At 46.6% G+C, this 230,686-nt stretch carries 215 protein-coding genes, 2 pseudogenes, 3 CRISPR repeat arrays and 1 other annotated feature (2 of these 221 cut by a window edge); of the genes and pseudogenes, 21 read left to right on the forward strand and 196 right to left on the reverse strand.

Annotated features, from left to right (window positions below):
• The 5 genes from BAZ21_RS00485 to BAZ21_RS00510 form a co-directional block, all read right to left on the reverse strand.
• Nucleotides 1-554: the 5' end (the start) of a heparinase II/III family protein gene (locus BAZ21_RS00485; RefSeq protein WP_068497037.1), read on the reverse strand. Its footprint begins 1,345 nt before the window's first position; only the first 554 of its 1,899 coding nucleotides appear in the window; its start codon is at nt 552-554; its stop codon lies beyond the left edge, outside the window.
• 166 nt (nt 555-720) lie between these two features.
• On the reverse strand, nt 721-1,695 hold the full coding sequence (locus BAZ21_RS00490; protein WP_068496146.1) for a cation diffusion facilitator family transporter: 975 nt from the start codon (nt 1,693-1,695) through the stop codon (nt 721-723).
• Nucleotides 1,696-2,115: 420 nt separating this feature from the next.
• On the reverse strand, nt 2,116-2,817 hold the full coding sequence (locus tag BAZ21_RS00500) for a response regulator transcription factor (RefSeq protein ID WP_084011479.1): 702 nt from the start codon (nt 2,815-2,817) through the stop codon (nt 2,116-2,118).
• Between the two features lie 76 nt (nt 2,818-2,893).
• Entirely contained in the window at nt 2,894-3,190 is a 297-nt protein-coding gene (locus tag BAZ21_RS00505) for a hypothetical protein (RefSeq protein ID WP_068496148.1), read from the reverse strand.
• Between the two features lie 48 nt (nt 3,191-3,238).
• The gene (locus tag BAZ21_RS00510) at nt 3,239-3,439 is read right to left on the reverse strand and encodes a DUF2933 domain-containing protein (RefSeq protein WP_068496149.1); all 201 of its coding nucleotides are present in this window, start codon (nt 3,437-3,439) and stop codon (nt 3,239-3,241) included.
• A 156-nt stretch (nt 3,440-3,595) separates the two neighbouring features.
• On the opposite strand from BAZ21_RS00510, the gene BAZ21_RS00515 reads away from it, so the two are divergent.
• Nucleotides 3,596-5,173 carry a multicopper oxidase family protein gene (locus BAZ21_RS00515; RefSeq protein WP_068496150.1) on the forward strand — a complete coding sequence of 526 codons (1,578 nt, stop codon included), beginning with the start codon at nt 3,596-3,598 and terminating at the stop codon, nt 5,171-5,173.
• A gap of 99 nt (nt 5,174-5,272) precedes the next feature.
• Here BAZ21_RS00515 and BAZ21_RS00520 read toward each other — a convergent pair whose 3' ends face one another.
• Nucleotides 5,273-6,646 carry a HAMP domain-containing sensor histidine kinase gene (locus tag BAZ21_RS00520; protein WP_068496151.1) on the reverse strand — a complete coding sequence of 458 codons (1,374 nt, stop codon included), beginning with the start codon at nt 6,644-6,646 and terminating at the stop codon, nt 5,273-5,275.
• Nucleotides 6,647-6,791: 145 nt separating this feature from the next.
• Here BAZ21_RS00520 and BAZ21_RS00525 point away from each other — a divergent pair, with 145 nt between their 5' ends.
• Nucleotides 6,792-7,256, forward strand: coding sequence for a hypothetical protein (locus BAZ21_RS00525; protein WP_068496152.1), 465 nt, complete (start codon nt 6,792-6,794; stop codon nt 7,254-7,256).
• A gap of 83 nt (nt 7,257-7,339) precedes the next feature.
• On the opposite strand, the gene BAZ21_RS00530 is transcribed toward BAZ21_RS00525, so the two are convergent.
• From BAZ21_RS00530 to BAZ21_RS00630, 21 genes are all read right to left on the reverse strand, one after another.
• Nucleotides 7,340-8,716 carry a 4Fe-4S binding protein gene (locus BAZ21_RS00530; protein WP_068496153.1) on the reverse strand — a complete coding sequence of 459 codons (1,377 nt, stop codon included), beginning with the start codon at nt 8,714-8,716 and terminating at the stop codon, nt 7,340-7,342.
• Nucleotides 8,713-9,138 (reverse strand): hypothetical protein, encoded by a 426-nt coding sequence (locus tag BAZ21_RS00535; RefSeq protein ID WP_068496154.1) that lies wholly within the window; start codon nt 9,136-9,138, stop codon nt 8,713-8,715. The genes BAZ21_RS00530 and BAZ21_RS00535 overlap by 4 nt, the downstream gene beginning before the upstream one ends.
• A 232-nt stretch (nt 9,139-9,370) precedes the next feature.
• Nucleotides 9,371-10,339 carry an ABC transporter ATP-binding protein gene (locus tag BAZ21_RS00540; RefSeq protein WP_068496155.1) on the reverse strand — a complete coding sequence of 323 codons (969 nt, stop codon included), beginning with the start codon at nt 10,337-10,339 and terminating at the stop codon, nt 9,371-9,373.
• A complete protein-coding gene (locus BAZ21_RS00545; protein ID WP_068496156.1) occupies nt 10,332-11,315 on the reverse strand; it encodes an ABC transporter ATP-binding protein in 984 nt (327 codons plus the stop codon). Before BAZ21_RS00545 ends, BAZ21_RS00540 begins: the two co-directional genes overlap by 8 nt.
• 13 nt (nt 11,316-11,328) lie before the next feature.
• Nucleotides 11,329-12,255: an oligopeptide ABC transporter permease gene (opp4C, locus tag BAZ21_RS00550; RefSeq protein WP_068496157.1), complete on the reverse strand. Its 927-nt coding sequence runs from the start codon at nt 12,253-12,255 to the stop codon at nt 11,329-11,331.
• Nucleotides 12,256-12,269: 14 nt separating this feature from the next.
• Nucleotides 12,270-13,223, reverse strand: coding sequence for an ABC transporter permease (locus BAZ21_RS00555; RefSeq protein ID WP_068496158.1), 954 nt, complete (start codon nt 13,221-13,223; stop codon nt 12,270-12,272).
• A gap of 106 nt (nt 13,224-13,329) precedes the next feature.
• Nucleotides 13,330-15,054 (reverse strand): ABC transporter substrate-binding protein, encoded by a 1,725-nt coding sequence (locus tag BAZ21_RS00560; RefSeq protein WP_068496159.1) that lies wholly within the window; start codon nt 15,052-15,054, stop codon nt 13,330-13,332.
• A gap of 199 nt (nt 15,055-15,253) precedes the next feature.
• Complete coding sequence (locus BAZ21_RS00565) at nt 15,254-16,189, reverse strand: ArsR family transcriptional regulator (RefSeq protein WP_068496160.1); 936 nt, start codon at nt 16,187-16,189, stop codon at nt 15,254-15,256.
• A 231-nt stretch (nt 16,190-16,420) separates the two neighbouring features.
• Nucleotides 16,421-17,824 (reverse strand): discoidin domain-containing protein, encoded by a 1,404-nt coding sequence (locus BAZ21_RS00570; protein ID WP_068496161.1) that lies wholly within the window; start codon nt 17,822-17,824, stop codon nt 16,421-16,423.
• 33 nt (nt 17,825-17,857) lie between these two features.
• Nucleotides 17,858-19,279, reverse strand: a complete 1,422-nt coding sequence (locus BAZ21_RS00575; protein WP_068496162.1) for a discoidin domain-containing protein — start codon at nt 19,277-19,279, stop codon at nt 17,858-17,860.
• 368 nt (nt 19,280-19,647) lie between these two features.
• A complete protein-coding gene (locus BAZ21_RS00580) occupies nt 19,648-20,583 on the reverse strand; it encodes a dockerin (RefSeq protein WP_068496163.1) in 936 nt (311 codons plus the stop codon).
• Between the two features lie 199 nt (nt 20,584-20,782).
• Nucleotides 20,783-21,940: an amidohydrolase gene (locus BAZ21_RS00585; protein WP_068496164.1), complete on the reverse strand. Its 1,158-nt coding sequence runs from the start codon at nt 21,938-21,940 to the stop codon at nt 20,783-20,785.
• A gap of 56 nt (nt 21,941-21,996) precedes the next feature.
• Nucleotides 21,997-23,013: an LLM class flavin-dependent oxidoreductase gene (locus BAZ21_RS00590; protein WP_068496165.1), complete on the reverse strand. Its 1,017-nt coding sequence runs from the start codon at nt 23,011-23,013 to the stop codon at nt 21,997-21,999.
• Between the two features lie 15 nt (nt 23,014-23,028).
• Entirely contained in the window at nt 23,029-23,781 is a 753-nt protein-coding gene (locus tag BAZ21_RS00595; protein WP_068496166.1) for an amino acid ABC transporter ATP-binding protein, read from the reverse strand.
• Complete coding sequence (locus tag BAZ21_RS00600) at nt 23,778-24,488, reverse strand: amino acid ABC transporter permease (protein ID WP_068496167.1); 711 nt, start codon at nt 24,486-24,488, stop codon at nt 23,778-23,780. Before BAZ21_RS00600 ends, BAZ21_RS00595 begins: the two co-directional genes overlap by 4 nt.
• Entirely contained in the window at nt 24,485-25,264 is a 780-nt protein-coding gene (locus tag BAZ21_RS00605; protein ID WP_068496168.1) for an amino acid ABC transporter permease, read from the reverse strand. Before BAZ21_RS00605 ends, BAZ21_RS00600 begins: the two co-directional genes overlap by 4 nt.
• 75 nt (nt 25,265-25,339) lie before the next feature.
• The gene (locus tag BAZ21_RS00610) at nt 25,340-26,188 is read right to left on the reverse strand and encodes a transporter substrate-binding domain-containing protein (RefSeq protein WP_068496169.1); all 849 of its coding nucleotides are present in this window, start codon (nt 26,186-26,188) and stop codon (nt 25,340-25,342) included.
• 160 nt (nt 26,189-26,348) lie between these two features.
• Nucleotides 26,349-27,239 (reverse strand): LysR family transcriptional regulator, encoded by an 891-nt coding sequence (locus BAZ21_RS00615; RefSeq protein ID WP_068496170.1) that lies wholly within the window; start codon nt 27,237-27,239, stop codon nt 26,349-26,351.
• 109 nt (nt 27,240-27,348) lie between these two features.
• Nucleotides 27,349-27,876 carry an NADPH-dependent FMN reductase gene (ssuE, locus tag BAZ21_RS00620; protein ID WP_068496171.1) on the reverse strand — a complete coding sequence of 176 codons (528 nt, stop codon included), beginning with the start codon at nt 27,874-27,876 and terminating at the stop codon, nt 27,349-27,351.
• Between the two features lie 17 nt (nt 27,877-27,893).
• Nucleotides 27,894-29,234 (reverse strand): LLM class flavin-dependent oxidoreductase, encoded by a 1,341-nt coding sequence (locus tag BAZ21_RS00625; protein WP_068496172.1) that lies wholly within the window; start codon nt 29,232-29,234, stop codon nt 27,894-27,896.
• Between the two features lie 41 nt (nt 29,235-29,275).
• Nucleotides 29,276-29,545: a glutaredoxin family protein gene (locus BAZ21_RS00630; RefSeq protein ID WP_068496173.1), complete on the reverse strand. Its 270-nt coding sequence runs from the start codon at nt 29,543-29,545 to the stop codon at nt 29,276-29,278.
• A 253-nt stretch (nt 29,546-29,798) separates the two neighbouring features.
• Between BAZ21_RS00630 and BAZ21_RS00635 the strand changes: the two genes are divergently transcribed.
• Complete coding sequence (locus BAZ21_RS00635) at nt 29,799-30,668, forward strand: DUF421 domain-containing protein (protein WP_068496174.1); 870 nt, start codon at nt 29,799-29,801, stop codon at nt 30,666-30,668.
• A 174-nt stretch (nt 30,669-30,842) separates the two neighbouring features.
• Here the strand turns inward: BAZ21_RS00635 and BAZ21_RS00640 are convergent, their stop codons facing one another.
• The gene (locus tag BAZ21_RS00640) at nt 30,843-31,172 is read right to left on the reverse strand and encodes an antibiotic biosynthesis monooxygenase family protein (RefSeq protein ID WP_068496175.1); all 330 of its coding nucleotides are present in this window, start codon (nt 31,170-31,172) and stop codon (nt 30,843-30,845) included.
• 156 nt (nt 31,173-31,328) lie between these two features.
• On the opposite strand from BAZ21_RS00640, the gene BAZ21_RS00645 reads away from it, so the two are divergent.
• Complete coding sequence (locus BAZ21_RS00645; RefSeq protein WP_068496176.1) at nt 31,329-32,195, forward strand: LysR family transcriptional regulator; 867 nt, start codon at nt 31,329-31,331, stop codon at nt 32,193-32,195.
• Nucleotides 32,196-32,243: 48 nt separating this feature from the next.
• On the opposite strand, the gene BAZ21_RS00650 is transcribed toward BAZ21_RS00645, so the two are convergent.
• The gene (locus BAZ21_RS00650) at nt 32,244-33,437 is read right to left on the reverse strand and encodes a GTP-binding protein (protein WP_068496177.1); all 1,194 of its coding nucleotides are present in this window, start codon (nt 33,435-33,437) and stop codon (nt 32,244-32,246) included.
• A 190-nt stretch (nt 33,438-33,627) separates the two neighbouring features.
• Here BAZ21_RS00650 and BAZ21_RS00655 point away from each other — a divergent pair, with 190 nt between their 5' ends.
• On the forward strand, nt 33,628-34,608 hold the full coding sequence (locus tag BAZ21_RS00655) for a DMT family transporter (RefSeq protein ID WP_068496178.1): 981 nt from the start codon (nt 33,628-33,630) through the stop codon (nt 34,606-34,608).
• Between the two features lie 182 nt (nt 34,609-34,790).
• Here BAZ21_RS00655 and BAZ21_RS00660 read toward each other — a convergent pair whose 3' ends face one another.
• Both BAZ21_RS00660 and BAZ21_RS00665 read right to left on the reverse strand, forming a co-directional pair.
• Nucleotides 34,791-36,740 carry an oxidoreductase gene (locus tag BAZ21_RS00660; protein WP_068496179.1) on the reverse strand — a complete coding sequence of 650 codons (1,950 nt, stop codon included), beginning with the start codon at nt 36,738-36,740 and terminating at the stop codon, nt 34,791-34,793.
• A 40-nt stretch (nt 36,741-36,780) separates the two neighbouring features.
• Nucleotides 36,781-38,052, reverse strand: a complete 1,272-nt coding sequence (locus tag BAZ21_RS00665; RefSeq protein ID WP_068496180.1) for an L-lactate MFS transporter — start codon at nt 38,050-38,052, stop codon at nt 36,781-36,783.
• Nucleotides 38,053-38,280: 228 nt separating this feature from the next.
• On the opposite strand from BAZ21_RS00665, the gene BAZ21_RS00670 reads away from it, so the two are divergent.
• Complete coding sequence (locus BAZ21_RS00670; RefSeq protein WP_068496181.1) at nt 38,281-38,823, forward strand: PadR family transcriptional regulator; 543 nt, start codon at nt 38,281-38,283, stop codon at nt 38,821-38,823.
• Nucleotides 38,824-38,957: 134 nt separating this feature from the next.
• On the opposite strand, the gene BAZ21_RS00675 is transcribed toward BAZ21_RS00670, so the two are convergent.
• From BAZ21_RS00675 to BAZ21_RS00710, 7 genes are all read right to left on the reverse strand, one after another.
• On the reverse strand, nt 38,958-39,932 hold the full coding sequence (locus tag BAZ21_RS00675; protein WP_068496182.1) for an aldo/keto reductase: 975 nt from the start codon (nt 39,930-39,932) through the stop codon (nt 38,958-38,960).
• 402 nt (nt 39,933-40,334) lie between these two features.
• On the reverse strand, nt 40,335-43,010 hold the full coding sequence (locus tag BAZ21_RS00685; protein ID WP_068496184.1) for a YhgE/Pip domain-containing protein: 2,676 nt from the start codon (nt 43,008-43,010) through the stop codon (nt 40,335-40,337).
• A gap of 178 nt (nt 43,011-43,188) precedes the next feature.
• On the reverse strand, nt 43,189-43,740 hold the full coding sequence (locus BAZ21_RS00690; protein ID WP_007430191.1) for a DUF2062 domain-containing protein: 552 nt from the start codon (nt 43,738-43,740) through the stop codon (nt 43,189-43,191).
• A gap of 144 nt (nt 43,741-43,884) precedes the next feature.
• Nucleotides 43,885-46,338, reverse strand: coding sequence for a glycogen/starch/alpha-glucan phosphorylase (locus BAZ21_RS00695; RefSeq protein WP_068496185.1), 2,454 nt, complete (start codon nt 46,336-46,338; stop codon nt 43,885-43,887).
• A 46-nt stretch (nt 46,339-46,384) separates the two neighbouring features.
• The gene (gene glgD, locus BAZ21_RS00700; RefSeq protein ID WP_068496186.1) at nt 46,385-47,488 is read right to left on the reverse strand and encodes a glucose-1-phosphate adenylyltransferase subunit GlgD; all 1,104 of its coding nucleotides are present in this window, start codon (nt 47,486-47,488) and stop codon (nt 46,385-46,387) included.
• 23 nt (nt 47,489-47,511) lie between these two features.
• Nucleotides 47,512-48,657: a glucose-1-phosphate adenylyltransferase gene (locus BAZ21_RS00705; protein ID WP_068496187.1), complete on the reverse strand. Its 1,146-nt coding sequence runs from the start codon at nt 48,655-48,657 to the stop codon at nt 47,512-47,514.
• A 378-nt stretch (nt 48,658-49,035) separates the two neighbouring features.
• A complete protein-coding gene (locus BAZ21_RS00710; protein ID WP_068496188.1) occupies nt 49,036-49,848 on the reverse strand; it encodes a DUF3891 family protein in 813 nt (270 codons plus the stop codon).
• Nucleotides 49,849-50,083: 235 nt separating this feature from the next.
• Here BAZ21_RS00710 and BAZ21_RS00715 point away from each other — a divergent pair, with 235 nt between their 5' ends.
• Nucleotides 50,084-50,974, forward strand: a complete 891-nt coding sequence (locus BAZ21_RS00715) for a hypothetical protein (RefSeq protein ID WP_068496189.1) — start codon at nt 50,084-50,086, stop codon at nt 50,972-50,974.
• 151 nt (nt 50,975-51,125) lie between these two features.
• Here the strand turns inward: BAZ21_RS00715 and BAZ21_RS00720 are convergent, their stop codons facing one another.
• The 4 genes from BAZ21_RS00720 to BAZ21_RS00735 all read right to left on the reverse strand — a co-directional run bounded on the left by BAZ21_RS00720 (nt 51,126) and on the right by BAZ21_RS00735 (nt 55,686).
• Entirely contained in the window at nt 51,126-51,983 is an 858-nt protein-coding gene (locus tag BAZ21_RS00720) for a DNA-binding protein (protein ID WP_068496190.1), read from the reverse strand.
• A gap of 115 nt (nt 51,984-52,098) precedes the next feature.
• Entirely contained in the window at nt 52,099-52,554 is a 456-nt protein-coding gene (locus BAZ21_RS00725; protein WP_068496191.1) for an acetyltransferase, read from the reverse strand.
• Between the two features lie 121 nt (nt 52,555-52,675).
• Nucleotides 52,676-54,175 carry a UxaA family hydrolase gene (locus tag BAZ21_RS00730; RefSeq protein WP_068496192.1) on the reverse strand — a complete coding sequence of 500 codons (1,500 nt, stop codon included), beginning with the start codon at nt 54,173-54,175 and terminating at the stop codon, nt 52,676-52,678.
• A 17-nt stretch (nt 54,176-54,192) separates the two neighbouring features.
• The gene (locus BAZ21_RS00735) at nt 54,193-55,686 is read right to left on the reverse strand and encodes a tagaturonate reductase (protein WP_068496193.1); all 1,494 of its coding nucleotides are present in this window, start codon (nt 55,684-55,686) and stop codon (nt 54,193-54,195) included.
• A 334-nt stretch (nt 55,687-56,020) separates the two neighbouring features.
• Between BAZ21_RS00735 and poxB the strand changes: the two genes are divergently transcribed.
• The gene (gene poxB / locus BAZ21_RS00740) at nt 56,021-57,745 is read left to right on the forward strand and encodes a ubiquinone-dependent pyruvate dehydrogenase (protein WP_068496194.1); all 1,725 of its coding nucleotides are present in this window, start codon (nt 56,021-56,023) and stop codon (nt 57,743-57,745) included.
• Nucleotides 57,746-57,845: 100 nt separating this feature from the next.
• Here poxB and BAZ21_RS00745 read toward each other — a convergent pair whose 3' ends face one another.
• The 3 genes from BAZ21_RS00745 to uxaC all read right to left on the reverse strand — a co-directional run bounded on the left by BAZ21_RS00745 (nt 57,846) and on the right by uxaC (nt 61,915).
• Nucleotides 57,846-58,850 carry a LacI family DNA-binding transcriptional regulator gene (locus BAZ21_RS00745; RefSeq protein WP_068496195.1) on the reverse strand — a complete coding sequence of 335 codons (1,005 nt, stop codon included), beginning with the start codon at nt 58,848-58,850 and terminating at the stop codon, nt 57,846-57,848.
• A gap of 86 nt (nt 58,851-58,936) precedes the next feature.
• Nucleotides 58,937-60,337 (reverse strand): glycoside-pentoside-hexuronide (GPH):cation symporter, encoded by a 1,401-nt coding sequence (locus BAZ21_RS00750; RefSeq protein WP_068496196.1) that lies wholly within the window; start codon nt 60,335-60,337, stop codon nt 58,937-58,939.
• A gap of 153 nt (nt 60,338-60,490) precedes the next feature.
• On the reverse strand, nt 60,491-61,915 hold the full coding sequence (gene uxaC / locus BAZ21_RS00755; protein WP_068496197.1) for a glucuronate isomerase: 1,425 nt from the start codon (nt 61,913-61,915) through the stop codon (nt 60,491-60,493).
• A 541-nt stretch (nt 61,916-62,456) separates the two neighbouring features.
• Between uxaC and alsS the strand changes: the two genes are divergently transcribed.
• Nucleotides 62,457-64,154 carry an acetolactate synthase AlsS gene (alsS, locus tag BAZ21_RS00760; protein WP_176718082.1) on the forward strand — a complete coding sequence of 566 codons (1,698 nt, stop codon included), beginning with the start codon at nt 62,457-62,459 and terminating at the stop codon, nt 64,152-64,154.
• A gap of 161 nt (nt 64,155-64,315) precedes the next feature.
• Entirely contained in the window at nt 64,316-65,062 is a 747-nt protein-coding gene (gene budA, locus BAZ21_RS00765) for an acetolactate decarboxylase (RefSeq protein ID WP_068496199.1), read from the forward strand.
• 157 nt (nt 65,063-65,219) lie between these two features.
• Here budA and BAZ21_RS00770 read toward each other — a convergent pair whose 3' ends face one another.
• From BAZ21_RS00770 to murI, 3 genes are all read right to left on the reverse strand, one after another.
• On the reverse strand, nt 65,220-65,705 hold the full coding sequence (locus BAZ21_RS00770; protein ID WP_068496200.1) for a tetratricopeptide repeat protein: 486 nt from the start codon (nt 65,703-65,705) through the stop codon (nt 65,220-65,222).
• 150 nt (nt 65,706-65,855) lie between these two features.
• Nucleotides 65,856-66,836, reverse strand: coding sequence for a S8 family peptidase (locus tag BAZ21_RS00775; protein WP_068496201.1), 981 nt, complete (start codon nt 66,834-66,836; stop codon nt 65,856-65,858).
• A gap of 187 nt (nt 66,837-67,023) precedes the next feature.
• Nucleotides 67,024-67,827: a glutamate racemase gene (gene murI, locus BAZ21_RS00780; protein WP_068496202.1), complete on the reverse strand. Its 804-nt coding sequence runs from the start codon at nt 67,825-67,827 to the stop codon at nt 67,024-67,026.
• A gap of 286 nt (nt 67,828-68,113) precedes the next feature.
• Between murI and BAZ21_RS00785 the strand changes: the two genes are divergently transcribed.
• Nucleotides 68,114-68,740: an FMN-dependent NADH-azoreductase gene (locus BAZ21_RS00785; protein ID WP_068496203.1), complete on the forward strand. Its 627-nt coding sequence runs from the start codon at nt 68,114-68,116 to the stop codon at nt 68,738-68,740.
• Between the two features lie 78 nt (nt 68,741-68,818).
• On the opposite strand, the gene BAZ21_RS00790 is transcribed toward BAZ21_RS00785, so the two are convergent.
• From BAZ21_RS00790 to zwf, 10 genes are all read right to left on the reverse strand, one after another.
• Nucleotides 68,819-69,397 carry an NAD(P)H-dependent oxidoreductase gene (locus tag BAZ21_RS00790; protein WP_068496204.1) on the reverse strand — a complete coding sequence of 193 codons (579 nt, stop codon included), beginning with the start codon at nt 69,395-69,397 and terminating at the stop codon, nt 68,819-68,821.
• A gap of 151 nt (nt 69,398-69,548) precedes the next feature.
• Nucleotides 69,549-69,860 carry an ArsR/SmtB family transcription factor gene (locus BAZ21_RS00795; protein ID WP_068496205.1) on the reverse strand — a complete coding sequence of 104 codons (312 nt, stop codon included), beginning with the start codon at nt 69,858-69,860 and terminating at the stop codon, nt 69,549-69,551.
• Between the two features lie 60 nt (nt 69,861-69,920).
• Entirely contained in the window at nt 69,921-70,430 is a 510-nt protein-coding gene (locus tag BAZ21_RS00800; RefSeq protein ID WP_068496206.1) for a hypothetical protein, read from the reverse strand.
• Between the two features lie 173 nt (nt 70,431-70,603).
• Nucleotides 70,604-70,759, reverse strand: coding sequence for a hypothetical protein (locus tag BAZ21_RS28770; RefSeq protein WP_176718083.1), 156 nt, complete (start codon nt 70,757-70,759; stop codon nt 70,604-70,606).
• Between the two features lie 670 nt (nt 70,760-71,429).
• Nucleotides 71,430-72,515: a lactonase family protein gene (locus BAZ21_RS00805; protein WP_068496207.1), complete on the reverse strand. Its 1,086-nt coding sequence runs from the start codon at nt 72,513-72,515 to the stop codon at nt 71,430-71,432.
• 67 nt (nt 72,516-72,582) lie between these two features.
• Entirely contained in the window at nt 72,583-73,029 is a 447-nt protein-coding gene (locus BAZ21_RS00810) for an OsmC family protein (protein WP_068496208.1), read from the reverse strand.
• A 54-nt stretch (nt 73,030-73,083) separates the two neighbouring features.
• Nucleotides 73,084-74,292 carry an MFS transporter gene (locus tag BAZ21_RS00815; protein WP_068496209.1) on the reverse strand — a complete coding sequence of 403 codons (1,209 nt, stop codon included), beginning with the start codon at nt 74,290-74,292 and terminating at the stop codon, nt 73,084-73,086.
• 351 nt (nt 74,293-74,643) lie between these two features.
• Nucleotides 74,644-75,318, reverse strand: coding sequence for an SOS response-associated peptidase (locus BAZ21_RS00820; RefSeq protein ID WP_068496210.1), 675 nt, complete (start codon nt 75,316-75,318; stop codon nt 74,644-74,646).
• 147 nt (nt 75,319-75,465) lie between these two features.
• Nucleotides 75,466-76,359: a phosphogluconate dehydrogenase (NAD(+)-dependent, decarboxylating) gene (gene gnd, locus BAZ21_RS00825; RefSeq protein ID WP_068496211.1), complete on the reverse strand. Its 894-nt coding sequence runs from the start codon at nt 76,357-76,359 to the stop codon at nt 75,466-75,468.
• Between the two features lie 48 nt (nt 76,360-76,407).
• Nucleotides 76,408-77,910 (reverse strand): glucose-6-phosphate dehydrogenase, encoded by a 1,503-nt coding sequence (zwf, locus tag BAZ21_RS00830; protein WP_068496212.1) that lies wholly within the window; start codon nt 77,908-77,910, stop codon nt 76,408-76,410.
• Nucleotides 77,911-78,201: 291 nt separating this feature from the next.
• Here zwf and BAZ21_RS00835 point away from each other — a divergent pair, with 291 nt between their 5' ends.
• Together BAZ21_RS00835 and BAZ21_RS00840 are read left to right on the forward strand one after the other, a co-directional pair.
• Nucleotides 78,202-78,522 (forward strand): winged helix-turn-helix transcriptional regulator, encoded by a 321-nt coding sequence (locus tag BAZ21_RS00835; RefSeq protein WP_007430161.1) that lies wholly within the window; start codon nt 78,202-78,204, stop codon nt 78,520-78,522.
• A gap of 141 nt (nt 78,523-78,663) precedes the next feature.
• Nucleotides 78,664-78,993, forward strand: coding sequence for a hypothetical protein (locus BAZ21_RS00840; RefSeq protein ID WP_068496213.1), 330 nt, complete (start codon nt 78,664-78,666; stop codon nt 78,991-78,993).
• A gap of 10 nt (nt 78,994-79,003) precedes the next feature.
• Here the strand turns inward: BAZ21_RS00840 and BAZ21_RS28365 are convergent.
• From BAZ21_RS28365 to hrpB, 10 genes and pseudogenes are all read right to left on the reverse strand, one after another.
• Nucleotides 79,004-79,129 (reverse strand): annotated as a pseudogene (locus BAZ21_RS28365) (pyridine nucleotide-disulfide oxidoreductase); the annotation flags it as partial.
• 89 nt (nt 79,130-79,218) lie between these two features.
• Nucleotides 79,219-79,821, reverse strand: a complete 603-nt coding sequence (locus tag BAZ21_RS00845) for a nitroreductase family protein (RefSeq protein WP_068496214.1) — start codon at nt 79,819-79,821, stop codon at nt 79,219-79,221.
• A 107-nt stretch (nt 79,822-79,928) separates the two neighbouring features.
• Nucleotides 79,929-80,213 (reverse strand): hypothetical protein, encoded by a 285-nt coding sequence (locus BAZ21_RS00850; protein ID WP_084011480.1) that lies wholly within the window; start codon nt 80,211-80,213, stop codon nt 79,929-79,931.
• A gap of 145 nt (nt 80,214-80,358) precedes the next feature.
• The gene (locus BAZ21_RS00855; protein WP_068496216.1) at nt 80,359-80,685 is read right to left on the reverse strand and encodes a (2Fe-2S) ferredoxin domain-containing protein; all 327 of its coding nucleotides are present in this window, start codon (nt 80,683-80,685) and stop codon (nt 80,359-80,361) included.
• 32 nt (nt 80,686-80,717) lie between these two features.
• Nucleotides 80,718-81,218, reverse strand: coding sequence for a metallophosphoesterase family protein (locus BAZ21_RS00860; RefSeq protein WP_068496218.1), 501 nt, complete (start codon nt 81,216-81,218; stop codon nt 80,718-80,720).
• A 24-nt stretch (nt 81,219-81,242) separates the two neighbouring features.
• On the reverse strand, nt 81,243-81,677 hold the full coding sequence (locus BAZ21_RS00865) for an Rrf2 family transcriptional regulator (RefSeq protein WP_068496220.1): 435 nt from the start codon (nt 81,675-81,677) through the stop codon (nt 81,243-81,245).
• Between the two features lie 100 nt (nt 81,678-81,777).
• A complete protein-coding gene (locus BAZ21_RS00870; protein WP_010346248.1) occupies nt 81,778-82,155 on the reverse strand; it encodes a DivIVA domain-containing protein in 378 nt (125 codons plus the stop codon).
• A gap of 157 nt (nt 82,156-82,312) precedes the next feature.
• Nucleotides 82,313-82,672, reverse strand: a complete 360-nt coding sequence (locus BAZ21_RS00875) for a helix-turn-helix transcriptional regulator (RefSeq protein WP_068496222.1) — start codon at nt 82,670-82,672, stop codon at nt 82,313-82,315.
• A 455-nt stretch (nt 82,673-83,127) separates the two neighbouring features.
• On the reverse strand, nt 83,128-84,300 hold the full coding sequence (locus BAZ21_RS00880) for an acyltransferase (protein WP_068496224.1): 1,173 nt from the start codon (nt 84,298-84,300) through the stop codon (nt 83,128-83,130).
• A gap of 81 nt (nt 84,301-84,381) precedes the next feature.
• Nucleotides 84,382-86,910: an ATP-dependent helicase HrpB gene (gene hrpB / locus BAZ21_RS00885; protein WP_141694929.1), complete on the reverse strand. Its 2,529-nt coding sequence runs from the start codon at nt 86,908-86,910 to the stop codon at nt 84,382-84,384.
• Between the two features lie 312 nt (nt 86,911-87,222).
• Here hrpB and gluQRS point away from each other — a divergent pair, with 312 nt between their 5' ends.
• Nucleotides 87,223-88,218: a tRNA glutamyl-Q(34) synthetase GluQRS gene (gene gluQRS, locus BAZ21_RS00890; RefSeq protein ID WP_068496226.1), complete on the forward strand. Its 996-nt coding sequence runs from the start codon at nt 87,223-87,225 to the stop codon at nt 88,216-88,218.
• 66 nt (nt 88,219-88,284) lie between these two features.
• On the opposite strand, the gene BAZ21_RS00895 is transcribed toward gluQRS, so the two are convergent.
• The 22 genes and pseudogenes from BAZ21_RS00895 to BAZ21_RS00990 all read right to left on the reverse strand — a co-directional run bounded on the left by BAZ21_RS00895 (nt 88,285) and on the right by BAZ21_RS00990 (nt 114,217).
• The gene (locus BAZ21_RS00895) at nt 88,285-88,659 is read right to left on the reverse strand and encodes a DnaJ family domain-containing protein (RefSeq protein WP_068496227.1); all 375 of its coding nucleotides are present in this window, start codon (nt 88,657-88,659) and stop codon (nt 88,285-88,287) included.
• A gap of 124 nt (nt 88,660-88,783) precedes the next feature.
• Nucleotides 88,784-88,978: a Rha family transcriptional regulator gene (locus BAZ21_RS00900; RefSeq protein WP_068497045.1), complete on the reverse strand. Its 195-nt coding sequence runs from the start codon at nt 88,976-88,978 to the stop codon at nt 88,784-88,786.
• A gap of 84 nt (nt 88,979-89,062) precedes the next feature.
• Nucleotides 89,063-89,230 carry an aspartyl-phosphate phosphatase Spo0E family protein gene (locus BAZ21_RS27555; RefSeq protein WP_084011481.1) on the reverse strand — a complete coding sequence of 56 codons (168 nt, stop codon included), beginning with the start codon at nt 89,228-89,230 and terminating at the stop codon, nt 89,063-89,065.
• A 176-nt stretch (nt 89,231-89,406) separates the two neighbouring features.
• Complete coding sequence (locus BAZ21_RS28775; protein WP_176718075.1) at nt 89,407-89,550, reverse strand: hypothetical protein; 144 nt, start codon at nt 89,548-89,550, stop codon at nt 89,407-89,409.
• An 85-nt stretch (nt 89,551-89,635) separates the two neighbouring features.
• Nucleotides 89,636-91,027 (reverse strand): annotated as a pseudogene (locus tag BAZ21_RS00905) (helix-turn-helix domain-containing protein).
• Between the two features lie 264 nt (nt 91,028-91,291).
• Nucleotides 91,292-91,858: direct repeats of the CRISPR family, unit length 32 nt; unit sequence ATTTCAATCCACGCACTCGTATAGAGTGCGAC.
• 182 nt (nt 91,859-92,040) lie between these two features.
• Nucleotides 92,041-92,331 carry a CRISPR-associated endonuclease Cas2 gene (gene cas2, locus BAZ21_RS00910; protein ID WP_068497046.1) on the reverse strand — a complete coding sequence of 97 codons (291 nt, stop codon included), beginning with the start codon at nt 92,329-92,331 and terminating at the stop codon, nt 92,041-92,043.
• 8 nt (nt 92,332-92,339) lie between these two features.
• A complete protein-coding gene (gene cas1c / locus BAZ21_RS00915) occupies nt 92,340-93,371 on the reverse strand; it encodes a type I-C CRISPR-associated endonuclease Cas1c (RefSeq protein ID WP_068496229.1) in 1,032 nt (343 codons plus the stop codon).
• Complete coding sequence (cas4, locus tag BAZ21_RS00920; protein ID WP_068496232.1) at nt 93,368-94,027, reverse strand: CRISPR-associated protein Cas4; 660 nt, start codon at nt 94,025-94,027, stop codon at nt 93,368-93,370. The genes cas1c and cas4 overlap by 4 nt, the downstream gene beginning before the upstream one ends.
• Nucleotides 94,014-94,889 carry a type I-C CRISPR-associated protein Cas7/Csd2 gene (gene cas7c, locus BAZ21_RS00925; RefSeq protein WP_068496234.1) on the reverse strand — a complete coding sequence of 292 codons (876 nt, stop codon included), beginning with the start codon at nt 94,887-94,889 and terminating at the stop codon, nt 94,014-94,016. Before cas7c ends, cas4 begins: the two co-directional genes overlap by 14 nt.
• Nucleotides 94,890-94,932: 43 nt before the next feature.
• Nucleotides 94,933-96,894 carry a type I-C CRISPR-associated protein Cas8c/Csd1 gene (cas8c, locus tag BAZ21_RS00930; RefSeq protein ID WP_068496236.1) on the reverse strand — a complete coding sequence of 654 codons (1,962 nt, stop codon included), beginning with the start codon at nt 96,892-96,894 and terminating at the stop codon, nt 94,933-94,935.
• Nucleotides 96,891-97,610, reverse strand: a complete 720-nt coding sequence (cas5c, locus tag BAZ21_RS00935) for a type I-C CRISPR-associated protein Cas5c (RefSeq protein ID WP_068496238.1) — start codon at nt 97,608-97,610, stop codon at nt 96,891-96,893. The genes cas8c and cas5c overlap by 4 nt, the downstream gene beginning before the upstream one ends.
• A gap of 113 nt (nt 97,611-97,723) precedes the next feature.
• Nucleotides 97,724-100,213, reverse strand: coding sequence for a CRISPR-associated helicase/endonuclease Cas3 (locus BAZ21_RS00940; RefSeq protein ID WP_068496239.1), 2,490 nt, complete (start codon nt 100,211-100,213; stop codon nt 97,724-97,726).
• A gap of 276 nt (nt 100,214-100,489) precedes the next feature.
• Nucleotides 100,490-100,801 (reverse strand): hypothetical protein, encoded by a 312-nt coding sequence (locus BAZ21_RS00945; protein WP_068496241.1) that lies wholly within the window; start codon nt 100,799-100,801, stop codon nt 100,490-100,492.
• 592 nt (nt 100,802-101,393) lie between these two features.
• Nucleotides 101,394-101,958: direct repeats of the CRISPR family, unit length 32 nt; unit sequence ATTTCAATCCACGCACTCATATAGAGTGCGAC.
• A 244-nt stretch (nt 101,959-102,202) separates the two neighbouring features.
• The gene (locus tag BAZ21_RS00950; protein ID WP_068496243.1) at nt 102,203-103,012 is read right to left on the reverse strand and encodes an SDR family oxidoreductase; all 810 of its coding nucleotides are present in this window, start codon (nt 103,010-103,012) and stop codon (nt 102,203-102,205) included.
• A gap of 303 nt (nt 103,013-103,315) precedes the next feature.
• Nucleotides 103,316-103,681: a CRISPR direct-repeat array (repeat unit 32 nt; unit sequence ATTTCAATCCACGCACTCATATAGAGTGCGAC).
• 215 nt (nt 103,682-103,896) lie between these two features.
• Nucleotides 103,897-104,733, reverse strand: coding sequence for a hypothetical protein (locus BAZ21_RS00955; RefSeq protein WP_068496245.1), 837 nt, complete (start codon nt 104,731-104,733; stop codon nt 103,897-103,899).
• Nucleotides 104,734-104,745: 12 nt separating this feature from the next.
• Nucleotides 104,746-105,498, reverse strand: a complete 753-nt coding sequence (locus BAZ21_RS00960; RefSeq protein WP_007430135.1) for a vWA domain-containing protein — start codon at nt 105,496-105,498, stop codon at nt 104,746-104,748.
• Nucleotides 105,499-105,569: 71 nt separating this feature from the next.
• Nucleotides 105,570-107,615: a hypothetical protein gene (locus tag BAZ21_RS00965; protein ID WP_068496247.1), complete on the reverse strand. Its 2,046-nt coding sequence runs from the start codon at nt 107,613-107,615 to the stop codon at nt 105,570-105,572.
• 295 nt (nt 107,616-107,910) lie between these two features.
• On the reverse strand, nt 107,911-108,186 hold the full coding sequence (locus BAZ21_RS00970; RefSeq protein ID WP_007430133.1) for a WXG100 family type VII secretion target: 276 nt from the start codon (nt 108,184-108,186) through the stop codon (nt 107,911-107,913).
• 246 nt (nt 108,187-108,432) lie between these two features.
• Nucleotides 108,433-108,969: a WXG100 family type VII secretion target gene (locus tag BAZ21_RS00975; RefSeq protein ID WP_068497049.1), complete on the reverse strand. Its 537-nt coding sequence runs from the start codon at nt 108,967-108,969 to the stop codon at nt 108,433-108,435.
• A gap of 5 nt (nt 108,970-108,974) precedes the next feature.
• Nucleotides 108,975-109,817 (reverse strand): hypothetical protein, encoded by an 843-nt coding sequence (locus BAZ21_RS00980; RefSeq protein WP_068496249.1) that lies wholly within the window; start codon nt 109,815-109,817, stop codon nt 108,975-108,977.
• 16 nt (nt 109,818-109,833) lie between these two features.
• Entirely contained in the window at nt 109,834-113,829 is a 3,996-nt protein-coding gene (essC, locus tag BAZ21_RS00985; protein ID WP_068496251.1) for a type VII secretion protein EssC, read from the reverse strand.
• A gap of 67 nt (nt 113,830-113,896) precedes the next feature.
• Nucleotides 113,897-114,217 carry a hypothetical protein gene (locus BAZ21_RS00990; RefSeq protein WP_068496253.1) on the reverse strand — a complete coding sequence of 107 codons (321 nt, stop codon included), beginning with the start codon at nt 114,215-114,217 and terminating at the stop codon, nt 113,897-113,899.
• A gap of 393 nt (nt 114,218-114,610) precedes the next feature.
• Between BAZ21_RS00990 and BAZ21_RS00995 the strand changes: the two genes are divergently transcribed.
• Nucleotides 114,611-114,850 carry a hypothetical protein gene (locus tag BAZ21_RS00995; protein ID WP_025716873.1) on the forward strand — a complete coding sequence of 80 codons (240 nt, stop codon included), beginning with the start codon at nt 114,611-114,613 and terminating at the stop codon, nt 114,848-114,850.
• Between the two features lie 153 nt (nt 114,851-115,003).
• Here the strand turns inward: BAZ21_RS00995 and BAZ21_RS01000 are convergent, their stop codons facing one another.
• From BAZ21_RS01000 to BAZ21_RS01010, 3 genes are all read right to left on the reverse strand, one after another.
• Nucleotides 115,004-115,342 carry a L,D-transpeptidase gene (locus tag BAZ21_RS01000; RefSeq protein WP_007430127.1) on the reverse strand — a complete coding sequence of 113 codons (339 nt, stop codon included), beginning with the start codon at nt 115,340-115,342 and terminating at the stop codon, nt 115,004-115,006.
• 82 nt (nt 115,343-115,424) lie between these two features.
• A complete protein-coding gene (gene rsgA / locus BAZ21_RS01005; protein WP_068496255.1) occupies nt 115,425-116,522 on the reverse strand; it encodes a ribosome small subunit-dependent GTPase A in 1,098 nt (365 codons plus the stop codon).
• Between the two features lie 479 nt (nt 116,523-117,001).
• On the reverse strand, nt 117,002-117,598 hold the full coding sequence (locus BAZ21_RS01010) for a DUF2087 domain-containing protein (protein ID WP_068496257.1): 597 nt from the start codon (nt 117,596-117,598) through the stop codon (nt 117,002-117,004).
• Nucleotides 117,599-117,912: 314 nt separating this feature from the next.
• Between BAZ21_RS01010 and BAZ21_RS01015 the strand changes: the two genes are divergently transcribed.
• From BAZ21_RS01015 to BAZ21_RS01025, 3 genes are all read left to right on the forward strand, one after another.
• On the forward strand, nt 117,913-118,893 hold the full coding sequence (locus BAZ21_RS01015; protein ID WP_068496259.1) for a YpdA family putative bacillithiol disulfide reductase: 981 nt from the start codon (nt 117,913-117,915) through the stop codon (nt 118,891-118,893).
• A 13-nt stretch (nt 118,894-118,906) separates the two neighbouring features.
• Entirely contained in the window at nt 118,907-119,350 is a 444-nt protein-coding gene (locus tag BAZ21_RS01020; protein WP_068496261.1) for a DUF441 domain-containing protein, read from the forward strand.
• Between the two features lie 111 nt (nt 119,351-119,461).
• A complete protein-coding gene (locus BAZ21_RS01025) occupies nt 119,462-119,974 on the forward strand; it encodes an ADP-heptose synthase (RefSeq protein WP_068496262.1) in 513 nt (170 codons plus the stop codon).
• A 131-nt stretch (nt 119,975-120,105) separates the two neighbouring features.
• Here BAZ21_RS01025 and BAZ21_RS01030 read toward each other — a convergent pair whose 3' ends face one another.
• A complete protein-coding gene (locus tag BAZ21_RS01030) occupies nt 120,106-120,408 on the reverse strand; it encodes a HesB/YadR/YfhF family protein (protein ID WP_007430120.1) in 303 nt (100 codons plus the stop codon).
• Between the two features lie 583 nt (nt 120,409-120,991).
• Between BAZ21_RS01030 and BAZ21_RS01035 the strand changes: the two genes are divergently transcribed.
• Both BAZ21_RS01035 and BAZ21_RS01040 read left to right on the forward strand, forming a co-directional pair.
• The gene (locus BAZ21_RS01035; protein ID WP_068496263.1) at nt 120,992-122,749 is read left to right on the forward strand and encodes an ABC transporter ATP-binding protein; all 1,758 of its coding nucleotides are present in this window, start codon (nt 120,992-120,994) and stop codon (nt 122,747-122,749) included.
• Nucleotides 122,749-124,935: an ABC transporter ATP-binding protein gene (locus BAZ21_RS01040; protein ID WP_068496264.1), complete on the forward strand. Its 2,187-nt coding sequence runs from the start codon at nt 122,749-122,751 to the stop codon at nt 124,933-124,935. Before BAZ21_RS01035 ends, BAZ21_RS01040 begins: the two co-directional genes overlap by 1 nt.
• A gap of 161 nt (nt 124,936-125,096) precedes the next feature.
• Here BAZ21_RS01040 and BAZ21_RS01045 read toward each other — a convergent pair whose 3' ends face one another.
• The 3 genes from BAZ21_RS01045 to BAZ21_RS01060 all read right to left on the reverse strand — a co-directional run bounded on the left by BAZ21_RS01045 (nt 125,097) and on the right by BAZ21_RS01060 (nt 128,777).
• Complete coding sequence (locus BAZ21_RS01045; RefSeq protein WP_068496265.1) at nt 125,097-126,065, reverse strand: S-layer homology domain-containing protein; 969 nt, start codon at nt 126,063-126,065, stop codon at nt 125,097-125,099.
• A 208-nt stretch (nt 126,066-126,273) separates the two neighbouring features.
• A complete protein-coding gene (argS, locus tag BAZ21_RS01050) occupies nt 126,274-128,001 on the reverse strand; it encodes an arginine--tRNA ligase (protein WP_068496267.1) in 1,728 nt (575 codons plus the stop codon).
• An 84-nt stretch (nt 128,002-128,085) separates the two neighbouring features.
• Nucleotides 128,086-128,374, reverse strand: a binding site (T-box leader).
• Between the two features lie 73 nt (nt 128,375-128,447).
• Entirely contained in the window at nt 128,448-128,777 is a 330-nt protein-coding gene (locus tag BAZ21_RS01060) for a four-helix bundle copper-binding protein (protein ID WP_010346302.1), read from the reverse strand.
• A gap of 261 nt (nt 128,778-129,038) precedes the next feature.
• On the opposite strand from BAZ21_RS01060, the gene BAZ21_RS01065 reads away from it, so the two are divergent.
• Complete coding sequence (locus BAZ21_RS01065) at nt 129,039-129,554, forward strand: MogA/MoaB family molybdenum cofactor biosynthesis protein (protein ID WP_068496271.1); 516 nt, start codon at nt 129,039-129,041, stop codon at nt 129,552-129,554.
• Nucleotides 129,555-129,625: 71 nt separating this feature from the next.
• On the opposite strand, the gene BAZ21_RS01070 is transcribed toward BAZ21_RS01065, so the two are convergent.
• The 99 genes from BAZ21_RS01070 to dprA form a co-directional block, all read right to left on the reverse strand.
• Complete coding sequence (locus BAZ21_RS01070) at nt 129,626-131,089, reverse strand: nicotinate phosphoribosyltransferase (RefSeq protein ID WP_068496273.1); 1,464 nt, start codon at nt 131,087-131,089, stop codon at nt 129,626-129,628.
• A 124-nt stretch (nt 131,090-131,213) separates the two neighbouring features.
• A complete protein-coding gene (locus BAZ21_RS01075; protein ID WP_068496275.1) occupies nt 131,214-131,780 on the reverse strand; it encodes a cysteine hydrolase family protein in 567 nt (188 codons plus the stop codon).
• A gap of 70 nt (nt 131,781-131,850) precedes the next feature.
• Nucleotides 131,851-132,639, reverse strand: coding sequence for an NUDIX domain-containing protein (locus tag BAZ21_RS01080; protein WP_141694935.1), 789 nt, complete (start codon nt 132,637-132,639; stop codon nt 131,851-131,853).
• A gap of 65 nt (nt 132,640-132,704) precedes the next feature.
• Nucleotides 132,705-133,127 carry a PaaI family thioesterase gene (locus tag BAZ21_RS01085; protein WP_068496279.1) on the reverse strand — a complete coding sequence of 141 codons (423 nt, stop codon included), beginning with the start codon at nt 133,125-133,127 and terminating at the stop codon, nt 132,705-132,707.
• 148 nt (nt 133,128-133,275) lie between these two features.
• Nucleotides 133,276-133,728, reverse strand: coding sequence for a RicAFT regulatory complex protein RicA family protein (locus BAZ21_RS01090; protein ID WP_068496281.1), 453 nt, complete (start codon nt 133,726-133,728; stop codon nt 133,276-133,278).
• 83 nt (nt 133,729-133,811) lie between these two features.
• Complete coding sequence (miaB, locus tag BAZ21_RS01095) at nt 133,812-135,365, reverse strand: tRNA (N6-isopentenyl adenosine(37)-C2)-methylthiotransferase MiaB (protein ID WP_068496283.1); 1,554 nt, start codon at nt 135,363-135,365, stop codon at nt 133,812-133,814.
• 293 nt (nt 135,366-135,658) lie between these two features.
• Nucleotides 135,659-136,231 carry a phosphate propanoyltransferase gene (gene pduL, locus BAZ21_RS01100; protein WP_007430106.1) on the reverse strand — a complete coding sequence of 191 codons (573 nt, stop codon included), beginning with the start codon at nt 136,229-136,231 and terminating at the stop codon, nt 135,659-135,661.
• A 117-nt stretch (nt 136,232-136,348) separates the two neighbouring features.
• Nucleotides 136,349-137,365 (reverse strand): dipeptidase, encoded by a 1,017-nt coding sequence (locus BAZ21_RS01105; RefSeq protein WP_068496285.1) that lies wholly within the window; start codon nt 137,363-137,365, stop codon nt 136,349-136,351.
• Between the two features lie 119 nt (nt 137,366-137,484).
• The gene (locus tag BAZ21_RS01110) at nt 137,485-137,745 is read right to left on the reverse strand and encodes a stage V sporulation protein S (RefSeq protein ID WP_007430104.1); all 261 of its coding nucleotides are present in this window, start codon (nt 137,743-137,745) and stop codon (nt 137,485-137,487) included.
• A gap of 129 nt (nt 137,746-137,874) precedes the next feature.
• Nucleotides 137,875-138,669 carry a TIGR00282 family metallophosphoesterase gene (locus BAZ21_RS01115; RefSeq protein WP_068496286.1) on the reverse strand — a complete coding sequence of 265 codons (795 nt, stop codon included), beginning with the start codon at nt 138,667-138,669 and terminating at the stop codon, nt 137,875-137,877.
• A 76-nt stretch (nt 138,670-138,745) separates the two neighbouring features.
• Nucleotides 138,746-140,290, reverse strand: coding sequence for a ribonuclease Y (gene rny, locus BAZ21_RS01120; RefSeq protein ID WP_007430102.1), 1,545 nt, complete (start codon nt 140,288-140,290; stop codon nt 138,746-138,748).
• A 374-nt stretch (nt 140,291-140,664) separates the two neighbouring features.
• Nucleotides 140,665-141,414: a regulatory protein RecX gene (locus BAZ21_RS01125; protein WP_068496288.1), complete on the reverse strand. Its 750-nt coding sequence runs from the start codon at nt 141,412-141,414 to the stop codon at nt 140,665-140,667.
• Between the two features lie 213 nt (nt 141,415-141,627).
• Nucleotides 141,628-142,689: a recombinase RecA gene (gene recA, locus BAZ21_RS01130; RefSeq protein ID WP_068496290.1), complete on the reverse strand. Its 1,062-nt coding sequence runs from the start codon at nt 142,687-142,689 to the stop codon at nt 141,628-141,630.
• A 236-nt stretch (nt 142,690-142,925) separates the two neighbouring features.
• On the reverse strand, nt 142,926-144,197 hold the full coding sequence (locus tag BAZ21_RS01135; RefSeq protein WP_068496292.1) for a competence/damage-inducible protein A: 1,272 nt from the start codon (nt 144,195-144,197) through the stop codon (nt 142,926-142,928).
• Between the two features lie 96 nt (nt 144,198-144,293).
• Nucleotides 144,294-144,881, reverse strand: a complete 588-nt coding sequence (pgsA, locus tag BAZ21_RS01140) for a CDP-diacylglycerol--glycerol-3-phosphate 3-phosphatidyltransferase (RefSeq protein WP_068496294.1) — start codon at nt 144,879-144,881, stop codon at nt 144,294-144,296.
• Nucleotides 144,882-145,090: 209 nt separating this feature from the next.
• Complete coding sequence (locus BAZ21_RS01145; RefSeq protein ID WP_007430096.1) at nt 145,091-145,582, reverse strand: YajQ family cyclic di-GMP-binding protein; 492 nt, start codon at nt 145,580-145,582, stop codon at nt 145,091-145,093.
• A gap of 146 nt (nt 145,583-145,728) precedes the next feature.
• Nucleotides 145,729-145,893: a DUF4175 domain-containing protein gene (locus BAZ21_RS28370; RefSeq protein WP_141694930.1), complete on the reverse strand. Its 165-nt coding sequence runs from the start codon at nt 145,891-145,893 to the stop codon at nt 145,729-145,731.
• Nucleotides 145,894-145,976: 83 nt separating this feature from the next.
• Nucleotides 145,977-147,074 carry a RodZ domain-containing protein gene (locus BAZ21_RS01150; RefSeq protein ID WP_068496296.1) on the reverse strand — a complete coding sequence of 366 codons (1,098 nt, stop codon included), beginning with the start codon at nt 147,072-147,074 and terminating at the stop codon, nt 145,977-145,979.
• 30 nt (nt 147,075-147,104) lie between these two features.
• Complete coding sequence (locus tag BAZ21_RS01155) at nt 147,105-147,851, reverse strand: DUF3388 domain-containing protein (RefSeq protein ID WP_176718087.1); 747 nt, start codon at nt 147,849-147,851, stop codon at nt 147,105-147,107.
• 267 nt (nt 147,852-148,118) lie between these two features.
• The gene (locus BAZ21_RS01160; RefSeq protein ID WP_007430092.1) at nt 148,119-148,373 is read right to left on the reverse strand and encodes a DUF3243 domain-containing protein; all 255 of its coding nucleotides are present in this window, start codon (nt 148,371-148,373) and stop codon (nt 148,119-148,121) included.
• Nucleotides 148,374-148,476: 103 nt separating this feature from the next.
• A complete protein-coding gene (gene ymfI / locus BAZ21_RS01165; protein WP_068496298.1) occupies nt 148,477-149,244 on the reverse strand; it encodes an elongation factor P 5-aminopentanone reductase in 768 nt (255 codons plus the stop codon).
• A gap of 20 nt (nt 149,245-149,264) precedes the next feature.
• Nucleotides 149,265-150,545 carry an EF-P 5-aminopentanol modification-associated protein YfmH gene (gene yfmH, locus BAZ21_RS01170; RefSeq protein WP_068496300.1) on the reverse strand — a complete coding sequence of 427 codons (1,281 nt, stop codon included), beginning with the start codon at nt 150,543-150,545 and terminating at the stop codon, nt 149,265-149,267.
• A 3-nt stretch (nt 150,546-150,548) separates the two neighbouring features.
• The gene (yfmF, locus tag BAZ21_RS01175; RefSeq protein ID WP_068496302.1) at nt 150,549-151,829 is read right to left on the reverse strand and encodes an EF-P 5-aminopentanol modification-associated protein YfmF; all 1,281 of its coding nucleotides are present in this window, start codon (nt 151,827-151,829) and stop codon (nt 150,549-150,551) included.
• A gap of 159 nt (nt 151,830-151,988) precedes the next feature.
• Nucleotides 151,989-152,831, reverse strand: coding sequence for a spore cortex-lytic enzyme (sleB, locus tag BAZ21_RS01180; protein WP_068496304.1), 843 nt, complete (start codon nt 152,829-152,831; stop codon nt 151,989-151,991).
• A gap of 227 nt (nt 152,832-153,058) precedes the next feature.
• Nucleotides 153,059-155,725 (reverse strand): FtsK/SpoIIIE family DNA translocase, encoded by a 2,667-nt coding sequence (locus BAZ21_RS01185; protein ID WP_068496306.1) that lies wholly within the window; start codon nt 155,723-155,725, stop codon nt 153,059-153,061.
• A 103-nt stretch (nt 155,726-155,828) separates the two neighbouring features.
• On the reverse strand, nt 155,829-156,041 hold the full coding sequence (locus tag BAZ21_RS01190; protein WP_068496308.1) for a YlzJ-like family protein: 213 nt from the start codon (nt 156,039-156,041) through the stop codon (nt 155,829-155,831).
• Complete coding sequence (locus BAZ21_RS01195) at nt 156,038-156,886, reverse strand: ClpP family protease (protein ID WP_068496310.1); 849 nt, start codon at nt 156,884-156,886, stop codon at nt 156,038-156,040. Before BAZ21_RS01195 ends, BAZ21_RS01190 begins: the two co-directional genes overlap by 4 nt.
• 228 nt (nt 156,887-157,114) lie before the next feature.
• Nucleotides 157,115-158,794, reverse strand: coding sequence for a ribonuclease J (locus tag BAZ21_RS01200; RefSeq protein WP_068496312.1), 1,680 nt, complete (start codon nt 158,792-158,794; stop codon nt 157,115-157,117).
• A 288-nt stretch (nt 158,795-159,082) separates the two neighbouring features.
• Nucleotides 159,083-159,964, reverse strand: coding sequence for a 4-hydroxy-tetrahydrodipicolinate synthase (dapA, locus tag BAZ21_RS01205; RefSeq protein WP_068496314.1), 882 nt, complete (start codon nt 159,962-159,964; stop codon nt 159,083-159,085).
• Between the two features lie 40 nt (nt 159,965-160,004).
• On the reverse strand, nt 160,005-161,222 hold the full coding sequence (dapG, locus tag BAZ21_RS01210) for an aspartate kinase (protein ID WP_068496315.1): 1,218 nt from the start codon (nt 161,220-161,222) through the stop codon (nt 160,005-160,007).
• Nucleotides 161,223-161,258: 36 nt separating this feature from the next.
• On the reverse strand, nt 161,259-162,296 hold the full coding sequence (locus BAZ21_RS01215) for an aspartate-semialdehyde dehydrogenase (protein ID WP_068496317.1): 1,038 nt from the start codon (nt 162,294-162,296) through the stop codon (nt 161,259-161,261).
• A 135-nt stretch (nt 162,297-162,431) separates the two neighbouring features.
• Complete coding sequence (locus BAZ21_RS01220) at nt 162,432-163,025, reverse strand: dipicolinate synthase subunit B (RefSeq protein ID WP_068496319.1); 594 nt, start codon at nt 163,023-163,025, stop codon at nt 162,432-162,434.
• A complete protein-coding gene (gene dpsA, locus BAZ21_RS01225; RefSeq protein WP_068496320.1) occupies nt 163,022-163,921 on the reverse strand; it encodes a dipicolinate synthase subunit DpsA in 900 nt (299 codons plus the stop codon). Before dpsA ends, BAZ21_RS01220 begins: the two co-directional genes overlap by 4 nt.
• Nucleotides 163,922-164,181: 260 nt before the next feature.
• Nucleotides 164,182-164,628, reverse strand: coding sequence for a dUTP diphosphatase (gene dut, locus BAZ21_RS01230; RefSeq protein ID WP_068496322.1), 447 nt, complete (start codon nt 164,626-164,628; stop codon nt 164,182-164,184).
• Nucleotides 164,606-165,871 (reverse strand): M16 family metallopeptidase, encoded by a 1,266-nt coding sequence (locus BAZ21_RS01235; RefSeq protein WP_068496324.1) that lies wholly within the window; start codon nt 165,869-165,871, stop codon nt 164,606-164,608. Before BAZ21_RS01235 ends, dut begins: the two co-directional genes overlap by 23 nt.
• Before the next feature lie 66 nt (nt 165,872-165,937).
• Complete coding sequence (locus BAZ21_RS01240; RefSeq protein ID WP_176718084.1) at nt 165,938-166,942, reverse strand: polysaccharide deacetylase family protein; 1,005 nt, start codon at nt 166,940-166,942, stop codon at nt 165,938-165,940.
• A gap of 228 nt (nt 166,943-167,170) precedes the next feature.
• The gene (gene pnp, locus BAZ21_RS01245) at nt 167,171-169,273 is read right to left on the reverse strand and encodes a polyribonucleotide nucleotidyltransferase (RefSeq protein WP_068496326.1); all 2,103 of its coding nucleotides are present in this window, start codon (nt 169,271-169,273) and stop codon (nt 167,171-167,173) included.
• Between the two features lie 231 nt (nt 169,274-169,504).
• Nucleotides 169,505-169,774 carry a 30S ribosomal protein S15 gene (gene rpsO / locus BAZ21_RS01250; protein WP_007430074.1) on the reverse strand — a complete coding sequence of 90 codons (270 nt, stop codon included), beginning with the start codon at nt 169,772-169,774 and terminating at the stop codon, nt 169,505-169,507.
• A gap of 132 nt (nt 169,775-169,906) precedes the next feature.
• Nucleotides 169,907-170,845: a bifunctional riboflavin kinase/FAD synthetase gene (locus BAZ21_RS01255; RefSeq protein WP_068496328.1), complete on the reverse strand. Its 939-nt coding sequence runs from the start codon at nt 170,843-170,845 to the stop codon at nt 169,907-169,909.
• Between the two features lie 169 nt (nt 170,846-171,014).
• Nucleotides 171,015-171,953 carry a tRNA pseudouridine(55) synthase TruB gene (gene truB / locus BAZ21_RS01260; RefSeq protein ID WP_068496330.1) on the reverse strand — a complete coding sequence of 313 codons (939 nt, stop codon included), beginning with the start codon at nt 171,951-171,953 and terminating at the stop codon, nt 171,015-171,017.
• Nucleotides 171,950-172,927 (reverse strand): DHH family phosphoesterase, encoded by a 978-nt coding sequence (locus tag BAZ21_RS01265; protein ID WP_068496332.1) that lies wholly within the window; start codon nt 172,925-172,927, stop codon nt 171,950-171,952. Before BAZ21_RS01265 ends, truB begins: the two co-directional genes overlap by 4 nt.
• A 51-nt stretch (nt 172,928-172,978) precedes the next feature.
• Entirely contained in the window at nt 172,979-173,329 is a 351-nt protein-coding gene (gene rbfA, locus BAZ21_RS01270) for a 30S ribosome-binding factor RbfA (protein ID WP_068496334.1), read from the reverse strand.
• A gap of 20 nt (nt 173,330-173,349) precedes the next feature.
• Nucleotides 173,350-175,923 (reverse strand): translation initiation factor IF-2, encoded by a 2,574-nt coding sequence (gene infB, locus BAZ21_RS01275; protein WP_068496336.1) that lies wholly within the window; start codon nt 175,921-175,923, stop codon nt 173,350-173,352.
• Nucleotides 175,916-176,239: a L7Ae/L30e/S12e/Gadd45 family ribosomal protein gene (locus BAZ21_RS01280; protein WP_007430068.1), complete on the reverse strand. Its 324-nt coding sequence runs from the start codon at nt 176,237-176,239 to the stop codon at nt 175,916-175,918. Before BAZ21_RS01280 ends, infB begins: the two co-directional genes overlap by 8 nt.
• Nucleotides 176,232-176,540, reverse strand: coding sequence for an RNase P modulator RnpM (gene rnpM, locus BAZ21_RS01285; RefSeq protein WP_007430067.1), 309 nt, complete (start codon nt 176,538-176,540; stop codon nt 176,232-176,234). The genes BAZ21_RS01280 and rnpM overlap by 8 nt, the downstream gene beginning before the upstream one ends.
• 23 nt (nt 176,541-176,563) lie before the next feature.
• Nucleotides 176,564-177,661 (reverse strand): transcription termination factor NusA, encoded by a 1,098-nt coding sequence (gene nusA, locus BAZ21_RS01290; protein WP_007430066.1) that lies wholly within the window; start codon nt 177,659-177,661, stop codon nt 176,564-176,566.
• 100 nt (nt 177,662-177,761) lie between these two features.
• Nucleotides 177,762-178,223, reverse strand: coding sequence for a ribosome maturation factor RimP (gene rimP / locus BAZ21_RS01295; protein WP_068496338.1), 462 nt, complete (start codon nt 178,221-178,223; stop codon nt 177,762-177,764).
• A gap of 311 nt (nt 178,224-178,534) precedes the next feature.
• A complete protein-coding gene (locus BAZ21_RS01300) occupies nt 178,535-182,851 on the reverse strand; it encodes a PolC-type DNA polymerase III (RefSeq protein WP_068496340.1) in 4,317 nt (1,438 codons plus the stop codon).
• Between the two features lie 253 nt (nt 182,852-183,104).
• Nucleotides 183,105-184,553 carry a proline--tRNA ligase gene (proS, locus tag BAZ21_RS01305; protein WP_068496342.1) on the reverse strand — a complete coding sequence of 483 codons (1,449 nt, stop codon included), beginning with the start codon at nt 184,551-184,553 and terminating at the stop codon, nt 183,105-183,107.
• A 51-nt stretch (nt 184,554-184,604) separates the two neighbouring features.
• Nucleotides 184,605-185,876, reverse strand: coding sequence for an RIP metalloprotease RseP (gene rseP / locus BAZ21_RS01310; RefSeq protein ID WP_068496345.1), 1,272 nt, complete (start codon nt 185,874-185,876; stop codon nt 184,605-184,607).
• 109 nt (nt 185,877-185,985) lie between these two features.
• On the reverse strand, nt 185,986-187,125 hold the full coding sequence (locus tag BAZ21_RS01315; RefSeq protein WP_068496347.1) for a 1-deoxy-D-xylulose-5-phosphate reductoisomerase: 1,140 nt from the start codon (nt 187,123-187,125) through the stop codon (nt 185,986-185,988).
• A 152-nt stretch (nt 187,126-187,277) separates the two neighbouring features.
• Complete coding sequence (locus tag BAZ21_RS01320) at nt 187,278-188,069, reverse strand: phosphatidate cytidylyltransferase (protein ID WP_068496349.1); 792 nt, start codon at nt 188,067-188,069, stop codon at nt 187,278-187,280.
• Between the two features lie 17 nt (nt 188,070-188,086).
• Nucleotides 188,087-188,854 carry an isoprenyl transferase gene (locus BAZ21_RS01325; protein ID WP_010346349.1) on the reverse strand — a complete coding sequence of 256 codons (768 nt, stop codon included), beginning with the start codon at nt 188,852-188,854 and terminating at the stop codon, nt 188,087-188,089.
• Between the two features lie 84 nt (nt 188,855-188,938).
• The gene (gene frr, locus BAZ21_RS01330; RefSeq protein ID WP_068496351.1) at nt 188,939-189,493 is read right to left on the reverse strand and encodes a ribosome recycling factor; all 555 of its coding nucleotides are present in this window, start codon (nt 189,491-189,493) and stop codon (nt 188,939-188,941) included.
• Nucleotides 189,493-190,221 (reverse strand): UMP kinase, encoded by a 729-nt coding sequence (gene pyrH, locus BAZ21_RS01335; RefSeq protein WP_068496353.1) that lies wholly within the window; start codon nt 190,219-190,221, stop codon nt 189,493-189,495. Before pyrH ends, frr begins: the two co-directional genes overlap by 1 nt.
• Nucleotides 190,222-190,341: 120 nt before the next feature.
• A complete protein-coding gene (gene tsf, locus BAZ21_RS01340) occupies nt 190,342-190,992 on the reverse strand; it encodes a translation elongation factor Ts (protein ID WP_068496354.1) in 651 nt (216 codons plus the stop codon).
• Between the two features lie 132 nt (nt 190,993-191,124).
• The gene (gene rpsB / locus BAZ21_RS01345; protein ID WP_007430055.1) at nt 191,125-191,823 is read right to left on the reverse strand and encodes a 30S ribosomal protein S2; all 699 of its coding nucleotides are present in this window, start codon (nt 191,821-191,823) and stop codon (nt 191,125-191,127) included.
• 254 nt (nt 191,824-192,077) lie between these two features.
• On the reverse strand, nt 192,078-192,725 hold the full coding sequence (locus BAZ21_RS01350; RefSeq protein ID WP_068496356.1) for an endolytic transglycosylase MltG: 648 nt from the start codon (nt 192,723-192,725) through the stop codon (nt 192,078-192,080).
• The gene (locus BAZ21_RS01355; protein ID WP_068496358.1) at nt 192,722-193,354 is read right to left on the reverse strand and encodes a DUF6115 domain-containing protein; all 633 of its coding nucleotides are present in this window, start codon (nt 193,352-193,354) and stop codon (nt 192,722-192,724) included. The genes BAZ21_RS01350 and BAZ21_RS01355 overlap by 4 nt, the downstream gene beginning before the upstream one ends.
• A 43-nt stretch (nt 193,355-193,397) precedes the next feature.
• Nucleotides 193,398-193,718 (reverse strand): hypothetical protein, encoded by a 321-nt coding sequence (locus BAZ21_RS01360; protein ID WP_068497053.1) that lies wholly within the window; start codon nt 193,716-193,718, stop codon nt 193,398-193,400.
• A gap of 79 nt (nt 193,719-193,797) precedes the next feature.
• Nucleotides 193,798-195,207, reverse strand: a complete 1,410-nt coding sequence (locus tag BAZ21_RS01365) for a DUF342 domain-containing protein (RefSeq protein WP_068496361.1) — start codon at nt 195,205-195,207, stop codon at nt 193,798-193,800.
• Nucleotides 195,208-195,251: 44 nt separating this feature from the next.
• Nucleotides 195,252-196,040, reverse strand: a complete 789-nt coding sequence (locus BAZ21_RS01370; protein ID WP_007430050.1) for a FliA/WhiG family RNA polymerase sigma factor — start codon at nt 196,038-196,040, stop codon at nt 195,252-195,254.
• Between the two features lie 14 nt (nt 196,041-196,054).
• Nucleotides 196,055-196,468, reverse strand: coding sequence for a hypothetical protein (locus tag BAZ21_RS01375; protein ID WP_068496363.1), 414 nt, complete (start codon nt 196,466-196,468; stop codon nt 196,055-196,057).
• A gap of 2 nt (nt 196,469-196,470) precedes the next feature.
• On the reverse strand, nt 196,471-196,968 hold the full coding sequence (locus BAZ21_RS01380) for a chemotaxis protein CheD (RefSeq protein ID WP_007430048.1): 498 nt from the start codon (nt 196,966-196,968) through the stop codon (nt 196,471-196,473).
• Nucleotides 196,961-197,587: a chemotaxis protein CheC gene (locus BAZ21_RS01385; protein ID WP_068496366.1), complete on the reverse strand. Its 627-nt coding sequence runs from the start codon at nt 197,585-197,587 to the stop codon at nt 196,961-196,963. The genes BAZ21_RS01380 and BAZ21_RS01385 overlap by 8 nt, the downstream gene beginning before the upstream one ends.
• A gap of 3 nt (nt 197,588-197,590) precedes the next feature.
• Nucleotides 197,591-198,052: a chemotaxis protein CheW gene (locus BAZ21_RS01390; RefSeq protein WP_068496368.1), complete on the reverse strand. Its 462-nt coding sequence runs from the start codon at nt 198,050-198,052 to the stop codon at nt 197,591-197,593.
• A gap of 62 nt (nt 198,053-198,114) precedes the next feature.
• The gene (locus BAZ21_RS01395; protein WP_068496369.1) at nt 198,115-200,208 is read right to left on the reverse strand and encodes a chemotaxis protein CheA; all 2,094 of its coding nucleotides are present in this window, start codon (nt 200,206-200,208) and stop codon (nt 198,115-198,117) included.
• A 33-nt stretch (nt 200,209-200,241) separates the two neighbouring features.
• Nucleotides 200,242-201,783, reverse strand: coding sequence for a chemotaxis-specific protein-glutamate methyltransferase CheB (gene cheB / locus BAZ21_RS01400; RefSeq protein ID WP_068496370.1), 1,542 nt, complete (start codon nt 201,781-201,783; stop codon nt 200,242-200,244).
• A 30-nt stretch (nt 201,784-201,813) separates the two neighbouring features.
• Complete coding sequence (locus BAZ21_RS01405) at nt 201,814-202,701, reverse strand: MinD/ParA family protein (RefSeq protein ID WP_068496371.1); 888 nt, start codon at nt 202,699-202,701, stop codon at nt 201,814-201,816.
• Nucleotides 202,698-204,128, reverse strand: a complete 1,431-nt coding sequence (flhF, locus tag BAZ21_RS01410; RefSeq protein WP_068496372.1) for a flagellar biosynthesis protein FlhF — start codon at nt 204,126-204,128, stop codon at nt 202,698-202,700. The genes BAZ21_RS01405 and flhF overlap by 4 nt, the downstream gene beginning before the upstream one ends.
• Nucleotides 204,125-206,158 (reverse strand): flagellar biosynthesis protein FlhA, encoded by a 2,034-nt coding sequence (flhA, locus tag BAZ21_RS01415; RefSeq protein WP_068496374.1) that lies wholly within the window; start codon nt 206,156-206,158, stop codon nt 204,125-204,127. The genes flhF and flhA overlap by 4 nt, the downstream gene beginning before the upstream one ends.
• Nucleotides 206,159-206,181: 23 nt before the next feature.
• Complete coding sequence (gene flhB / locus BAZ21_RS01420) at nt 206,182-207,294, reverse strand: flagellar biosynthesis protein FlhB (protein ID WP_007430040.1); 1,113 nt, start codon at nt 207,292-207,294, stop codon at nt 206,182-206,184.
• Nucleotides 207,294-208,079, reverse strand: coding sequence for a flagellar biosynthetic protein FliR (fliR, locus tag BAZ21_RS01425; protein ID WP_068496377.1), 786 nt, complete (start codon nt 208,077-208,079; stop codon nt 207,294-207,296). Before fliR ends, flhB begins: the two co-directional genes overlap by 1 nt.
• A 10-nt stretch (nt 208,080-208,089) precedes the next feature.
• Nucleotides 208,090-208,359, reverse strand: coding sequence for a flagellar biosynthesis protein FliQ (fliQ, locus tag BAZ21_RS01430; RefSeq protein WP_007430038.1), 270 nt, complete (start codon nt 208,357-208,359; stop codon nt 208,090-208,092).
• A gap of 37 nt (nt 208,360-208,396) precedes the next feature.
• A complete protein-coding gene (gene fliP / locus BAZ21_RS01435) occupies nt 208,397-209,152 on the reverse strand; it encodes a flagellar type III secretion system pore protein FliP (protein ID WP_007430037.1) in 756 nt (251 codons plus the stop codon).
• Nucleotides 209,149-209,682 (reverse strand): flagellar biosynthetic protein FliO, encoded by a 534-nt coding sequence (locus BAZ21_RS01440; RefSeq protein WP_068496378.1) that lies wholly within the window; start codon nt 209,680-209,682, stop codon nt 209,149-209,151. Before BAZ21_RS01440 ends, fliP begins: the two co-directional genes overlap by 4 nt.
• 12 nt (nt 209,683-209,694) lie before the next feature.
• Nucleotides 209,695-210,060, reverse strand: coding sequence for a response regulator (locus tag BAZ21_RS01445; RefSeq protein ID WP_007430035.1), 366 nt, complete (start codon nt 210,058-210,060; stop codon nt 209,695-209,697).
• 29 nt (nt 210,061-210,089) lie between these two features.
• A complete protein-coding gene (gene fliY, locus BAZ21_RS01450) occupies nt 210,090-211,376 on the reverse strand; it encodes a flagellar motor switch phosphatase FliY (RefSeq protein ID WP_068496380.1) in 1,287 nt (428 codons plus the stop codon).
• On the reverse strand, nt 211,366-212,364 hold the full coding sequence (gene fliM, locus BAZ21_RS01455) for a flagellar motor switch protein FliM (protein ID WP_007430033.1): 999 nt from the start codon (nt 212,362-212,364) through the stop codon (nt 211,366-211,368). The genes fliY and fliM overlap by 11 nt, the downstream gene beginning before the upstream one ends.
• 43 nt (nt 212,365-212,407) lie before the next feature.
• A complete protein-coding gene (locus BAZ21_RS01460) occupies nt 212,408-212,881 on the reverse strand; it encodes a flagellar basal body-associated FliL family protein (RefSeq protein ID WP_068496382.1) in 474 nt (157 codons plus the stop codon).
• Nucleotides 212,878-213,102, reverse strand: a complete 225-nt coding sequence (locus BAZ21_RS01465) for a flagellar FlbD family protein (RefSeq protein WP_007430031.1) — start codon at nt 213,100-213,102, stop codon at nt 212,878-212,880. Before BAZ21_RS01465 ends, BAZ21_RS01460 begins: the two co-directional genes overlap by 4 nt.
• Nucleotides 213,103-213,162: 60 nt before the next feature.
• A complete protein-coding gene (gene flgG / locus BAZ21_RS01470; RefSeq protein WP_068496384.1) occupies nt 213,163-213,972 on the reverse strand; it encodes a flagellar basal body rod protein FlgG in 810 nt (269 codons plus the stop codon).
• A gap of 104 nt (nt 213,973-214,076) precedes the next feature.
• Nucleotides 214,077-214,457: a TIGR02530 family flagellar biosynthesis protein gene (locus tag BAZ21_RS01475; RefSeq protein ID WP_068496386.1), complete on the reverse strand. Its 381-nt coding sequence runs from the start codon at nt 214,455-214,457 to the stop codon at nt 214,077-214,079.
• Nucleotides 214,454-214,987 carry a flagellar hook capping FlgD N-terminal domain-containing protein gene (locus BAZ21_RS01480; RefSeq protein ID WP_068496388.1) on the reverse strand — a complete coding sequence of 178 codons (534 nt, stop codon included), beginning with the start codon at nt 214,985-214,987 and terminating at the stop codon, nt 214,454-214,456. The genes BAZ21_RS01475 and BAZ21_RS01480 overlap by 4 nt, the downstream gene beginning before the upstream one ends.
• Before the next feature lie 19 nt (nt 214,988-215,006).
• The gene (locus BAZ21_RS01485; RefSeq protein WP_068496390.1) at nt 215,007-216,464 is read right to left on the reverse strand and encodes a flagellar hook-length control protein FliK; all 1,458 of its coding nucleotides are present in this window, start codon (nt 216,462-216,464) and stop codon (nt 215,007-215,009) included.
• A gap of 26 nt (nt 216,465-216,490) precedes the next feature.
• Nucleotides 216,491-217,486 (reverse strand): MotE family protein, encoded by a 996-nt coding sequence (locus BAZ21_RS01490; protein ID WP_068496391.1) that lies wholly within the window; start codon nt 217,484-217,486, stop codon nt 216,491-216,493.
• Nucleotides 217,487-217,533: 47 nt separating this feature from the next.
• The gene (fliJ, locus tag BAZ21_RS01495) at nt 217,534-217,977 is read right to left on the reverse strand and encodes a flagellar export protein FliJ (protein WP_068496394.1); all 444 of its coding nucleotides are present in this window, start codon (nt 217,975-217,977) and stop codon (nt 217,534-217,536) included.
• 10 nt (nt 217,978-217,987) lie between these two features.
• Complete coding sequence (fliI, locus tag BAZ21_RS01500; protein ID WP_068496396.1) at nt 217,988-219,307, reverse strand: flagellar protein export ATPase FliI; 1,320 nt, start codon at nt 219,305-219,307, stop codon at nt 217,988-217,990.
• Nucleotides 219,294-220,130 (reverse strand): FliH/SctL family protein, encoded by an 837-nt coding sequence (locus tag BAZ21_RS01505; protein WP_068496398.1) that lies wholly within the window; start codon nt 220,128-220,130, stop codon nt 219,294-219,296. The genes fliI and BAZ21_RS01505 overlap by 14 nt, the downstream gene beginning before the upstream one ends.
• Complete coding sequence (gene fliG, locus BAZ21_RS01510; RefSeq protein ID WP_007430022.1) at nt 220,123-221,139, reverse strand: flagellar motor switch protein FliG; 1,017 nt, start codon at nt 221,137-221,139, stop codon at nt 220,123-220,125. The genes BAZ21_RS01505 and fliG overlap by 8 nt, the downstream gene beginning before the upstream one ends.
• An 11-nt stretch (nt 221,140-221,150) precedes the next feature.
• Nucleotides 221,151-222,734, reverse strand: coding sequence for a flagellar basal-body MS-ring/collar protein FliF (fliF, locus tag BAZ21_RS01515; RefSeq protein ID WP_068496400.1), 1,584 nt, complete (start codon nt 222,732-222,734; stop codon nt 221,151-221,153).
• A gap of 35 nt (nt 222,735-222,769) precedes the next feature.
• Entirely contained in the window at nt 222,770-223,084 is a 315-nt protein-coding gene (gene fliE / locus BAZ21_RS01520; RefSeq protein WP_007430020.1) for a flagellar hook-basal body complex protein FliE, read from the reverse strand.
• Between the two features lie 39 nt (nt 223,085-223,123).
• Nucleotides 223,124-223,576, reverse strand: coding sequence for a flagellar basal body rod protein FlgC (gene flgC, locus BAZ21_RS01525; protein ID WP_007430019.1), 453 nt, complete (start codon nt 223,574-223,576; stop codon nt 223,124-223,126).
• A gap of 6 nt (nt 223,577-223,582) precedes the next feature.
• Entirely contained in the window at nt 223,583-223,990 is a 408-nt protein-coding gene (flgB, locus tag BAZ21_RS01530) for a flagellar basal body rod protein FlgB (RefSeq protein ID WP_068496402.1), read from the reverse strand.
• Between the two features lie 408 nt (nt 223,991-224,398).
• Nucleotides 224,399-225,799: an ATP-dependent protease ATPase subunit HslU gene (hslU, locus tag BAZ21_RS01535; RefSeq protein WP_068496404.1), complete on the reverse strand. Its 1,401-nt coding sequence runs from the start codon at nt 225,797-225,799 to the stop codon at nt 224,399-224,401.
• 36 nt (nt 225,800-225,835) lie between these two features.
• On the reverse strand, nt 225,836-226,378 hold the full coding sequence (hslV, locus tag BAZ21_RS01540) for an ATP-dependent protease subunit HslV (protein WP_068496406.1): 543 nt from the start codon (nt 226,376-226,378) through the stop codon (nt 225,836-225,838).
• Between the two features lie 26 nt (nt 226,379-226,404).
• A complete protein-coding gene (gene trmFO / locus BAZ21_RS01545; protein ID WP_068496408.1) occupies nt 226,405-227,745 on the reverse strand; it encodes an FADH(2)-oxidizing methylenetetrahydrofolate--tRNA-(uracil(54)-C(5))-methyltransferase TrmFO in 1,341 nt (446 codons plus the stop codon).
• 27 nt (nt 227,746-227,772) lie between these two features.
• Complete coding sequence (gene topA, locus BAZ21_RS01550; RefSeq protein ID WP_068496410.1) at nt 227,773-229,875, reverse strand: type I DNA topoisomerase; 2,103 nt, start codon at nt 229,873-229,875, stop codon at nt 227,773-227,775.
• A gap of 365 nt (nt 229,876-230,240) precedes the next feature.
• On the reverse strand, nt 230,241-230,686 hold the end of the coding sequence (gene dprA / locus BAZ21_RS01555; protein ID WP_068496412.1) for a DNA-processing protein DprA. 673 nt of this gene lie beyond the right edge of the window; the window shows 446 of its 1,119 coding nt (coding positions 674-1,119); its start codon lies beyond the right edge, outside the window — the gene reads right to left on this strand; the stop codon is at nt 230,241-230,243.

Here is a 230,686-nt window from a genome sequence, read left to right on the forward strand (position 1 = left end):
ACACGGCGCCCGACCTCTTGGCGCACCTGAGCGACCACATGTCCATCCAACTGCTCGCCTAGCAGCAATAAAATTTCAGCCAGCATCTGCGCTGTTTCAGAAGCAAATAAATCCACCTGCTGCCAAGGCGGTGTCACAGTGTCCTCTTCCCTGACATGTGCAGGAAGCGCCCATGTGTACTCGCAACATATTTCCAGCAGACCGCTTTCCACCTCTTTCATCCTCCAGGGCTCCGAATCGGCAACAGCTGCCAGCACCAAAGCAGCCAGTCGTCCACGCCGTTCAAAGTACACATCCTCATACGGCTTGCGCTCTCCCGTATATGCAAATTGTCGGAACAAGGTCAACGGGAGCTCAGGCCATGGTGTTCCCCGACTATCCTTACAGACACGCTCGATGTCCATCCAAAGCCCGGCGTATACCGGTTCAGCGACAGTCGCCCGCAGCCTTTTTGTCCATTCACTCCTTACACTTTGCCTTGCTGTGCCCTGCACCCCATCAGACAGCACCATAACGAGCCGCGAAGCAGGCCAAGCCTCCTTCAAAAGACTCATTCGCTTTTCCTCCCCATAAGAAGCATTCATTTCACCTTCTTTTTTTGTTAACGCTTTCATTGTATCTAACAATGAGCCTAAATTCAAAGGGGTAGCCCCACCATTTGGAAAAAATAAAAGAACCTCCACGCCACGTTTCCGTGGTCATGGAAGTTCTTGCTTTACACTACTTCCAGTTTTTAACCCCATCATCTTCCAGAATACCTAATGCAGCGTCTGAAATATGAGGGTCACGCAGCAAAGCATCCTCGACTCTAAACTTGATATCATCCGCATCTGCCAGCGTCATTCCCGGTGTAAGCTCAATCAGCCCTTCCACGTGATAATAGCGTCCCTCCTGCAAGATACGCATTTGATAAATATCCGTTACATGCGTATCTGCAAGTATAATCGAAGCCACACGTTCTTCGATATCCGGGGGAGCCGATACACCAATCAAGCCCACCATATTATCGTAGCCGACCCGAAAAGCAACACCGACCATCAGACAACCGATAAGAATACTCGAAATCCCGTCCAACAGCTTAAAATCTGTCAGCGATGTGACCACGACAGCCAGCAGGGCAAGCACACCACCCGTTGTTGCTACCAAATCCTCATAAAATACCAGACGGGTTGGTGGCGCAGCACGTCCCACATGACGGAACGCAGAGATAAAAATGCCGAATCCCTTGGCTTCTACTCTGGATTCATGCAGCACTTCTTTCATTGCTTTGCTCCATACAAATCCGTCAACCACCAGTGACAAAACAAGCACCACTACATTAATCCAAAATCCCTGGGCAGATTCAGCCGGGTGCTGCAGCAAATGAATGCCTTCCAGAGCAGTTTCATAGGCCATAATCGTTACGACAATAACGGCAACCATACAAAACAAGTTAATCACCCGACCAAAACCGGTAGGAAAGCGTTTTGTCGGCTGTTTCTCTGCCAGTACGCTACCCGCGAATACAAATATTTGGTTCACTGCATCTGCAATGGAATGCATCATCGTGGCAAACATGGAACCACTGCCTGTCAAGGCAAAAGCAATCCCTTTAACCAGAGCAATCCCAGTATTACCTAACGCCGCCGAGCCCGAGGATTTATTCCCCTTTTTTACTAGACTCCAAAAGGAGTCCTCTCTCTGTTTCTCTTCCATCCCGTAGCTTCCTCCTGAGGTATACATAATCTGATATAGCCACATTATGTAATCATCTGCTATGTATTATTTTTAACCCGTCCATATTTTACCTAACCATCTGAAGAGAATCAATACAAACTATAATATTTATCACATGAAAAACAGCTAAAAAAACATACTCCTCAGAATCTGGAGCATGTTTTTTTCTTTAGTATTATTTCTTTCTTTTATTCAACCATAAGTATAAGAGCCAAAACAAAGATATCAGTATGCCAGCGACCACTGCTAATTTCAGCATGATTCCAAAGTAGGATAACATCGGATTTGGCGCATACGCGGTTGCTGGCATGATCATGCAGGACAAGCCGACGAAGATTATGGAGGCAGCAATTGTCCAATCCGATTTATTCATCATTCACCTCTATACTTTACAACGAGCTAATAAGACGAATCATCCCATTTGTAGCCTATTCCCCAAACCGTTTTTATAGGGTTATACGACAGTCCAACAAGTTGTAATTTTTCTCGGATGTTTTTGATATGAGTATCAATGACACGATTTTCCCCCAAAAAATCGTTCCCCCATAAGCGTTCAACGATAGCGTCCCGTGAGAACGTTCGTTGCGGGTGCTGGGCTAATAATTGTAAAATGTCATACTCCTTTTGTGTTAAGTCGATGTTTTCGTTCAGCACCAGTACCTGCCGCCGTTCCGGATATATGGTTAAATCCGGGAACGTAAGCTTCTGCTCCCTGACCACAGCATGGGCTTGATGACTGGAGCGTCGCAACAATGCATAAATTCGGGCAATAAGTTCTTCCGGGTCCACAGGCTTCACGACATAATCGTCCGCCCCTATGCCAAGTCCGAGTACCTTGTCCTTGATCTCACCTCGAGCGGTTAGCATGAGTATTGGAACAGACGCAATTTCTCGCATTTTCTTGCAAACCTGCCATCCGTCCATGTCCGGCATCATAACATCTAATAAAACAACGTCATGCGTTTGGCTTCTAAAAGCCTTCAAACCTTCACTTCCGTTAGATGATTCGGTTACGTGAAATCCTTCGTTACTTAAATAAATTCGAAGAAGATTTCGCATATTCCATTCGTCATCGATCACAAGCACTCTTAACTGACCCACGCCTATTCCCCTACCTTAGTGAAGTCGTTGTCCCTACATCAGCATAACAAACATGAGAGCAAGTATCCATTTGAGGTTATACACACTGCTTCAACATTTCTTCTCCTTCCTTGCCTTCCATCATTTTTTGCATATTCTTCTGATCCATCATCCCCTTCATGTCCATCGCTTTACTCATGGATGTGTGCATACCTCCATTTTGATTCATCATACTCATCGTAGCGTTTGACGTATGTCCATGTTCATCAGCCTGATCAGACGTAATCGACTGTTCACTACCTTTCCCTTGACTCATGTTCCATTGACTCACCAGAGTAACTCCAATCATTGACAATGTGATTATTGCCGTAAGCAACCAGTATTTCTTTTTCATCTAGTATTCGCTCCATTTCGTCTCATTTTTTCATTTATCTAAAAGTTATCATCCATTAACCTTCTCATGTATCTGATTTAATTGCTTCTGTATTGCCTGGTTTTCCTTAACAAGCACCTCATACTCTGATCTGCTTACCGAATCTTGTAACTCCGTTCTTTTACCATGACCATGATGTCCTTTCATGCCAAACATCATAAAAATCATCATGATAGGGCATGCAAGCACAAGCAACCAACTCCAATCCATGCTGATCCCTCCTCTTTTGGATGTCTTGAGTATAGCCCTTAATTATGTGGTTTTTATGAGGAAATTCTTATAATTAAAATTTGTGATAACTTCATACTTTCCACAAAATTGTGACCTATAATGCGTCTTATTAATAATAGAAGGAGGGAATGTGTCATGAATAAAGCTTTACTTGGAAAGACAATCCTGGGTATATTTGTGCTCAGTAGCATCTTGGCTGGTTGTTCAACAGCTAAAGACGTTAAATCTACAGCAGCTTTATCTAAAGAAACCACGTCTAAAGCAGTATCATTAAAACAAACGGTCAAGCCCACTGAATTAAATGGTGAACAGGCAACCTTAACGGCCGAGGCCAGTAACCTGGAAGTAGAAGAAGGAACGTCCCTCCCGGTTTGGACGTTCAATAACTCAGTGCCAGGCCCCCAAATCCGAATTAAAAAAGGAAAAACCGTAAACATTACCGTGAAAAATCAGTTAACAGTGCCCATCTCCTTGCATATCCATGGATATCCGTTACCTTTTAAAATGGATGGTGTTCCGGGGATCACGCAGAATGCGATTGCTCCAGGCAAGAGTTTTACTTATACCTTCAAAGCGACGGTTCCCGGCACGTACTGGTATCATTCTCATCAGGACAGCGTCAATCAGGTCGATAAAGGACTTTATGGTTCCTTTGTTGTGGAAGATGAACTGGTGAAAGCGGATCGGGATTATACGTTAATGTTGGATGAATGGATGAGTTCAAGCTCGGAAAGTGATCATGAAGGCATGATGAACATGAGCATGCCCGGCATGGATCATTCCTCAACCACAACCGACTCAAGTGGCCAAAGTGAACAAAATACATCTGCTCAGCCGGGACATGATATGAGTATGTATGATCTCTATACGATAAACGGCCAAACTTATAATAGCTCGCAGCCGCTGCAAGTCACCCAAGGAGACACCGTTCGTCTGCGCTTGATTAATGCAGGATATTTGAGTCATTCGCTTCATTTGCATGGACATCGTTACCGTATCATTGCTACCGATGGCAATCCTGTCTCTGATCCCAAGTGGGTTAAGGACAAGCTTCTTTCGATTGCCCCCGGTGAACGGGTAGATATTGAATTTCAGGCTGATAACCCGGGAACGTGGTACTTGGAAGAGCACGGTTCCAGCCCAAGGATTTCGAATATGAAGCAGCGTATTCAATACACCAATGAGCAGGGAACAAAGGATCAACCCGATCCATTAACGAAACTGCCTACAGTAGATCTGACAAACTACGGAAAATCGCAAAAAGGCCGGTTTTCGCTGAATGATGTGTATGATGTAAGTTACACCATGAATCTGGGAACCCGTGAACAGCAGGGAAAACAGGAATATACGATCAATAACAAAGTGTATCCCGACACGGAGCCGCTTTCTGTACAAACTGGAGATAAGGTGAAAGTTCGTTTTGTAAATACATCTGCCAACGATGACCATCCTATGCATTTGCACGGTCACACGTTTCAAGTCCTAAGCAAAAACGGAATTCCGCTTAAAGGTTCCCCCGTATATAAGGACACTCTGAATGTTAAACCCGGAGAAGAATATATCGTAGCGTTTACAGCTAATAACCCCGGTGATTGGATGTTTCACTGTCACGACTTGCATCATGCCTCTGCTGGTATGGTGACGGACCTGAAATATAATGATTTTCAAAATACATTCCAGCCTGATTCGGGCTTGAACAACACTCCTGAATAGTTCCTGATAAAGCAAATTTTTGCCCAGTACAAAAGCCAGATTTCCCGAATAAGGAAGTCTGGCTTTACATTCATACATCTTTTTCTATTTCCCTCCTATTTATGCAAAAGGAAATGACAAACGAAAGACAGTCCCCCGTCCCAATTCACTCTCTACCTCAATCATTCCTCCTTGCAACTGCACCCATTTTTGGACAATGGCAAGGCCAAGCCCCGTACCTCCAAGCTCCCGAGAACGAGATTTTTCCACCCTGTAGAACCGCTCAAAAATATAAGGAAGTTCATCCGGCGGAATTCCTGGCCCTGAATCGGAGATCATAATGACCCCGAATCCATTCCCTTGCTGTAAAGTGAGTTCGATCGCCCCCTCTGTTGTATAACGTATGGCATTATCGAGCAAGTTTAAAAGCACCTGTTCCAAGCGGACAGGATCGACAAGACATCGTGGTATCGTTTCCAGAGCGGATACCAATTGTAATCCCTTTTGCTCCGCTTTTATCCTTACCTTATTTGCCGACTTTTCAACGGCTCGCCTGACATCAACGGATTCCAAATGGAATGCAATTTTCCCTTCCTCCATTTTGGCAAGCTCAAACAAATCGTTAATGATCACCGTCAACCGATGAGCCTCATCGGCTATAATGTGTAAATATTGTTGTTTTTCTTCTTCATGATCCACGAGTCCATTGGCCAAGACATTCGCATATCCCTTTAAATAAGTGACAGGAGTTCGAAGCTCGTGAGAGACATTCGCAAAAAACTCTGAGCGCGTGTCACGATATCGTTTGAGCTCCATTGCCAAATCATTAATCGCGCCGGACAATGAGCCTACTTCGTCATGGGAACGGACGGGAAGACGTACTTCCAACTCTCCTTTTGCTATGCTACGAGTAGCTGCTTCCATTTCTACTAATGGAGCGGACAGCTTTTTGGCAAGGATAAAAATACAGCCGAGCGCCAGCAGCAATGTACCAAAGCCTGCAAAGCCAATAAGATAACGAACTGAACGGATCGATTCTTTCATATGTTCTAATGAACTCACGACATAAATTCCCTTGATCACAGGATTTTCCGAACTGTTAACCGGGATACCATGCAATAAATACAACTGATCACCTGCAGTAAACTCCTTTTCAATTTGCTTCCCCTGAAGCAATCGTGTATTTTCCCACACATTCGGCCAAGCCTGAATCTTTTTCTGTTTTGTAGAAGTGGACATGTCAAGAAATTGACCCTGCCTATTCACTAGATAAATGTTAGCCTCGGAGAACTCGGCCATCGGTTCCACAGCATAGATTCGATCACGAAGCATAGTGGATAAGTGTAAAGCTAGCTCATTTGCTTCCTCATGTGCTTTTTTCGTATAGAAATTGCTGAATAGCTGATTGATGACCATACTAAGCAAGACCAAAATCACAAGAAACAAACTAAATATGGTGAGACTGAGTTTTAAATATACCTTATTCCATTTCATGCTATCCTCCTTTACTTGCTAAAGCCTAAAGCACGTTCTTTAGATCGTATCCTGCATTCACAAAAAGACCACAAAAAACACATGGTTTCTCTATAATTTTTCGTTACTTTAATAACAAGTTCAAAATTATGAGGGAGGTAAAAGTGTGACCCCAAAAAATCAGGCCTTACAAAGCAATGTTAACAGATCGGTGCTGGATACGCATGGCTACACAGAGACCGTTTTTGAATTTCCTAATAACCAAGTAAAGAAGCTGTTTGTCAAACGGCTTGCAAACTACGAAGCAAAGAATGATCCTTACGATTATGTGATCAATCCGAATTTTTATGGAGTTGTCTACCCCTCTATTCTTATCGAAATATTTATGACACCCAAAACAAATATCCTGGTACAAAAATCAGTTAATAACCAGGTTCAATTTGAAAACGGTCAGATTATTCAGGAACAGGCCATGAATAAAACGATTGACCTGATCGTTTGCCCAAATTTGGAAAATGCAAGAAACATGCTGCCAGAGTCTCTTTTCCAATCGGCTGCAGCAACATTATCGGTCCAAAATCCGACAAGTGTCCCGCCAGTCCCAGATGACATGTTTCGTCAAGAGCTGTAACTCCAGGAACAATCATGCTTTGGCATACAAAGCAGCCAGCCGACCCGTGGTACGAGGAAGGCTGGCTGTTGTGTTATCAGGAGCTATACCCGGTGGTCCATCGGCAAAGAGAACAAATATATATTGATTACTGCCAACAAAATCATCAGCGCGTAATAGGGCAGCAGCTTTTTCCAAGAAGTCCTATTCCCTATGCGATAAACAGCATAAGCTGAACCGACAAGACCCAGTAGAATAACAAGATACTGCAAAAGCTGTACAGTACCCACAGAAGCCAATGCCAGGTCTCCAGTTAATGTATAGCCAAACAAATTACTCGTATTGAACCAAATGGCTTTTCCTTCTGTGAACATGTGGAAAAGATTATGAGCCAAGTGACCAGCCAAGTCAAGCGGAATAACGGCGTAACCAAAACGCACGAAATTCTCTTTTACTTTCTCGGATGTTCCTTTGCGGGCAGTTAATTTCGCTGTCCCCCACAGCATGGCGATTGGAATCATCATGGAAACCACAAAAGCAACCGTAAAATTCACCGGGTAGTAGGTAGTTTGCGTAATCTTGCTAATTACTTTTAAAATATCTTGCCAAATTCCTAACATCGTAAGATTTTGTACAAAAACGATTCCCATAATAACTGCTGCCAAAAATGCATGCTCGGCTTTTGGTTTTTTGATTCCCCACAGCTCTGCAGTCGGCGTTCTCGGGGTGATACGGATGGAATTGTTAGGGCATGACTTCACGCAGTTTCCGCAAAGGTTACAATCCGCACTGTCATCCATCGTACGGACAAATTGAAACATTGGACATCCTTCTGTCTTGCCGTTGCCTTTAAAACAGGATTGTGTCTTGCAGGTTTTACAAACGTCAGGTGTTCCCCGAAGCTCCAGCATACCCGAACGGGAATAGTTGCCCGCCAATCCTCCGAGAAAGCAAAGTGTTTTACAAAAGGTCCTTCTTTCGAAAAATACAGAAGTACCGACAACCATCGTCGTCAGAACAAGAAGCAGATATCCGGAACCGCGCGGCGATTCAATGATCCCCCAAATGTGATCGGACCATGTAATCATGATGAAAAAAATATCAATCATCCATATTCCATATTTCTTTAAAAACTTCGGCATCGGCCTTTCACTGCCGACCAGCTTTCGAACAATGTCACTGATTTTACCGAAAGGACAGACTGCGCACCAGAAACGTCCCAATACCAGAAAAATAATCGGAATGGCCGGCCACCACAGCACCCACGTCAATGAAGTTCCAAAATTTCGACTGGGGTTGACCGTACCGGCAACCAGCTCATATACAATAACAGAAAATACGATCATAGCCGCCCACTGGAATATTCCGGGATACCATCGACTCTTAATAAAAGCTTTTACAAACGGAATATCCAAGAGGTTATATTTCTTTTTTTCAGGTGGGATGCTCACCTGCTGCGTCTTATTTGCCGGGTTGATCATGCTTGAGCACGCCCCTTCTTCAGTAACCATTTACGACAGGCTCCATAAAGGATAAATGCCAACATAATGCCTGCAAATGTACTTAATACCGGAATATTGGGAGGTGTCTCTACTACTTCCTTGCCGTGTCCGCCATGTCCACCACTTTCCGCAGATTGATTAGGGTCAGATGAATCTTTACTGGTGCCCATGTCCATATCCATGTTCATGTTTTGGTGTTCCTCCATAGTCATACTGTGGGAATTAGTCCCATCCATCTGCATATCAGAAGTCATTTCTTCTTTTACCGGGTTCTGTAGTTCTTGTACCGTCTCGTGCCCTGCTTGTCCATGCGCATCGTGTTTTGTCGCCTCATCTGCCAAGGCTGTGCTGACAAACGAGAGGAGTCCAATAAGCACAATGATGATTCCGCATCTTTTCATTCATCTCTTCCTTCCTTTCGAGTTCTTTAATCTGAGTTATTGTAAAAAGAAAGTGTGTAGAAATTGTGTGGAAATTGCGATAATTACACGAAAATCCAAAAAAAGATGATATTTCAAGACATATTGGAATTCCTCTGGCAACATCAAAAAGCCGTTGAACCAGCAGAACCGCTTCATTATGGTGAACGGTCTGCCGTTTCGACGGCTTCAAATTTTGCGGCCTCAACCCTTTTCATTCAGCCAGATGGCAAGCCACCCAGTGATCTGGACGAGCCTCTCGATAGAGAGGAACCTCTTGGGAGCAACGGTCAATCGCAAAGGGACAGCGGGTATGGAACTTGCAGCCTGAAGGAGGGTTAACCGGGCTCGGGATATCCCCTTTGAGCAAAATACGTTCCCTTTTCAGCTTTGGCACCGGAATAGGCACAGCGGACAGCAGCGCTTTCGTATACGGATGCAGCGGATTTCCGAATAGCTCATCACGCGAAGCCGTTTCGACCATAGAACCCAGATACATCACTCCAATGCGGGAACACAGATGCTCTACCACACTCAAGTCATGGGAGATAAAAAGATATGTCAGCCCCTGCTCGGCCTGCAATTTGGCAAATAGGTTAATAATCTGCGCCTGTATGGACACATCCAGCGCCGATACCGGCTCATCAGCGATGATCAGATCCGGCTGAAGTGCCAGCGCCCGAGCAATGCCAATCCGTTGACGCTGACCTCCCGAAAATTCGTGTGGAAAACGGTCGATATGATACTCCGATAATCCGCACAGCTTGAGCACATCCAGCACAATGGACCGGACCTCCTCCTTCGTCGCTAGTCCATGATCCAGCAGCGCCTCACCAATCGCAGCGCCGATCCGCACCCGCGGATTCAGCGAGCTGTACGGGTCCTGGAAGATCAGCTGGATTTTGGGACGAAGCTCCTGCATCCCTTTTGCGGACAATCTGTGCAGGTCAATGCCTTTGTATTTCACGGTGCCGTCCGTTTTGTCCGTCAACCTGACAATTGTGCGGCCCACCGTGCTTTTGCCGCTCCCTGATTCACCCACCAGGCCGAAGGTTTCACCTTGACGGATGGTAAAGCTGATATCGTCCACCGCCCGCACATGCCCTGAAGTACGATTCATAAACCCGGATTTGACCGGAAAGTACGTTTTTAAGTGGTCAATTTCCAACAACGGCTCAGCCATGCACAACCGCCTCCTCATATAACCAGCAGGCTGCCTTCTGCTGAGCTGAAATCTCTTTTAATACAGGCTCCTTCACGCGACAAATGTCCATACAATGCCCGCAGCGGTCATGAAAGTAGCAGGAAGCCGTCAGCTCCAGCGGATTAGGCACCTGTCCAGGGATGGAATAAAGCTCCTTTTGGCGCTGATTAAGCACCGGTTTGGATTGAAGCAAGCCTCGTGTATAAGGATGCTTGGGGTGGTTGAATAGCTGCACTACCTCGCCTTCCTCGACGATCTTGCCCGCATACATCACAATGACGTAATCAGCCATTTCCGCGACAACGCCCAAATCATGAGTGATTAGCATGAGCGACATATTGGATTGGGCTTTAAACTCACGCAGCATATCAAGAATTTGCGCTTGTATTGTCACATCCAGCGCCGTGGTTGGCTCATCCGCGATTAGCAGCTTGGGACTGCAGGACACAGCAATAGCGATCATGATGCGCTGCAGCATTCCCCCGCTCAGCTCATGCGGATAACTTTTTAAAATCTGCTCCGGTCGGGATATGCCGACCTGTTCGATCAGCTCCAGTGCCCGCTTGCGTGCTTCCTTGCGGCCCAGCTTCAAATGCTCAATCAGTGGCTCGGACAATTGTTCACCTATCGTCATGACCGGATTTAGTGAAGACATCGGCTCCTGAAAAATCATAGATATTTCATGTCCGCGAATTGTACGCATCTCATTTCTGCCAAGCTCCAGCAAATCAGTACCCTCAAAACGGATGCTTCCACCCTCCACTTTACCACCTGGACTCTGGATCAAGCCCATGATCGACATCGCGGTAATGCTCTTGCCACAGCCCGATTCACCGACAATGCACACCGTTTCCCCCGGCTTTACGCGAAAGCTGATATCATCTACCGCCTTAACGGTTCCTTCTTCTGTATAAAAATGAGTGCTTAAATGCTCAATAGAAAGTAAATTGTTCATGGTGTATGATCACCTACCTCTTATGTTTCGGGTCAAGTACATCCCGCAGTCCGTCACCAAAAATATTAATAGCGATGACTGTCGCAAAAATAGACAAGCCTGGCGGTATCCACAACCACGGACGCTGCTGAAAATCCAGCACATTGTTGGCCGCATCAATCATGTTGCCCCAGGTCGGTGTCGTGGGCAGTACGCCAAGCCCAAAGAAGCTGAGGACAGATTCACTCAGGATGGCTCCGCCGATGTTTAATGTAGCAATAACGATCAGCAACGGCAAAATATTGGGCAGCAAATGCTTGAACAGCTTACGGCGATTGGATAATCCCAGCACTGTCGCAGCCTGCATAAATTCACGCTCCCGCAAGCTAAGCATCTGGCCTCTCACCATCCGCGCAATCCCAGGCCAGTTGACCAAACTCAGCATCAGCATGACAATGTACATCCGCTGATCGGGCGGAACCTTCCAGTCAGACAGCAGTGCGCCCATAATAAAGAGCAGCGGCAAACTGGGAATCGTCAGCAGCAAATCAGCAACGCGCATAATGATCTGATCGGCGATTCCGCGAAAATATGCAGATATGACCCCCAGCGTAGCCCCCAAAACAACTGACAGCACCATAGAAGCCAAGCCCACAGTCAGAGATATTTGCCCTGCCTGCATCACACGGGTCAGCACATCCCTTCCCAGCTTGTCTGTTCCCAGCCAGTGATGGATGTTCGGCCCCTTGTTCATCATCAATATATTGGTTTTGTTATCGGCATAGGGTGAAAATAACGGGCCGATAAAACAGAGCAAAAACATAAATATCACGACGAGCAGCCCAACCATAGCCAGCTTGTTTCGAAACAGCTGTCTGAGCGCTTGCTGCCACATCGAGGATTTAACAGCTGGCCGCAGTCTGCCGCTGCTTTGGCTCAAATTACTGCTAACAGATGACATTCCATAGCCCCTCCTTACACTTTTACACGCGGGTCGGCGATGCGATACAAAATATCGGACAGCAGCGTGCCGATGACACTCAATATGGCAATCAGCATCGTGAAGCCCATGAGCAGCGGATAATCCCGAAGCGAAAAGGATTGCATATACAGTTGGCCGATGCCCGGCCAGTTAAAAATCTTTTCAATAATAAGTGATCCGCCAAACAGCGCCGGCAATTCAAAACCAACGAGCGTAATCGCAGGCAGTAATGCATTTCTCAATGCGTGCGTAAAGAGTACCTTTCTTTCCTTTAAGCCCTTGGCACGTGCTGTGCGGATATAATCCTGCTGGATCACATCGATCATATTGCTGCGGAAGTAGCGGGTCAGTGAGCCCAGCCCCAGCAGCGTCATCACGATCACCGGCAAGGTCATATGCTGGAGAACCTCCTTGACATACTCCATGCCTGTAGCGTTACTGCCTGTATTGAGCATGCCGCCCGGTGGCAGCCACTTTAGATCGACCGCCGCAATTTTGATCAGATACAGCCCGATAAAAAAAGATGGAACGGACATCGCGGCGAAAATCAGTACCATGACCAACGTATCGAACCAGGAATATTGCTTGTATGCAGCAATCACACCCATAATGACCGCAATCAACCAGGTCAGGAAGGTCGATACAATGGCCAACAAGAACGAGTTCCAGATATACTCATTAAACAGAGTCAGCACGGGTTTCTGCTGGGCAAGCGAATAGCCGAAATTGCCATGCAGCGCATTTCCCAGCCAGTTACCATAACGTTCAAGAATAGGCTTGTTCAGGCCGTAGATTTCTCTCAGCTCCGCCTTTCTCTCCGGCGACAGCTTCAGATTGCCACTAATGAAATCTCCCGGTGTCATGGCGTACAGGAAAAAAATCATCATCGAAGCGGCCAGCAAAATAATAATCATGTACGTCAGTCTTTTCGTTAAAAACGAGCTCATGACAGACTCCTTTCAATTCAGGGTCAGGCTGCTCGATCACAATCCCCATTTGGGAAGCCCCTTGATCCGAACCTGGGGTTCTTCACAAGGGGCCCGCATGCCTACCTTATTTAAGAGACCATTCGAACAGATTACCAGCCAAGCCAATGAACGGACTGACCTTTACATGCTCCATCCGACCGTTGTAGGCATATACCGTCTTCTTGTAGTTGGTGAAAATGACAGGCAGTTCATCATTTAACAGCACATATAATTCTTTATATACTTTCTTGCGTTCTTCAATATTCGTCGTAGACAAGCCTTTTTCGTATAACTCTTTGACCTTTGGATTGTCATATCCCTTGATTTCTCCATTGACGAATTGCTCGATTCCATCAGATGGATCTGTCAGCATGCCTGTCGAGAAGGCGGCCAGATCATAATCCTTCCCTTCCACTTTGGCGACCATGGCGTTAAAATCTGCAAAAATTTCCGGCTGCAAATCCACACCAATCGCCTTGTAATTCTCCGCCGCAAGCGCAATAAAGGTGTCTGTCTCCGGACGCTTGGAGGTCAGCAGATGAATGGTCAGCTTTTCGCCGTTTTTCTCACGGATACCGTCACTACCTTCTGCCCAGCCCGCTTCATCCAGCAGCTTTTTTGCTTTTTCCTGGTCGTAGTTGTACGGGTTGATTCCGTCCGTTGTGTAGGACCAGAATATAGGAGAAGCTGGAATGTTGGCGACCGCCCCTGCTCCCTGAGCTGCATCGACATAAATGCTTTTACGATCCAGTCCATAGGTCAACGCTTGACGAACCCTTTTATCCTTCAGCTTTTCATTTTCCAGGTTGACCTGCAAATATCCATAGGTGCTCGGGGTGTAGGGCAAAATGTTCAAAAAGCCAAGCCCTTTCAGCTTGTCGATATTTTCCTGTGTTGCGGTGAAGGAAGCAAAATCGGTATCGCCTGTTTCAATGAACTGCCAAGCATCACCCTCGGCTGTCTTATAAATGAAGTGCTGCGTTTTCGGCTTGCCTTTGAAGAAGTAGTTATTGGCCTCCAGACGAACCTCTTGTCCTGGTACGAACTTTTCCAGCTTATAAGCTCCGTTACCCAGAGGACTGCCATGCAGATTTTTAAAATAATCCAGCTGTCCGAACTTGTAATCCTTGCCGTAGTAAGCCTTGGACAGTACATTGTCACCGAGAATGGACAGAGCCAACGCGTTTGGCTTTTCCAGCGTCGCAGAAATGGTCTGCGGATCAATCACCTTGATCCCGTCGATTTGTTTTGCCTTGCCTTCCGTATAGGCTTTGCCGCCTTTAATGTTCAGCTTTCGGATTTGGCTGTCGCCAGGATAGGCTTTGTCATAGATCAACGTCCAGGTAAAAGCGACATCCTCTGCTGTCAAAGGGGAGCCATCGCTGAATTTGGTACCTGGAACCAAATGGAATGTATACGTCAGATTATCCTTGGAAATATCCCAGCTCTTTGCCAGATTGGGCAGTGGAAGCCCCTTCTCGTCTACCGTAACCAGCGGAGTCCACAACTGCGAGATGACATTGCCGTCATAACCGCTCTGGTTAAAATACGGCGTGAACACGCCTGCCGGGTCGGTCAGACCGACAATAATCGTGTCGTCTCTTTTTTGGGATACTTCCGGCAACTTGGACAGATCAGAGGCCTTTACCAGACTTGTTAAAGGTTGTGCTGTAGCAGCCTGCTGCGTGTTCTCATTATTCTGCGTATTAGCATGGCTAGCGCTATCCGATCCCCCGCTGGAGCAAGCAGCTAATAAAGCAGAGCTTGCCAGAAGTAGACTGCTAAGTAGAATAATTCCCTTTTTCAAAATAATCCCCCCGAGTTAATTTAGTAAATTCCGATAGAACAAGTTGTGATTAATAAGATAAATCTCATTATAGGAATCTATTCCGGTTCTGTAAAGAGAGAACTCTATTTTTTATGTAAAAAAATAGACGTCAACTCATCTGGATTCCAAATGACCTGCGTCTATTTGTTTAAAGTGTTAAAGTCCAAGCTGTGTGTGCAGCCTAATTGCGCTCCATATAGCCAAGGATACTCCCATGCATTTCATCCACGGCCGAAAGCCTCGCGCTGTAACCAAGCAATGTTTCGCCATCAAAATGAGCATGGATGAAACCAGCGGCACGGAGCTTGAATATATGGTCATGTGTGATTCCCTTGGACAGCTTGAGATGACGGACAATCTCGATAAAGGTTCGTGGAGACTGGCTTTGGTACAAATATTTTAAAATCTTGAGCCTGCTCTTCTCCCCCAGGCTTCGAATCATCCGGTATTCCTGTGGAGATAAGAAGTCTTCCTCTTGAACGTAAATCCCCGCCGCATAATGACACAGCAGGAGCGATCCAAACCGATAAATGATATTAATGGGTTGAAAATGGTATTGTGGCACCAGCAACACTCGCGTTAGTCCCTCGGAAGGCTCAAATCGGAAGCCACTGGTTGTACGATCCACCCATTCCATAGAGCTATATACATCCTTCTCCTTATTTCTCTGTTCGGCTTCCTGCTCCAGCCCGCTTAAAATCTTCGTATCCACATGGCAAAAATATTCCTCATACCAGCCGGATAGCAGCCGCAAAGCAAGTCTGCGAAGCTTCTCCATATCGTCAGGCAGCGGGATACCATAGGCTGATGCCTGATCATGCAATTCCTGTGCAGTCTGGCTCTCCAAACGATCTACAACCTCAGCAATATCGCCTTGATCTGCAAGCATGCAGACCAGTCCATAAATGACTTTCCAATCTGCATTGATTTCCATGGACTCCAGCAATCCGGACAAGCCTGGAGACAGCGTTCCTCGCACCTGCTCCGCCCATGCGGATGATAAATCAGTCTTCTTGTAAGCCTTGCGGCAAATAAAGGTGTGCAGGCTACTGAGCAGCTCAAACACCGGTCCATATGCTACATGTACATCATAAGGAGCATCCACGTCGTGACTCATCGCTCTCTGTCCTCTTTTCTTTCATGTCTAACGTTCATTATACATATTATCGTACACACGTTCATTCTCAGTAATCCATGCATACAAATATGAACGATGCAGACCACATAATCAAGATACAAAAAAAGCCTGATATCATCAGACTCCAACTGTACAGCTATGAATTAAAAAAGGTTGTCTTCTGCATATTGCAAGAGACAACCCTTTGAAATAGTAATGTGATGCTTAAAGCTAGTTCGCTGCGACTTTCCACTCTAAAATCCCTGTGGATGCCGAGCCTTGGGATACCATTTCAATTCTTAATTTCGTTGTTTTTACAGGTGTAAAGGCGGTCGTATTATATTGATCCGCCGTAGTGCCCAATCCTTTGGCCTGTTTGACATTGGACCAGCCTCGACCGTTCCAGTACTTGATCTTGTAAGATTTGGGAACATCAATGCCACCCCCGTCTTTGAACCAATATACATCGGATTGGGATACTGTATATTCTTGATCAAAATCATATTGAACCCACTGCGTTCCCGTTTCAGGCCAGTTTCCGTACACGGCGTGACTTCTGTCATTGGAGCTGGTGGGATCAAAGCCATCATTGAGTGCGCTCACATTTTCCCAAGGCGAAGTATAGGAAGTACTGACTTTTGCAGCTCGCGCAATGTTCACGTTTTCGTCAGGTGATGTATCGATGGGACCCTCGTCGCCGTTAGCCACGCTTGGGAAACGGGAAGTATCTTTTTTGAGCTGACTCCAGGTATAACGCAGCATCCAGATATCCCAGTCGGTGATATGATTGGAATTGCCGGCCCACATAATGGTGTTGGTTGGAAAGCCACCTGGTGGACGCTCGTGTTCTTGATAAAAATCGTTTAAGCCAAAACCATGTCCAATCTCATGTTCGGTAATCTGAATCTCATCAGCGTTCACCGTGCTCAGAACGTATTCATCATTCATACGTTGTCCCCAGTCACCGCCGGCTCCCCCACCGAAATTTTCTGTAGCCCAAAGATACATATCAAAACGTTTATCCAATCCACCCGGATACGAATAGTTCGGGTCCGAAAAATGCTCAAATCGGGATATTTCATTAGGCGCAACGGGAAGTGCAGCAGGAATTCCCGGTTGTTCGGAAGCTAACACATCTGTAATGGTATCCGTATAAATGACCTCGTCAGGCTGCTTGTCCAGCAGCAGTGAAGGATCGGCAACAGCCCAGCCTACCACTTTTACTTTAATATTCTTATAGGGCCAGCCATCATATCCCTGGAGATGCTCTGTCCAATGGTTCATCTGGCGATCTAGCATTCTAGCAATATCCTGGCGTTGCTTCAGTGTAACGGGCTTGGAAGATTGCCAACGCACTACATAGTTTAGCGTTCCTTTTCCCGCAAAAATTTGATCAAAAATCAAATTTTTACGGTTAGTCGAGCCTTCGGTCAGCATTCTATTCTTCCAAACCCACTCCACCGATGATTTGAGATAAGCTGGCATATCAGCCAATGTCGAATCACCCGTTGCCGCAACCACGGCACTCTCATTCATATGCGCATCCGCAGATACAAAGCTAGCATTTCCCATCAGTAAGGAGCTGGCAATCACCACAGAAAATGAAGCCGCCATCATTCCTTTTTTCTTCAACATTCGTTTCCCTCCATATCATTTTCAAAATATGATTTATTGATTAGCTGCTCCTTGATTAGCCGCTACTTTCCACTCTAAAATCCCTGTGGATGCCGTTCCTTTGGATACCATTTCAATTCTTAATTTCGTTGTTTTTACAGGCGTAAAAGTGGTCGTATTATATTGATCCGCCGCTGTTCCCAATCCTTTGGCCTGCTTGACATTGGACCAGCCTTGACCGTTCCAGTACTTAATCTTGTAAGACTTGGGAACATCAATGCCGCCCCCGTCTTTGAACCAATATACATCGGTTTGGGATACCGTCTGCTCTTGGTCAAAATCATATTGAACCCATTGTGTTCCCGTTTCAGGCCAGTTTCCGTACACGGCATGACTTCTGTCATTGGAACTGGTGGGATCAAAGCCATCATTGAGTGCGCTCACATTTTCCCAAGGCGAAGTATAGGATGTGCTGGCCTTGGCAGCTCGCGCAATGTTAACGTTTTCGTCAGGTGATGTATCGATGGGCCCCTCATCCCCTCTAGTCGTATTAGGGAAACGGGAAGTATCTTTTTTGAGCTGACTCCAGGTATAACGCAGCATCCAGATATCCCAGTCTGTGATATGGTCGGAATCACCTGCCCACATAATGGTATTGGTTGGGAAGCCACCCGGTGGACGCTCGTGCTCTTCATAAAAATCAGTTAAGCCAAAGCCATGTCCAATCTCATGTTCCGTGATTTCGATCTCATCCGCGTTCAATGTGCTAAAAAGATAATCATCATTCACACGTTGGCCCCAATCCTGACCGGTTCCTCCTACAAAATTTTCAGTTACCCACAAATACATATCAAAGCGTTTATCATATCCACCCGGATACGAATAGTACGGGTCCCAATAGTGCTCATATCTGGACAAGTCTGCAGGCGCAACCGGGAGTACGGCGGGAATTTCCGGCTTTTCGGAAGCTAGCTCATCTCTAGTCGTTTCCGTATAAACGACCTCGTCAGGCTGCTTGTCCAGCAGCAGCGAAGGATCGGCAACAGCCCAGCCTACCACTTTTACTTTAATCTCCTTGTAGGGCCAGCCATCATATCCCTGAAGATGCTCTGTCCAATGGTTCATCTGCCGACCTAGCATTCTAGCAATATCCTGGCGCTGTTGCAGCGTAACCGGCTTAGAAGATTGCCAGCGTATAACATAATTAAGAGTCCCTTTTCCCGCATCAATTTGATCAAAAATCGTGTTGTTACGAGACGTCGATCCTTCGGTCAGCATTCTATTCTTCCAAACCCACTCCACTGATGATTTGAGATAAGCCGGCATATCAGCCAGTGTCGAATCACCCGTTGCTGCAGCCACGACACTCCCGTTTTCAGCAGAAGCTGCGGACAGCATCGTAGCATTTCCCATCAGTAATGAACTGGCGATCACGACTGAAAAAGAAGCCATCATCATTCCTTTTCTGTTCAACATGCATAGACCTCCATATTTATTTGAATGAATACGGTAGATTGCCTGAAACAATTAACTCTATCACCTCTTTTGCGTATTTATGTATTGATCTATAAGATCAACGATAATCTATCAATCCTCCTTGTCGTTTTTTGTAAATAATCACAAACTATATTATCACTGGATAATTGCATCGTCAATATTTTCCTTAATGATTTAAATTAGGTATTTTGATCGTATATTGGAACACTATCATCGCTTCTTGTGCAAAAAACAGGTGTTTTATGAAATAAAAAACCGTTCCTTCACTACAATCAATTCCATCACAGAATTTGATTTTGGAAGAAACGGTCCTATTTATAAGCTTTTTGCGCTATTCTACGTATCTTTTATCGGGAAGGAAAACGAGAAGTATCCTTCTTGACCTGGCTCCAGGTATAGCGCAACATCCAGGTATCCCATTCTGTTATTTTAGGAGAATTTCCTGCCCACATAATTGTAGGTGTCGGGAATCCACCGGGTGGACGCTCGTTCTCTTCATAGAAATCTGGGAGGCCAAATCCATGACCCATTTCATGCTCTGTAATCTGAATTTCATCAGCGTTCAGGGTGCTCAGGATATAATCATCAGACATGCGTTGTCCCCAGTCACCACCGGCCCCACCGCCGAAATTAGCTGTTCCCCACAGATACATATCAAACCGCTTGTTCAATCCGCCGGGATAAGCATAGTTGGGATCATTAAAATGTTCAAATCGGGACAGTGCGTCAGGCGCAACCGGGAGTTTAGCAGGAATGCTTGGATTTGATTTGCTTAAATCATCTATAATGGTATCCGTGTAAACGATTTCATTAGATTGTTTGTTAAGAATTTGTGACGGATTCGCAACAGCCCAGCCTACGATTTTGACAGTAATATTGTTATAAGGCCAGCCATCATACCCTTTCAGCTGCTTGTTCCAATTATTGACCTGGCGGCTCAGCATGGAAGCCATATCTTTGCGCTGCTGAAGAGTGATATTTTTGGGAGATTGCCAGCGGACAACATAATTTAACGTCCCTTTTCCCGCATAAATCTGATCAAAAATCAAATTTTTACGGTTGGTTGAGCCTTCTTTAACGATTCTATTCTTCCAAACCCATTCTACCGATGGCTTAAATTTTGCAGGTATATCGGCAGCGGCCAAGCTAATGCTCGTGGACTCAACATCGGAAGCGCTTTCCAAATCAGGGGCCGCTGAACCTATATTAGCCCCGCCAACCAGTAAAGAAGCTGCCACTACCAATGAAAAAGAAGCCATCATCATTCCTTTTTTCTTCGGCATTTCTTCAACCTCCATAACCTGTAATTTTTTGATAATCATACTTGGGAATAACAAACCTATTATTTTCGTATACTATTTCACCCACTCTCAATTTGAATAAAATAACATTTTTATAGTATCACTGGAATAACAAATCGTCAATTAAAAAAACCCCTCTTTGCAAAGAGGGGACAAATATCGAAGGAGTAGACTCTCCTCCCTACTCTATGGATACCAATGCCGATTCTGCCAGTGATGCCAGCAGCTTCGCCGTTCCCGGCAGCGCGCGTTCGTCCAGGTCAAAAGCCGGATGATGCCATTCCTGGCTGCCCGAAGTGCCGACAAAAACGAACACACCGGGGATACTCTTCTGATAAAGCCCAAAATCTTCACTCGCCGAAGACGGCACGGGGCGAACAACCTCCAGACCGGCAGCGCAGGCTGCCTGCTCCGCAATGACAGCCAGCTGCCCGTCATTCAGCACAGGTGGCGGGCCTTCGATCCAGCGGATGGTCGCTTTCGTGGAAAAAGCATCGGCCACGCCTTTGACAACCTGTTCGAAGCGTTCAGCCACCTGCGCACGCACGTTCTCGTCGAACGTCCGGATCGTGCCGTCCAGATGGGCACGGTCCGGAATGATGTTCCAGGCGTTGCCGCTGTGCAGCTTCGTGACACTGATCACTGCGCTGTCCAGCGGGTTGACGCTTCGGCTCACAATGGATTGCAGGGCCGTAATGATATGTGATGAAACCACAATCGGATCAATCCCTGCATGCGGCACGGCTGCATGCGTACTCAGCCCCTCCACCTCAATGTAAAAGCCATCCGCCGCTGCCATTAGCGGACCTTCCTTGATACCGACCGTGCCTACGGGCAAGTCCGGCTTATTATGCAGGCCGAATATGGCCTGCACGCCTGTCAGTGCACCGCTGTCCAGCACCTGGGCTGCGCCCTTGGCTTTTTCCTCTGCTGGCTGAAACACCAGCCGAACCGTACCTTTCAGCTCTGGCTCCCGCTGTTTTAACAATACAGCAGCCCCGAAGAGGGAAGCCGTATGAAAATCATGCCCGCAAGCATGCATCTTGCCTGGATGTACCGAGGCATAAGCCAATCCCGTCTCCTCCTGAATCGGCAGCGCATCAATGTCCGCTCGAAGCGCCACAAGTGGTCCCTCCTGCTGCCCGCCGATTTCTGCCACCAGTCCGGTGCGCAATGGCACATCCAGAATGGTTATGTTCTGTTCTTCCAGCAGACGGCGGATATAGGCGGTCGTTTCAACTTCCTCATTTGACAGCTCGGGATTTTGATGAAGATGGCGACGAATATCCACCAGCTTCTGCTCCAAAGCCTGCTCCTTGGTCCCGGTTGCTCCACTCATTCCTATCCCTCCTTCGTGAATCCAGAATGGTTACAACTTTTTCAAGCCAATAGCAGCTAGGATTGTACAAGCGATCCGGCAAAAGCTTCATGCAGCAGCTCGAACGAACGCACGCGCTTTTCAATATCACGTATTCCCGTCGTTACGATCAGCTCATCAGCCTGATATTTCGCTTGAATTTCCGTCAACGTCGCATAGATTTCGTCTTTATTGCCTTTGTTAATTTGCGCTTCCGTAACCTCAATCGTATACTCTTCACCCGATTGCTTGCCGAACTCCTCTGCACTTTCCAGCGTTCCCACCGTCGCCGTTTTTCCACTGGCCAGAAGAATCTTGTACAGCTTGTGCTCACCAGCCAAGGCCGCAGCCTCCTCGGAGGTGTCAGCTACAATGACGGACAGTGCAAAAAGAACCTTCGGTTCTCGTCCAAGACGATAATCGAATGACTCCCGATACGTGCGGAAAGCATCCAATGCGGCCTGCTCACTGCTATTGATAAATTGCGAGAAAACATAAGGCAACCCCAAACGTGCAGCAATGCCAGCGCTGTCTGCGCTTGTACCCAAAACGTAAATTTCTGCTGGTGTTTCCGGAATCGGATTCGCCTGTAGTCCGACTAGCGGCCCTTCCTCTGACGGGATATTATGAATATAACGACTCACTTCATCAATTTTTTCTTCCAGAGAAGGCGCACCATGTACGTTACGCTGTAACGCCTGCGTCGACTTTGGTAACCCACCCGGTGCACGGCCAATGCCCAAATCTACACGACCCGGCGCAAGAGATGCCAGCACATTGAAGTTTTCGGCCACTTTATACGGGCTGTAATGCTGAAGCATCACCCCGCCAGAGCCGATTTTAATATGCTCGGTACGTGCCAGCAAATGGGAAATGAGTACCTCCGGTGAAGAGCCCGCAACCTGCTCGGAATCGTGATGCTCAGATACCCAAAAGCGTGAAAATCCCAATTCCTCTACACGCTGTGCCAGTTTAATTGTGTTGCGAAGCGCCTGTGCTGCTGTTTCTCCCTCGCCTATAGGGCTTTGATCCAGTACTCCGATTTTAATACTCATGTCTCCCTCTCCCGTCTATATCGAATAATTATATTCTGGTGTAATCCGTTTCAGGAATTGCTTGGTCCGTTCTTCTTTGGGGTGATTAAAAATATCGTCCGGTGTGCCTTCCTCGATGATATGACCGCCATCCATAAATACGACATGATTGGAAACATCTCGTGCAAAGCCCATTTCATGCGTGACAACAATCATCGTAATACCTTCCTTCGCGATCTTGCGAATCACCGACAGCACCTCGCCCACCAGTTCAGGGTCCAGCGCCGAGGTCGGCTCATCGAACAAAATGACTTCCGGATTCAACGCCAAAGCACGCGCAATACCGACACGCTGCTGCTGCCCACCGGACAGCTGGCTCGGATAATGATTCAGCTTCTCGCCCAGACCGACCTTCTCCAGCACTTCGGTACTGATCTTTTTCGCTTCCTCCGGCTTCACCTTGCGGACCACGACAAGCCCCTCCATGACGTTTTCCAGCGCCGTTTTGTGCTTGAACAAATTGTATTGCTGAAAGACCATGGCCGTCTTTTGCCGTAAAGCCAGAACATCCTTTTTCGCAGGACGCTTGCAGTTCACCGTAAAATCACCGATGCTGACTTCTCCGTCATTCGGCTTTTCCAGATAATTGATGCAGCGCAGCAAGGTCGTTTTCCCAGAACCGCTCGGGCCCAGAATAACGACGACCTCGCCTTTGTTTACGGCCAAATCAATGCCTTTGAGCACCTCATGTTTACCGAACGATTTCGTTATATTTTGCAGACGGATCATGATGCTCTCCCTCCATGAAACACATTGATTTTTTTCTCCACCAAGCCGGATATTCGCTCAATCAGCACCGTCAACCCCCAGAAGAGCAGAGCGGCCGCAATATATACTTCTAAATATTTCCAGTTGGTAGATGCCAGAATTTCAGCCTGTGCCTGGATTTCTGTTACCGATACCGTGAAAGCCAAGGTGGAGCCATGTAGCATCCCAATTACGGAATTCGTCAGGTTCGGCAAGCTCACCACAAACGCCTGCGGGAATACGATTCGTCTCAGCACTTGCCACGTCGTCATGCCGACCGCATAAGCGGCCTCGATCTGCCCCCGATTCACCGATTGAATACCGGAACGGACGACCTCTGACATATACGCACCGCTGGTAATGGAAAACGAAATGAGAGCAAATACCATATAGGGAACGTCTTTGGAATGAAACGACCAGCCGAAATGCTTCGCTCCCGCATCAATCAACAAAGGCAAGCTGAAATAAATAAGCAGCAAATGCATCAGCATCGGTGTACCCCGGATAAAGGTAACGTAACCGTGCGAAATCTGGGACAACACAGGCACCTTATAAATACGGGCCAGCGCCGTAATTATACCGATGACCAGCCCTGCCAGCACGGAAATTACCGTAATGATTAACGTGTTGGGCAACGCGGAGAACAACCCTAAAAAGGCGGTATACATAAATCCAAAATCCAGGCTCATATGCCTTTGCCTCCTTTGCTAAGACGTGGACTCCTCAGGTACCGCACCACAAAACCTTTTCGTTGTTCCGGCTCTTTCCGGACGGTATCCCGGTGTTCATGTCGGAGAAGCACATTTTCCAGCACTTTGAACAATTTTTGTAAAATCAGGCTGATCGCCAAATAGATCAAAGACAGTGCAATATAGGTTTCAACAAAATGCTGGGTGGCCGAGCCTAATGTCTGTGATTTACCTGTCATCTCCATCGCTCCGATGGTAAACGCCAGCGAAGTATCCTTCAGATTACCAATGACCAAATTGGAAAATACCGGAACCACAACAGCCAGCGCTTGCGGCAAAATAATGCGTGTAAAGGTCTGATATCCGGTCATGCCGACCGACTGTGCTGCCTCGATTTGTCCGCGGTCTACAGCTTCCACACCGGACCGGATAATCTCCGAAATAAATGCCCCGCTGTTAAGCGCATAGGTCGCTATGGCAAACCACAGCACATCCCATCTGGAGGAATTGATATCTACCAGCTTCAGCAGCTCCGGCAAGCCGTAATACACCAGAAACAGCTGGATTAAAATAGGAGTTCCGCGAAAAAAGGAAACATACACCTGAGAAACACGTTTGAGAAAAGGAATGTTATACATGCGAGGCAGCGCAACCAACAGACCGATCATCAGCCCCAATACTAGCGAGCTTGCCACAATAAACAACGTGATGTGCAAATAAGACAGCATTTTCGGGATAAAGCTAAAAACATAGTCAATATTGAACTCTCTGCTCATATACCTGCCTCCTTCCTATACATCAGCGGTCAGAATACACGGAGTACCCTGACCGCTGAACATTCAAACCTATCCTTATTTCTTGTTGCTGCCTTCCTTTTTCACATCCTCCAGAGACTTGGTAAAGTCCTCTCCGAGCCACTTAACGCTCAGCTTTGACAGCGTGCCGTCATCCTTTACTTCCTGGATCGCTTTATCCAGGTCGTCCGCCAGACCCTGCTCATTTTTGTTCAGTACATACAATACATCCGATTGAGTCAAAGGATCACCGACGGTTTTCAGAGCTACTTCTCCTTTTTCATCCGTGTTAAAACGGTTTGCAAAATCTGTCGTAATGGTAGCATCGATACGGCCGCTCGTAATTTGTTGTACCGTATCATTGGCTGCACCGCTCGTATACACGATGTTCAAGGCGTCCCCGTGAGTTTTGTTGTACTCCTTTAGCACATAGGCCGCATTACTGGTTGGGCTGGTAAGTACCTTTTTCCCTTTCAGATCATCAATCGAATGGACCGTATTGTTATCCTTTGCTACGGCAACTCTGTTCAGGAAAATACTATACGGATTTTTGTTGAACAGATATTTGGCTTCGCGCTCCGGGTTCTTTTCCATTTGGTGAGATACCATGTCGATTTTACCGGCATCCAGACTCAGCAGCAGATTGCCGAAGTCCATTGTTTTGAATTCAAATTCGTATTGAGGCAGGCGCTTGTCCAGTTCCTTGATCAGTTCCACATCAAAGCCTGTTAGATTTCCGTTTTCGTCAATAAAGCATACATTTTTGAATTGAGTACCTGTGCCTACGATAATTTTCTTCACGTCTCCATTTGAACCTGACGCGCTAGACGCGTTATCTGAGGAGCCGCAGCCTGCTATCACCAGGATCATCGCCACAACAGACAATAATGCAAACCACTTCTTCATATGAATCCCCCTCGTCTCTTTGTATATCAGCAGTTTGCGACATACATGCTAGCTATAACATTTAGTAGTCAATAATTCCTATAAGTTTAATTGGTTTTAAGATGTGACTAATTTAACACCTGGAATCATATACGTCAATCCACCAAGTAATAGAACTTTTCTATAACATAACAGCCTCGCGGAAGCCATCTGTCAACGCATCTGCAAAATCCGATGTCACTGCACAGTCTTCTTTGGTTGCCACAATGCTAATCTGCATAGATACACTAGCCACCTCAGGCACATGAATGCGGAACAATTTCTTATCCTTCACTTCACGACTTACACAGACATCCGGCAAAAAGGCAATGCCCGCTTCTTCCAATACCAGCTTTTTGGCCGTGACCACATTATCTACCTGAAACGCAATATCCGGCGGCTGTTCCAGTGATTCAAAAGCTCGATGAATTCTCATCCAATCTAAAGATCCGCATTCAAAAAACACCAGTGTTTCATGTTGAATATCCTGAATGCTGGCCTTGCCCGTCTTCATAAACGGATGACCCTCGTATACATACAGAGAAATAGGATCTTCATAAAAAGCAAGCGTACGAATGGATGGGTGCATTACTTTACGGACAAAACTAATGTCTACCTCACGGTTCAACAGCTTATGTACCAGTTGATCCGTTGTAGCCGTCACAATTTTGTAGTTAACCTCCGGATAGCGGGCGCGGAGCTGCTTTAAAATTTCAGGAATGATATAGTTCGACACCGATATTGTGCAGCCGATTCGAATTTGCTGAGGAGCTTTCTTGCGCTGTTGGAGCTTTTGCTTTCCTTTTTGCAGCACCTGAAGCATCTGCTCTGCGTAAGGAAGAAACTTTCGTCCATCCTCCGTCAGAACAGTTTGCTTGCTTTGGCGGTCGAACAGCTTGCATTCCAACTCGCGCTCCAGCGTCTGAATCCGTGCTGTGACAGAGGGCTGTGACAAGAACAACGCTTCTGCCGCCTTGTTAAAACTGCCATAATGATTCACGTATACAAAGGCTTCCATATTCTCGATATTCATACGCAAGTCCCCCAGTGAGTTTATATACATTTATCCAATATGTTAACTCGGTTTTTTGTATCATAAAACTCACTGAACGACCTGTCAATGGAAATATTGAAAATATCTATCACTTTAATAGCTCATTCAGCTCTTTCACAGAACGGTCCAACCGTGCAACCAATTCTTCGGACAACCCGTATGCTTCATCCGGCAGCCGTTCAACCCACTGATCCAACGCATACACACCGCCAAGAATATGTCTTCCGCCCAGCGCGTTGAGAACTGGCTTCAAGGCATAGTCTATGACCAGCAGGTGAGCCAGCGTGCCACCGATAAATAAAGGAAGTACAGGTTTGCCTCTCAGTCCCTCCTGTGGAACCAAATCCAAAAATATCTTCAACAGGCCGGAATAGGCAGCTTTGTATACGGGAGAAGCCACGATGATGGCATCTGCTGCTGCAATCAGCGCAAGTGCTTCAGTAACAGCGGGACTGTTAAAGTTGGCCTTCACCAGGTCCTCGGCTGGCAAGTCGGCCACATTCAGCAATGTGACCTCCGATCCGGCCTGCTGCAATTGCTCGGTCGTATAGTTAATCAAGCCGTATAGACGGGATTGTGTTGACGGACTACCTGACAGGATGACAACCTTGGACATATTTCTACCTCCTTCTGTTACGCGTCTACTTTCACTTTGGATCTGGCTGCTGTGTAGCGATTTTCCGGAATGGGTACACCCAGGTTTTCACGGAGTGTGCTAAATTCATAATCCTGACGGTAAATGCCACGCTCCTGCAAAATAGGCACAACCAGATTTACAAAGTCATGCAGACCCGATGGCACATCAGAACCGATAATAAATCCGTCTGCTCCTTTTCTTTCAAACCACTCCTGCACCCGATCCGCCACCTGCTCAGCGGTCCCGATAAAAGCGGTTCTCGGTGTTGCTGAACGCAATGCAACCTCGCGCAGAGTCAGATTTTGCTCTTTGGCAGTCCGCTTGATTTTATCTGTACCGCTGCGGAACGCATTGCTGCCAATATCATCAAGCTCAGGGAATGGCTCATCCAGCGGATATTGTGAGAAATCATGATGATCGAAGTAGCGTCCCAAATATTTTAACGCGGCCTCAATCGTCACCAGATTGGTGATCTCCTCATACTTCCGTTCCGCTTCTTCCGTCGTGCTGCCGATAATCGGCGAAATGCCCGGTAAAATGACGATATCCTCTTCCGATCTGCCATAGCGGACCGCCCGTTCCTTCACATCACGATAAAACTGCTGCGCTTCCTCCAATGTTTCATGGCCCGTAAACACAGCGTCCGCTTCCTTCGCAGCCAGGTTTTTACCATCCTCCGAGGAACCTGCCTGGAAAATAACCGGCTGTCCCTGCTTGGAACGCCCAATATTCAATGGGCCCTGCACAGAGAAGAACTCGCCTTTATGATTCAGTGTATGCAGCTTTTCTGGGTCAAAGAATACGCCGGTTTCCTTATCACGAATGAACGCATCCTCTTCCCATGAATCCCACAGCCCTTTGGTTACCTGTAAATATTCATCGGCAATCTTATAGCGCTGCGGATGCGACGGATGCTCGCCCTTGTTAAAGTTCAGAGCAGAGCCTTCCAGCGGGGAAGTCACCACATTCCAGCCTGCACGACCGCCACTGATATGATCAATGGAAGAAAACTGGCGTGCAACCGTGAACGGTTCGCTATAGGAAGTCGACAGTGTACCGACCAGTCCGATATGCTTCGTCACCCCGGCCAAAGCGGACAAAATCGTAATGGGTTCGAAACGGTTCAGAAAGTGGGGAATGGATTTTTCGTTAATAAACAGGCCATCTGCGATAAATACAAGATCAAACTTGCCTTCCTCTGCCTTTTGCGCCTGTGTTTTATAAAATTCAAAATTAACACTCGCGTCCGCAGGCACTTCGGGGTGACGCCAAGTCGTCATGCTTCCCCCAACACCGTGAATAATGGCGCCAAATTTAATTTGTCTATTCTTAGCCATGACTCTTCCACCTCTCTTGAACATAATGGTTATCCTTCGGCTTATACCGCTTGATTGTAACTTTCCAGCACTTTAGCCAACTCTTCCAGATCCGGGTTAAGTAGAGCTTCATATTTGTTATCCCCACCCACTTCTACGACAGGGACATAACGAATACCGTATTTAGTCTCCAGCACGTCACGCAGCACATCATTTCCGTCCACTTGAATATTTTCATACGGCTGATTTTGGGATTCCAGGTACGATTTGATCTCTCCACAAAAATGACAGCCGGTTTTACTCCACAGAACAACTTTAGGTTTGGACGACATATACATACCTCCGTGAGCTAATGTTTATAATCCCGATGAATTAAATAAGAATTATATTTATAATGTATCCTGCTCCCCCCTTTCCGTCAATCGCTCGGCTAATAGATATCGACAATGCAACGATAGAAAATTTTAATATGCTTTAAACGGTTTATCTAAAATTAAAGTGCTCGCGTTTAAACAGACCCTGCTGCGGACATGCTTGGAATATTAGCGCACTTGCGGCAAAACGAAATGAAATGAGGTGGAGCAAATGCAGGATTGGGCCGAGGTTGTTACACGCACATTAATGGCTGTCGCTGTATTATTTTTAATTGCCAAAATTCTCGGAAAACGTCAGGTATCCCAGCTTTCCGTGTTCGAATATATAACCGGAATCACGATAGGGAATCTGGCCGCTACCATTCCTATGGAGCGAGAACACACTTGGTACTTAGGCTTTATAGCCTTGGCAGTTTGGGTCCTCACAACATTTGTCATTGAAATATTGCAAATTAAAAGCAAGAAAATCAGAGATTTTACCGATGGAAAGACCACTACTCTGGTCAAAGACGGCAAAATTTTAGAGGATAATATGAGAAAGGAACGGCTTACACTAGATGAGCTCATGGAGCAGCTGCGGAGTAAAAATGCATTCAAGGTGTCTGACGTGGAATTTGCGATTATGGAGACCAGCGGTGAGATCAACGTGCTGCTGACCAAAGACAAGCAGCCGGTAACCCTTAAGGATCTCAATATGCTGCAGCTGCCGGAGAAGGAACCAACAGCCATTATTATGGATGGACAAGTCATGGAGCAGCAAATGGCCTACATGGGAATTACGCAACAATGGCTGGATGCAAAGCTGAAAGAAAAAAGTCTGACGGTCAAAGACGTATTTTTCGCGCAGGTGGACCAGCAAGGGGAGCTGTACATTGACCAATACAGCGATAACGTACAGATGTCCAAGGCACAGGACTCTAACCAAGCTGTGCTGACGCTGCTGCAGCAATGTACAACCGAGTTGCAAAAGCTGGCTACGAATTCCAGTGAACAGCAAAGGAAGCAGCTGTATGAGCTGTGCTCACACAACTTGAAGGAAGCTATCCAGGAAATGCAGCCGGTAAATTCATCTAGATCCTGAGCGTATACGTATAGGACATAACAATATAAGTATGGAGAACCAAAAGGGAGCGTACGATCAGCCGTTTACGGCTTTGAAGACGTTCCCTTTAGCCTGTCATGGTTTCATCTATGTCTACAGTAATCATTTTGAATATGATTACTGTAGCGCGCTGAACCTATTTACCGAACCTATTTACACGGTAAAAAAATAATCTCGTTCTATCTTGCTCACTCTTAAACCAAATGTTCTATACCACTCGGATTTCCCTTTCTCCTGTGCTATCTTGTGCAGCTCGTTATGTTTCCAATGTTTTATAGCGTCCAGGGACTCCCAATAGGAAACGGTGATGCCTACTCCATTTTGGTCACGAACACTTTCCATGCCCAGAAAACCGGGTTGTTCAGCAGCCAGTTTCTCCATTTTGTCTCCCATCATTCCGTATCCGCCATCTCCTTCAGTACGTTCAGAAGTAAAGATAGCAGCATAATACGGGGGCTGTGGCGTTTTTGCAATGGAACTCATAGGTGTACCTCCCAGAGATTAAATGGTTATCAGCTTTTTCTTAAGTAAGGATTTTGCAAAATCCTCAAATTCGATTATAACCACAAGACTGAGATAAAAAAAATGAATATATATGATACTATGTATGAATATATTTCATTCATCGTAGGAGGACACATGAATTTGTTTAAATATAAGGTCTTTCTTAGCGTAGTAGAAACGGGAAGCTTCACCAAGGCAGGAGAACTTCTCAATCTTACACAGTCTGCCATTAGCCATGCCATTTCCGGTTTGGAACATGAATTGGGCTTGACTCTTCTGATCAGAGGACGTTCAGGCATTAAATTGACCAGCAACGGAGAACGTCTGCTGAAGCATTTCAGAGAGATCGTACAAATGAATGAAAGACTCTATCAAGAGGTCGCTCTAATCAAAGGACTGGAAACCGGAACCGTAAAGATAGGTACGTTCTCCAGTGTATCCATCCAATGGTTGCCCGGTATTATCCAAAAATTTAATGAGCAGTTCCCACTTATTGAACTGAAACTGCTCGACGGCAACTACCATGACATTGAGAATTGGATAGCCAGCGGGGAAGCTGATTTTGGCTTCGTTAATCTGCCGACTTTAGACGTACTGGAAGTATTGCCCCTAAAAAAAGAAAGAATGCTGTGCATACTGCCATCTAATCATATGCTTCGGGAGCAATCAACCATACGTGTGGATCAACTCCTCGATGACCCCTTCATTATGCCTGCTGCTGGCTGCGATACAGATGTACGGAGAATTTTTTCACAGCACAAGCTTGCTCCGAAAATCAAATATGAATTAGAAGATGATCATGCCATTATGGCTATGGTGCAAAACGGCTTGGGCGTAAGTATTCTTCCGGAAATGATTTTAGTTCAAAACCCATATGAACTTTGTATTCGACCTTTGGATGGGCCATATTCACGTTCCATTGGTATCGCCGCTGCTTCTTTAAAGAACATCGCTCCAGCCGCCAAAAAGTGTATGAACTTTATTGCTGAATGGATTCGCTAACACCTATTCGCTATATCTATACATCCTGTTTAATTCAGAGACGAATCATTATTGCCCGTCTGGCCACGGCAGAGGATTTTCAAAATCAGACCAATCCATGTTCATCTCCGTGTCGTTCAGCAGACATTGATCCAGTTCCTCTTCCAGATCCGATTGCTCCATTCCGATACCGATCATGACAATTTCGTTCATGCGATCCCCCCATTGCTCGTCCCAATTGTCCAGAGCTTCCGGGTCGGCTGCGACGATCTCCTGCCGTTCTTCTTCCGACAACGCCGCAAGCCAGCTTCCCGCCGGTCCAAACTGAATGGATGGGCCTGCCTGGCTAATACTCGCTGCCCAATCCTGGGGGGTAGCAATCCAGACCAAGCCTTTGGCGCGCACGACCTCCTGCGGCCAATAGCTCATAAATTCAGCCAGTCTGGCAGGATGAAACGGTCTTCTGCGGCGATACACAAAGGAGTGAATACCATATTCGTCCGTTTCCGGGGTATGGCTATCCAGTTCCAGCTCTCGAATCCAGCCAGCGGATTGACTGGCCTTGTCAAAATCAAAAAGCCCCGTATTCAAAATGTCCGAAGGAGCGACTTGTCCCTTAGTAGTACGAATGATTTTGGCTTCAGGCTGTAATCTGCGCAGCACACCCTCCAGCTTGTCCAGCTCGGCAGACTGAACCAGATCGCATTTATTCAGAATGAGTACATCACACGTTTCAATCTGGTCAATCAGCAGATCCGAGACATCACGCATGTCGTCTTCTCCAGTAGCCTGCCTACGATCCAGCAGTGTTTCCCCTGATTCAAAATCATGCCAGAAGCGGTTCGCATCGACCACAGTCACCATGCAATCCAGTTTTGCCAAGGAGGATAAATCAATGCCCGTTGCTTCATCGGCGTACGTAAAGGTTTGAGCGATGGGCACAGGCTCACTAATTCCTGTCGATTCAATTAAAATATAATCAAACTCGCCCTGTTCGGCCAGCTTCTTAACCTCCAGCAATAAATCCTCACGCAATGTACAGCATATACAGCCATTAGACAGCTCAACCAGTTTTTCTTCTGTTCTGGACAAGCCTCCTTCTTTTTTTACCAGTTCGGCATCTATATTTACTTCACTCATGTCATTAACGATCACCGCTACTTTCATTCCGTCGCGATTGTTTAACACATGATTCAAAATCGTCGTTTTCCCTGCACCCAAATATCCGCTCAGCACAGTTACCGGTATTGCTTTTTTATTCATTGACAGTATGCTCCCTTTGCTATTTGTTTGTTATGTTCACATTTTTAAATCGTAATAATTACTATTAACGTCGGCATTCAGTAATATACAGCATCTCTTTTGCCGTGTCAACGATGAAGAATGTCTTGAAATAAATGATCAAACATTATTATTATGGGTATAACGATATTTAAAGAATAAGGTGAATGTGTTGCGATCCATTTGGCTAGGTGTGTTGGCTGCTTTCTTTTTTGCTTTTACATTTGTTCTCAATCAGTCTATGGAACTGTCTGGCGGGAGCTGGATTTGGAGTGCTTCATTGCGGTATGTATTTACGGTTCCTATTTTACTCGTCATTGTTATGAGCCAGCATAAGCTCAAGCCTCTTTGGATCGTCATGAAGGAACGGCCGGGAACGTGGCTGTTGTGGAGCTTCATTGGATTTGGCTTATTTTATGCTCCATTATGCTTCGCATCGGCTTATTCGCCGGGTTGGCTGATTGCGGGTACTTGGCAAATTACCATTATTTCCGGTTCTCTGCTTGTCCCGTTATTTACAGAGGTTGTACAAACGGAGAATGGTCCAGTAAAGGTGCGCGGAAAAATCCCCATTCAAGGACTTATGATGTCTCTGATTATTTTAGTTGGGATCCTCCTTATGCAAGTCAAGCAGGCACAATCTATTTCTACACAAGATTTTTTGTTCGGCTTCCTGCCGGTCATCATTGCCTCCTTCGCATATCCACTAGGTAATCGCAAAATGATGGAGGTTTGTGCAGGACGGTTAGATGCCTATCAACGTGTGCTAGGGATGACTTTAGCCAGTTTGCCCTTCTGGTTACTGCTTTCGCTGTACGGGGTGTTCAGTGCGGGAATGCCAAGCATGGATCAGACAATACAGTCTGCTCTGGTAGCTGTGTTTTCAGGAGTGATCGCGACGGTTCTATTTTTTAAAGCAACGGATCAGGTTCGCGGAAATATGCAAAAGCTGGCGACCGTTGAAGCAACACAATCTCTGGAGGTGTTGTTCGCATTAATGGGGGAACTGATCTTTTTATCCATCCCAATTCCGTCGCTTCTATCATGGCTGGGTATGTTCGTCGTTATCCTCGGTATGGTTCTTCACAGCTATGTTGCACATCATAAGAAACCGGATCAACGAATGATATCCAAAAAGATAGACAACGCTTAACACAGGACAAAAAAGCACCTCACTTGTTTGGGATCATGGAAGAAAAAATATCGCACAACTCTTGCGCAATGTTATACCCATTTGCAGAGTTGTGCGATTGGTATTGAACCGCTATGTTCGAGTGTCTCTCTTAAACCTCCTGAAGTGTCCGAGGCCAGGTGGTGATAGTCAGTCGCAGATCATTAGATATCAAGCGCTGCATGATATCCTTGATATATTGCAGTCGTGATCGTAGATGCCTTGACACAATCTCCGATTTGTGAAACATAAGGTGCACAATCAATTAACTCATCTACTACGTTTCTTCTTGCTCGTTGTCCAAGCGCACAAATGACTGAAGTACCTGGAACAAGATGTTCTTCACCATTTTGATCAGCGCAAACAACACCTTCTTGTGTAACACATAGCCCTTTAAATCCTAAATGAACTTGAATGTTATTCTTTTCGATTTCTTTTAGCATAATTGGACGATGTCTAATATTAGCATCTGGAGCCAACTCTGTTCTCATCTCTACCAGATGAACAGTCTTACCTTCCTGGGCAAAGTGAATTGCTGCTTCACAGCCTGCCAGACCGCCTCCCAAAACGACTACGCTGTCGCTGACCCTATCCTTCTCCAGATAGTAGTTATTAACAATGACTACGTTATCACCATTCAATCCTGGAATCGGAGGAACAAGTGGAGCGGAGCCGACTGCTATAATTAACGCATCCACATTTTCTTTCTCTGCATACCCCTTAGTAACAGATGTGTTCAAACGAATCTCAACACCGGCGTCCTTGGCCAGTTTTCCGAGAGTAACACCTAACTCATACATCTCATATTTAAAAGGAATCGCCTGTTCTCCCCTCAATATACCGCCTACCTCGTCAGACTTCTCACAAAGAATCACTTTATGTCCGCGTTTAGCTGCAGTAAGGGCTGCATAAAGTCCGCCTGGGCCTCCGCCGGCTATTAGAACCTTGCGTGGATTAGGGGAAGGATATATTTCTGTTCCATCCATTTCACGACCAATTAATGGGTTAACCGTACAACGTCTTGTGGATGTTTCTGCACGTTCTGCCATACAGGTGAAGCATCTCAGACATTTAATAATGTCCTCGTCGCGGTTGCTCATCACCTTTTTGGGAAGCTCTGGATCAGCCAGCAGTGCGCGAGCCATTTCAACAACATCCGCCTGACCGCTGGCAATGATTTCTTCCATTTGAGCCGGGTCATTTAATCCGCCAACCGTTGCAACCGGAACACTTACATGCTTCTTGATCTCTGCTGCAAGATAAACATTACTTCCATGAGGCAAGAACATCGAAGGGTGTGTGATACCAAATCCTGTCTGATAAGTTCCTGCAGATACATGGAGCAAGTCGACTCTTGATTCGATTAATTTAGCAATTTCTATACCTTCTGTCAGATCATAGCCGCCTTCAAATAACTCTGAACCACTCATTCTAAACTCTATTGGGAAGCTGGAACCCACAGCTTTACGGACACTGTCAAGAACCTCCTCTGCAAAACGCACCCTGTTTTCCAAAGATCCGCCATACTTGTCTGTTCTGTGGTTGAAATAAGGAGAAAAAAACTGATTGATCAACCATCCATGTCCGCCATGAACCATAATCATTTCAAAACCTGCTCTCTTGGCAAGTCCGGCACATCTACCATAAGCTGCTACGATGTCAGCAATTCGTTCTTGTGTAAGTTCCTTTACTTCTCTGCCGTCTGGACGTACTCCGGGACTGGGTCCCCACTGTGCAAGTCCTTGTTTCTTATTTTTGTCAGTCAGATAAGTTCCTGCATACTGTCCAGAATGAGACAATTCCACGCTGGCAATTGCCCCGTGACGACGAATAGCATCTGCAGTATAGGTAAAACTAGCAAGAGAATCTACTGTCTCTAGATCCAGATGGTACATATGGGAAGCTTCCGTTTCGGGATGAACCACAACTTCACTGACCGTAACTGACGCAGCACCGCCTTTTGCTCTTAATTCATAAAAAGCTGTGGATTTGGGTCCAATAGTGCAGTCAGCTGTAATATCTGTACCTCCCATAGGAGCGCCAAACATCCTATTTCTGAAAGTCACATTTCCAATGGTGATTGGTTTACATAGGTTTGGATATTTTCTTTGCATGATTTCTTTCTCCTTATCTGTATTTGTTGCTTTTTGACGTTTAATTGGTAGCTTTCTGATTTATATCTACAGCCATCTTCTGATTTTTTCGGGTAGCCAACTTATATACAAATGTTAGAACAAGTCCGGTTATGCCAAGAACGGCCGCAATGACAAAGGCTCTCTGATAACTATGATCTGAGCTGTAAACATTACTCATAATTGATGGGCCGAAGTATCCTGCTACTGCAAATCCAATAAACATAATTCCATAATTCACACTATTATTTTTCACCCCAAACTGATCGGCAGTAAATCCAGGAAATACCCCCATCAGTGCGCCAAAGCATAAACCAATCACCGAAATGCCAGTATAGAATGTCAACACACTGCCTTCGCCTGAGAAATAAAGCATTGTGAGTCCTATTACCGAAAAGACTGATGAAAAAGCCAGGGTATTGATTCGACCGATTTTGTCTGAAATATAGCCTGCAACGATTCGTCCGCCAGTGTTAAACAACGCCAATACGGAAACAACTGTCGTAGCGGCTGCCGCAGACATGCCAATCATTTTCTGAGCTATAGGAGAAGCTTGCGATGTACACATGAGTCCAGCAAAAGCTCCACACATTAACAACAAGATCATGATATAAAACAGAGGACTTGCAAGCATGCCCTTCCAGTCTTTGTCGTTCTGAATAGAACGTCCAACATTGGCAGCCTTTGGTGTCCATCCTGCAGGGACAAAATCAGATGGACATTTCTCAATGAAGAAAGAAGCAGCACATACAATAATAAGAAATGCTATACCGATTATAATGAATGCTGATGTCACACCAGACTTACTGATTAAACCATTGGCAATAGGAGGTATAATAACCGAGCTTATTCCATAAGCAGCCGTTGTTACACCGCCAACTAATCCTCGTTTGTCAGGGAAAAACTTTATAGAGTTGCTAATTGTGCATCCGTAAACCATTCCTGTTCCAAGGCCAAGCACGATACCATAAGCAAATACCAGGTAGCCTACAGATGTTGCAAATCCTGATAAAATCATACCTCCTCCAAATAGCAGGCCCCCTACAAAGATCACTTTCTTGGGTCCGAACCGATCATTAATCCAGCCACCTGAAATCATCGTGATAGGACCTACTGAATTTGTAATCGTAAATGCTATGGCCAAATTCCCCGGTGTTAAACTAAGTCCTGTGACGCTGCTCAAATATTCTGCCATTGGGGCAGAAAATACACTCCACGCATAGATTGATCCAATACACAAATTGATAAAGCAGCTTGCAATTAGGATAATCCATCTCTTTTTTGTAAGTTCCACTAAGATCCTCTTCTCCCTCGTTGTTGTATTGTGAAATCATTCACATAATCCGGGTTTAATATTAACACGCGCTTTTGAATATATCAACAGAAACATGTATATAATTATATGTTTTATTAAATATGTTTCATAAAATATGTTTTTGTTCATATATCAATCTTATGGTGGACTCGGTAAATATGTTATACTTAACAAATAAACGACGAAAATGTATAGGAAGAGAGCCTTATGAGAACTTTAAAATATGCCATCCTAGGCTTGTTAAATAAAGAACCTATGACTGGTTATGATATAGGTAAAGAATTCAGTAAAGATTTAGGCGAATTTTGGACTGCGAAGCACAGTCAGATCTATCCGGAATTAAAAAAACTGCTTAATGAGGGACTTATCGTCTACGAAATTCAAATTAGCGGAGAAGTTTTAGAAAAAAAGTTGTATTCGATTACGGAGAAAGGCAAAGAAGATTTTTTACAATGGTTAAAAAAAGCAGAGCCTATTGAACCCACTCCCAAAGATGTGTTTAGGCTGAAAATGTATTTTTCTAATAATCTGGATGTAACAACTCGATTGTATCTGTTGGAGCATCAGCTGCTTCAACATCAAGATAGGCTGGAGCATTTACGCAAAAATAAAGAACGCTATGAAACGATTCCTCCTCTGGATAGTGATAATTTTGGCGATTATCTTGTATTAGATGGTGCTATTTTACGCGAAACTGTAACCATACAATGGCTGGGGAATTATATTTCTTACTGCAAAGAACAGCAATAATATAACAATATTTAAAAAAGCAGCAGGCCCAGATATTATTCCTGGTCTGCTGCTTCTTTGCGATTCGCTTCTTTTCACCCGACACTCATTGTCTTTGCTTCCACTGATGCTAATTTGCCTGAAAAGATGCTAAATTACCAAGCGTAAGCTTCTGGCGCAGGTTTGCCCGGGCCAGGGAAAATCTCGTTCAGCTTGGCAAGCACATCGTCAGTCAATTTGACCTCAGGCACCCGTAAAGCATCCTCCAGCTGTTCCAAGGTCCGCGGCCCGATAATTGGAGCGGTTACAGCCGGATGGGACAGTACCCAAGCCAGTGCAATCACGTCCTCCTTCTCGCCCAGCTCGCGGGACAATGCAGCAAATTGCTCCAGTTTCGCACGGTTCTGTTCCACCCTTTCCTTGGCGCGTGCGCTACGGGAGCCTGTACCTGCTAACGCATTACGTCCCAGCAGTCCACCAGCCAACGGACTCCAAGGAATCACACCCAGTCCCAGTGCTTGAGCTGCCGGCAATACTTCTAGCTCGGCAGAACGTTCATTCAGATTGTACAGATGCTGCTCGGAGACAAGACCGAGAAAACGTCGTGCCTTTGCTTCGGCCTGCGCCACCGCGATGTGCCAGCCCGCAAAGTTACTGGAGCCAATATAATCCACTTGTCCCCGATTCACAACGGATTCGAACACACCCCATAGCTCATCCCAGGACACGTTCCGATCAATATGGTGCATTTGATATAACTCGATATGGTCGGTCTGCAAACGTTTCAGAGAAGCATCCAAATGACGGCGAATTTTGTAAGCAGACAAGCCTGATCCTGCGTTCGGTCCGTCATTTTCATTTTTCATGTCCCCGTATACCTTCGTCGCCAGCACGACCTTCTCTCGTCTTCCGCCACCCTGCTGGAACCAGCGTCCGATAATTTCCTCTGTCCATCCTCTGCGGTCATGACCATATACATTGGCTGTATCAAAGAAGTTAATGCCCGCATCCAGTGCGGCATCCATGATTTTAAACGCATCCTTTTCTTCCGTTTCCGGTCCGAAATTCATCGTGCCCAGACATAACCGACTAACCTTCAAGCCTGACTTCCCCAAGTATGAGTACTCCATACTACCTCCCGCCTTTGCTTAAGATTTATAAATTCCGCAAAAATTGCATAAAAAAAGACCATACCCACTTCATTCACCAAAAAAAACCACTTTGAAACACCCTAAAATGCATTTTTAGGTTGGATAGTGTATACAAAAAAGCCCCACGCACTGCCGAAGCAGCAAACGCGAGGCATCCTCCCTCCTACTACCCGCCGAATGTTAAAAGGAAAGTGACTTTACGGTGGTTGCCAGCGGAGCGGAGGATTTGAATCTGGAGAAGCGGAGCGTTCGCCTTTGCTACGGGATTCTTACCTTTTCATGTCCCATCCAATCCATAGAATCCCGTGGCAACAGCGATCGTAAGATCAAATCCTTCGCGGAGCGCGCTTCATCCACCGTAACTCACTCTTTTTTCAACAATTAAGGAATTAATTTCGTTTCCTTCGCGCGCTCGGCCATTTTTTTCGTATACTTGCTGAGCGGCTTTTTAAGCACCAAACCAAACAGGAAGCACACTCCGATAAATACAAACAGCATCATCACATCTCGTGTTACCGTTGAAGGCAACATCCCTCCTACCGTTTCCCGTAGCAGACTAACCGCATAGGTAAATGGGACGAACGGATTTAGCGCCTGAAAAAATGGTGTGCTCGTCGCAACCGGGAATGTTCCGCCTGAACTGGAGAATTGAAGCACCAGCAGGATGACCGCCAGACCCTTGCCAATATTGCCGAACACAGAAACCAACGTATAGGTCATGGCCGTAAACACCAGACTGATCAGCATAGACGACAATACAAATGCTACTTTGGCATCCACATAAGCCCCGAGCAGGAACAAGTCACCGAGGGACACGCTCAGCGCCTGGAATATGCCAATCGTAGAGAACGTCATAAGCCGTCCGAAATACACCTGGTAGCTTTTATATTGGCCTTCCGGGTCCTCCACATCTACCCTGAACATCGAGACCAGCAGCATCGCACCTACCCAGATCGATAATGTCGTGTAAAAAGGGGACATCGCAGAGCCATAGTTCGGGATCGGGTATATTCGCTCCTGCTTCAGCAATACCGGGCTACCGAGAAAATCGCTTTCCTTCTTCACATCCCCCTTGAGCAACGCAATGGCTCGTCCCAGTGCATTTTCGCCTCTCAGCTTACGAATCGTGTCTGCCGCGTGACGTATGGAATCCTCAGCATCCGGAAGATCTGTTCTCACAAAATTAGCGACTTGGTGTACCGCTTTTTCTGCCTCGGGGAACTTGTTTTCAATCAAGTCAGCCATTTTGACAAACTGTTGTTCCGCCCTTGGCAAATCATTGCGTACAAATTCCGCTGCCTGATGGATTTTACCTTTAACTGCAGGCAAATCGTTTTTTACAAAGTCTGCCGCTTTGTTGACAGCAGTTGTGAACTCGCCCATGCGCCCCTGAATCGTCGTAGCCGCTTCATGCAGCTTCTGGCGGTATTGCGGCAAATCCTGCTGGAGACGAGTCAGCTCTTGCTGACCGAATTCTGCCGCAGCCTGTGCATCATTTAATATCTTTTCAATATTCGGCAGCTGCTCTTGAGCGGTATTCAGCACATTGGCGGAATTGCGCGCAACGGTTTTGATTTGATCCAGCGCCTTTTGAATCGCGGGTGCATACTCCGTATCATAATTGCTCAAAATGCTGTCAATTCCGCTGCTAACCTCTCCAGCCAGGCGGTCAGCTTCATCAAGCAAATTTTGTGCAGGCTTCTCGCCACGCTGTATGGCATCTCCAATGCTTGTCACCGTGCTGTTCAAGCGGCCAAGACGATCCTTCAGCCCGCCTACACGGGAAATGAGCGAATCCAGAGGCTGACTCGGCAAATATCCGTTCACTCGGTTTAACAACTGGGAAATATGATCCAGCACCCCAATGGCAGTCGTCAGCCTTCCGCTAACCCGATTCGCCGCAGCCTGTGCTGCTTTAGGATCAAAATCCACCCCACGAATGATGCCTGTAATCTCCGAAACTTCATTCGCAATTTGCTGGACCAGTTGCAGGTCCTCTTTGACCAGCGTTCCAATGGAGTCGAGCGCACCCTCGTTTTTGTCCAGAAAATCAAGTAGGCCGCTTGTAAAATCCTTGCCTGTATCCGCGATTTTCTTCACTTCCGGTAGGGCTTTCTGTGCAGCATAAATGACCTTAAGAGCTGTTTGTGTGTCCTCCAAGGCAGTGGTCAACGCACTTTCCACCTTGCCAAAGTTCTGATCCAGCTCGACAATCCGGTCTCCGGCCTTTTGAATGTCCGGCAGCCTTTTTTGTATATCCAAAATGACTGAAGCTACCTTATCCAGCTCAGGCAGGTTTTTGTCAATTATAAGCACCAGCTCGCCAGCACGGTTAATTTCGGGAATCTTGTCCTTCAGTGCAATGATTTTTTGCCCCTGCGCCTTAATTTTGGGCAAATTCTGCTCCAGCTGAATCGCTTGTTTACCTAACCTGTCGATATCCGGTAGCCGATTGTTCAGCTCCAGCACCCGGTTCTCAATGTTGCGAATGGTAGGCAGCTCCTCTTCCAGCTTCACCCCGGCTTCCTTTAGCTTGGTCAACACAGCTTGACTGGCCGTTTCAATAAAGTTTTGGCTAATCTGGTTCGTCAGAGAGGTGGCCCCGGAGGAGGTGATTTTCGGAGCAACCGCATTGATTTTTTCATTTACCGCGTAATCAATCTCCGGCTTTTGCGGATTTTCCGTAAGCACGCTCGTAATTTTCTTCGAAAAATCCTTTGGGATGAGCAGGCTGGCATAATAATCACCGTCCAGCACGCCTCTTCGCGCCTCTGCTTCATTCACAAACGTCCAGCCCAGCTTCTTGTTATTGTGAAGGTTATGCAGAACCTCGTCGCCGATGTTCATTTTTTTCCCGTTCACCTCAGCACCCTGGTCCTGGCTCGTTACTGCAATTTTAATACCTGATGTATTCGCGTAGGGGTCCCACATCGCTTTCAAATTCACCCATGCATAAACGGAAGGCAAAAGAATGATACCAATGACTAATAAAGTCCCGGTCGATACTTTGAATACATTTTTCCAGTCTGTTAAGTAGATTTGCCATATCTTCCGCAACCTCACCACTCCTTGTATGTACATTAACCTATCGTCCAGTGTTGTATGCACACGTATTGTAAACGATTTGAGTGGATGAAGCCAATCATGTGAACTTAAGACTCGGGTCAGAAATCCCAAACCGAAAGAAGCCCCTCAAGCCTAAATGATAGGCTCAAGGAGCTTCTTATTTACTACGTTATCCGTTTTTCAGCAGTCTGGCCGCTGAAAAGGCTGTACCATGACGCAATTTCCGTTTTTCCAGCCGTTTGTGCAGCGAACGGTTATACAAGACCTGAATGACAAAATACGAGATAATGCCCAGTACCACACCGAAAATCGACATCCCGATCAGAATGTGCAGCCCTCCGTGCAGCAAGTCTCTGAATACAGACCAGTTGCCATGAAACAGCTCCATAAAAGAATGCTCGTGAAGTCGACCGCCTCTGACGTGTACCGGATAATGAGATGGGTAAATCCAAGCCCCAAGCTGCTTGGCGAACGGCATCAGCACAATCGGTAAAAAGGTCAGCTTGCCTACAACGTTACCCACAATGGCCGCAGGCATCGAACCGCCGGACAGCCGAACAATGGGATAAAACACAAGGTAAATCAGAGATGCCGTGGAAATCACAATCATCTCCAGCCCGAAGCCAATGGCAAAGCCCAAGGAGATTTTTTTGACGCCACCAGGTGCACGCAACAGCTTGATAAAATTCAGACGAATCGCCCGCCATATATTTTGGAACATATTATATTTCTTCTTCGATTTATGAGGTTTGAGCCTGTTCGGATTGAGCTTGATCAATAGGAGGACTCCTTTAACAGTATGTTTATACTGTCATTATAACCCTCAGCGGTCGAAAAGCAATGCTATTCCGCCTGTTTCGCTTTTTTAGGACAAGATTCGCTTGTTGACATCGTTTTTGAGAGGTACAATGTCCCAAATTTCCGCTGCGTACTGCTGAATTGTGCAATCACTGGAAAATTGGCCGGAATGAGCCATATTCACAATGGCACGCCGCGTCCACTCGGACGGATTCCGGTACACTTGCTCCACATGAACCTGCGTATCCACATAGGCTGCGAAGTCCTTGAGCACAAAGTATTCATCATTATGATCAATCAGGGATTGATAAATGGCCTCAAATTCTCGTTCATGCCGTGTAAAAGGAGCATCGTTTACCAGCTGATCCAACACTTCGCGCAGTCTTTCGTCACTGTTGGCTGTTTTACGCGCCGAATATTGGCCGTCCTGAACATACACCTCAATCTGATCCACCTTCAAGCCAAAAATGAACATGTTGGCATCGCCCACCATGTCATGCATTTCCACATTGGCTCCATCCAATGTACCCAGGGTGAGTGCGCCGTTCATCATAAATTTCATATTTCCTGTGCCTGAGGCTTCCTTGCCTGCCGTAGAGATCTGCTCACTGACATCCGCTGCAGGAATGATCAGCTCCGCCAGCGAAACTGAATAATTTTCGAGAAAAACCACTTTCAGCTTGTCCCTGACATCCACATCCCGATTGATCGTATCCGCCACATTGTTAATCAGTTTAATTGTCTGCTTGGCAAGAAAATAGCCCGGAGCTGCTTTAGCCCCAAAAATAAAAGTGCGTGGCACCATATCAAGCGAAGGATTATTTTTGAGCTGGTTATACAGATGCATCACATGCAAAATGTTAAGCAGCTGTCGCTTGTAGCCATGTAGCCGTTTGACCTGTACATCAAAAATCGAGGACGTATCCAGCCGGACACCGTATTTAGCCAATATATGATCGGCAAGCCTGATTTTATTATTTCGCTTAATCGTCTGAATCCGCTCCTGGAACGACTCTTCCCCACTGTAACGAAGCAGGTCGATCAGCTCGCGTGGACGGGTTCTCCAATGTGTACCGATCGTTTCATCATACAAGCTTGCCAGCTCAGGGTTCGCGTGCATCAGCCAGCGACGATGGGCAATTCCGTTCGTTTTATTGTTAAAACGACCAGGGTACAGCTCGTGAAACGACTTCATTTCACGTTCCTTCAATATTTGTGTGTGCAACGCCGCTACCCCGTTAACGCTGTAGCTGCCGACGATAGCCAAATGGGCCATGCGGATTTGTTCACCGTGAATAATCGCCAGCTGTCCAATTTTGATGTCCTGACCTGGATAACGTTCGAGCAGCATAGCGCAATAACGCTTGTTAATCTCTTCAATGATTAAACAAATACGAGGAAGCAGCTCCCGCACCATATTGACAGGCCATTGCTCCAAGGCCTCGCTCAATATCGTATGATTGGTATACGAAACCGTCCGGGTCGTAATATCCCATGCTTCGTCCCAGCCCAAGCCCTTTATGTCCATTAGAATACGCATCAGTTCGGGTATCACCAGCGTTGGATGCGTATCGTTAATGTGCAGCGCAATTTTGTCAGGCAACTGGCTGTACGGTAAACGAAGCTTCTCGAACGTACGCAAAATACTTTGCAATCCGGCCGAGCACAGAAAGTACTGCTGCTTCAAGCGAAGCAGCTTGCCCTCATAATTGGAATCATCCGGGTAGAGAAAAGCCGAAATGGACTCCACCGAGCGATTATAGTCGAGAAAGCGGTAGTAGCCACCTTCGCCCCGAATCGGCCCTCGGACGGGGTCTAGCGCTGATTCCGCGCTCCAAATCCGCAGCGTGTTCACCTGTGCGTGTCCATAGCCCACCAGCGGAATATCATATGGAACAGCCCAGACTGTTTCGGCATCCTGAGTCTCGAATACGAGACGGCCATCCTGTTCACGAGCCTCCACCCGTCCCCAAAAGTGGACCTCGACCTTCTTGTCAGGGCGGCGTTCCTCCCATACATTGCCCTTTTGCAGCCAGTAATCCGGCAGCTCCACCTGATTTCCGTCTACAATACGCTGCTCAAACAGACCATACTTATATCGGATGCCGCAGCCATGTCCAGCATAGCCGAGGGATGCCAGCGAATCCATGAAGCAAGCGGCCAGACGACCGAGACCGCCATTTCCCAGCCCGGCGTCTGCCTCCTGTTCTTCGATTTCTCCCAGGTCCCATCCCAATTCTCCCAGTGCTTGCCGAACCATATCCAATACACCCAAATTCAGCAAATTGCTGCCCAGCAGACGGCCTATCAAAAACTCCAGCGAAAAGTAATAGACCTGCTTCTCTTGTCCTTCTTTATAGGCTTGGTTCGTTTCCGCCCATTTCTTGCCGACCTGTTCGCGGATCATACCGCCCAAAACCTTATATACGTCTTCCGCCTGAGCTTCCTGCATCGGTTTGCCCAGCCTTCCGACCAGTTGCTCTCGAAAAGCCTGCTTAAAAGCTTCTTTATTGCTGAACAAAGGTGTAACCTCCTGTATTTCGGTTTTAAAATGCAGAATATATTTTCTAAATGACGATGTTCTTGGCAATGACATAGGGAACCTTAGTGTCTCCAATCAGAGTCCTTTCCGATGAAAGCTCCACATCCTTATCCAAAATTACATTCTGGACAATGGCGCCTTTGCGAATCGTGCATTTTTGCATAATAATCGAGTTGCTTACCCGCGCGCCCTCCTCTATCCGTACCCCGCGAAAAAGAATGCTATTCTCAACCTTGCCCCCAATCGTGCAGCCATTGGCGACAAGCGAATGCTCCACCTCAGCGCTGTGGGTGAAGCGGGTCGGGGCTTCGTACTTGATTTTGGTATGCACCGCCTGATCCTGAAACAGCGCTTGATACTGCTGCTGATCCAGCAACTTCATGCTATTTTTATAGTAACTCTCGATGGAATTAATGACCGCATGATACCCTTCATAAGGATACGCAAAAATGCGTAGTCCGCTTGGATTTTTCTGAATCGCATCCCGGAAGAAATGATTATCCTGATGGGCAATGCAATGCTTCACCTGATCCAGGTACAAGCTTTTGTCCATTACGAACATTTCCAGATAAATATTATGATGATCCTGCTCCTGATGAATGCCGGTCACTCGCCCGTCCTCGGCAATCTCCAGCCGTACGCAAGGCGCATGCTCAGATTCGAGCTGCTCTGTAGCTTTGTAGACAAGGGTAACGTCTGCATTCTTTTCCCGATGATAACGGTATACATCCTCAATATCTACCTTGTTGACATGCTGTGTTCCTGCATGTATAATGACTTGCCCTGCTGAGCGATGAAAAAAGTCCAGGTTGTTGTGCACATGCTGCAAATCCCCGCGTGAACCATCCGTCGGATCATTCCAGTCCGGCGGTAAAATAAACAGCCCACCTCGTCTGCGATCCAAATCCCAGGGCCGTCCTTCACCCAGATGATCCAGCAGCGAACGGTATTTGCGGCGGACAAACAGTGCAATATCATGCACCCCTGCATGCATCATGTTGGATAAGGTAAAATCAATGAGCCGGTATCGACCGGCAAAGGGAACTGCGGCCCCGCACCGGAAATAGGTCAACTCCTTCAACTGATCCAGTTCGTGATCCAGGTTGATAACTCCAATGAGTCGGCTCATAGCGGACACCGTCCTTATCCGGGTTATATTCGTGCATGAAGCTTGCATTCCTGATCGAACAAAATAATCTCATCCGGGCTATCCTCAGATCCGATGACCATGTTGTCATCAATAATCATGTTCTCGTTCACGATAGCCCGATGAATACGAACATTGCGTCCAATTTTAACGTTCGGCATGATGACGGATTCGGTAATAACGCTGCCCCTGCCTACTTCGACCCCATAGAACAGCACGGAATGCCTTACTTCTCCGTCCACCATGCATCCTTCATTGACAATGCTGTTTTTCAAAATCGCTCGTTGGGTGATGTACTGAGCCGGTTGATTGGGACTGCGGGTATAGATACGCCAGAAAGAGTCATTCAAATCCAAAGGCGGGTCCTGCGCCAGTAGATCCATATTAGCCTCCCACAAGCTTTGAATCGTGCCTACATCCTTCCAGTACCCGGCAAACGGATAGGCATACAGCGACCGTCCATGCTGGAGCAGCATCGGAATAATATCCTTGCCAAAATCATGCGAGGATTCAGAATCGCTTGCGCTTTCCAGCAGATAGCGACGCAGTACCTCCCATTTGAACAAATAAATGCCCATCGAGGCCAGTGTACTTTTCGGCTGTTCCGGCTTCTCCTCAAAATCGTATATTTTCAGGTCATCATCGGTGTTCAGAATCCCGAACCGTTTGGCTTCCTGAATCGTGACATTGATGACAGAAATCGTGCAGTCTGCTCCCTTTTCCTTGTGATAGTCGAGCATGCGACTGTAGTCCATTTTATAGATGTGATCGCCTGACAAAATCAGTACATGATCGGGGTCATACTGATCCAAAAAATGCAAATTACGGTAAATCGCATCCGCTGTACCTCTATACCAGTTGTTCCCGTCCTCTTTTTCATGCGGAGGTAACACAAAAACTCCTCCATCCAGGCGATCCAAATCCCAGTCGCTGCCTACGCCGATGTACGAATGGAGCACCAACGGTTCGTACTGGGTCAATACGCCTACCGTATCAATACCAGAATGGGCGCAATTGCTAAGGGGGAAATCAATGATACGGTAGGTTCCTCCAAAAAATACAGCCGGTTTGGCAAGTGTCCGGGTCAGTCCTTTGAGTCTTTTGCCCTGTCCGCCGGCAAGCAGCATGGCCACCACTTCCTTCTTTCTCATCACAAAGACCTCCCTGTCATGTGCGTCTGAAGCAATTGCGGCAGGATATTGGGATCATATCCATTAAACGTGAATAGACACTCGTAATCGTTTCATTGTCGATGGAACGGGTAAGATTTCATGGAAAGGGTAAAACCATAGTTATGCGGAACAAGCGCAGGGAAGCACTAAATTGTAAAATCTCGTTCAGCATTTCACATTAAAGAGGTGCTATTCATGAAAAATAAAAAATGGGTGGTAGCCGCATTGGGAATGGGTGTTACGTATCTGATGAGAATTTGATGAGAAATAAAGGGGCATCCGATAAGAAAAAAAGAGCCTCTCTGAGTGGATTTATTCAGGGAGGCTTTGCTCTGTCCGGGACCATATCGGTAGACGTCAGGCATTCTCCTTGCGTTTTTCTACTTCCATGATATGTTCGACGGTAAAGGTTCGATGCTTCCATTCGGAGGAACGGTAGGCTTGCAGAAGCCCTGAGGCATGAATTTGCTCTTTGTCCACCTGCTTAAAGGTATGAGTAATCCCCACCTTCCCTTTAAAAGGAAAAAAAGAGAGACCCACTGTCTGATCCGATAACCATTCGGCCCGAACCCGCCCTCCTTCATGGCGAACAGCCGGGAAGGTCAAACCATCAGCAAACCATTCATAATCTGCCGCAGGCGTCCCTGGCTCCCGGCTGCACAGAAACAGACTTAATTCGTCGCAGAACAACATTCTGCGCACATCCGTACGCACCTGATGATCGAAGGTGACGCCGCCCGCCAGCTCCTGTTTGAGCCTGTGTCGTCGCTGTTCCTCCGCCTCCAGATAAGCACGCGTAAGCTGCTTGTCCTGAGCATTTTCATGCTCGGTCCGTCCGACCAGCTCCTTGTACATCAAGCTGCACAGCAACGCCGCATACGAATTCACCTGCTCGACTTCATCAATCCCAAGCTGATAAAACACAAAACGAGGACTGAGCGGAAAATCAATAAACGTATAAGGTGCAGATACATGATCATTCCAGAAAGGAGCAGCGTCCAACTTAATCCAACCCCGGTCATGCTCCTTGGCTGCATATACAAAATCCTGCTTATGCCGCCTATTCTTGAAGGCACTCTCTTCCCATTGTGAAGCCAGTTCACCTGAAATGTGGGCATGGTCATGCTGCGTTGTCATTACATAAGCTTGGTCCGTTTCATAAATAACCATATGCTCTCCCCTTCCGTTTGGCGATTCATCTGATATGTGTACAAACTTTCTGATCGAAGGACATGGTTATACTTACATTTATTATATCAGGATAAGGGTAAAAAGGCAGTGAAGTTTTAAAGGCTCACACATACAATATCTTCTAAAGAATTTACGAAAAAGACTATCAGATGGTACGATAAGACTATTGATGTTCCAATCATTACCTATGTACCTAGATCAGGAGGATTACAAGATGGAAGAATTAGTTCGTTCGATTCAAAAACAGGTTCGAATCAAAAGAGTTGCCTGTTGGGCGGGGATCATTATGTTCGGCCTTGGCACGTTAGTTGGCATTGCGACACAAGAATGGTTTATGACGCTCCTTTCGCTTGGGCTGACCGTTCTGGCGGTCTATGGGTTAACCCAGATGAGTGGTATGACGAAGTATGCCTCGGAGTATCAACCGGGGAAAGGGTTCCGCTACTATCGCCGTACGGTTCAACAAAAACTGCGTTATCTTACTTGGGGGCAATGCTTTCTGGCCGTATTTATCGTCCTGCTTTTCTTCTTGCGGAACGGCGGGCTCATCCCTTTTCTCATGGCCGTTTTTGGTATACTAACCATTCAGTTCAGCATTAAGAAACGGATTAAAAATCATCAGGAACCCGATGCTGCTGTGTTGGATGATTTTGTACGCATGGGGATTGTTGCTGCGCATGAACAGATTATTGGAGTGTACAAAGATTTTGTACATTTAACCCATACGTTTCGGGGAAACCAGATTATTATCGTTACAGACAAACGCCTGATTTCTGTATTTGTGGAAGAACACGGGCGTGCGTTAAAAACCGAGATGCTGCTTGCGGGTATACACAAGGTGCGGGCCATCGGCACGGGCTTTCAGGGCCAAGGTTTATTGCTGTCCGTAAGCAACCGCGACCATAACGAGCTCCATATTCATATGGTCGGGAAAAGTATATTCTTTTCTCCAGAGCAGTTCATCGGTTCCTTATTGCGGGCACTGGATGCAGCACTAAAAATTGGGACATACCCTGCAAAAGAAGCATTTCCGGCTTACCAACAAACGCAGATTTCATTGCACCCCTCAGAACAAGGTCTCCTGCATAAGCCCACAACGGCTTAAATAAACGCCCAATAGCAAGTAAGCCCTGATCATGATGAGCTTGCTTGCTATTAGGTATACCTTCCTGTTCTACTTTACTTCTGCCTATTAATGATTGGCTCCATGATAGAATACCGAAATGAGGTCATGACTTGTAACAAACACCAGCAAGCTAAACAGACTGAGCGACAGAGGCCGTGAAATCAATTTTTTCATCCTTTAACACTCCTTTTAAAATAGTTATATATTGGTCTTGCTGTGTTGCTGTAGCTTGGGTTCGGAAAATCTCAAATATAGCGGTACATTTTCTAAACTCATGCTCATGTTCCATACCCAGGGTATCTGACAGCATAAGGGATTGCAGAATATAATCCAATGCAGCTGTAACTTTTTGCTGCTTGATGTAGTAAAGAGCCAGTTGATAGCAGAAGCGAAAATAATAAGATACATTTACGGGCTCTTCTAAATATTTGAAATCATCAATTTGTTCGGCAAATGATTGAAGTATAGCCTCTAAAGGATAGTCATGCCTGTATGCACCTTCTACGATAGAAAGAAGCCCCGGTAACAGCTCCTCCGGATTGTCTCTAAGAAATTGGACGTATTCCTGCAGCACTTCAGCATAGCCGGACAAAATATCAAGGGCATACAGATTGGCTCTGGCAGCAAGGCGATAATATTCGACTTCCGCTTCCCCCTGCTGATCAAGGCCATTAAACCAGCCCAATTCCGCATATTTTTCGATACAATCCCGGGCGGCTTCATAATTACCCTGTTTTTGGAAGGTCATGCCTTTCATAAGATGACTGTAGCCGTAGTAATATACTATCGGCCGTTTGCTATGTATGAGTTGTACAGGCTTCTTGCGCGCTTTATAAAGCTGCAGCTCCTGATACTTTTGGCTGGCATGGTTATACAGAAGATCACATAAAACAATCATGTTGGCTCCGTCTGCAAATGAAAATGACAGCTTAATCATGTTAACAAGTGTGTCCAGATCTGTGATATGGGAGTGAACGAGATCATCCACCCTCCCCACCTCCTTGTCCGACTTTTAGTACTCATCAAACAAAAGCATGATCTACGTTCTATCTAAAATATAACTTAATTACGTATTTATTACGTAATTAAGTTATATCATAAAATCAAACATATGGCAATAATAACTCCATATGAAGCAAAGGAAATGCCCGACCTGATCCATCCAGCTCAGATCGCCCTGTTTGGACAAAGCCAAAATGCTTGTAGAAAGCATGTGCTTTCTCATTTTGCTCATTCACGTCCACTTTGAGGTGTGTACCTTTTATTTTACCCGCATGTTGGATGAGCCGGCTGCCTATACCCTGCCCATGCAACTCAGGATCGACAAATAGCATCTCTATTTGGGGTCCGGCCAGCCCGATAAATCCTGTTGGACCTTTACCTTCATTCCACGCCATCCAAATTTCGACTTCTCTAAGAGCGCCATTGCACACGATATGATGATAAAATTGGATATCCTCTTCCTTTAAAAAGGTGTGTGTCTCGCGTACAGCCCGATACCAAATATCTACGAGCTGATCATGATTCTCTTCCCGATAAGCAACAATTGCATCCCGCACTGTAATTCCCCCTATTCCTAAAATGATTCGGTTTCCCCGTAAGTCTAGCACGCCTATTTGGAGATATACAACGTAAAAAGGGAAGCGGTATAAATTCCGCCTCCCAATGTGTTACAAGCTGCTACAACGTAACCCCGTTTTTAAAAATAGCAAGCTCCCTGAAATTGTTTTTCTCGTTGTTTACCCAAGTTCCGCTGGCTACATCGACAATGTAATCCACAAAGTTGCGGAGCGCATCTTCCATGCTGACATCCTCCACCAATGAACCGGCATTATAGTCGATCCAGTGCGGTTTGGACTTATAGAGCGGCGAATTGGTCGATACCTTCATCGTCGGAACAAAGGAGCCAAAAGGCGTGCCGCGTCCGGTTGTGAAAATAACGAGCTGGCAGCCCGCTGCTGCGAGAGCCGAAGATGCAACCAGATCGTTCCCCGGTGCGCTGAGCAGGTTGAGCCCTTTGGTCTTTAGACGCTCCCCGTACTGAATAACATCCGTAACCGTGGAAGAACCGGATTTTTGCGTACAGCCCAGTGATTTATCCTCCAGTGTCGTAATGCCCCCTGCTTTATTGCCCGGTGACGGATTTTCGTATACCGGCTGCTTGTAATCCAGAAAATATTGCTTAAAATCGTTAATCAGATGTACGATCTTGCCGAATACTTGCTCATCGGCAGCACGCTCCATTAAAATGGTCTCCGCGCCAAACATTTCAGGCACCTCAGTCAGCACCGTCGTTCCACCCTGCGCTGCCATATAATCCGACAGTCGACCAAGCAGTGGATTGGCAGTAATGCCCGACAGACCGTCAGAGCCGCCGCATTTCAAGCCAATGTTCAGCTCGGATAAAGGCACAGGCTCACGCCGATCTTCCTGCACTGCCGCAAAAATTTCATGCAGCAGCCGTACCCCTTCCTCCACCTCGTCCGATACTTCCTGAGACAGCAAAAATTTTACCCGCTCCGGATCATATTCACCGATAGCTTCCTTAAATTCCTTCATTTCGTTGTTCTCGCAGCCCAAGCCAAGCACAAGCACACCGCCCGCGTTCGCGTGCTTTACGGCATCAATTAAAATCGTGCGTGTATGCGCATGATCGTCTCCCAGCTGAGAACAACCATAATTATGCTTGAGCACAAGTGCATTTTCAAAAGGCGTAATATCGCCCACTTCCTGCTTGAAGCGATTCAATATAAGCTCGGCAATCCCGTTCACACAACCGACTGTTGGGACAATCCACAACTCATTGCGAATTCCCACACGACCGTCCTTACGCCGAAAGCCTTGAAATGTCCGGCTCTCCTGTTCATATAAAGGGGCCGCTGGCTTGGGGTTGTAGGTGTACTCCTCCACGCCCGTCAGATTTGTCTTCGTATTATGCGTATGCACATGCTGCCCGGCCTGAATGGGCTGAATGGCATGGCCGATGGGATATCCGTATTTCAGGACGTGCTCACCTTCGGGTATGTTGTGCAGCGCAATTTTATGCCCACGCGCCACATCGTCGACCAGCTCCACGCGTTGATCTTCTTGCGTACCCCATGCCAGCGTCTCTCCCCGCTTGTAATCGCGCAAAGCGACAGCCACGTTATCTTGATGATGGATTTGAATGAATTCCAGCATTCCGGTTTCCTCCTTGCTTATGCTCTGGGCACACTGTTCCCGGTTAGAGATTCCAGCGTCTCCTTTATTCCTCTGCTTGTCATTTCATACACGTGCTGTGCCGTCTGTTCGGCCAGACCCTCGATCTGGTTCAGGTCTTGACCCCACCATGTCTGCTTGCCAAGTACCTGTTCGGTCAATTGCTTCGCCCCGGCAAGTGTTCCGTCATATCTACTCCACAGCTCACCAAATGCGCCCAACACTTCAGCTTCATCTGCCAGGGCGATCGACTCGCCGTTTCGGTCTCCTCGGTAAAATACAAGCAGAGACGCCAGCGAAAATACCATTTTAGCGGGCAATGCCTTATGCTGCTTCACATACTGTAGCAAGGACGGCAAGTTCCGTGTCTTGAACTTGGACACCGAATTCAGAGCGATGCTCATGACATAATGATTCACATATGGATTACGGAAACGTTCAATAACATCGTCGGCGTATACATTCAATTCCGCTTCCGGGGAGTCCAGTGTCGGAATAATTTCGTCTCGAATCAGCGACTGGATAAAAGCGCCCATGACATGATGCTCGACCGCCTGCCCCACCGTATCCAGACCATATAAATAAGCGACAGGTGTAAGCGCCGTATGCGCCCCATTCAAAATGCGCACCTTACGTGTACGATAGGGCGCCATATCGTCAACAATCAGCACATTCAATCCTGCCAAATGAGCTGGCAGTTCTTCCTTCAGCCACTGCGGTCCTTCAATGACCCACAGATGATACTGCTCTCCTACAACGACCAAATCGTCCTTGTAGCCCAATTCTGCTTGAATTTCATGAATTCTGTCTCTGGGATAGCCAGGTACGATCCGGTCTACCAAGCTGTTGCAGAACGTATTTGCTTCCTTCAGCCATGTTGTAAATTCAGCCCCAAGCCCCCATTGATCCGCATATCTCAGCACAATCTCCTTGAGCGCATCTCCATTGCGGTCGATCAGCTCGCACGGAATGATCACCAGTCCCTTGCTCCGATCACCTTTGAAAAATTGAAAGCGCTTGTACAGTAAAGCGGCCAATTTACCTGGAAAGCTCTTTTGCGGACGATCTTCCAGCCGATCCTCTGGCACATAAGCGATCCCTGCTTCCGTCGTGTTCGATACGACAAAGCGCAGCTCAGGCTTTTGGGATAACGCTTCATATTCAACAAAGTCTGAGGTGTACGGATTGAGCCCACGGGTTACACACTCCACTACGGTATGTTCCTTCATGGCTTGCCCGTCCTTAATCCCTTCGAGAATAACCGTATACAGGCCGTCCTGCTCACCCAGCTTCTCCACCATGCCTGCTGGCTGCGGTTGTACAATGACAACACCCGTATTCCATTCAGCCAGTTTATTCATTTTGTCGAATTGCCAGTCTACAAACGCACGCAGGAAGTTTCCTTCCCCAAATTGCAACACCCTCTCAGGATACGGCTCTGTTACAATAAAGCTTTTTCTGTTTAATTGGTCTAATTCATCTACTTTTTTCATCCGGAGTATCCTCCCACTATTACCATTATGATTGCAAGGTTATTTTATCACAATGCACACGTGAACAAAATAGTTTTCTCAATATTTTTAGTTTTTATATATATTAATGACAATAATATGAACACGTTAACATACAAGTTTGTACAACAATCCGCAGTCGATGCCACTCCTTCTGCTGTTTCGCACCTGATCCAAGACGGTTAAGGGCTAACTATCCTCCTTTGCCGCAAGCTTGTTCTTATATATCTCAGGAGAATAAATGCAAGAAAGCACGGGCAGGATAACGTTACTTAATAGACAAAGGCTAGACAAGGACCAGGCAGGAGGAGCTTCTATGAAGACAATCGCAGATACTATTGTACAAGTTTTGGTCAACGCAGGGGTCAAACGGATTTATGGCATCGTTGGAGACTCTTTAAATAATATGGTTGATTCCATTCGCAGTAATGGTCAAATTGAATGGATTCATGTAAGGCACGAAGAGGTGGCTGCCTTTGCAGCCGGGGCAGATGCTGACCTTAGTGGAAGCATTGCTGTATGTGCCGGAAGCAGTGGTCCCGGAAATTTGCATCTGATTAACGGATTATATGATTGCCACCGCAATCGGGTACCTGTACTCGCTATTGCAGCCCATATTCCAAGTGACGAGATCGGAAGTGAATACTTTCAGGCTACACATCCCGAGCATCTTTTCGGAGAATGCAGTCACTTCTGTGAGGTTATTACAACACCAAGGCAGGTTCCTAGAACACTGACCATGGCCATTCAACAGGCCGTTTCACGTTCAGGTGTCTCCGTCATTGTTCTTCCCGGTGATATAGCAGGTTTGGAAGCGGAAAAGGTCCTCGTCCCCGAACACGTCTACCATCCTACTGCACCTGTAGTGCATCCGTCACCTTCCGAAATTTCCCGGCTGGCCGAGTATTTGAATAAAGGCGAGCGTATTACTTTACTATGTGGGGCCGGCTGTGCACAATCTCACGAATTGCTCATGCAACTGTGTGACAAGCTAAAATCACCCATGGTATCCGCACTGCGAGGCAAGGAATATCTGGAATATAGCAATCCTTATTATGCAGGCTTAACCGGGCTGATCGGATATTCCTCCGGGTACCATGCGATGATGGATTGTGACGTTCTGCTCATGCTCGGAACCGATTTTCCTTACAGACAATTTTATCCCGAGGATGCGATTGTGCTGCAGGTAGATATAGAGCCCGCCCATCTCGGCAGACGCACTCCTTTAACCTATGGATTGTGCGGGGATGTAAAAGCAACGCTGGAGATGCTGCTTCCTCATTTAACGTCAGAGCATGAGTCCAAGCATCTGGAAAAAGCCGTCTCCCACTATACCAAGGTCCGCGAGGAGCTGGATGAACTGGCGGTTGGTAAACCAGGCCATATACCGATCCATCCGCAATATCTCACCAAGATCATTAGTGATCTCGCTCAGGAAAACGCCATTTTCACCTGTGATGTCGGTACGCCGACGGTGTGGGCAGCACGTTATTTGCAGATGAACGGCCAGCGGCGGCTTATCGGTTCCTTCAACCATGGGACGATGGCTAACGCACTGCCGCAAGCAATTGGTGCACAGGCCACTGAGCCTGCTCGGCAGGTTATTTCCCTCTCGGGCGATGGCGGACTCACGATGCTGATGGGCGATCTGCTTACCCTTAAACAGTATCAATTGCCTGTTAAAGTCATTGTATTCAATAATGGCGCTCTTGGTTTTGTCGAGTTGGAAATGAAGGCAGCCGGGTTTCTGGAAAGTGGTACCGAGCTGGTTAACCCTGATTTTGGCGCTGTAGCGCAAGCCATGGGACTCAAGGGCATCCGGGTTGAAGATCCATCTATGCTGGAGGATGCCATTCAGCAAGCATTGGATTATAATGGTCCTGTGGTGGTGGATGTGGTCGTGAACCGTCAGGAGCTATCCATGCCGCCTAAAATTAATCTTAAACAAGCAAAAGGTTTTACCTTATGGATGATGAAAGCGGTACTGAACGGTCGCGGTGACGAGATTGTTGAACTGGCAAAAACCAATCTTATACGTTAAATACCGATGAAGCAGCACGATTTCAACAAAAAAAGGGCAGGAACAGCGCATAATGCACTGGACCTACCCTTTTGCAGCCTGCCTGTTTTCAGAATGATACTCAGCCTGGTCTCTTAGCCGTGGATTTCCGCTTCATGAGCGCAGTCTCCATAAATATAAGCTCACCCTCGTTCGACGGCGACTGAATCCGTTCGAGAATGCACTCAGCTCCGCGCGCGCTAATCTGCTCGATCGGTCTTTTGACCGTCGTTAACGGCGGGGTTGTATACATGGAGAAACCAATATCGTCAAAGCCAATAACAGATACGTTCTCCGGTACCTTCAAGCCGTTTTCAAATACTGCATTCATCGCACCGATGGCCATATCATCGTTAGAGCAAAATACCGCAGTCGGCGGCTCCTGCAAGGAGAGCAGCTGCTTCATCGCCTGGCTTCCGCTTTCAGTGTCATAATGCCCCTGGACGATGTATTCGTGTCGGATTGGCTTGCCACTATCAATCAGCGCGTTCATGAACCCTTCGCGGCGCTGCTGGGTAGACTTAAAGCCTTCGACCCCTTCGATGATCGCGATGCGTTCATGCCCGCTTTCAATGAGAAAGGAAACCGCCGCATAGGACCCTTCCTTATCATTGGAAATCACATTCACGATGCCGGCTCCGGACACCTGTCGGTTCAGTACAACAAGCGGAATGCCCTGACCGAGCACATGATAAATAAACGGGTTGTCCGCTTCGCTTTGACTCATCAGAATGATGCCATCAAAACGCTTGCGGTGAATGGCCGAAAAATCAGTATAATCGTCAATTCCTCGCACAAACAAATTGTAGTCCACCCCGATGACATGATTCACTCCACGTATGGTATCCGCAAAAAAACTGGAGCTGGTACCTTGTGAAATACTGGTGAAAAACAGGCCAATCGTATGCGAGCGCTGGAGAACAAGGCTTTTGGCGTTAAAGTTTGGAATATAATTCAGTTGCTCTGCCAATTCCATAATCTTGCGTTTCGTATCTTCTTTAATCAGCGGGCTATTGTTGAGCGCCCGGGAGACGGTTGTATGGGAAACATTCGCCAATTTGGCAATGTCTTTAATGGTAGCTGCCATATACGTATCCTTTCTTTAGTGAGGCTCTAAAAAATTATATACTCACCATACCACAGGAGCCGCCCGGAAAAGAAGACTTTCACAAATTATACGCGGTTTTCCGCATGTCGACGCTGCAAATCTTGAACCATTTCTGCATGTTTGCTGTCAGTCAGCTTATACATTTTACCGATGACCAGCATGGCCAAAGCCAGGGCAATAGCCGGATAGAGACACAGCAGTGCCTTGATCCCGAGCAGTGTCCCAGAGGACTGAACCACGTTCGGAACATATCCGACAAACGCCAGTCCGATACCCGACAGAAAGCCGGACAAAGATTGAGCCAACTTACGCGAAAAGTTGAATAGTGAGTACGTAATCCCTTCCTTCCGCTCCCCGGATGACCATTCGCCGTAGTCAATGATATCGGAGACAAATGCCCAGGTAACTCCGTTAGGAATACTGATACCAATGAACGAAATACTGGCCAGAATTGTGAAAATATATACATTTGAAGGCATAAAAAAGTTCAAGGAATCGGCAATGACACTAACCAGCATCCCGAGTATGGCTGTTTTTCGTTTACCAAAGCGCCGTACCAGCTTGGGCAGGAACAACACACCCAGCAGCGAAGAGCCGATAATAATAAAATTCATATACGCCATTAGCTCTACATGCCCCAAATTATATTCGGCAAAATAGACTAGCAGTGCAGACTTGATATTGTACGCGGATATGGTGAAAATCGTCATTAAAACAAGTACCAGCAAAGGCTTGTTAGTCGTAAAAGTGTGTACAATAACGCCTAAAGATAGCTTTTCCTTTGGTCCGGATTGACTAATAATGCGTTCTTTCGTTCCTCGGTAACATACAATGAAAGCAATCACACCAATGAGTGACATGATTCCCATCACAACCGGATAGCCAACATGATGGTTAGGAAACAGCAAAATAAGCGGCATGACAACGACACTGGTTACAAATAATGCGCCCAGTGAGCCCGCCTGACGGAAAGAAGACAAGGAGGCACGCTGAATGGTATCCTGCGTAATGGCCGCACCCAGTGAGCCATATGGAATATTTACAATAGAATAGCCAATCCCCCAGATCATATAGGACGCATAAGCGTAAATGAGTTTGCCTGTGGGTGAAATATTGGGCGAAATAAATGTAAGAATCGTAAGAATCGCAAGGATAACGCTTCCAAAGATGAGAAAAGGCCTGAATTTTCCACGTGAACCGATATGTTTGCGATAATCAACAAAGGACCCGACAACCGGATCACATATGGCAGCAAAGAGCTTGCTGGCCAAAAAGATGCCGGCTGCTGCTCCCGCTGAAACACCTGCCACATCCGTAAAAAATTTCAGCAGATACAGCTGCCCCAAATCAAACATGAATCCATTACCAAAGTCACCCATACCGTACGAAATCTTTTCTTTCAGGCTAATGTGCTCGCCTGCTTTGTTGTCAGCTTGAACGCTCGCCTGTACGATAGGCACTCCCATACCTACACACTCCTCTTTATTTGTGATTTTATTCACATAAATGTTTGATGTCTACTCGTTTGTCACTCGCTCTTACCAGGCCATTAAATACAGCTCCTGGCAAGAGCATCTTTTTTTATGAAATTGATAAGCTATTGCGTTGACATACAAGTGTCACTTGCTATGAACAACGGTGGGGAAATTAAAATATTGCTCGGCGTTATTGTAGCAAATATTTTGTACCATGGCTCCAAGCAGCTCCATATCCTCAGGCGCCTTGCCCTCCTGAACCCACGTTCCGATCAGATCGCAGAGTATGCGCCGGAAATATTCGTGGCGTGTGTAGGACAGGAAGCTGCGAGAATCCGTTAGCATACCGATAAAACGGGACAGCACCCCTTGGTTGGCCAGCAGCTTCATCTGCTCCTGCATGCCTTCGATATGGTCGTTAAACCACCACGCAGTACCAAACTGAATTTTGCCCACGGTTCCACCGGATTGGAAGCAGCCCGCAAGACTTGCCAGCACTGGATAATCAACCGGATTAAGCGAGTACAAAATGGTTCTTGGTAATCCTCCTGCCAGCTCCTGCGCGTCCAGCAATGCCGCCAGCGAGCGGGCAAAGGAGCCGTCATTTACGGAGTCGTAGCCGGTATCCGGTCCCAGACGGCGGAACATAGCGGTGTTATTGTTGCGCAGTGCGTGAATATGGTACTGCATGGCCCAGCCAAGCTCTGCATACTGCTTGCCGAGGAATACCAGCACGTATGATTTATATTTCGCCTCCTCTAGCGGAGTCACACGGCCTTCCTTCAGCGCCTTGCCGAATATAGCTGCCGCTTCTTCCCGTGTCGCTTCCTCATAGACTACAGTATCCAGCGCGTGATCGGATACCCGTCCTCCAGCAGCATGGAAATGGCGCACCCGACTCGCCAGCGCATTTAAAAATCCTTCAAAGCCGGAAACATTCAGGCCGCTGACCTCACCCAGGCGGGCTACCCAAGGCTGGAAGGTTTCACGATTAATTTCCAAAGCTTTGTCGGGGCGGAAGCTTGGCAGCACAGCCACTGGGAAATCGCTCAGCTTGCTGATTTGTTTATGGTATTCAAGGTGGTCCGTTGGATCATCCGTGGTGCACACAACAGTTACCTTTGAATTCACAATCAGATCACGTGCCCCAAAGCCCTGTCCCTGCAGCTTTTGGTTCACTTTCTTCCAGATCAAAGGTGCGTTCTGTTCATTTAGCAGCTCATAGACACCGAAAAAGCGTTGAAGCTCCAAATGTGTCCAGTGGTACAGCGGGTTACCGATCAGCGTAGGTACGGTTTGTGCCCAAGCCAAAAACTTGTCATAATCTTCGGCATCCCCCGTAATTAAGCGCTCCTCTACCCCATTGGCCCGCATCAGTCTCCACTTGTAATGATCTCCGTACAGCCAAGCTTCCGTAATGTTTTTGAATTCTTTATTTTCATAAATTTCCTGCGGACTTAAATGACAATGATAGTCGATAATCGGCATATCCTTGGCATACTGATGATACAAAATTTCAGCTGTGGGATTGCTTAACAAAAAGTTTTCATCCAAAAATGCTTTAGTCATTACTCTCTCATCCCTTCTATAGTCCTCTTTCCAACAAAATTGTTAACGTTAACAAAAATGATTGTATTCTGCCCATTATTTAGCAATAGCATTCTGCATAACTTAACAGGTCACGTTATCACACAAAATAAACAAGCTCTATTACGATCCTGCTTGTCATATCCCTCTGGATCATTTCACCTTAAATTTAATGTTTACGTTAACAACAATTACATTGTAACCGCTATCCTTTGCAGAGGAAAGTGATTTTTATCATGTGGGATGACAAAAAATAGACAGGAACCCGATACAGGCATGCGAAAACCAGTATTTCGTGTGCTTCATACGAAGTAACTTTTCCTTCGATAGGAATTCCATTTTCACATCTCCGCACTTTGCAATTTCCCCCTTTAAGCAACACTTTGAAAACGAATTCAATGTTTTTTTCCATTTTTCTGAAAATTTCACTCTTGAAAATACCAGTTATTGTATTATAATTGTCATACGCATCCATTGTTTTACATTGAAAGTATTTCAATATATTTCAACACGAAAAGAAGAGGTGATTGCATTGAGTACAAAAGTGCAAGATGTCCAAGCAAAGACCGTTACGAAAGGAGCTGACCTTGTTGTCGATTGTTTGATCAAGCAAGGAGTAACGCACATTTTTGGCATTCCAGGTGCCAAGATTGATTCCGTTTTTGACGTTCTTCAAGATCGTGGTCCAGAATTGATCATATGCCGTCATGAACAAAACGCCGCCTTTATGGCAGCTGCGGTCGGTCGATTAACTGGGAAACCAGGCGTATGTCTTGTTACCTCCGGCCCCGGTGCATCGAATCTGGCGACAGGACTTGTCACCGCTAATGCGGAAAGTGATCCCGTTGTGGCTCTTGCTGGTGCAGTCCCAAGATCCGAACGCTTGAAACGCACGCATCAATCTATGGATAACGCCGGACTATTCGAACCCATCACCAAATACAGCGTCGAAGTAGAACATCCTGATAATGTACCGGAAGCTATTACCAATGCATTTCGGATTGCGACCTCAGCCCAGCCTGGAGCAACTTTTGTCAGTCTGCCCCAGGACGTGTTGACTTCGTCATCCGAAGTAACAGCTATTGAAAAGCTTTCCCTTCCACAGCTGGGAATTGCGCCAGACGGGCTAATCAAGCAAGTCGCAGGCCAAATCAAAAAAGCCAAGCTGCCCGTACTTCTTCTCGGTATGAAAGCCAGCACTCCTAAAGCCACAGCAGCCATCCGCGCACTCATTCAAAATACGGATTTGCCTGTAGTCGAAACATTTCAGGCCGCTGGAGCCATCTCTCGTGAGCTGGAAAGCCACTATTTCGGAAGAGTGGGGCTATTCCACAATCAACCAGGCGACATGCTTCTTGCGGGCGCAGATCTGGTACTGACGATTGGCTATGATCCTATAGAATATGATCCAAAAAACTGGAACATTCCCGCAAATCGAACCCTGATTCACCTGGATGATCATCAAGCGGATATCGACCATGATTATCAGCCAGATTACGAGCTTATCGGTAATATAGACCTGATCGTAAGCAGCCTCGCAGAGGAAATACCTACCTTAAAGCTGCCTAAGGCCTCATGCGCCCAGTTGGACCGACTTCGCCAGGATTTGAATGATCAGGCTGCTATTCCTGCACGCAAACAAAATGATCTGATTCATCCATTACAATTCATTCGTACATTACGCAGCCTGATTGATGATAACGTCACGGTCACCTGTGATGTGGGTTCACACTACATTTGGATGGCCCGATATTTCCGTTCCTATGAACCGCGGCGCCTCCTGTTCAGCAACGGGATGCAGACATTAGGCGTAGCTCTGCCTTGGGGTATTGCTGCCACACTTGTCAATCCTGGTCAAAAGGCCGTTTCTATTTCTGGTGATGGAGGATTTCTTTTCTCATCCATGGAGCTCGAAACCGCCGTACGTCTTAACTCTCCGCTCGTGCATATCGTATGGAGAGATGGAAGCTACGACATGGTCGCTTTTCAGCAAAAAATGAAATACGGCAGAACTTCCGGTGTAGAATTCGGAGATGTAGACGTTGTGAAATATGCCGAAAGCTTTGGGGCAACCGGTTTGCGCGTGCATGGCCCGGAAGAACTGGAAAGTGTGCTGCAGCAGGCACTCCATACCGATGGTCCCGTGGTCGTCGATGTTCCGATTGATTATCAGGATAATATCCAGTTGGGACGTAAACTGCTTCCTAATCAGTTAAATTAACCTTAACCAGGCCTCACTCGTGACAGCTTCGTGACAATGAAGGAGTTTAACGTTTTTTTATGCTTTTTTTGAGTTGTTCATGTTATTTACTGAAAATTTACGTTTATTATTGAAAAAGAAAGAAAATAAATGCATACAATTACAAAAGGAAGTGTATTGCCATGACCGTTGCAGAACTGGAAAACAAGGAAGAAACTGATCATGATATTTACCAAACGTCCACCATGCTTGCTTTATTAGATGGTCTTTATGACGGGGTCGTTACCTTCGAGGAACTGCAAAAGCACGGGGATTTTGGGCTCGGTACATTTGACCAGCTCAATGGTGAGATGATTGCGTTTGATAGTGAATTTTATCACTTGCTTCCAGACGGTACGGCCCATCGTGTACAACCGGAAGAGACTACTCCTTTTTCCACAGTCACCTTTTTTCGTGAAGATTTCATATATACCATTGATCGCCCCATGCATCGCGATGAGCTGGAAGCCCTGCTGCTCAAGCTGTTTCCAAGCCGCAATTTATTCTATGCCTTCCGTTTAGATGGCACTTTCCGTGAAGTAAAAACACGGACCGTGCCTCACCAAGTGAAACCTTATAAGCCTTTTATTGAAGCAACCAAGTCACAACCTACCTTTACTTTTAATGAAGCTTCCGGTGTAATTACAGGATTCTGGACACCTGCCTATGCGCAAGGTATCGGAGTAGCCGGCTTTCATCTTCATTTTATTAACGACGAACGTACCGGAGGCGGCCATGTCTTTGATGTAGTCGTCGAAAAATGCACCATCCGCTTATGTCAAAAATCCAATCTGCATCTGGTGCTGCCCGATACACCGGATTACTTGACCGCCAACCTGTCCAGAGAAAACCTGGATAAAGAAATCGCTGTTACCGAAGGTGCGCAATAATCGCAGGGTATAACTCATCAAGATACGGACCCTATAGCTAGACACTAGACAGCAAAAGATCACAGTCAGGGAATGAGGCTTACCGCTTTCCGACTGTGATCTTTTTTTATGTACGAACGTGTAGCGCAATGCTGCTTTAGCTCTCACTTGGGCACACTTATGCCTCAATCTGGTCCAGCTTATCTGCATAATAATGAATGGCACGGGCGTACTCCTGTGTTGATAAGTCAGAAGTCGTTTCAGCCAACTCCATGAGCAGCCCCTCCATGGCCTTCCCGTGTTCACCCAGATTATATAACACCATAGCATAAAATACCCGAAACGGCCTGTAATCTGAAAATTCGTCCATCCCGGTTTCCAGCCACGCTTTTGCTTTGGTGTACTCTCCCAGCACACGATACGTACTGCCTAATCCCAGAATGGCACCTTTCCTCGATTCTGTAGACAACGTCATAGCTAGACTTTTTTCATAAAAAGAGACTGCTTCCCTCTCCAGGCCTAAAGTATCATGCGTCCAGGCTGTCTGATACCATAGCTCCGCATCATTTGGCTCCTGTTCCAGTGCTTTTAATAGAAGCTCACGCGCTTGCTCTGCCAGTCCTGTGCGTCTTAGCTCGCTGACTTTTGCAATAATACGATCCACGCTAATCCTCCATTTCTTATTCTCATCTTTATCCTTGAGATATATGTTACCTGACATTTAAATACGATGTAAATGGAAATTCCCCAAAAATATGAAGCACAAACAAAGACTCTCCGCTCAGGAGAGCCGCTATAGATCCGTCGTTAAGGCTTATTTTACCTTGAATGAGCCCGCACTCAGTATTCCTGCTACACGCTGGGCATCGAAAATACGCGAAAGCTCCTCCACTGCCGTTAGGTACAATAGCCCGTTGCCTTCCTGCTTAGGAGAATTGCCGAGTGGAATTGTGCGTTTGATGAGCTGTGCGTACAGCTCCGGTTCGGTGAGATGACGCTCAAAGCTCGCATTCGCCAGCTGCTTAATCAATGCCAAAGCACCTGCTACGTGCGGGGTAGCCATCGAAGTTCCGCTAAAGGTCGCATATTTGCCGCCCGGAACGGTGGACAATATATCCTCTCCCGGTGCAACCAAATCCACTTCATTATTGGAGTTGCTGAATTCCGAGGTATGTCTGTCAAAGTTTACTGCACCTACGCTGATCACTTCATTATAGCAGCCGGGGTAACCGAGCTCGTCCGTTCTCTCGTCACCGTCTCCCTCATTGCCAGCTGCACAGATGACCAGGATTTGGCTGTCCACTGCCTTTCGCACCGCTTCGTGCAGCTCTGGCACATCCTCGGGGCCACCAAGCGACATTGAGATGATATCTGCCTTTTGCTCAATCGCATAATAGATGCCCTGAATAATCCAGTCGTATTGGCCGGAGCCCTGCTTGTTCAGCACTTTGATAATGAGCAGATCCGCCTCAGGAGCGACACCCACGACACCATGCTCATTTTCCGCTGCCGCGATGGTTCCTGCCACATGTGTACCGTGACCGTTGTAATCCTTGAAAACTTCCGGATCGCCTCCATCGTCATCCGTGAAATTCCGGCCGCCAATAATGCGCTCCTTCAAATCAGGATGGTCCGAATCACAGCCCGTGTCCAGCACGGCCACCTTCACTCCACGGCCTCGGGTCTGGTTCCATACCGCTGGAGCCTGAATCAGCTCTACACCTCGCGGTATTTCATTCACTTGTTGCTCCTGCCTGATCACTTGGTAAGGAATGATATGCACTTTACGTTCCATCCTATTCCCTCCTTCATGGATACAATCGGAAACCATCCGTCTATGAAACTTTGAAACCCTTTAATAAGTGTATTGTTTGAGGTTACTATATTCTAGCAATTTTTGAAAAGTTTGAACATCCCCATTTTGCTTATTTCTGTAAAAAAACAGACACCCCCATCATTTTCCTGGAGAATGTCTGTTTTATTTAAAAATATATCTTTTCATGCTCCGCATAGATTTCAAGCGCGCGTTCCATCTTATGCACGTAGGCTTCATCCTGACTGGAACATAGAAATGTAACGTGCCCCTCCTGCAATGGACCCGCTTTTACCGGAGATGCCAGTAAATTACGCTCGGACAGCACCTGTTTTAATCGTCTAACCGTCCCCTGGCTCCCATCGATTAGCTGAATATGAGAAGGCAGCAGTTCCTTCAGAATTTCCTTATAAAATGGATAATGCGTACATCCCAAAACGACTGTACCATATATATCCAGGTTAAACGAAGACAATTTACGGTTAAAATATTCGAACAATTCTGTCCGGTCAAAATTTAGCTGCTCACAATATTGCACAAGCTCCGGCAGAGGTAGTGAGTCCACACTTCCATGATCGTCAACTCTGGATACCAGCGCTGCATAACCGGATTGCTTTAAGGTTAGCGGTGTGGCTAATACCAGTACTCTTTTACCATTCGCTCGATTCATCTCTACCGCAGGCTTCACTGCAGGCTCCATGCCAATAATCGGGATAGAATATTCTTTCCTCAGTTCCGCAACCGCAATACTTGTCGCGGTATTGCAGGCAATGACCAATGCCTTAACCTCTTCTTTTAGAATCGTTTGTACTGAAGCCTTGACATATCCGCGCACCTCTTGTGGTGTTTTCGTCCCGTAAGGAACATGAAGCGTATCTGCCATGTATACAAAACTTTCGTTCGGCAGCCGTCTTAACGCCTCAGATAATACCGTAATTCCACCTAGTCCTGAATCAAAAAAACCAATTTTCAAGCTGCTCACCTTTTTCGTTCAACTGTTGTACCGCATCTTGCCGGCAACGTCGTAACTTCATTTTTTACCTATTCATCCATACTCTCAACTGCTCATATTTAAATTTTACCGCAAAACTGATAATTTGCAAAAGAAACACATGATTTTTACAGTGTAAAAAATAAAGCGGCTTTTTAAAATAAATTTAATATAAAAGAGTTGACAGAAATTATCTTTATATTGTAATATTACGAGGTAACTTACTAACTTAACTTACTTATTCAATTTACCTAGGGGGAAATATTTCATGTCTAAAGTATTGTTTGTCAAAGCTAATGATCGTACAGCCGAAGAATCTGCAACGGTTAAATTGTATAATGCCTTCGTGGAAAGCTACAAGTCTTCCCACCCATCTGATGAAATCACTGAGCTGGACCTGTTCTCTGTCGAGCTTCCTTATTTGAACGCCAACATGATTAACGGTACGTTCAAATCCGCTAGAGGCTTGGAATTGAACGCTGAAGAAGCTCGCCTGGCCAACATTGCCAATGGCTACCTGGATCAATTCCTGGCAGCAGACAAAGTGGTATTTGCTTTCCCGCTCTGGAACATGACAATCCCTGCAGTATTGCATACGTACATTGACTACCTGAACCAAGCTGGTAAAACATTCAAATACACTGCTGAAGGTCCTGTGGGCCTCGTAACTGAAACTAAAGTTGTCCTGTTGAATGCAAGAGGCGGCGTGTATTCCGAAGGCCCGGCTGCTGCTGCTGAAATGTCTTTGAACTTCATGAGCAACATCTTATCCTTCTTCGGTGTAAAAGACATCGTGAAGGTTGTACTGGAAGGACATAACCAAGCTCCAGATCAAGCACAAGAAATCGTTGCATCTGCTGTACAACGCGCAACAGAAGCAGCAAAATCATTCTAATACCATATATATGATCAAAAGAGGATATCCGCACCCCGTTGGGGATGGATATCCTCTTTTTTTGTTATTGATATTCCGTTATTTTTGGCCCCTACCGGAGAGGGCCGGACGCCCCTCTACATAGTTGACGTAATCTGCGACATACTTCTCGAGCTGTTCATCGCTCACTTCGCGAATTCCGCTCACTACAAAGTGCGGGCGGTAGATCATTCCGGTGTAGTTAGCAGTCTGCTGGAACGGCCGCAGCAACTCGCTGTAAGAGTAATTATGAAGGCCTCCGGCTTGGAACATACTTTGAGCACCTCCCGAAGAGATGGCGATGAGGAGCTCCTTGCCTTTCAGCTTATCGCCTCCTTTGCCGTGAGCAAAACCGAGCTCGAATACTACATCCAGCCATTTTTTCAGCAAAGAGGGCGAGTTGTACCAGAAAAGTGGAAATTGAAGCACGATACGGTCGTGAGCCGTCAACAGCGCTTGCTCACGTACAACGTCGATCTTTTCGTCCGGGTAAGTCTCGTAAAGTCGATGAACGGTAACATTGCCTCTTCGTTCAAGCTCTACCGTCAATCGTTTGTTAATGCGGGACGCCTTCAAATCCGGATGCGCAACGATAACGAGTGTTGTAGCACTGCTGGACAGGTTGAAATGATTGGACATATGTAACAGCTCCTTTTTTCATCATTGAAACAATTCGAGATATGTCGATTTGTTGAGTAGAATAAAAAAAGATTAATTCATAAATCTCGAATTATCGATTTGTATTTTATATAAAAACTGAATTCAAATGTTTTGAATTCAGTTTTTATTACTAGAGGTCTTGCTGAATGTAGGAAGCAATTTGTTTTATTGCTTCTTCATCTCTTTTGTAATATGTCCATTTTCCTAGTCGAGTCGCTTGTATAAGTCCCGCCCGCTGCAGGAGAGACAAATATTGAGATGTTGTTGATTGGGTCATATTCAGTTTTGCTGTAATCTGACTAACACATACCCCAATCTCAATAAGATCGATCCCTTCCTGGGCCCCAAAATGGGCTTTAGGGTCTTTTAACCACGCTAAGATTTGAAGACGTGCTTCATTAGACAGTGCCTTAAATACTTCAATTGGGTCAGTTGGCTTCATATAACCATTATATCGACGTTTCTCGATATGTCAACTCATTTTCATGCAATACCTTGTATGTTAAGGAATGAATTGCTGCACGATTTTAACGATCTTGCCGTCACGCAGCGTCACATGGTACGGAAATTGGCTGAGGTCCAGTACATCTTTTTTGGCGAAATCTTGTTCAAACTGTTCCAGCGGAATCGACTCGTTCCATTTCACATCTGTGTCTTCAATACGACCGGTATGATCATAGATTTGTACCTCTACCGAAGCATCCGGCGCAACCTGATATACATCATTTTGAACGGAATTGTTTACGATGTAGTAGCCGTCTGGCGCTCCGTCCAACCCTGTATTTCCTTCATGCTCCAAAAACGCCTTGTCCGCCGCCTTACCTTCATACCATTCAATCGGATCTGCCGACAAATAGATTTGTCCGTTACGCATCTCCATTTGGTTTATATATACGGTCTCCTGATTTTCAGCAGGTGTTACGGGCGTGTAGCCTTGTGCTGTTGCTCCCGCCGCCGTCATCAGCATCATCATTAAAGCCAATACTGTCCATTTCGAAGCTAATCTCATCATGTCTGATCTCTCCTTACCGTCTGGGTATGTACACGGTGTCTGTAAGCTTCATTACCCTTGTGCACTTATCATAAACGTTGTACGGTTTAAAAGTGTATCAGATACATAAAAAATAAGTTACGATTTTTTAAGACTTGGTCTTAAAACTTGATTACATGTCCTGCTACTTCTCGTCATCTTATCAAACCGACCTGACGCGCCTGTTCCTCAGTGAGAATAAACTCCTCATTTCCCCACACCTCGTCCTCTTTGGTTACACCAAACATCCCCATAATCTCTATCCAGATTCCTTTGTCGGTGGCTTCCTTTTGCGTAATGATAATTTTCATGCCAATCCCTCCTTTATATACTTTTATCGGTCTCTGTGGCCCGCTACGCGAACAGATGGTTTCTCCGATCGCTGTTGGAACCTGATTTGGCGAACGCTATCGCTTCTCCGAAATCCATCTGCCCGCTTCGTTACTCAGTTTATCCCTGCCATTCTCATTTTTATGATATCGTCTCTAAAAACAACGATCTAAACAAACTGATACCGATGCTCAGGCCAAAATGTATATTTTCATTTAAAACCTCTGACCCTTATATGGAATTCGCAATGCTTGTCCTACATTTACCTATGGAATCATTGTTTCACTTATAACATATGTACCCTTTTCCTACTGAGATTATTCGTATTTTATTTTGTAATTTTGAAGCTTTAGATTACATTCGTGGGTAATGACTTCTTTAGAAACGACTAAGCGTAAAAATAAAAACGGTCGCAGATTAATCTACGAACCGTTTTCTAAAAATCCTCTATGCTTGGTGAATCACCGAAACCATCGCCAAAAGCACCAAAGCAGCGGAGAGGACGGAATTATTCTGAAGAAGCGGAGCGTTCGCCTTTGTCCCCGGATTTCTACCCTTGAACATACAATCAAGAAATCCGGGGGCGGCAGCGATCGGAAGAATGATCCGTCCTCGTAGCGGTCACATCCCGCATACCGTTACTTAGTCATTTTACACGGAAAAGTAAAAAGGCTGTACACATACCGGCTTGGATACGGTTACTTGTTGTCCGGTATAGGTTAAGCGGCCGCTTGCCTTGTCTACTTTGAATGTAACAATGTTGTTCGTGTCACGGTTTGCCACCAGCAAATGATCACCGTTTGGAGTCAAAGCAAAATGGCGCGGATGCTCGCCTTCGGCAGACACATGCTCTACCAAGCTCAGCTTGCCATTTGCTCCGTCTACAGCGTACACCACAATGCTGTCATGACCGCGATTGGAACCGTACAGATAAGCACCATCCTGCGAAATTGCAATTTCAGCGGTTGTGTTTTCGCCAGTAAAGTCAGACGGCAATGTTGGTACACTCTCCAGCTCAGTGAGCTTGCCAGCTTCTGCATCATATGCAAAAGAAGTAATGGAGGAATCCACTTCGTTAATAACAAAAGCAAACTTACCGTTCGGATGGAACGTCAAGTGGCGTGGACCTGCACCTGCATGAGTTTTGGCTTCACCATGAAGCACCAGTTGACCTTTACTAGCGTCAATGGTGTAGATACGGATCAGATCCAGACCGAGATCTTGTACGAACAGGAAGCGACCGTCAGGGCTAAAGAAGCTGGAGTGAGGATGTGGACGATCCTGACGCTCAGGATGCGCTCCTTTTCCTTCATGCTGCTTCACATCCAGCAACTCACCGATACGTCCATCCTCAGTCAGAGACACCAGTCCCACCATACCTCCGTGGTAGCTGACTACGATAAGGAAACGGTCGGATGGATCACGCTGAATGTGGCAGGTTGTTGAGCTGACATTTTCGGCGCGATTCAGCAATGTAAATGTTCCTTTGACCGGGTCAATTTCAAACGCAGCAGCCTCGCCTACCTTCGCTCCGCTAGCCGAAATCGTCTCACCAATGGAATACAGCTTCCGATTTTTAACGTCCACATTCAGGAATGTAGGATTTTTCAATCCGGAGAACTCATCCTGTAGTGTAAGTGCGCCAGTCTCTTCATTAAAAGTGTACGCATACACTCCACTACCTTCCAATTCGGCGTAAGAGCCTGCGAATACGAGCAATTTTTGTTGTGCTGTCATGGTTTTGTCCTCCTTGAATTAGAAAATAATGGCAATTGGAATGATTGCTCCTGGTTCAAATATCGCTTTAAGAGACGCGTTCCACGGCAGGCTCTGTAGACAAAGCCACGTTTCCCGCGATGGCACGCGAGATCATGCAGGATGTTTCCGCCTGCTCTGTCAGACGTAACGCTTGTTCGATCTGCGATTCTAACGCATCAGCGGCCAGCTGAACCCGCGGACGATGCACGATTCGACGATATGTAAAAATATTGTTCGTTACATCGACAATCCCTTCGGATTCCAGCGCCAGGGATGCTACCGGGAGACTGGCACGCTCCATCATAGCTGCCAAAGTAATCAAATAGCAGGTTGCGGCAGCACCGAGCAGCATTTCATCCGGATTCGTACCCACACCGGGGCCACCCATCTCAGCCGGGATCGAAATCGCAGTCCGTAGCTGTCCGGCTTCAATACGGCCATCGCTGTTGCGTCCCCCATTCCAGTCTGCCTTGAGCAGAAAGGTATGCTCCATTTCAGGTCACTCCTCTCTCTTGTATTATGAATCTTTACATAGGTGAATGTAAAGTTAGTCAACCTCCTGATTTTTGGTTTCGGTCCCCAACAACCCTACAGCGGCTGCTCCAATCAGGATAGCGACGAAGAAAATCACAAAGATAGCGGATAACCCAATGCCCTGTCCTACCAGTATACCAACCACCAATGGTCCGATTACGCCCCCGATACGGCCAAACGCAGCCGCCATACCCACACCGGTAGAACGGACGGCCGTCGGATACAATTCCGGTGTATATGCATACATCGCTCCCCACGCGCCGAGATTGAAAAAGGACAAGCAAATCCCAGCGGCCAGCAGCATCCCTGCCGTTTCCGCGGTTCCGAACCAAATGGCAGACACCGCCGTCAGCAGTAAATAGAGGATCAGGACGAATTTGCGGCCCAGCTTTTCAATCAGATACGCGGCGGTAAAGTAACCTGGTAATTGTGCAAGTGTCATGATCAGGACGTACTCAAAGCTTTTAACCAGTTCAAAACCTTTCATAAACATCATGCTCGGCAGCCACAGGAACATACCGTAATAGGAAAATACAACCGTAAACCATAAAATCCACAGCATTAGCGTAGACTTGCGATTCGCTCCCGACCAAATAGAAGCCAAACGTTCCCGTAGCGGAAGCTTGACGCTCTGCTGCTTGTAGCGCGGTGAATCCTCAACAGCCCTGCGCAAATAAAGAGCGTACAGCGCAGGTACTGCGCCAAGAATGAAGGCCATCTGCCAACCATACTTTGGAATGACAAAATAGGCAATAAGGGCCGAAAGAATCCAGCCTGCCGCCCAGAAGCTTTCCAGTAATACAACTGCTCTCCCTCGCTCCTTTACAGGCACCGATTCCGACACCAGCGTCGAAGCTACAGGCAATTCCCCGCCCAAGCCTGCGCCGGCAATAAAACGCAGCACCAACAGCATCCCAAGGCCCGTCGCAAAAGCAGACAGACCACTGGCAATGGAAAAAATTAGCAGTGTCCACACTAATATAGCGCGTCTGCCGTAGCGATCAGCTAAAATCCCGGCCAAAGCGGCCCCAAACACCATTCCTATTGAATTCATCGAAGTCACCAGGCCAATTTGCTCTGAGCCCAAATGCCACTCCTTGGCCAGCGCTGCGACTATAAATGAAAGCAGTCCTACATCCATGGCATCAAAAAGCCAACTGAGCCCCGCGCTAAACAGCAGCTTCCTTTTCTTAGCTGGTGGTAATGAAGTTAATTCACTCATGATTCGCTCTCCCCTAAATGCATCATATACAGCCGTATATTCAGATGTCTTGTCACCTGTAGCCTAGCATCTATTGTACCGCAAGCCTCCTGAATCTGCGAGTATTTTACGCAGAAAAAAACGGAAGATTGCCTACGGCAATTCTCCCGCCTTCTGGAACCTGCCACTTACCGGTTTTGGACCAGACCGATGATCGTCACCATGAGCACCAGCAGCTGGATGAGTGTATCGTTACTCATTCCAATCGCCTCCATCCCATATGAGATACTCCTTCGGCCGTTTCCCCTCTCCCCGGATCATGAGCTTGTTCCCCAATACATACTTATGCAGGCGGCGGGCAGTTTATGATCTTTAAGGTTTAATCCAGGAATATTGCAAATCCATTTCCTGAATGCATTCGCGATTATCGTGTTCATCATTCGCCACCAGCGGAGTCACCGGATAGATGCTCATATCGCCTTGCTCATATGTGCGCAGTAACGGCAGCAATTCATCGACGTTTTGAATGGACGGGTTCAGCCATGCATCAATATGTTCGGGGTCCAGAATAGCCGGCATACGACTGTCGAATTCACGTATATCCGCATTGGCCTGGACTGTCATCATCGTACAGGTACGCAGCGGCTCCTTACGACTATCCTGCCATATTTCATATAAGCCCGCGACCGCAAACATTTTCTGTTCCGGCAGTACCACTCGTACAGCACACATGCGTTTACCTAATTTTCTCCAATAATAAAATCCGTTGCAAGGAATGATGCAGCGCCGGGTTTCAGCCATCTTGCGATAGCTCGGATTTACCCGAAGCGAATTTAAGTCGGCGTTGACACAATCCTTGCCCCAATAGGGGATAAATCCCCAGCGAAATTCATCTAGTACCCGCTCTCCATCCTGATGCAGCACAATCGGGACATGCTGGGTGGGACTCATGTTATAACGTGTTTTGTAATAGTACATCACCCGCTGTATACCAAAATGATCCCTTACCTCATCCAAATCAGCCGATAACGAAAATCTTTTGCACATAAGCTCTTCTTCCTTCCGCCTTTTTCACCTATTGTGCGGATATACAAGGAAAAATATGCATACAGCTCAAAAGCGCATGGCAAAAGCATATAGCAATATCCCCGCAGTTGTGCAGCTACGGGGAATACATACTACCTGAGTTCGGTTTTATTTCTTTTCAACTGCATGACCGCCAAATTCATTGCGCAGTGCAGCAACCACTTTACCATTGAACGTATCGGTGTCAAGAGAACGGTAACGCATCAGCAGGGACAAAGCAATGACCGGAGTCGCTGCCTGAATATCCAGTGCTTCCTCAACTGTCCATTTGCCTTCACCGGAAGAGTGCATAACCCCGCGGATTTCATCCAGATTCGCATCCTTGGAGAATGCACGTTCAGTCAAGCCCATCAGCCAGGAGCGGATAACGGAGCCGTTGTTCCACACGCGCGCTACTTTCTCATAGTCAAAGTCAAAATTGCTTTTCTCCAGCACTTCAAATCCTTCACCGATGGAAGCCATCATGCCGTATTCCACACCGTTGTGAACCATTTTGAGAAAATGTCCGCTACCGGATTTACCTGCATACAGGTAGCCATTTTCCACCGCTGTATCGCGGAAAATAGGCTCAACAATCGCCCATGCTTCCGGGTCGCCGCCAATCATGTAACATGCACCATGGCGTGCGCCTTCCATACCGCCGGACGTTCCTGCATCCATAAAGCTGATGCCGTATTCTTTCAGACGGGTATGACGGGCAATGGACTCTTTGTAATGAGAGTTGCCACCTTCAATAATGATGTCCCCTTTGGACAGCAATGGTTGAAGCTGATCCAGCACCGAATCAACAATTTGATGGGGAACCATAATCCACAGGACTCTTGGAGACTGGGTTGCCTGTACAAGCTCTTCCAATGTGGAAGCACCCGTAGCACCATAATCCTTCATTTCTTGAATCGCAGCTGCATTCACGTCATAAGCAACAACTTCATGCTGATGGTCGATCAGGTTTTTTCCGAGATTCAAGCCCATTTTTCCCAAACCAATTAGTCCAACTTGCATTGTAAAGGCCTCCTGCCGTAGCAAAATATATTGTCTATTTGTTAATGTTTATGAACGAACAACTGCTTTTTCAGAACTGTTGGACTTTTGGTCCAACCACCATGTAAAGCCTTGTTCCTGCAACAATTGATCTGAAGCTTCCGGACCATAGGAGCCTGCTGCATAGGTGTGAAGCGGAACTTCTCCACGAGCAAAAGCTTCCAGCACGGGTTGTACCCACATCCATGAAAGCTCAACTTCATTCCAGTGAGCGAAAAAGGTGGAGTCGCCGCGCAGCGCATCAAAGATGAGGCGCTCATAAGCTTCCGGTACATCCTTGTCCTCAGAATCATAGTTCATCAGAACCGTTTCCAGTTGACCATTGTTCAGCGGGTCTTTACTGTTCAGACGCAGGGTTACTTTTTCATCAGGGTTCACATGAATGATAAGTAAGTTTGGTTCAGATGGCTGCCCTTGTGCAGCATATGGATCTGTACTGTCTTGTTTGAATTCCACGACGATACGTGTGGATTTTTCCTTCATGCGTTTGCCAGTGCGAATATAGAATGGTACGCCTGACCATTGCTCATTGTCAATCCATAGACGGGCTGAAATAAATGTATCATTTTGTGAATCAGGCTCAATACCCGGTTCTTCTTTATAGGAAGGAACTGCGTTTCCGTTAATCTCACCACTCGTATATTGCCCTCTAACCACACTGGAAGCAATATCGGAAGGATCAAGCGCACGCAATGCCTGCATAACCTTGCTTTTTTCGTCACGCACCTGATCAGCCGTTACATGTTCAGGCTTGTTCATGGCAGCCATCATCAGCACCTGCAGCATGTGATTTTGTACCATGTCACGAATAGCTCCGGAATGATCGTAGTATCCAGCACGTTCTTCAACCCCTACGATCTCGGAAGCGGTAATTTGTACATTGGAAATGTACTGATTATTCCATACTCCTTGAAGCAATGGATTAGCAAATTTCAAGGCTTCCAGGTTTTGCACCATCGGCTTGCCCAAGTAATGGTCAATACGATAAATCTCATCCTCAGCAAATGTTCTGCTCAAACGATCATTCAGCTCACGTGCGGATTCCAGATCATGTCCAAACGGTTTTTCGATAATAAGTCGTTTCCAGCCTTTGGTTTCGGCCAGACCGCTTTCCCGGATATTGAGGGCAATCACATCAAAAAATTCCGGTGCCACCGATAAATAAAACATGCGGTTCCCCGGAATTCCCAAATCATTTTCACGCTGTTCAGCAAGCTGCAGCAGCTTTTTATAATCTTCCGGATGATTGACGTTCAAAGCGCTATAGCGGAAAGCACTCAGGAATTGATCCATCTGTGCACGGTCATCATTCACGTGTCTGGAGAAATCCTTAATGGATTGCTCTACATTACTTTGAAACTGCTCATCAGCCACTTCACGGCGCCCCATCCCAATTACAGAAAAGGAAGCCGGAATTTTACCTTCTACAAACAAATTATACAAGGCAGGGTAAATTTTGCGTTTCGCCAAATCCCCTGTCGCTCCAAATAAGACAAAAGTCATTGAATCCATGAATTATTCCTTCTTCCCATTATAAAAGATGAGGTTATTAAAAGTTACCTGAGGAATTAACGTAACCCATAATACACCCAAAATAAGGGGCAAGTCAATCAAATTTTAGCAAATTCGTGAACATTCGAAATATCCTGCAATGATAACGTTTTCTGTGGTATGATTGACGAAAGGAAAGAGAAAATAATGTTAAATCTGTCACAGTTGCTACAACATGATATAGTTACTATTGGTATACAGAGTTACTTTTAGTATACTGTTTAAAACAACAATGAAATTGAGGGGATTCAGATGAGCGACGACAGGCAGCCCAAGCTTTTGTGCGGTAAGGTGGAACAATCCTTTCAGATCATCAGCAAAAAATGGACCGCTCTCATCATTCATACTTTGATGGAACATCCCAAACGATTCAGTGAAATTCACGTCTCCATACCTGATCTTAGCAAACGTATGCTGAACGAACGCATCAAGGAACTAGAGCTTTCAGGCCTAATCCTTCGCAATGTCATTACAGAGCGGCCTGTGCGTACCGAGTATTCGCTGACACGCAAGGGAAAGGAACTCGGTGATGCATTGAATGGTGTAGAGAGCTGGGCCGAAAGATGGCTTTAACCACCAACAGGAGATCGTCCTACACGTCTCCTGTTATTGTGTTACCTTTTAAGGATCATAATACAGGCTAACGTACGAAAATAATGGTACAACCACGCGGGCAGTCTATGATTTGGAATGAGCCCAGAAAGGATGAGATGGATGGCATTTGGCATTACCCGACAGGAGCTTGCAGCCTGGAAAAGAGAGGTTAGTCGCGGTGAAATTGCTTTTCTGACGCATTACTGGCTGGATGATCGTTTTCCAGGAATTACAACGGTTACCAAGGTAGGCTGCTCTAATTTGGACAAGCTGCGCTTATGGTGCAGCAATAACGGTTTGGACTCTCGATATATTCATCAGCGTCAGCCCTATCCTCATTTTGATTTGATCGGCAGCAAGCAAACGGAGATTTTACATAAATACGGCATGAGCGATCAGTTGAAACGCTTCGGCCAGCATCTTCAAACGAGTATACATCCACCCTTTTGAACCGCAGCTCTTAGAGTTGCGGTACTTTTGTTGGCATACCGGATAGCACCTTGTGTATCCAAATAGCGGCCATCGCCCCTTCTCCCGTCGCTACAGTCACTTGCTCGGCATGGGCTCCCAAATCGCCAACTACCCAGTCACGTAACGAATGGAATGACAAAAAGCACTGTGGATACCACAGTGCTTTCTCAGGATGAAACCTGACCTGATCGTATATTGTCTGACTTATTTAAACGTTTTTACGCGTTCTTCTACAGGTTGGAATTCTTTATCACCTGGTTGGAAGGTTGGTTTACCGAATGGCATTTCAGCAATCAGCTTCCAATGTTCAGGGATGTTCCATTCATTTTTTACTTTTTCGTCAATCAAAGGGTTGTAATGCTGAAGGGATGCGCCCAGTCCTTCTTGCTCCAGTGCCGTCCATACTACCAGTTGCAGCATACCATTGGATTGATTGGACCAGATCGGGAAATTGTCCGCATACGCTTCAAATTGTTGTTGCAGACCCGCTACAACGTTGTTGTCTTCAAAGAACAAGACCGTTCCGTAGCCGCTGCGGAAGCCGTTCATTTTCTCAGCAGTAGATTTGAATTGCTCTTCGTTGCCTACAACCTCACGCAAAATATCCTCAGTAATATTCCACAGTTTGTCATGCTGCTCTCCGAGCAATACTACTGCGCGTGAAGTTTGGGAGTTAAAAGAGGTAGGTGTATACTTAACAGCTTCCTCTACAATCTCTTGAATCTTTTGATCGGAAATGACTTGTTCTTTGCTAATACCGTAATAGGAGCGTCTTTCTTTCAAAGCTGTGAAAAAGTCTTTAGCCATTTTGTTACCTCCTGAGAAAAATTAATTACTTTTCGTAACTAAATATATATTACACTTATCTTAATGTCAAGAGATTTCTTTTTAAATATTACCACTTGCCTGATGGTTTATACATCGCCTTTGTATTTTTTCTCACTGGAAGAGGTGTGCTTGCTTACGTCCTTGTCGAATTCCTCCTCGCGTTCCATCTTTAAATCTTCTATGGGAATAGCATCTACTGTCTGCTCACTCTCAAAACGATCAAACAGGCTCTTCTGCTCTGTCGGATACTGCTCCGCATGATCCCGGCTTAAGGGCTGCTCCTGTGCATCATGCTCTGTCACTCCTCTCCCTGTCCGTTCTTTCCCGCCATTCTGATTCTGATGGTGCAGTTCATCGTCAAATGAGGTCATTGTTGTTTCCCTCCCTATCGGCTTGGTTGTCCACAGTATACTTTTACCTTTCAGAACATGGATTAAACCAAAAAAGAGAAAATCTCCGTAAAGATTTTCTCTTCAAAGGTTTTCTCTTCCTATGCCTATTTGATCACTTACTGGATTATTCCGGACGGGATTTGCCTACGCACTCATGAAAAAGATGAGTTTCCAGCTTTTCTCCCTCTACGAGCTTCTGTACCAGCTGTGTCCCCGCAGCAGCCGTCATCTGGCCATACCAGTCGCCTTGAGGATATACGATCACAACCGAAGCATCGTGACAACGGCCATTACAGCGAGTTCTGGTCGTATGAATATAAGCGTCTGCGTTTTGTTTACGAATTTCATCCCGGATTGCTTGTGTCACTTCTTCACCCTCATGTCGCATACATGTACCTCCATTACAGATCAACACATGGTGCTTCATCGGTTCTAATTCAAATATAGCCATAGCTTCCCCTTTATTCAACGGTTGTTGTTTGATTAATGTTTATGTGGATAAAGAACAAGCTTTGCTTCCAAGCGTCCACCTATAAGGTTTAGCACAATAAATGAGTATTCGTCCTCACCACGCTTGTCAGTCGGAGAACCGGGATTCAGGACAAGCAGCTCTCCCACCTTTTTGACCACCGGAATATGCGAATGTCCGTAAATCAGACAATCCAACGGTTCTCCCTTAAACGTATTCAGCGCAATATTCTCTGTAGAGCCGCGCCAGCCGTGCCCGTGAACCATACCAATCCGTTTGCCACCGGCTTCAACGATTCGTTGATAGCCCAAGCGATTTACGATGTCTATTCCATCATTGTTTCCGGCAATTCCTTGCACAGGTGCAAATTCCGCCAAGCGTTCATATACGAACCAGTCCGTCCAGTCTCCGGCATGGAGAATGAGATCACTGTCTTTTAACTCCTGTACAAGCCGACTCGGAAGCGCCTTGCTTCGGTACGGCATATGAGTATCTGATAGTACGACGATTTTCATATTCAATTCTCCTTACCGGCGTCTCTACACAGACGAGCTCTGGTGTTCAACCCGCTGCTGGAGTGCCTGTTCCAGATCCCGCAGCGTAACGGTCTCGAAAAACGCCTGTATTTTTTCTTCAGCTACGGTATATAAACCGTCTAACAAAGCGTCTATGTTTTTGCCTACCTCACAATTATGATTGCTGTCGGTATGAATGGCGAACAACGGGCCTTCATCTTTGGTCGCTTCATATATCATTTTAAGATTAATATTGGTACTCGACATGCTCAAACGAAAGCCGCGTGCTCCCGGCGATGAGTCAACCAGACCGGCTTGCTTGAGTCTGCTCATAATTCTTCTCACGACGACCGGGTTCGTATTGATGCTTGAAGCGATCAGCGTCGAAGTCATTCGCTCCGGCGCTCCTTCAGCCAGTAGAAGCAGACAATGGATACTAACGGAAAAATGGGTACTCATGTTAACCACCTTTATATGTGTGCCTCATTAAATGTTGTTGTAAAATGCATACCTACATCATACCACATTAATGAGGCATCGACACAGCGCTTACTGCACCTTACTCCGGAAAATAGTCATTTTCAGGACGCAATCGCACTTTCAACTGGCGCACGCTATATTCCAGCTGCTTGACGATGTCCTCCAGCTGACGACGATCAAGTCCGCTGAAATCGGCAGCAGGCTTGGGCGCATTTTTCAAATCACGTATCGTTGCCTGCTGCTCCTGCCACTTGTCCATCAAGTCGGCTATATTCGCATAAAAGCGTTCATAATCCTTGATTATTTCATCCAGAAAAGCATCTACCTCGTCCGGATCATAGCCGCGCATTTTATTTTTAAACTGTTTTTCATGAATGGAGAGCGCGTCCAGCTGAATGCCCAGTTGTTTAAATAACTGTTTTTGCTTATCCAGACGACGCTTCATATGTTCATCCATCGGTTGTTCCCTCCTTAACACACTATTCTTTTTATATCACATTCTAGGCCGGGAATAAAAGTCGCTGCTGATTGTCCAGCCCTGTGAGCGGGTATAAACAAAGCAGCTTGTCCTTGGGACAGGCTGCTCTTCTGATTTTTCTATGAATGCGGTTATTTCAATAGTTGTCTTGTTCCGCTTTATGCAGCATGCCTAAGCAACGGTCCAAATCGGTTTTAACCTGCTTTTTGTAAAGTCGGGCCTTTTCCTCCCCATCATCTGTAAAATGATAGAGTACAATTTCCTGAAAATCCACACGCGGATCTGTTCCTTTTAATCGTTTGGTACGGTAAAAAACGCCTTCCTGTACCAACTCATGCAGCGCTCGGTAGACCTCACTCTGAGGCGGAACATATCCGAAGCTGCTAAACTCATCCTTCATCGATTCAAGCATCTGATATCCATAACCGCGATGCCTCTCCACCATTGTGATCAGATAAATTTTGATAAAAGCCCGCTGGGATATCATAAACGCCATTGCACTGCCTCCTCGACACCTTATTCATACACCTTATATTCCATTATAAACCACTCTGTGTCCATACACTATTTCCTTTCATCAGATGAGAGTGTATGAAAACATTCTGCCCCTTTTGACGGTTCTTAAAGATGGTGAGAGAACTAAAATGAAGCACTCTTAGGCAGGTTGCGATAGGTAGGATGTAGCTGTGTTTCTATTTTTCTATTATGAATTTTTCATATAGTGAAATTATATTATAAAGTATAAAAAAATAGGTCCCAACCCTGATTTCGATCTTGGAATGACCCCTCCATTTTTCAAGAAGCAACAGCTTAAAATATCATTTTTTCATTGTTAAAAGAAACTCAAGACAGGAATTCTGCGTTTAATTCTTCGGTTTATACGAAAAATCTCGCTGCGGATTTAAGCAGCATCCACAACGAGATCATTTGATGCATGAGGAAACCGCAAGGTCAGACTTGCTTTTGCAAGACTGGCGGCCCTCCGGCCGGGCGGGGACGAACCCGAAGCCCCACAATCCATTTGCCTAAAGGCATACGGGCCAGCAGCCATGTTCCGGCAATGGACAAGGCCACACAGAGCACGAACGAGGCCAGCGTACGAAGTACGTGGCTCCAGTCTGCAAACAACGTTTCGTCAAAATAATAGGTCACACGCAGCATAAAGGCATGCATCAGATACGCTCCGTAGGACAACGTTCCGATGGCAGTCAGCATACTCGCCACACGTCCCCCCTTATGAGCAATCCACGTGGCTACCCGATAAGCCACAAAAACAGACGTAACACAATATATTGCCATGATCGGACGCAGCAGGGATAAGTAATTAAAGGAAAGAACCGTACCTCGCGGTGTCTGGAACAGACTGGTCATCTCATACAGCAAGTATCCTGTAAGCACGATAAACAGCGGCCAGTATATCACCTGCGCCTTGGTTACCCAGGCATTCCAGCGTTTGACGTTCATCCCGGCTGCGGCTCCTAGCACAAAATAAAAGAAAAAGTAGATCACATTCCGGTCAGCATATAGGGTAAACCAGGAGGTGATGACCGGGAGCTGGAGCTTGTCCATCGCGTGGTACACAGGTCCAACTGCGAACATAAGCAAAAAATATAACGCGCCAACTCCAGCCAATGCAGCGGGTTGCCATTTTGACGGCAGCAGCGCAGACAAACGGCGCACAGCATAGCGAAACACAGGAAATAGCACATAGCATTGGATAATCATAACGATGTACCACAGATGATAACTGCTTTTTCCGTTCAAAAGCTTCTGCAAAAAATCCAACGGGTGAATAGATCCTCCACTTTGGACAAGCTGATTTCCCAATTCGTATAAAAGAGACCATATGATATAAGGCACGATGATGTCCATGAATCTTTTACGCAAAAACGTTCCGTACTTTAAGGCTCCATCATAATTGTAAAACAACACCATCCCGGTGATAAATACAAACACGGGAACTGCGAATTTGGAACACAGCAGTAACAGTGTCAGCAACACCCCATCCTGGATGCGCGCCCCCTGCGCAACCGCATAGTGTGCAACGGAATGCTGAAGAACAACGGCAGCAAAAGCCAATCCTCTCAGCAAAGCGACTTCGGAAATTCTCTCTTTTTGACTCATGTCACTCTCCTGTTATGTCTAGCAAAGTATGAATCTATTATAACTGCAATTCCACAAAATAAATATAGAATGGATTGCTGTTCAATGCTTTGGCTTTGCTCTGTTGGTCGCCACGGCTTCCAACGGATCATCCGGCCAATAATGCTTGGGATATCTGCCTTTCAGGTCCTTTTTGACTTCAAAATAAGCCTCGCTCCAGAAGCTGGACAGGTCGGATGTCACTTGCACAGGCCGCTGGGCGGGTGACAGCAGATGCAGCACGAGCGGCACACGTCCGCGACCAATCCGCGGTGTTTCCCTCATGCCGAACAACTCTTGCAGCCGCACTGCCAGTGCAGGTGCCTCGGGATTCGAATAATCGACAGGAATACGGGAACCACTGGGTACACGTACATGCGTCGGTGCTTCCTGCTCAAGCTGCTGCCGCTGCTCCCAATCCAGCCTGCCGAGCAGCAATTCGCTACCGTCCAGTCGTTGCAGATCAGATACATTTTTGGCTCCAAGCGCAAAAGGCAGCAGCCACGTTTCCAGTGAATCCAGCAGCGCGGATTCCGAGCTGTCCGGCCAATCCTCAGGTGCCGAGAAGTGCATAAAAATCAAGCGTGCCTGCAGCTGAAGAGTTGACCGATTCCATGACAGCAGCTTCAGTCCACGTTCACGGACGCCTTGCATCAAGGCACCAGCGATTTCCTCTGCCGGAGGCCGCTCATAGGACGTTTCCTTTAAAACGAGCGCGCCCAGCTGTAAAACCTTGCGGGCTCTCACAGCTGAGGCTGCACTGTCCCAGTACACATGGGCTTGTTCCAGTAGCAACTCGCTGCAATGCTCGATTAGCTCTTGCAGCTCAACCGGTGCCGCCAGTTGAATGGCACCGTCTGCTCCCTCGTCGTCCACTTCGGCGGCGACGAGATAGGACGAGCGCGACATCCACTCCACTTGTCGGAGTCGCGCGCCCCGGCCGCCGCTAAGCAAAAAGCGGCCGTCACCCCGGCCCTGCGCGATCCGATCCGGATACGCAAAGGCCAGCAGCAGCCCGCAGGACGCAGAGCCATCAGGCTCGTCCTGCACTGCGGCTGCTTTCGGCAGCGTGGCTAGCAGCTGCCGGCTTTCCTGCACGATACGGCGAATCACCGTATCGTCCGCCGCCCGCAGCAGGCTGTGCGTGCTGCGGGCGTAAGCCGCCTCGCGCAGGGCGTCCAGCCGCGGGCGCAAATCCGTTCCGCCATGGGCGCGGAACGGGTCGCGCTCTTGCAGCAGCGCAGCCAGACGGCTGGCGGCTGGCGCTAGGCCAAGGGCGGCCGCGCGCAGCAGCATGTGCCCGAGGCGCGGATGCGCGCCCAGGGCGGACACCTCGCGCCCATGCGCGGTGATGCCACCTGCGCTGCCATCGGCTGCGGCGCTCAGGCAGCCGAGCTGACGCAGCAGGCTCGTGGCCTGGCGATACGCCGCCTCAGGCGGGGCATCCAGCCAGGCCAGCTCGGCGGGCTCGCGCACGCCCCAGGCGGCCAGCTCCAGCGCGAGCGGAGCCAGATCTGCCGCCGCGATTTCCGGGCGGCTGGCATCCGGGAGCGCAGCGTGTTCCTGCGCGCTCCACAGCCGGTAGCATACGCCCGGCTGAAGGCGGCCCGCCCGACCGCGGCGCTGGTCGGCGGAGGCTTTGGACACCTTGACGGTGGTCAAACGGCTCATACCGGTTCGCGCGGAAAACACTGATTCCCGCGACAATCCGCTATCAATCACCACCGTAATCCCCGCTATGGTCAGGCTGGACTCGGCAATCGAGGTAGCCAGCACGACCCTTCGTCTGCCCGGAGCCGAAGGGCGTATCGCCTCATCCTGCTGTTCCAGCTTCATACTACCGTACAGTGGGATTACCTTGACATGTACAGGGAGCTTCCTTGAAGTCAGCTCACGCTCCGTGCGATGAATCTCTCTCGCACCAGGCAGGAAGACCAACAGATCTCCTTCATGGGCATGAAGCGCTTTTTCCACGGTTTCTGCTGCAAAAGCTTCTAATGAGGCCGATGAAGGCTTGGACATATGAAAAGTCTCTACCGGAAATACGTTGCCCGGACATTCCAGCAATGGGGCGTCTCCCAATAGACGGCAGATCGGCTCGGCCTCCAGTGTGGCAGACATAATCAATATTTTTAAATCCGGCCGCAGCAATGCCTGGCTTTGCAGAGCAAGCGCCAGTCCTAAATCTGCATGCAGGCTGCGTTCATGAAACTCATCAAAAATGATCAGTCCAACCCCCTCCAGCGCCTGATCATGCTGCAACATTCGGGTCAGCACGCCCTCAGTAACCACTTCAATCCGCGTATTCGGTCCTGTTTTTGTATCCATGCGAACCCTGTAGCCGACTGTCTGTCCGGTGGATTCACCCAGCGCTTTCGCCATTTGCGCCGCTGCGGCACGTGCCGCCAAACGCCTCGGCTCCAGCATGATCATCTTTTGCCCCGCCAGCCACGGCTCATGCAGCAGTTCGAGCGGCGTAACCGTCGTCTTGCCCGCGCCCGGCTGTGCAATCAATACGGTAGCTGAATGGGATTGCAGCGCATTTTTAAGCTCGGGTATCACTTGCATGATAGGCAGTTGTTTATATGCCAAATGAAATTCTGTCAATTGAAATCTCTCCAATGATACGCATATGCGTAGAATCTAAGTTTTGCTTCTTTAAATCTATTGTTCTGTTATGAATTTTTCACTACCTGTAATTATTATGGTCTGACATGATTCTGAATCTATTATACAGATAATTAAAATTCCCGTCTGGCTATCCTATCGCAGGTATGCAAGTCGTATGCAAGCCCCCGATGTCAGCTTCGTGACCTGTCGGGATGCACTCGCGGCAGGATCGTTTTATAATAGTATTATATGGATTTGTTGAAGGACGGAATATAGAAACGAGGTAGCTTTCGTATGGAATTACAGGCCCAACCCATCAGAGGGAGATTTGCCCCAACACCATCGGGATGGATACACTTGGGAAACGCCCGCACCGCACTATTATCATGGCTGCATGTTCGTTCTCTGGGCGGAACCTATATTTTACGTATGGAGGACATAGACATGACTCGGGCTCGCAGCCCATTGGCCCAGGGGATTATGGAGGATTTGCGCTGGATCGGCCTGAAATGGGACGAAGGGCCGGACGTAGGCGGTCCCTATGGTCCCTACACCCAAAGCCAACGGCTGGAACGCTTCCAGGCTGCATTGGAGAAGCTACAGGGGCAGGATTTGCTGTACCCTTGTTTTTGTAGCCGGGCGGACATCGTCGCTGCCGCCAGTGCTCCGCATGGACTGTCTGGTGAGGGACCAGCCTATTCGGGGACGTGTCGCAGTCTTAGCCCTCAGGAAGCAGAGGCCAAATCACAATATAAGCTCCCTTCACTTCGCTTTAAAGTACCACAACATTCGGATGCGGTAATTGCATTTCATGATCAGGTAGCGGGCCATACGGCCTTCGGCGCCGGGGATGGAGGAGATTTTATCGTTAAACGGGCAGACGGCATGTTCTCCTATCAGCTGGCCGTCGTTGTCGACGATGCTAACATGCATATCACCGATGTGCTGCGCGGGTATGATCTGCTTGATTCCACCCCCCGTCAGCTATTGCTATATCAGGCTCTCGGCCTGGAACCGCCACGTTTCGCACACGTCCCTCTAGTTCTGGGTCCGGATGGTCGGCGGCTTGCCAAACGGCATGGAGCAGTAGCACTCCGGGCGATGCGTCGGCAAGGGATCACACCGGAAGCGGTTATTGGCTGGCTCGCCTATTTTTCCGGGCTGCTGGATTCTCCCGAGCCTGTGAAGGCTGTGGATTTGGTCCAGGGTTTTCATTTGGACAAGCTGCCCAAGGAGCCAGTTATCCTTACGAAGCAATTTCTCAGAAAGCTGTCTGCTTTGCAGCGTTAACGCTGTTATCGACGATAGTGCTCAAGCATACGGGCAAGGGCATTCCGCCCTTTGCTCCTGTCGCTTCTACTCCTCCAACCGCTTGCGCACAGCCGACTCATATTCATAAAATACAGACGAAGTATTCAGTCCTCTTTCCTCCAGCAGCATGCGGAGACGCAGTGATTTTTCAGTCAGTCTGCGACTGATCCGCTCCTGCTCTCCTGCCTCCCGACAAGCGTGAAGCAAATCACGCAACTGGACACATTCCTGCTGCAGCTGAAGCTCCTCCGGTAAAATACCGGCATTTTTCAGCAGCTTGTACGACATGCGCAGCTCCTCTGGAACATGTGATAAATCTTCGATGACCAGTGGCTTGCCTACTCCCGGTAGATGATCGAACTCACCTCTCGCCATTGCCTCCGCAATCTTCTGCTCAGCCATTCTGGAGAACATTCCCATAGATCCTATCCACTCCTTGTCTAAGCATCCTATGTACAATCTATATTAAATAAATGAGGGTTCCTTTACCACTGTAGCCTGCATATTTATAGGATATCCTGCGTCCATGGAGGAGAAAGAGTGATTATTCTTCAATGCCGAGCAATTCGGATACTTGTTTTCTATATTTTTGAGCCTTACGTGTTCCGTGAATGAGATTGGACAAGCGGCTAGGAGGAATGTGGTATGTATCGCAAAATGTTCTCTGATCTAATTGTTTCTCGACCAGTTTTTGTTTGATCTTCCACCCGAAAGGGGTTACAGGATTTCGTTTATTCAACATCGATACCTCCATGTGAAGTTTTGAATAGGATGGGGTTTAACGTTCAGCCTTTAGTAGCAGCACACGTCATACGCTCATTAGCTAGAATTTTGATCTGCATATTTGATATTGATTCAATAAATCATCCAATTTTCGGGATTCTTCAAGCACTTTGGGATGTGTTAAAAATCCGTATTTCTTCTGGACTTGATACAGTCTTTTTCTGGCCCGTTCGACACGAAGTAAAGTCACACCATGATTCATCAACATGATTCCTCCTTCTATGTCATATCCTAATGCAAAACGGCAAGTTTTGGATTTTCGAAAAATTTGCTCGACAAAAAAAGTGCTTCTGGAACATTCCAGAGACACTTTTTGGCGGTTTATGTTTAGTTAAAATGCTACAGTCTCCTGCAAGCTGAACTTAAAAGTTACTTTTTGTGCCACTACGCAGTCGGATGGTGCTTCCCATCGCCACCGCCCCCGGATTTTCTTGAATGAAGCCTATGATTAAAGGTAGAAATCCGGGGACAAAAGCGACCGCTTCGCTTGTACAGCACCATTCCGCCTACTTCGTTTTCGATATACATTTTATAATTCAGCTTATAAATCGGAATTTTCAATGTTATTTACATACATCGCTTGGATCTAAAATTAGGGAACTATTAATTACCACTAATAGTAAAACAATCTTTCTTTTCGCCCTTTGTTAACTAAACTTTCATATTTTGCATAAAGTCTAGTGTCTGCAAAGGATTTGAACTGCTCAAATAATCTTATGCAGCTAATGAAAAAGGCTTCTTTATTAATAGCTAATGATTTAGATAAAACGTCTAGCAAGAATTTGAAGCCGAATAAGTAATCCCCTCTATTTAAGTAGTATTTTGCCAGTTCATATTTAAAACGTATTGATTGTTCTGGGACCACTTGATGAGTGTACATATCAGCAGATGATTGCTGTTGAGTGGTATAATCAATCTCCGTTTTAAATCTCTGAAGTATATCATCTATATCTATGTTATATTGGTTTGCTGCCATTACAATATTCATCAGACTGGCAATCATTTCTCTTTCGTTGTTATCTGATGATGAAACAATATAGTTAACATAATTCTGTAGGGTACTTAAATCGCCTGACAGAAGCTTATATACATAGGTATTACCTTCTGCTCAATCTTGGAACAATTTGATCCAATGCTGCGTATCCGCATCCGTCTCTGTAACCCAGCTTAAATCAGCATAGGCATATGTATATTGTAATGCCTGCTCATAATCGCCTTGGGCTTCACAGACACTTGCGCACAGTAAGTCTGCATAGGTGATATACACAAACATAGGACGACTTAGCTTCTTTTCATACTCGTTATGCTTCCTCTGTTGATGTTTCATTGAATATTGAATTTCCGCTTTATCTCTCATTTTACGAGCTGTTGCATCAAGCCTATCCCATTCACGCAAAGAACGATACACATTCGCCAAATCTTTTAACGCATCAAGCTGATCTATTTCATCCAAACGTTCCACGAAAGGTTCAAACAATGTAGCTGCCTTGAGATTAAGACTTTGATCATCTCCGATTTGAATGGTAAACAGACGATACTGACAAACTGCCAAGCACTCGGAGTGCTGATACTTTTCCCCTTCTGCCACACTCTCATAAAGCAGCAATGCCGCAGCGTGTCGCCCCTGTGCAAATAATGTTTCCGCAATATCAAATAGTCTAGGAGAGTACAATAACTTGTCCATGATTGCTCCAACGATTCGTCGGATCGCATCCAGCTTGTCCAACTCCGCACAACGATATATCAGCGGCTCAATTCGACGCATATTAGGGGAACGTTCGATGATGTAGTTTTCTATGTATAAGTCGTATAAGTGGCCTTCCGGTAAACCCATAGCCACAGTGATTCTGTCAAGCTGCTCCACGGAAACAGGACGATGCTGAGTAATCCAATTACTAAGCGTTCTTTGATGAACACCTGAATATTCCGCAAATTGAGCCAATGTCATGTCATTTTGTTTTAGATAATCCTCAAACTCTGCCGTAATCGTAGGTGTATGCTTCAAGTCATAACCACCTTTCACATAAAAATTCCATAATTTTAAAATCCACACTTTATTTTTCACCAAAATTAACCATCTGTCAATATATTATGTCTACATTATTTGAAACAAAAATTTTGCATAACTTACTTTATAAGAGGACATATGGTGAACCGAGTATCAAAAGGAAACCGGATTGCCCCTAGCAAAAAGTTTTACACGATTGCACTCCATGTCCTCATATGGAGTGCAAGGGTAATAACTAAGTCGATAGTCTTCAAGCACCCAACTTTAATTCATGCACTCGTATAGAGTGCGACTGGGTAGCTATTAGAGCTGCTAAACAGATGGCTTCAATTTCAATCCACGCACTCGTATAGAGTGCGACATGATGCCAACGAACGCATAATGCAGGATATCGTTATTTCAATCCACGCACTCGTATAGAGTGCGACCTTTGCCCAAATCACCATAGCGAGTAGGGGTATTATTTCAATCCACGCACTCGTATAGAGTGCGACTTACGTCCAGTCAGGATTGGTACACTTGTATGTACATTTCAATCCACGCACTCGTATAGAGTGCGACTCCGGTTGCACGGGCTTGTCTTGGTCGAACAAAATTTCAATCCACGCACTCGTATAGAGTGCGACGTGTATAGCTTGTTGGATGCATATCCAGCATTGTATTTCAATCCACGCACTCGTATAGAGTGCGACTCTGCCGCCTCGGCGCGAGTGATTTTCTGTTTTGGACGATTTCAATCCACGCACTCGTATAGAGTGCGACCCGAAAGGACATACCAACGCCATTCGCCACAGCTATTTCAATCCACGCACTCGTATAGAGTGCGACAGCGAAAATGCAGTGATTCATACTCTAATGAGATCAATTCCACATATTTCCGCAAAAAAACGATGCCGAAAAGGCTTGAATCAAGCATTGACATTTATCGAAAACAACCAACTCACATCTTTTTCGACAAATTTCGAGGTGCGAAGGACCCGGGGTTTTTATGCGAGCTTCACATTCGCACCTTACAAAATGAGCGGGCTTTCCATATCGTAAGCCTCTTTGACCCCTACGTGCTCTACTTTCTTTTTGTAGTTATCTCCTAAGTTGTAGAATCGCAGGCTGTCTTCTTTTTTATCGATCAATTCTTCTAATTCATATTTTAAACGGCGGAACTGGGTCGAATCCAAAATACATTCAAATACGGAGTTTTGCACCCTTTGTCCGTGATCTACGCACTTTTTCGCAACCTTTGCGAGTCTTTTTCTGCCTTCTCTATCCACCGTACTTACATCATACGTAATTAGGATTAACAACTTCACACCTACTTCCACAAAAATGGAGGATACTCGTCCAAGTCTCCCCGAATATGCCTGGCCAAAAGCAATGCCTGTGAATAAGGCACTAGCCCCCAAGACATTTTCTCATTCAGATAAGGATGAATGATCTTGTCCTGCTTCCGTTCCTGCCAGGCCTTCAATACGATTTTCCTCGTATCATCGTCCATCATGACAGCCCCGTTTTCTTTTTTGTAAAACCCTTTGCCATGAATCAATTTTTTGTTAATCAAGGACAGTACAAAACGGTCGGCATATACTCCTCGAAGCTCTTCCATCACATCCAGTGCCAAAGAGGCTCTTCCCGGACGATCTCGATGCAGGAACCCTACATACGCATCCAGACCGACAGCTTCCAAAGCCGATTTCATATCGTTAGACAGCAATGTATAGGCAAAGGATAACAACGCATTTACATTATCTAACGGCGGGCGCTTATGGCGTCCATGGAAATAAAAATCATCTTTTTGCTGTAAGATCAGCTCATCAAAAACGGAATTATACTGAACTGCCGCCGTACCCTCCAAGCCCCGTAAAATGTCAAGCTCCTCCACTTCACGGACCTGCTTCATGATCTCTGTTAAAGAAGCGCTCACCTTCTTCATACGATCCGTGTCAATCCGAAGCTGGTGGTCCCTCGTCGCCCGTTCCAAAATCCATTTATGGTTATAGATCTTGCCTATAATCATATTTCTGGCTACAAAAGCACTCCTTCTATCATCATCGGAAATCCGGTACTGTTCTTTTCTCAGCACTACATTTCCCCGACTTTCTCCCGTCACTCGTGCCAGGAAACGTCCGCTTCGCGTCATAAAGGTTAGGTCTATGTTGCGTGTTGCACAAGCTCCCATGAGGCCCGGACTGACTCCTGCGTAGCCAAATGTGCAAACAGCCTCCAAATTGTGCAAAGGATACCGTGCAAGAATGGACTCTTCTTGTTTGATCACGATATTTTCTCCATCCAGTGACAAGTACGTATTCGGCAACGTCACAAACAATGTGTTCAGTAATTTTTTCATTCAGCCAGCCTGCTTTCATTAAAGCTTGAAACTGATTTTTTATTTAGTATTTCGGGCACACATATATTATGTAGTGAGCAGCTTTGGCAATGCGGTCCCGCTTTGGCTTTGGGTGTATGGTTGCGCTCAAAATAATGTCGCATCTCCTGCAAGCTTGTACGTACACGTTCTCGGTCAGACGCCGTGATGATGACCTCTACACGATGTTTGATCTCATCGTAATAAAAGTAGCCCTTTGAAATCTCACATACGAGCATTTCTTCAAGACACATTACTTGTGCGACCAACTGAGCATGGTCCGAATCATTTCGTTTCGGTTTGCCCCGCTTGTATTCAACAGGAAAAGGAAGGTACATGCCTTCCTCCCCTGCAAGCCGAACGCCGAGAGGATCACGCACAAACTCCACCACGTCACAGATACCAGTGATCCCAAGCTCTCTGGAATGTACAGGTAATGCGCGTACAACGAGCTTATCCCCTCTTTTTTCACGAATCATCGGCTGATCGGCTTTTCTGTGCAAATGATTGCCCTCAATCGTCCGTACGTTTTCTTCCCATTGTTGCTCGATGTGAATAAGCGCCCACTGTCTTCTACAGAAATTAAAATGCTGTATACCGGATAATAGCAAATAATCTTCTTCGTTATAGCCCTGCATACTCTTGAACCTCTAAGCCTTCGAGTGGTGTCAATATACATTCATAATGTGTATCAAAAGATTTGTCGACTGTATTTACATTTTCTTTCGGTTTCACTTCCAAAGATCGGTGTACTTTAGCAGATGAGTATTTTCCAAGCTTGGAATTATGCTCCCACCAATAGACTTTATGAACCTCCATACTACCGTCAGGACGGGCCGATGATACATCATTTTCAAACAAGGAAATCAGCGCTTCCCTGATCTTTGCCGCATCTTCGTTTGTAAATCCTGTTTTTTCAGCTAGCTGTGTATTGATGCTTCCCTTAAAAACGTACACGCCAAAATCCACCCGGTGCTTCATCCCCATTGTATCGGAACCTTTTTCGCTTCCTGGTTCGGAGTTTACACTTTTGGTAATTTGCATGCTGGTAATATCAATAGGAAGAACACTGATTGCCGTATGTATAGATACAGGACCTCTTACCCCTACAGATACTCCTGCCCCTTTACCCACCGCTTTGAATGCAAAAACTTGACCAAAGCTACGAACATCCATCCACTCCTGGCAGGCCATTCTGGCAAACTCCTCGCTTGAGCCTTCCTTGCTCTTAAAAATTTTTCCCAGCTCAGGGTTGGCTTCGGCACGTTCTCTTAAACTATGAAAAGAATCCAGTTTGCGATCATTCGATTGAACAAAGATAGACTCACCCATATCTTGCAGACGATTTCTTATTTTCCGTTTCAGCGCCACATCTGAAATTTCCCCATACCCATCGTAATTTTGCCGTGGGCGATTGCCATTCAGGGGATCGCCATTGGGATTTGCTTTCGCGACAGACAATACAACAGCAAAATCAATTTTATGATCCAAAATAGACATATGATGATTCTCCTTTTCATGTAACCCTGTATTTTAAAATATTTTATGCTGAGGTGTTGTCGTCTTGGCTGTCATTCGTTTCTGCGGCACTTGCCCCATGTTTCTTTTTATCCGTGTTGTGATAGAGCTTATAGCGCTGGCTGTAGAATCCAAGCAAATATTTCCCGGTGAGCGGCTCGTTATTAAATTGATCAAACGGGATTTTTGAAGCAACCTCATCAATCATGATGGAATAATAGTTTAGGCTTTGACCATATTTGGCTTGATGCGGCTGCAAAGCATTTTGAATCGTTCTCCAGGTTCTTTCCGGATGCTGTGAGAATACACTCATATAGCGTATGGCATTAGTGGAACGCTTTTTTTCCTTATCCTGTCCACTTCGTTCCAGTGCATTTCGTTCCAGTACATCAGCAATGGCCAACAGTCTGCCGAATAAATAGCTGCGATCCGTATTTTCTTCATCTAATCCCACGTTGTATCCCTCCCGTGTGTTAATCAATGCACATGTTATACTCAGTGTCTTCTCCCATTCCCATTTGTCCATAGCTACCGGGTTAGAGGCACGGTGAGTAGCACTTCTCACAATATCCTGCGGAATTGTTCGATTATCCACGATGCATGGAAGCATTCGTTCCATCAGGCCTTTAACGAGTTTGTCATTCGCCTTAGGGCCGTATGCCGCGAAAGCAATGTCTTTGGTCGCCGGAGCCCCCCAAAATTGTAATAGCTCACCTTGCTCGTCCTTTTGATAACGATGTAACCAGGCACATTTTGTATGCCAATCAATAAGCCTGTCAAAATACAATTTTTTATCCAAATTCCGATAATAGAGAACAGCCATGCGCCCTGTTGTTGCTGAGTCGAGCACCAGAATATTGACGTTTGCTTTGGAATCTGCTTTGACGGTCAGTTTATTACGGTAACCCGTTAGTGCTTTGGCCAGATCAAAAGCAAGCTCTTCGTTCGTATGACTTTTGATTGCTGTCGGCCGGGATGATTCAATGCCAAAACCCATTGCAAAGATGTTGTCATTGTCGGTAAGCCTCGGCACATTCGTGGCGTCATTACCCCAGACGAGAAAAACACGGTTGTCCATGATTTTCCCTTGACGATGAATCAGCCATTTTAATGCATTATGGGCTTTTTGAGATACTTCATAGCTGATGCTTGCTGCTTCATGACTATGAGCAAACCGTCCTCTGAATGTGAATCCGCTCGTATCATTAGCAGAAATCAGCTTTGCTTTATCCCCGGAATTTCTGATTTTGTTTGCATGCTTGTCTGTGCTCGGGAGCTGCTTTCCGGTGACATAACAAATGTCTTCTTCGCCCAGCAACTGACTGTAGTAACCAATAAATGAATCATATAGTTCTGTATCCTGCCAGACTTTAGTTAATGCTTTATCTGGTGAATATACGTTAAAACGAATAAATGCGCTCTCCAGTTCACCGGGAACTGCCGTAAATATACGTGGTTTTTCCCCAGGTGAACGCTCATACTTCTTGTCCCATTTACTTATTAATTTTTGATCCTCATCAAGGTGTAAAATAGACTCGTCTACCAAATCTTTAATCAGTCGGCGCTTGCTCAAGTAAAGATAGATGCTTTTCAGCTTGGGAGTGGCATATTTTGAATTAGCCCACCCTTCTAACTGCTGAATGTAAGCAGCAAAGGGCTCTTCTTTTTTGATCTTTCCGCCATATGCGACAAAATCTCCGGCGACATAGCTTAATTTATCATGCAGCGGATAAGGCGCTACGACAGAGCCAGCCCGGCTGGCCGATTTCTCTGTGCAAGGAATTAATGTGCTAAAATCGTCCTTGTCCAGCACTTTGGCTGAATGAAAATCACCTTGTTCCGTAATTTCCACTTCAATTTGTGCATTTTGAGTTGTATGAGAGATGGGAAGCAGCGTGTATTCGCGACCATCATGCTTTTTTTCGGGCACACCCACACGGTCAAGGTTGGATTCATAGGTTTCATATAAATTTAACAGCCAACTCATTTCATGCCCCACCCCTCCCACTCTGCAAGCAGCTCATCAGCGGACTGAACGTTATTTTCATCAAACCGTTTGGGCTGCATATCCGCTATAATGCGAACTTGTGGGCATTTCTCCGGTGGAATAAATTCAATAACTCCATCCTTCATCACCGGATTCCACAAGCGTACCTCCAACTGATTCCTGCCTGTCTCATCCGGGTAGTTAATCCCGTGTACCATATTTCCCAGATGAATGTCGCCATAGCTATCATAGAAACCGGGTGCTTCACCAAAAACACAGGGCTCCACATAAGCTTGGCATTCTCGTGTACCCAGGAAAATATCTCTGCGTCCACCCGCTAGCAACGAGCGTTTGAGGATATTATGATGCTTGTTTTCATTACGGTCATATTCCATCTCGGGACGATGCAGATTAAAAATAAAATGGGCTTGAACCTCATAGCAAGGGTCTTTGAGATAAGTATAATTAGCAAGCGTATTGCCGCCGCCATATTCAATGGGCCGAATTCCCTTGGATTCCATTCGGATAGCGTTTAGAATACGAACTTTGTCTATAACCATCGTAATCGTAGGCTTCCAATAAATACTTTCTACGATCCCTTTTAATGCCTGATAGGTTGGGACACTGTATGTTAGTTTCTCACCCCCCAGTTTGGTTAGCGGGTCTGTGAACAGTGCATATTCTCCATACACTCTAAATTCAATTGAGTTTCTCAACTGGCATCTTCCTCCTTTCTAGGTCTTTTTATCTAAATGCAATACCAGAATATTACTTTCGACATAGTCAGTCAACACGAAAGATAAACCCTTAAGCCCCGTTAAAAGCATTCTTAAAGGATAAAACCACCATGCAAGCTATCATTTTGAAGATTAAGCCCATATGAGTCATCATAAGCCCCATCGGTCAGAGCCCATATTTTTCCGTCCAAAAAAGAAATCAGCGCCTTATTGTGACTCAATTGATTTTTATCTGTGTTCGTTATATTAATGGTGAATTGCTGTGCCCTGCGGAGCAGGCTGCTAAGATCCTCTATGCTTTGCTGTCCATTCAGATCAGCGATGATCTCTTTTCCTTCCTTCTCTCCATCCCCATAAGGAACAATGACGGCTGTCGTATGATCCTTAATGACTTGAAAGTGGTCTGCTGCTGTCTTATAGCTATTCGCTAAAAATAAAGGGAGAAACGTTTCCTTTTCTTTGAAATAAGAATGATAATACGTATTCTCACTGCGACTAACAGATAATAGCTCGGTCATGTTTTTTCTTAGCTTAGGTATGAAATAGTTCAAGTCTGTTGCCAGTTCGGTATAATACTTTTGGAAGTATATTTCCATAGCATGTCCGGACAATATGTTACCACCGTAGCAGGTTTTGTCACGTTTTAAGTCGATAAACATTTTTCTGGTGATTTCTTTACCTATTTTGATTTCTTTGAGATCTTTGAGATTTTCTTCTTCATGATCAATGACATACACCTGCTTCGTTCCATCTCTTCCATGGCGATTACATCGGCCTGCCGCCTGAGCAATCGAATCCAGACCAGCCAAGGATCGAATGACACAATCAAAACTAATATCCACTCCAGCCTCGATGAGTTGTGTACTAATACAAACGACAGGTTTTTTATGCTCCAAAAGTTGTTTTACTTCCTCCAATATGCGATTGCGATGAGCCGGACACATGGATGTGCTTAAGTGATAGACCGGGATTGCACTGTTTCCTTCTGTTAATCGGTGATATAGCTTTTTCACCACCGCTTTTGTATTTAAAATAACGAGTATGCTTTGTTCATCAGCAAGCTTTTGCTCAACAAAATCGGCAAGCTTTTCCGTATTAAAAGTGTCGCCTGTCGCATTGTCAACAATTTCAACCCGCTTAAACTTTTCGATAACATGATCGAGGTCATATACCATTTCGGCATCCGGTTCAATATCCAGCTTGTTGTGTACAAAATCCAGTTCCGGTTGGGTAGCGGTGCAAAGAACAATACTTGAAGAGGCATATGTTTTCAAAAAATTCAGCGCTTGATTAAACAAAGAAATACAGTGTGTGGGGACTTTTTGGACCTCATCAAAAATAATAACGGACTCACTCAAATTGTGAAGCCTACGGACATTTCTGCTACCACCCGCGTAAAACACATTTAAAAATTGCACCATGGTCGTGAAAATGATTGGCGAATCCCAATTATCCTTAGCCAGCTTTAATTTTTGATGCGTGTTCATAACGACATCCTCAAGCTCATGACCCTCAGCATCTATGTCCTCTACTTCGTCCATGACCAGATTGGAGTGATGCTCCAAAATGTTAGCGTCATCCCGTATAATTTCACGAACCTCCCGAGCGTTTTGTTCGATAATCGTCGTGAATGGAACGACGTAGATGTTATGCTTCTTTTCAAAGGTGACTGCATGCTTTAGGGCATAACGCAGACTGGCCAGCGTTTTTCCACCCCCTGTAGGTATGGAGAGTGTAAATATCCCGGAAGGCTTGACTGCAAATTGCTCACATTGCTCGGACATTTGCTTTCTAAGCAGATTAATGGTTGTGTCGGCATTCTCTCCTGATTGCAGATCGTTAATACGCTCCATTAGTCTTTCGTAATACGTTTGAAATAGCTGTTGGCGATTCATCGGTTCATTGCTGTTCTTTTCGTTTTTAAGGTTAATTTCTTCAAAACAACGGGTATTCGTGCGATCAGCATCAATCAAAGCACTGAACACAAACTTGGATAAGAACATCATTTTGAGTTCAATATCTGGATTATCATCCCGTTTCATATAATCAGCCAACTCGATCCCTGCTTGATTCACATAATGAATAAAGGCAGATTCCTCCATCACCTGTTCATAAAAAAGGGTCACCGCATGGTCAAACCCCTCTAATTCTCGATCACGCACCCGCTCCAAAAATTTTGATTCCAGGTCAGGGTCTAAAAAATCCTGCAAATAGGCATGATGTGAAATAATCGCATTCCCTACAACTTCGGATAATAAAGCTTTGTTCATGAAATCCTGCTTATCAAATGCCCCTTGAGGTTGGATGTGAAAGAGATTAAATAACAACTTCCCACCAGCGGTAGAATGATCCACACTTCCTCGTTTCGGCGGATTGTCAGGATTTTGTACGGCTAAACGTATGTAATTCTGGAATTTTTCTGTGTATTTCCCCAAGTCATGCAGCATACCGGCGAGTCCGGTAATATGTCGTATTCCTATTTTGCCTCCATAAGTTTCTGCTAATTGTTGGGTTTCCAACAGGTGGTCTGCAACCGTCTGAATCTCTTGGTCGCTTTCCCGTATGTGTGCGATATATTGCATTATTAATCCCCTTTAATTTTTCTTCGAGAATAACCTTCTTCCAAGTAAACACAAATAAAATCCAGTTCATGCTAATGCATTACCTGCGGTATACATTCTGTTCATTACTTTGATACAAACCAGTATCCCATAATAAGCCTTGTCACCTGCCTTTTTTAGCACTTTTTCCATTGTTAGCAGTAATGAATCTCCTCTATAATACCACACTTATATTTATGGATGTTTTCCCAAAAGGGGTTCGAATGGCAACAAACTGTATAGAACAAGTATAAAAAATTAAGGTTTTTTGGATTTTTTTCCTCGTAAAATTATTGCTGTTGTAATGTCTGCTAATGCATAATTTTTTTGTTTCATCTCATTAGCTAATGCCTTCAATTTCTGTTTTGTACCTCTAAGTTCTTCTTCCAACTGTTTAATTTTCATTTCATCAGGTTGCTCAGAAACATTAATCCAAGTTTTAATTTCGTCTACAAGTAGCCCTTTAGTGCGACAATAATCTAATAACTCATCATAATTAAATCTATCAACTCGCAACAAAATACTAAATTTCCCCAAAGTGTTTTCTGTTTTTGAACTGCTTTTCTCCATCTTTAAAGGCCTCCTTGTATTTCACTAATAAACTACTGAAATAAACTACTGAAAATTAACATTGTCTACCTCAAAGATTTTCTGAATATAATTTTATAGGAACCTTATATAAAACACAGTAATACACCTCCCAAAAGATCAAAAAAAATTATCTTTTGCAACGTAGTCCTTAAAAAATTGCTTTAAACTAACGATTTATGATACACTCGCCATGTCGCTGAAAGGCGTGGATTGAAAACTATATAATTATATTGAAGAGCCCGCCCTTAGCGGGTTTTCTCATGCTTTTTAAACATAACTTCCGTCTTTTTTCCTATCCTTTGTGCCTCTTCACTAAATTATTGAACTACACTTAGTTCCTGTCCGTTTTTCTCCAACTCCTTTTATTAGCTTCCTATCAATTTCACCGTTAAAGTCCAGTATTACTTCTTTTGCTTCGTAATTATAAGAATGTCCACGATTTCAATCCATGCACTCACATCGAGTGCAACCATCGCCAACCAAACGTACCTTTTTGCCTTTTGCATTTCATTCACGCACTCATATGGAGTGCGGCTCGATAACACTTACGGATATCCTTGAGTATGAGCCGATTTCAATCCACGCACTCATACAGAGTGCGACAAGGCCGCAGACCAAGGCATAACGAGCATAAACACATTTCAATCCACGCACTCATATAGAGTGCGACGACAGCTTTATCTCGCGTCTAGCAGTGTTTACGATTTCAATCCACGCACTCATATAGAGTGCGACGTTGGTTCGGTGACTATGAGGTGCCGCTATGAGTATTTCAATCCACGCACTCATATAGAGTGCGACGATACATCGTCCATTATCACGCTAATTTCACGGTATTTCAATCCACGCACTCATATAGAGTGCGACGTGAAAATCAGGCGCTTCGTTTACGTCTACGATATCATTTCAATCCACGCACTCATATAGAGTGCGACCCGATTGGTAGAGTTCAAGCGTATAGGATTCTTCGTATTTCAATCCACGCACTCATATAGAGTGCGACGGATCTGCACAAACAAGTAGAGCGACTACAAATATTTCAATCCACGCACTCATATAGAGTGCGACGTTGAACTGAGCAGGCTGGTGCAAGGTGGTGTGCAGATTTCAATCCACGCACTCATATAGAGTGCGACAGCGAAAATGTACCCAATTGATCCAAAAAAGATATCTATTTGGTACATTTTCAAAATAAACAATGCCAAAAAAGCCTGAATCTACGATTAACTTTTATCAATAACAACTGATTTAATCCTTTTCGACAAATTTCGAGGTGCGAAAGACCCGGGGATTTTATGTGAGCTTCACATTCGCACCTTAACCAAAATGTTACAATCAGAATACCATAAATCCTTTTTCCGTCATAGAAATGCTTTCACGTTAAAACAATAAGGACTCTGCCCCATCAATCACAATTTGTGCACCCGTAATGTGGCGCGAATGATCAGAGGCCAGGAACGTTACCAAATCAGCTACCTGCTCAGGTTGGCCAGGTCCATTCGCCAGCGGCTGCCCTCCTTCGGGAAAATGAACGGGAATAGTAATCTGCTTTAACCTTTCGGATTTCTCCGTTGTTTCATCAATATTGGTCGAAATGGCACCAGGATAAATGACATTGACGCGAATATGGAATTTGGCCAGCTCCAGCGCAGCCATTTTAGCAAACCCGGTTTGACCTGCCTTCGAAGTGCTATACGCTGACATCCCAAAGCTGGTAAAACGCTGATTTCCATTAATGGAGCTGGTAATGATAATGCTGCCGCCTCCGTTTTTTTTCAAATGAGGTACCGCATACTTCACCGTCAAGAAAGTACCGTCGAGATTTATAGACAGCGTTTGCCGCCAATCCTCAATGCTCAAATCCTCAATCGGCCCAAGTACCCCGTTAATTCCTGCATTGGCAAAAACGATGTTCAGCCCGCCAAACAGTTCAACTGCTTCCAGGACTGCTTTTTCCACGCGAACCGGATCGGCAATGTCCACATCAAAAGCACGGGCCGAGCCTTCTCGTATCGCATTAATCTCACTTTCCGTCTCCAAAATCCGCTCGTTACTTACGTCAAAAAGGGCGACATTCGCTCCTTCTCTCGCCATTTGAATGGCCGTTGCTTTGCCAATTCCAGAACCGGCCCCCGTGATTAGAGCAGTTTTACCTTCAAAGCGCGCGCTTCCTAGAGGTGTGTAGCTCATATGTATCGCTCCTTTCAGTGTCCTGTATAATCACAAGATTACCCAAAAGGGCATACTTTATAATCACCGTTTTTGCGCTTTTGTTGCTATTTCTTTTCGTTACTCGAGAAAAAAGAGCATTACGTTAATACCACTTCTTTTCTTCTTCTACCTCCGTTGCATTCAATAAATGAAAAATATGCATAATTCCATTTACAAAAGATGACCAGGAACAAAGAAAAAGGACTCCCCTTGGTTTTAGCCATTACAGAGTCCTTGTGGGTAGAAAGCATCAATAAGCCAATCGTTTCTAATTTTATCCTAATTTCAATTCATGCACTCGTATAGAGTGCAACCTATTTTGTTGTCTTCGATATCAACCGCTAATATCATTTCAATCCACGCACTCATATAGAGTGCGACTAACATGGAGTACGCGCGCGATAGCATAACCGGGAATTTCAATCCACGCACTCATATAGAGTGCGACTCCTTAGTACCTTGATCACCAAGCGTGATGTAATATTTCAATCCACGCACTCATATAGAGTGCGACCTGATCCGCATAGTACGTAAAAATTTTTCGGACTATTTCAATCCACGCACTCATATAGAGTGCGACGGCTTAATCTCTTTCCCGTAGTAGTTGCAATGAAAGATTTCAATCCACGCACTCATATAGAGTGCGACAGCGAATATACACCCAATTGATCCAAAAGAGGTATCTATTCGGTACGTTTTGAAAACAAACGATGCCGAAAAAGCTTGAATCTACGATTGACTTTTATCAATAACAACCAATTCAAATCCTTTTCGACAAATTTCGAGGTGCGAAGGAACCGGGGTTTTTATGTGAGCTTCACATTCGCACCTCTCAGTAAAAGTAGGATCGCGTTTTATTTCACCTACCACTGCAATTCAATAAATGCAGCATCATCATCGAGTCCCCCGGTATGGGAGGCATCCAGTAATACTTGTATCTGCTCATCTGGGACAGGCTCGCGAATGGGGTCCAAATCGGATAAACCGTCACTATATACCTGTAATCTCATCGGCATATCTACGGGTATGCTTCTTTCGTACCAATGAGGCTTACCTCCGATCGGTCCACGACTTGTGGACCAACGCTCCGCTGTGGAGAAGGTATGATCAAACAGCTCGCTGATTTCCTCCATACCGTTCCATAGTCGCAGGCGTGAATCTCCCTGCCAGGCAAGTCTGAGACGCCCACGGGTGCCGCGCTTCGGCAGTTCGATCCGACCGCAAATATACATGGACTGGCTTCCCTGACGACGTTTATCCTCCAATACTGAACGCATTAAGCCAGATTCGTGATCCAAAGGCTGCCGATCCAGTTCCTCTGTAGCTGTACTAGCCAAACGTTCGAGATACATCCTCAATTGATCAGCAGACAGATCCCGCCCCTCCTCCAGCCAATCCAGTAAAGAAGAGCCCAGATAGCGGGCTGCAAAATCTCCTCGATAACTGAGCCCGACACCGTCACATAAAACAAAACAACAGACAGATTTATGAATACGCACTGCGGCAAAATCCTGTCCGCTTTCCCCCATGCTGGCAGATTCGGCAGACCTTCCATATCCGTAACGACACATAAAACGACTATGATGAGATGATAAAGGCTGATCGCCCGTCTGAGAGCTTATATAAGCAAAATGCTGAGCCAGCCTTGCATCCATTCCCTTTCTTTTGCTCGCGGGGAACAGAGACAGCAGTGGATTCATGCTTTTACCTCCTTACCGTACAGGCGTTGCGGCCGACATTTGAAAACCGATCGACACCAGTTCCGCACAGGTTCCAGGCAACATCATAATCGCTCCTTCACCCAACTGATAATCTGCCTCAAACAGCATTTCCCGATAGCTTTCAGGGAGTACAGAAGACATATTACGCAATTTCACAGCATGCTCATCCTGCAACGGCGTATTGTGCGTCAAGCCTTTCCAGCGACGAGGGTCCTGAATAGGCGTCTCCAGCAGTCTGTCAGATAAAAATATATTTTCTACCAGCACATTGCCGTCTGGTACGCTCATGCTCATAATGCGCTTGGCAATCGGCTCAGGATCATCGCCTGTAGATACCCCATCTGTCATATGGCATACCAGAGGAGCAGGGCAATCCTGCATCCCCGGCAGCTCTGCCTGTAAAATACGTTCGGCTTGCAAGAAAGCCTTTGCCGAATCTGAAAATCGTTTGGGTGTCAAATCGGGCAACGAACCAATGGCCGCGATTTCATCAATCCCTTTTACACCATTTAGCAAATCATACACGTCGTCACTATAAGCCAAAATCGCAATCCGATAGCGTGCAGTCAGACGATTCCCTTTGGTTGAACGGAAAACCATCTGCCGGATTGCCAACGATATAGCCTCATACACAACGTCAATGCGCCGTCGCCCCTCCATCAGCATGTTCATCGACGCGCTGATGTCAATCAGGTAAATGATCAGGGCGGGGGTACGTTGTGATGCCTGTATTGTATAATTCATGGTTTGTACATGCTCCCCTCAGTTACCTTCTATCTCTATCTATCAGCCTATTTATTATGAATATATCAAAATTAAATTTTAGGCATTCTAAAATTCGTGTCGCTTAAAAAGTTATAGATAGAAGAAGCCCGATATCCCACTTCGCCTACCGAACGATAATAGGATGGATTACTATCATATAATGCTCTAAACTTATTGGCAAAGCTTTTTGCCTTTGCCGTGCTTCCCCCCTCCTGGGAGGCGTAGGCCTTGTTATACAGAGTAATAAGCTGAAGAACGTTCTCCTTGTTGCGCGCCTGTATCGACGCTTTTTGCCTTTGTTCCGCCTCAGTTGCCGCTTTACGCGCTGTCTCTTGCTGGGCTGCACGGGCTTCCTGGTCCTTTTTCCAGACCAAATACTTTTCATACTTTGCCTGCTGATCATACGCTTTTTGCTTGGCCAGCTTGACAGCCGCCTGCTTATCCTTTTCCTTTTGCGCAAGATATGCTTCATATTTGACCTGCTGATCTACCAGAGCCTGCTGTTTTTTCTGCTCTTCCTGCTGTTTTTGGGCAGCAAGAGCCTGTTGCTTGGCCTGCTGTCTGACCTTCTCTTCCGCTTCCTGCCGTTGCTTTTCAGACAATGCCTTGTGCGCGGCCTCCTGTTCGGCAGCCAGCTTGGCTTCTGCCGCCTTCGCGGCTTCTTCCTGTTTGGCTGCTTCAATTTGCCGCTGATTGGACTGATCCGCAAGAATGTTAACGGCCGGGATTCCTGCCGCAAGCAAAACGACCGCAGCCGCTGTCGATATGATAAACGGTTTGGATCGATACCAGACTGTCGATTTTTCAGGTTGCTCTGGGGTCTTGGGATTTAACTGCTCCTCTAGCCCTGTAATAGCAGCCGATACCTCCACATGCAGAGGACTGCCGTCTTCCACAAAATGATACAACGACCGATATACCTCCAGCGCTGCAGCAGGCTTGTTTTGCTGCTCAAGCTCGCGGGCTTGTCGGAACAGCTTGTCCGTTACCCCTCGCTCCTCCTGCTGCTCCTCAGCAGCCTGATTTAGCATTGCAGCCTGCTCAGCTTCGAGCGGTGCAACTAAAGAGGATGCAGTCTCAGCGGAAGAACTACCCACGGCGGCGGCTTGTGTTATTTCTGGCACCTCAGGTTCCGTCGCTTCTACTTCAACAGGAACTTCCAGTTCAGTAATTGCATTAAGTACAACCAGCCATTCGCCAAAGGTCGGGCAGCTGCTTAAATCCTGACTGTCCCAGGCACGGCTGAACAACTCTACCACCTTGCTCCCCCATCGAGTTTCCAGCGACTTTCGCAAAATGAAATATCGCTCGCAAGGTGTCTGCATTTCATGCTGGTCAAAATAGCTTTCGCCCCACGCTTTGTCTACAACTACACGGTCAGACCATCCGAGCATTTCTCCAATGATAATGGCTCCTGCAAAACGATCTGCATATGCGCTCCATAACCCGCTGTGAACGGTACGGTGTGCAGCATATCCCGGTGAACCTGCCAATAGAGCGTCCGGACGATCCATTTTGGTACTATACATTTGCTCCACGTCCACCAATTCTACAGCTGACGTGCCTTCAGGCAGTTCCACTTCAGAAAAAAACGGAAGTATGACATTTGGTGCTGATAAATCACAGTGCGCCAGTCCTTTTTGCTCCATAGCCGAACCGATACCTGCCAGCGCTCTGGCTAAAGCCAGACTATCGAAAGCCTCAAGCGGACGTTGATCTGTAAGACAATCGAACCACGTCGTACCATGAATCCATGGCATTAGTACCGCATACAGCAAATCAGGCTGCTCGGCAATCAGACTTCCGTTTCTTTCTGGAGTGAGCACATCACGCTTGCATACCTGCAAACCGGGAATATCCCCGTATGCTTCCATATGCTCAGATTGATAAACCATAGCCGGGATACGGAACTTCGGAAAAAATACTTTAAGGGCTTTAGCCTCATGTGGCGCTCCACTTTTGGCATTCAACTGATATACAATGCCTTGGCGCCCCGCTTGAGCATAAGCCAAACCGGGTGCAGCCGGATGTCGTCCAACCACATAAGTTGTGCCGTTTATGATCAATTCGTCTCCCGGATTCGGTTGAAAAGACATGAAACATCCCTCTCCTTACATCGTTCAATATGCTAGTTTCCTCACTTTATTATAAACATCCGTGGATGGCAAGAAAACCGGGTGTCCTGAGATCGCCCGGTTTTCTTGAAATATAAGAAGGTATACGTTTGACGTTATCCTCTGTTCTTATATTTATCGCAGAAATGGATATCATCCTGGTAAAGGACAGCCAAACCGTTTCTACATGGAACCACCTATACTAAACCGTGAGGAATGGTTCACATATTGCTTCTTCATAGAGTGGTAAATTATAGAGTAATGCCTGACTGGCAGCTTACTTGGCTTGGTCAACCGTACGGAATTTGTTAGCAATAGCCGTCAATTCTTGGCTGATACTGTTCAAAGTCGTTACGAAAGCTTGCATTTGTTTGCTAGCTTCCTGAAACTCTTGGAAGAAACGTTGCTTGGTCATACCTTCCCATTGACCTTCCATACCTGAGATGGACTGTGTCAGACTGGAAACGATTTGCTGACTTTGCTCACCGCTTTGTTTAAATTGGTTGGCTACCTGATCAACCTGTTCTGGTGTAATTAAAATGCGTCCTGCCATTTTTCGGAGTCCTCCTTGATGAAAAAATGTTTATTGTTTAACTGGTTTAAATTGTACTATGATTATTTAATTCCCTACAAAAGGCAAAGGTCCTAAATGCAATAATCCCACTTTTTAACTATAAAACAGCATCTAACAGTAGGATTCTGACAAAAAGACACCTAATAAGTCCCAAAAAACCGGTAATTATGCTATTAATTCGTATGAACCTCGCAATCGAACAGGATAATCACGAAATTAGCTCTGCTAAGCGACAGGTTGATCTCCCGCTACAGACGGGTCCGTAAAATACCAATCCTGCGGACTGCTGGAGGTTGCCTGCTCCAGAATATCCTGATTCAGTTTTCCTGAATCTGAAGACGGTATGCCGGTAATGGCATGTACGACAGATTGCGGGTTTGAAATCAGATTGCTTCCTTCCGAAGTCTGCTCAGGCAAAATAGACGTGGATTGCTGATTTGACCAATCGAGCATCGTGACGGGTCGACCCAATGGTTGGCCGGCAAATGACAGAAACGTATGGTAGTTGTGGTCGACAGCCTGAAACTCCTCTGCCTTTCGGTTCAGTTGTGCACCTGATGTATGGAGATAAGCATGAATCTGCTCCGACATTCGCTTGGCCTGCATCCAATGATTCAAGGCCGTCTCACGTGCAGATACATCCCAATCCACTGATTGTAACGCCTGCTCCAAACCTGCTGTTAACTGTTGAATTTGCTCCGCCGCATGCTGTAGCTGCCCGCTAAGCCCCCGAAGCACATCCGGTTCAACTCGAATGCGCATATCCATCACCCTTCTTCTGTCGCTTCTTCAGTTACTGTCGACTGTCTCAGCCAATTTAATAATAAATCCACAAACTGATCCCTCGAAGTCATGGCTGCAATAAGCCAGTCTCCATTACCATTAGAGCTCATACGAAATATCCAGCTCATTGCAGGACACAGGACAAAAGCCGCCCGTTGTGATTCCCACTCCCTGCCGTTCCAAACCAGCAATTGCAGCTCTCCTTCGGCCACTCGTGAGCTTAGCGACTGGGCCAGTTTGGCAGCCCCCTCCGCATCACCGCTAGCCTCGGTTAGCTTACTGCTGATTAGAGGCACACTCTCTCCTGCAGATTGCTTGTAAATTTCATTAAATACCTGCTTTGAAAACATGAGTGCTGGAGATTCAGGTACAAGCCGATCTACCCAGCCCATTTTATCAATCAATGTTTCACAAGCCTTTTCCACATTGCCCAGATCATACAGGCGGTACTCATCGGGTTCATCAACGGATTTCACAAGCTCCACGACACGCTCGTTCGTGCAATGAAGGTAGCCTTCAAACCGCTTGCCTTCCCGTGTGTAGCGTATGCGGCAAGCCCTGTTGGATAATCCGGCGATAGCAACCCTCGAAAAAACAGTAGGGGGCATAGCCAACTCTTTGCCCTTATCTACCTGTTTTAGATAACCCTTTTCCAAAAGAGCAGCTTTTACCTGTTCCCACTCTTCTGCCAACTCCTCTGCCAGATAGCCCTTAAACGGATCTTCCACCCCAAGCAGTCTGTCAGAACCCAGCACGCCTGCCAGAAAAAACAGTTCCTTGGACTTGAGGGTTATTAACTTCTGCTTGGAAGCTTGAAACGTTAACATTATGAGCCACCTCCCTTCAAACTACAACATGCCATCGGTCACGAATTTTCGTTATCCAATCCTCACAGCTCACCTGCTCTGAGAAAGGAATTGCCGCTTTAATCCTGGTAAATTTGCGCCGTACGTAGTATCCCTGTCCAGGCGGCAGGACTTTTAGGCCACCAGCAGCGGCATTCGCTTCCGAATAGGGGATACGAAAGAACGATAAATCATTCGAATCCAGTGTTCCAAAAAGCATACCGCTTTGGCTTGCCTTGACATCATTGAACCAGTCTACCCCAAAGGTCGGGAAATCAGAGGGCACGCCCGATAGCACGACATGCACATTCCGATCACGTCCCAACCGTACAATGGCGGAGAGCTGATCCTTTATCATAAAATCGTTCAGCTGTTTGCTTAACATATCCGCATCATCGATGACCAGCAGTAATTCGGGATCATTTCCATCCTTGCTCCGCTGTTGAACAATATCATGCACTTGCTGTACCAGAGGCCCAATTTCTTCCTCGCTTTCGGCCACAGCCTTGACATGAGGAAGATGCCGCAACCGCGATAGTCCACCGCCTCCATAGCGGGTATCAAGCGTATAGACTTCCAACTGTCCCGGTGAGGTGTAATAAGCCAGCGATAGGATCCAGCTCATGAGAAAGGAAGTTTTTCCTCCCTCCATCGGACTGCCGACGATAAAATTAGGGCCCTCTTTGAGATTCAGGAGGAAAGGCTCAAGATCGTCACTCTGTAGACCTACAGGCACCTCATAAGGGAGCGCACTGGAAGGCCCACTTGTCCGATCCCACTGCTGTAGCAGTTCCGCCAGCGGAATACGCTCGGGTAGCGGGAGAATGGCTGGAGCGTGCGCTCCCTTCCATTCCTGCACAATGCTCGCGATATTGCGGCGCAGTTGTGCCGAACGTTCCGTCTCATCTCCTCCCGGTGAAGGCAATGCCGTCTGGAACTCAAGTGGTGGAATATGCCCTTTAACCAGAGCACGGCCCGGAATTAAAGGTCCCGGCGTTTTCGCAGGTCGTCCTACCGCGTAATAATAATCACTCGGATCGGATAATTCATAAGAAACAGCATTCGGAATGTTGCTGCGGAATTTCTCAAACACATCCGTAATCCGGTTCGCTGTGATGATGAACGTGATACCTAAACTGCCACCTTCACGTAAAAGTGATTCCAGCAGTTCATTTTCATCCGGATAAGCATTGCGGAAATTAAGATAGCCATCAATAGCTACGACAATTTGCGGTACATCCTCGACCGCAGAACGGCGATACGAGCTTATCGTTTTAACGCCAGCTTCGGAAATCATTTCCTTGCGTACAGCAACCAGCTTGAACAGATAACGGAACAACCGCTTGATCCGGTCGTCCTCCTCTGCCATCATAACAGCACCGATTTGCGGAAGTTCCCCAAAATCGCGCATCGTCCGACCCATATCGATGATATAACCGTTCCAACGGTTCGCATCAAAGCGCTGAGCCGTTGACATCAGCAAAGTCTGCAAAAAGGTCGTCTTCCCCATGCCAGGCATGCCGTACACCGCCCAATGGCCATGATCCAGTGATGCATAAATCGGCTCCTGGCGCTGATTCGGCAGATCGTCAACCAACCCGATGAGCGCCTTCAGCTCCAGAGGAGATGATGCACTATCTGTTTCCGTGCTTGGACGCAAATGAGTTAAATCAAGCAATTCAGGCAGCGGCGGAAGCCACGGTCCCTGAAGCCGCTCAATGCCTGCTTTAGCAGCCTCATTTGCAATATAATCAATGAAGATTTGAAGCTGCTTGGGAGCCTCTTCTCCTTTGAAGCCTGAACTGGCGCGTTCACCACCCGTCAGCAGCGCTTCACGTTTCCCGTTCAGTCTCACTTCATGTACAGGCAGTGCGGAAGAAATATCACTGTTGCCTATATACGTCGCACCGCTCCAAGCAAACTGCATCTCCTCAAACACTTCATCGCTGCCAACTTGGAAGTATCCTCGTCCCGGCTTGGTAATCCACGCCGCATTCGGTATTTTCAACATATCACGGCTATCACCTTCGCTCTGCACCCGGAGACAGATACGGAATCTGGAGTTACTCCAGATTTTATCGTCTACAACACCGGCGGGCTTCTGGGTTGCCAAAATCAAATGGACACCCAAGGTCCGCCCAATCGCTGCAATACTGATTAGCTCGTCCATAAACTCGGGCTGATCCCGTTTTAGCTGTGCAAATTCATCAATAATAATAACCAGATGAGGCAGCGGCTGTTCGTACCGCTGCTGAAGTAACCTGTAATATTCATCAATATGCTGCAAATTGCCTGCATCGTTCAATATTTTCTGTCTTCGAACCAGCTCTGCCTTGAGAGATATTTTGGCACGCTCAATCAAGTTGTTGTCCAAATTCGTAATCGTACCCACTACATGCGGCAGGTTGACGAACGTATTGGACATGCCGCCACCCTTGTAGTCGATCAGCATAAAAGCAAGATCATGCGGGTGAAACTCGGCGGCAAGCGAGGCTACGATAGACTGAATAACCTCACTCTTCCCTGAACCTGTCGTACCCGCAATCAGGCCGTGCGGACCATGCCCCTGACGCTCTATTTTATCATGCAGATTGATCATGATCTTCTTGCCGCCTGCTCGCACACCCATCGGCACCGGTAAAGTATCCGGATGGCGGTTGCGCCGCCACCGTTCTGTTACGTCCAGTTCCTTCACATCCACTACGCTCATCATATCAAAGAGAGGCAGTACAGACGGAATATCCGAAGCCGAGGAACGCTTCAAGCGAATAGGAGCCATATACCGCGCCAATGCATCTGCGTCTTCTTTGGACAAACGATCCGGCTTAAAGCTCTGCTGTTCAACCTCCGCCGATTCCGATTTGCGAGCATATACCCCCTGCTCCTTGGAAGCCTCCACGATCAGCTGACACTGCATCGGCAATGCTTCCTTACGAGAAGCCAGCACGATCGTGCATGCATCAATGACTCGTCCGTCTTCCAGTAATAATGGAAGCAAAGGCTCTTCCTCAATCAGCTGGCTATCGGATAAAACAATCACATAGCAAGGGATTTCCATTCCTTTTCCATGACGTTCGCTGCGATTGTTCTTACGGCGGTTCAGCCTGGCGAACAGAAAATCAGCTAATTGATGGGCGCTACTGCTGCGATCTGACATCATCCGCTGGGTTCTGTCATCATCCCACACATGCGGAAGCCAGCGCATCCAGGCCCATTCATTTTCCTCACGCTCATCATAAAAGGATGCGATTTTCACTTCATCCGGCGAGTGACGCACAGCCACCTGCGCCAGAATCACTCTTAAGGCAGCAAGAGTATGCTCTCGCTCACCGACCAGTCCTACCACTTTGGATTGAAACAACGGTAATGCAATGGAAGCCGCATCCACCAGGTGAAACTCTTCCTCCAGCTCATCCGCAGCCCCAAGCAGAGGGTCACGGTCGTAGCCGTCCGGGCGCGGAATCTGTAGTTTAATATGAAAGGGAACTTGTCCAGTTCCAATACGGACCTGCAAAAAATCCTCATCCTCCGGCGAGCGTTCCCAAAGAGAGCTGTTGCGGTTTTTGACGATTTGAGCGCATATTTGCGGATCACCGTGAATTTCATATAGCGTGCGAATTTGTTCCTCGCGTTTCAGCTCAAGCTCTTCACGATGCTTCTGGAGTTGCTCCCGGTACATCCGGTCCCGTTCCTCCAGCTTGCGCTTGTATTCCTTCTTGTTACTTAAATAGACGAAAAAAGGAATCGTATAAGATGTAAGCATCATGACCACAGTAATCATCTGAAACATCAAATAGTTACTATTGCCCATCTTGCCCGTTTTGCTCATATATACATAAAAGCCTACAGTCACCAACGTCATCATTAACGGAATAAGTATAGATATAATAGAAAAAGACGGCTTGCTCGGCTCAGCCGGAGGCCGTAAAATCTCCAGCTTCTCCTCGCGGAGCGCCGGCCTTAATCTCGGGGATCGCTGGTATAATACATTCAAGACAAAAGTCCCCCTTTTCGCTTACTATTTCATTTTACCAAGGTTTCATATAATTTCATGTGTGTATTTACCCATTTTTTTCGTTTTGAAACAGCGAACGCCGCCCGTATACAGGTGCTTCGTCCCGGGTTGTCGAAAAAGCACGCTGAATACGTACCGTGCAGCCTTCCCGCAAGCCTGCCCCCGTAAGCAGCTGGTCGTCCTCCACTCTGAACCAAAGCCCCTCCGGAAACTTTGCTTCCATAATATATTGCATTCCCTCCGCTGGAGGCTCTCCAAAAATGCGCACACCCAGCATCAGCTTCAAATGCTCCACCGAATATTCATCGGCCACCTCGATGTCAAACCACTCTGTTTCCTGTCGTCCTGAAAGCACGGTCAGGATCATCTGTCATCCCTCCCGATCCTTGATCAATACAGTAAAGTTCCCACAAAAAGCCTATTTTCGATAGAAAGATGGCTATCGTAACTGTAGCATTCGCCTATTAGACTGTCAATTTGTTACAAAATACCCACTCTCAAAATGATTTAAAGACTTTAGTCTCATTCTTCTGAATTAAAAAGAGTCAATTGAATCATAAATACGTATTTGATCGTTTTTAATAATCGCATCTGCGTCATTTTGTCAATTAGTTAGAACCAAACTCGATTGTTATCCAGATTATTGTGAACAGTTTGTAAATTTCTCAGACCTTTATGTTTTTATAAGGTGTTTTTAAGGTAATTTTAAGAAACGGGCTCTACAATAAAGCCATGAAATAACTCAGGTGAGGTGATTTTTGTGAGAACATTAATTACATTTCAAAACAAACGTATTCCCGTTTACTTCAATCAAGATAACAAGCAACCTATGCAAAAAACATTAAAACTTCTAAGCAACACTTTGGAGAACAAAATCTCCAGCGGCAAGCGTGCCCTTCAGAAATGTCTTAACTCTTTGATCAGTATAGAGATTATCGGTTGTGAAGCCATCCTGCATAGCGTTAGTGAAAATGATTCATTGGCACTGTCCCTCTACTAAGAGGGACTATTTTTTTGTCCGAACGCAGACAAAAAAAAAGAGAGAGCTCTCCAGCACCCTCTCCATATCAGCGGCTTTAAAACATAGGGAACGTCTTTCGGGATCGTTAGTCAAAGTTGCGAATGACAAAGCTCCAGACTTCCAAGTATATTGTTAAGACTGGATTGTTACTGGCGTGCCGATGCTTACCTTCTCCTGAAGCTCAAGCACATCCTCGTTATGCATTCGGATGCAGCCATGTGACACCAACTGCCCAATAGATGAAGGATCATTGGTGCCATGAATACCGTAATGCGGCTTGGATAGCCCCATCCAGAACGCTCCGAAAGGGCCGCCGGGATTGGGCTGCTTGTTAATGATCGTAAATTGTCCGCTCGGCGTCTGTGTAGCCACTTTACCAATACCGACGGGATAACTGGCTACAATTTGATCGCCATCCTTCAAATATAAACGACGTTCGGTTAAATCCACCACGATGTTGTAGTTCGGCATACGCTCACCCCTTTACACCATATGCCGATCACAACCCAGATTTTCTTGTATTTTTACCAAAAATGCTTCAATTCAGCTCAGCCTACCATTCCACATCCCGTCGCCAGCCGCTTCGCTGATCCCTTCGACCTGAGATTGTGCCGGTACGGCTATCCTTTCTCCGCCGATCCGCTTCCTTGCGGGCCTGATACTCCAGTTCCCGCTGCATCTTGCGATAATTGTTCACCCTGGCTTCCGACAATTCCCCTGTCTGTACAGCTTCCTGCACTGCGCATCCGGCTTCACCCTTGTGCTTGCAATCTGCAAATCGGCATTTCTGTGCAATGTCCGTAATATCGGCGAATGTATGAGCGACACCCGTGGAATCATCCCACAGGTTAAGCTCACGCATGCCGGGTGTATCCAACAGAACGGCCTGCTTGGCGATAGGAAAAAGCTGTCGGTGGGTCGTCGTATGCCTTCCCCGGCTGTCTTCCTCTCTCACATCCTGTGTCAACTGTACTTCGGTCCCGGAGAGCCAGTTTACAATCGTTGATTTACCGCTGCCGGAAGAGCCTGTTAAAGCAACGGTACAGCCGGGCTTAAGAAACGCCTCCAACTGCTCCCTGCCCTCATTTTGCAGCGCAGAAATAACGATCACAGGCACACCGGGAGCTACCCCTTCTGCTTCTGCGATCCGTGCTTCAACATCGTCACAAAGGTCGCTCTTACTCAACACGACCACCGGGTTTACCCCACTGTTCCAGGCCATAATCAAATACCGCTCCAGTCTGCGCATATTAAAATCATGATTCAACGCATTTACGAGAAAGAGGGTATCCACATTGGTCGCAATCAGTTGCTCCTTCGTCTCAAAGCCCGCAGCCTGTCGGGATATTCGGCTTTTGCGCGGCAGGACGGCATGAATCACAGCATCCGACACTTCATCCGGTGTGGAGATCGCCACCCAATCCCCGACAGCAGGCATTTCGGCGGGTTCATCGATGATATGACGCAGTTTGCCAGAAGCAGCTCCCCAGCGTTCCCCATCCATCGTTATAAGCTTGACTTTTTGCCCATAATCGGCGATCAAGCGGGCAGGACGAAGCTCTGTATTTCCTGCACGTTCCTCAAAACTTTGCTTCCATTGGTCCCAATAACCGTTCCACTCATCAGACCAACCATATTCATGTATACTCATTTTTTTCCTCCTGAAAATCATCTTTTTGATTGCAGTGTTATTCGATATGTGCACATTTTTCCTCCCGCAAGCAAACAACGCAAAAAATCCGCAGGGAAACCCCTGCGGAGAGTATGCGGCTGAAGCCGATGTAATCCGTTGTTCGTTCACGTAAGCAAGCGGTCTTATGCACCAACCGCTCCCCGGAACCAACACCGTATACAAAGACATCTAACCGTAAAAAAATCCGCAAGGGATCACTCCCTGCGGATTTCGTCGGTTCTACTGTCCAACCAACTGCTAAGCCAAGACTATATATTATACAGTCTTAACTGAGCATCGTCCGTGCGGGAGACGAGTCATTCTGCTGCTGAACCCATCCATTCTTGTTCGTACGCATATAACATCGCCTCCTCCTAAAATTTCCTTTATCATACAAGTCGATAAATCATCTGTCAAGCCTGCCGCAAAACTTTTTTCAAATCTTTTTTGAGTTTCGTTTAGCGCACCTGATCCCAGCGCGTCCACATCTCACGTGGATTCAATTCGTACATTTCCCGTTCCCTATACATAAACTGATGCATAATCAGCTCACGCCGAATCGTCGCAAAATCGTCATGGTACTGTTTAATCCACTCGTTTAATTCACGTTCAGGATACACGCGGCCCGGCTCCAGCTTTTCAGCCAGCATCTGAAGCACGATCAGCTTTTTCTTGTATTGTGCAGGAATTTGGCGCAGCTTGCCGTCCTTGGCAAAAAAATTACGTAAAACCGTCGCCTCCAATGTTTCATTAAGCTCTGACATCTCTTCCTCACCCTCTCCCTTTTCGAAGATAAAACGTACCGTCGCCTCGGCATGCTGCTGGATCAGCTCCGGATTCAATGTAAAATACACCGTATTTTTATCCCGTCGTTCTTTGATTAATCCAGCCTCACGGAGTTTGGAAGCATGATGAGTAACGGTCGGTTGGGATAAATTCAGCTTTTTCGCCAAAGCCTGACCATGCATCTCCCCACGGGACAACAGGAGTAATATGCGCATACGCGTCGGATCAGCAAGCGCTTTATGATAATTGACCATCTTATCCAGTTGCATCGTGATAACACCTCTTTTCCTTAATCCAAACTTGCTCTACAAACGAACTCAACCAAAATAGATATTCATCTAATTATATGTTTGTTAAAAATGCATGTCAATCATATCCTTCCATTACTTCTTCCTGAAAACGGCTGGATATTATGTACGCATTGCGGTAGGATTATTATTTGAAAAACTTCTTACATACCCGTACATTTTGCATCAATCCAGAGCACAGCTTTCATTGATCAAAATATTAATCAGAATGATGCACCATGCTAATCCTGCGAAATATTAACGCAGTAGACCAATACAATTGGAGGTTCATCTATATGCACGACGTAATTATTATCGGTGGAGGTCCATGCGGGCTATCCGCTGCCATCGAATGCAGCCGCAAAGGTTTGCAGACCGTCATTATTGAAAAAAGCAACATTGTTCACTCTATTTTTCTGTATCCGACGAACATGCAGTTTTTTAGCACCGCCGAACTGCTGGAGATTGGTGATGTTCCGTTCAGCACCCCCAACGACAAGCCTTTTCGTCATGAAGCTTTGGCGTATTACCGTAAAGTAGCGACACATTATAACCTGAACATTCAGCATTATGAGGAGGCTCGATCCATCGCTCGTCAGGATGATGGTACATTTACCGTTCATACCATGAGCAAGCGTGGAATACCCCAATCGTATTCGTCCCGCTATGTCGTAGTGGCTACAGGATATTTTGATCATCCGAACTATTTGGGCATTCCCGGGGAAGAATTAGATAAAGTCACTCACTATTTCAGCGAAGCCCATCCTTATACAGGAACCCGAGTCGCCGTCATTGGCGGCAGTAACTCCGCAGTAGATGCAGCGATGGAATTGGTACGGGTCGGGGCTACGATTGATATGGTATACCGTCGGACCGAGCTGTCTCCCTACATCAAGTCGTGGATTCGTCCGCTGTTCGACAGTATGGTACAAAAAGGAAAAATTACGCTGCACTTAGGTGCTCGTATTACGGAGATTCATCCGGATCATGTAGTAGTCACTCCGCTGGAGTCAGCAGCATTCCGACTGGAAAATGATTTTGTGCTGGCACTGACCGGGTTTCACCCCGAACGAAAACTACTGGAATCTGTCGGCGTCCACATGGCTGAAGATCTGGACAAACCCGAGTTTGATCCTGCCACGATGGAAACAAATATACCGGGTATATTTGTGGCAGGCGTAATCGCTTCCGGCAGCAATGCCAATGAGGTATTCATTGAAACAGGTCGCTGGCATGGACGCCAAATCGCTGAGCATATTCAAAGCCAAACGAACTAAGGAGAACACCGACATGGATTACAGCTCACTTATTTTACTGGCGCTGGCTGGTCTTGGAATTATCAGCAGCAATTCCACTGTGACCATCGCCATGGTCGTATTATTGCTACTGCGGGTAACCAGTTTGAATTCTGCCTTCCCCTGGCTTGAAAAGTACGGTTTAACGATCGGAATTATCATGCTGACAATCGGGGTCATGACCCCGCTAGCCAGCGGTAAAATCAGTATCAATCAAGTGATGGAGTCCTTTCTGCACTGGAAGTCACTGCTCGCGATTGCCATCGGCATCCTGGTAGCCTATCTTGGCGGTCGCGGAGTAACCCTGATGTCCGGTCAGCCTATTATTGTGACAGGTCTGCTCATCGGGACTGTCATTGGCGTTGCCTTCTTTAAGGGTGTACCTGTAGGACCGCTTATTGCTGCCGGACTGCTGTCTCTCTTGATCGGCCGCTCCTAAATCCTTGGCTTATGCTCCGAATGAAAGCAATCTGCATGTCGGGCTGAATTCAGTCCCGCTTTTGTGTTATACTCTTATCGCATAATTTGGTAAATGCAGGAGGCTTGACCGATGTCTCGACAATTTGTAACGGAAGCTGTAATGGTGGCCATATACGGCCAGTTGCTTACATCTCCCGCCCCTGTTGAATATATAGTGCCTTATACATCACTGCTGGAGCTATACGAGTTTAAGGATAGCACGGAGCCTCTCATGGATAATCCTATGGACGATCAGCATGTGAAGCGAAAGGTAAGCGAGCTCATCAGCTATTTTGAGGAGCCGTTGAATCAGAAAAAAATACGGCGTGCCCTTCAGATGCCCTGGGGCAAAAGCTTGCCCATTCTATTCGACGCCAACACCTCGCTCATTGTTATTAATGCTGTGGATACGGCGCACTATGGGGAATATTTTGATCCGATCGAAACCGAGCTGGTACTGACTGCCCAGCGTGAAGCATTGCCCATTTTGACAGATCAATTGGATTGGATTCACCGCATTATTGAAGCTTCTGTACCTGTGCATGTATATGACATTGATGATTTTGATTTTGCAGTCGATGATCCGATGTTTAACAATCCTTAACATATGTCATACCTCCTTAAACGCAATAAAGCGGCGGAGTATCATGCGCAGGCTAATACCCTGTAGCACGATGCTCCGCCGCTTTTTCATGTCCGCAATCAACTCTTGCACATTATTTTAACGCTGGGACATTACACTTGCGTTTCCTCCGTGTAAGTGTAAATAATGTCGTCATGTTCCTCCAAATACTTGACTTGCAGATCATGCCCCTTCAGATACCAGTAATCCTGGTCCTCCATATAAAACGTAATGCCAGCCGCTTCATGCTGCAATACGGGATGCTGCGGAGGCTCTACGGCAATTCCCAGAGAAAAGCCTGGATGCAACCCACCGCCAGAACTGTAGCGAACAAAAAAACGGATCGAATCACCATGATTCAAACCTAGCTCCTTAATGTACCACTGTGCCGCAGGTTCAGTTACCTGTATACTCATGCGTTATGCTCATCTCCTTGTACAATGACATTCTGCCAGCTATATCATAGCATCTTTTGGAATGACCACCAACCGTCCTGTACAAGCCAGCCTTTTGACACAAGGCATATACATTTTTTGAAAAAGGTTTGACAATTCGCAAAAAAGGGTGTTAAGATTCAACCATACGAGATCCATTTTGAAATTTATTACAATTTGAATGCTTACTCACGTAAGAATGAACCCAATTTGAGGAAGAAAGGAGTGTTTCCGGTGCTAAAATTTCATATTACATTTCACCCATATCTACAAACACAACAACTTCATACCGGAGCATCTCCCCTGTCGCAACTTTCGGAATTGGACCATTCACATTGTATGGTTTAATACGAGTGGTTGTCTGTGTTTGAGCAGTTTTTCAGTGGTGAGTGTGCTGAAAATACCTGCGCGCCATATGATATTGAGATTTAAGGCATATCGTCTGCGGACGGTATGCCTTTTTTGCGCCTGTTGCCCGATGAAGCTTGTGGCAGCAAACTGCTGTTGTTTTTCAAAATGGTACACAACTCTCGAATGAGCTTGTTATGAAAGGATGGGATTCCTCTTGTTTTCGGTACTCAAAAATTTAAGCTGGTTTTTTAAAAAAGAACGAAGCCGATACTCCATTGGATTGTTTATGCTGATAGCCGTTGGTATTGTAGAGCTGGCTCCTCCTCGGCTGCTAGGCAGCGCCATTGATGAGATCGTGCGCGGTACGATTTCCTGGTCCTCTCTTTGGCGTTATATTTTTATGATCTTGGGCATTCTCGCCGTCATCTACTACGTTACGTACATATGGATGCACAAGCTTTTTGGTGGTGCCAATCTGGTGGAGCGTCTGCTTCGTACGCGCTTCATGAATCATCTGCTGCGGATGACGCCGCCTTTTTTTGAACGCAATCGTACAGGTGACTTGATGGCTCGTGCCACGAACGACCTGCGTTCCGTAGCTAGTACAGCGGGCTTCGGCATGCTGACATTAACAGACTCCACGGTCTACCTGACCGTTGTACTGGTTGCCATGGGCACCCTGATTAGCTGGAAGCTGACACTGGCGTCTATCCTGCCGCTGCCTTTTATTGCGCTGGCCATGAGCATTTATGGCAAAGCCGTTCACGAGCGCTACACACTCGCACAGGATGCATTTGGCGATATGAACGACCAGGTGCTGGAATCAGTGGCAGGCATCCGGGTTATTCGCGCCTATGTGCAGGAGCGGATGGATGAAAAGCGTTTTGCAGATATTACCGAGGATGTGTTTCGTAAAAATTTGGCAGTCGCCCGAATGGACGCTCTCTTTGAACCAACCATCCGCCTGTGCGTAGGACTTAGTTACGTCATCGGCCTCGGCTATGGGATTTATCTGGTCTTTCATAACGATATCACGCTGGGCGAGCTGGTCTCCTTTAACATGTACCTGGGAATGATGATTTGGCCGATGTTTGCCATCGGTGAGCTGATTAACATCATGCAGCGTGGCAGCGCTTCTCTGGATCGGGTCAATGAAACGCTCAATGTCCAGCCAGACGTACAGGATGCAGCCCATCCCGTATCGGTTAGCCGTCCTGAGACCATTACGATGAAAGACGTTACCTTCCGTTATCCCACCTCCACTGTCGATAATTTGTCTCATATGAGCCTGGAGTTGAAACGTGGTGAAACGCTAGGCGTTGTCGGTCGAACTGGCAGCGGGAAGTCCACTTTGCTCAAACAACTTTTGCATGAGTACCCGACAGGCAGCGGTGATATTTTAATCTCTGGCACAAAGCTGGAGGACATTGCCGTTGAGCAACTGCACAGCTGGATCGGATACGTGCCGCAGGAGCAAATTTTGTTTTCCAAATCGGTACGCGAGAATATTCAGTTCGGTAAACCTGGTGCAGATGATGACGACATCATGGAAGCTATCCGCACTGCTGCCTTTGATCAAGATCTGGGCACCCTGTCCGATGGACTGGATACACTCGTTGGGGAAAAAGGGATCGCCCTGTCCGGCGGCCAGAAGCAACGTGTATCGCTGGCGCGCGCCTTTATCGGTGACCCGGATATTCTGGTGCTCGACGATGCACTGTCTGCAGTAGATGCTCGTACGGAAGCACGTATTATCGAAAATATCCGGCGTAAGCGCTCGGGTAAAACAACCCTGATCTCCACTCACCGTCTCTCGGCTGTTGAACATGCAGACCGGATCGTCGTGCTGGAGCAAGGACGCATTATTGAGGAAGGAACCCACAGTGAGCTGCTTGAGGCTGGCGGTTGGTATCGGCAGCAGTACGAACGGCAACAAGTGGAATCTGATCTGACCTCAGGGGAGGTATCCTAATGAAACCCAATGTCGGCAAAAGGCTGTTCCAGTACGCCCTGACGAGCAAAGCAGGTTTTATCGCTGCACTCATCGCACTGGCTATTGGAGTAGCCGCCGAGCTGGCCGGACCCTTCATCGCCAAAACGATGATCGACGACCATATGCTCGCTATAGAAAAACCATTTTATGAAACAACGAGTGTGGACGGCACTGTAAGTTTTGCCGGAACCCACTTTAAGCGTGAAGACCGCTTTGAGCCTGGAGAAGCCAAAGGTCGCGAAGCGAGGATTTTACAAGTTGGCAAATCCTTTGTATTTGTTGATGGCTCGGTGCAGGTAGCTGACGGCAACCGCTCCTTTGCCAACGGTACGCTGACGGTGACACGCGGCTCCGATACCTTTCGCTATGAAGCCAAGGCTTTGACTGCTGATGAGCTGTATAGCTTTTACAAACCGGAAATGCCCGGCATCTTTCAGCTGATTGGCTGGTATTGCTTCTTTCTGGTCGTTTCGATCTTTGCCGAGTTTGGCAAAACGTACTGGCTGCAATCCTCTGCCAACAAGGTCATTCAGAAGCTTCGGCTGGACCTCTACGCGCACATTCAGCGCTTGCCGGTTTACTTTTTTGACAACCTGCCCGCAGGCAAGGTCGTATCGCGTGTTACGAATGATACTGAAGCGGTAAAAGACTTGTTCGTAGCTGTACTGTCAAACTTCACCTCCGGCATTGTGACGATGACAGGGGTATATGTTGCACTCTTCCTGCTGGACTTCAGACTGGGCCTAATCTCCTTGTTCATTGTACCGCTGCTGATCTTGTGGATTGTGCTATACCGCAAGGTGGCTACACGCTACAATACGATCATTCGATCCAGGCTCAGTGAAATCAATGCAATTATCAATGAATCTATTCAGGGCATGTCCATTATTCGTGTATTCCGGCATCAGAAGCAAACGCAAACCGAGTTTGAAGAATTAAATGATGACTATATGAAGCATCAGAATAAAATGCTGAATTTGAACGCTTTTACTTCGCACAATTTGGTCAACGTGTTGAGAAACCTCGCCTTTGCTGTGGTGTTGTGGTATTTCGGATCCAAGGCGCTCGGCACCACAGACAGTGCGATATCGCTAGGTGTCCTGTATGCCTTCGTCGATGTGCTGGGACGACTGTTCCAACCTATGACAGGTATGGTCAACCAACTCGCCGTACTGGATACGTCCATCGTGTCCTCTGGACGGGTATTTGAACTGATGGATGAAACCGGAGAACCCGTGACGGACGGCACCATGCCGCGCTACAAAGGGAAGGTTGCATTTGACGACGTATCTTTTGCCTACAAAAAGGATGATGTGCTTAAGCATATTTCCTTTACAGCACAGCCCGGCCAAACGGTTGCCCTGGTCGGACATACCGGATCAGGTAAAAGCTCGATTATTAATCTGCTGTTCCGCTTCTATGATCCGCAGAAAGGAACGATCACCATTGACGGAACGCCTGTCAAGGAAATCCCTAAGCAATGGCTTCGCCATCATATGGGCATTGTTCTTCAAGATCCGTATTTGTTCACAGGTACGGTAGCCTCCAATGTCAGTCTCGGTGACAGCCGCATCACCAGAGAACAGGTGGACAAAGCGCTGCGTGACGTTGGAGCTGACAAACTGTTAGCCCACTTGCCGCAAGGCTTTGATGAACCCGTTATTGAAAAAGGCAGCACGTTATCTGCCGGACAGCGCCAGCTTATTTCCTTTGCGCGCGCACTGGCCTTCGATCCAGCCATTTTGATTCTGGATGAAGCTACTGCCAATATTGATACCGAAACAGAGGCGCTCATTCAATCTGCCCTTGAGGTACTTAAAAAGGGACGTACGACCTTTATCATCGCTCACCGTTTGTCGACCATTCGGAGTGCGGACCAAATTTTGGTGCTGCACCGGGGTGAAATTGTGGAACGCGGTAGCCATGAGGAGCTTATGGCTCATGGTGGTCGTTATTTCCAAATGTATCAGCTTCAGTCGGGAACGGTTGGAACAGATGCAGATGCATCCGCATCGCCTGCGCAGGACGGCTTGCTTGGCGGTAAAGATACTGTAGCCGCAATGGCTACGGTTTCTGGAAAGTCTGACAATCGGACGGGTTCCAGCGCTTCGCAGAAAGCAGGTTCCGGTCAAGGCGGCCCCGGCTTGGTTGGCGGAAACGCTTAAGTCGGCTCGTAAAGCTGAAATGAACGACATTACATTGGGCAAATGATCCGCATTGATGCATTAAAATTATGCATTAAAAAACCAGCAAGTTTCCACTAGATATAGGAGACTTGCTGGTTCTATTTTTTTATATGCTATATTTCCCGAATCAGCTAAAGACCTTATTTAGCTACCGATGTACCTGTTCCTGCGGGTGGAAATACGGTTCCTTCTACAGCTTTGAGCGTAACCTTATATTTGCTGTCCACCAATGTACTTGTGTGGGTATCTGTAATAACCTGGATGTTCATTTCTCCCGGCTTTGGACTTGTTAGCTTGTAGTAAATGACTGCATTCGTATCATCTATATAGTCGATATGATCCACTTCAATGCCGTAACCTGGATTAGGTGCTTGCAAACGCGTGATTGTCACCTTGTTCTGCCGATCATTCGCCTTTTCTATGCTCATACTAATACCGTTTTGCTGAACCGGGTCTGAAGGCTCGGCCGGATTTTCAGGAGTGGCTTCAACCGGTCTATGATTTTGCACAAATTCAGATGCATTATAGACCATTTCCGCTGCCTCCATTCGAGTTACTTTACGATTCGGATTAAAGTTGCTTTGTTCATCCAATTTGGCAATTTTGGTCAACAGCAGAAATTGAACTGCTTCACTTGAATCCTGGTCCAGCTTTTTACCGTCCGCTACATTAACGTACATACGAACAGTTGGGTATTCTCCTGTGGCACTCACTGCTTTATACAGAATGTTCGCAAATTGTTCCCTTGTCATGCGGGTGCTCGGGTCAATATCCGGTGACAGAGGGATTTGATGCTGTGCTGCAATCCGGTAGGACTTGGCATACCAGGCTGAAGCGGGAATGTTTGCAAAGGAACCGGTTGTGAAATCGGGCATAACCTGAAGATCCATGGCATTAACGACCATATGCACTCCTTGTGCATAGGTAAGTGTTTGATCAGGTGCAAACTTGTCCTTTGTTATTCCCTGAATAATACCTTTCTCCTGAAGCGAATTCACGATTTTCTCCTGTTCAGCTCCTTTTATATCACGAAAAGCAGAAGCCGATGTGGCAACTGCCAATGAGCAGATGACGAGTAGAGCAGCTGTCACACTTTTATTTTTTTTCATAAGGTGCACCTCCATGTTTACTATGTTCTATACTTACCGACGCAATAGGAGCAGCAAATGTTTCACATATGCACAAAAGGATTGCAAAACAGCACAGTTCTTGCGATCAGTGTAACCCGTTAAGCTCCTTTCTGCTCACAATCTTTAGGTATACACCGATCAGCACAAAAGCATACAGCGCAAGAAACAGCCCTTTATTTCGCTTTGATTACATCCGGTTAGGCGCTTTCAGCCCAAGAAGCTGCAGCGTACTTGCCAGAATATCCGCAGTTTGCTCCGCCAGCTGAATACGCCATCGTCCACCATCAACAATCCGTTCCTTGGCGTAAAAACGGTTGAACGCCTGTGCCGTATCCAACGCAAATCTCGCCATAACCGAAGGCTCCAGCTGCCGAACCGCACGTATCAGTTGTCCATGATAGCGATCCAGCTGCTTAAGCAACTCCCAGCCAGCATCACCGAGCATCACGCTTGTTCCACCGTCAGTGCAATCAGGTGAATGTCCCTTCTGTACAGGGACGATGTCACTGATAGTAGAACGGGCATCAGCGCTAGCACGAGCTTTTTCCAGAAGACTGCGTATACGCGCATGAGTGTACTGCACATAAGGCCCGGTCTCGCCCTCAAAGGTCAGCGCCTCCTCCAGTGAAAAATCGACTTCATTTAGACGGTTATTTTTTAAATCACCAAAAATAATCGCTCCGATCCCAACGTCCTCAGCTATTTCCTGTTGATCCTGCAAATCAGGGTTCTTCTGCGTGATAATGGCTTGAGCACGCACTACAGCTTCATCGAGCACCTCCTCCAGCTTCACAACCTTGCCGCGTCTCGTAGACATTTTCTTACCTGCGAACCGCATCAGTCCAAACGGCACATGCTCACATTGCTCCGCCCATGCCTCCCCTGCACGCTTCAGTACCGCAAATACCTGCTGAAAATGCAACCTCTGCTCCCCGCCAACGACGTAAAGCAACCGATCAGCCTTCATCACCTTACGACGATAGATCGCTGTTGCCAGGTCACGTGTCGGATAAATCGTGGTCCCATCCTTTTTCAAAATAAGGCACGGTGGCAGCTCCTCCTCTTCCAGACGAACCACGAGTGCCCCGTCGCTTTCCTCCAGCAGTTCTTTCGTTCTTAATTGGGCAACTACTGCTTGCATCTTATCATTGTAAAAGCTTTCCCCTAGCACATGGTCGAATGTAATGTTCAAACGCTGGTACATGCGATCAAATTCACCCAGACTGACCTCAACAAAAAACTCCCATAGTCGCTGTGCCTCGGCATCCCCATGCTCCAAACGCCGGAACCACTCGCGGCCTTCATCCTCCAAAGACGGGTCACGCTCGGCCTCCTGATGAAAACGCACATATAGCTTAAGCGACTCTCCAATCGGATCCTGTTGCAGCTGCTCCTCATTGCCCCATCTTTTATAGGCTGCAATTTGCTTGCCAAATTGTGTTCCCCAGTCCCCCAGATGATTTACGCTAATAGGAACATGTCCCGTTTCCCCCAGAATGCGATACAGGGCAGCACCGATGACAGTAGAGCGAAGATGGCCGATACCAAACGGTTTGGCGATGTTAGGTGAGGACATATCAATCACCACCCGCTGCCCATGCCCGATATCTGGCTTGAGGAAATCAGGTTGGTTCAATTCAGCCAGCATAAGCGGAATCTGAACAGAACGATTCAGTGTTATATTTACATAGGCACCAGCAGCCGAAGCACTTAAACCTTCCTCATGGCTTATTGCCTCCGCCAATTCAAGCGCAATTTGCTGTGGAGACTTGCGAAGCTTTTTAGCCAGCACAAAACACGGAAACGCCAAATCTCCCCATTCCGGCTGCGGAGGTATCTCCAATAAAGATAAAATTTCCTTCTCCCCCAAGCCCGTATGGGTCAATAAAACCTTAGCAGCAGTCAACAATAACATGTCTTCTCTCTCCTTCTCTATTAAGATTTCAGGATTTTGCAAAATCCTTGTCTAACAAAAAAAGCTCCCGCCTCTTGAACTAATTCAAGAGACGAGAACTTCAATATCCCCGCGGTACCACTCTTCGTAAATCGGGTTGCGCAGCCAAAGCTAGCTTACACAAATCGCCGATTTCACTCGAATGACGAATAACGGTGTCTGCCGGGCTGATCTACTAAAGGAACTACACTCAAGGAAATCTCCTGAATGTACTCCATGCTTCGACCAACCGTCTCCCGGGTGCGCTTCACATCAAACCTCATACCGGCTTCCACCTTTTCCGGCTCGCTGTAATGATTGGCTCCAATGCTACTCTCCCATTCCACGACGTTAATTCCCATCATTATACAAATCTATTCAGTAGAAAGCAACCTTTTCTTCTTCAGGCGCTAACTCCATATATGTAATTACACAGCCACCAATTGGCGGCAAGCCTGAAAGCAACGACGGCAGACTTCTGCACATTGTTTGCAATGATCATGGGTATGCTTGCTGCATTCGGCAGCGCATACTTCACAGGCATGAGCACACAACTCACAGATTTGCTCGGCGAAATTGGTTCCGTGCTCCAGCATTTGAGCAGCAAACCCGCATATCTCCGCACATTCCCTGCTCACTCGGATACATTCACGCAACATGGCCAAATCATATTCCTTTAAGCTCGCTACATTGCAAACATTGCAAGCGTTCAAACATTCCAGGCAAGCATCTACACATTGTTGGTATGAATGATTCATGTTACATTCCCTCCCAGTTGTTGACCCTGCTGTACTATTACCCACTAACGAATGAGATTAACTCCATTGGTGTTCACGCTTTCAAGAATATATAACCAAAATGCTCCGGCTTATGTAAGGAAGTGTACTATATTCCAATACATGAACGCAAGGATATTCATCACAAGGCTTTGATTCTTCCACTTCTGACTTGCATACAAGCCACCATTCCTCTATTGTAAAAAGAGTATGCTTAACCACCACCAAGGAGTGAACATAGCAATGAATATATCTTCTGTAGAGGAACATCGACGGGAAGCTCCGCAGCGGGTTAGCTGTATGGTCATCACCGTCTCCGACACGCGCACCGAAGAAACAGATACTGGAGGACGATTGCTTATAGACTTGCTGGAAACCGACGGCTATGAGGTTGTCCGATACGTCATCGTCAAAGATGACTATGAAGGCATCCGGCAATTGGTATCCGAAGCTGTCGAACAAGTTGACATCGAAGCTGTGCTTTTGACAGGCGGCACTGGTATTTCCCCTCGGGATACTACATATGAAGCTATCTCCTCCCTACTGGATAAAGAGCTGCCAGGGTTTGGGGAAATCTTCCGCTATCTAAGCTTTGCTGAGGATATTGGTTCAGCAGCTATATTAAGCCGTGCTGTGGCCGGTACGATAGGCCAGACAGCTGTATTTTCCATGCCTGGCTCACGTGGGGCTGTACGTTTGGCGATGGAACGCATTATTGTACCTGAGCTGAGACATGTCATGAGAGAAATTTATAAGTAAGCTTTCTTTTTCCATACTCGCCGCAACACAAAAAGGCACCCCATACATTCATGAGGTGCCTCTTCATGCTATTATTCCTTTTCTTCTACTTCAGGCTGCATATAGCTGTCGATCAGCTTTTGCTTCAGCCCCCACACCTTTTCGCTGAGATTAACGCGATAAATTTCAGGGTTCAGCTTCCGCAAATATTCTGGCCAAAACAGCTTCAACTGTGAAGCATGGTAAACTCGAATTTCATCCAGCTTGGGAAGCTCATATACCTTCTGCCCGTTTACGAAAATGGGCTCAAGCATCGGTACAGCTTCGTAATTTTCTACATATTTTTTCATATATGGATGCAAAGGATTAAACAGTTTCAGACGCTTTCCATTACGCGGACGCTCTTCATCCGGAAAAGAAATATAATCTGCAACGGCTTTTCCCTTCTTTTTATCCACGATGCGGTATACATCCTTTTTGCCCGGTGTGGATACTTTTTCCGGATTGCCCGAAATCTTAATCGTCGGCAGCATTTCGCCGTCCACTTCCCGCTCAACCAGCTTGTACACTCCCCCAAGTGAAGGTTGATCCGAAGCTGTAATAAGCTGTGTTCCCACACCCCATACATCAATACGCGCCCCTTGGGCTTTCAAATTAAAAATTGTATTTTCATCCAAATCATTGGAAGCCACAATTTGTACATAATCTAAACCTTCCGCATCAAGCATTTCCCGCGCCTGGATGGATAGATAAGCTAAATCACCGCTGTCGAGACGGATTGAATTCATGCGCTTACCCTGGCTCTCCAGCATCTTCGCTGTACGAATCGCATGAGGAACGCCGCTTTCCAGCGTGTCAAAGGTGTCTACCAGCAGCGTAACCTGATCTGGCAAAACCTTGGCATACACGTCAAAAGCCTCCTGCTCCGACATAAAGGTTTGCACCCAGGAATGAGCATGTGTTCCCTTCGTCGGAATCCCAAAGTGCTCTCCAGCCAGCATGTTGGACGTCGCGTCAAAGCCTGCTACATAAGCTGCGCGTGCCCCCCAAATTGCCGCATCTGCTTCCTGTGCACGCCGTGTGCCGAATTCAAGCAGCGTGTCGTCATTTGCCACCTGTTTAATACGTGATGCCTTGGTAGCGATCAGCGTCTGATAATTCATAAAATTCAATATCGCCGTCTCCACCAGCTGTGTTTCCATAATCGTTCCCTCAACGCGTATCAGAGGCTCGTTCGGAAATACGAGAGCTCCTTCCTTCATCGAATGAACCGTTCCGCGAAATCTAAACTGCCGCAAAGCCTCCAGAAACATAGGATCATACTTCTCCTCCTGTTCTGACAGGTAGCGAATATCCTCTTCTGTAAAACGCAAATTTGAGATGTAATTCACAATACGTTCCAGACCAGCGAACACCGCATAACCGTTGCCAAATGGCAACTTACGGAAATACGCCTCGAACACTGCTTTACGCTGGTGACTTCCATTCACCCAGTGAGCGTACATCATATTAATCTGATATTTATCTGTATGTAATGCGAGGCTCGTTGACTGCATCATATTCATCCTCTCTGACTGTCACCGGTTTTGCGATTGCGACGGCGTACCGCCTCATCTGTCCAGTTCAGCAATATCCGACTCCATTTTGTTATCGGATACTGGTACACAATCGTTAAGTTATTTACTTGTTCTGTAATAAAATCGTATCTTCAGCCGACCATACGGCAGCTCCCAGACTTCCCTCAAAATGACCCAAAGCCCAATCATGTCCAGCCTGATTAAAGCTCGCCACGGCATCCTTGTATACGGTAATAGCAAAGCCTTTGTTATACGCGTCTACAGCCGTGTGGAGTACACAGATATCCGTACATACACCAATCAGATGAACTTCCAAAATACCTCGTTCGCGCAGCCTGAGCTCCAGATCGGTCCCAGCGAACGCACTATACCGTGTTTTATCCAACCAATAGATAGAATCCCTTTGTTTCTCATAGAGGGGGTGGAGCTTGCCATATAAATGTCGTCCCTCAGTTCCACGTATATTATGTGGAGGAAACAGCTTGCTCTCCGGGTGATAAGGATCTTTTTCCTCATGTAAATCCACAGCCATGACAACAAAGTCCCCCTGATCCACATACGCCTGTGTGATTGCTGCAATCCGATCATCCAAGTCAATCGCCGGTTGACCTACAGGCAAGCTGCCATCTACAAAATCCTTTGTGTAATCAATAACAATGAGTGCCTTCATCGTACAGTCAGCTCCTTCATCCTCAACGTCGGGGATTGTGCGCTCTTCGTAGGACCTCTATCTCATCACACTATGTGTAGATAGACAATCGCGGTACTCCGTCACTAAAACGGTACAGCTGAGCCGGTCTCTGTGAATACTGATTGGAACTGAGCGGTTTACCATCTTCATCCCGTACCTCTTCCAGAATTCCCTGTCTGCTGCGGGTCGATGTTATTTTACGGATAAAATTCGGCTCTTCAAAATCCGGTACGACACTCTGAATCACCTGATACAGCTCGCCCAGTGTAAAATGTAGAGGCAAAAACTGCTTGGCTATCGTTGTCTGCAGCATCTGCAACTGAATCTTCCGATAAGCATCGACGATAATGTCCCGGTGATCAAACGCCAACTCCAATTCCTCCAGCGCCTCACGGATCGTGAACAGCCCTACCTCGGAAGCATCATCCGCTGCCTGCCGCTGCTCCAGCATCCATTCCTCTACCAGTGCAAAAAATGCATGCGATATAATCCAGCCACGCGGATCACGCCCCGGTCCGCTGTATACACCTAAATACTCCAGATGTCCGCCGTCCACACCAGTTTCCTCTAACAGCTCCCGCTTGGCCGCTCCATACATAGACTCATCTTCCTGGCAAAACCCTCCGGGCAACGCCCAGCGTCCTGCAAACGGCCACCTGCGGCGCTTGATGAGCATTACCTTCAGTTCCCGGATCGGCAATGTTTTCGTCACCGTCTTGCGTTCCCGCTTCGTTAAGGTAAACATAACGATATCTGCCGGAGCACCATCCGGGGTGCGGTATTTCTTAATGTTGTACGACGCCTTCTGGGCCTCTTCATTTACACGATTGTTATCCATTCGCATCACCATATTATATCGTTTTGATAAATTCATTATGACATAATAAAAAGTTTTGTCAAGCGCTAGACCTTGTCTGAGTCATTGGGTTGTTTATGCAACACTCGAAAGGTCGCCGTAGATATGCATCCGAGAGTCCCTTCACTATCCCTTACTTCTGCTTCCGTAGTGATGGTGCGACCTGCCTGATGAAGAATCCGAGCCTTCGCTTCCAGTGCTCCTTGCCTCATCGCTGACAAAAAATGAACATTCAGGTTCGTCGTCACACATGACTGCAGTTGACGTGAGCTCATAGCTACCATTCCCATGGCCTGATCCATTAACGAAGTCAGCACGCCTCCATGGACGATCCCCATGACATTCGTATGCTGCGGGCCAGCCTGCAAAGCGATGCGTACCTCGTTCTCGTCCACACCGACCAGCTCACACCCCAAATAACTCCAGAATGTGTTCCCTTCCCCCTCTACCATCTTACGCAGCTTATCCATTCCTAGTTTTCATCCCTTCTTCAATATCCGTTACTTCCGATGTCCACCACAGTATGCATGGTTCAGTATGCATGGTTCAGTGTGCACACCTCCGATTGCCTCCGAAAAAAAGGCGTGGAAGCTAAGCCTCCACACCATACATCTGATTTTAGTCACTACAATTAGAGGCAGAAGTGCTTTTTCCCTCTTCTACATTCACCTTTTCCGAAACCGTATCACGGATAGCCATGATCACCATTTGCAGCAATTCATTAATTTCCACCTGACTTTGCTGGAACTCCGTTACAATCGGAATCCCGTCAAGCTCTTCCTGCAGCTCCTGAAGCTCGGCCTCTATTTTGGCAATCATTTTTTGATTCTTCAAGGATTCAAAGGCTACAATTTCCTTTTGCTTCTTCTTCATGGTTGCAATCAGTTGCTGGATGCGCTCATGATCCCGGATCTTTTCTTCTGCTTTCCGAAATAACTGCACTTCCTCACTGTTGCCCAAAATACCTGCCAACTCTTTGGCTTTTGCCAATATCATATCGCGATTGACCAAATGATCATGCTGGCGCGCCGCCGATTGAAGTTCTGTCTGTTGCAACCGCTCCTCTGTCACTGTCCATCGCTCCTTTTCTCACATAGACGTTCTTGCACCCGTTGGTACTATAGTCATTCAAATGCAACACGCTAGAATCTTTTTTATCCGTTAACCGCAACTGCGGTTTGAACCAGATCACCCTTGATGTAGAAGGTCATAGGCTCTGTAATTTTCACTTGAACAAAAGTACCGATCAGATCCTTGGAACCTTCAAAATGCACGAGCTTATTAGATCGGGTTCGTCCGGCAAGCACCTCGCTGTTATTTTTGCTCTCGCCTTCTACCAGTACCTCAACCACCTCGCCCCGCAGTCGACTATTAAAGCGGAGACTGTTTTCATTCACAACCTTGTTAAGGCGTTGAAGACGCTCTTTTTTGACCGCCATAGGTACATTGTCTTCCATCGAAGCAGCTGGCGTACCTTCACGTGGTGAATAGATGAATGTGTAGGCGAAGTCGTAACCGACCTCCCGCACAAGTGATAGTGTATCTTCAAACTGTTCGTCTGTTTCACCCGGAAAACCTACAATAATGTCCGTTGTGAGAGAAACATGCGGAACAGCCGCTTTGATCTTCGCTGCCAGATCCAGAACACGTTCACGAGTATATTTTCGGTTCATTTTCTTCAATATATCCGTATTGCCGGATTGTACCGGCAGATGAATATGCTCCACCAAATTGCCGCCCTTACCGAGCACTTCAACCAAATGGTCATCAAAATCACGTGGATGTGATGTGGTAAAACGTACACGCGGGATGTTGATCTTGCGCATATCATCCATCAGATCTCCGAATCTGTAATTCATATCCTTCAAATCCTTGCCATAGGCATTGACATTCTGACCTAGCAGGGTAATCTCTTTAAAGCCCTGACGTGCCAAATCCCGTACCTCGGCGATAACATCCTCTGGTCGACGGCTTCTTTCCTTACCACGTGTGAAGGGGACGATGCAGTAGGTACAAAATTTATCACAGCCGTACATGATGTTTACCCAAGCCCGCATGCCCTCGCGCTTCTTCGGCAGGTTTTCGATAATGTCGCCTTCCTTGGACCACACTTCGACCACCATTTCTTTGCTGAAGAGCGCTTCTTTAACAAGTTGAGGCAAACGGTGAATATTATGGGTACCAAAAATCATATCAACAAAACCGTGTTTTTGCATAATTCGGTTAACGACATTCTCTTCCTGCGACATACAGCCACACACGCCGAGCAGCAGTCCTGGCTTTTCTGTTTTGAGATGCTTGAGATGACCCAGCTCGCCAAATACTTTATCCTCCGCATTTTCACGGATGGCGCAAGTGTTCAATAAAATGATGTCTGCTTCCTTCCGATCCTCGGTTGCCTGGTAGCCCATCTGCTCCAGCAAGCCTTTTATAGTTTCGGAATCATGCTCATTCATCTGGCAACCGAATGTATATACGATATAATGCTTTCCCTGACCGATATGCTTTAGCTCATCCGGGACTGCGTTATCATACAATACCTGTACGTCCTCTTTACCGCGCTGCTTTTCTTTTCTATGGTTCGGCTCCGCCATAATGTTGATTTCACGTCCGCGAATGCGGATCTTTTTGCTATGCTCATCTTCAGAAATAATCTTCGCATCCGAGAAATCAAAATATTTGGAGTAATCTTTTGTTTCCTTAGCCATTCCTGGTCACTCCTTACACCATCTATTTCACGCCATTTGCGCTTTTACTAAATTCCTATACATGTGTATTTTTTTAAGCCCATTAATATCCTTTGAAAAAGGCATTACACTAAATTATAGCATGATTTATAGGTCATAGCCATAGAGCAGCCACAAACACCAAATGCCTTCAATCTGAATGAGTGATCTCTATATGTATATGTGAAGATTTGTGAATTTTCTATATATGTAAAAAAGCCCGATTCCTTTGCAAGAATCGAGCTTCCACAGCCTTCCGGCATCCAATACGTATATTAGTCTACGATTTCTGCGCTGTCGCCGTTTTTCACACCGGCTCCGTTCGCTTCATCCGTATCAATGTGCATATCCAAAGCAAAGGAATCAGATACACGTGCAATCACATTTTCAAACACAAGGCCACGTTCGCCGCCGACACGTACTTTCAGCAGCTGCTTGTCCTTAATGTCCCATTTAGCTGCATCAGATGTATGAAAATGAATATGACGGGCTGCTACAATAACACCCTCTTGCAGTTCCACTTCTCCGGCTGGTCCTTTTACCGTGATTCCTGGTGTACCATCAATGCTGCCAGATTCACGTACAGGTGCTTTAACACCAATAGCAAAGGAATCTGTACGGGAAATTTCGAGCTGGGAAGCTGGACGAGCCGGTCCCAAAATGCGAACCTTATCAAATTGGCCCTTAGAACCAATTACAGCTACGGTCTCATTTGCGGCAAATTGTCCTGGTTGGGACAAAGGTTTAAATTCAGTCAATTGATAGCCTGCTCCAAACAAAATTTCAATATGTTCTTGAGTCAGGTGAATATGACGTGCGGAAACGCCGACAGGTACGATTTTGCTCATCGTAAGGTCACTCCTTTTTCTCTATACAATACTTTACATACCTATGCTATTATACTCCTATTTCGTCAAGAAAGAAAAGGAAAGCGCACAAAGTTCCCTTTTTTGACATAAGAGCATTCAAAAAGACCTTTTAGAGGGCAGATTGGTTTGCAAATAATGAAGCGCATGACCTCCCAACCAGCCCGTGACCAGTTCCTCAGGATAATGCTTTAATAGCAATTCTGCAAACTCGGGATATTTCCCCGGATGCTCCAATCCCTGTACATGGCGCTCGATACCGTCAAAATCAGAGCCGAACATCATATGCCGTGCACCGCCTAAGGCACAAATATGCTCAATATGCGGTAGCAGATCCTCAGCGGTTACTGTACCCTGCTCCTTGATAAACATCGTGACAAAAGTCAAACCGATTCGTCCGTCACATGCGATCAACGCCCGAATCTGATCATCCCGCAAATTGCGTGGATGTGAGCAAACGGCAAAAGCGTTCGAATGCGAGGCGATTGGCGGTAAAGTTCCCTCCTCCAGTACCTCCCAGAATCCTTGTACGGACAAATGCGATACATCTAGCAGCAGCCCCAGCTCATTGGAGCGCTTAACCAGCTCACGCCCTTTACGTGTCAGGCCGCCCCCTCTTGGCTCCATAATGCCATCAGCCGCCCAATTTGCATAATTCCACGTCAGTCCAATGAGCCGTATTCCCATGGCATAGCACAGTTCCGCATACAACGGATTCCCTTCCAGCGCGTCTGCTCCCTCCAGTGAGAGAAGAGCCCAAGGTGAGTCGGTTTGATCCGCCCCGTTGCCGTCCAAATGCTTCAGCTTTTCTGCCTGTTCGTCTTGTTCTACCAAATCTTCCCGCCACAGCAAGGGCCTCAGCCCACCTGAGGAAGATACCACATGCTGCCTGAACAGCTCAATTTGACGAACTATATGCTCAAATCTTGGCGTGCCCAATACCTGTGAAATATATATCGCAAACGTTTGCAGCCGCACATTTCCTTCCAGCAAGCGCTCTTTTGTGACATCAAGCGATGGATGACTGAAATCCACCTGCGAATCAAGCTGCATTTTACACAGCACATCACAATGGAAGTCAACAACTGGCCGTTTTGCATTTAACTTACCGTTCATGCACATTACCTCCTTCATAGCTTGAAGCACGAAATGTATTTAAAAAATCTTATCGCAAAGAAGCATAAAGCAAAAAACCCGTTTACGCAGCGTAAACAGGCTCAGTCAACTTCCATTTATTATCTTGGCTCTACAATCAGTTTGATTGCGGTCCGGTCTTCTCCATCAATAACAATGTCTGTAAAGGCAGGAATACAAATCAAATCCACTCCGCTTGGTGCGACAAATCCCCGGGCAATGGCTACCGCTTTAATGGCTTGGTTTAGTGCACCGGCTCCAATCGCCTGCAATTCTGCATTTCCGCGTTCACGCAGTACTCCTGCAAGCGCGCCTGCAACTGAATTGGGATTGGATTTTGCTGATACTTTTAATACATCCATAGTAAGTACCTCCCCTGGGAATGATGATGGTTTGATTCCACTATTAGATGTTATTCGAGGGCCAGCAAAAAATTCCTGCTTTTTGGTGACAGTTTTCCATATTGTTTCCTTAAGTAGTTTGTAAAAAAGTTAATCCATGCGCCATTCATCTTCTTTAAGTCTGATTTTCTGAATTTTGCGGGCTTTTCCATTGTCATCATCCAACTCTACGCTGATGGCATGAAAGTGCCATTTGCCCATGTCCACTTGAAAACGTACCGGAAGCTGAGTCTTGAATTTCTGCAGCACAGCCTCTTTTTGCATACCAAGCACTCCCTCATAGGGACCCACCATTCCCGCATCTGTCTGATACGCAGTTCCTTGCGGCAAAATGGTATCATCATTACTCTGTACATGTGTGTGTGTACCTACCACAATAGAAGCACGTCCATCCAGATGCCAGCCCATAGCGATCTTTTCCGAGGTTGCTTCAGCATGAAAATCGACCAGAATATGCTTGTGTTTTTTGCGCAGCTCATCTACAATTTCATCGGCTGCACGAAATGGGCAATCAATAGCTGGCAAAAAGGTTCTGCCCTGCAAATTAACGATTGCCAGCTCTTTCCCTCCACCCTTTACAACGGTGTAACCCCGTCCCGGTGTTCCCGGTGGAAAGTTGGCCGGGCGTATAATACGCGGCTCATCATCTATAAAATCAAATATTTCCTTATTGTCCCATGTATGATTTCCCATCGTAATCCCATGAACGCCCCAATCAAAAAACTCCCTGGCGATGGCTGGGGTAATCCCTCTTCCCGAAGCCGCATTTTCTCCATTGACAATAATAATATGCGGGTTGTATTTTGACTTTAACGAAGGAAGATTTTCCCTCAGTGCCTTTCTGCCTACACTGCCGACGATGTCTCCAATAAATAATACGTTGATAGAAAGCCCTCCCTAGTCTGCCTTACATAATGAAAAGTGGCCCTACAAGCAGCGGCCACTTTTCATTGAAATGCTTTTATTTTGCGTATTCTACCGCGCGGGTCTCGCGAATGACGGTAACCTTGATATGACCAGGATAGTCCAGTTCATTTTCAATCGTTTTCGTTATATCGCGGGCCAGTCGGAATGCTTCCGCATCATCAATTTTCTCTGGCTGTACCATGACACGAACTTCGCGTCCGGCTTGAATCGCGTATGATTTTTCAACGCCTTCAAAAGACTCGGAGATACGTTCCAGCTTCTCAAGACGACGGATGTACGTCTCTAGCGTTTCACGCCGCGCTCCCGGTCTTGCAGCTGACAGAGCATCTGCTGCTCCGACCAGCATGGCGATCACTGAAGTCGCTTCGCAGTCGCCGTGATGTGAAGCAATGCTGTTGATGACGACCGGGTGTTCCTTGTACTTCTTCGCCAGTTCCACGCCAATTTCAACGTGTGATCCTTCCACTTCGTGATCCAGCGCCTTCCCGATGTCATGCAGCAATCCTGCCCGTCTTGCCAGTACAACGTCCTCGCCCAGTTCCCCGGCCATCAGACCTGTCAAGTATGCAACTTCCATCGAGTGCTTCAACACGTTCTGTCCGTAGCTCGTACGGAACTTGAGACGTCCCAAAATTTTGATTAAATCCGGATGCAGACTATGCACACCCACCTCGAAGGTAGCCTGTTCGCCATACTCGCGGATTCGTTCGTCCACTTCTTTACGGGATTTTTCAACCATCTCTTCAATACGTGCCGGATGTATCCGTCCGTCCGCTACGAGCTTCTCAAGCGCAGTACGCGCAATCTCTCTACGAATCGGATCAAATCCGGACAAAATAACAGCTTCCGGCGTATCATCAATAATGAGGTCAATTCCCGTAAGGGTTTCAAGTGCACGGATATTACGGCCTTCGCGCCCGATAATCCGGCCCTTCATTTCTTCGTTCGGCAACGTAACAACAGAAACCGTCGTTTCTGCTACATGGTCTGCCGCACAGCGTTGGATGGCCAGTGTGATGATTTCACGAGACTTTTTGTCCGCCTCTTCTTTAGCCTGCTGTTCAATTTCCTTAATCATCTGAGCTGTTTCATGACGAACTTCCTGCTCTACGTTGGTCAGAATAATACTTCTTGCATCCTCCATCGTCAGATTGGAAATACGCTCCAGCTCAGTTACCTGGCTCTTGTAAATCAAATCAATTTGCTGCTGGGTTTCATCGATTCGTTTCTCTTTGTTGGCCACTTGTTCTTCTTTACGTTCCAGCGATTCCAATTTTTTATCCAGCGATTCTTCTTTTTGCAGCAATCTTCGTTCCTGTCGTTGAATTTCATTGCGACGTTCACGAGTTTCTTTTTCAGCTTCGGCACGGATGCGGTGGATTTCATCTTTCGCTTCCAGTACCGTTTCCTTCTTCAGTGCTTCCGCCTCTTTTTTCGCGTTCTCCACGATTTGCGCGGCAGCTTCTTCCGCACTGGAGATCTTAGCTTCTGCAATAGATTTGCGAATAAAATAACCAATCCAGAACCCAAAGAATAACGCGGCTACAGCAACGAGAACGAACCAGATCGCAGTCATCATACTGTTCACCTCCCCGTTGGTTCCTCCAAGGCATTCCTTGGGACTTTTTGCAGTTGTCATATTTACTTTAATCGTCAAACTAAGATAACGACACGAGGTCGTTTCATTTCATATGCACATGCTCTCACATGTACAATTCCGCCTGGCATAGCGGCATCACTTGTTATTTGGCGATGAGAACTTACCGTGGATTCCGCTTTTTTGGAAGGAAAAAGGGCATTCCACAAGTATCGTTTCATATATATTTTATTATTTGACAAATGGCATTGTCAAGGGAATGCAAACTTTAGTAGGCTACCGTGTAGTTTCCATGTAATAACCTGCTCGCCCTGCCCGATCAGATCACCAACCAATGAATGACCGACATTTAACAACTATTCATCCCACTGCGATAATTCCTCATCGTCATAAGCTCCGTTCTGCTCAGACGCAGTGAGATGATTGACTACTCGACGTGTCATGTCACCCGAGTATCCGCGTCTCATGAGAAAAGGATACGTTTTCCGTTTTTTCTCCATCACGTCACCGCGTACCTGTTCCCACTTCTTACGTCCGATTACCAAAGCACTTTCCCATTCCTCGTTATCAGTGATCTCTTCTAAAGCTTCCCCGATAGAGGCTTTAGAGATGCCCTTCTGACGAAGTTCCTGCCTAACCCACATCTTACCCTTACGTTGACTCGTTATACGCTGCCTGGCCCACTGACGGGCGTACAAATCATCATCCACGAGTCGTTCCCTTTCAAGTCGCATCAACACTTCATCTATAACAGCCTGACCCAGTTCCTTTTGCACCAATCGCTGCGCAATTTCCTGACGTGTACGTGGCTTTCGACCCAAATAATAGAGCGCATATACGTAACCCTGCTGCTTTTCATCTACCAGAACGATATCTTCCAGTTCTTTTTTGTCGAACAACGTTCCTTTAAACATATTGTATTTGATCATTACATCTTCCAACACGGACAGTGAATATGGGCCGAAATGAATGATGTATCTTCCACGTTTGCGTCCCTGTCCCTGCTCCACCTTGGTAATCATCAACTCTTCGTTATCCGGAAAATGAGAAATTCCTTGCTGCTCATTTTGTTCCGAGGTAAATTCATCTTTATCGTGCAATTGCAATGTGCTTCCCTCACTTTGAAATTCACGAAAGCAGGTTGAGAGCGCCTGCCACGCAAAAGTTAGATTCCTGCTGACAGAAAACAGACTGTGTTCGATGCAAAAATGCCCTGCACAACTGTGCAGGGCATCAGAATTATGCTATTCAAACGGACTGTGCCATAATCACCAGCCTACAGTTCACATGACAGAACAGAAACCAAGATTCAGCTAAGCTTATTCAAGCTCTAGCAGTTCCTGTTCTTCCTTGGCTTCCTGCGCCAACTCTTCTTCTGTCGGTGGCACAACCGTCGTAATTAAATTACTGGCCACCCGAATTTTTTGCTCGATTGTACTAGCAATGTTCGGATTTTCCTTCAAAAATTGCTTCGCATTCTCGCGTCCCTGACCAAGGCGCTCGCCTTCGTAGGAATACCAGGCTCCGCTCTTGTCGACAATATCATGCTCCGTACCGATGTCGATCAAGCTACCTTCTTTGGAAATGCCCTCACCGTACATAATGTCCACTTCGGCCTGACGGAAAGGAGGAGCCACTTTATTTTTCACGACTTTAATACGTGTGCGGTTACCCACGATGTCGTTACCCATTTTCAAGCTTTCAATACGGCGAACATCCAGACGTACCGTTGAGTAAAACTTCAATGCACGTCCACCTGGTGTGGTTTCAGGGTTACCGAACATAACACCTACTTTTTCACGCAGCTGGTTAATAAAGATAGCAATGGTTTTCGATTTATTAATGGCTCCAGACAGCTTACGCAATGCCTGCGACATCAAGCGCGCTTGAAGACCAACGTGGGAATCCCCCATTTCGCCTTCAATCTCTGCCTTCGGCACAAGTGCCGCTACAGAGTCAATGACAATAATGTCTACTGCTCCACTACGTACAAGAGCCTCGGCAATCTCAAGTGCCTGCTCTCCTGTATCTGGTTGCGATAGTAACAACTCATCAATATTGACACCCAGCTTGCTCGCATACGACGGATCAAGCGCATGCTCGGCATCGATAAAGGCGGCTTGTCCGCCTGTTTTTTGCACCTCTGCGATAGCATGAAGAGCTACTGTCGTTTTACCGGATGATTCCGGTCCATATACTTCAATAATCCGGCCTCTTGGAAAGCCGCCCGTTCCTAACGCAATATCCAAAGCAATTGAACCACTGGGGATCGTTTCCACTTGCATGTGAGTGGACTCACCCAACTTCATAATGGAACCTTTACCGAATTGCTTTTCTATTTGACGGAGCGCCATATCCAGCGCAGCACGACGATCTGACAATAAACTCACATCCTTCATTGTTTGTACTTTAATAATACCTTGTTTTGACACGCTTGCCAAGCATTTTTTCGAACATACATTCGTTTTTTTACTCAGTCGGTTCTCTACTATAATTGCATCCGTCTCTTAAAATAAAAAAAGAACCGTAGGCAAAAGGCTTTGCAACGGTTCTTCCGATAAGATCATTATATCATGAATAGTCTATCAAAAACAACTCTACGATTCGTACCTCTACATCATGAAGAGAGCTTCTCGTTCTCCATCAATCTGCGCCACAATCTGTATAGGATTGCTTTGACAGATCGCAGACGGATTGCTTCACGGTTTCCACTCAGATTCAGCTCATATACTTCCGTTTCCTTGTCGCGTTCAGCAATGCCGATGTATACCAGGCCTACAGGCTTGCGTTCGGAAAATCCAGGTCCGGCTACACCTGTGACTGAAAGTCCGAAATCGCTGTCCACAACCATTCTTGCCTGCTCCGCAAGCACAAGGGCCACTTCCTTACTCACTGCGCCGGGTGCATGATCCCCTTCCAAATAATCATGAGGAACGTTAAGCAGCTTCATTTTCATTTCATTGGAATAACACACGATGCCACCTTGAAACATAACAGAGCTCCCCGGTACGGCAGTAATGTGTTCCATCAGCATCCCGCCTGTGCAGCTTTCCGCAGCACTAACCGTTAGCCCTCGCTTGGACATCAGGTCCACGATGACCTTCTCCAGCGTAACATCCTCGCTTGCATACATGTGTTCGGAAAGGCGTTGTTGAATTTCCGCTTCCGTAGCCGTCAGCTTGATTAAGGCTTCGCTTTCACTAGCCGCCTTGGTGGATATGCGGATCGTGACTTCCCCTTCTTTGGCATAAGGAGCAATAGTCGGGTCTGTCTGAGACTGAATCAGATCTAGAAGCCGGGTTTCCAGCGCGGACTCACCAATCCCTGCAAATTTTAGCATTTTCGAATAAATCGGCATTTCCTTACCGCTTAATGCCTGCTGAAGCAGCCAAGGCTTCGCTTGATTTTCAAACATCGGTTTAAGTTCCTTGGGAGGACCAGGTAAAACTACATAAAATTTACCCTCCTGCGCAATGGCGTCGCCTATAGCCAATCCTGTCTCGTTTTCAAGCGGGGTAGACCCTTCAATAGAAAGCGCCTGACGGCGGTTATTCTCGGTCATTACTACCCCACGGTTGCGGAAAAACTGTTCGAGCTTGTCCATGGCAAGACGATCTATATGCAATTTCCGCCCCAGCACAGCAGCTATCGCATCTTTCGTCAAATCATCCTGAGTTGGTCCTAGACCACCGGAAAACAAAATAATATCTGCACGCTTCTGAGCCAGTCGTACCGCTTCCTGAAGCCGATCCATGTTATCGCCAACTACGGTCTGAAAATATACATCAATTCCGATTGCGGCCAACTCTTGTGACAAGTATTGAGCATTAGTATTCACGATTTGTCCAAGCAATAATTCTGTTCCTACTGCGATGATTTCAGCCTTCATTGTCTTTTCCTCCTGTACTGCAAATGTTGTGGGAATTATGTAAAGAAACAGCAATAAGTATTGTCCCTATTGCTGTTTCCATTAAAATTTATCCTGTTAAACTTTGGAGGAACTCAGCAAATGGATATTCTTCACAAAGTAATCTATACCCGAATAAATGGTAACCAGCGCAGCCGCCCACATCGTTATTAAATCGAACGGAATACCCAGAAAAACAAACGGGAAATTATTAATGAGCAGCGCTACAATAGCAACAATCTGAATGATCGTCTTTAATTTGCCCCAGTTGCTTGCAGCGACCACAGAACCGTCCAGCAAGGCAATCTGACGCAGACCCGTAACCGCGAACTCACGGCTAACAATCACAACGACAATCCACGAATCAATCTTGCCCATTTCTACTAAAGAAACCAAAATAGCGGTTACCAAAAGCTTATCAGCAAGAGGGTCCAACAGCTTGCCCAAATTGGTGACCATGTTATTTTTACGGGCCAAGTATCCGTCAAGACCATCCGTGCTGGCTGCTATGAGGAAAATGATAGCCGCAATCAGCTGATTATACGGCAAGTTGAAAGCTCCGATCTCAATCGGCGGCGGATAAAAATCAAAGTCCACCAGCAAAGCCAGCATCATCACCGGAATTAGGCAAATCCGCGTAATTGTAATTCTGTTGGGTAAATTCACAACACACTCTCCCCTGATTATCGTACTTGATCACAAATGGCAGTTTTCGGATTGAATTCAATCCGATGTAAATCGCTTCCGACAAGCGCTATACACCTGAATTGCCTGCATTTTCGTTACAAGTATAATATGGTGCAAAACGCATGTCAAAATAACCTGCCCACATCAAGCAACGTTTTTTCCTACACAAAGCATGAGGGAAAACGGCTTTATTTCATGTTCGTAAATTGAAGCTCCAATGGCAAATCAGCTTTACGCAGCAATTGAATGATCGCCTGTAAATCATCCCTGCTTTTTCCCGTTACGCGAATTTGATCACCTTGAATCTGACTTTTCACTTTTAGCTTGGAGTCCCGAATAAGAATGTTGATTTTTTTGGCATTATCCTGATCAATCCCCTGCTTGAGCGTAAGGCGCTGGCGTACTGAACCTAAAGAAGCTGGTTCCAGCTTGCCAAACTCCACATTTTTAAGAGACAATCCCCGCTTGACCATTTTGGATTGTAAAATATCAATCACCGCATTCAGCTTGTATTCGTCTTCCGATGCAATCGTAAGAGCTTCTTTCTCAAGCTTTAGGCTGCTTTTACTCCCCTTGAAATCAAACCGTGTTTCAATTTCACGCTCCGTCTGATGAACTGCATTCGTTAACTCCTGCATATCCATTTTGGAGACGATATCAAATGAATTTTCTGAAGCCATCGTTTCACTTCCCTTTCCACAACAAAGTTCAATATCTAATTATAGGCTAGTCATTTACAAAAATCCAATAATCCGCTCACTAAAAAGGCGCTCTTGCCAGTTTCTCTGACAAAAACGCCTTTATTTCATTCCACCATTCAACATGTCTAATTGTGGATGCGGGTTGGAGTTCGGAACATATCCAAAACTCCAAGCAAAATGTGAGCAAGACCAAAGCCCAGTATGCCATAGCCCCAAGCACTCGGTGTGAGATAATAGCCAAGCAAACTGACAATGATTCCGAGCCCGGTCACAATCCAGCTTACGGTCATAACGTATACACCTCACTTTGCGGAAATAAAATGACTGGCATCCCAAGAATTACAATCATTAGTATTTACTCGCACGAAGATGTTTATTCGCCGTTCGTAGTTGTAGAGTCTGTACCACTTTGCGTAGAATCCGTATTGCTGCCTGTCGTCGAATCTGTAGGTGAACCCGTCACCCCGGCACTTGTTCCGGTAGAAGAAGGTTCTCCTTGCTGTATCAGTACACGAGTAGTCGATTTGTTATCGGTTATCGGCTGGCCAGCTACAGAAATGTCTGTGGCAGAAGATCGTCCTGATTTGATATATAAACCTTCCGGACCAATATCAAAAGACATGGCGTCCCCGCTTTTAGTCATACCATAGCTCAGCTTTTCACCACGGGAGTTTTGTCCCTTGTACACCTCAAGCCAGCTTTCACCCGTTGCTTTAATATCAACCTTGACCGTGGCCCCAGTCGAACTGGAGACTTTGAAAATCGTCGTTTTGCCTTGCTTGCCGTCCTGTGCCACAGTTACACCTTGTTGTGGCGCAGTTGTATTCGGCTGCTGGCTATTGTCAGGTGAAGTTCCATCAGGAGTAACTGTTCCCGTACCACCTGGCTGAGTCTGTCCCGTTTGTCCTGTATCAGTAGTTTGCCCGCCGCCACCGTTAGGAGCCGTCGGTTGGCTATTATTATCCGGTTGGGTTGTTGTTGTGTCCTGTGGTTGCGGCGTAGTTCCGCCCTTCGTAGTATCAGGAGCAGACGAGCTTGGTGTTGTGACCGGTGTTGTGTTTTCTGCTGTTTTTGGAGCTGAATGATTGTTACTCACCCAATAAGCATAAATAACCCCAACAATGAGAACTAGAAAAAGCCACATTAACGCGGTAGGCAACCATTTAAGATTCCCAATTGTAGCGGGACGGCTAGAGCGTTTCTGTGTGACAGGCTCCATGACCGCTTCCGGTTCAGGTTCAGGTACATTGCTTTGATGTCCTTCCAAAATCTCATCGGGATTTAAACCGACCGTTTCGGCGTACGTTTTAATAAAAGCTCTGACATAAAAGCTTCCCGGCAGCACTTTGTAATCGCCCGTCTCAATGGCTTCCAGATAACGTTTGCGTATCTTCGTCATTTCCTGAACATCGTCAAGGCTCAATCCTTTTTGCAGCCGGGCCTCCTTTAATTGCTGACCCAGTTCTGACATGTCATCATCTCCTTGTATAATTACGCTTATTTAAAGCTCTTCTGTATAACTGGCTGTAAAGGTATCATAGATAATTTCCTCAGCCGGATTATTGCGAAGTTCAATAATGATATTAAAATCGTCAAAGCTGTATCCCGATTCACGCACAAATACGTCAGGATGCTCGATCACTTTGGTGCTTGGCATGCTCATAATTTCCTGAAGCAAGTGATAATGTCTTTCATTGGATCGAATTGTACTCACAATCCCGTCAATAATAAACACGTTGTTCGGGTTCATTTCCTCCTCGGAAAGCTGACTACGCACCGTCTGACGCAGAAGCGTCGAGGATACAAAAGTCCAGCGCTTCATGGCGCATACGCTACTGGCAATAATAGATTCCGTTTTACCTACACGTGGCATTCCGCGAAGGCCAATGACCTGATTGCCGTCCCTCTTTAATACTTCACCCAAAAAATCGACCAGCAACCCAAGCTCATCGCGAGTAAAGCGAAATGTTTTACGATCGTCCGAATCCCGGTCAATGTAACGACCATGTCTTACTGCCAATATATCGACCAGTCTCGGAGCACGCAAGGCCGTGACAGTAATGTTGCTGGCCTTTTTCAACGTATCTCCGAGAATGCGTATTTTCTCATCGTCATCCGTTTCCAGCAACATTCCCCGTCTTTCGCCTTCAACACCATTGATCGTTAATATATTAACCCCCAGAACACCAAGCATGGAAGCAATGTCCCCCAGCAGTCCGGGCCGATTTTTATGTATCTTGTACTCCATGTACCACTGTTTCATTTCCTCCGTCACATTAGCACCTCATTCACATTCAAACCGCCAAAAATACCAAATCAAAGCATTATTGTATCATAAAATAACATCATTCGACAAAACCAATTATTGAGACCTGAAAGGTCATTATTGAGTTGTATGTTTCAATAATGATTCAATCACGTTTATGATATATAAATTACAATGGAATTACAAGAACAGGTCTGTAACCATTACAGAAAAGCCCCCCAAAAGGGAGCTTTTCATGTGAATTCCTGCTTATGTGCTGCTTTTGGCTAATTTGACCATTAGCCGGGCGATGGTGTGACGCTCACTTTCATCGGCAACTCCCCACAGTTCTTTCAGTGCACGGTTGGAATGGTTGGCTGGGTCAACCTTTTCATCCAGAAAATCGCCGATTTCATAAGCAAGCTCTGAAATGGTATCCTGACTGATGCCCAGCTTCTCCGCTTGCTCCACACGCTGACCGAGGAACTTTTTCCAAACATCAAAATCCTTAACGACTGTTGACATGCTTAAATCCTCCTTAGATGATTCAGATTTAAAATCAACAGTTGTAATATTCTCTTCTCAGACGCTTACTATACTGGTGGATTCCTCCAAGCACGGCTTCCCCTTAAGTCACCCATCCCCCATTAGGACTTATGACCTGACCGTTAATATAGCCTGACTCAGGAAGTGCGAGAAAATATACCAGGGACGAAATTTCATCAGGCCGAGCCAACCGCCCGGCAGGAATTGCCTCTTCCAAACTGGTAATTTCCCCCTCATCCAAATGATCCAGCATCGATGTATCCACTGCGCCCGGAGCTACAGCATTTACCGTCACCCCGGAAGGTGCAACCTCTTGAGCCAGCGCTTTCGTGAAAGCGTTAATGCCTCCTTTGGTGGTGGAGTATAGCACCTCGCATGAAGCACCACATATCCCCCACACGGATGACACATTTACAATGCGGCCATAGCGTTGAGAAATCATATAAGGCATAAAAGCCTGCGAGCACAAAAAGGTCCCCTTAACGTTGACGGCCATCACTTCGTCCCATTCCTCTTCCGATACATCCGATAGCAGTCCATAATGAGATAATCCAGCATTATTCACTAGAATATCCGGCCTCATTCCGTGATTTTCAAGCTTTTCCCGCATACGCTCAATCTGCTCCTTGCTGCGCAGATCCGCAGACACGGTCATCACCTTGCCTGAATAAACCATACAACGACGGGCAACTTCATTCGCTTTTTCATGGGACTTCATGTAGTGAATGACTACATTCATCCCTACAGATGCAAACCGCTCGGCAATCGCCGCCCCAATCCCCCCACTCGCTCCTGTAATCAGCACTGTCGTATCGCCAATGGCTTTTAATGCTCCGTTCTTGGTGGTCATCGGTTCCCTCTCCCTGGACATTACGGACTCACCACCAAAGATATTGCTAATTGATCCCATTGGATATGATCTTTCAGGCGCCGATTTACATCCTCTAGCGTAATACTTTCATAGATCGGCAACAGTTGGAAGAAATCACTGCCCCGAAAGCGATGCCTTGTAAATTCGTGCGCAATATTTTCGGGTGAGTTGAGCGTACGCAAATAACCGCCGATTTTCTTTTTACGGGCTCTTTCAAAATGCTCTGCCGCAAAACCCTGCTTCTGGATAGACTCAACCTCTTCACGTATTCGTGCCAACAATCGATCCGGGTCTTTGGTATCCCCACCGATGGCAGAGAAAGCATACTGTGGCGTAGAGTTATACTCATGACCAAAACTGTCTGAAATCAAATCCTCATCGTAAAGCTTTTGATACAGCTGAGTGCTGGAACCGAAAAGGAGATCAAGCATCAGCTTGGTTTCCAGATCATGACGGAGCAATTCCTCACCCGTCAGACCTACCTTGGCCTCCTTGAATCCGAACAGCAACTTCGGCAGGGAAACCGCCAGCTTCACCTCACGGCGCGGTTCTGCAACCGTGGCAGGCTCCTCATCAAAAATCCGCTCGATCTCTCCCTGCGGCTTATAGTCCTTTTTCGCCTGATTATTACGCACCAGTTCTATCACTTCCGCCGGGTCCACCCCGCCGACCACAAAAAGAATCATGTTGCTCGGGTGATAAAAAGCTTCATAGCAGCTATACAGCGTTTCCTTTGTAATCGTGCTGATGGATTGAACGGTACCTGCAATATCAATGTGCACCGGATGGACTTTGTATAGCGCTTCAATCAGACCAAAGTAGCTCCGCCAGTCCGGGTTATCCCCATACATATTGATTTCCTGGCCGATAATGCCTTTTTCCTTCTCTACATTTTCATCCGTAAAGTAAGGATGCTGCACAAAATTTACAAGAGTAGTCAAGTTTTCCTGAATGCGTTCGGTTGCAGAAAACAGATATACGGTCTGATCAAAGCTCGTAAATGCGTTTGCAGAGGCCCCATTCGAAGAAAAGGTAGCAAAAATATCGCCCTCAGGCTCTTCAAACATTTTATGCTCCAAAAAATGAGCGATCCCATCCGGTACCTTGATCGGTTGTTGACCTTCCACACGGAAATGATTATCGACTGAGCCATATTTTGTTGCAAATGTGGCGTATGTCTTCTGAAAACCCGGTTTGGGCAACACATAGACGTGCAAGCCGTTATCCATCACTTCAAAGTACAACGTTTCCTGCACATGCTCATAAACGATGCGCTCCACCCGCTATTCCCCCTTCTGGTCTCTCAAGAAATAAATAGTGTCCAGTCGGAACGTCCGGGCGGCATCCTGAACATCCTGCACCTTGACAGCCTCCACCTGGCTCAGCAGCTCATCTACCGTCCGCTCTTTGCCGGAAAGCTGTCTGTTAAAATCGTAGGCAATCATTTCAAAAGCGGAATCCTGCATTTCCTTTAGCAAGTTGCGAATCATTGCCTGCGTTTGGGTCATTTCCAGTTCGGTAATCGCTCCATTTTGCGTATCTTCCAATTGCTTGCGAATAATAGTGACCGCTTTTTCGTAATTGGGAATTTCAATACCGGATTGAATCGTGCCAATGCCCTTATGACCGTCATACCGCGATGAGGCGTAATAGGCCAAGCTTTCCTTCTCACGCACATTGACGAACAGCTTTGAATGCGGATATCCGCCCAAAATTCCATTATACATCAGCGCAGAAGCATAACGATCATCGCCATACGTAATAGGAGTACGCAGGCCCATATTCAGCTTACCCTGATTCACATCAAGCCGCTCTACTACCGTTTGAACATCGCGCTCCACCGACTTGAGCTGCTCGGGAACATATCCCGTTTCCGCTGAACGGTTTAACTGAAAATAACGATCAACATACTTCTCGACTTCATCCAGCGTTGTATCCCCCACAACGTATAAATCCATGCTGGCCTGATTTAGCCATTGTCCATAAGCCTGATATAATCCCTGTGCATCTATGTTTTCCAAATCAGAGCGTTGGCCGAGGGGGTGCAGACGATAAGGCTCATCTTTACACATTTCCTCCATGCAGCGCTCTGCGGCATAACGCATTTTATCGTTAACTATAGATTCCAGCTTCTTTCGTACATTTTCTCGTTCCTGCTGAACATATCCAGTTCGAAAAGCACCATTTTCCAGGGCTGGTTTTGTCAACACTTCTCCGAGAAAAGCAAACGAACGATCCAACAAGCTGTCCGAGCTGTTTACAAAGCTGTCATTGATCGTATCCATGCGAAATTGCACGATCTGATAATCTCCGCGCTTATAAACATCGAATCCAAAGCCCGCCCCATACAATTGCTCCAATTGTTCTCTGAATTGTGTAGTCTGCGGATATGATTCTGTACCCCGCCGCAGTACGAATGGTGTCAGTCCCACTCGGGTTACGGTTTCCTCTCGTAGCGGAGTACCTACATACAATGATATGGCAAACGTCTTAAAGCGTTTGGTCGGCAGCACATGAATCCTTAATTGCCTGCGCGTGCCACGCTCGAAACCTGTTTTGTTCAAGTCCAAAACTCCTTTGTGGCGTCAATTTCGTCCAGCCTTTTGTTAGCATAGACCGTTGTGAATCATTCTCCTGTAAAGAGGTAAAGTGTGCCAATCTTTATTCTAACCATGCAAAAGCCAAGAAGCAACCGGAGACAAGTTTCCGGCTGCTTCGGCGGTTTACATGCAGAAAATATGCTCACCAATCGTCTTCACCTGCGGACGGCTCCAAATCCATTTGGAGGTGGCTGTTTTCGGATTAAAATAATAGAGACAACCTCCGCTTGGGTCCCAGCCGTTCAATGCCTGGCGTACTGCTTTTTGTGCAGTTTCATTTGGCGTGAGCCAGATTTGACCATCAGCTACAGCTGTAAAGGCTCCGGGTTGAAAAATTACCCCAGACGGTGTGTTTGGAAAACTGGGGGATTTGACCCGATTCAAAATAACAGCCGCCACGGCCACTTGACCTTCAAACGGCTCGCCACGGGATTCACCATAGACCGCATTGGCCATAATTTTAAGATCATTTTCAGATAGTCCCATCGTGTTGGCCGATCCCATCGTTTCATCATTTTGATCGTTATTGGCCGTCGTCTGTCCCTTTGCAGAGCCTTGGTTGTTACGGTGCAAAGGAGTTTCCGTCGGCTTCCAGTGAGGAGTAGCGTTGACAAGCTTCAACTTAGTTTTTGCTCCGACCACTCCATCCGGAGTCATGCCAAACTCCTTTTGAAACCCCTTGACAGCCTTTAATGTACTGCTACCAAATTGGCTGTCCACTTGAGCGCCGAAAAAGCCCAGTAGCTTCAATCGTGATTGCAACTCATATACATCCTGACCGTAAGAACCAAAATTAATCGCTTCTGAGCTAAATGTCGGCTGGGAAGGCTGTGCAGCTTGTACTTTCTGTTGTGTGCTCAGCGGCTCTGCTTGATGCTGTGCAGATTCATTTTTTAAAAGCCCTGTGTACGTAATAGCCGAGGCTACGAGAATACCCGTGCAAATCCAGACCATTGTCTTTTTCATATGCTGTGATCTACCTTTCTTTTGTGGGATTAACAGGATGGCTACGTTTATTATGACAAGCTCCGCTCGAAGCTATTCACCCTTTTAATCTTCTTTCAGCAGACAGCCGCAGCACCTGAAAAAACAGCAAAAAAAAACGCTGTCTGTACGGATGAAGTTGCCATATTGAAGCAACCATCCAAGCGTACAAACAGCGATTTCATGTAGTTCTGGATAAAAGTTAATGATCAGGAGCTAACTTTATTTTGCTGATATTGCTCTATTGAGATAAGTACCTCCCGAGGCTTGCTGCCCTCGTAAGGGCCAATCACGCCGCGAGCCTCCATGGAGTCAATCAGTCGGGCAGCACGTGTATAACCGATCCTCATCCGGCGCTGAAGGAGAGATACGGAGGCCTGCTTGGCTTCCAAAATGATGGTAACGGCCTGATCATACAGCTCATCCAGCATTTCATCCGCATCAGCCGATACCTCTTCCACCTCAGGCACCAGCGTTTCATCATACTGTGCTTCACCCTGCTCACGCACGTAGTTAACAATATTCTCCACTTCCTGATCACTCATGAACGCCCCCTGAACGCGAACCGGCTTGGAGGCACCCATCGGCATGAACAGCATATCACCACGTCCAAGCAGCTTCTCAGCTCCCCCCATGTCCAGTATGGTACGGGAATCCACCTGCGAAGAAACACCGAAGGCAATACGTGAAGGAATGTTGGCTTTAATAACTCCGGTGATAACGTCAACCGAAGGTCTCTGCGTAGCAATGATCAGATGAATGCCTGCAGCACGCGCCATTTGGGCAAGCCGGGCAATCGCATCCTCCACATCTCCGGCAGCTACCATCATCAGATCCGCCAGCTCGTCGACAATAACGACAATGTAAGGCAGAAATGCAGCCGGATTGTCTTTCATCAGATTGTTATAGCCTTCAACATTGCGTGTTCCTGATTTGGAAAATAACTCGTAGCGTTTTTCCATTTCAACTACGATTTTTTTCAAAGCAAGCGAGGCACGCTTCGGATCGGTCACGACTGGAGCCAACAAATGCGGAATTCCGTTGTACACATTCAACTCCACCATTTTAGGATCGACCATTAGGAATTTGACCTGATCTGGCTTCGCTTTATACAAAATGCTTGTAATAATCCCATTAATACACACCGATTTACCTGAACCCGTTGCTCCGGCTACAAGCAAATGGGGCATCTTGGCTAAATTACCAACAATCGTCTGACCTGCAATATCACGTCCAAATGCAATAGATAAATTGGAAGCAGACTCCTGGAAAACGGTCGTCTCCATGACCTCTCGCATCGTTACGATAGAAACTTCATTATTTGGAACCTCAATTCCGATAGCAGATTTGCCAGGAATCGGAGCCTCCATACGGATATCTTTTGCAGCAAGCGCAAGCGCAATGTCATCCGTCAAGCTTACAATACGGCTGACCTTCACACCAATGTCCGGCTGAATTTCATAACGCGTTACGGCAGGTCCACGGACAACCTCCAGCACCTTTGCCCGCACACCAAAGCTTTCCAGCGTTGCCTCCAGCTTGCGTGCCGTTTGCATGTAATCCTTTTGCCCCATACCCTTGCCCGCGTTTTGCGGTTTGGCAAGCAAACGAAACGACGGAAGCTTATACGGTCTAGGCGGCGGTGGAGCAGGCATGGCTGCATCGGCACCTTCAGTCCCGACACCTGTTAATCCGGTTGCAGTCGTCTGAGCTTGTCCTTCAATACCTTCTGTTGTGCTATGAGCCGCCGATGCATTATCCATATCTGTGTTTACCGCAGCATCCGTGAAGTTATCATCCAGCGGCTCATCATAGACAGAATCCGACTGCTCTGCCTCTGCCACAGACTCCTCAGCTTCTGATCTTCTTTCCTCATGCTTCACCTGTTCAAAGAAATCCCGAATAATCGGCGACCTTTTCACCGGAGTTGAAGCTTCTTCCCCAGCGTGCTCGACCACATCAGACAACTCTTCCCCCTGGTTTACGTTTCTCCACTGGGGTTGTGCGGCCTCAGCACCATATGGAAGCTCATGATCTTCCTCATCCATAGGGGCGGAATGCTCTTCCTTGTCCGCTTTATCAGATTTTTTGAGACCAAACAACTGAAAGAAGATCGGCTGCTTGCGTGCCGGAGGCTGCATTTCTTCAAAGTCATCATCCATATCCTCCTCATAAGCAGGAATGGGCTCGGACTTGACTTTTCTATTGCCTCTGTCAGATGCGGAAAGTGGAGTCGCTTTACCAATCCACTTTTTTCGCACGCTTCCCCCTGCTGTCAGTAGCTTGGTCCGTACAATCCGTACCAAATCCACATAAGACAGCTGGGTTAACAGCATGAAGCAAATAATAAACATGACAATCATAATCAGCTTGGCTCCTGTAATCCCGAACAGCCACAACAGAACGGTAAGCTGCAATGCGCCGACGTACCCGCCGCTAATATCCTTGTTCAACATGGAGGTATGGCCTACCTTGTCAGGCGACAGCAACTGCTCACGCATATCTATATGTATTTGGCTCATCACTCCGCCCGGTTGAAGCGCGTTAATCGGCCCCAAACGCTGCTCCATCGATGAAATAGAACTCATAAGTGTAAAGGCGAATACCAGTAACAGCAATCCCGTTTTACGTGAGTTCCACTGGTTCGGCCATTTACGGTGAATCATCACCATCAGACCGTAATAAATACCAATCAGAGGGATTGCAAAATAGAATTTTCCCAGTACAAGCCCGAACATCTTGGATAGCGACCGGCCAACCGCCGCCTCACCCGATAGCGCAATGACCGCCAATGTAATCAGCACAATGCCGTAAATTTCAAATTTTAGAACTCCGCCAAACACAGCCTTCTTTTTCTTTTTTCTTCTTCTGGACATACAAGGTCACCCCCCAGAAGAATATTATACCACGTCACCGGGTATCCGCACATATGTTCTTTTTCAGCAATAAATGACCTATTTTCGTGTTATTCGACACCTTCTACGACCACTCGATGACTTGCCCTGGCTCATAGCGCGGATTCAGGTAGGCTTCCAGCGGGCAGTCCAACAATCGTACAATGATTCCCCGACGACTTTCGAGCGGCTGCACCTGCATAAGCAAACCGTCCACCCGAACCTCTGCAAACCCCTCTGGCTCCTTCCACATACCTTCCCACACCATTTCCATTGGCATTACCGTATATAAGGTCATTGGGGCAGCTCCCCGCTATGCTCACCTGAAGTTGTCCCTGTGGGGCTGTCAGTAGCATTGGGTGAAAAAGGAGCAAACGGAGTCTGCTGCTGATTCCCTGCCATCCCGCTTTGCTGACGGCGTGTTTCAATGATGGTGTTCAACTGTTTCAGTGCCTCTCCGATGCCGCCAACCGCATCCATCAACCCATATTTTACTGCATCGGCTCCACCCACTGCTGTACCAATATCGCGGTTTAATTCACCCGTTTTGAACATCAGTTCCTTGAACTTTTCTTCAGTGATCCGGGAATGGGAAACAACAAAACGCACGACGCGTTCCTGCATTTTCTCCATATATTCAAACGTTTGCGGGACTCCGATGACCAGGCCGCTCATACGAATGGGGTGAATGGTCATTGTCGCACTCTCGGCAATATAGGAATAAGTGGATGATACAGCAATAGGGACACCAATGCTATGCCCTCCGCCAATGACGATAGTCACTGTTGGCTTACTCATCGAAGCGATCATTTCAGCAATAGCCAGCCCAGCTTCTACATCACCACCAACAGTATTCAGCAATATCATTAATCCTTCGATCCGTGGGTTTTGCTCTGCCGCTACCAGTTGGGGAATGATGTGCTCATACTTGGTCGTTTTGTTTTGAGGCGGTAAAATGAGATGTCCTTCAATTTGTCCGATAATCGTCATGCAGAAAATATTGGATTCGCTTCCGGGCATGGAGGTTTGCCCCAACTGCTGTATGGCCTCCATAGCAGGTAAAGCGGGTCTTTGTCCAACTTCGGGTTGATCCGGCGCTTCTGTTTCCTCGTTGCCAGATGATAGGTTGCTGTATTGTTCCATATGGGTGATCTTCCTTTCGCTTTACGCATCTATGTGACCCGTATTCACCCTATAGTATGGGATGGGAATGGAATATTTTATACCCGCCCCCATGCCTTTCCTCAGCAGAAAAAGTCAAAAAAGCCTCTCCACCCGCGGAAACCGTCCAATATTTCCTGCGGGAGAGAGGCGACTGTGTGCCTGTGACTTAAGTTTTTAATTCAGGTTTTCCAACAAATTTCAATTGACTCACACTTCCATTATAATTGGCAGGATCATCGGTCTGCGACGAGTTTGCTCGTACAAGAAGCGACCCAGCGCATCCTTGACATTTGTCTTGAGGGAAGCCCATTCATTTACATTTTCACTCATGAGCTTATGCAATGTACTTGAGACAATACGATTGGCCTCATCCAGCAAGCCTTCCGATTCGCGGACATATACGAAACCACGGGAAATGATATCCGGTCCCGATTTGATCGTGCCGTCTTGCTTGCTCAGCGTTACAACAACCACCAGAATACCGTCCTGTGACAGCAACTTGCGGTCACGCAATACGATATTCCCTACATCCCCTACACCCAGTCCGTCGATTAGCACGTTGCCTGCTGTAACTTTACCAGCTCTGCGCGCTCCGCCGTTCTGAATTTCAATGACTTCACCGATGTCTGTGATGAAGATGTTCTCAGGCTCTACACCTACTCCTTCAGCAAGCAGAGCATGACGACGTTGCATTCTAAACTCACCGTGAATTGGCAAGAAGAATTTGGGTTTCATCAGGTTCAGCATCAGCTTGAGTTCTTCCTGGCTTCCGTGTCCAGAAACGTGGATCCCCGGATTAGCTGCGCTGTAATATACATTGGCACCTAAACGGAACAATTCGTCAATCGTGCGACCCACATATTTTTCATTACCAGGTACCGGAGTAGCTGCGATAATGACCGAATCTCCCGGAAGAATATCCACTTTACGGTGTGTGGAACGAGCCATTCTTGTCAAAGCGGACATGGGCTCACCCTGACTGCCTGTGCAGAGAATAACTACGCGATCTGCTGACATTTTGCCAACTTCTTCAGGCTCGATCAGCATTCCGTCTGGAATTTCCAAATAGCCCAGATCAGAAGCGATTCCTACGACATTCACCATGCTGCGACCGATAACCGTTACTTTACGCCCTGTCGCTTCCGCAGCATTGATAACCTGCTGAATGCGGTGTACGTTGGAAGCAAAAGTTGCTACAACCACACGCTGTCTCGACTTACGGAAAATATCTTCCAGCACGATGCCAACGCTCTTTTCTGAAGGCGTAAAGCCCGGTTTTTCCGCATTGGTGCTGTCTGACAAAAGAGCCAGTACGCCACGTGCGCCGATTTCAGCCATACGCTGTAAATCCGCATAATGTCCGTTAACCGGAGTATGATCAAACTTGAAGTCGCCAGTATGAACAACAGCACCTTCAGGGGTATCAATGCAAACACCTACAGAATCCGGAATACTATGGTTTGTTTTGAAGAATGTTACCTTCAGCGAGGAACCCAGCTTGATTTCGGAATCAGCATTGATTAAAATCCGTTTGGTTTCGCCAAGCAGATTCGCTTCCTTCAGCTTGTTCTCCACCAATCCCAGCGTCAATTTGGTACCATATACAGGTACGTTCAAATGTTTCAGCACGTAAGGCAAACCACCGATATGGTCCTCGTGACCATGAGTCAGCACAATGCCTCTTACCTTGTCGCGGTTCTCTGTAAGGTAGGAAATATCAGGAATAACGATATCAATGCCGAGCATGTCCTCTTCCGGGAATTTCAAGCCGGAGTCCACCACGACAATGTCATTGCCGTATTGAACGACATACATATTTTTCCCGATTTCACCGACGCCGCCCAAAGCGAAAATCATCAATTTATCGTTGTTTGTTTTTTTAGACAAATGAATCTAAACCTCCTATGGTAGTTGGACGTCGTACCTTGATTTGTTTATTTAATTTTCAAAAAAATACCGCACCCAGTCACTTGACCCCATTATACATGATTAAAATACGAAAAAACAAGTCATCCAGTCCGTTACGCTAGGTTTCCCATTGCCGCCTAAAACCATTAGTCCGGTCCATTTATCCAGATGAATGGTTAAAAGCACGACAAAAAGGGCGTTTCATAAGAACGCCCTGCATGCCGAAGTATCTTGTCAGGCCATAAACTCTCACCGCTAGATCTTTAATTACCGAGTAAATAACTTCTTGATAAACTCCGCTTCCTCCTCGGTTGGAGGAATAAGCGGCAACCGAACCGAACCGACCTTAACATTCCGCAATTCCAATGCGTATTTTACAGCGACCGGATTAGGCAGAGGATGAGGACAGCCGAATAAGCCCTTGAACACCGGGAACAGTTGCTGATGCAACTTGGCTGCCTCCTGCGCTCGTCCTTCAACAAGTGCATCGATCATCTGCTTCATTTCTGCGCCAACCACATGGCTGGCTACGCTGATAATACCATATGCGCCTACAGCCATAGCAGGCAATCCGGATGCGTCATCCCCCGAATAAACCACAAAGCCCTCTGGAGCTGCCGCTGCAATCTGTGTAACCTCTGCGAGTGATGCACATTCCTTGGTGCCCACAATGTTAGGGATTTGTGCCAGACGCAGCGTCGTTTCAGCTGTCAGACTCGCTGCAGTACGACTTGGAACATTATACAAGATAACTGGAAGGGAAGTGGAATTCGCAATGCTCTCAAAATGCTGATACATCCCTTCCTGATTCGGTTTGTTATAATAAGGCACTACCAGTAGCACACCGTCTGCTCCTGCCTGCTCCGCAGCACGGGTCAAGTGAATGGAATGACGTGTATTATTGCTTCCGGTTCCGGCAATGATTTTACATCGTCCGGCTGCTTTTTCTACAACAAATGAAAACAGATTGATTTTTTCCTCATCACTCAGAGTAGGGGACTCGCCTGTTGTCCCTGATACGACAAGTGACTCTGAATGTTGTTCTTCTATTAAATAATCAATCAACGAGGACAATGCAGCCCAGTCAATCTCTCCTTGCTGATCAAAAGGTGTCACCATTGCGGTAATCAGTCTGCCGAAGTTCACCATGCTGCCTCCTTTTTTTGCATGTCCAAGCATGGGCATGCGCCTACTGATGGAGTTCGAATTTATTATGCAATGCGCGTACAGCCTGCACCATATCATCTTTTTTTACAAGTACCCAGATGGTCGTGTTGGAATCTGCCGATTGAAGAATCTGTACGTCTGATTCTGCCAATGCCTCTACAATCGTCGCCATAATACCCGGTACCCCGTTGATACCGCCTCCTATGACTGAAACTTTAGCACACCCGGCCAGAATCTTAGGCTCTAGGCCCAAACTGTTCAACACTTCAACCGCTTTGCTTCCATCATGATCGGACACAGTATAAACTGCCCCGGATGGAGTGACATTAATAAAATCAACGCTGATTCCGTGCTCAGCCATAAATTTGAATACTTGCAGCTGCAAATGTTCCAAACCCGGCTTTAATTCTACGGTAATTTGAGTGACGTTGCCGACATACGCAATACCGGTCACGAAGCGGTCTACGATGTCTGCCTCAACGTCCTTAAAGCCTTCTGGGTGTGTAACCAGCGTACCTTCTCCTTCAGAGAAGGTGGAGCGAACACGAACCGGAATATTCGCCTGCATAGCGATTTCAACAGCACGTGGATGGATAACCTTTGCTCCCTGATGAGCCATATTACAAATTTCCGTATAGCTAACATGTGAAAGCGGCTTGGCATTTTCTACAATGCGCGGATCTGCGGTCAATATGCCGTTCACATCCGTATAAATATCAACCATGTCCGCATGTAGAGCAGCACCCAACGCAGTGGCTGAAGTATCACTGCCGCCCCGGCCCAGCGTAGTCATATCACCGGTTGCCGTCTGTCCCTGAAAACCTGTCACAATAACGACCCGGCCCTGGTTTAGCTCTTCCACAATACGATCCGGCTTTATATCCAAAATACGAGCATTGCCGTATTGATCATCCGTAATAAAGCCTGCCTGTGCGCCAGTTAGCACCGTAGCAGGAATACCTTCCTTCTCCATTAGGCTGCATAATGTAGCGGCAGAAATGATTTCACCACAGCACAGCAGTAAATCCCGTTCACGCTTCGGAAGACTGTCGCCGTTAGACGCCGCCCAATCGAGCAGCGTGTCCGTCGCATAAGGCTCTCCTTTCCTCCCCATGGCTGACACAACAACAACCAGTTGAACATTTTGCTCCAGCTCTCGCTTCACATGTCCTAGCACCAGTTGACGCGCTTCAGGTGTGGACAGCGAAGTTCCCCCAAATTTTTGCACTAAAATACCCATCATTCTTCCCCCATCTTACTCCCTGCTTTGGGAACGTTACTCCGCATTTGCAGCAATAATTTCCGCGATTTGCACCGCGTTCCATGCCGCTCCCTTGAGCAGATTGTCGGATACGACCCACAAATTTAATCCACGGCTATTGCCCAAATCACGGCGTACACGTCCTACGAATACATCCGGTTTCCCTGCGGCTTCGGATGCCAGCGGATAGAGCTGGGCAGCAGGATCGTCCACCAGCGTTACCCCTGGTGCTGAAGCAAGCAGATTGCGGATTTCCTCTAAATCATAATCTTCTTTAAGCTCTACATAGACAGATTCCGAGTGACCGTATACGACAGGAATTCGTACACATGTTGCCGTTACGTCTACGGATTCGTCACCCAGTATTTTTTTCGTTTCACGTACCATTTTCATTTCTTCCAGTGTATAACCGTTGTCCTGGAATTTATCGATTTGCGGGATAGCATTGAAAGCAATCTGATGCTTCACCGGCAACGAACCCACCGGCAGCAGGTCAGGCTGAACTTCATCACCGCTAAGAATCGCTGCACTTTGACGATTCAGCTCATCAATGGCACGGCTTCCGGCGCCGGATACTGCCTGATATGTGGATACAATAATACGGGAAATGCCATACTTATCATATAATGGTTTCAAAGCAGCTACCATCTGGATGGTGGAGCAGTTCGGGTTGGCGATGATCCCCTGATGTTCAGCAATTTTGTCACTGTTCACCTCAGGAACTACAAGAGGAGCTGTCGGTTCCATTCGGAATGCGTTCGTGTTGTCAATGCAAACTGCCCCATGACGAACAGCATGTGGTGCCAGTTCCTTACTTACGTCTCCGCCTGCACTAAACAAGGCAATGTCGATTCCTTCAAAGCTGTCGGGGGTAGCGATCTCTACTGGAATTTGCTGACCTTTAAAGCTAATTAACGTGCCGGCAGAACGAGGCGACGAAAGAAATTTAACTTTGTCCACAGGAAAATCTCTTTTTTCCAGCAGATTTACGATTTGTTCTCCTACAGCCCCTGTCGCTCCAACGACAGCTACATTAAACTTTCTATTGCTCATCTGGCTTATCTCCCCTTCTCGACTAAAAAAACCATTTTTTATTCTGAAAGCATCCACCGCCAACAAGAAATTAGACCCGATGCATAATCGAATCATCTTCTAGGCGAGGGATGCTCAGCAGTTAACTATAGTACTTCATAGGGTCTTGCGTTCCACAATCATCGGCTGAAGCTGTTTGCCCTGCATTGCTTCGTAAGCTGCCTCCGGAATCAGCTCCATATTAGCCACAAGCGAGTTTGGCTTTTTAAGTGGATTGTCCTGTCCGAACGGCACAAAAAAGATGTTTTTAGCTACTAGTAACTTGGCGATATTGGCGGCATTCAGACCCAGTCCATCATTCGTAGATATGGCCAAAAGAAGTGGACGACCATTGCGTAAGTGCGCCTTGGCAGCCATTAAAACCGGACTGTCTGTCATCGCGTTCGCCAACTTGCTCATCGAATTCCCCGTTAAAGGCGCAATCACCAGCACATCGAGTATTTGGGAGGGCCCCAGTGGTTCAGCCTCCACAATTGTAGAAATGATATCATTCCCTGTTATATCTTTCAACTGTTTTTGCCAACTTTGCGAACTACCAAAGCGAGTATCCGTTGTTAGTACCGTATTGGATATAATGGGAATGACCTTAGCACCCTCATCAACTAAGCGCTGTATAACAGGCATTACCTCTTCAAATGTGCAATGTGAGCCTGTAATGGCATAACCTACTGTTTTCCCTTGCCAACTCATTGTGCATCCCCCCGCTCAGGATTATCTTCCATTAACAACTGCACCAGTGTATTCGCTATAATGGCACCAGCAGTTTTGGGAGCAACAATACCGGGAAGGCCGGGGGCAAGCACAGCTGTGATTCCACGTTTTTCCGCATAACGGAAGTCACATCCGCCCGGAATCGAGGCAAGATCAATAATCACGGTGCTCAGTGGCAATTTAGACAGGATTTGCGCTGTGATTATCATAGAGGGTATCGTATTAAAAATCAAGTCAACTCCCTGTGTCTCACTCGCTAGATCCCTTGTCATAAAAGGGCTCCACCCCATTTCCACCGCTCTCGCCGCTTCCTCTGCCCGCCGTACTCCAACCTTCACCTTGGCTCCCAAACCCTGCAGTGCCCTTGCCATGGTAAATCCAGTCCGTCCCATGCCCAGCACCATACAATCGGCACCATGAATCGTAAAATCTGTATGCTGAATGGCCATCATCAATGCGCCTTCGGCCGTAGGTATGGAGTTGTATATGGCTACATCGTCTCTATCCAGCAGCTCTACTAGCTTCAAATCGTGCCTGTTACAAATATCTTTTAAGTATTTCCTAGCCATCCCTGTGTACACAACGCAATGCGGTGGAAGAGCAGCAGCATGCTCATTCAAAAATTGGAGCTTTTGCGCTCCAAAAAGTGCAGTCACGTTCCCTTCCTCATCGCATCCCACAACCGGCAGAATCAGCGCGTCTGACGATTCCAGCAACTCGACAGACAATGGCTCTAGTGATACTCCTTTGAGTGGTGCTTCAAGCTTATCAAAGCCAACCACGCTGACGGTAGCATCCATGTCCACACATTTGCGGATGACTTCGAGCTGCCTCGCATCGCCCCCCAAAACAAGGATGCGTATTCCTGTTAGCATCCGGATCACTCCTTTCCGAGACACGATATGCTTTTATGCTTTTATTCTATGCATGCGCCCGGAAAGGGGTGAAAAAACAAAAAGCCGCCCCTTTATGGGACAGCTTTTATGTGTATTTATATTCATAAGCGGGCCATTTGAATACATGCCAAGAGCGATTTCAACTCGGTGATATATAGAGCGAAACGCATCAATTCGTTTACATGTTGTGCTGCCGAGCCATGAAAAATGAATAAGGAAATTTATAGATAAACATATATTCAGCGTCCTGTATGGCCAAAGCCCCCAGCACCACGCACTGTTTCAGACAACTGGTCTACTTGTTTCAATTCTACCTCAGGCACAGCCTGAAATACCATTTGCGCAATTCGCTCATTACGTGTAATTGTGAATGATTCCTCACCCAAATTAATAAGCAGTACCTTTATCTCCCCACGGTAATCTGCATCAATCGTCCCTGGTGTGTTGAGACAGGTAATACCATGCTTGAGAGCCAGTCCACTACGCGGACGAATTTGTGCCTCCAGTCCCGCTGGCATCGCTATTGCAAATCCGGTTGGAACGAGGCAACGTTTGCCCGGCTCCAGCACCAGCTCTTCCTGTACCGCTGCATACAGGTCAAACCCGGATGCAAGCTCTGACATTTTACGAGGCAACTCAATATCTTCATTGTCCTCAAGTCTGTTAATTTCCACGTAAGTTAACAAAATAGTCCCTCCTCATATCCTTAACCGCTGAATCACTTGCTCCGACCATCGACAGAGCAAACGGCTCCGAGAACATCCGGTCCAGCACCTTGTTCACATCATCAGCCGTCACTTGCTCAATATGTTCGATCATTTGATCCAGCGTATAATGCCGACCCAGCATCAACTCATTTTTTCCAAGACGGTTCATCCGGCTGCCTGTACCTTCAAGGCTTAAAATCAAGCTTCCTTTTAACTGCTCCTTGCCTTTATGAAGTTCATTAGCGTCCAATCCGTTGATAGCCATATCCTGCAGCAACTCCAGCGTCAAATCCAGCACGTCCTTCGTTTGCTTAGGGGCCGTCCCTGCATAAATCGTGAACAAGCCGCTATCTGCATGAGAGCTATGATAGGAATAAACCGAATAAGCCAGCCCGCGCTTTTCCCGAATTTCTTGAAACAAACGTGAGCTCATGCCGCCGCCGATCGCATTATTCAGCAAGACCATAGCATACTGCAGTTCGTCGCCAGTTGCAAATCCGGGCAGGGACAAGCAAATGTGATTTTGCTCCGTCGCTTTCTCATGATACAGCAGCTCACCGTTAAACGCAGGCACCGTCAGCAACGAAGCGGTTCCATGATTATCAAAATGTCCAAAATGTTGCTCCAGCAATTCGATAATTCGATCGTCCACATTGCCAGCCACACTGATAACTGTATTATCAATGGTATAATGCTCCTTCATGTAGTGGCTGAGTTGTGAGCTATCCATAGCAAGCAGATGCCCTTCGGTTCCGAGAATTGGATAGGCCAGTGGATGTTCACCATAAGCTGCCCGAGATACAAGATCATGCACCATATCATCCGGTGTGTCCTCGTACATGGAGATTTCCTCAAGAATCACATTTTTCTCTCTTGCTAGTTCATCACGATCCAATTTGGAATGAAAGAACATATCAGACAATACATCGACCGCGATTGGCAGATGCTCATCCAGCACTTTTGCATAATAGCAGGTATATTCTTTCGAAGTGAACGCATTCACATTTCCTCCGATAGCGTCGAATTGCTCAGCAATTTCCTTAGCGTTAAAGCGCTCTGTTCCTTTGAAAAGCATGTGTTCAATAAAATGAGAAATACCGCTATTGTTCGGTGTTTCATTCCGGGAACCGGTTTTAACCCAGATGCCAAAAGAAACTGAACGTACGGTTGGAATTTTTTCAATGACCACTCTTAGGCCGTTTTTGAGTTGAATTCTTTCCACGATTGGCCCTCCTAAACTGAATTGCATACTTAGCCATAATATTCAATCCTAACAGAAAAAGGACGTTCACTCAACCGGAGCAGGTAGCTGTCGATCAGGGGAAAGCGTCTGACTGACAGTTCCGAGCACGAGCCCCTTACTCCGAATGGCATGAATCATGCCTTTGAGAGCCGCCGCTGAGGAATCCGTAGGGTGCATTAATATCAGGGAGCCTGATTCAACCTGACTGCTGATTTTGTTAACCACCGATTCTGGCGACGGATGCCTCCAGTCTACGGTGTCCAATGTCCACAGCACGGTTTTGAGTCCGAGTTCTGCGGCCAGCTCAACGGTTTGCTGATTAAAATCACCTGACGGCGGGGCAAACCAGCTGTTTTTCACACCCAAGGTTTCTTGAAGAAGCACTTCCGTCTTCTGTATTTCTTGTGTGGCCCTTTCCCGACTCAGACGGCTCATATCGGGATGAGAGTAGGCATGATTGGAAAGCTCATGTCCTCTTTTTTGAATCTCCTTGGCGAGTTCAGGATTTTTTTTCAACCAGCTTCCATCCAGAAAAAAAGTAGCCTTAACCTTTTCCTGGTCCAGCGTATTCAATATCGGTACGATATACTCGTTTCCCCATGCCACATTGATCATGAAGGAGACCATCGGCTTCTCAGGATTCCCCCTGTAGATCGGCACATTACCCAGCTGGTTCAAATGTACTTTGGGTGCCAATTGCCGATACACATACTGGATTGGGCGGTCTGGAGCTTTAATCGCTTTGCGATAGGTGGCATCCAGATCGACCTCCAGTCCGTTATAGCCCGGAATAGCCTTCCATACTCTGTCGATCTTGGCATCAACCGGTTCCCGTCGCTGACGGGCTGCTTCAGCATGTAGTCGCTGCATAAGCGCATTATCAGGTAAAGCTGCAACTCCCATTGTTGCTACAGCCTCAGGATCGTTAACTTTTGTGCCTTGTCCGTCACGTAATTGACCAATGTAATCACGAACCCCGCTAAACTGCCCGATAATCAGCGTGATGGCCAAACTGGCTACAATCCACACTGCTCTCTTTGCCCTTCTCATGATCCCTTCATCCTCCCGCCCGTTTGTCCACATTGTATGCGGGGAGGACAAGAACTATGACGTAGTAAGCTTCTAGAAGCCCACTTCGGCACAGCCTTGCGCGTATGTATGAAAAAAGAGCCAGAAACGTAGCTCTGCCTCTTTCCAAAAGCTTAAATCATGCTATTCAAATCCCGTGTTCCGTAAAACGGATAGGCTTCCTGTTACTGTGGTCCGCAATACCAGCACCTAGGACTTTGCAGGAGCTTCAGCCGTCAGAACCGCCTTACGGGACAAATTGACACGACCTTGCTGATCGATTTCAGTTACTTTCACCGTAATCGTATCTCCAATAGCAACCACATCCTCAACTTTGGCTACACGCTCAGTAGACAGTTGAGAAATATGAACCAGACCGTCCTTGCCCGGTAAAATCTCGACGAATGCACCGAATTTTTCAATCCGCTTCACTGTACCGATGTAAATTTCACCGATCACAACTTCCTTAACGATACCTTCAATAATGGAGCGTGCCTTTTCATTCATCTCCTGGTTTGTGGAAGCGATGAAAACACGACCATCCTGCTCGATATCAATTTTCACGCCGGTTTCTTCGATGATTTTGTTAATGATTTTACCACCTGCACCAATAACATCACGGATTTTGTCTGGATTAATATGCATCGTCATAATTTTTGGAGCGTACGGAGACAACTGCTCGCGTGGCTTTTGGATAGCTTCCATCATCTTGCCAAGAATGAACAAACGTCCTTCTCTAGCTTGCTTGAGCGCATCCTGCAAAATTTCACGGTCAATTCCGTCAATTTTAATATCCATTTGAATGGCAGTTACACCTTCTGCTGTACCAGCCACTTTAAAGTCCATATCGCCCAGATGATCTTCCATGCCTTGGATATCCGTCAGCACGGAAACATGATCTCCGTCCTTGATCAATCCCATAGCTACACCTGCAACCGGAGCCTTGATCGGTACACCTGCATCCATCATAGCCAGTGTGCTTGCGCAAATACTAGCTTGGGAGGTTGAACCGTTCGATTCCAGCACCTCGGAAACCAGACGGATGGTATATGGAAATTCAGTTTCGGAAGGAATTACTTTGGAAAGCGCACGCTCACCAAGAGCACCATGTCCAATTTCACGTCGACCCGGCGCACGCAAAGGACGAGCCTCACCTACGCTGAATGGAGGGAAATTGTAATGATGCATGAAGCGCTTCGTTTCTTCCAGATCAATACCATCCAGAATTTGTACGTCACCCAATGCGCCAAGTGTACAAACGCTAAGCGCTTGTGTTTGACCGCGTGTAAACAAGCCCGAGCCATGCGTACGCGGCAAAATGCTCGTGTCGCTTTCGATCGGACGAATTTCATCAAGCTTACGACCGTCAGGACGCACTTTATCATGCGTAATCAGACGACGAACTTCCTCTTTCACGATATCATAGAGAACTTCGCTCACGTCTTTCAAAAGCTCAGGCGTCTCTATGTATTGTGCTTCAAAGTGGGCAACTGTCTCTTCGTTGACTGCATCAATCGCATCTTGACGGGCATGCTTTTCTGCAATTTTAACAGCTTCCACCAAACGCTCAGCTGCAAAAGCACGTACTTCACTGTTCACTTTGTCATCAACAGCATGCAGCTTAACCTGCATTTTCTCTTTACCTGCCACTTGAACCAATTGTTCAATGACTGCCACAATGTTCTTAATCTCGTCATGGCCGAACATAATCGCTTCCAGCATGACTTCCTCTGGAATTTCGTCGCCTTCCGCTTCTACCATCATGATGGCATCTTTCGTTCCGGCTACAACCAGGTACAAATCGCTGGTTTTCTGCTGTGCAATATCCGGGTTAATCACGAATTGTCCGTTTACACGGCCTACAGCAACTCCACCAATCGGCCCCTTAAAAGGCACATCCGAAATGCTAAGTGCCGCCGAGGTTCCGATCATCGCTGCAATTTCCGGTTCGCAATCCTGATCGACACTCATCACCAGATTCAACACCTGTACATCATTCCGGAAGCCTTCCGGGAACAATGGACGAATCGGACGGTCTGTCAAACGACTGGACAAAATCGCTTTTTGACTTGGGCGTCCTTCACGTTTAATAAATCCACCTGGAATTTTCCCAACAGCATACAATCTTTCCTCATAGTTTACGGTCAGCGGAAAAAAATCCAGATCTTTCGGTTCACGGGAAGCAGTCACCGTACAAAGCACAACTGTTTCTCCGTAGCTTACTTTAACTGCCGCATTGGCCTGTTTCGCAAGACGTCCTGTTTCCAGCACCAGCTTTCTTCCGCCGAGCTGCATTTCTACACGTTGCTCCATGGTATCCCTCCATTTCATTTCATTGTAAAAGTTCTATACATATCCAGTATTTCCTGCGCAGGTCTTATTCATAAGAAATTCACATTCAAATAAGATATGTAATTTTAAAAAAGATTCTGCATTTCAAAAAAGATTCTCATTTCAAAAAAGAACCCGGCTGCTGTCCGCCGTCGCCTTAGCAGGGACAAGCGGTGAACAACCAGGCTTCTTTTCTCATTACATGTCTGAAAATTAACGACGCAGTCCGAGACGCTCGATCAACGCACTGTAACGTTTAACATCAGTCTTCTTCAGGTAAGCCAAAAGTTTACGACGCTGACCGACCATTTTCAACAACCCGCGGCGGGAGTGATGGTCTTTCTTGTGCGAACGAAAGTGACTTTGCAAGTTGACGATGTTTTCAGTAAGGATAGCGATTTGTACCTCAGGTGATCCTGTATCGGATTCATGAGTTTTGTACTCCTCGATCAATTGCTGTTTACGCTCTTGAGTCAATGCCATCCTGTTCACCTCCTTCATTATAATCGCCACTAGCCTCGTAGCCGCCGGTGAAAGCGGACAACCAAGCTAAGGTTCATCGTTGTTTACACAACATAAGTCAGTATAACACAGCGCCTGTCTTATGTAAATAATTTAGCCCAACAGCTTTTTAGCCGTCTGTGCGTCATTGCCAATTTGGCTGATCAGCTCGTCTACGGAAGAGAATTTACGTTCAGGACGGATGTAATGATGAAGCTCAACCACCACGGACTCCCCATAAATCTGCTGATTAAAATCAAACAGATGCACCTCAAACGACGGATTCAGCACGCCTTCATGAAAGGTAGGCTTAACTCCTACATTCATGACACCGCTTATCCAACGATTGCCTACGAGCGCCCGTACAGCATATACACCCTTGACCGGAATTACGTAGGTATCATCCAGTTTGAGATTAGCGGTCGGAAATCCGATCGTGCGCCCCCGCTTCTCTCCATCCATTACAGTCCCCCGTATACGGTAAGGACGTCCCAACCAGCCAGACGCTTCGGTCAGATCCCCGGTCTGCAAAGCACGGCGGATACCAGAACTGCTCACCTTTTTCCCATCCAGTTCAAACGGGGGTACGGTGTGAACAGCCATCTGCTCTCCACCAAGCTTGCGAAGCGTATCCTCATGCCCGGCACCTCGGTAGCCAAACCGAAAATCAAAGCCTACTACTGCCGTTTGGATTTGCAATGGAAGCAGTACATCTGTCATGAACGCTTCAGGGCTGACCTTGGAAAAATCTTCGTTAAAGCTCATAATATAAAGAACATCCACACCCATGTCGGCCAAAATAGTCTGCTTGTCCGCAAGCGGTGTTAAATAACCTTCATAGTCACCTTTTTTCATGACTTCCTTCGGGTGAGGATGAAATGTCATGACAGAACCCGGCACTTTCTGTTCCCGAGCCAGCGAAACGGCTTGGTGTATGACGCTTGCGTGTCCCAGATGAAGACCGTCGAACTGACCAATCGCCGTGACCTGTGGACGCCCCCATTGCTGTAAAAGCTCATCACTCAATGGATAAGATAATGAAACGGTAATCATATTCATTCACCTGCATTTCACATCATTTGACTAACTTCGTCAAAATTATAGCACAATTCAAGGTAAGAAAAACGTCTATCGACGTACTTTCACAGAAGCCAGACCGCGCCTAGCGGAAGTTTTTCTTGCGATTATAAAATTGTTTAGCTCCGCTGAAAATTTATAAATTCTATAATCTTAAAAAAACTTTAATTGGAGCGATCGCCCCTGATTCATCTTGTCCATATATGCCTAAAAACGTGTTATCCTCTTTATACAAACGAAAGGGCTGGCTGTCGGTCACAGGTGGTGAAATCATATTCAGCGACAAACGTTGACCTTGCAAAGCTGCAGCTGCCTTTGCTTCAGCCACCGTATGCTCAGGCATATAGTCAATCGCCTGATCGGTTGCAATGAGCCGTTCACCCAAACTGCCATCCGCTACGCAGCGCTCTATCTCTTCGAACGTCAGGCAACGTTCCGCGGATATTCCCGCAGACATGGTTCGCTCCAGCTTGACCATCGTCGAAGGATATCCCAACGCACGGCCAATATCAACACATAGTGTACGGATATATGTCCCTTTGGAGCATAGGGCACGGAAGGAAATATCCACATACGATCCTGTCTCCTCGAATCCTGTCATCTCCAGCTCGTAAATGTCTACTTCGCGGCTTTTGCGCTCCACGGTTTTTCCTTCCCTGGCCAGTTCATATAGACGTTTGCCATTCACTTTGAGCGCAGAATACATTGGTGGCACCTGAGAGATCGTACCAACAAAACGCTCCAGCGTCGCTTGGGCTTCCGCTTCCGTCACCTCTACCGGGTGTTCACTTTCTTCAGTAACCGTCCCCGTAAGATCTTCAGTATCGGTCGCAATGCCTAATCTCAGCGTAGCCTGATACTCCTTGGGCCGCTCCTGCATGTATTCTACGACTCGGGTAGCCCGCCCCAGACACAAGGGCAGCACACCGGTTACCTGCGGATCAAGCGTTCCAGTATGTCCGATTCGCTTCATCCCCAGTAGACGGCGAGCCTTTGCCACCACATCATGAGAGGTAAATCCAGCGGGCTTATAGACGGGGAGAATGCCTTCCCAACTTGCCTGTTCCTTCTTCATCGGGTTCATAGCTCGTCCTTCACCCGCCCCACAACGGTCTGAATAATATCCTCCAGTTTGCCTTCCAGCCGGCAGCCCGCAGCGCGAACATGTCCTCCGCCCCCAAACGACTGGGCTAACGCAGCTACGTTAACACGACCTGCTGATCTCATGCTGGCTTTAACCGCTTGTTCATTGATCACTTTAAAGAAAATGCCTACTTCAACGCCACGAATATTTCTTGGATAGTTAACAATCCCTTCCAAGTCTTCGTTAACAGCTCCACATTCCTTCATATCCTCAGGTGTAACAACCACCCAGGCGACTTTACCATCCTCCGACATCGTAAGCGTCTGCAATGCTTTGGTCAGCACCTTCATTTGCGGAAATGTCATTTCTTCCAGCAAATTTTCAGACAAAGATGGGCCGTCTACACCGTAAGTGAGCAACTGAGACACAATAGACATCACCTTTGGCGAAGTGTTGGAATACCGGAAGCCTCCTGTATCCGTAAGCAGTCCTGTATACACAGAAGTCGCTACTTCAACGTCCCACTTCACTGCAAACATTTCCAGTAAATCAAAAAGAATCTCCGCTGTTGCCGCTGCTTCCGGCTTAATTATATTCACCGTACCATACGCATCATTCGTTGGATGATGATCAATATTCAGGATAACGGCATCTTCCGCAAAAAACTGTTCTGTCAGACCAACACGACGGTAGTCTGCACAATCCACGCAAATAATCCGGTTGTATTTCCGTTCTGGCGGTTGCTGGCTCATATCCATAATCTCATCGGCATGCCATAAAAAATCCATGCGTTTGGGAATAGCTCCCTCGTTCAGCATGGTAAATTTCTTCCCCAGACATGAGAGAAGCCAGCCCACCGTTACGGTGGAGCTGACTGCGTCTCCGTCCGGCTGTACATGCGATACGATCAGGTAATCATCATGCTCCAGAATAAATTCCTTCGCTTGTTGAAGCGCCTGTTCATAGGTATGCATTGCCGTCTCCTTTACATTCAGTTCATGGTTTCTTCGGATCAACAGGAATTCTTATTTTTCATCCTTGTCGATATCACTCAGGAGCTTTTCAATTCGACTGCCGTAAGCAATAGATTCGTCAATTTTGAAAATCAGCTCAGGAATATGGCGGAGCCGTATCCGTTTGCCAAGTTCAGAACGAAGATAACCGTTCGCTTTGTCCAATGCTTTCAGGGAAGAAGTTTTTTGTTCTTCATCCCCAAGTACGCTCAAGTATACTTTCGCTTGGGACAAATCGTTTGTGACATCGACACCCGTCACCGTAATAAAACCGATACGGGGGTCTTTTAATTCGGTCTGTATGAGTTGGCTTAGCTCCTTCTTGATCTGCTCGCCAACCCGACCTGTACGTATTTTAGCCATGGATGCTCACCTCTCTGCCGTTAGCGCTCCACTGTTTCCATGACGAACGCTTCAATAATGTCGAGTTCCTTAACATCATTATAGCCATCAAGGGTAATACCGCATTCGTAACCTTGGGCAACTTCTTTTGCGTCGTCCTTAAAGCGTTTCAGTGAGTCGATTTTACCTTCAAAAATCACGATGCCGTCACGAATAAGGCGTGCTTCTGCTGAACGGGTAATTTTACCGGACGTCACCATACAACCAGCGATCGTACCGACTTTAGTAACTTTGAATACGTTACGAACTTCAGCGTGTCCGATCACATTTTCTTTATATTCAGGGTCCAGCATGCCTTTCATAGCCTGCTCGATTTCTTCAATAACATTGTAAATGACGCGATGCAGACGAATGTCCACTTTTTCAGCTTCCGCTGTAGATTTCGCCTGATTATCAGGACGAACGTTAAAGCCGATGACGATAGCATTGGAAGCCGCAGCCAAAATAATATCGGATTCGGTGATTGCACCTGCACCACTGTGAAGAATTTTGACGCGTACACCTTCAACTTCAATCTTGTTCAAGGAGCCTTTCAGCGCTTCGACAGAACCTTGTACATCACCTTTGATAATGACGTTCAGATCCTTCATTTCACCGTCCTTGATGTGTTGGAACAGATCATCCAGCGTTACACGGGTGTTGCTGCCCAGATCGGACTGACGCTGCGTGATCGCACGTTTATCCGCAATAGCACGGGCTTTGCGCTCATCCTCAAACACCATGAACGGATCGCCAGCGAGTGGAACTTCTGTCAAACCAGTAATTTCAACTGGTGTGGAAGGCCCAGCTTCCTTGAGACGACGACCTTTGTCGTTGACCATGGCACGTACGCGCCCGAAGCAGTTCCCCGCTACGAAGGCATCACCGACTTTCAGAGTACCGTTCTGCACAAGCACACGAGCTACAGAACCGCGACCCTTATCCAACTCAGCCTCAATGATAGTACCGCGTGCCCGTTTGTCCGGGTTCGCTTTGTATTCATTCACTTCAGCTACCAGCAGAATCATTTCGAGCAGATCTTCCAGACCCATTCTTTGTTTTGCTGAGACGTTGACGAAAATGGTATCTCCGCCCCACTCTTCAGGTACCAACTCATATTCAGTCAGTTCTTGCTTCACTTTATCCGGGTTCGCATCCGGTTTGTCAATCTTGTTCACAGCCACGATAATAGGCAAACCTGCCGCTTTCGCATGGTTGATGGCTTCGACCGTCTGCGGCATAACACCGTCGTCAGCTGCAACCACGATAATCGTCATATCTGTAACTTGAGCACCACGAGCACGCATTGCAGTAAAGGCCTCGTGACCCGGTGTATCCAAGAAAGTGATTTTTTTACCGTTGATTTCAACCTGGTATGCACCGATATGCTGTGTAATACCACCGGCTTCGCCACCTGTTACATTCGTGGAGCGAATAGCATCCAGCAAAGTGGTTTTACCATGATCGACGTGACCCATGATTGTTACAACTGGTGGACGTGTTTTCAGATCCGCTGGATCATCATTTTCTTCCACCGTTTCAAAACGATCTTCTTCGACCGGAATCTTCACTTCTACCTCAACGCCAAAGTCACCAGCCAGTAAAAGAATGGTATCCATATCCAGTTCCTGGTTGATCGTTGCCATTGTTCCGAGCATAATCAGCTTTTTGATAACTTCTGACGCATCCTTATGAAGCAGCTTCGCTGTTTCGCCTACGGTCATCTCGCCACGTACAATAATTTTCTTAGGCGTGTTATCGATTTTCTCACGACGCTCCTGCGGTTGGCCTTTACCACGGTTGTTAAATTTCCCGCCACGATTGTTACCACCGCGGTTATTGCCACCACGGCCACCGTTACCACCGCGTCCTCCGCCTTGACGGTTATCGTCGAAACGGCCTTGACCGGAACGGTTATTACCGTTACTGAAGTTGCTGCCTGTACGGTTGCCACCACCACTACGGTTCGCATTGCCGCTTCCCGTAGATGAAGATGTTCTTACTGCCGTCCCGCCTTGGCTACTCCCTTGAGAACGTGTACCTGTGTTACTAGCGGAACGCTGTTGTCCTCCTTGTTGTTGACCATTACTGCGGTTCTGGCTGCCTTGCTGGCCACTTGGTCTATTCGTACTTTGTTGACTGCGGTTTTGACCGCCCTGCTGACTACCTTGCGCTTTTGGAGCGCTGCTTCGACTACTGTTTTGGTTGTTGTTTGTCCTATTCATACTTACCTGCTTTTCCTGTTGATTTTTGGTTTGCTCAGTTGAATGATTACTGTTCTGACTTGAACCGGTCTGACTTGAACCAGTCCGACTTGAAACGTTCTGGCTTGAACCAGCCTGATTCGAGCTTACTTGCGCCGTGTCTGCTCCACCTTGTTTGGCCGCAGCATTGGATTTGATATTCTTAAAAAAATTTTCCACTTTGCCTACGGCATCATGTTCCATGACGCTCATATGGTTGTTTACGGGAATATCCAGCCGTTTAAGAATGGTGATAATTTCTTTGCTGCTCATGTTCAACGATTTGGCGTATTCGTATACCCGCACTTTGTCTTTGCTTTCTTGTTTACTCAATATACTCCACCTCCGACATTATCCCCGCATGTTTCATGATCAATTTCGCGAATCCTTGATCCGTCACAGCCAGCACAACCCGTTCAGGTTTGCCGATACTGCTTCCCAAGCTTTCCCGGTCAAATCCTATCAATAAGGGGATTTTGTACGTCCCGCATTTGTCGCGGAATTTCTTTTGAGTATTCATTGAAGCATCTTTTGCAAGAATGACCAGCTTGGCTTCTGAAGACCTGATCGCTTTATAAACGATCTCATCACCTGTTAGCAGCTTGCCAGCTCTCATGGCAAGACCCAATCCAGACAGCGCCTTATTCATCCTGCACGCTGCCTTGTGCCGCCAGGAATTCTTCCTCGACGGCAGCAAAATCACGACTTAGCTGCTCATAGATGTCAGGATGAACCGAGTGCTTCAATGCTCGATCCAGTGCCTTACTTTTTTGAGCCAGCTTGAAGCAGGCGGCTTTGCCACACAAGTAAGCGCCGCGCCCTGACTTTTTACCGGTCAAGTCAATCAGCACTTCGTCTTCAGGGGTTTTAACGACACGGATCAACTGCTTCTTTGGCATCATTTCATGACAGGCCACACATTTGCGCAAAGGTATCTTTCTCTGTTTCATGCATTAACCCCCCTACACTCCGCTTAATCTACAGAAACGGAATCCTGATGCATTTCATCGGTGGATGTTCTTGGTCTGCCAAGCTCTTCCTCCGCCTGTGTTTCACTCTTAATATCAATTTTCCAGCCAGTAAGCTTAGCAGCAAGACGAGCATTCTGTCCTTTAATACCAATAGCCAGAGAAAGCTGATAATCCGGCACAATGACACGCGCCATCTTTTCTTCTTCAAATACCTGTACCTCAAGTACTTTAGAAGGGCTTAACGCATTAGCAACGTATTCGTCAACGTTATCGGAATAGCGCACGATGTCGATTTTTTCGCCACGCAGCTCATTCACAATGGTTTGTACCCGTGTTCCTCTAGGTCCTACACAGGAGCCTACCGGATCAACCTCTTCATTGCGGGAATGAACCGCGATTTTAGAACGGAAGCCTGCTTCACGCGCTACAGAACGAATCTCTACCACACCGTCAAAAATTTCAGGCACCTCGAGTTCAAACAAACGCTTAAGCAGACCCGGATGTGAGCGGGACAGCATAATTTGCGGCCCTTTGGTTGTGTTCTCTACTTTGGTAATATAAGCCTTAATCCGATCCAGATGGTTGAATTTCTCATTTGGCATCAGTTCGCTCAACGGCAGAACCGCTTCTACCTTGCCCAAATCAATATAAATATTGCGTGGGTCTTGGCGCTGTACAGTTCCTGTTACAATATCTTCTTCCTTGTCCACAAACTTGTTGTAGATCAAGCCCCGTTCCGCTTCGCGGATACGCTGGGTCACGACCTGCTTCGCTGTTTGTGCAGCAATCCGTCCAAAATCACGTGGTGTAACTTCAATTTCAGCGATATCCTCCAACTGAAAATGCGGATTAATTTCACGAGCTGCCGGCAACGAAATCTCGGTGCGAGGGTCCAATACCTCCTCAACAATCAGCTTGCGCGCATATACCTTAATGACTCCCGAGTTGCGGTTCATATCAACACGCACGTTCTGTGCGGTGTTGAAATTCCGTTTGTAGCTGGAAATCAAGGCTGCTTCAATGGCCTCAAACAGCACATCCTTGCTGATCCCCTTTTCTCTTTCCAACTCGTTCATTGCTTCAATAAAATCCATACTCATGGATTACTGCTCCCCCTTTCAAATGATGGCACCTGTGTCCTGGTCAGCACACGAGGTATAAAACATGAAGTCATGTCAAACAGCAACAGTCAAATCCAAATTAAAATATGATCGCGAACCTTGCACCAGCTACCTTTTCATAAGGTATGGCATGCTTCTTTTGTCCGCTTTGAACGGTGAGCTCCCCATCTTCAAAAGAAAGCAGACGACCTTCAAATTCCTTCAGGCCGTTGATCGGCTCGTATGTAGTAACAAATACATTTTTGCCTACCGCTTTAGTTACGTCCTCCGCTTTTTTCAGCGGTCTTTCGGCACCTGGTGAGGATACTTCCAGAAAATATGCTGTAGAAACCGGATCATTCTCATCCAGCTTTTGGCTCAGATATTCACTGATCATACTACAGTCGTCCAGATCAATTCCTCCGTCTTTGTCTACAAAAACGCGAAGAAACCAGTTGCTGCCCTCTTTGACATACTCGACATCGACCAGTTCAAAGCCGTGCTCATCAAAATAAGGTTGGGCCATTTCTTCTACTGCTGATTTGATCTTTGGTGTGCTCAAAGATTATAACCTCCAAAAGTAAACTTTCCTGTGGTGAAAAAAGACGCCCCATTACTATGGACAATGCTTCTTCATCACCGGCATTTTCCATTTTTATTTGATGTAATGTTCATTTCGGGCTCACTGCAAATAAACCGGCGTACCGGTTCTGGCCCAAAAATAACGTTTTCACGTTGTAACTGTATATCAAACAGTAAAGAGTGGGTTTCCCCACTCTTTTAGCAACGGTTTTATCTCCATGATTACCAAAAAAATTATATCATAACCATAGTTATGTGACAAGTGCCAGAGCTTGACTACTGTGGTTCGGATTAAAACAGAGACAGCTGATTGCTCTCTGGCAAACCTCGAAAGCACCCCATCTGGGACAGCATTTCGACAATGGTTTTACTGGCCTTCGACTTTTGCTGAAAATCCTCGACAGACAAAAATTCACCCTGTTCACGGGCAGCCGCGATGTTACGCGCCGCGTTTTCACCAATCCCCTGAAGGGCTCCGAACGGCGGAATGAGCGAATCTTCATCCACTTTGAAGCGTGTAGCTTCGGACCGGTACAAATCAATCGATTTGAAACTGAAGCCCCGAGCCGTCATTTCCAAAGCCATTTCCAGGATTGGAAGCATCCCTTTTTCTTTTTGCGGTGCCTGAAAACCGAGCTGCTCGATTTCGACAATCTTCCGCGCGATTGCATCATACCCCTGACAGCACAGGTCAATATCAAAATCGGCTGCGCGTACTGAGAAGTAAGTCGCATAATATTCTATCGGATGATACAGCTTGAAATACGCTGTACGCACCGCTGAAATAACATAGGCCGCGGCATGCGCCTTCGGAAACATGTACTGGATTTTCAGACAGGAATCAATGTACCACTGCGGCACCTTGCATTTTTTCATTTCCTCAATCCACTCGGCACTAAGTCCCTTACCTTTACGCACGCTCTCCGTAATTTTAAAGGCCAGACCTGCGTCCATCCCCGCCTTGTAAATCAAAAACAGCATGATATCATCCCGGCAACCAATTACGGTCTTGATGTTGCAGGTATTGTTTTTGATCAATTCCTGCGCGTTCCCCAGCCATACACCCGTACCGTGAGACAAACCGGATATTTGCAGTAAATCGGCAAAAGAGCTCGGCTGCGACTCTACCAGCATCTGGCGTACAAACTTTGTCCCCATCTCTGGTACACCGTAGGTTGCGACAGGTGTGCGGATTTGCTGTGGTGATACACCGAGTGCCTCCGTGGAGTTGAACATGCTCATCACTTTAGGATCGTTCATGGGGATCGTCGTCGGGTCAACCCCGGTCAAATCCTGAAGCATCCTCATCATGGTCGGATCATCATGGCCCAGAATATCGAGCTTGAGCAAGTTCGCATCAAAAGCGTGATAATCAAAATGCGTCGTTTTCCATTCTGAGCTCGTATCATCAGCCGGGTATTGCACCGGTGTAATGTCCTCGACCTCAATATAATCGGGAACAACTACAATCCCGCCTGGATGCTGTCCAGTACTCCGTTTTACACCCGTACAGCCGGAAGCCAGCCTGTTCAGCTCAGCTCCGCGCCATTTTTTATGATGTGCCTCTTCATATTTTTTGGCAAAACCAAACGCCGTTTTCTCGGCAACCGTACCGATGGTTCCTGCACGGAAAACACTTTTTTCACCAAACAGCACTTTCGTATAGTTATGCGCGACAGGCTGATATTCTCCGGAGAAATTCAAGTCAATATCGGGAACTTTATCTCCTTTAAATCCAAGGAACGTTTCGAATGGTATATCCTGTCCCTCACCCTTGAGCTTACCACCGCAATTCGGACAGTTCTTGTCCGGCAAGTCAAACCCGCTCGGCACACTTCCATCCAAAAACCATTCGCTGTGTCTGCATTCAGGATTAACGCAAATATAATGGGCAGGCAATGGATTAACCTCAGAAATACCAAGGAAAGTGGCCACCACAGAAGAACCGACAGAGCCCCGTGAACCTACCAGGTATCCATCCTGATTAGACTTTTTAACCAGACGCTCGGAAATGAGATAGTTAGCGGAGAACCCGTATTTGATAATAGGCTCCAATTCTTTTTCAAGACGAGCTACAACGACCTCAGGCAAGGATTCGCCATATATGGATTGAGCCGTCTCATAGCATGTATTACGGATCTCCTCATCTGCTCCGTCCAGCAATGGCGTAAACAGCTTGTCAGGGAATAGTTCCAGTTCCTCAAACCGCTCCGCCAGCTCGTTTGTGTTGGTCACAACTACCTCATAAGCTTTTTCCTCACCCAGAAACTCGAACTCTGCCAGCATTTCATCCGTTGTCCGCAAATGAGCATCCGGCTTACGGATATCTTTTAGCGGGCTAAACCCGGTAATGCCGTGTATGGTGATATCACGATACAGCTTATCGCGAGTCTCCAAATAGTGAACATTGCCTGTAGCAATAACCGGCTTATCCAGCCGCTTTCCTATTTCGCATACTTTACGTATGGCCGTTTTCAGAGCGTCAGGTCCGCTTACCAGCTGCTTTTCCACCAGATGCATATACATCGTTAAAGGCTGGATCTCCAGCACATCATAAAACTGTGCGATTTCCTCGGCTTCTTCCTCGGATTTGTTCAATACGGCCTCGAAAAACTCTCCCTTTTCGCAGCCGGAAATAATAAGCAATCCCTCTCTCATTTCCGACAATTGTGATTTAGGAATACAAGGCACACGCTTAAAATATTCGGTATGAGACATCGATACCAGCTTGTACAGATTTTTTTTGCCAACCGGATTCAGGGCATAAATGCAGCAGTGGAAGGGACGCGCGGTCGATAAATCCTTCCCCACATAGTCGTTCAGGCGATCAAGCATTTTCATACCTTTAATTTGTTCCGCATCATTCAGCAAACCATTCAACACTTCTGTCAACGCAACCGTATCATCAATGGCCCGGTGATGGCTTTCAAGTGCAACCTTATATTTGGCCGTCAGTGTATTCAAGCGGTGATTTTTCATGGTTGGAAAAAGCAAGCGGGCCAGTTCCAGCGTATCCAGTACCGGATTGGTCATTTCAGGCAAACCCATCGTTCGAAGCGTTGCCTGGATGAAGCCAACATCAAACCTCGCATTATGGGCAACCAACACAGCATCGCCAGCAAAAGCCACGAACTCCTTCATAACCGGTTCCACGTCCGGTGCATCCTTGACCATTTCATCGTTAATGTTGGTCAGCTGCTGGATATTGTAGGGAATACGCTCATGCGGATTAACAAAGGTCGCATAACGGTCAACTTCCTTGCCCTCATGCATTTTGACAGCCGCTATCTCAATGATTTTATTTTGTGTGACGGACAATCCGGTGGTTTCAATATCAAAAACGACATAAGTCGCTGCTTTCAGATTTAACGGCTGTGCCTGCATCACAACCTCAACTGCATCATTAACCACATTGGCCTCAATGCCATAGATAATTTTAATTCCGTTTTTCTTGGCTGCCTTGGCGGCATCAGGATAGCATTGCACTCCACCATGATCGGTGACCGCAATCGCTTTGTGCCCCCACTTGGCGGCTGTTTTGACATATTGATCAATCGAGGCTACAGCATCCATTGCACTCATCTTTGTATGCAGATGGAACTCAACCCGCTTTTCCTCTGCGTTATCCTTACGTGTAGGCGGAGCCTGTACTTCAATCAGATCGGAAGGAATCATAACCAGCTCGGGAATTTGCATAAAACGATCATATTCTACCCGTCCACGGACTTTGACCCATTTTCCGTTAGCCAGCAGACTGAGCACCTTCAGATCCTCTTTTGTTTTAGCAAACATTTTCATCTGCAAGGAATCACTAAAGTCTGTCAAATAGAACATAAACAACGTACTGCCATTGCGCAGCTCTTTACTATCCAGACCGAAGATCGTACCCTGCAAAGTAACTTTCTTCTCTTCGTCCTGAATATCCTGCATCGGAACAGGCGGTTCTTTGATTTCATATCCAAATTGAAGTCGGACATCTCCCTCTTCCTCTTCTACAGGCGGCATTTCAGTTTCCATACTTTCCATCATTTTCTGAATAACTTCGCGTTCTTCTTTCATCTTCTTCTCTTGGAACTGTTGCAAAGCCTCCTGATTACTTTCACCGACCTGAATTTTAACGCGCATGGAGAGTCCAAAATATTTGTCATAAAATTTGATAATAGCTTGGTCAATCTGTTTTTTACGCGCCAGCTCCAGCGACATGCTATCGCTCATCGTCAGTATGAACAATCCATCTTCCCACTCATGCACAGCCCGATTCATCCAACCGTTTACAGAGGGAATTTCACGATGGACCCACTCCAGAAAAAGCTTCCAGTATTCGCCGATGATATCACCAGGTTGAACCTGGTCGCTATAATGAAACCGAAACGTTATTTTAGCGATATGATTCATCTTTTCCTGTACCTGAATGCAAAACGTACGATATACCTGAGCGGGGACCAGTGTCTCCTTGACAATGATGATATTCCAGTCCTTATTGGTACGGCTAATTTCCACCTGATCAATCCAACCGTCCAAAAAATAAGGTTCAACCACTCCCGCAGGCATCACAACCTGTTTCATCAGCAGTTCCAGCCGCTTTCTCTTTTCTTCAGCTCCGCCCATGGCTCTCCCCCCCATTTTCTAATGATGCTATTCTAGCTGTCTTTATAGTGTACAGCGGTCTCCTCATCTTCAACTCTCATTCCGAAAACATGAAAAGCTTCTGCGTCAAAAACATCTCCGACCGCAAAAGCTTTTCGTAGCCCTCCTCACCCCTCCAACGCGACAATATAAATCCTACGGGGCATTGCCACGTACAGTTATACTGTTAGCAGAGAAAATGAAGTGAGTATAATGGGTTTGCTTTACTTCTTTATTAGTACGCCCGTGCGAACACTACAGTATGCTTGGCTGGTTTGCCACAGCACAGACATGCGGTCTTTTGCTCGGTTGTTTTAAACGGTATATTGCGGCTTGTAGCGCCTGTCACTTCTTTGACCTTGTCTTCACATTCCTCAGATCCACACCAGCCTGCTAAAGTAAAGCCGCGTTTTTCTTCCATGAGCGCCTTCATTTCATCCAGCGTATCGACGGAATAGAAGTTTTCTTCCATAAAATTCTTCGCACGATCATACATTTCCTGTTGTACCTGTGTGAGCATTGCTTGGACTTCCTCTACCAGGTTGTCCTGCTGTACAATTTTTTTCTCGCCACTTATACGAGATACGAGTACACAGACACCGTTTTCCATATCACGAGGTCCGATTTCCAAACGTACTGGTACACCGCGCATTTCATATTCGTTAAATTTCCAGCCTGGACTTACATCGCTGCGGTCATCCATTTTCACACGTACACCTGCTTGCTTCAACTCAGCGAACAGTTCATCTGCACGCGCGATCACAGCATCACGCTTCTTAGGCGGTCCGATTGGAACCATAACGACTTGTGTAGGTGCAACTTTAGGAGGCAAAGCCAAACCCCGATCATCTCCATGGACCATAATCAGTGCACCAATCAAGCGTGTGCTTGTTCCCCATGAAGTTGTATGTGCGAATTCCAGATTATTTTCACGGCTCAAATATTTAATGTCAAATGCAACCGCAAAATTAGTCCCCATATAGTGAGAGGTCCCAGCTTGTACCGCACGCCCATCCTTCATCATCGCTTCCAGTGAGAATGTATCCTTCGCACCTGCAAATTTTTCAGATGGTGTCTTTTGCCCAGTAATAACTGGAATAGCCAAAACTTCTTCGATAACCTCACGATATACTTCCAGCATTTTCATCGTTTCTTCGCGTGCTTCTTCCTCTGTTTCATGAGCCGTGTGACCTTCTTGCCACAAAAATTCACTTGTGCGCAAGAAGGGTAGTGTCCGTTTTTCCCAACGTACTACGTTAGCCCATTGGTTAATAAGCACAGGCAGATCTCGATAGGACTGAATCCATTTGGAGTACATATGTCCAATCATGGTTTCTGAAGTCGGACGGATTGCAAGGCGCTCTTCCAGCTTTTCCCCGCCAGCCTCGGTTACCCAAGGAAGCTCAGGATTAAATCCTTCCACATGTTCTTTTTCCTTTTGGAAAAAGCTTTCGGGGATAAACATTGGAAAATAAGCATTGCGGTGACCCGTTTCTCTGAAACGCACGTCCATGGCTTCCTTGATATGCTCCCAAATTTCAAAACCGTCTGGGCGGAATACAATACACCCGCGAACCGGGGAATAATCCATCAGCTCTGCTTTTTTAATAACATCAATGTACCATCGGGAAAAATCTTCGCTCTGTGGCGTAATTTCCTCGACAAACTGTTTATCGTTCGACATAGAAATGCATGTCCTCCCATACAGACCATTTTTATATAAGTCCGCCTCTAATTAACCATTAATTAAGCGTAAAATATCGTTGTACGTGACCGCGATCATAAGCAGGAATAGCATCGCAAAACCAACAAAATGGACCATTCCCTCTCTGCCCGGATCAATGGGACGTCCTCTTACCGCCTCCACACCGAGGAACACAAGTCTGCTACCATCCAGCGCTGGGATAGGCAACAAATTAAAAATCCCCAGATAGAGACTCATAATAGCCGTCCAATACGTTAACTGCTCAATACCCTGCTTGGCAATTTGTCCCGTCACTTCAAAAGTACGTACAGGACCGCCCAGATCATTAATAGAAAAGCGTTGAATGAGCTGGCTAAATCCCTGGAAAATAATATCGGTCGTTCTTACCATGGATTGTCCGGCAAATTTAAATGTCTCTCCAACCCCTGCTTGGCGTTTTGGAAGTTCCGGCACGATACCTACTTTACCGCCCTTTTGCCCCTCCATTGCCCGAGGCGTGATGGTGAGATCAAATGTTTGATTATCACGGCGAACCTTCCACTTCATCGGCTTGTCTTGAGAATCGGCAATCAGCTTGATCAAATTTTCAACATTCGCACCAATCGCAGTACCATTTACCGATTCAATGATATCTCCCTTATGCAAATTAGCCTCGGCAGCAGGCATCCCCGCTGTAATTTCACTAATTTGAACATAAGTGGGGTTCTCCACTTGTATCCCGACCATCTGGATATGCAGACCAAACAGAATAAAGGCAAGAATAAAATTCATCAGTGGTCCAGCAAAAATAGCCATCGCACGCTGTCCCACCGTTTTGCTGCCATACTGTCGATCCTTCGGAGCAATTTGAATGGATTGTCCTTTGGTTACCATCATCGCTTGCGGGTGTACAGTGTATTGCTGATCTTCGCCATCCACATCCAATTTTACAGTCAGCGCCTCTTCCAGATCAATATTCAACACTTCGCCACGGATCACATTTTTACGGTTATCCAGTTGATCCAGATAAATGGTTTTAACGACGCCGTCCGTTACGCGTACAGCAATCGTTTGTCCGGCTTCGATTTCATTAACCTCCGGATCTTCTCCCGCCATGCGGGCGAAACCACCGAAAGGCAACAAACGTAGCGTAAATCGCGTCTCGTTTCTTTTATAAGAAAACAGTTTCGGACCGAAACCGATCGCAAACTCCCGTACCAGAATCCCGGCGCGTTTGGCAAAATAATAATGCCCCCATTCATGCACCGTCACTATGACGAAAAACATGAGCACCGTCATCAACACTATTTGAATCGTTTCCAATCGTTTCCGTTCCCCTTTCAATGAGATCGAGTTTGTCTTCCTAGATTATCATTATTCTCCAATCCTGCACAAGAGAATCACATTTCGCTTCTCCAACCCCAAGTCAGCCCTATAGCCCGGCAGCTATGCTACGAGTCTCAGTATCACAGGCTTCAATCGCAGACAGATCAGGGTTAGCCACATTGACATGTCGCCCCAGCACACGTTCAATAATAGCCTCAATATGCAGAAAAGAAATTTCTCCACGCAGAAAACGGGCAACAGCAATCTCATTAGCTGCATTAAATGCGGTTGGTGCTGTACCACCCATTTTACCACATTCGAAGGCAAGCCTTAAACAAGGAAAACGATGAAAGTCCATTTCCTTAAAATGGAGCTTACCCACCTCAGCAAGTGACAGCGGCTTCGCCGGGGACTTCATCCGCTCAGGGTAGGTCAAAGCATATTGAATGGGTACCCTCATGTCCGGATTCCCCAGTTGGGCAACGATGCTCGTATCCTGAAATTCCACATAGGAATGAATGATACTTTCTGGATGAAGCAATACGTGAATTTGCTCATAATCAAGCCCGAACAGCCAGTGGGCTTCTATGACCTCCAGCCCTTTGTTTACCATCGTTGCTGAATCAATCGTAATTTTGGCGCCCATCGACCAATTGGGATGTTTAAGTGCATCTTCCGCCGTAACTTCACGAAGCTGTTCTCTTGTTAGATCCCTGAAAGAACCGCCCGATGCCGTGAGGGTAATATGCGCCACATCTTTCATGCGCTCACCGTTCAAGCATTGGAATATAGCTGAATGCTCACTGTCAATCGGCAGCAACGGCACGCCTTTCGCCCGAGCTCGCTCTGTGACCAGATGACCGGCAGTAACCAGTGTTTCCTTATTGGCCAAACCGATCTGCTTCCCAGCCTCAATCGCGGCCAGCGTGGAGTGCAATCCGACACTGCCCATTACAGCCGTCACAACCATATCTGCCTCTGTGTTTGCAGCCAGCTCAACGAGTCCTTCATTTCCCCAATGCAGTTCCATACCGGGTGGCAGTAAAGGCCGAATTTCTTCCGCCAGCTGCCTGGTGCCGACAGACACTTTTTTAGGTTGATAAAGATGCGCCTGTTCAGCAAGCAGCTTTATGTTAGAACCACCCGCTAAAGCCTCAACAACAAACTGATCCGGGTGCATAGATACCACATCCAGCGTTTGTGTTCCAATAGATCCGGTTGAACCGAGTACCGTAATTCTTTTCATGATGCACCTTCCTATCCTGAAAATCACTTTTATCCAGGAGCTCATTGTTTGTTATTCAGGGCAGCTATGCTATTGGTTTTATCCTTCTTATGAAGCGGTGTGAGCAGCAAAGAGATTAATCCTGAGCATAAACTGTAATCATCAGGTAAGTTTCATGGAAGCAGCATCAGCATATGTACAAATGGAAAAACGACAATCCAGCTGTCGCAGCGGTCTAAAATACCACCGTGCCCTGGCAGCAGATTACCGGAATCTTTAATGCCGTACACTCGTTTGTACGCAGATTGCACCAAATCGCCCAGTTGCCCCACAACCGCACAGGCCAAGCCAATACCGAAGGCTTTGGACCACGGCAGCAGTCCTCCTGACAATCCGGCGAATAGCAGAGCTATAACCAACGCTAAAACAATCCCGCCGATGGATCCTTCGACCGTTTTGTTTGGACTAATCGCAGGCCATAGTTTCGTTCTCCCTGCCAATTTACCTACAAAATAAGCTCCTGCATCACTTGCCCAAATACAAGCCAGCAATAAAAAAGTCCATAACAGCCCATGTTCCATATGACGTGATTCCGCAATATACGAAAATCCAAAACCTATATAAACGGTACCAAGGAATAGCATAGCTACCGTTTGAATAGGGATTTTGTTTTTCGTCCCCACTGTAATGACCATAAAAGCTATCATCAGTAGCCAAAGCATGCTGGCAAAGGGTAGCGGTGAATGCAAACCCAAAGGTTGATAAGGGAATACAAAAGCTAATATGCTCACGTACCCGAGCATTGCCGTACCCCCAAAAGGAGATACCTGCGTCATTCGTGCGAACTCATAAAATCCGATTAGGGCCATCACCAAAATAAGCAAATGGTAGGCCAAGCCGCCCCACAGGACCATCGCCAAAAAGAATACGCCTGCCAGAATACCGGTAATTAATCTCTGTCTCAACGGCTTTCATCCTCCATTTACTTCAGTCCGCCATACCGTCGTGATCTTTGCTGATATTCGATCACTGCTTCGTATAAGTGTTCTTTCTTAAATTCAGGCCAATAAATATCCGTAAACCATAACTCACTATAAGCAAGCTGCCAGAGCATAAAATTACTGAGTCTAAGCTCACCACTTGTCCGAATCAGTAAATCAGGGTCTGGCATATCACTGGAAAGCAACGTGTTTCCGATCATATCAGGTGTTATATCTTCTGATTTGAGTTTCCCGCTCTCAATTTGACGCCCCAACGTCTGCATGCATTCTGTGATTTCCAGCCGACTTCCATAATTTAATGCAAAATTAAGAACAAGTCCGGTATTATGTTCGGTTCGCCGAATCGCTTCAGTCAGCGCTTCAACGGTATGAGAAGGTAAAAGCTCCTTGTTTCCCATCATACGTACCTGCACATTTTTTTCAATCAGCTCATCCAGCTCAATAGCCAGGAATTCCTGTGGCAATCGCATTAGAAAATCAACTTCGTCCTTTGGACGCGTCCAATTTTCAGTCGAAAAAGCAAACAAAGTCAAATACTTAATGCCCAGTTCATCCGCCGCAATTGCTGTGCGTTTCACTGCCTTCATTCCATTTTGATGCCCTACAATCCGCGGCATTCCAATCCGTTTGGCCCATCTGCCGTTTCCATCCATGATGACAGCAACATGCTGCGGAATATTGTCTTTTGAAATGGCCGGTGTTTGCTGATTTTGTTCCCTGTTCCACCAAGACCGAACCCGTTTGATCATTCCAGTTCCTCCAGCATTCTCTGAAAATGTGCCTCAGGCTTGAAAAGAGACAAACCCCACCGTAAGGGAGGGGCTGCCATTCTTTTAGACTTCCATGATTTCTTTTTCTTTTGCAGCTAAAACTTTATCCACTTCAGCGATAAATTTATCGGTCGTTTTCTGGATATCTTCTTGATGTTTACGAGATTCGTCCTCGGAAATATCACTTTTCTCCATTTTTTTGATATCATCATTTGCATCACGGCGGATGTTACGAATAGCGATCTTCGCTTCTTCACCGTTCTTTTTCGTCATCTTCACCAGTTCAGTTCTGCGTTCCTCTGTCAGAGCAGGAATGCTCAGACGGATGGTATTTCCATCATTCGAAGGTGTCAAACCCAAATCCGATTTTTGGATAGCGCGCTCGATGTCGGCCAAGGAGGATTTGTCCCAAGGCTGAATCATCAAGGTTCGACTGTCAGGTGTGTTTACGTTCGCCAGTTGGTTGACCGGAGTCATTGCGCCGTAATACTCAACCTGCACACGGTCCAGTAAAGCTGGTGTTGCCCGCCCTGCACGCAAAGATGAAAGATCACGTTGCAAGGCCTGAATTGCTTTTTGCATGCGCTCTTCTGCGCTTTTTTTCACGGATTGTGGCATTAATTTACACTCCCTTTGACGATCGTACCAATTTTCTCACCCAGCACGACACGTTTAATGTTACCTTGCTCTGTAATAGCAAAGACAATTAACGGAATATTGTTATCCATGCACAGCGAGGAAGCTGTAGAATCCATGACACCGAGGTTTTTATTGAGCACATCCAAATACGTGAGCTGCTCATATTTCTCGGCTGTGCTATCTTTAAACGGATCGGCTGAATATACACCGTCCACTTTATTTTTAGCCATCAGAATCACTTCGGCTTCAATTTCAGCAGCTCGCAAAGCAGCTGTAGTGTCAGTCGAGAAGAACGGATTCCCTGTACCTGCCGAAAAGATAACGACCCGGCCTTTTTCCAGATGGCGGATAGCTCTACGACGGATATAAGGTTCTGCAATTTGTTGCATCGCGATGGATGTCTGCACACGTGTAGGTACTTCAATTTGCTCCAAAGCATCCTGCAAAGCCAGTGAGTTCATCACCGTTGCCAGCATACCCATGTAATCCGCCGTTGCCCGGTCAATCCCATTGGCGCTTCCAGCGATACCACGCCAGATATTGCCGCCTCCACATACGATGGCAACTTCCACACCCAGTTCCACAACGTCTTTGACTTGCTGAGCAATCGAAGCAATCGTATCTGCATCAATACCGTAACCGTTCGATCCTGACAGCGACTCTCCACTAACCTTCAGGACTACACGCTTAAAAACAGGTTTTTCCAAATGATCACCCTCCAATATCATTTATATTTTATGTAACAGGATAAGTGTCCTGTTGCAAGAAAAGGAACACCGATGTGTTCCATTTCCGCTTTTCCATATTCAATTACCGCTCGTTGGTAATTATTGTTTCACTTGAGACATAACTTCTTCGTAGAAGTTGTCTTCTTTTTTCTCCAGACCTTCACCCAGCTCAAAACGAACAAAGCGACGTAGGGAAATGTTTTCACCAATCGTACTGATTTTCTCATTGATCAGTGTGGAGATTGTTTTATCTGGATCTTTGATGAAAGATTGCTCCAGCAAGCAGAATTCTTCATAGAATTTACCGATGCGACCTTCAACCATTTTTTCAACGATTTTTTCTGGTTTGCCTTCGTTCAAAGCTTGTGCTTTCAAGATCTCTTTTTCTTTTTCAATCTCTTCCTGTGGCACTTCTTCGCGACGAACATAACGAGGGTTCGATGCAGCGATATGCATAGCGATGTCGCGCACAAAATCTTTGAACTGGTCTGTTTTAGCTACGAAGTCTGTTTCGCAGTTTACTTCTACCAGTACGCCGATACGGCCGCCAGCATGAATGTAGGATTCAACAACGCCTTCAGTAGCAATACGGCCTGCTTTGTTGGCTGCAGCTGCAAGTCCTTTTTCGCGCAGAACTTCAATCGCTTTTGTCAAATCACCATTTGCTTCTTCAAGCGCTTTTTTACAATCCAGCATTCCTGCGCCTGTTTTTTCACGAAGCTCTTTTACTGCGCTAGCATTAACTGCCATATTATTTCCCTCCAAATTTGATTTTCAGTGGTATACACGAGCTTTATTCCTTAAAAAAAGGGTAGTGAGAGGTTATCCACCTGCCAACCACCCTTTTCATTTAATTCGTATAGGTATTTCCTATCGGAAATATTATGCTGTAGTTTCTTCGCCTTGGTTTGCTTCCATAACTGCATCAGCCATTTTACCAGTCAGCAATTTAACAGCGCGAATCGCATCGTCATTACCTGGGATAACATAGTCGATTTCGTCTGGATCACAGTTAGTATCAACGATACCAACGATTGGGATACCCAATTTACGAGCTTCAGCAACCGCGATACGTTCTTTGCGTGGATCAATGATGAACAGAGCGCTTGGAAGGCCCTTCATGTTTTTGATACCGCCCAAGAATTTTTCAAGACGATCTTTTTCTTTGCGAAGGATGATAACTTCTTTTTTAGGAAGAACTGCGAATGTGCCGTCCTCTTCCCAAGATTCCAGCTGTTTCAAACGATCAATACGTTTTTGGATAGTTTGGAAGTTAGTCAGCGTTCCACCCAACCAACGTTGGTTAATGTAGAATTGACCAGCGCGTTCTGCTTCTTCCTTAACGGAATCTTGCGCTTGTTTCTTTGTGCCTACGAACAGGATTGTACCATTCTCAGCTGCAATGCTTTTTACGAAGTTGTAAGCTTCCTCAACCTTTTTCACTGTCTTTTGCAAGTCAATGATGTAAATACCGTTTCTTTCAGTGAAGATATAACGATCCATTTTCGGGTTCCAACGACGTGTTTGGTGACCAAAGTGAACCCCAGCTTCCAAAAGCTGTTTCATGGAGATTACTGCCATCTTCACACACCTCCTAAGTTTGGTTTTTTGTGTGTCCTCCGCCGACATCATTTTTCATAAAGACTTTCTGTTGAAAGCACCCTTCACGAAATTAACCGACGTGCGTTTTTAACACCGTCAATTAATATACCATAACACTTGCATCGTTGCAACCAACTTTTCGACAATCGTTGAATCCGTGCACAAAGTAACCTGGGTACTTCCGTCCGTCGAGCTTTTAAGAAAAGATAAGAGCCGTCCACTTCCCGTACTGGTCAGTTGGACGGCTTCTTTGTAATTTTAGTAATGATAGAACCGAAATCCTCACCTTTGACAAACTGATAGGTACCGGTACGAATTTTGGTATTGATTTTTTGAGCATTAGCCGCAGCCTCGAACGCACTGGCATCCGAAACAATGCCCGCCTTCTCCAAGCCGGATGCCACACTTCTCAAATTACTTCCCGATGCAATGCTATATTGCACTTGCGGAGTAGCAGGCTGCTTAGGGGCGGCTGGAGTAGTCTTAGTACCAGAATCTTTCACTTGCGGATTATCCGGTTTTTTCGTTATAGACGTGCTGGCCGCAGGCTTAGAAGCAGTCGAAGGTGTACTGTTCGCGGGTACCTTTGGTGTTGATGGCGTTTGAGCTGGTTTTGCCTTTTGGGGTGCAGTCGGTGTTTTGCTGCCTTCCTTGATAACCTTATTCCGCCATTCCTCTTCTGTCATCTTCGGATCAGAACTGTCACTGATCTGAAGATTTAATCCGGCTGCCGCCTTCTCCAATTGCTCACGGGTCATGTTTTTCGGATCTATTGAGGATGGCTGCGATTGTCCCTGACCGATCATCGCCAGTTGCAGCAGCAATGCGCCTGTTACAAGTCCGGTACCCATGCCTAGCATAAATGAACGATTTTTGATCATTTCAGATCCTCCCGTTCTGCCAGTTGCAATATGAGCTGTACCTCGCCCCGCTGGATACCTGATTGCTTGGCTATGTAATCCACCGACTTCCCCTGTTCATAGAGCGCAAACAGCTCTTGATAACGATCACGGATGGATTCTGGTGCCTGTTCGGTTTCAGGCTCTTGCAACGCCGTCTGCTCATCCCCGGCTACGATGAGAGCGTCCGAAACAGGATGCTCTTCTTGTAAGGGCATTGTGGACTGCGGTCTGTGAAACTGGTCATAAGCAGTCGCTGCCTGTTGAGAAATACCTGTATAGCGTATTCCCCCAGATGTAGGCTCCACCTGCGCAGAGGCCGCAGCAAGCACAGCCTGTCGCTCAAGCTCGACGATGCGGTTTCGGAGCTCAGCTACCTGCTCCTGTAATGCTGCCTGCTTCACTGCGTATTCCTGCTTCATACCAGATACGAGTTCAATCAGCTCGTCATTATCGCTTTCAATATCGGCCATGTATTGCTCCAGTGTGGCCTCGACCTTTTGGACGACGGCCTCTTCTGTTCCCCGATCCGGCTGACGCTTAGGCAGCAGCCGGGCGTAGACAACAGCTGCAATGCCCAGCAGAACAATATAAATCCATGGTTGGTCCACTGCCCATCGTCTCCTTTAATTATGCTCCTCCACCTGTTGTAAATCAGAGCGAAAAATCAATATGGTGTCCCTTATACGGATGCTCTGCCGGATGCTCTTTAGGCAGCTCGTTCTCACCAGATTGGGAACGGCTCTGCTGCGAAGATTCCCTGCCCTGAGCTCCTGTTTGCCGTTCATCGACAAATGCTTCTGCAGACTCATCTACCGCACTGCTTCGCTGACGCAAGTTCTCTGTCTCCAGCACGTTCTTTTGTCCTAGCAGTGCCTGGTCATTCATCGGCCGCTGATGGAAATCACTTTGGTATCTACCTGCTTCACTGGTACGGGGTACGGCAATTTGCAATTCAACAGCTTTCAAGCTCATTGGACCACGCCCTTTCCGATTGAGCATCCGTGTATGTCTTCCAAGAAATACAATGTTGAGTTAGAATCTGTATACTAAATTATACATAAGAGGACATGCTGATGTCTCCCTCATGATAATAAAACGCCATTCTTTCCACTGAATCTTTAATAAATTTCGTATATCTGCCGATAACTATTTTAGAGCCGCCGTAAATTATATTTTTTACTTCTACCCGTGCACGGCTCGTATCTTCCAAAGTTCGTTCGATTTCCAGCATCCTGGACTTGGTTTCCATAAGCTCATGCTCATTAGATTTTTTAGTAGATGTCAGCTTGATTCGCATGGCCATTCTTTCAGGTGCAAGCTGTCCAGTGGCAGCTAGCTGATCCAATATAGTGAGGGCCTTATTGGTTTTATCCTGACTGTCTGTCTGCTGCTTCAAACGTGCGCGCAGCTCTGTCAGCTCATCCCGCAGTTCTGGAAGCACGCCCACTTCGATAATGGTAGCTGTGGACATCGTGTTACCGATGGTACGCGCCACTACCTTTTCACCTGCTTGTACATTGCCACCCACGATGAGTCCTTTTGTCCCCTCGCAAATTACATTTTTGCTCGCTTTAATCTGGGAATGCATAATGCTCTGGGATACGAGAATATCGCCTCCCGCAATGACGTTACCATCCTGTATAAAGGAGCATTTCACATTTTGTGCTGCTTTCACATAGCCCTTATGGTATCCAATAATGCCGCCACTGATTTCCACCGAACCTTCTGCTTCCAGTTCAGCACCTTCCACACCACCGATTACACGGATGTCGCCAGCAGCCCGAATACGAAAACCTGTCAATACATTTCCACGAATGACGACGGTTCCAACAAAATCAATGTTACCAACACCATAATCCACGTCTCCGTTTACTTCATATACAGGGAATACATTAAGCTTGCCCTTTTCAGTTGTAGTCACCAATCCGTCAATAGCCGCATACATCGCAATACCTTCCGGATGAATCACTACATTTTTTCCAATCTTAAAGCGGGCCTCTCTACCCGGAAGAAAAGGAATTTCCTCCCCGGTTACAGCAATACCCGGTACACCCGGCAGAGGCTCAACCCGTTCGGCAATCAGCTGTCCACGCTTTACATTTCGCAAACGAGTTAATTCTTTATAGTCCACCCGGCCATCAACGGTTTCGAGCGGCTTATGTGTATAATCTCCGGTCACGATTTCGGCCAGATTAATTTTTCCGTCTTTGCCATGGATCGGCTGCTTTCCCTGAGCAATCAATAATTTGGTGAAGAAATGATCTTCCGGACGTGCCACAAATGTATGAATCGCATCAGTAATTAAACCATAAGATATTTTCTGGCTGCTCAGAAAACGCTCCAGTTCTTCCACAGAACAGTTAAAGCCTTCCTCACGTTTGGCAAACTCCAAATAGGCGGTTTGTTTGTCAGGTGAGACAACCACTTTTAAAAACTGGTCCAAAGCATATTGCTTCTCCACAAGGGTCCTCCTTCCGTTTAACTGTTACTGTAACCTCCTGTACGTTAATCTTTACGCATTAACAAATCCCGTTGTTTGTCCAATGTCGCTCTCAGGCGTAATATTGCCTTGGAGTGCAACTGTGAAATTCTCGATGGGGAGAGCGACATGACCTCAGCAATTTCGCTGAGCGACAAATCCTCGTAATACAATAAAGAAACAACGATACGCTCTTTTTCAGTCAATTTGTCAATGCCTTGTGCAAGGGCATCACGAAGTGTAAATTCATTGACTTTATGATCCGGATTTTTCGCCTTCTCGTCCACCAAAAGGGAAAGCCGTGTTTCCGACTCTTCTTCGCGGATCGGGTCCTCCAGTGAGACGATCGACATAACAGCAACTTCCTGAATCATATTTTGAAACTCTTTCTCGGAGACGTCCAAATAATGGCTCATCTCTTCATCGCTCACCGTACGCAAATACCTCTGTTCCAAATGCTGGTAGGCATCTTCAATTTTTTTCGCTTTTTCCCTAACTGAACGAGGAACCCAATCCCCTTGACGAAGACCATCCAAAATCGCTCCACGAACACGCCAAGAAGCATAAGTCTCAAACTGTAAACCACGTCCATAGTCAAATTTCTCCAAAGCATCAATCAAACCCATGACACCGTTACTCGCCAAGTCGTCTTTGGATACATTTTTAGGTAAGCCTACTGCAAGCCGACCTGACACATACTCCACAATATGAAGATACTTTTCAATTAACTGCTTTTTTGCTTCCTTGTCACCGTGTTCTTTCCATTGCTCCCACAGCTCGGAATGGTTTAAATGAGCGGCTTTTCGCTCGTTCATCGGCTTCACCCTCCTTATTTGTCTGTCAGGTGACGAACGGCCTTGGCCAATTCCTCAGGGTTCTTGTTGGAAACCAGCTTAGGCGGGTTTAAAGGTGCGAAACCATGATCTCCCCCGTCCGTCTGCTCTGGCTTCGGTTTCAGCAATTCATTCAGATTTTCATTTTCGTCTGGTGTCGTCAGGTCCAGATTCTCACCTACGCCATCTACCTGAGAGCTTGCCCGGCTTTGGGCATTCCCCAGATCTGGCCGCGCTACAACACCAAGTGTCCAGCGCAGCACAAATGCAAGTAGGAACCAAAAAACGAAGGCGATCAAGCCACGAATTAAGCTCGTGGTCAGCAGATTGCTGCCAACGGACAACACAAAAGTCAGAAAAAATCCGACTACTCCAGACCAAAGATTAATGCGTAAGCTGCCAAATAACATGATTATAATTCCTTTACACCTTTTTGTACGCTTCGAATATTCAAAACGCCGGTTTCACAGTCCAATTCAATCGTTCGTCCATAATTACCGCCAGTATCCTCTGCAATTAAAGGAATACCAAGATCTACAAGCATTTCCTTACATGATTCTACGTTGCGGGGACCAATCCGCATGGTATCTCCACTACCGGCAAAGGCGAACATCTGTGCTCCGCCTGCCATTTTGGCAATCAGTCTGCGGCGTTCGGCTCCCAATTTCAGCATCCGCTCAAATAACTCTGGCAATGCTGTATCCGCGTATTTGGCAATGTTCAATTGCCCTTCACGTGCAATATCCGAGGACGGTAGCATCACGTGTGCCATGCCTGCCAGTTTCAAATGAGGGTCGTAGAGGGTCAATCCGACGCAGGAGCCAAGTCCTGTCGTGCGAATCGAATTCGGATTGCTGGTTACATTTAAGTCTGCCATGCCGACTTTAATGATGCTTTTTTCCTCAATCATCGTTCATCGGGACTCCTAACGATCTAAAAATTTTCCCGAACGATTCTGGATCAGGAATAAGGAAAAATTGACCCTCAATCTGATTCTGTCCTTCCAGAAACGATGTGTCAATCAATAAAGCCGCATCCCCCATTTGCCCAAATTGGAGCAGTCCGTAGCTGAGAATTGCTCCCGCCATATCCAAAGCCAGCGCAGGGACTGTCGGATACATAGACAAACGTGTGAAATCCGCCAGCGAGGACAGGTATGAGCCCGCTAAAATATTTCCAATCTCGGATAGGGCTGAATGCTCCATTTCGTTAAAGCTGTCTTCGTCATCTGAAGGAATGCTCGCCAGACGGGAAAGAAGACTTTTAGCCGCCTGGGGCTGCAATATAAAAAATAGATTGCCGGGTGCTTCCCCTTCGACCCTAAAAAATACGGCAACAACAAGTTGCTCATCCCCACCGACTTTATCAGCAATTTCCTCAAAGGGCAGCATCTGTACTTTGGGCACACCCATATCAATCGGTTTATTGAGAAGCCGGGAGAGCGCTGTAGCAGCGTTCCCCGAGCCAATGTTGCCAACCTCTTTCAAAACATCCAACTTGAAGTCTTCGAGATTCCTAAGATTCTCCATATATTAGTCCTCTAAACCTTCCAGTTGGTTCATTTCACTTCGATTCAGGACTTCGGACAAGTTCAGCATAATCAGCAGACGCTCTTCACCGATTTTAGCAACTCCACGAAGGTATTTAGCCTTGACTCCGCCAATCACTTCCGGTGGTGTCTCGATGTTGTCGGTATTCAGGTCAATAACGTCATTCGCCGAATCAACGATAAAGCCGACTTGCATCTCACCTACTGCAACGATAATGATACGGGTTTGATCCGTATATTCAGCTTCAGGCAATCCAAAGCGGCCGCGAAGATCAATAACCGGGATGACTACGCCTCTCATGTTGAATACGCCTTTAACAAAATCGAATGTTCTCGGAACCCGTGTAATCGGCACCATGCGTTCAATAGATTGGACTTTTTCTACTTCGACACCGTATTCCTCTTCACCAAGCTTAAATACGATAACTTTAATTTCTTCTCCCATGTCTAAAAACCCTCCTTATTGATGTCAGCAATCTCACATTTCTTTCATTTTTAATGAAGACATTATTTAATGAAAACATTCGGGTCAATGATCAAAGCAACCTGACCGTCACCCAAAATCGTGGCGCCTGAAATTCCTTGAATGTTTGGAAGGTACTTGCCCAAATTTTTAAGGACAATTTCACTTTGCCCCAAAAAGTCCTGCACAGAAAGTGCTGCCAGACGGTCTCCCTTGCGGATTACCACGACCTCAGTCTCTTCTTCTTCATCTTCATTGAAGTCCGGCACCTCAAACAGCTGACTCAAGGAGATAAGCGGGATATGGGAATCGCGGAAAGCGATCATTTTATTACCATGTACCGAACGAATTTGTGTCCGTTTGACGATCGCGGTCTCCACAATGGAGGACAAAGGAATTGCATATTTTTCAGAGCCAATCTGTATCATCATCGCTGCAATAATGGACAGGGTCAGAGGCAATTGTACAGAGAAGTTGGTGCCTTTCCCCAAGGTAGAGTGAACGGTAACATTGCCACCCAAAGCGGTAATTTTGGATTTAACAACATCCAGACCAACACCGCGTCCTGATACGTCGGAAATAACCGCCGCTGTACTAAAGCCCGGAGCAAACAGCACCTGATAGGCTTCCTCGTCGGTCATGACGGCTGCCTGCTCTTCTGTCAAAATCCCTTTGGAGATAGCGCTATTCAGTACCTTCTCACGATTAATGCCGTTCCCGTCATCCTCGATCTCGATAAATACGTTGTTTCCGCTATGGAAGGCACGCAATTGCACCGTTCCTGTCTCTGGTTTGCCAGCGGCAATACGGTCGGCTACTGACTCAATTCCATGATCCACGGAGTTACGGAGCAAATGCACCAGAGGATCGCCAATTTCGTCGATAACGGTGCGATCCATTTCAGTTTCTGCACCAGTAATAAGCAGATCCAGTTTTTTATCCAGTGATTTGGCCAGATCGCGCACCATGCGTGGAAAACGGTTGAAAACAGTGTCGACCGGAACCATCCGCAATTTAAGCACGACGTTTTGCAAATCGCTGCTCACACGGCTCATATGCTCTACCGTTTCTGTCAGTGCCGGATTGGAAGCTTCACTTGCCAGCTGCTCCAACCGTACCCGGTCAATGAGCAACTCGCTGAATAAATTCATCAGTACGTCCAGACGTTCAATATCTACACGGATAGTACGGTTATGTGTAGGTGCAGCTGCTTTGACTGCTGGTGCTTTAGCTGCAGCTGGCTTAGCAACAGAGGCCGCAGTTGGAGACTGCGGCTGGGATGGAGCGGATTGTTGTACGGCAACAGCCTCCTGCACCGCAGCAGCCTCTACCAGTCCGGCAGTAACTTCGCTCATTTGTTTAAGAGATTCCTGATCCAGCTGTACTACGGAGACAGTTTCGATTTCGGAAATACCTGCGATTTCCTTTTCCAGCTCCCCGACTTCTTTCTGCGTTATGTAATATAACGAGAAGCTTTGTTCAAATTTCTCCTGCTCAATATCCTGTACGGACGGATAGGATTTCACGATTTCACCGGAATTTTCCAGCGTGTTGAATACCATAAAAGCACGTGCCGCCTTCAGTTGGCTATCTGAGCTGATTGTCACTTGTATATAGTGAACACGATGTCCCTCGGAAATAGATTGCTCCAGTACAGAATACTGAAATTGATCCAGAACAAGCCCAGCACTATCGCTGCGTTCCACTTTTTTGGATGAAGAATCCTCTGAAACAGCATCCGTACCAGACTTTTGGAAATCACCGCTCACGATGGACTGCAGTGAAGTTACAATAGAGGAAACATCCGCTTTACCATCGCCGCCCTCTGTAATGTTCTGCACCATGGACTCCAGAGCATCCAATCCCTTGAATAAGGTATCGAATATAAATTCATGCATCGCCAGCTTATTGTTACGTACCAGATCAAGAACGTTTTCCATTTGGTGAGTGAGCGAAGCCAGATCTTCAAACCCCATCGTAGCAGCCATTCCTTTGAGGGTATGGGCAGAACGGAAAATCACCTGAACTATGCCTAGATCTGTAGGATTGCTTTCCAGTTGAAGCATATTTTCGTTAAGAGATTGCAGATGATCATTCGACTCATCAATAAACATGTTTAAATATTGGTTCATGTCCATTGTGAGACACCTCCTCCATGAGTTACACTCCGATTATTTCACAACTTGTACAAGCTTAGGGGCGATCTCCTGCATAGGCAGAAGGTGGCGCACACATTTTAACTCTACTGCTGAGCGGGGCATTCCGTACACGACACAAGTTTCCTCATTTTCAGCAAATGTGGACTGTACCCCAGCATCATAAAGCTTTTTCATCATCTTAGCTCCGTCGCTTCCCATGCCAGTCAACAACACTAGATGCCGTTCCAGCGAGGTTAACGGGAGCAAGGATTCGAACATCGTATCTACAGAAGGACGGTGACCATTACGAGCTTCTTCCGTCTTCAGTGAAACGGTGTATTTACCGCCCGCTCCTGACACAACTCTTAACTGATATCCTCCTGGAGCGATGTAGGCGGTACCGGTCTCCAGCGTCATTCCCTGCTCTGCCTCCACTACTCGGAGAGGGCTCAACGTGTTCAGTCGTTGCGCCAGCGAGCGAGTAAAGTTAGGAGGCATATGTTGAACGATGACGATGGGGGCGGGAAAATCCCCAGGAATGCGCTCCAGCAACGTCTTCAGCGCCCGCGGGCCACCTGTAGAGCATCCAACCGCTACCAGCTTGCGAAAGTTGGGTGTATGCACACCTTTTTTAAAAGACAGCCCATTGGGTGCAGTCGGGATTGCAGGTGCCGTTACCGGAAGCGCAGCCGTCGAAGGAGTGGAAGAAGCCGATGAAGTTACGGTCTTCCGGTGCTCCGGCTTAACCAGTCCTGCCTTGTCCGTACCCTGCAACGATTTGGCAGCAGCCGTACCGGAAATATTCAGTTTCCTATGCTTTCGTTCCGTATCATTGGTCGGTTCCTGCTTCGGCTGCGCAGCAGGTGCTTTCGCTGGTTTGCTCGGCTGAGCCGAGGATTGACCTTTGCGCTCACCAGTCACAGGTGTTTCTGACTGCTCCCGTTTTGTTTCTGGCTTGGCAGCGGCCTGGACGGGCTTGACAGCATCTCGCTTCGGCTGCACCGATGTAGCAGGTGGAGAAACTGGCGGAGTAATACGGGTCTTCTCTGTTGGTACTTCCACTCGTTTCTCTGTCACAGCCTGTCCCTCTGGAGGGTTTTCCAGTGGCATTTTATTCTCATGCTCCAGCGCTGCTTTGCGCTCATTCGCTTCCTTACGCTCCATACGGCTGCGCACTGCTTGCATAGCGGTATGCATCTGCTCCAGCAGCGCCTTGCTCACCTGCCCAATGTCTTGCGCATGAGATATAGATGGCTTTCTTATAAAATCGAAAGCTCCTGCCTCCAGAGCCATGATGGTCTCCTTCATGCCTTGCTCATTAATGCCAGACAGCATAATGACAGGCAACGGATGGGCTGCCATAATCAATGGCAATGCTTCAAGCCCATTCATTTCAGGCATTTCGACATCCAGGGTAACCAGATCCGGCTGTAACTCCTTCACTTTCTCAACAGCTTCTTTGCCGTTGGCAGCTGTACCTACGATGGTGAACGACTCATCCCTTACAATTAAATCTGAAATAATTTTGCGCATAAAGGCCGAATCATCTACAACCAGCACCCGGTAAGCACACATGTTAAACACCTCTGTTTCCTCTCATCAAAATCAATGTACAGAACGTCGCAGCCATTTTTGCATAAAACCTTTAATTCCGCTCAATGTACTAGATTGCTGAGCCTGCGGCATTGCTGCAAAACGGTGAGCCAGATTCAATACATCTCTGGAGGCCGCGCATCCCGGAAAGGCAACCCAGAAAGGCACTTGCCTTTTGACTGCCTGCATGACATGAGTATCATCACTGATATGTCCAAGCAACGGGATATCGATCTCCAAAAAGCGTCTTGCAACAAGTGCAATCTTATCGGCAACTTGACGGGCCTCATTATCGTTATCGGCACGATTGACTATAATTTTGAATACCGTATTCCTTTGCAACCCGCTCACGACTTTGATTAGCGCATAAGCATCTGTCAAGGACGTCGGTTCCGGTGTGGTTATAACTATACATTCGTCAGCTGAAATGATGAATTTAAGGTTTTCTTTGGACAAACCCGCACCCGTGTCAAACAAAATATAATCCATATTTGCCGCCATTCTTTCCACTTCATCGGCAAAATAATTCAGATCATCATCTGATAGCGAAAACAGCTCGCTCAAGCCCGATCCTCCGGCAATATAAGGCAGACCCCCTACACCCGTTTGAATAATTTCATCAATTGATTTTTCACGTTTTAGCAGGTGAAGAAGATTGTATTGTGAGTTGGCCCCCATCAACACATCAATGTTGGCCATACCAATATCAGCGTCAAATACAAGTACCCTTCGACCAAGGGATTGCAGGGCCAAAGCAAAGTTGAGCGTAAAATTGGATTTGCCTACCCCACCTTTACCGCTGGTGACCGTTACAATTTTCGCCTGGCGATCACGTGGAGGCAATCGGAATTTATCCAAGGCTGAAACCATCTGTCTAAGTGATTGGGCTTGGTCACTCATATCAAATCTCCGCTATCTCCTGATAATGCTTTGGCTCCGAGCAGCATGCTTGTCACCATTTCGGTATCTGGATGAAGAAGATCGTCAGGAACATTTTGTCCGTTAGTGATATAGGCCAGCTGCATCGGAAAATGATGCAATAGATTAAACATTCCTCCACAGCTACCTGTCTCATCCATCTTCGTAAATACAACCTTACCAAGACCGAACTTACTGAAATGGCCGGTGATATTGAGCATATCCTTGCTTTTGGACGTCATGCTGAGTACCAGATACGTCTCACTTTCCTTAATAGGTGAAAGCAGGCTTTGCAATTCGGAAACCAGCAGCTCATTCCGATAGTTTCGTCCCGCAGTATCCATGAGGATCAGGTCACAATGCTCCAGACGCTGAATGGCTCTGTGAACATCCCCGGGAGATTGCACAACCTCAAGCGGTACATTCAAAATCGTAGCATATGTACGCAGTTGCTCAACGGCTGAAATACGATACGTATCAGAAGTAATAAATCCAACCTTGCGATGATGCTTAAACAACTGCTCTGCTGCCAGCTTGGCAATGGTCGTCGTTTTCCCCACCCCCGTAGGGCCTGCCACATACACAATTTTGGTATCTTTTGAGATGCCTTTGTCCAGTCTTGTCCGAATAAATTCGGCTACTTCTTCACGAAGAGCTTGTTCCCAATCAAAAGACTCTGGAACAAAAGGGTGCTCACTACGTCGCTCATATACTCGTTCGAGCCAATACTCCAGCAGATCACGCTCCACTTCCTGTTCCAACAATCGTTCACAAATCTCTTGCAGCGGCTCCGGCCAAGTACTTTCCAGCGAGGAGTTACGGGAAAAGCGGGTCATCATAGCTTTCATTTCCCGTAATTCATTGAGCAGAGCCTTATTTTCTGCTACGCCGCTCTTGTCTGGAACCCTTGATTCCATTGGTTGCTTCAATAGTTCATTGGACTTTTCCATGTTCGAAAGCAAGGCTTCATTCGTCAGGAGTTGAGCTATTGTTTCCGGACTATGATCAGACCCCGCTGATGAATGCTCTGAGGCTGATGCCGTTTGTTCCGAGCCGGCTGTTAAATCAGCCATTCCCTCTCTGGAACCGCCCGTCATCTGCGTTACCCGTCGGTAAGCTTCTGGAGCGGCTTGTCTGGGAACTACAGGCGCCGATGGCACCTCCGGCTGCTCAGGTTCCTTTGCTATAGGAAAAGACTGTTGTCGTGGTGTTGCAATCCGCTGAGGCTTTTGAGGTTGCTTCTCCTCTACCGCAGCGACCACTTCGATTTTCTTTTTACTGAACATTCCCATAAAACCGCCGGCCTTGATTTCCTTCGTGCTTAAAATGACGGCATCCGTTCCTAAGTCACCCCTGATTTGCAGCATGGCTTCCGGCATGTTATCCACTACATATCGTTTCACTCTCATAAGTTCACCACCCCGACACTTTGAATTTCAACGTTCGGCTCCAGTTCACTATACGACAGCACCGGGACATCCTGCATTGTCCGTTCCATCACTTGCCGCAAATACATACGAATCGTCGGTGACGTTAATACGATCGGCTGCTGTCCGGATTGAATGAGACGATTGATTTGCTCCATCATTTTCTGGTACACGGTTTGCGTTGACACCGGATCAAGGGCCAAATAGCTTCCTTGCTCCGATTGTTGCACACTTTCAGCAATTTTCTTCTCCAGTCCCGGTCCTACGGTAATGACACGCAACGTCTCACCTTGCTGAGCAAACTGCTGTGTAATCTGACGGGACAACGCCTGACGTACATATTCAGTCAGCACATCGGGATCTTTTGTATAAGTACCGTAATCAGCCAGTGTCTCGAAAATAGTAACCATATCTCGTATTGAAATTTTTTCCTTCAACAGCTTGGCCAATACTTTTTGTACATCTCCAATTGCCAGCACGGAAGGAATAAGGTCGTCCACCAGCACTGGATAATTTTCTTTGAGATTGTCGACCAACGAACGTGTTTCCTGTCTGCCAAGCAACTCATGAGCATGTTTCTTGATCGTTTCCGTTAAGTGAGTAGCTACGACTGAAGGTGGATCAACTACGGTATAGCCTGATAGTTCCGCAACATCCTTGGTGTTCTCATCAATCCAGAGCGCAGGCAATCCGAAGGCCGGTTCTGTAGTTTCGATACCTGTAATGGAATCGTCGTCATATCCCGGGCTCATAGCCAGATAATGATTCAGCAGCAGTTCTCCGCCGCCTACCGTATTGCCTTTAATTTTAATTACATATTCGTTAGGCTTGAGCTGAATATTATCCCGTATCCGAATGACCGGTACAACTAAACCCAACTCCAAGGCGCATTGACGGCGAATCATGATAATCCGATCCAGCAAATCCCCGCCCTGCTGTGTATCGGCCAGTGGAATCAGCCCGTATCCGAACTCAAACTCAATCGGATCAACCTGAAGCAAATTAATGACACTTTCCGGACTACGTACCTCCTCAATTTGTTGTTCCTCTTCCAGCTGTTCATCGGCTATTTGCTTGCGTTCCATATTGCCCTGCATCCTGCGGGCCGCGAAAAATAGCAGAACGGCCAGTGGAAGGGTTGTAATGATATGAATTGGCGTGAAGAAGCCCAATAATGCAATCGTGACAGCCACAATGTAGATCAATTTTGGATAAGAGAAAAGCTGTCCGGTCAAGTCCTCTGCCAGGTTTCCATCCGATGTAGCCCGCGTAACAATCAAGCCTGACGCCGTAGATATGAGCAGTGCAGGAATCTGGCTAACCAGTCCGTCACCGATGGTGAGAACAGAATAAGTCGACAGTGCCTCTTGGAATCCCTTTCCTTGAACGGCCATACCAATGATAAAACCGCCAACCAGGTTAATAATCAAAATGATAATACTGGCGATGGCATCACCTTTAACGAATTTACTCGCACCATCCATCGCTCCGTAAAAATCCGCTTCACGTTCGATTTTGCTGCGCCGCTCACGGGCTTGCTGCTCGTTGATCAGACCCGCATTGAGGTCAGCATCAATACTCATTTGTTTACCCGGCATCGCATCCAATGTAAAGCGTGCGCCTACCTCAGCAACCCGCTCAGAGCCCTTGGTAATAACGATAAACTGCACGACCACGAGAATCAGGAAGACCACAAAACCGACCGCAATTTGTCCGCCTGCAATCCAGCTACCAAATGTAGCCACGACTTCCCCTGCATGTCCCTCACCTAAAATGAGTTTGGTCGTGGAAATGTTAAGCGCCAAACGGAACAATGTGGTGATAAGCAGCAATGAAGGAAAAATAGAGAATTGTAAAGCTTCCTTCGTGTTCATAGAAACAAGTAGAATCATCAAAGCAATAGATATATTGATGACGAGTAAAATATCGAGCAGCCATGAAGGGATCGGGAGAATCATCATAAGAACGATGCCGATGACGCCTGCAAGGACAGTTATTTCTTTTATTTTCATGGGTCTCTAGGCCTCCGATCCCTTTATTTCACTTTACCTTTTAATTTATATACATACGCCAGCACTTCGGCAACGGCCTGAAACAGGTCAGCTGGTATCGCATCCCCGATTTCGGCTCTTTGAAACAGCGCCCGCGCCAGCGGCTTGTTTTCCATCGTTATAACGCCGTTTTGCTTGGCAATTTCCTTAATTCGGAGTGCTACGTAATCTTGCCCTTTCGCAATAATCTGAGGGGCTTCCATCTCCGAACCGTCATATTTCAAAGCCACAGCAAAGTGCGTAGGGTTGGTGATGATGACATCTGCATTAGGAACTTCCTGCATCATACGCTGCATGGCCATACGGCGCTGCCGCTCGCGGATTTTCCCTTTGATCAGCGGGTCACCCTCCATTTTCTTGTACTCATCCTTGATGTCCTGTTTGGACATTCTCAGGTTTTTCTCATGTTCATAGCGTTGATACATATAATCCAATACCGCTAAAATGAACAGTACCACACCAATTTTAAGTCCCAGTTCCATCGTTAATGAAGCCGTAAAACTCAACATTTGATCGCCGGACATTTCAGCCAGTTTGGGTAGGTCAGCCTTTGTTTTCCAGAGTACGCTGTATACCAGATAACCGATCACAGTCATCTTTAAAACTGATTTCAGAAATTCTACCAATGACCTCATGGAAAAAATATTTTTGAATCCTTTAATCGGATCAATCTTGCTAAACTTGGGCGTAATGCCCTCTCCGGTTAATAAAAAACCGATCTGCATGTAATTCGCCGCTATCCCGATAACAATAGCCCCAATAAAAATAGGAGCTAGCATAATTATGATTTGCACGCCATACTCACCCATCATCAGCAGCGTTGTGTTTGGTGTTACCTCCATATTGAGGCGATTCATAAATATATCCCGAAACAAGCGGACCGCATGATCCTTAAAATACCCGCCGAACATCATAAGGCAAAAAAACGTAGCCAGCAGGACACCAGAGGCGGGCAATTCCATACTTTTGGCAACCTGCCCTTTTTGTCGTGCATCCTGTTTCTTTTTGGGTGTAGCTTTTTCCGTTTTTTCCCCTGAGAACAACTGCAGGTTCATAGCATATTTAAATGACAAACTACGTTCCTCCAGACCAGACATTAAGGGCGGGTGCCCATAATATCCAATAAGTTGCGCATGGATTCGAACATCACAGAAAACAATTTTTCGAATATAAAAGCAAAACTTGGCATGAGAAGCAGCAACATGAACAATCCCACAATAATTTTAAGCGGTACACCAATGACAAAAATGTTAAACTGAGGCGCTGTTTTTGCTAAAAAGCCAAGTCCCACATCCGTTAGAAAAGTAGCCACTACAATGGGAGCAGCAATTTGGAAGGCCAGCAAAAATGATTCCGCAAAGGAGCGTACCAAGAATTCAGTCACACTGCCGCCATACAGTTTCACAAAAAAATCATTTGTCAGCGGCACCCAATCATAGCTATATAAGATTGCATTCAGCAGGTGATGGTGCCCATTTATACTTAAAAAGAACAATACAGCTATGGCAAACTTGAAATTCCCCGTTAAAGGCGTTGAAGCTCCTGTCATGGGATCAAACACGCTGGCCATCCCGAAACCTACCTGTAGATCAATAAATGAACCTGCGGTCTGGATCGCTGTCATAAACAGATATGCAGTAAACCCCAACAGCAACCCGATCAGCACTTCGCGACCTACTAACAGCACATATGCAACATCGGTCGGTACCTGTTGATGTGTACCGTAGGTAAGATACACGACCAAAGCTAGAAATCCTGAAATTCCAACCTTATAGATATTAGGTACTCCTCGGGTTGAAAAAATAGGCGCTACTACAAAAAACGAGGCAATCCGACAAAAAATCAGCAGAAAAACAGGAAAACTCTGTAACACCATGTTCATAGCTTTCAGCCTAACCTATATATTTGTACAAATTGTCCAGAATGTTATACGTAAAGTCCACTAATGTGGTCAATATCCAAGGTCCGAACAAAAGCAACGCCAGCAATACGGCGACAATCTTCGGAACAAAGGCCAGTGTCTGCTCCTGAATTTGGGTTGTCGCCTGAAAAATGCTGATAATCAAACCCACGACTAGCCCCAAAATCAGCATCGGAGCGCTCACCTTGAGTACAATGTACACCGCTTGTCCAGCCAGGGAAATAATAAACTCCGAAGTCATTGCCGTCCTCCTTGATTGCTGTCCTTGCAGGAAATATTCATGTGTTAAAGCTTAGAAGCAATGATTTGACAACCAAATACCAACCATCTACAAGCACAAAAAGCAGTATCTTAAAAGGAAGTGAAATCATTACAGGCGGCAGCATCATCATCCCCATAGCCATGAGTGTACTCGACACCACAATGTCTATGACTAAAAATGGTATAAAAATCATAAAACCCATCTGAAATGCCGTTTTCAACTCACTGATTGCATAAGCCGGGACCATCACCGTTAATGGAATTTCCTGATAATTTTTCGGCTTTTCCATCTTGGTGTACTTCATAAAGAGCAGTAGATCCTTCTCACGCGTATGAGAGAACATAAAAGTCTTGATCGGTACCGATGCCTTGTCCAGCGCCTGGGACTGTGTTATATCCCCCTTGAGATATGGCTGGAGCGCAGTTTCGTTCATAGCCGAGAACGTCGGTGCCATAATGAATAAAGTGAGAAACAAAGCCAGTCCGACAAGCACCTGATTGGGCGGCATCTGCTGTGTCCCCAGCGAGGTTCGCACAAAGCCGAGCACAATCACAATTCGCGTAAAACTTGTCATAAGCATTAGCAGCGCCGGCGCTACACTAATGACCGTTATAAGTAAAATAATAGACAGCGAGGTGGCACCGGGCTGTCCTTTGTCCGAATTGCCGACTTGAATATCAATGTTCGGAATCGGTTCTGCAGAGGCCGCCGTCACCGAAATGAAGCTGAACAAGACAAGCAGCAAACATGCTAGTATAATCTTTTTTCTCATGAATCTCCCGACCGATCTGTAGTATTCTCCTCATTGCGCAGCTTTTCAAGTTTATCCTTGCGATTCGGCATCTGCCGAAGCTTGGATTCAAACATCTCGTGAAACGACGTTTCTTCTTCAGGCTGCTGCTGTGCCGCGTTGTTCCGACGAAGCTTATCCGCGATTTTAGCGAACAGCGGGGCAATTGGGCCGCGCTGCAGAGAAGCTTCCTGCTCCAGTGCGGCCAAAATTTGCTCCACTTCTTCAGGATCGGATACTTTGTCAACAAGCCGGATATCTTCTCCCACACCAATGAGGTACACACTGCTACCAACTTCAACAAGCTGAAGGGATTTATTGGGGCCCAGCCCCACGCCTCCCAGTATGCGAACGGAGCGGTTGCTGAACCAGCTCTGATTTCTTTTACTCAAAAACCGTATCAAGTACACGATCAGTACGATGATCAAGATTAGCACGAAAAGGACCCAGGCGATGTTGCCTATATTGCTGGATGTACTCAATGCGTCAGAGGCACCCTGTTTTGTATCCATACCGGGTGCGCCTTAGATACCCAGTGTTTTGTTGATGGCTTCGATAACCCGATCCGATTGGAAAGGCTTAACGATAAAATCTTTTGCGCCAGCTTGAATAGCATCAATAACCATGGCTTGCTGTCCCATCGCAGAACACATAATAACCTTTGCGTTGGCGTCAATTTGTTTGATTTCCTTCAGAGCGGCAATGCCGTCCATTTCGGGCATCGTAATATCCATCGTAATCAGGTCCGGACGAAGCTCCTTAAATTTTTCAATCGCCTGTGATCCGTCCTGGGCCTCTCCTACTACTTCAAATCCATTTTTGGACAGGATGTCCCGAATCATCATTCTCATAAATGCAGCATCGTCCACGATCAAAATACGGTTTGCCATCTGAAATAAATCCTCCCTAAATTATGCTATTATTGTAATTTTTGAATACGGTCCCATTGGCTTACAATATCTGTTACACGCACGCCAAAGTTCTCGTCGATCACGACAACCTCGCCCTTAGCAATCAGTTTGTTGTTAACTAGGATGTCGACCGGCTCCCCGGCAAGTTTGTCCAGTTCAATAATTGAACCTTGTGAGAGCTCCAGAATATCTTTAATTTGCTTTTGGGTCCTTCCTAATTCTACGGTGACTCTAAGGGGAATGTCCATCAATAAATTTAAATTGTTTTCATCGACTTGCGCAAATGCACCAGACTGCAGGTTAGAAAATTGTACAGGCTGCACATTTACATTACGTCCCGGTACTGCACCATAGTGATGAGGTGTCCCATAAGGAGCTTGCGGCGGTACACCAGCCGACATTCCATACCCCGGTGATTCATAGCCTGAAGCCGCTGGCTGTCCATATCCCGGGTCTTGAGGATATGCTGGCGGCTGATGTCCGTAGCCTGCATTCTGTGGCGCCTGAGCGGCTACAGGCGGCTGCTGCGGAGCCTTGGCTTGTTGCGGCACTTCCGGAGCCGCTGTTGCAGCTGCCTGCTGTGCTGAGGTTTGCGGCTGCTCTTCGTCCTCTCCGCCATTCATCAGGATGCTTACCATCTTTTTAGCGAAGTTTACAGGTAACAGCTGCATCAATGTAGAGTCAATGAGTTCACCGATCAATAAACGGAAGGATACTGTGACAAGCGTCTCTTCATCTGGCAAGCTGGATACTCCATCTCCGTGCATCGGGTCTAAAATATCAATCCCCGGTGGAGAGATATTCACAAAACGGTTAAACATGGTAGACATTGAGGTTGCCGACGAGCCCATCATCTGGTTCATCGCTTCCTGCACGGCACTGATATGAATTTCATTTAATTCTTCATCTGCCGGATTTCCTTCACCACCAAGCATTAAGTCCGCAATAACCTGCGCATCGCGCTTTTTGATTACGAGCGAGTTAATACCTTCAAATCCATCGACGTAATTCACATGTACTGCTACGTGCGGCTTTGGAAATGCCGTTTCAAATTCAGAACGGGTAATAATTGAAACCTTTGGTGTCGTAATGTCCACCTTCTGACCCAGCAGTGTAGAAAGAGCCGTCGCTGCGCTGCCGAACGTTATATTACCGATTTCCCCGAGAGCATCCTGCTCCAGAGAAGTCAGAAAATCGTCAACGGTCTTGCCTGCGGGAGTAGAATCCGTCCCCGCTTCAGACTGTTTCAGCAAGGCATCAATTTCCTCCTGGGACAAATAGTCTTTACTCGTCAATTTCTTCAACTCCTTCGTTGACAACTTCATCAATTTGTACGGCAACACGATCTCTGACCATGCCGGGACTTCCCATAAACTTCAATTTCTCGCCTATCCGGATGGACAGTCCTTCCTTGACAGGTTTGTTCAATGAAATGACATCCCCAACCGAAAGGCCTAGAAACTCAGCCACATTTATCCGGGACTCACCTAGCTCCGCAACAATAGGAAGCTCTGCCTTGGTGACCCGTAATCTCAAGGCGTCAATCTCTTCAGGCGCCCTTGATTTCTTTTGGGATGTAAACCACTGGTGCGTGGACAGTCTAGCCATAATGGGCTCTAATACCACGTGCGGGATACAGAGGTTAATCATCCCCGTGGTATCACCAATTTTGGTACTGAGCGAAATCAGAGCAATCGTTTCATTCGGCGAAACAATCTGCATAAACTGTGGATTGGTTTCCATCGCCTCCAGACGCGGTTCAATGTCCAATACCGTTTTCCAAGCCTCTTGCAGGCTGTCAAAGGTACGACTGAAGATCCGCTCCATGATTGTCGTCTCGATTTCCGTCAACGCGCTAACCTTGGGCGGCGCTGAGCCTGTTCCTCCGAGAAGCCTGTCCAGCATGGCATAAGCTACATTCGGGTGAACCTCAAGCACCATTCGGCCTTCCAGCGGTTCAGCTTCAAAAATGTTCAGAATGGTCATTTTCGGAATGGAGCGAATGAATTCATCATAAGGAAGCTGCTCCACCTGAACGACATTAATTTGGACAAATGTACGGAGCTGAGCTGAAAAATAAGTGGTCAGATACCGAGCAAAATTTTCGTGTATCCGCGTCAGACTCCGAATATGATCCTTGGAAAAACGAAGCGCCCTTTTGAAATCATAAGCGCGAACTTTCTTTTGGGTATCTTCCTTTTTAAGTTCTTCCGCATCCATTTCACCGGACGAAAGAGCTGCTAAAAGGGCATCAATTTCCCCTTGTGACAGTACATCCACCAATGTTATTCACCCCCTTACGTGTTCCTGACAAGTTCACCTGGAATCATATGGCTGCCAGCAAAAAGTCTGTAATTTTGGCGTTCCCCAGGTGACCTTCAGGGAGCGACTTGTTGATGAGATCCGTCAGCTTGTCACTGAATTGGCTACGGCCTTTAGCCGTTCTGAGCTCATCAGGTTTGGTGTCTGCAAGTAATTGAATAACAATAGGCTTAATACTAATGTCTTTGATTTTTTCAAAAGCTTCTTTTGCTTTGGCATCGTTCAATTGGAAAGAAAGATTCATCTGTACAATGTAATCGGCGTCCGCTAAATTCGTTTTGATGCCGGTAATTTCAGAACTCACTTCCACCAGTTCATCTGCTGACAATCTTGGAAGCTGTTCTGCTTGGGCGGCTTGCGCATTCGGAGTGACTTCCGACTTTTTCCCGCTAAGCGCTGGTATAAGTACAAAGGCCGCGCCTGCAATCAAAGTAATCGCGAGTAAAATTGTAATGAGCCATGGCAGCATCTTTTTCATTCGTCTTCCTCCATTTGTTGCACTTTTATCGTGGCGGCATGGATGCCGATTTCACGGCTGTAATCCTTGATCAAGGAGACGACATCTGCCGCTTTTTCCAATACAATCAACCGTTTCCCCGTCACCAAAGTGACGTATGTATCCGGTGTTTCCTCCACAGTCTCAATGAGCAGCGCATTAAGCCACATAGGCGAGCCGTTCAGCCGCGTCAACGGGATCATCGTAACACCAACCTCCTGATAGGTGCGGAGGAGACTCTACTCCTCCGCGTTTAAATGAGATTATCGTTTCAAGTTTACAACTTCCTGAAGCACTTCATCCGAGGTCGTAATGATACGCGAGTTCGCCTGGAATCCACGCTGAGCCACGATCATTTCGGTAAACTCACCAGTCAGATCAACGTTGGACATTTCCAGTTGGCCCGCAATGATAGCTCCCAGACCATTAGCATTTGCTGCACCCGGCTCAATTGCATCAATGTTGGAGTTTACTGTAGTACGGTACAAGCTCCCGCCGATTTTCTCCAAACCTTCCGGGTTAGTAACTCTAGCCACACCAATTTGAGTACCGTTATCAGTCGTACCATCATCCAATTGCTGTACAATCGTACCGTCCTGCGAGACAGAGAACGCAGTAACGTTGTCTGCAAGTGTGATTGGAGTTCCGCCTGTATCTACTACGAAAAATCCATCAGAGGTGACCAGATTTCGGTTTGCATCCACATGGAAATCACCGGCGCGAGTCAGATAAGGAATGTCCTGTGCGTCATTCATTTTCACCAAGAAAAATCCGTCGCCGTTAATCCGCAAATCTGTCGGATTATTGGTGGTCATTGCGCTACCCGGAAGATGCAGTGTGTCGATCGAGCTGACGGATACCCCTAGACCAACCTGCTTGGCATTTAGACCTGCCGTTGTCGTAGCGTCCGGTGCGCTTGCACCCGAACTGGTTTGGCTCAAAATATCCTTGAACATGACCCGGCTGGATTTGAAGCCTGTTGTGTTTACGTTGGCAATGTTGTTACCGATAACGTCCAGCTTTGTTTGAAAGCCCTTCATGCCCGATACACCTGAATACATTGATCTCAACATTGAGTATAAATCCTCCTCTGTTTGGTTGCTTCGTTAACCGCATCAGTCGATCCGCGGCTTTTTCATGGCTTTCCTGTTCGGGCCAGCCACTTCGTATACCATTTTTATGAAATAATTACGGCACTGTCTATTTGCGTAAATACGTTATCCTCCATGGATTGCTTGTCCATTGCTGTAACTACTGTCCGGTTAGGCACACTTACAATCAAAGCCATATCCTGCATTAAAATCAATGATTCCTTGGCACCTTTGGCAGCCGCCTTATCGACAGCAGAGTTAATCTTTTCCATCTGGTCGCTTCTCAACTCTATTCCTCGCTGCTCCAGCCGCTTGGCCGCATGATTGCTCAGCTTGAGAACCTGCTCCTGCAGCACCTGATCGAATGGTTTGGCATTCTTCGGCACCGGATTAGTTCGGTTTTGCGGAATCGCTGCCGGAGGAACATTGGCGGGAAAAAGGCGTCCAACCGTTATTCTGTCATTCATGAGTTCTCACCGCTTCCAGTAGAGGAAGAAGGTGTAGTATCTGACGTTTCTGTTGCCGTAGCTGTTGAGTTAGGCTGGCTTACCGATGTAACATCTTTTAATGCTACCTCGGACGATCCCATTTTGGCATATTGCACACCGTCGCGAATAACGATGGAATCTACGATTCCGCTTTTCGTCGTACCTGCGGCTGTTTCTCCCGTCAGGGGATCTTTTTTACCTGCCTCAATCCAGCTAACTTCCTTCCCTATCAATCCGGAGGCTGTACTCAAAGACTGTCCCAATGCATTCAACTGCGTAGAAATGTTCATCAGTTGCTCCACCGAAGAAAACTGGGCCATTTGAGCGATAAATTCTTTATCCTCCAAAGGCTGCATCGGATCCTGATTTTGCAGCTGGGTGATCAAAATTTTCAAAAATTGATCCTTACCCATCGTTTTGGTATCCTTGGCACTTGCTGTTTTGACATTATTCACATTGTAATTCGGCCAGACGTTACTGGTGGATACATTGCTGTCTGTAGTCGTCATAGTGTTCTCACCTCCATCATTACGCTTGTGCTGTAAAGGAACCTGTCCGATTCACGTCATCTGCGCGTTGTTCTGCTGTCCAGTTGCGCAGCTCTTCTGCCATTTCGGCTACCTTCAAAGCATCCTCGTTCTCTTCTCTACTTTGAGCTTTGGAACGCTGGTTGGATTGCTGTTGTTGATTAGCACCGGAGCCGCGGCCATCCTGATACATATGGGAGGAAAGTGATTCATTATGTGTTACTTCCACCTTATCAACCTGAATCCCCTGGCTTTGCAGGCTGGCACGCAGCTGCGACATTTGCTGTTCCAGCAAATCTTTCGCTCCGCTATGCTCTGTCATAAACTGGGCGACCAGATGACCATTCTGCATCGTCAGCTTAACCTCCAGCTGGCCCAGATGCTCTGGACGAAGCATGATTGTCGCTTCCGTTAAACCGGAATGCTTGACAATATCAAGCTTCTGTACTACAAATTCCGTCATTTCCTTGGCAAATTGTCGAACATGCACAACAGGTTGAGCCGGAGCCGAAGGTACTGTTCCTTGCGTCTGTACCGAAAGCTGTCCTGCAGTCGTGATCATCGGAGCCTGATTGTCAGATGCTGCCGGAGCCGCTTGCTCAGCTGCATCTACGAATGTAGCAGTTTCATCCGTTGCAGTCGCTTTAACTGCAGATTGAACATGCAGATTAGTGGATGAACGTTGTCCTTCTGAGCCTTGTTGACTTGTTCCACCTTGACTGGCTTGCTGCTCAGGAGCAACAACCTGTTTGTCTGTAGAAGCTACAGTCAATGTCTGAGTACCATTAGCCCGATTTGCAGAAGGCTGAGCAGCTTGTGAATCTCCAGCATCGACGAGTTTCACAGCCTTCATCACACCGTTCCACTGCTCATCGGAAATAATTCCCATACCAGCAGTCACGCTTTGAAGCGATTGTAGCAGCTGTGTCACCTGGGACTTTTGTTCTCCTGAAGCCTGCTCAGCTACATTAGCAAGCTGTGACAAAGCGTCCTGCAATGCAAATCGAAGAGTAGCCGGATTAGCTGCCAGAGCCGTTAAGCCTGTTGCCTCTGTCGTTTCTCCACCATCTGTCTGTTGATTAGCTCCGCCGCCTTGCAAAAACTGTTGAACTTGCTGAATCCATGATTGCAGAGCTACAAGCAGAGCAGGATCAGCAGCTACCTTATCATCTAGCTGCTCAAGATTTTGCAGCAAAGGAGCCAAAGTTTCGACAAGTGGCTCGCTTGGAGCTTCCGCGGATTCTCCAGCTGCAATAAGTGGAAGTACCATAACTAATGGAGAACCGTTAGCATCTGCCCCGGCTGAGCCCGTTTGACCGCCTGTCATCATTTGCGTCAGAGTCTGATTAAACGCACCGTTTGCTGCTCCAGCTGCTGCTGTATTCGTTGTTGATGCTGACGTCGTGCTACCCGCTGTCTGACTGGAACCAAGAGATACACTTTGAGAAATAAGGGTCATTTATTTTTCACCTCCTTTCATGTACATTACTTGCTGCCCATCAGCTTGTTCAAAATTTTTGCGGTCTGGCCCGCATCCTTGGCAGACATATTTTGCAGTAAAGAAGCACGTGTTGAATCATCTACTGTATTTAATATGTTTAACGCCTTGTCCGGACTGATTTTATAAGTTTGTAAAATAAGTTCAGCACCGCTTTTCTTGTCCATGGAAGCAAATGTGCTGCTGATTTGAGTGTTTTGCAAGCTTTTACCCGTCGTCCCAGTTGTGCTGCCTTGATCCTTTTTCAGACGGGACTGCAACGCTGCTACTGACAAATCCGTGGATGGTGTAACATTTTTCAGAGCCATGGTAATATCGGCAGCCTTTTTGGCATCCATCTTTTGCAGGATTTTCGCACTGTTTGCAGGGTCCATGTAGCTTAACAGTTGTACAGTTTCTTCCGTAGTCAGGTTTTCCATAATGGGTGCAGCCTTGCTTGCTGTCATTCCTTCATACATGGAAGCGAGATCCTTCGTCTGCTTTACAAATGGATCTTCATTCGCTGTTCCGCTAGCAGTAGTACCTGCGGCTTGCGTGCCTGTCTGTCCCTGCTGACCGGTCTGTGATTGTTGTGTCTGCTGCGTTTGCAGCGTATTGACTTGATTCTGCAGTTCTGTAACCTTTTTATCCTGGGCCGTTTTGGCAGCGGAAGCCTTTTTAAGCTCCTCCGTCTGTTTGGCCAAATCTGTCTTTAACTGCTGTATGGTTGCTTCAGAACTTTCAGACTGGGCCTTCTGATCCGCCTCTTTCGTCTGAGCAGCCTTATCTTTCGATTCAGGAAGCCAATTTTTTACGATTGGAATCTTGTTCCCCAATGAAATCATTTCGCTTCTGAAATCCATATTGAACAGTGTAAGCAGGACCCCGACCAGAACGATTGTGAAAACAATCGGAATCAGGAAAAACATAAAGCGTTCAAATCCCCCGCCTGATTCTTTTTCTAAATCCATATCCAGTTCATTATCTGCTAACTTCCGTGCCATCGTCTTCCTCCTCAGGCAGCTGATATGCTTATCCTATGACTTTCCGCTTACCGGGCTTTCATGGCAAATCGCACGGAAGCCATTTCATCCAGCTCGTTCTGCTCGCGCAGGAGCATTTCCTGTTGGAATTTCACGTTGGCCTTCTCTCTCGCTTTCAGCCAAACCTGTTCATCCAGCATTTTATCGGTCAAAACGGTTTGTTTGCTTTGCACATTTTGCTGCGCATATTGAACGTCTATATGCTTGCGTGTAATACATTGGTCCAGATGATTAACATAAGCTTGTAATTCCTGAATAGTAGAGAGTGGCGCGCAATCCTCGGCAGCCTTTTGAATGGCTGATATGACCCGATTCCTTTCGCCTACAAGCTGTAACAATGTCTGCTCTTCAGCCTGCAATTGTCCAACAGCACTGGAAAGCATCCATTCGGCCTGTGACTTTTCGTTCGTTTTCAAGTCTACAACTTTCTGAAAGGAATACTGAAATCTCATCGTTCAACCTTCATCTCCTCGTAAATTCAGAAATCAAACGTTCCCGTACCTCATCCAGCTCAGTCTTTTCATCTGTTCTTTGTCTTGTAAAATCCCATATATCCCGTATGCGCTCCATGGATTCGTCAATTTCTGCATTTGAACCCTGCTGATAGGCCCCAATGTTAATCAGGTCCTCCGAATTTTTGTAAATGGCCATCAAACGCTTAATGTTCTCGGCAGCTTCGATCTGATCACGCGGTGAAATGTCCTTCATGACCCGACTTATGCTCGCTAACACATCAATTGCAGGAAAATGCCCTTTGTGAGCAATCCCCCGGTTCAATACAATATGTCCATCCAAAATTCCGCGCACCGCATCCGCGATGGGCTCGTTCATGTCGTCACCATCGACCAGCACTGTATAAAAGGCGGTTATGGAGCCGGTAGGCCCCGTTCCTGCACGCTCCAACAGCTTCGGTAAGCTGGCAAACACGGAAGGGGTGTAACCTCTCATTGCTGGCGGCTCCCCTATGGCCAGTCCTACTTCACGCTGAGCCATAGCATACCGGGTAACGGAGTCCATCATCAGCATGACGTTCAACCCGCGATCCCGAAAATACTCTGCGATCGTCGTCGCAATGAGTGCACCCTTAATGCGAATCAATGCAGGCTGGTCGGAAGTAGCCACAATAACTACAGAACGTTCGAGCCCCTCCGGGCCCAAGTCCCGTTCGATAAAGTCCAGTACCTCGCGTCCACGTTCTCCGATCAACGCAATTACGTTGACATCGGCCTCCGTATTACGTGCAATCATTCCCATCAGGGTACTCTTGCCTACACCAGATCCTGCAAAAATACCAACCCTTTGTCCTTTACCAATGGTTAGCAATCCATCGATAGCCCGCACTCCGATACTGATCGGTTCCTGCACACGTGGGCGATTCAGCGGATTGGAAGGAATATTGAAGGTCGAATATCTCGCCATTCTCGAGGGAATCAACGAACCATCCAGCGGCTGACCCAGACCGTCCAGCACTTTGCCTAACAGCTCTGATCCTACCTGCACGTTAAGTGGTTTACCGGTTCCTACGACATCACAACCGGGACCAATGGATTGCAATTCTCCCAGCGGCATCAGAAGCACCTTGTTGTCTCTAAAGCCCACAACCTCCGCTTGCAGTGGCTTGGCCGTCTTGCCCGGATAAATGTAACAAACATCCCCAATGCTGGCATCCGGACCTTCCGATTCCACCATCAAACCGATAACCTGTGTAACCTTACCGTTTACCCGAACCGGGTCCAGCTGTCGCAAATGATCCATGTAGCGCTGTGCATTAAGCCCCTTCATGTCTTCGCTCCTCATTCTCATGTGCCAGACGCAGCAGTTCTTTTTTGATCTCCGCTAATTGCGTATCAACCCGTGCATCCACGCTTCCAAAGGAAGAACGGATGACACAACCGCGATCTTTCACGGTACCATCAGGAATAATTTGCAGTTCTGCCTGTGAATCAACAGTTAGTGACAGTTCTTCGCGCGCGCTTTGCACAAATGCGAAATGCTGAGGCGACACACACAACGTGATAGTTCCTTTTTCCCGCTTGCGAGCCAAATTTTTGCGAATGAGCTCAATCGTATATTCCGGCTCAAGACTAAGCTGCTTTTCAATGACTTTCTCAGCAATAGCACTGCTCAATTCGACCAAAAACGGCTCAGCTTCCTGAATCAACTGCTCTTTAATTTCATAAGCCTGACGCAGAATTTCCTGTGCTTCTTCCATCATTTGCTCCGATTTTGTCTGGAGCTCTGCCTCAGCCAGCTTCTGACCTTCTTCATAGCCTTGCTGGAACCCGTCGGCTTTTAACGATTGGGTTAATTGATCGTCATTCTCACGTCGTTCCTGCCACCAGTCTTCAATCTGCTGTTGTGCTTCCTGAAGTATCCGTTCCGCTTCTTCAGCCGCCTCACGAACCTGCCGTTCGGCAAAATCTTTGGCATCATTCAGCATTTCATCCCGGAGCCGTTCAGCCTCATAATCTCTCTGGGGCTCCGGCTCCATATATTCAGTTGTGATTTCTTCGTCCGTTGTTTCTGGCGCATACGCATGTGCCACGTCAATCGTTTTCAAAGCCTCTACAGGCACATATTGGAAAGATTTGATCAAGTTAGACAATGATGTCATCTCCTCCGCCGCGTGCGATTATAATCTCACCGGCCTCTTCCAATCTGCGGATCGTGGATACGATACGTGTCTGTGCTTCTTCCACATCACGCAGCCGCACCGGTCCCATGTACTCCATTTCCTCTTTGAAGGTCTCTGCCATACGTTTCGACATATTTCGGAAAATCACATCGCGTACTTCTTCACTGGATACTTTAAGCGCCAACTGCAAATCCGAGTTGTCGATATCGCGAATAATGCGTTGAATGGAACGATTGTCGATATTGACAATATCCTCGAATACGAACATTCTCTTCTTGATTTCCTCAGCCAGTTCAGGGTCCTGAATTTCAAGCGAGTCGAGAATTGTACGCTCCGTTCCGCGGTCTACGCCATTCAAAATCTGAACAATGGACTCGATACCGCCTGCATTCGTGTAATCCTGTGTTACGGTTGCTGACAGCTTTTGTTCCAGCACACGTTCCACTTGTGAAATAACTTCCGGAGATGTGCTATCCATGACAGCAACACGCCGGGCCACATCTGCCTGCTTCTCCTGTGGCAGGGACGACAGAATGACCGCCGCCTGCTCGAATTGCAAGTACGAAAGCACGAGAGCAATCGTCTGTGGATTCTCATTTTGTATAAAATTCAAAATCTGGTTTGGATCAGCCTTGCGGGCAAAATCGAATGGTCTTACCTGTAGCGTTGCCGTCAGACGGTTAATGACTTCGACCGCTTTTTGTGATCCAAGCGCTTTTTCCAATATTTCTTTCGCGTAATTGATACCGCCTTGGGAAATGTACTCCTGAGCCAGACAAATTTGATGAAACTCGGCCATAATGGAGTCTTTTTCAATGGCATCGACCTTCCGCACATTGGCAATTTCCAATGTAAGTTGCTCGATCTCATCATCACGCAAATGTTTGAATATTTGAGCAGATACTTCTGGTCCCATTGTGATCAGAAGAATAGCCGCTTTCTGTCTTCCCGTTAAACCTTGACTGCTTGCCTTTGCCAATGAACTCACCTCTATTCGTCAGCCAGCCATGTACGAAGCAGATTGACGAATTCGTCGGGTTTCTTTTTCGCCAGACTTTCAAGCTGTTTACGCACTTGACTTTCATTTGTCACACTTTCCATGGTAATAGACGGGAACTCCGTAGGCGTTGGCATGAGTTCCAAATCTTCCTCTAGATCTTCTTCCTGTTTACGACGACGACGTACGATCAGGAAGATTGCACCCGCCAACAATGCCAGGACTGCAGCTCCGATGCCCCAAACCCACGGATTGGAAGCCGAGAAGAATGTGTTGGTGTTCGCTGGCGCCGGGACAGTTTGAGAGAAAACTGAAACCTTTTTGGCCAAATCAGCGTCTGTAAAGGTAGTACCGGAATTCGCCAACGAAGCTCTTACAATATTAACCAAAATATTTTGAATTGCAGTCTGAGTTGCAGTATCCAACGTTTGTTGTCCTGTTGGTGGTTCAACCGCCACATTAATGGTTAAATCTTTTACAACGTACGGACTTTGGATAATATCTCTCGCAATTCGGTTAACTTCGTAGTTAATTGTACTTGAGCTCTTATCTGAGCTGGTGTTGCCGGAATTGGCTCCTCCAGGGTAACCTGGTACATCCTGTGTTCCTGTTCCTGCAACTCCTCCGGTTTGTCCACTGCTGCCCGTATAGCTTTCCTGAATTTGTTGAGCACTGATTTCAATGCCCTTCATTTTCGCCTGGTCAACAGGTGTGACCATTTGTTCCTTAGATGTTACTTTGTCAAAATTCAACTGGGACATGACCAGTACATTTACCTTGTCGTCCCCAACAATTTTCGACAAAAATTGTTGAACATTATTCCTTACATCGCTCTCAAACTTCTTCTGTAGAGCCATGTTTTCCTGAACACCACTAGTGAGTCCTCCTTGGCCGCCCTTGGCTGTTGGAATCAACTCATATTCCTTATTAGTGATTGTAATGTTCTCCACTGGCAAATTCGGCACAGCCGTTTTCACCAGATTAAAGTACCCATCAATGGCTTGTTGATTTGGCGTGAAGCCAGGTTCAAATTCCATTTGTATTGAAGCAGAAGCTTTGTCCTTCTCTTCAAGTCCGGCAAAAATGTTTTCCTTCGGCATATTAATGACAGCTTTGGCACTTTGGACACCATCCATCCGTTCCAATAGCTGCTGTATTTCGCCATTCAATGCGTTATTATACTTCACATTGAACTCGTTCTCCGTCATACCAATTGCCGAGGAAGACTGGTCAAAAGCACTCATGCCGATCGAGCCCTTTTGAATCAGGCCTTGAGACCCAACGTCTACCTTTGCCTTATCCGCATTTGCAGTTGGGACTGAGATTTGCGTCCCACCGGCGTTGAGCTGATATGGTATACCCGCTGAATCGAGATATTTAATGACTCCGGCAGCATCGTTTGCATTCAAGTCCCGGAAAGCCACCTCATACTCGGTTTTGGTAAACTGCATCGTTAGCACTACAATTGCAATAATAATGAATGCTAATGTCGAAACAAGCAGTATCTTCTGTTTTTTGCTGAAATTATTCCAATACCCGGTAATTTTATCCCGATATTGGGCGATTCTCTCGTTCACTCCGTCACCCCATCCGAAACTTTGCTAGACCCTCTTTACATCTGTGTACGCATGATCTCCTGATAGGCTTCGATCGCTTTGTTTCGGACCTGTGTAGTAAGCTGCAGGGAAAGCAGTGCTTGCTGAGAAGTGATCATGACTTGATCCACATCAACTTTGCCTGCCATGAATTGGTCGGACATCTGGTGTGTAGCGGCTTCCTGCTGCCCTACTTCATTGAGAGCATCCTTCAGGAAAGAACCAAAATCCTTTAAGGATTCGGAAGGCGTCGCTTTCGTCAACTCATTGTTAGGCGATTGAATCTGCTGTATTACCGGTGTCTGTACATTAAACATGGCGTTTTGAATCATGCTTTACTCTCCCTATTCAATAGTTAGTAGTCCTGGAACTTAGCGACCGATTTCAAGTGCTTTGGAAACCATCGCTTTTGATGCATTCAGAGCTGTTACATTGGCTTCGTACGAGCGTGTTGCAGAAATCATGTCAACCATTTCTTTCATAATGTCTACATTAGGCATATATACATAGCCATCTTTATCAGCGTCCGGGTGACCCGGATTATACACAGGCTTCAAAGGTGACTGATCTTCCTGAATTTGCGCAACCTTGACACCAGCGGCACCTGTGCCATTTCCTTCCATTTGAGCCTTCAAAACATCGGCAAAGCCAGATTGGTTCGGCTCCAAAACAACCGTTTTTCTCCGATATGGAATTGCTTGTCCATTCTCCACTTTGGCCCGAGTTGTCTCTGCGTTCGCGATGTTACTTGATATAACATCCATCCGCAACCGTTGGGCCGTAAGTGCAGATGCGCTAATATCAAAGCCGTTGTTAATCTTCACCTAATCCTATCTCCCTTCTACCGCTGTTCTCATCATTTTGATACGTTCAGTAATTTCTTGGATGTAGGTATTATATCTTAGTTGATTTTCAGCCATAAGACTCATTTCTCTGTCGACATCTACGTTGTTCATATTATTGTTCATGACTGAGTACCCATCTTTGGTGACCATGGCGTCCGGAATAGAGTTCACAGGTCCTATTTGAAAATGTCTTGCGTTGGTAACTTTTCCACGCAGTGGTGTTACATCACCGTCCATTTGCTGCTGAAGCAGTTCTTCAAATGAAACCTCCGAACGCTTAAAATACGGGGTATCCACATTGGAAATGTTGTTGGCTATCACACGTTGTCTCGTATTTGCCGCCTGAACACCTGCCTGAAGCTTTTGAAAGCTAATATCACCCAGCAGATTCATTTAGCTCCTCCCTTCCAGCGTCTACTCCAAAGTAAGATTCAATAAAACAAGATTTTTCACTTTTTTTCGACAATTTAATTTCATAATTATACATTTCTCTTAGGTCTTAAGTAGAAAATAATTGCTTTCTGTCATATATTCTAAGTTTCGTAGAGTTGGGACCTAATTACAATAAGAAAAAAGCCCTATCTTTTTTAAAAAAGAGGGCTTTAGATGCATAAAATGTTAAATTTTTCAGGTTTTTTTCGAGAAAACGAGCTTTTTTTTAGCACTTTACACCTGTAAAAGATTACACGTCCTACTTTTGGAATAGACAGAAAAATCATCAACTTAACTTTTATCTAGGTCTATATAACGGTGCAAGATAGTGTTATTCTGGAACACACACCCTATTTTTAGAAACCCTACTCATAAAATATACTGACTAAGGTCCCTGTTTTGGGCAATATCACCCAACTTCTCACGAACATATTCGGGAGTAATGATCATACGATCCAATGTAAGCTCGGGAGCTTCAAAGGATAAATCCTCCAGCAGCTTTTCTAGGATGGTATGCAAACGACGTGCGCCGATATTTTCCGTGTTTCGATTTACGGACTCGGCAATGCTGGCAATCTCACGGATCGCATCCGCTGAAAATTCAACTTCGATCTCTTCGGTGCGGAGCAGATCCGTATACTGCTTGGTCAGCGCATTTTTAGGCTCCGTCAATATCGACACAAACTCATCCAGGGTCAAGCTGCTCAGCTCGACACGGATGGGAAAACGGCCTTGGAGTTCAGGGATAAGGTCAGACGGCTTGGCGACATGAAAGGCCCCAGCAGCAATAAACAGAATATAATCCGTTCTTACCGGACCGTATTTGGTCATAATGGTAGAGCCCTCGACAATGGGCAAAATGTCACGCTGGACGCCCTCTCTCGAAACATCGGGACCATTCCCCTTGCCCTGGCTGGCAATCTTATCTATTTCATCGATGAAAATAATACCGGACTGTTCAGCACGTTTCACAGACTCCTGAATCACATCATCCATGTCGATCAGTTTGGCGGCCTCATCCTGAATCAGAACCTTGCGGGCCTCCTTCACGGATAACTTGCGCTTTTTAGTCCGCTTGGGCAGAAAACTTCCGAACATCTCCTGCATATTCATACCCATTTGTTCATTTCCTTGCCCGGTAAACATATCGAGCATATTGGGTGCGGTATCCTCCACATCAATCTCTATGACATCATCCTCAAGCTTACCGGACAGCAGATCAAATTTGACCTTACGTCTTTTCTCCGCCAAGGAAGCGTCCTGTTGTGGTGGTTCTTCTTCTACCGAAGCTCCCGGGTTGTTACCGAACAGCATTTCAAAGGGATTACGCTGCGATTTGTTGGACTTCTCCGCAGGTACAAGGATGCTGACAATTCGTTCATTAGCCATGTCCTCCGCTTTGTCCTTCACATTCTCTGTTCGCTCGGCCTTCACGATGCGTATGGAGGTTTCCATCAGATCACGCACCATGGATTCCACATCGCGACCAACGTAGCCCACTTCTGTGAATTTGGTCGCTTCAATCTTGACAAAAGGAGCCCCCACGAGCCGTGCAAGTCTACGCGCAATTTCCGTTTTACCCACACCTGTCGGCCCGATCATCAAAATATTTTTAGGCACAATCTCATCCCGGACATCATCCGGCAGCTTACTGCGACGATAACGGTTGCGCAAAGCAACAGCAACAGACTTTTTAGCCTGCTTTTGTCCGACAATATACTTATCCAGCTCGGATACAATTTGTCTGGGCGTCAACGATTGATTCTTCATTTTGCATTCCTCCACCCTTGAATACTCAGAGCCGATTTACAGTTCTTCCACGATAATCTGATTGTTTGTATACACGCATATTTCCGAAGCGACCTCTAAAGCTTCCCGTGCCATATCCTTTGCATCCATATCAGTTCCATGACGTTTGAATGCTCGAGCAGCCGCCAATGCAAAATTGCCACCTGAGCCAATCGCAAGTACATCATCGTCTGGCTCTATAATTTCCCCGCCTCCGGAAATGAGTAGCATGCCGGAGGTATCCATCACAATCATTAGCGCCTCCAGCTTGCGCAGAATACGATCCTGTCGCCAGTCCTTGGCCAGTTCCACGGCAGCCCGTTGCAGATTGCCGTGATGTTCCTCCAGCTTGCTTTCAAACTTTTCAAATAATGTGATGGCATCGGCCACCGAACCCGCAAATCCCGCAACGACTTGCCCACGATACAATCTACGTACTTTTTTAGCCGTCTGCTTCATAACAACACTGTTGCCGAACGTTACCTGTCCATCACCCGCGATAGCTCCTTTGCCATTGTGGCGTACAGCGCAGATAGTGGTAGCATGAAAGGATATATCCATAACGCGCTCCTCCTTTTCCTTCATCCTTATGCCTGTACTTCAGCTGACATAACTCCCGTTTCATCAATGTAACGGCGTAAGCTTTCCAGCGCGCGATTCGCGAGCGCTTCGTTCTTTTCCTTCTTATTGCGGATTCGCGTCTCCAGCTTTGGCAGCAGACCGAAGTTTGCATTCATCGGCTGAAAATGCTTGAAATCAGCGGTCGTAATATACCGCGCCATACTGCCTAGTGTCGTTTCCGCAGGGAATACAAACATTTCCTGTCCCTTCGCCGCACGCGCCGCATTCATTCCCGCAAGCAAACCTGAAGCTGCTGATTCCACATACCCCTCTACGCCGGTCATTTGCCCGGCAAAGAACAAATTGCTTCTCCCCTTGAATTGATAGGTTGGTTGAAGCTGCTGAGGAGAATTAATAAAGGTATTACGATGCATCACACCATAACGTACAAACTCTGCCTTTTCGAGACCCGGTATCATAGAAAATACGCGCTTTTGCTCCCCCCATTTGAGGTGAGTCTGGAAACCAACCAGATTATACAGCGTGCCCGCAGCGTTATCCTGGCGAAGCTGAACAACTGCATACGGCAGTTCGCCTGTATGTGGATTCACTAGGCCAACTGGCTTCATGGGTCCAAACAATGCAGTCTGTTTCCCACGCTGCATCATCACTTCGATAGGCATACAGCCCTCGAAATAGATTTCTTTTTCAAATTCCTTAACTTGTGCCACCTCGGCCGTAATCAAGGACTCATAAAAAGCGTCAAATTCCGCTTCATTCATCGGACAATTCAAGTAAGCCGCTTCTCCCTTATCATAACGGGAGGCCAGGTAAACCTTGCTCATGTCAATGGAGTCCTTTTCGACAATCGGGGCTGCAGCGTCGTAAAAGTAAAAATACTCCTCTCCCATCAGCGATTTAATCTGTTCTGACAAAGCCGGAGAAGTTAAAGGCCCCGTTGCAATGACCACAATGCCATCCTGTGGAATTTCCTGAAGCTCTTCATTCACGACCTCAATCAGCGGATGCTGATGAAGTGTATCTGTAATATGGCCGGAAAATCCGTCTCGATCCACTGCCAACGCACCACCTGCTGGAACAGCATGACGGTCCGCTGCGCTCAAAATCAAGGAATTCAGCATTCTCATTTCTTCCTTTAGCACGCCTACCGCATTCGTTAGACCGTTTGCTCGCAAGGAATTACTGCACACCAGTTCAGCAAATTTATCTGTATGATGTGCCGGTGTTTTTACTACCGGCCTCATTTCATATAACTTGACAGGTACTCCACGGCTTGCAATTTGCCAGGCAGCTTCGCTGCCCGCCAAACCTGCTCCGATGACCGTTACCTTTTGCATTTCACTCACGTTTAAATCCCCCTGCTATTGTTGTTCTTAAGAAGTCTCTACACCCTCATCGCTCTCTTCCAGCATTTCGCTGTGATCACAGACGGTACAGTTGAGCTTCGTTCCCTGTTTCGTTCGTTTTTCAACCATTAGACCGCTACAGCTTGGACAAGGCTTAATGGACGGTTTATCCCAGGATACAAAATCGCATTCCGGGTAGCGGTCACAACCGTAGAAGACGCGTCCTTTTTTACTCCGTCGTTCGACGACATGGCCCTCACCGCATGTAGGACAAGCGATCCCGATATCCTTGACAATTGGCTTTGTATTGCGGCAATCCGGGAAGGCAGAGCAGGCCAGAAATTTACCGAAGCGGCCTAGCTTATACACCATTGGGCTGCCACATTTATCACAGATGACATCAGACACTTCATCCTTGATCTCAATTTCCTTCATTTCTTCCTCTGCCACTTCCAGACGCTTCTCAAATGACTCATAAAAGTCACTCAAAACCTTAACCCAATTTCCTTCTCCCTCTTCTACGTGGTCAAGATCATCCTCCATATTGGCTGTAAACTCCACATTCAGAATCTCAGGAAAGAACTCCTCCATCTGTTCAATGACCAATTCTCCCAGCTCTGTAGGAAAGAACTTCTTTTCCTCAATGGCGACGTAACCGCGCTTCTGAATGGTTTCCAGGGTCGGTGCATACGTACTCGGGCGTCCTATACCCAATTCTTCCAGCGTTTTGACCAGTCGTGCTTCCGTATAACGAGGAGGAGGTTGTGTAAAATGCTGCTTTGGTTCAACCGATTCCTTTTTCAGCTTATCGCCCGGCTGAAGTGGCGGTAGCAGCTTATCTTCTTCGGTTTTACCGTCGTCATTCCCCTCCACATATACTTTCATGAAGCCTGGAAAACGAACCTTAGAACCGGCTGCCCGGAAAGTCGTCTCACCTGCTTCAATATCAACGGACAGGGTATCCATAATAGCGGAAGCCATCTGGCTCGCCATAAAACGTTCCCATACCAGTTTGTACAACCGGAACTGATCCCGGCTCATAAACGGCTTAACGGTTTCCGGATCACGCAAGGCAGAGGTTGGACGAATCGCTTCATGCGCATCCTGAGCGTTGGCCGATTTTTTTGAATACTGACGAGGACTTTCAGGTACAAAATCTTCGCCATATTTTTGAATGATGATTTCCTTTGCTTCCTCTTGAGCCGAAGCGGCGATCCGTGTGGAATCCGTACGCATATACGTAATCAGACCCACGGTCCCTTCCTTACCTAAATCCACGCCCTCATATAACTGCTGAGCTACAGACATCGTTTTGGATGCACGGAAGTTGAGCTTCCGAGCTGCCTCTTGCTGTAATGAACTTGTTGTAAATGGTGGAGAAGGATTGCGAAGACGCTCTTTCTCCTTCACATCTTGTACCTTGTAAGACGATTTGCCGATCGCCTTCAATACTTCCTGCACGTCCGCTTCGCTGGAAAGCTCTTTCTTTTCGCCGCGCAGCTTGTGGAATTTCGCTTCAAAGGTGCTATCCTTAATAGCTAGCTTAGCTGTAATCGTCCAGTATTCTTCCGGTACAAACTCACTGATCTCGGTCTCCCGATCCAAAATAATTTTCACCGCAACAGACTGCACACGACCTGCGGACAGACCTTTTTTTACCTTTTTCCACAGAAGCGGACTGATTTTGTAGCCAACAAGCCGATCAAGTATGCGTCTGGCCTGTTGGGCATTGACCAGATCCATATTGATTTTACGTGGTGTTTTAAAAGCATCCTTAACAGCCTGCTTCGTAATTTCATTAAATACAACACGGCAATCTGCTGTATCATCCAGTTCCAACGCATGTGCCAGATGCCAAGCGATAGCCTCGCCTTCGCGATCCGGGTCAGCCGCCAGATATACTTTTTTTACTTTTTTCCGGGCATCCTTTAATTCTTTTAGAATTGAGCCTTTACCTCGAATGGTAATGTATTTGGGATTAAAATCATTTTCGACCTCTACGCCGATCTGACTCTTCGGTAAATCCCTGATATGACCCATGGAAGCCTTGACGATATATTTGCTGCCTAAGTATTTGCCGATCGTCTTCGCCTTGGAAGGCGATTCCACGATGACGAGTGAATCCGCCATAGGCTCTTCCTCCTCTCGATTGCATACATGAATATGATAGTCTTCCTGAAATGTGGTGAGTTATGACACGTTAGAGAGCTTCACAGATGGATCATTCTTCCGATCGCTGTTACCCCCGGATTTTTTCATTAAATAAAACAAAATAGGTTAAAATCCGGATGTAAAGGCGAACGCTGCGCTTCTCCAGAAAGATTCCATCTGCTCCGCTGCTGCGAGTCATAAAGTCAACACAATTCAGGAAGTGGGGAGGGAATAGGAATCCGCGGTGCGGATAAATGCCCTACTTCCCTTCACCTGATGTTTAAAATTGAATTTGTGCGATTACTAACTAAGGACTTTGCCTAAGGACTTTGCAAAAACAACTACTAAATAAGCTTGTATTTTGTGCCCGCCAGCTGGGCGATCCTTTTTTTTATGATTAACGATAACAGAACTGCGTGTAAAAGTCCAAAATCCCATGCAGTGGCTTCAAGCAGTTCATCCAGAGTCATGGTGCCCTGCTCCAGTAACAGCACAACACGATGCTCCTCAGAAGTTTCATTTTCTGGCGCTTTCGAGATCTCCCTTACATCGTGACCCTGCTCTCTATTGTATGAAGAAACATCCCTTGTACGCAAATCAGTTGCATACTCTTCAATAATATCCGAAGCTTCAGTGACCGTTTTGGCCCCTTGCTTAATCAGACTGAGCGTACCTCTACTCTTCGGTGACGTAATCGGTCCGGGAACAGCATACACATCTCGATTTGCCTCCATTGCAGCATCAGCTGTAATGAGAGAGCCACTCCTTGCATCTGCTTCGACGACAAGCG

The sequence above is a fragment of the Paenibacillus kribbensis genome (assembly GCF_001705305.1).
GTDB lineage: Bacteria > Bacillota > Bacilli > Paenibacillales > Paenibacillaceae > Paenibacillus > Paenibacillus kribbensis_B.

What these genes read in the sequence shown, in the direction of transcription:
- BAZ21_RS00490 (WP_068496146.1), bottom strand. Translation starts at nt 1,695, where the DNA reads ATGGAAGAGAAACAGAGAGAGGACTCCTTTTGGAGTCTAGTAAAAAAG.
- BAZ21_RS00505 (WP_068496148.1), bottom strand. Translation starts at nt 3,190, where the DNA reads ATGAAAAAGAAATACTGGTTGCTTACGGCAATAATCACATTGTCAATG.
- BAZ21_RS00510 (WP_068496149.1), bottom strand. Translation starts at nt 3,439, where the DNA reads ATGGATTGGAGTTGGTTGCTTGTGCTTGCATGCCCTATCATGATGATT.
- BAZ21_RS00515 (WP_068496150.1), top strand. Translation starts at nt 3,596, where the DNA reads ATGAATAAAGCTTTACTTGGAAAGACAATCCTGGGTATATTTGTGCTC.
- BAZ21_RS00520 (WP_068496151.1), bottom strand. Translation starts at nt 6,646, where the DNA reads ATGAAATGGAATAAGGTATATTTAAAACTCAGTCTCACCATATTTAGT.
- BAZ21_RS00530 (WP_068496153.1), bottom strand. Translation starts at nt 8,716, where the DNA reads ATGATCAACCCGGCAAATAAGACGCAGCAGGTGAGCATCCCACCTGAA.
- BAZ21_RS00535 (WP_068496154.1), bottom strand. Translation starts at nt 9,138, where the DNA reads ATGAAAAGATGCGGAATCATCATTGTGCTTATTGGACTCCTCTCGTTT.
- BAZ21_RS00540 (WP_068496155.1), bottom strand. Translation starts at nt 10,339, where the DNA reads ATGGCTGAGCCGTTGTTGGAAATTGACCACTTAAAAACGTACTTTCCG.
- BAZ21_RS00545 (WP_068496156.1), bottom strand. Translation starts at nt 11,315, where the DNA reads ATGAACAATTTACTTTCTATTGAGCATTTAAGCACTCATTTTTATACA.
- opp4C (WP_068496157.1), bottom strand. Translation starts at nt 12,255, where the DNA reads ATGTCATCTGTTAGCAGTAATTTGAGCCAAAGCAGCGGCAGACTGCGG.
- BAZ21_RS00555 (WP_068496158.1), bottom strand. Translation starts at nt 13,223, where the DNA reads ATGAGCTCGTTTTTAACGAAAAGACTGACGTACATGATTATTATTTTG.
- BAZ21_RS00565 (WP_068496160.1), bottom strand. Translation starts at nt 16,189, where the DNA reads ATGAGTCACGACGTGGATGCTCCTTATGATGTACATGTAGCATATGGA.
- BAZ21_RS00570 (WP_068496161.1), bottom strand. Translation starts at nt 17,824, where the DNA reads ATGTTGAAGAAAAAAGGAATGATGGCGGCTTCATTTTCTGTGGTGATT.
- BAZ21_RS00575 (WP_068496162.1), bottom strand. Translation starts at nt 19,279, where the DNA reads ATGTTGAACAGAAAAGGAATGATGATGGCTTCTTTTTCAGTCGTGATC.
- BAZ21_RS00580 (WP_068496163.1), bottom strand. Translation starts at nt 20,583, where the DNA reads ATGCCGAAGAAAAAAGGAATGATGATGGCTTCTTTTTCATTGGTAGTG.
- BAZ21_RS00585 (WP_068496164.1), bottom strand. Translation starts at nt 21,940, where the DNA reads ATGAGTGGAGCAACCGGGACCAAGGAGCAGGCTTTGGAGCAGAAGCTG.
- BAZ21_RS00590 (WP_068496165.1), bottom strand. Translation starts at nt 23,013, where the DNA reads ATGAGTATTAAAATCGGAGTACTGGATCAAAGCCCTATAGGCGAGGGA.
- BAZ21_RS00595 (WP_068496166.1), bottom strand. Translation starts at nt 23,781, where the DNA reads ATGATCCGTCTGCAAAATATAACGAAATCGTTCGGTAAACATGAGGTG.
- BAZ21_RS00600 (WP_068496167.1), bottom strand. Translation starts at nt 24,488, where the DNA reads ATGAGCCTGGATTTTGGATTTATGTATACCGCCTTTTTAGGGTTGTTC.
- BAZ21_RS00605 (WP_068496168.1), bottom strand. Translation starts at nt 25,264, where the DNA reads ATGAGCAGAGAGTTCAATATTGACTATGTTTTTAGCTTTATCCCGAAA.
- BAZ21_RS00610 (WP_068496169.1), bottom strand. Translation starts at nt 26,188, where the DNA reads ATGAAGAAGTGGTTTGCATTATTGTCTGTTGTGGCGATGATCCTGGTG.
- BAZ21_RS00615 (WP_068496170.1), bottom strand. Translation starts at nt 27,239, where the DNA reads ATGAATATCGAGAATATGGAAGCCTTTGTATACGTGAATCATTATGGC.
- ssuE (WP_068496171.1), bottom strand. Translation starts at nt 27,876, where the DNA reads ATGTCCAAGGTTGTCATCCTGTCAGGTAGTCCGTCAACACAATCCCGT.
- BAZ21_RS00625 (WP_068496172.1), bottom strand. Translation starts at nt 29,234, where the DNA reads ATGGCTAAGAATAGACAAATTAAATTTGGCGCCATTATTCACGGTGTT.
- BAZ21_RS00630 (WP_068496173.1), bottom strand. Translation starts at nt 29,545, where the DNA reads ATGTCGTCCAAACCTAAAGTTGTTCTGTGGAGTAAAACCGGCTGTCAT.
- BAZ21_RS00635 (WP_068496174.1), top strand. Translation starts at nt 29,799, where the DNA reads ATGCAGGATTGGGCCGAGGTTGTTACACGCACATTAATGGCTGTCGCT.
- BAZ21_RS00640 (WP_068496175.1), bottom strand. Translation starts at nt 31,172, where the DNA reads ATGAGTTCCATTGCAAAAACGCCACAGCCCCCGTATTATGCTGCTATC.
- BAZ21_RS00645 (WP_068496176.1), top strand. Translation starts at nt 31,329, where the DNA reads ATGAATTTGTTTAAATATAAGGTCTTTCTTAGCGTAGTAGAAACGGGA.
- BAZ21_RS00650 (WP_068496177.1), bottom strand. Translation starts at nt 33,437, where the DNA reads ATGAATAAAAAAGCAATACCGGTAACTGTGCTGAGCGGATATTTGGGT.
- BAZ21_RS00660 (WP_068496179.1), bottom strand. Translation starts at nt 36,740, where the DNA reads ATGCAAAGAAAATATCCAAACCTATGTAAACCAATCACCATTGGAAAT.
- BAZ21_RS00670 (WP_068496181.1), top strand. Translation starts at nt 38,281, where the DNA reads ATGAGAACTTTAAAATATGCCATCCTAGGCTTGTTAAATAAAGAACCT.
- BAZ21_RS00675 (WP_068496182.1), bottom strand. Translation starts at nt 39,932, where the DNA reads ATGGAGTACTCATACTTGGGGAAGTCAGGCTTGAAGGTTAGTCGGTTA.
- BAZ21_RS00690 (WP_007430191.1), bottom strand. Translation starts at nt 43,740, where the DNA reads ATGTTCCAAAATATATGGCGGGCGATTCGTCTGAATTTTATCAAGCTG.
- glgD (WP_068496186.1), bottom strand. Translation starts at nt 47,488, where the DNA reads ATGAGCCGACTCATTGGAGTTATCAACCTGGATCACGAACTGGATCAG.
- BAZ21_RS00705 (WP_068496187.1), bottom strand. Translation starts at nt 48,657, where the DNA reads ATGAGAAAGAAGGAAGTGGTGGCCATGCTGCTTGCCGGCGGACAGGGC.
- BAZ21_RS00710 (WP_068496188.1), bottom strand. Translation starts at nt 49,848, where the DNA reads ATGGTTATTTATGAAACGGACCAAGCTTATGTAATGACAACGCAGCAT.
- BAZ21_RS00715 (WP_068496189.1), top strand. Translation starts at nt 50,084, where the DNA reads ATGGAAGAATTAGTTCGTTCGATTCAAAAACAGGTTCGAATCAAAAGA.
- BAZ21_RS00730 (WP_068496192.1), bottom strand. Translation starts at nt 54,175, where the DNA reads ATGCTGGAATTCATTCAAATCCATCATCAAGATAACGTGGCTGTCGCT.
- BAZ21_RS00735 (WP_068496193.1), bottom strand. Translation starts at nt 55,686, where the DNA reads ATGAAAAAAGTAGATGAATTAGACCAATTAAACAGAAAAAGCTTTATT.
- poxB (WP_068496194.1), top strand. Translation starts at nt 56,021, where the DNA reads ATGAAGACAATCGCAGATACTATTGTACAAGTTTTGGTCAACGCAGGG.
- BAZ21_RS00745 (WP_068496195.1), bottom strand. Translation starts at nt 58,850, where the DNA reads ATGGCAGCTACCATTAAAGACATTGCCAAATTGGCGAATGTTTCCCAT.
- BAZ21_RS00750 (WP_068496196.1), bottom strand. Translation starts at nt 60,337, where the DNA reads ATGGGAGTGCCTATCGTACAGGCGAGCGTTCAAGCTGACAACAAAGCA.
- uxaC (WP_068496197.1), bottom strand. Translation starts at nt 61,915, where the DNA reads ATGACTAAAGCATTTTTGGATGAAAACTTTTTGTTAAGCAATCCCACA.
- budA (WP_068496199.1), top strand. Translation starts at nt 64,316, where the DNA reads ATGACCGTTGCAGAACTGGAAAACAAGGAAGAAACTGATCATGATATT.
- BAZ21_RS00775 (WP_068496201.1), bottom strand. Translation starts at nt 66,836, where the DNA reads ATGGAACGTAAAGTGCATATCATTCCTTACCAAGTGATCAGGCAGGAG.
- BAZ21_RS00785 (WP_068496203.1), top strand. Translation starts at nt 68,114, where the DNA reads ATGTCTAAAGTATTGTTTGTCAAAGCTAATGATCGTACAGCCGAAGAA.
- BAZ21_RS00790 (WP_068496204.1), bottom strand. Translation starts at nt 69,397, where the DNA reads ATGTCCAATCATTTCAACCTGTCCAGCAGTGCTACAACACTCGTTATC.
- BAZ21_RS00795 (WP_068496205.1), bottom strand. Translation starts at nt 69,860, where the DNA reads ATGAAGCCAACTGACCCAATTGAAGTATTTAAGGCACTGTCTAATGAA.
- BAZ21_RS00800 (WP_068496206.1), bottom strand. Translation starts at nt 70,430, where the DNA reads ATGATGAGATTAGCTTCGAAATGGACAGTATTGGCTTTAATGATGATG.
- BAZ21_RS28770 (WP_176718083.1), bottom strand. Translation starts at nt 70,759, where the DNA reads ATGAAAATTATCATTACGCAAAAGGAAGCCACCGACAAAGGAATCTGG.
- BAZ21_RS00805 (WP_068496207.1), bottom strand. Translation starts at nt 72,515, where the DNA reads ATGACAGCACAACAAAAATTGCTCGTATTCGCAGGCTCTTACGCCGAA.
- BAZ21_RS00810 (WP_068496208.1), bottom strand. Translation starts at nt 73,029, where the DNA reads ATGGAGCATACCTTTCTGCTCAAGGCAGACTGGAATGGGGGACGCAAC.
- BAZ21_RS00815 (WP_068496209.1), bottom strand. Translation starts at nt 74,292, where the DNA reads ATGAGTGAATTAACTTCATTACCACCAGCTAAGAAAAGGAAGCTGCTG.
- BAZ21_RS00820 (WP_068496210.1), bottom strand. Translation starts at nt 75,318, where the DNA reads ATGTGCAAAAGATTTTCGTTATCGGCTGATTTGGATGAGGTAAGGGAT.
- gnd (WP_068496211.1), bottom strand. Translation starts at nt 76,359, where the DNA reads ATGCAAGTTGGACTAATTGGTTTGGGAAAAATGGGCTTGAATCTCGGA.
- zwf (WP_068496212.1), bottom strand. Translation starts at nt 77,910, where the DNA reads ATGGATTCAATGACTTTTGTCTTATTTGGAGCGACAGGGGATTTGGCG.
- BAZ21_RS00835 (WP_007430161.1), top strand. Translation starts at nt 78,202, where the DNA reads ATGAGCGACGACAGGCAGCCCAAGCTTTTGTGCGGTAAGGTGGAACAA.
- BAZ21_RS00840 (WP_068496213.1), top strand. Translation starts at nt 78,664, where the DNA reads ATGGCATTTGGCATTACCCGACAGGAGCTTGCAGCCTGGAAAAGAGAG.
- BAZ21_RS00845 (WP_068496214.1), bottom strand. Translation starts at nt 79,821, where the DNA reads ATGGCTAAAGACTTTTTCACAGCTTTGAAAGAAAGACGCTCCTATTAC.
- BAZ21_RS00850 (WP_084011480.1), bottom strand. Translation starts at nt 80,213, where the DNA reads ATGACCTCATTTGACGATGAACTGCACCATCAGAATCAGAATGGCGGG.
- BAZ21_RS00855 (WP_068496216.1), bottom strand. Translation starts at nt 80,685, where the DNA reads ATGGCTATATTTGAATTAGAACCGATGAAGCACCATGTGTTGATCTGT.
- BAZ21_RS00860 (WP_068496218.1), bottom strand. Translation starts at nt 81,218, where the DNA reads ATGAAAATCGTCGTACTATCAGATACTCATATGCCGTACCGAAGCAAG.
- BAZ21_RS00865 (WP_068496220.1), bottom strand. Translation starts at nt 81,677, where the DNA reads ATGAGTACCCATTTTTCCGTTAGTATCCATTGTCTGCTTCTACTGGCT.
- BAZ21_RS00870 (WP_010346248.1), bottom strand. Translation starts at nt 82,155, where the DNA reads ATGGATGAACATATGAAGCGTCGTCTGGATAAGCAAAAACAGTTATTT.
- BAZ21_RS00875 (WP_068496222.1), bottom strand. Translation starts at nt 82,672, where the DNA reads ATGGCGTTTATGATATCCCAGCGGGCTTTTATCAAAATTTATCTGATC.
- BAZ21_RS00880 (WP_068496224.1), bottom strand. Translation starts at nt 84,300, where the DNA reads ATGAGTCAAAAAGAGAGAATTTCCGAAGTCGCTTTGCTGAGAGGATTG.
- gluQRS (WP_068496226.1), top strand. Translation starts at nt 87,223, where the DNA reads ATGGAATTACAGGCCCAACCCATCAGAGGGAGATTTGCCCCAACACCA.
- BAZ21_RS00895 (WP_068496227.1), bottom strand. Translation starts at nt 88,659, where the DNA reads ATGGGAATGTTCTCCAGAATGGCTGAGCAGAAGATTGCGGAGGCAATG.
- BAZ21_RS27555 (WP_084011481.1), bottom strand. Translation starts at nt 89,230, where the DNA reads ATGTTGATGAATCATGGTGTGACTTTACTTCGTGTCGAACGGGCCAGA.
- BAZ21_RS28775 (WP_176718075.1), bottom strand. Translation starts at nt 89,550, where the DNA reads ATGTATATCGAAAACGAAGTAGGCGGAATGGTGCTGTACAAGCGAAGC.
- cas1c (WP_068496229.1), bottom strand. Translation starts at nt 93,371, where the DNA reads ATGAAAAAATTACTGAACACATTGTTTGTGACGTTGCCGAATACGTAC.
- cas4 (WP_068496232.1), bottom strand. Translation starts at nt 94,027, where the DNA reads ATGCAGGGCTATAACGAAGAAGATTATTTGCTATTATCCGGTATACAG.
- cas7c (WP_068496234.1), bottom strand. Translation starts at nt 94,889, where the DNA reads ATGTCTATTTTGGATCATAAAATTGATTTTGCTGTTGTATTGTCTGTC.
- cas8c (WP_068496236.1), bottom strand. Translation starts at nt 96,894, where the DNA reads ATGAGTTGGCTGTTAAATTTATATGAAACCTATGAATCCAACCTTGAC.
- BAZ21_RS00940 (WP_068496239.1), bottom strand. Translation starts at nt 100,213, where the DNA reads ATGCAATATATCGCACACATACGGGAAAGCGACCAAGAGATTCAGACG.
- BAZ21_RS00945 (WP_068496241.1), bottom strand. Translation starts at nt 100,801, where the DNA reads ATGGAGAAAAGCAGTTCAAAAACAGAAAACACTTTGGGGAAATTTAGT.
- BAZ21_RS00950 (WP_068496243.1), bottom strand. Translation starts at nt 103,012, where the DNA reads ATGAGCTACACACCTCTAGGAAGCGCGCGCTTTGAAGGTAAAACTGCT.
- BAZ21_RS00955 (WP_068496245.1), bottom strand. Translation starts at nt 104,733, where the DNA reads ATGAATCCACTGCTGTCTCTGTTCCCCGCGAGCAAAAGAAAGGGAATG.
- BAZ21_RS00960 (WP_007430135.1), bottom strand. Translation starts at nt 105,498, where the DNA reads ATGAATTATACAATACAGGCATCACAACGTACCCCCGCCCTGATCATT.
- BAZ21_RS00965 (WP_068496247.1), bottom strand. Translation starts at nt 107,615, where the DNA reads ATGTCTTTTCAACCGAATCCGGGAGACGAATTGATCATAAACGGCACA.
- BAZ21_RS00970 (WP_007430133.1), bottom strand. Translation starts at nt 108,186, where the DNA reads ATGGCAGGACGCATTTTAATTACACCAGAACAGGTTGATCAGGTAGCC.
- BAZ21_RS00975 (WP_068497049.1), bottom strand. Translation starts at nt 108,969, where the DNA reads ATGCGCATTCGAGTTGAACCGGATGTGCTTCGGGGGCTTAGCGGGCAG.
- BAZ21_RS00980 (WP_068496249.1), bottom strand. Translation starts at nt 109,817, where the DNA reads ATGTTAACGTTTCAAGCTTCCAAGCAGAAGTTAATAACCCTCAAGTCC.
- BAZ21_RS00990 (WP_068496253.1), bottom strand. Translation starts at nt 114,217, where the DNA reads ATGATCCTGACCGTGCTTTCAGGACGACAGGAAACAGAGTGGTTTGAC.
- BAZ21_RS01000 (WP_007430127.1), bottom strand. Translation starts at nt 115,342, where the DNA reads ATGCCGAACTACAACATCGTGGTGGATTTAACCGAACGTCGTTTATAT.
- rsgA (WP_068496255.1), bottom strand. Translation starts at nt 116,522, where the DNA reads ATGAGTATACATGAATATGGTTGGTCTGATGAGTGGAACGGTTATTGG.
- BAZ21_RS01010 (WP_068496257.1), bottom strand. Translation starts at nt 117,598, where the DNA reads ATGCAACTGGATAAGATGGTCAATTATCATAAAGCGCTTGCTGATCCG.
- BAZ21_RS01015 (WP_068496259.1), top strand. Translation starts at nt 117,913, where the DNA reads ATGCACGACGTAATTATTATCGGTGGAGGTCCATGCGGGCTATCCGCT.
- BAZ21_RS01020 (WP_068496261.1), top strand. Translation starts at nt 118,907, where the DNA reads ATGGATTACAGCTCACTTATTTTACTGGCGCTGGCTGGTCTTGGAATT.
- BAZ21_RS01025 (WP_068496262.1), top strand. Translation starts at nt 119,462, where the DNA reads ATGTCTCGACAATTTGTAACGGAAGCTGTAATGGTGGCCATATACGGC.
- BAZ21_RS01030 (WP_007430120.1), bottom strand. Translation starts at nt 120,408, where the DNA reads ATGAGTATACAGGTAACTGAACCTGCGGCACAGTGGTACATTAAGGAG.
- BAZ21_RS01040 (WP_068496264.1), top strand. Translation starts at nt 122,749, where the DNA reads ATGAAACCCAATGTCGGCAAAAGGCTGTTCCAGTACGCCCTGACGAGC.
- BAZ21_RS01045 (WP_068496265.1), bottom strand. Translation starts at nt 126,065, where the DNA reads ATGAAAAAAAATAAAAGTGTGACAGCTGCTCTACTCGTCATCTGCTCA.
- argS (WP_068496267.1), bottom strand. Translation starts at nt 128,001, where the DNA reads ATGTTATTGTTGACTGCTGCTAAGGTTTTATTGACCCATACGGGCTTG.
- BAZ21_RS01060 (WP_010346302.1), bottom strand. Translation starts at nt 128,777, where the DNA reads ATGAATCATTCATACCAACAATGTGTAGATGCTTGCCTGGAATGTTTG.
- BAZ21_RS01065 (WP_068496271.1), top strand. Translation starts at nt 129,039, where the DNA reads ATGAATATATCTTCTGTAGAGGAACATCGACGGGAAGCTCCGCAGCGG.
- BAZ21_RS01070 (WP_068496273.1), bottom strand. Translation starts at nt 131,089, where the DNA reads ATGCAGTCAACGAGCCTCGCATTACATACAGATAAATATCAGATTAAT.
- BAZ21_RS01075 (WP_068496275.1), bottom strand. Translation starts at nt 131,780, where the DNA reads ATGAAGGCACTCATTGTTATTGATTACACAAAGGATTTTGTAGATGGC.
- BAZ21_RS01080 (WP_141694935.1), bottom strand. Translation starts at nt 132,639, where the DNA reads ATGGATAACAATCGTGTAAATGAAGAGGCCCAGAAGGCGTCGTACAAC.
- BAZ21_RS01085 (WP_068496279.1), bottom strand. Translation starts at nt 133,127, where the DNA reads ATGGATAAGCTGCGTAAGATGGTAGAGGGGGAAGGGAACACATTCTGG.
- miaB (WP_068496283.1), bottom strand. Translation starts at nt 135,365, where the DNA reads ATGGCTAAGGAAACAAAAGATTACTCCAAATATTTTGATTTCTCGGAT.
- pduL (WP_007430106.1), bottom strand. Translation starts at nt 136,231, where the DNA reads ATGAGCAAAATCGTACCTGTCGGCGTTTCCGCACGTCATATTCACCTG.
- BAZ21_RS01105 (WP_068496285.1), bottom strand. Translation starts at nt 137,365, where the DNA reads ATGAACGGTAAGTTAAATGCAAAACGGCCAGTTGTTGACTTCCATTGT.
- BAZ21_RS01110 (WP_007430104.1), bottom strand. Translation starts at nt 137,745, where the DNA reads ATGGATGTATTAAAAGTATCAGCAAAATCCAATCCCAATTCAGTTGCA.
- rny (WP_007430102.1), bottom strand. Translation starts at nt 140,290, where the DNA reads ATGATGACTGCGATCTGGTTCGTTCTCGTTGCTGTAGCCGCGTTATTC.
- BAZ21_RS01135 (WP_068496292.1), bottom strand. Translation starts at nt 144,197, where the DNA reads ATGAAGGCTGAAATCATCGCAGTAGGAACAGAATTATTGCTTGGACAA.
- BAZ21_RS01145 (WP_007430096.1), bottom strand. Translation starts at nt 145,582, where the DNA reads ATGGCTTCAGAAAATTCATTTGATATCGTCTCCAAAATGGATATGCAG.
- BAZ21_RS28370 (WP_141694930.1), bottom strand. Translation starts at nt 145,893, where the DNA reads ATGACCGTAAGCTGGATTGTGACCGGGCTCGGAATCATTGTCAGTTTG.
- BAZ21_RS01150 (WP_068496296.1), bottom strand. Translation starts at nt 147,074, where the DNA reads ATGTCAGAACTGGGTCAGCAATTAAAGGAGGCCCGGCTGCAAAAAGGA.
- BAZ21_RS01155 (WP_176718087.1), bottom strand. Translation starts at nt 147,851, where the DNA reads ATGGAGTACAAGATACATAAAAATCGGCCCGGACTGCTGGGGGACATT.
- BAZ21_RS01160 (WP_007430092.1), bottom strand. Translation starts at nt 148,373, where the DNA reads ATGTCAACAGTCGTTAAGGATTTTGATGTTTGGAAAAAGTTCCTCGGT.
- ymfI (WP_068496298.1), bottom strand. Translation starts at nt 149,244, where the DNA reads ATGACCACCAAGAACGGAGCATTAAAAGCCATTGGCGATACGACAGTG.
- sleB (WP_068496304.1), bottom strand. Translation starts at nt 152,831, where the DNA reads ATGAAAAAGACAATGGTCTGGATTTGCACGGGTATTCTCGTAGCCTCG.
- BAZ21_RS01185 (WP_068496306.1), bottom strand. Translation starts at nt 155,725, where the DNA reads ATGTCCAGAAGAAGAAAAAAGAAAAAGAAGGCTGTGTTTGGCGGAGTT.
- BAZ21_RS01190 (WP_068496308.1), bottom strand. Translation starts at nt 156,041, where the DNA reads ATGACCTTATATACGGTAATGCCAATGGAAATGGTGTGGGAAGGTATG.
- BAZ21_RS01195 (WP_068496310.1), bottom strand. Translation starts at nt 156,886, where the DNA reads ATGGAACAATACAGCAACCTATCATCTGGCAACGAGGAAACAGAAGCG.
- dapA (WP_068496314.1), bottom strand. Translation starts at nt 159,964, where the DNA reads ATGGTGAACTTCGGCAGACTGATTACCGCAATGGTGACACCTTTTGAT.
- dapG (WP_068496315.1), bottom strand. Translation starts at nt 161,222, where the DNA reads ATGGGTATTTTAGTGCAAAAATTTGGGGGAACTTCGCTGTCCACACCT.
- BAZ21_RS01215 (WP_068496317.1), bottom strand. Translation starts at nt 162,296, where the DNA reads ATGAGCAATAGAAAGTTTAATGTAGCTGTCGTTGGAGCGACAGGGGCT.
- BAZ21_RS01220 (WP_068496319.1), bottom strand. Translation starts at nt 163,025, where the DNA reads ATGAGTTGGCAAGGGAAAACAGTAGGTTATGCCATTACAGGCTCACAT.
- dpsA (WP_068496320.1), bottom strand. Translation starts at nt 163,921, where the DNA reads ATGCTAACAGGAATACGCATCCTTGTTTTGGGGGGCGATGCGAGGCAG.
- BAZ21_RS01240 (WP_176718084.1), bottom strand. Translation starts at nt 166,942, where the DNA reads ATGAGAAGGGCAAAGAGAGCAGTGTGGATTGTAGCCAGTTTGGCCATC.
- pnp (WP_068496326.1), bottom strand. Translation starts at nt 169,273, where the DNA reads ATGGAGCAACGTGTAGAAATGCAGCTCGGCGGAAGAAAGCTGGTGCTG.
- rpsO (WP_007430074.1), bottom strand. Translation starts at nt 169,774, where the DNA reads ATGGCATTGACTCAAGAGCGTAAACAGCAATTGATCGAGGAGTACAAA.
- BAZ21_RS01255 (WP_068496328.1), bottom strand. Translation starts at nt 170,845, where the DNA reads ATGATTACCGTTTCATTATCTTATCCATTGAGTGATGAGCTTTTACAG.
- truB (WP_068496330.1), bottom strand. Translation starts at nt 171,953, where the DNA reads ATGAACCCGATGAAGAAGGAACAGGCAAGTTGGGAAGGCATTCTCCCC.
- BAZ21_RS01265 (WP_068496332.1), bottom strand. Translation starts at nt 172,927, where the DNA reads ATGCATACCTATGAACAGGCGCTTCAACAAGCGAAGGAATTTATTCTG.
- rbfA (WP_068496334.1), bottom strand. Translation starts at nt 173,329, where the DNA reads ATGGCTAAAATACGTACAGGTCGGGTTGGCGAGCAGATCAAGAAGGAG.
- BAZ21_RS01280 (WP_007430068.1), bottom strand. Translation starts at nt 176,239, where the DNA reads ATGAATAAGGCGCTGTCTGGATTGGGTCTTGCCATGAGAGCTGGCAAG.
- rnpM (WP_007430067.1), bottom strand. Translation starts at nt 176,540, where the DNA reads ATGAAACAGAGAAAGATACCTTTGCGCAAATGTGTGGCCTGTCATGAA.
- nusA (WP_007430066.1), bottom strand. Translation starts at nt 177,661, where the DNA reads ATGAGTATGGATTTTATTGAAGCAATGAACGAGTTGGAAAGAGAAAAG.
- BAZ21_RS01300 (WP_068496340.1), bottom strand. Translation starts at nt 182,851, where the DNA reads ATGGGCGGAGCTGAAGAAAAGAGAAAGCGGCTGGAACTGCTGATGAAA.
- proS (WP_068496342.1), bottom strand. Translation starts at nt 184,553, where the DNA reads ATGTCGAACGATAAACAGTTTGTCGAGGAAATTACGCCACAGAGCGAA.
- BAZ21_RS01315 (WP_068496347.1), bottom strand. Translation starts at nt 187,125, where the DNA reads ATGAAAAGAATTACGGTACTCGGTTCAACCGGATCTATTGGAACACAA.
- BAZ21_RS01325 (WP_010346349.1), bottom strand. Translation starts at nt 188,854, where the DNA reads ATGATCAAACGGGTTCGGTCTTGGTGGAACAGGGAACAAAATCAGCAA.
- frr (WP_068496351.1), bottom strand. Translation starts at nt 189,493, where the DNA reads ATGCCACAATCCGTGAAAAAAAGCGCAGAAGAGCGCATGCAAAAAGCA.
- tsf (WP_068496354.1), bottom strand. Translation starts at nt 190,992, where the DNA reads ATGGCAGTTAATGCTAGCGCAGTAAAAGAGCTTCGTGAAAAAACAGGC.
- rpsB (WP_007430055.1), bottom strand. Translation starts at nt 191,823, where the DNA reads ATGGCAGTAATCTCCATGAAACAGCTTTTGGAAGCTGGGGTTCACTTT.
- BAZ21_RS01350 (WP_068496356.1), bottom strand. Translation starts at nt 192,725, where the DNA reads ATGATCAAAAATCGTTCATTTATGCTAGGCATGGGTACCGGACTTGTA.
- BAZ21_RS01360 (WP_068497053.1), bottom strand. Translation starts at nt 193,718, where the DNA reads ATGAGCTTGAAAGCTGTTGAATTGCAAATTGCCGTACCCCGTACCAGT.
- BAZ21_RS01370 (WP_007430050.1), bottom strand. Translation starts at nt 196,040, where the DNA reads ATGAACGAGCGAAAAGCCGCTCATTTAAACCATTCCGAGCTGTGGGAG.
- BAZ21_RS01375 (WP_068496363.1), bottom strand. Translation starts at nt 196,468, where the DNA reads ATGTTATTTGGCAGCTTACGCATTAATCTTTGGTCTGGAGTAGTCGGA.
- BAZ21_RS01380 (WP_007430048.1), bottom strand. Translation starts at nt 196,968, where the DNA reads ATGATTGAGGAAAAAAGCATCATTAAAGTCGGCATGGCAGACTTAAAT.
- BAZ21_RS01385 (WP_068496366.1), bottom strand. Translation starts at nt 197,587, where the DNA reads ATGGAGAATCTTAGGAATCTCGAAGACTTCAAGTTGGATGTTTTGAAA.
- BAZ21_RS01390 (WP_068496368.1), bottom strand. Translation starts at nt 198,052, where the DNA reads ATGGGAGAAGAAATTAAAGTTATCGTATTTAAGCTTGGTGAAGAGGAA.
- BAZ21_RS01395 (WP_068496369.1), bottom strand. Translation starts at nt 200,208, where the DNA reads ATGGACATGAACCAATATTTAAACATGTTTATTGATGAGTCGAATGAT.
- cheB (WP_068496370.1), bottom strand. Translation starts at nt 201,783, where the DNA reads ATGTGTGCTTACCGGGTGCTGGTTGTAGATGATTCGGCCTTTATGCGC.
- BAZ21_RS01405 (WP_068496371.1), bottom strand. Translation starts at nt 202,701, where the DNA reads ATGAGTGACCAAGCCCAATCACTTAGACAGATGGTTTCAGCCTTGGAT.
- flhF (WP_068496372.1), bottom strand. Translation starts at nt 204,128, where the DNA reads ATGAGAGTGAAACGATATGTAGTGGATAACATGCCGGAAGCCATGCTG.
- flhA (WP_068496374.1), bottom strand. Translation starts at nt 206,158, where the DNA reads ATGAAAATAAAAGAAATAACTGTCCTTGCAGGCGTCATCGGCATCGTT.
- flhB (WP_007430040.1), bottom strand. Translation starts at nt 207,294, where the DNA reads ATGTCTGGTCTGGAGGAACGTAGTTTGTCATTTAAATATGCTATGAAC.
- fliR (WP_068496377.1), bottom strand. Translation starts at nt 208,079, where the DNA reads ATGAACATGGTGTTACAGAGTTTTCCTGTTTTTCTGCTGATTTTTTGT.
- fliQ (WP_007430038.1), bottom strand. Translation starts at nt 208,359, where the DNA reads ATGACTTCGGAGTTTATTATTTCCCTGGCTGGACAAGCGGTGTACATT.
- fliP (WP_007430037.1), bottom strand. Translation starts at nt 209,152, where the DNA reads ATGAGAAAAAAGATTATACTAGCATGTTTGCTGCTTGTCTTGTTCAGC.
- BAZ21_RS01440 (WP_068496378.1), bottom strand. Translation starts at nt 209,682, where the DNA reads ATGGATACAAAACAGGGTGCCTCTGACGCATTGAGTACATCCAGCAAT.
- BAZ21_RS01445 (WP_007430035.1), bottom strand. Translation starts at nt 210,060, where the DNA reads ATGGCAAACCGTATTTTGATCGTGGACGATGCTGCATTTATGAGAATG.
- BAZ21_RS01460 (WP_068496382.1), bottom strand. Translation starts at nt 212,881, where the DNA reads ATGAAAAAGATGCTGCCATGGCTCATTACAATTTTACTCGCGATTACT.
- BAZ21_RS01465 (WP_007430031.1), bottom strand. Translation starts at nt 213,102, where the DNA reads ATGATCCCGTTGACGCGGCTGAACGGCTCGCCTATGTGGCTTAATGCG.
- flgG (WP_068496384.1), bottom strand. Translation starts at nt 213,972, where the DNA reads ATGTTGAGATCAATGTATTCAGGTGTATCGGGCATGAAGGGCTTTCAA.
- BAZ21_RS01475 (WP_068496386.1), bottom strand. Translation starts at nt 214,457, where the DNA reads ATGAATGACAGAATAACGGTTGGACGCCTTTTTCCCGCCAATGTTCCT.
- BAZ21_RS01480 (WP_068496388.1), bottom strand. Translation starts at nt 214,987, where the DNA reads ATGACGACTACAGACAGCAATGTATCCACCAGTAACGTCTGGCCGAAT.
- BAZ21_RS01485 (WP_068496390.1), bottom strand. Translation starts at nt 216,464, where the DNA reads ATGACCCTTATTTCTCAAAGTGTATCTCTTGGTTCCAGTCAGACAGCG.
- BAZ21_RS01490 (WP_068496391.1), bottom strand. Translation starts at nt 217,486, where the DNA reads ATGGCACGGAAGTTAGCAGATAATGAACTGGATATGGATTTAGAAAAA.
- fliJ (WP_068496394.1), bottom strand. Translation starts at nt 217,977, where the DNA reads ATGAGATTTCAGTATTCCTTTCAGAAAGTTGTAGACTTGAAAACGAAC.
- fliI (WP_068496396.1), bottom strand. Translation starts at nt 219,307, where the DNA reads ATGAAGGGGCTTAATGCACAGCGCTACATGGATCATTTGCGACAGCTG.
- fliE (WP_007430020.1), bottom strand. Translation starts at nt 223,084, where the DNA reads ATGATTCAAAACGCCATGTTTAATGTACAGACACCGGTAATACAGCAG.
- flgB (WP_068496402.1), bottom strand. Translation starts at nt 223,990, where the DNA reads ATGAATCTGCTGGGTGATATTAGCTTTCAAAAGCTTCAGGCAGGTGTT.
- hslU (WP_068496404.1), bottom strand. Translation starts at nt 225,799, where the DNA reads ATGAAGAATCAATCGTTGACGCCCAGACAAATTGTATCCGAGCTGGAT.
- hslV (WP_068496406.1), bottom strand. Translation starts at nt 226,378, where the DNA reads ATGGATATATCCTTTCATGCTACCACTATCTGCGCTGTACGCCACAAT.
- topA (WP_068496410.1), bottom strand. Translation starts at nt 229,875, where the DNA reads ATGGCGGATTCACTCGTCATCGTGGAATCGCCTTCCAAGGCGAAGACG.